General features: G+C 60.1%; 207 protein-coding genes, 1 tRNA gene and 8 pseudogenes (1 of these 216 cut by a window edge). 100 read left to right on the top strand and 116 right to left on the bottom strand.

Annotation, left to right across the window (positions count from 1 at the left end; genetic code table 11):
* Nucleotides 1–263: the 3' end of a VOC family protein gene (locus tag OIU37_RS09065; protein ID WP_180694385.1), read on the top strand. 670 nt of this gene lie to the left of the window's left edge; 263 of the gene's 933 nt are visible here — the last part of the coding sequence; its start codon lies beyond the left edge, outside the window; its stop codon occupies nucleotides 261–263.
* Between the two features lie 11 nt (nucleotides 264–274).
* The gene (locus OIU37_RS09060) at nucleotides 275–880 is read left to right on the top strand and encodes an alpha/beta hydrolase (RefSeq protein ID WP_171604342.1); all 606 of its coding nucleotides are present in this window, start codon (nucleotides 275–277) and stop codon (nucleotides 878–880) included.
* A 104-nt stretch (nucleotides 881–984) separates the two neighbouring features.
* Here OIU37_RS09060 and OIU37_RS09055 read toward each other — a convergent pair whose 3' ends face one another.
* Nucleotides 985–1227: a KTSC domain-containing protein gene (locus OIU37_RS09055; protein WP_003542164.1), complete on the bottom strand. Its 243-nt coding sequence runs from the start codon at nucleotides 1225–1227 to the stop codon at nucleotides 985–987.
* Between the two features lie 562 nt (nucleotides 1228–1789).
* Here OIU37_RS09055 and OIU37_RS09050 point away from each other — a divergent pair.
* Nucleotides 1790–2581 (top strand): metallophosphoesterase, encoded by a 792-nt coding sequence (locus tag OIU37_RS09050; RefSeq protein WP_171604341.1) that lies wholly within the window; start codon nucleotides 1790–1792, stop codon nucleotides 2579–2581.
* 116 nt (nucleotides 2582–2697) lie between these two features.
* On the opposite strand, the gene OIU37_RS09045 is transcribed toward OIU37_RS09050, so the two are convergent.
* Both OIU37_RS09045 and OIU37_RS09040 read right to left on the bottom strand, forming a co-directional pair.
* On the bottom strand, nucleotides 2698–4026 hold the full coding sequence (locus OIU37_RS09045; RefSeq protein ID WP_180694386.1) for a UDP-glucose/GDP-mannose dehydrogenase family protein: 1329 nt from the start codon (nucleotides 4024–4026) through the stop codon (nucleotides 2698–2700).
* A 269-nt stretch (nucleotides 4027–4295) separates the two neighbouring features.
* Nucleotides 4296–4895, bottom strand: a complete 600-nt coding sequence (locus OIU37_RS09040; protein ID WP_168309360.1) for a transglutaminase-like cysteine peptidase — start codon at nucleotides 4893–4895, stop codon at nucleotides 4296–4298.
* Nucleotides 4896–5202: 307 nt separating this feature from the next.
* Here OIU37_RS09040 and OIU37_RS09035 point away from each other — a divergent pair, with 307 nt between their 5' ends.
* The 5 genes from OIU37_RS09035 (at nucleotide 5203) to OIU37_RS09015 (ending at nucleotide 11941) form a co-directional block, all read left to right on the top strand.
* Entirely contained in the window at nucleotides 5203–6627 is a 1425-nt protein-coding gene (locus OIU37_RS09035) for an O-antigen ligase (protein ID WP_180694387.1), read from the top strand.
* Between the two features lie 288 nt (nucleotides 6628–6915).
* A complete protein-coding gene (locus OIU37_RS09030) occupies nucleotides 6916–8127 on the top strand; it encodes a polysaccharide biosynthesis/export family protein (RefSeq protein WP_168309362.1) in 1212 nt (403 codons plus the stop codon).
* A 74-nt stretch (nucleotides 8128–8201) separates the two neighbouring features.
* Complete coding sequence (locus tag OIU37_RS09025; RefSeq protein ID WP_264257152.1) at nucleotides 8202–8909, top strand: sugar transporter; 708 nt, start codon at nucleotides 8202–8204, stop codon at nucleotides 8907–8909.
* 51 nt (nucleotides 8910–8960) lie between these two features.
* A complete protein-coding gene (locus tag OIU37_RS09020; RefSeq protein WP_180694389.1) occupies nucleotides 8961–11237 on the top strand; it encodes a polysaccharide biosynthesis tyrosine autokinase in 2277 nt (758 codons plus the stop codon).
* Nucleotides 11237–11941 carry a hypothetical protein gene (locus OIU37_RS09015; protein WP_180694390.1) on the top strand — a complete coding sequence of 235 codons (705 nt, stop codon included), beginning with the start codon at nucleotides 11237–11239 and terminating at the stop codon, nucleotides 11939–11941. The genes OIU37_RS09020 and OIU37_RS09015 overlap by 1 nt, the downstream gene beginning before the upstream one ends.
* Before the next feature lie 140 nt (nucleotides 11942–12081).
* On the opposite strand, the gene OIU37_RS09010 is transcribed toward OIU37_RS09015, so the two are convergent.
* Entirely contained in the window at nucleotides 12082–12777 is a 696-nt protein-coding gene (locus tag OIU37_RS09010) for an Ig-like domain-containing protein (protein ID WP_025395616.1), read from the bottom strand.
* 691 nt (nucleotides 12778–13468) lie between these two features.
* On the opposite strand from OIU37_RS09010, the gene OIU37_RS09005 reads away from it, so the two are divergent.
* The 4 genes from OIU37_RS09005 to OIU37_RS08990 all read left to right on the top strand — a co-directional run bounded on the left by OIU37_RS09005 (nucleotide 13469) and on the right by OIU37_RS08990 (nucleotide 19448).
* The gene (locus tag OIU37_RS09005; RefSeq protein ID WP_264257151.1) at nucleotides 13469–15082 is read left to right on the top strand and encodes a right-handed parallel beta-helix repeat-containing protein; all 1614 of its coding nucleotides are present in this window, start codon (nucleotides 13469–13471) and stop codon (nucleotides 15080–15082) included.
* A 431-nt stretch (nucleotides 15083–15513) separates the two neighbouring features.
* Nucleotides 15514–17280 (top strand): type I secretion system permease/ATPase, encoded by a 1767-nt coding sequence (locus OIU37_RS09000; protein WP_264257150.1) that lies wholly within the window; start codon nucleotides 15514–15516, stop codon nucleotides 17278–17280.
* 15 nt (nucleotides 17281–17295) lie between these two features.
* Nucleotides 17296–18603 carry an HlyD family type I secretion periplasmic adaptor subunit gene (locus OIU37_RS08995; RefSeq protein WP_168309367.1) on the top strand — a complete coding sequence of 436 codons (1308 nt, stop codon included), beginning with the start codon at nucleotides 17296–17298 and terminating at the stop codon, nucleotides 18601–18603.
* Nucleotides 18604–18752: 149 nt separating this feature from the next.
* Nucleotides 18753–19448, top strand: a complete 696-nt coding sequence (locus tag OIU37_RS08990; RefSeq protein ID WP_264257464.1) for an SGNH/GDSL hydrolase family protein — start codon at nucleotides 18753–18755, stop codon at nucleotides 19446–19448.
* Nucleotides 19449–19490: 42 nt separating this feature from the next.
* On the opposite strand, the gene OIU37_RS08985 is transcribed toward OIU37_RS08990, so the two are convergent.
* From OIU37_RS08985 to OIU37_RS08920, 14 genes are all read right to left on the bottom strand, one after another.
* Nucleotides 19491–19967: a glycosyltransferase gene (locus tag OIU37_RS08985; protein ID WP_168309368.1), complete on the bottom strand. Its 477-nt coding sequence runs from the start codon at nucleotides 19965–19967 to the stop codon at nucleotides 19491–19493.
* The gene (locus OIU37_RS08980) at nucleotides 19964–20422 is read right to left on the bottom strand and encodes a glucuronosyltransferase (protein WP_180694393.1); all 459 of its coding nucleotides are present in this window, start codon (nucleotides 20420–20422) and stop codon (nucleotides 19964–19966) included. The genes OIU37_RS08985 and OIU37_RS08980 overlap by 4 nt, the downstream gene beginning before the upstream one ends.
* A 184-nt stretch (nucleotides 20423–20606) precedes the next feature.
* Nucleotides 20607–21590: a glycosyltransferase family 2 protein gene (locus OIU37_RS08975; RefSeq protein WP_180694394.1), complete on the bottom strand. Its 984-nt coding sequence runs from the start codon at nucleotides 21588–21590 to the stop codon at nucleotides 20607–20609.
* Nucleotides 21587–22471: a glycosyltransferase family 2 protein gene (locus OIU37_RS08970; RefSeq protein WP_168309371.1), complete on the bottom strand. Its 885-nt coding sequence runs from the start codon at nucleotides 22469–22471 to the stop codon at nucleotides 21587–21589. The genes OIU37_RS08975 and OIU37_RS08970 overlap by 4 nt, the downstream gene beginning before the upstream one ends.
* Nucleotides 22468–23442 carry a glycosyltransferase family 2 protein gene (locus OIU37_RS08965; protein ID WP_168314268.1) on the bottom strand — a complete coding sequence of 325 codons (975 nt, stop codon included), beginning with the start codon at nucleotides 23440–23442 and terminating at the stop codon, nucleotides 22468–22470. The genes OIU37_RS08970 and OIU37_RS08965 overlap by 4 nt, the downstream gene beginning before the upstream one ends.
* 91 nt (nucleotides 23443–23533) lie before the next feature.
* Complete coding sequence (locus OIU37_RS08960; protein WP_264257149.1) at nucleotides 23534–24502, bottom strand: glycosyltransferase; 969 nt, start codon at nucleotides 24500–24502, stop codon at nucleotides 23534–23536.
* Nucleotides 24503–24673: 171 nt separating this feature from the next.
* A complete protein-coding gene (locus tag OIU37_RS08955; RefSeq protein WP_168309374.1) occupies nucleotides 24674–25618 on the bottom strand; it encodes a glycosyltransferase family 2 protein in 945 nt (314 codons plus the stop codon).
* 83 nt (nucleotides 25619–25701) lie between these two features.
* Complete coding sequence (locus tag OIU37_RS08950) at nucleotides 25702–26523, bottom strand: galactosyl transferase (protein ID WP_180694396.1); 822 nt, start codon at nucleotides 26521–26523, stop codon at nucleotides 25702–25704.
* A 12-nt stretch (nucleotides 26524–26535) separates the two neighbouring features.
* On the bottom strand, nucleotides 26536–27567 hold the full coding sequence (locus tag OIU37_RS08945; protein WP_168309376.1) for a polysaccharide pyruvyl transferase family protein: 1032 nt from the start codon (nucleotides 27565–27567) through the stop codon (nucleotides 26536–26538).
* Nucleotides 27568–27597: 30 nt separating this feature from the next.
* A complete protein-coding gene (locus OIU37_RS08940; protein WP_180695419.1) occupies nucleotides 27598–29100 on the bottom strand; it encodes a lipopolysaccharide biosynthesis protein in 1503 nt (500 codons plus the stop codon).
* A 147-nt stretch (nucleotides 29101–29247) separates the two neighbouring features.
* Nucleotides 29248–30150, bottom strand: a complete 903-nt coding sequence (gene pssM, locus OIU37_RS08935) for an exopolysaccharide glucosyl ketal-pyruvate-transferase (protein WP_168309378.1) — start codon at nucleotides 30148–30150, stop codon at nucleotides 29248–29250.
* The gene (locus OIU37_RS08930) at nucleotides 30147–30653 is read right to left on the bottom strand and encodes a DapH/DapD/GlmU-related protein (RefSeq protein WP_168309481.1); all 507 of its coding nucleotides are present in this window, start codon (nucleotides 30651–30653) and stop codon (nucleotides 30147–30149) included. Before OIU37_RS08930 ends, pssM begins: the two co-directional genes overlap by 4 nt.
* Complete coding sequence (locus OIU37_RS08925) at nucleotides 30653–31804, bottom strand: glycosyltransferase (RefSeq protein ID WP_168309379.1); 1152 nt, start codon at nucleotides 31802–31804, stop codon at nucleotides 30653–30655. Before OIU37_RS08925 ends, OIU37_RS08930 begins: the two co-directional genes overlap by 1 nt.
* A gap of 31 nt (nucleotides 31805–31835) precedes the next feature.
* Entirely contained in the window at nucleotides 31836–32909 is a 1074-nt protein-coding gene (locus OIU37_RS08920) for an endo-1,4-beta-xylanase (protein WP_180694397.1), read from the bottom strand.
* A 141-nt stretch (nucleotides 32910–33050) separates the two neighbouring features.
* Between OIU37_RS08920 and OIU37_RS08915 the strand changes: the two genes are divergently transcribed.
* Nucleotides 33051–33491, top strand: coding sequence for a hypothetical protein (locus tag OIU37_RS08915; protein ID WP_171604317.1), 441 nt, complete (start codon nucleotides 33051–33053; stop codon nucleotides 33489–33491).
* Nucleotides 33492–33521: 30 nt separating this feature from the next.
* Here the strand turns inward: OIU37_RS08915 and OIU37_RS08910 are convergent, their stop codons facing one another.
* Entirely contained in the window at nucleotides 33522–34412 is an 891-nt protein-coding gene (locus OIU37_RS08910) for a DUF6030 family protein (protein WP_180695420.1), read from the bottom strand.
* A 354-nt stretch (nucleotides 34413–34766) separates the two neighbouring features.
* On the opposite strand from OIU37_RS08910, the pseudogene OIU37_RS08905 reads away from it, so the two are divergent.
* The 7 genes and pseudogenes from OIU37_RS08905 to OIU37_RS08875 form a co-directional block, all read left to right on the top strand.
* Nucleotides 34767–35003: pseudogene (locus OIU37_RS08905) on the top strand (hypothetical protein); the annotation flags it as partial.
* A 169-nt stretch (nucleotides 35004–35172) separates the two neighbouring features.
* Complete coding sequence (locus OIU37_RS08900; protein ID WP_171604316.1) at nucleotides 35173–35598, top strand: helix-turn-helix domain-containing protein; 426 nt, start codon at nucleotides 35173–35175, stop codon at nucleotides 35596–35598.
* Nucleotides 35599–35607: 9 nt separating this feature from the next.
* Nucleotides 35608–37455 carry a peptide antibiotic resistance protein gene (locus OIU37_RS08895; protein WP_264257148.1) on the top strand — a complete coding sequence of 616 codons (1848 nt, stop codon included), beginning with the start codon at nucleotides 35608–35610 and terminating at the stop codon, nucleotides 37453–37455.
* A gap of 20 nt (nucleotides 37456–37475) precedes the next feature.
* Nucleotides 37476–37688 carry a hypothetical protein gene (locus OIU37_RS08890; RefSeq protein WP_171604314.1) on the top strand — a complete coding sequence of 71 codons (213 nt, stop codon included), beginning with the start codon at nucleotides 37476–37478 and terminating at the stop codon, nucleotides 37686–37688.
* Between the two features lie 42 nt (nucleotides 37689–37730).
* Entirely contained in the window at nucleotides 37731–38939 is a 1209-nt protein-coding gene (locus tag OIU37_RS08885) for a YcaO-like family protein (protein WP_180694399.1), read from the top strand.
* A complete protein-coding gene (locus OIU37_RS08880; protein ID WP_171604312.1) occupies nucleotides 38936–39643 on the top strand; it encodes a TfuA-like protein in 708 nt (235 codons plus the stop codon). The genes OIU37_RS08885 and OIU37_RS08880 overlap by 4 nt, the downstream gene beginning before the upstream one ends.
* A gap of 103 nt (nucleotides 39644–39746) precedes the next feature.
* Nucleotides 39747–39995 (top strand): hypothetical protein, encoded by a 249-nt coding sequence (locus OIU37_RS08875; RefSeq protein WP_171604311.1) that lies wholly within the window; start codon nucleotides 39747–39749, stop codon nucleotides 39993–39995.
* A gap of 520 nt (nucleotides 39996–40515) precedes the next feature.
* On the opposite strand, the gene OIU37_RS08870 is transcribed toward OIU37_RS08875, so the two are convergent.
* From OIU37_RS08870 to OIU37_RS08840, 7 genes are all read right to left on the bottom strand, one after another.
* Nucleotides 40516–40722, bottom strand: a complete 207-nt coding sequence (locus OIU37_RS08870) for a hypothetical protein (protein WP_003542083.1) — start codon at nucleotides 40720–40722, stop codon at nucleotides 40516–40518.
* Between the two features lie 1289 nt (nucleotides 40723–42011).
* A complete protein-coding gene (locus tag OIU37_RS08865) occupies nucleotides 42012–43136 on the bottom strand; it encodes a glycosyltransferase family 2 protein (protein WP_264257147.1) in 1125 nt (374 codons plus the stop codon).
* Nucleotides 43133–44887 carry an ABC transporter ATP-binding protein gene (locus tag OIU37_RS08860; protein ID WP_264257146.1) on the bottom strand — a complete coding sequence of 585 codons (1755 nt, stop codon included), beginning with the start codon at nucleotides 44885–44887 and terminating at the stop codon, nucleotides 43133–43135. The genes OIU37_RS08865 and OIU37_RS08860 overlap by 4 nt, the downstream gene beginning before the upstream one ends.
* Nucleotides 44880–45956 carry a glycosyltransferase family 2 protein gene (locus tag OIU37_RS08855; protein WP_264257463.1) on the bottom strand — a complete coding sequence of 359 codons (1077 nt, stop codon included), beginning with the start codon at nucleotides 45954–45956 and terminating at the stop codon, nucleotides 44880–44882. The genes OIU37_RS08860 and OIU37_RS08855 overlap by 8 nt, the downstream gene beginning before the upstream one ends.
* 2 nt (nucleotides 45957–45958) lie before the next feature.
* A complete protein-coding gene (locus tag OIU37_RS08850; RefSeq protein ID WP_264257145.1) occupies nucleotides 45959–48961 on the bottom strand; it encodes a trifunctional glycosyltransferase/class I SAM-dependent methyltransferase/polysaccharide deacetylase in 3003 nt (1000 codons plus the stop codon).
* Nucleotides 48955–50175 carry a glycosyltransferase family 2 protein gene (locus tag OIU37_RS08845; protein ID WP_264257144.1) on the bottom strand — a complete coding sequence of 407 codons (1221 nt, stop codon included), beginning with the start codon at nucleotides 50173–50175 and terminating at the stop codon, nucleotides 48955–48957. Before OIU37_RS08845 ends, OIU37_RS08850 begins: the two co-directional genes overlap by 7 nt.
* A 31-nt stretch (nucleotides 50176–50206) precedes the next feature.
* Nucleotides 50207–51163 carry an NAD-dependent epimerase/dehydratase family protein gene (locus OIU37_RS08840; protein ID WP_264257143.1) on the bottom strand — a complete coding sequence of 319 codons (957 nt, stop codon included), beginning with the start codon at nucleotides 51161–51163 and terminating at the stop codon, nucleotides 50207–50209.
* Between the two features lie 873 nt (nucleotides 51164–52036).
* Here OIU37_RS08840 and OIU37_RS08835 point away from each other — a divergent pair.
* Nucleotides 52037–52201 carry a hypothetical protein gene (locus tag OIU37_RS08835; protein WP_372353350.1) on the top strand — a complete coding sequence of 55 codons (165 nt, stop codon included), beginning with the start codon at nucleotides 52037–52039 and terminating at the stop codon, nucleotides 52199–52201.
* A gap of 6 nt (nucleotides 52202–52207) precedes the next feature.
* Here OIU37_RS08835 and OIU37_RS08830 read toward each other — a convergent pair whose 3' ends face one another.
* Nucleotides 52208–53584: a DUF882 domain-containing protein gene (locus OIU37_RS08830; protein WP_264257142.1), complete on the bottom strand. Its 1377-nt coding sequence runs from the start codon at nucleotides 53582–53584 to the stop codon at nucleotides 52208–52210.
* Between the two features lie 225 nt (nucleotides 53585–53809).
* Here OIU37_RS08830 and OIU37_RS08825 point away from each other — a divergent pair, with 225 nt between their 5' ends.
* The 3 genes and pseudogenes from OIU37_RS08825 to OIU37_RS08815 all read left to right on the top strand — a co-directional run.
* A complete protein-coding gene (locus OIU37_RS08825) occupies nucleotides 53810–53995 on the top strand; it encodes a hypothetical protein (RefSeq protein ID WP_240602635.1) in 186 nt (61 codons plus the stop codon).
* Between the two features lie 159 nt (nucleotides 53996–54154).
* On the top strand, nucleotides 54155–54604 hold the full coding sequence (locus OIU37_RS08820; RefSeq protein WP_264257141.1) for a hypothetical protein: 450 nt from the start codon (nucleotides 54155–54157) through the stop codon (nucleotides 54602–54604).
* 73 nt (nucleotides 54605–54677) lie between these two features.
* Nucleotides 54678–54873, top strand: a pseudogene (locus OIU37_RS08815) (transposase domain-containing protein); the annotation flags it as partial.
* 835 nt (nucleotides 54874–55708) lie between these two features.
* On the opposite strand, the pseudogene OIU37_RS08810 reads toward OIU37_RS08815, so the two are convergent.
* The 3 genes and pseudogenes from OIU37_RS08810 to OIU37_RS08800 all read right to left on the bottom strand — a co-directional run bounded on the left by OIU37_RS08810 (nucleotide 55709) and on the right by OIU37_RS08800 (nucleotide 57410).
* Nucleotides 55709–56317, bottom strand: a pseudogene (locus tag OIU37_RS08810) (response regulator).
* A gap of 224 nt (nucleotides 56318–56541) precedes the next feature.
* Nucleotides 56542–56652 (bottom strand): annotated as a pseudogene (locus tag OIU37_RS08805) (transport-associated protein); the annotation flags it as partial.
* Between the two features lie 380 nt (nucleotides 56653–57032).
* Nucleotides 57033–57410: a response regulator gene (locus OIU37_RS08800; RefSeq protein WP_171604302.1), complete on the bottom strand. Its 378-nt coding sequence runs from the start codon at nucleotides 57408–57410 to the stop codon at nucleotides 57033–57035.
* Nucleotides 57411–57883: 473 nt separating this feature from the next.
* Between OIU37_RS08800 and OIU37_RS08795 the strand changes: the two genes are divergently transcribed.
* Entirely contained in the window at nucleotides 57884–59110 is a 1227-nt protein-coding gene (locus tag OIU37_RS08795) for a glycosyltransferase family A protein (RefSeq protein WP_264257140.1), read from the top strand.
* On the opposite strand, the gene OIU37_RS08790 is transcribed toward OIU37_RS08795, so the two are convergent.
* The 5 genes from OIU37_RS08790 to xylF form a co-directional block, all read right to left on the bottom strand.
* The gene (locus OIU37_RS08790) at nucleotides 59070–59357 is read right to left on the bottom strand and encodes a DUF1236 domain-containing protein (RefSeq protein ID WP_171604301.1); all 288 of its coding nucleotides are present in this window, start codon (nucleotides 59355–59357) and stop codon (nucleotides 59070–59072) included. The two genes, OIU37_RS08795 and OIU37_RS08790, sit on opposite strands and share 41 nt — an antisense overlap.
* Before the next feature lie 252 nt (nucleotides 59358–59609).
* A tRNA-Arg gene (locus OIU37_RS08785) sits at nucleotides 59610–59686 on the bottom strand.
* Between the two features lie 207 nt (nucleotides 59687–59893).
* Nucleotides 59894–60676, bottom strand: a complete 783-nt coding sequence (locus tag OIU37_RS08780; protein ID WP_171604300.1) for an ATP-binding cassette domain-containing protein — start codon at nucleotides 60674–60676, stop codon at nucleotides 59894–59896.
* Between the two features lie 14 nt (nucleotides 60677–60690).
* On the bottom strand, nucleotides 60691–62004 hold the full coding sequence (locus tag OIU37_RS08775) for a sugar ABC transporter permease (RefSeq protein ID WP_264257139.1): 1314 nt from the start codon (nucleotides 62002–62004) through the stop codon (nucleotides 60691–60693).
* 263 nt (nucleotides 62005–62267) lie between these two features.
* Nucleotides 62268–63308, bottom strand: coding sequence for a D-xylose ABC transporter substrate-binding protein (gene xylF, locus OIU37_RS08770; protein ID WP_003542055.1), 1041 nt, complete (start codon nucleotides 63306–63308; stop codon nucleotides 62268–62270).
* Between the two features lie 226 nt (nucleotides 63309–63534).
* Here xylF and OIU37_RS08765 point away from each other — a divergent pair, with 226 nt between their 5' ends.
* Nucleotides 63535–64785 carry an ROK family transcriptional regulator gene (locus OIU37_RS08765; protein WP_171604298.1) on the top strand — a complete coding sequence of 417 codons (1251 nt, stop codon included), beginning with the start codon at nucleotides 63535–63537 and terminating at the stop codon, nucleotides 64783–64785.
* 352 nt (nucleotides 64786–65137) lie between these two features.
* Here OIU37_RS08765 and iolG read toward each other — a convergent pair whose 3' ends face one another.
* Nucleotides 65138–66130, bottom strand: a complete 993-nt coding sequence (iolG, locus tag OIU37_RS08760; RefSeq protein WP_264257138.1) for an inositol 2-dehydrogenase — start codon at nucleotides 66128–66130, stop codon at nucleotides 65138–65140.
* 312 nt (nucleotides 66131–66442) lie between these two features.
* Between iolG and OIU37_RS08755 the strand changes: the two genes are divergently transcribed.
* Complete coding sequence (locus OIU37_RS08755; protein WP_171604296.1) at nucleotides 66443–66724, top strand: hypothetical protein; 282 nt, start codon at nucleotides 66443–66445, stop codon at nucleotides 66722–66724.
* Between the two features lie 121 nt (nucleotides 66725–66845).
* Here the strand turns inward: OIU37_RS08755 and OIU37_RS08750 are convergent, their stop codons facing one another.
* The 3 genes from OIU37_RS08750 to OIU37_RS08740 form a co-directional block, all read right to left on the bottom strand.
* Nucleotides 66846–67724 (bottom strand): Hint domain-containing protein, encoded by an 879-nt coding sequence (locus OIU37_RS08750; protein ID WP_264257137.1) that lies wholly within the window; start codon nucleotides 67722–67724, stop codon nucleotides 66846–66848.
* A gap of 307 nt (nucleotides 67725–68031) precedes the next feature.
* Complete coding sequence (locus OIU37_RS08745; RefSeq protein WP_171604294.1) at nucleotides 68032–68505, bottom strand: hypothetical protein; 474 nt, start codon at nucleotides 68503–68505, stop codon at nucleotides 68032–68034.
* 62 nt (nucleotides 68506–68567) lie between these two features.
* Nucleotides 68568–69572 (bottom strand): LysR family transcriptional regulator, encoded by a 1005-nt coding sequence (locus OIU37_RS08740; RefSeq protein WP_171604293.1) that lies wholly within the window; start codon nucleotides 69570–69572, stop codon nucleotides 68568–68570.
* A gap of 271 nt (nucleotides 69573–69843) precedes the next feature.
* Here OIU37_RS08740 and chvE point away from each other — a divergent pair, with 271 nt between their 5' ends.
* From chvE to OIU37_RS08700, 8 genes are all read left to right on the top strand, one after another.
* The gene (gene chvE / locus OIU37_RS08735; protein ID WP_020051228.1) at nucleotides 69844–70908 is read left to right on the top strand and encodes a multiple monosaccharide ABC transporter substrate-binding protein; all 1065 of its coding nucleotides are present in this window, start codon (nucleotides 69844–69846) and stop codon (nucleotides 70906–70908) included.
* A gap of 92 nt (nucleotides 70909–71000) precedes the next feature.
* Complete coding sequence (gene mmsA / locus OIU37_RS08730; RefSeq protein WP_264257136.1) at nucleotides 71001–72539, top strand: multiple monosaccharide ABC transporter ATP-binding protein; 1539 nt, start codon at nucleotides 71001–71003, stop codon at nucleotides 72537–72539.
* Nucleotides 72536–73741: a multiple monosaccharide ABC transporter permease gene (gene mmsB, locus OIU37_RS08725; protein WP_011653085.1), complete on the top strand. Its 1206-nt coding sequence runs from the start codon at nucleotides 72536–72538 to the stop codon at nucleotides 73739–73741. The genes mmsA and mmsB overlap by 4 nt, the downstream gene beginning before the upstream one ends.
* Before the next feature lie 118 nt (nucleotides 73742–73859).
* Complete coding sequence (gene araD1 / locus OIU37_RS08720; RefSeq protein ID WP_264257135.1) at nucleotides 73860–74855, top strand: AraD1 family protein; 996 nt, start codon at nucleotides 73860–73862, stop codon at nucleotides 74853–74855.
* Between the two features lie 69 nt (nucleotides 74856–74924).
* Nucleotides 74925–76358, top strand: coding sequence for an aldehyde dehydrogenase family protein (locus tag OIU37_RS08715; RefSeq protein WP_264257134.1), 1434 nt, complete (start codon nucleotides 74925–74927; stop codon nucleotides 76356–76358).
* A gap of 61 nt (nucleotides 76359–76419) precedes the next feature.
* On the top strand, nucleotides 76420–78159 hold the full coding sequence (araD, locus tag OIU37_RS08710) for an L-arabinonate dehydratase (protein WP_171604290.1): 1740 nt from the start codon (nucleotides 76420–76422) through the stop codon (nucleotides 78157–78159).
* Nucleotides 78160–78276: 117 nt separating this feature from the next.
* Entirely contained in the window at nucleotides 78277–78519 is a 243-nt protein-coding gene (locus OIU37_RS08705) for a type II toxin-antitoxin system Phd/YefM family antitoxin (RefSeq protein ID WP_171604289.1), read from the top strand.
* Entirely contained in the window at nucleotides 78516–78926 is a 411-nt protein-coding gene (locus OIU37_RS08700; RefSeq protein ID WP_171604288.1) for a type II toxin-antitoxin system VapC family toxin, read from the top strand. Before OIU37_RS08705 ends, OIU37_RS08700 begins: the two co-directional genes overlap by 4 nt.
* Before the next feature lie 44 nt (nucleotides 78927–78970).
* Here OIU37_RS08700 and OIU37_RS08695 read toward each other — a convergent pair whose 3' ends face one another.
* The 3 genes from OIU37_RS08695 to OIU37_RS08685 are packed head-to-tail and all read right to left on the bottom strand — an operon-like array spanning nucleotide 78971 to nucleotide 82158.
* Nucleotides 78971–79795 carry a transglutaminase family protein gene (locus tag OIU37_RS08695; protein ID WP_264257133.1) on the bottom strand — a complete coding sequence of 275 codons (825 nt, stop codon included), beginning with the start codon at nucleotides 79793–79795 and terminating at the stop codon, nucleotides 78971–78973.
* A gap of 12 nt (nucleotides 79796–79807) precedes the next feature.
* Nucleotides 79808–80749, bottom strand: coding sequence for an alpha-E domain-containing protein (locus tag OIU37_RS08690; protein WP_011653079.1), 942 nt, complete (start codon nucleotides 80747–80749; stop codon nucleotides 79808–79810).
* The gene (locus OIU37_RS08685; protein ID WP_168309433.1) at nucleotides 80749–82158 is read right to left on the bottom strand and encodes a circularly permuted type 2 ATP-grasp protein; all 1410 of its coding nucleotides are present in this window, start codon (nucleotides 82156–82158) and stop codon (nucleotides 80749–80751) included. Before OIU37_RS08685 ends, OIU37_RS08690 begins: the two co-directional genes overlap by 1 nt.
* A 470-nt stretch (nucleotides 82159–82628) precedes the next feature.
* Between OIU37_RS08685 and OIU37_RS08680 the strand changes: the two genes are divergently transcribed.
* The gene (locus OIU37_RS08680; protein ID WP_264257132.1) at nucleotides 82629–83528 is read left to right on the top strand and encodes a DMT family transporter; all 900 of its coding nucleotides are present in this window, start codon (nucleotides 82629–82631) and stop codon (nucleotides 83526–83528) included.
* A gap of 56 nt (nucleotides 83529–83584) precedes the next feature.
* On the opposite strand, the gene OIU37_RS08675 is transcribed toward OIU37_RS08680, so the two are convergent.
* The 3 genes from OIU37_RS08675 to OIU37_RS08665 all read right to left on the bottom strand — a co-directional run bounded on the left by OIU37_RS08675 (nucleotide 83585) and on the right by OIU37_RS08665 (nucleotide 87783).
* The gene (locus OIU37_RS08675) at nucleotides 83585–85315 is read right to left on the bottom strand and encodes a DEAD/DEAH box helicase (protein ID WP_264257462.1); all 1731 of its coding nucleotides are present in this window, start codon (nucleotides 85313–85315) and stop codon (nucleotides 83585–83587) included.
* A 247-nt stretch (nucleotides 85316–85562) separates the two neighbouring features.
* Entirely contained in the window at nucleotides 85563–86678 is a 1116-nt protein-coding gene (locus OIU37_RS08670) for a DNA alkylation repair protein (protein WP_264257131.1), read from the bottom strand.
* Nucleotides 86679–86754: 76 nt separating this feature from the next.
* Entirely contained in the window at nucleotides 86755–87783 is a 1029-nt protein-coding gene (locus tag OIU37_RS08665) for a LacI family DNA-binding transcriptional regulator (RefSeq protein ID WP_182208704.1), read from the bottom strand.
* Nucleotides 87784–87944: 161 nt separating this feature from the next.
* On the opposite strand from OIU37_RS08665, the gene OIU37_RS08660 reads away from it, so the two are divergent.
* Nucleotides 87945–88892, top strand: coding sequence for a dihydrodipicolinate synthase family protein (locus OIU37_RS08660; RefSeq protein WP_168309445.1), 948 nt, complete (start codon nucleotides 87945–87947; stop codon nucleotides 88890–88892).
* 195 nt (nucleotides 88893–89087) lie between these two features.
* Nucleotides 89088–90473: an MFS transporter gene (locus OIU37_RS08655; RefSeq protein WP_180694423.1), complete on the top strand. Its 1386-nt coding sequence runs from the start codon at nucleotides 89088–89090 to the stop codon at nucleotides 90471–90473.
* A 118-nt stretch (nucleotides 90474–90591) separates the two neighbouring features.
* Here the strand turns inward: OIU37_RS08655 and OIU37_RS08650 are convergent, their stop codons facing one another.
* Nucleotides 90592–90900: a hypothetical protein gene (locus tag OIU37_RS08650; protein WP_171604282.1), complete on the bottom strand. Its 309-nt coding sequence runs from the start codon at nucleotides 90898–90900 to the stop codon at nucleotides 90592–90594.
* A gap of 319 nt (nucleotides 90901–91219) precedes the next feature.
* On the opposite strand from OIU37_RS08650, the gene OIU37_RS08645 reads away from it, so the two are divergent.
* Nucleotides 91220–94615 carry a response regulator gene (locus OIU37_RS08645; protein ID WP_264257130.1) on the top strand — a complete coding sequence of 1132 codons (3396 nt, stop codon included), beginning with the start codon at nucleotides 91220–91222 and terminating at the stop codon, nucleotides 94613–94615.
* On the opposite strand, the gene mnmD is transcribed toward OIU37_RS08645, so the two are convergent.
* The gene (gene mnmD / locus OIU37_RS08640; protein WP_171604280.1) at nucleotides 94609–95352 is read right to left on the bottom strand and encodes a tRNA (5-methylaminomethyl-2-thiouridine)(34)-methyltransferase MnmD; all 744 of its coding nucleotides are present in this window, start codon (nucleotides 95350–95352) and stop codon (nucleotides 94609–94611) included. The two genes, OIU37_RS08645 and mnmD, sit on opposite strands and share 7 nt — an antisense overlap.
* On the opposite strand from mnmD, the gene OIU37_RS08635 reads away from it, so the two are divergent.
* From OIU37_RS08635 to OIU37_RS08600, 8 genes are all read left to right on the top strand, one after another.
* Nucleotides 95351–96529 carry an FAD-binding oxidoreductase gene (locus OIU37_RS08635; RefSeq protein ID WP_171604279.1) on the top strand — a complete coding sequence of 393 codons (1179 nt, stop codon included), beginning with the start codon at nucleotides 95351–95353 and terminating at the stop codon, nucleotides 96527–96529. The genes mnmD and OIU37_RS08635 overlap by 2 nt on opposite strands.
* A gap of 114 nt (nucleotides 96530–96643) precedes the next feature.
* On the top strand, nucleotides 96644–97351 hold the full coding sequence (locus tag OIU37_RS08630; RefSeq protein WP_180694426.1) for a DUF1045 domain-containing protein: 708 nt from the start codon (nucleotides 96644–96646) through the stop codon (nucleotides 97349–97351).
* Between the two features lie 113 nt (nucleotides 97352–97464).
* A complete protein-coding gene (gene puuE, locus OIU37_RS08625; protein ID WP_171604277.1) occupies nucleotides 97465–98388 on the top strand; it encodes an allantoinase PuuE in 924 nt (307 codons plus the stop codon).
* Nucleotides 98388–98888, top strand: a complete 501-nt coding sequence (gene uraD, locus OIU37_RS08620; protein ID WP_180694428.1) for a 2-oxo-4-hydroxy-4-carboxy-5-ureidoimidazoline decarboxylase — start codon at nucleotides 98388–98390, stop codon at nucleotides 98886–98888. The genes puuE and uraD overlap by 1 nt, the downstream gene beginning before the upstream one ends.
* Nucleotides 98885–99247, top strand: a complete 363-nt coding sequence (locus tag OIU37_RS08615) for a DUF86 domain-containing protein (RefSeq protein ID WP_129421666.1) — start codon at nucleotides 98885–98887, stop codon at nucleotides 99245–99247. The genes uraD and OIU37_RS08615 overlap by 4 nt, the downstream gene beginning before the upstream one ends.
* A 4-nt stretch (nucleotides 99248–99251) precedes the next feature.
* Nucleotides 99252–99752 carry an ureidoglycolate lyase gene (locus OIU37_RS08610; protein ID WP_182208711.1) on the top strand — a complete coding sequence of 167 codons (501 nt, stop codon included), beginning with the start codon at nucleotides 99252–99254 and terminating at the stop codon, nucleotides 99750–99752.
* Entirely contained in the window at nucleotides 99749–100105 is a 357-nt protein-coding gene (uraH, locus tag OIU37_RS08605) for a hydroxyisourate hydrolase (protein WP_182208712.1), read from the top strand. The genes OIU37_RS08610 and uraH overlap by 4 nt, the downstream gene beginning before the upstream one ends.
* 2 nt (nucleotides 100106–100107) lie before the next feature.
* Nucleotides 100108–100848, top strand: a complete 741-nt coding sequence (locus tag OIU37_RS08600) for a metallophosphoesterase (protein WP_180694430.1) — start codon at nucleotides 100108–100110, stop codon at nucleotides 100846–100848.
* 235 nt (nucleotides 100849–101083) lie between these two features.
* Here OIU37_RS08600 and OIU37_RS08595 read toward each other — a convergent pair whose 3' ends face one another.
* The 6 genes from OIU37_RS08595 to OIU37_RS08570 form a co-directional block, all read right to left on the bottom strand.
* Complete coding sequence (locus OIU37_RS08595; protein ID WP_264257129.1) at nucleotides 101084–102838, bottom strand: flotillin family protein; 1755 nt, start codon at nucleotides 102836–102838, stop codon at nucleotides 101084–101086.
* Nucleotides 102835–103482, bottom strand: a complete 648-nt coding sequence (locus OIU37_RS08590) for an OB-fold-containig protein (RefSeq protein WP_171604271.1) — start codon at nucleotides 103480–103482, stop codon at nucleotides 102835–102837. Before OIU37_RS08590 ends, OIU37_RS08595 begins: the two co-directional genes overlap by 4 nt.
* Before the next feature lie 4 nt (nucleotides 103483–103486).
* Nucleotides 103487–104626: a PspA/IM30 family protein gene (locus OIU37_RS08585; RefSeq protein WP_171604270.1), complete on the bottom strand. Its 1140-nt coding sequence runs from the start codon at nucleotides 104624–104626 to the stop codon at nucleotides 103487–103489.
* A 149-nt stretch (nucleotides 104627–104775) separates the two neighbouring features.
* The gene (locus OIU37_RS08580) at nucleotides 104776–105918 is read right to left on the bottom strand and encodes an alpha-hydroxy acid oxidase (RefSeq protein WP_171604269.1); all 1143 of its coding nucleotides are present in this window, start codon (nucleotides 105916–105918) and stop codon (nucleotides 104776–104778) included.
* 120 nt (nucleotides 105919–106038) lie between these two features.
* A complete protein-coding gene (gene guaD, locus OIU37_RS08575; protein ID WP_171604268.1) occupies nucleotides 106039–107349 on the bottom strand; it encodes a guanine deaminase in 1311 nt (436 codons plus the stop codon).
* On the bottom strand, nucleotides 107346–108584 hold the full coding sequence (locus OIU37_RS08570; protein WP_264257128.1) for a urate hydroxylase PuuD: 1239 nt from the start codon (nucleotides 108582–108584) through the stop codon (nucleotides 107346–107348). Before OIU37_RS08570 ends, guaD begins: the two co-directional genes overlap by 4 nt.
* A gap of 126 nt (nucleotides 108585–108710) precedes the next feature.
* Here OIU37_RS08570 and OIU37_RS08565 point away from each other — a divergent pair, with 126 nt between their 5' ends.
* Nucleotides 108711–109397, top strand: coding sequence for a Type 1 glutamine amidotransferase-like domain-containing protein (locus OIU37_RS08565; protein WP_171604266.1), 687 nt, complete (start codon nucleotides 108711–108713; stop codon nucleotides 109395–109397).
* Nucleotides 109398–109560: 163 nt separating this feature from the next.
* Nucleotides 109561–109893 carry a hypothetical protein gene (locus tag OIU37_RS08560; protein ID WP_003541942.1) on the top strand — a complete coding sequence of 111 codons (333 nt, stop codon included), beginning with the start codon at nucleotides 109561–109563 and terminating at the stop codon, nucleotides 109891–109893.
* An 87-nt stretch (nucleotides 109894–109980) separates the two neighbouring features.
* Here OIU37_RS08560 and OIU37_RS08555 read toward each other — a convergent pair whose 3' ends face one another.
* On the bottom strand, nucleotides 109981–110877 hold the full coding sequence (locus OIU37_RS08555; protein ID WP_171604265.1) for a LysR substrate-binding domain-containing protein: 897 nt from the start codon (nucleotides 110875–110877) through the stop codon (nucleotides 109981–109983).
* Nucleotides 110878–110978: 101 nt separating this feature from the next.
* Between OIU37_RS08555 and OIU37_RS08550 the strand changes: the two genes are divergently transcribed.
* A complete protein-coding gene (locus OIU37_RS08550; protein ID WP_012758544.1) occupies nucleotides 110979–111170 on the top strand; it encodes a hypothetical protein in 192 nt (63 codons plus the stop codon).
* Here the strand turns inward: OIU37_RS08550 and xdhC are convergent.
* The 4 genes from xdhC to OIU37_RS08530 all read right to left on the bottom strand — a co-directional run bounded on the left by xdhC (nucleotide 111146) and on the right by OIU37_RS08530 (nucleotide 117054).
* On the bottom strand, nucleotides 111146–111961 hold the full coding sequence (xdhC, locus tag OIU37_RS08545) for a xanthine dehydrogenase accessory protein XdhC (protein WP_171604264.1): 816 nt from the start codon (nucleotides 111959–111961) through the stop codon (nucleotides 111146–111148). The two genes, OIU37_RS08550 and xdhC, sit on opposite strands and share 25 nt — an antisense overlap.
* Nucleotides 111962–112248: 287 nt before the next feature.
* The gene (gene xdhB / locus OIU37_RS08540) at nucleotides 112249–114588 is read right to left on the bottom strand and encodes a xanthine dehydrogenase molybdopterin binding subunit (protein WP_171604263.1); all 2340 of its coding nucleotides are present in this window, start codon (nucleotides 114586–114588) and stop codon (nucleotides 112249–112251) included.
* A gap of 193 nt (nucleotides 114589–114781) precedes the next feature.
* Complete coding sequence (gene xdhA / locus OIU37_RS08535; RefSeq protein WP_264257127.1) at nucleotides 114782–116248, bottom strand: xanthine dehydrogenase small subunit; 1467 nt, start codon at nucleotides 116246–116248, stop codon at nucleotides 114782–114784.
* Nucleotides 116249–116277: 29 nt separating this feature from the next.
* Nucleotides 116278–117054, bottom strand: coding sequence for a 3-hydroxybutyrate dehydrogenase (locus tag OIU37_RS08530; RefSeq protein ID WP_168309466.1), 777 nt, complete (start codon nucleotides 117052–117054; stop codon nucleotides 116278–116280).
* A gap of 157 nt (nucleotides 117055–117211) precedes the next feature.
* Between OIU37_RS08530 and glpK the strand changes: the two genes are divergently transcribed.
* The 6 genes from glpK to map all read left to right on the top strand — a co-directional run bounded on the left by glpK (nucleotide 117212) and on the right by map (nucleotide 123293).
* Nucleotides 117212–118705 (top strand): glycerol kinase GlpK, encoded by a 1494-nt coding sequence (gene glpK, locus OIU37_RS08525; protein ID WP_168314176.1) that lies wholly within the window; start codon nucleotides 117212–117214, stop codon nucleotides 118703–118705.
* A 172-nt stretch (nucleotides 118706–118877) separates the two neighbouring features.
* A complete protein-coding gene (locus tag OIU37_RS08520) occupies nucleotides 118878–119252 on the top strand; it encodes a YciI family protein (RefSeq protein ID WP_011653034.1) in 375 nt (124 codons plus the stop codon).
* Nucleotides 119249–120508 (top strand): RNA polymerase sigma factor, encoded by a 1260-nt coding sequence (locus OIU37_RS08515; protein ID WP_168309468.1) that lies wholly within the window; start codon nucleotides 119249–119251, stop codon nucleotides 120506–120508. Before OIU37_RS08520 ends, OIU37_RS08515 begins: the two co-directional genes overlap by 4 nt.
* Before the next feature lie 99 nt (nucleotides 120509–120607).
* Complete coding sequence (locus tag OIU37_RS08510; protein ID WP_264257126.1) at nucleotides 120608–121075, top strand: SRPBCC family protein; 468 nt, start codon at nucleotides 120608–120610, stop codon at nucleotides 121073–121075.
* A gap of 251 nt (nucleotides 121076–121326) precedes the next feature.
* On the top strand, nucleotides 121327–122388 hold the full coding sequence (locus tag OIU37_RS08505) for an LLM class flavin-dependent oxidoreductase (RefSeq protein WP_168314379.1): 1062 nt from the start codon (nucleotides 121327–121329) through the stop codon (nucleotides 122386–122388).
* Between the two features lie 146 nt (nucleotides 122389–122534).
* Nucleotides 122535–123293, top strand: a complete 759-nt coding sequence (gene map, locus OIU37_RS08500; RefSeq protein ID WP_138386876.1) for a type I methionyl aminopeptidase — start codon at nucleotides 122535–122537, stop codon at nucleotides 123291–123293.
* A 153-nt stretch (nucleotides 123294–123446) separates the two neighbouring features.
* Here the strand turns inward: map and OIU37_RS08495 are convergent, their stop codons facing one another.
* Nucleotides 123447–124022 (bottom strand): PadR family transcriptional regulator, encoded by a 576-nt coding sequence (locus tag OIU37_RS08495; protein ID WP_264257125.1) that lies wholly within the window; start codon nucleotides 124020–124022, stop codon nucleotides 123447–123449.
* A 166-nt stretch (nucleotides 124023–124188) separates the two neighbouring features.
* Between OIU37_RS08495 and OIU37_RS08490 the strand changes: the two genes are divergently transcribed.
* Together OIU37_RS08490 and sbmA are read left to right on the top strand one after the other, a co-directional pair.
* Entirely contained in the window at nucleotides 124189–125373 is a 1185-nt protein-coding gene (locus tag OIU37_RS08490; protein ID WP_264257124.1) for an MFS transporter, read from the top strand.
* Nucleotides 125374–125497: 124 nt separating this feature from the next.
* Nucleotides 125498–126763 (top strand): peptide antibiotic transporter SbmA, encoded by a 1266-nt coding sequence (gene sbmA / locus OIU37_RS08485; RefSeq protein ID WP_264257123.1) that lies wholly within the window; start codon nucleotides 125498–125500, stop codon nucleotides 126761–126763.
* A 266-nt stretch (nucleotides 126764–127029) separates the two neighbouring features.
* Here the strand turns inward: sbmA and OIU37_RS08480 are convergent, their stop codons facing one another.
* On the bottom strand, nucleotides 127030–128016 hold the full coding sequence (locus OIU37_RS08480) for a polysaccharide deacetylase (protein ID WP_264257122.1): 987 nt from the start codon (nucleotides 128014–128016) through the stop codon (nucleotides 127030–127032).
* A 121-nt stretch (nucleotides 128017–128137) separates the two neighbouring features.
* Here OIU37_RS08480 and OIU37_RS08475 point away from each other — a divergent pair, with 121 nt between their 5' ends.
* From OIU37_RS08475 to der, 3 genes are all read left to right on the top strand, one after another.
* Nucleotides 128138–128722: an NnrU family protein gene (locus OIU37_RS08475; RefSeq protein WP_264257121.1), complete on the top strand. Its 585-nt coding sequence runs from the start codon at nucleotides 128138–128140 to the stop codon at nucleotides 128720–128722.
* 206 nt (nucleotides 128723–128928) lie between these two features.
* Complete coding sequence (locus tag OIU37_RS08470; protein ID WP_168314171.1) at nucleotides 128929–129612, top strand: tetratricopeptide repeat protein; 684 nt, start codon at nucleotides 128929–128931, stop codon at nucleotides 129610–129612.
* Nucleotides 129613–129630: 18 nt separating this feature from the next.
* Nucleotides 129631–131055, top strand: a complete 1425-nt coding sequence (gene der, locus OIU37_RS08465) for a ribosome biogenesis GTPase Der (protein ID WP_168313599.1) — start codon at nucleotides 129631–129633, stop codon at nucleotides 131053–131055.
* A 286-nt stretch (nucleotides 131056–131341) separates the two neighbouring features.
* Here der and OIU37_RS08460 read toward each other — a convergent pair whose 3' ends face one another.
* Nucleotides 131342–131779: a MarR family winged helix-turn-helix transcriptional regulator gene (locus tag OIU37_RS08460; RefSeq protein ID WP_168314170.1), complete on the bottom strand. Its 438-nt coding sequence runs from the start codon at nucleotides 131777–131779 to the stop codon at nucleotides 131342–131344.
* A gap of 159 nt (nucleotides 131780–131938) precedes the next feature.
* Between OIU37_RS08460 and OIU37_RS08455 the strand changes: the two genes are divergently transcribed.
* Nucleotides 131939–132952, top strand: coding sequence for an alpha/beta hydrolase (locus tag OIU37_RS08455; RefSeq protein ID WP_168314169.1), 1014 nt, complete (start codon nucleotides 131939–131941; stop codon nucleotides 132950–132952).
* Between the two features lie 6 nt (nucleotides 132953–132958).
* Here the strand turns inward: OIU37_RS08455 and OIU37_RS08450 are convergent, their stop codons facing one another.
* Both OIU37_RS08450 and OIU37_RS08445 read right to left on the bottom strand, forming a co-directional pair.
* Entirely contained in the window at nucleotides 132959–134140 is a 1182-nt protein-coding gene (locus tag OIU37_RS08450; RefSeq protein WP_264257120.1) for a glycosyltransferase family 1 protein, read from the bottom strand.
* Between the two features lie 244 nt (nucleotides 134141–134384).
* A complete protein-coding gene (locus tag OIU37_RS08445; protein ID WP_047611346.1) occupies nucleotides 134385–135425 on the bottom strand; it encodes a glutamine synthetase beta-grasp domain-containing protein in 1041 nt (346 codons plus the stop codon).
* Between the two features lie 432 nt (nucleotides 135426–135857).
* On the opposite strand from OIU37_RS08445, the gene gstI reads away from it, so the two are divergent.
* A complete protein-coding gene (gene gstI / locus OIU37_RS08440) occupies nucleotides 135858–136049 on the top strand; it encodes a glutamine synthetase translation inhibitor GstI (protein WP_131619636.1) in 192 nt (63 codons plus the stop codon).
* 103 nt (nucleotides 136050–136152) lie between these two features.
* On the opposite strand, the gene OIU37_RS08435 is transcribed toward gstI, so the two are convergent.
* From OIU37_RS08435 to OIU37_RS08410, 6 genes are all read right to left on the bottom strand, one after another.
* Nucleotides 136153–137073, bottom strand: coding sequence for a sugar kinase (locus OIU37_RS08435; RefSeq protein WP_168314167.1), 921 nt, complete (start codon nucleotides 137071–137073; stop codon nucleotides 136153–136155).
* Between the two features lie 299 nt (nucleotides 137074–137372).
* Nucleotides 137373–138359, bottom strand: coding sequence for an ABC transporter ATP-binding protein (locus OIU37_RS08430; protein ID WP_264257119.1), 987 nt, complete (start codon nucleotides 138357–138359; stop codon nucleotides 137373–137375).
* Nucleotides 138352–139359 carry an ABC transporter ATP-binding protein gene (locus tag OIU37_RS08425; protein WP_264257118.1) on the bottom strand — a complete coding sequence of 336 codons (1008 nt, stop codon included), beginning with the start codon at nucleotides 139357–139359 and terminating at the stop codon, nucleotides 138352–138354. The genes OIU37_RS08430 and OIU37_RS08425 overlap by 8 nt, the downstream gene beginning before the upstream one ends.
* A gap of 2 nt (nucleotides 139360–139361) precedes the next feature.
* Nucleotides 139362–140279, bottom strand: a complete 918-nt coding sequence (locus OIU37_RS08420; protein WP_264257117.1) for an ABC transporter permease — start codon at nucleotides 140277–140279, stop codon at nucleotides 139362–139364.
* Complete coding sequence (locus OIU37_RS08415) at nucleotides 140276–141199, bottom strand: ABC transporter permease subunit (protein WP_264257116.1); 924 nt, start codon at nucleotides 141197–141199, stop codon at nucleotides 140276–140278. Before OIU37_RS08415 ends, OIU37_RS08420 begins: the two co-directional genes overlap by 4 nt.
* A 48-nt stretch (nucleotides 141200–141247) precedes the next feature.
* Entirely contained in the window at nucleotides 141248–142828 is a 1581-nt protein-coding gene (locus OIU37_RS08410; protein WP_168310585.1) for a peptide ABC transporter substrate-binding protein, read from the bottom strand.
* A 286-nt stretch (nucleotides 142829–143114) separates the two neighbouring features.
* Here OIU37_RS08410 and OIU37_RS08405 point away from each other — a divergent pair, with 286 nt between their 5' ends.
* On the top strand, nucleotides 143115–144761 hold the full coding sequence (locus tag OIU37_RS08405; protein WP_264257115.1) for an alpha-glucosidase family protein: 1647 nt from the start codon (nucleotides 143115–143117) through the stop codon (nucleotides 144759–144761).
* A gap of 252 nt (nucleotides 144762–145013) precedes the next feature.
* Here the strand turns inward: OIU37_RS08405 and OIU37_RS08400 are convergent, their stop codons facing one another.
* Together OIU37_RS08400 and ade are read right to left on the bottom strand one after the other, a co-directional pair.
* Nucleotides 145014–145214, bottom strand: coding sequence for a hypothetical protein (locus OIU37_RS08400; protein WP_129419662.1), 201 nt, complete (start codon nucleotides 145212–145214; stop codon nucleotides 145014–145016).
* A 58-nt stretch (nucleotides 145215–145272) separates the two neighbouring features.
* Nucleotides 145273–146970, bottom strand: coding sequence for an adenine deaminase (ade, locus tag OIU37_RS08395; RefSeq protein ID WP_264257114.1), 1698 nt, complete (start codon nucleotides 146968–146970; stop codon nucleotides 145273–145275).
* A 146-nt stretch (nucleotides 146971–147116) separates the two neighbouring features.
* Between ade and OIU37_RS08390 the strand changes: the two genes are divergently transcribed.
* Nucleotides 147117–147422 carry a TonB C-terminal domain-containing protein gene (locus OIU37_RS08390; RefSeq protein ID WP_264257113.1) on the top strand — a complete coding sequence of 102 codons (306 nt, stop codon included), beginning with the start codon at nucleotides 147117–147119 and terminating at the stop codon, nucleotides 147420–147422.
* A 60-nt stretch (nucleotides 147423–147482) separates the two neighbouring features.
* Here OIU37_RS08390 and OIU37_RS08385 read toward each other — a convergent pair whose 3' ends face one another.
* Complete coding sequence (locus OIU37_RS08385; RefSeq protein ID WP_264257112.1) at nucleotides 147483–148586, bottom strand: branched-chain amino acid ABC transporter substrate-binding protein; 1104 nt, start codon at nucleotides 148584–148586, stop codon at nucleotides 147483–147485.
* Between the two features lie 480 nt (nucleotides 148587–149066).
* Here OIU37_RS08385 and OIU37_RS08380 point away from each other — a divergent pair, with 480 nt between their 5' ends.
* On the top strand, nucleotides 149067–149981 hold the full coding sequence (locus tag OIU37_RS08380; protein ID WP_264257111.1) for an HD-GYP domain-containing protein: 915 nt from the start codon (nucleotides 149067–149069) through the stop codon (nucleotides 149979–149981).
* Between the two features lie 185 nt (nucleotides 149982–150166).
* Here the strand turns inward: OIU37_RS08380 and OIU37_RS08375 are convergent, their stop codons facing one another.
* The 6 genes from OIU37_RS08375 to OIU37_RS08350 form a co-directional block, all read right to left on the bottom strand.
* Nucleotides 150167–151492, bottom strand: a complete 1326-nt coding sequence (locus OIU37_RS08375; RefSeq protein WP_264257110.1) for an aspartate aminotransferase family protein — start codon at nucleotides 151490–151492, stop codon at nucleotides 150167–150169.
* Between the two features lie 352 nt (nucleotides 151493–151844).
* Nucleotides 151845–152162 (bottom strand): helix-turn-helix transcriptional regulator, encoded by a 318-nt coding sequence (locus OIU37_RS08370; protein WP_003561417.1) that lies wholly within the window; start codon nucleotides 152160–152162, stop codon nucleotides 151845–151847.
* 115 nt (nucleotides 152163–152277) lie between these two features.
* Nucleotides 152278–153027 carry a HugZ family protein gene (locus tag OIU37_RS08365; protein WP_171604243.1) on the bottom strand — a complete coding sequence of 250 codons (750 nt, stop codon included), beginning with the start codon at nucleotides 153025–153027 and terminating at the stop codon, nucleotides 152278–152280.
* 31 nt (nucleotides 153028–153058) lie between these two features.
* Nucleotides 153059–154111, bottom strand: coding sequence for a choline ABC transporter ATP-binding protein (gene choV / locus OIU37_RS08360; protein ID WP_264257109.1), 1053 nt, complete (start codon nucleotides 154109–154111; stop codon nucleotides 153059–153061).
* Nucleotides 154108–154953 (bottom strand): choline ABC transporter permease subunit, encoded by an 846-nt coding sequence (choW, locus tag OIU37_RS08355; protein ID WP_138330351.1) that lies wholly within the window; start codon nucleotides 154951–154953, stop codon nucleotides 154108–154110. The genes choV and choW overlap by 4 nt, the downstream gene beginning before the upstream one ends.
* A gap of 72 nt (nucleotides 154954–155025) precedes the next feature.
* Nucleotides 155026–155982, bottom strand: a complete 957-nt coding sequence (locus tag OIU37_RS08350; protein WP_264257108.1) for a choline ABC transporter substrate-binding protein — start codon at nucleotides 155980–155982, stop codon at nucleotides 155026–155028.
* Nucleotides 155983–156218: 236 nt separating this feature from the next.
* On the opposite strand from OIU37_RS08350, the gene OIU37_RS08345 reads away from it, so the two are divergent.
* The 4 genes from OIU37_RS08345 to OIU37_RS08330 all read left to right on the top strand — a co-directional run bounded on the left by OIU37_RS08345 (nucleotide 156219) and on the right by OIU37_RS08330 (nucleotide 160795).
* The gene (locus OIU37_RS08345; RefSeq protein ID WP_168314156.1) at nucleotides 156219–156821 is read left to right on the top strand and encodes a thymidine kinase; all 603 of its coding nucleotides are present in this window, start codon (nucleotides 156219–156221) and stop codon (nucleotides 156819–156821) included.
* A gap of 76 nt (nucleotides 156822–156897) precedes the next feature.
* A complete protein-coding gene (locus OIU37_RS08340) occupies nucleotides 156898–157971 on the top strand; it encodes a hypothetical protein (RefSeq protein ID WP_264257107.1) in 1074 nt (357 codons plus the stop codon).
* 148 nt (nucleotides 157972–158119) lie between these two features.
* Nucleotides 158120–159250, top strand: a complete 1131-nt coding sequence (locus OIU37_RS08335) for a DUF2333 family protein (protein ID WP_180694451.1) — start codon at nucleotides 158120–158122, stop codon at nucleotides 159248–159250.
* Between the two features lie 258 nt (nucleotides 159251–159508).
* Nucleotides 159509–160795 (top strand): DUF4010 domain-containing protein, encoded by a 1287-nt coding sequence (locus tag OIU37_RS08330; protein ID WP_264257106.1) that lies wholly within the window; start codon nucleotides 159509–159511, stop codon nucleotides 160793–160795.
* Nucleotides 160796–160807: 12 nt separating this feature from the next.
* Here OIU37_RS08330 and OIU37_RS08325 read toward each other — a convergent pair whose 3' ends face one another.
* On the bottom strand, nucleotides 160808–161269 hold the full coding sequence (locus tag OIU37_RS08325; protein WP_171604235.1) for a PAS domain-containing protein: 462 nt from the start codon (nucleotides 161267–161269) through the stop codon (nucleotides 160808–160810).
* A gap of 46 nt (nucleotides 161270–161315) precedes the next feature.
* A complete protein-coding gene (locus OIU37_RS08320) occupies nucleotides 161316–162041 on the bottom strand; it encodes a LuxR family transcriptional regulator (protein WP_171604360.1) in 726 nt (241 codons plus the stop codon).
* A gap of 483 nt (nucleotides 162042–162524) precedes the next feature.
* Here OIU37_RS08320 and OIU37_RS08315 point away from each other — a divergent pair, with 483 nt between their 5' ends.
* The gene (locus OIU37_RS08315) at nucleotides 162525–164222 is read left to right on the top strand and encodes a hypothetical protein (RefSeq protein WP_264257105.1); all 1698 of its coding nucleotides are present in this window, start codon (nucleotides 162525–162527) and stop codon (nucleotides 164220–164222) included.
* Nucleotides 164223–164304: 82 nt separating this feature from the next.
* Here the strand turns inward: OIU37_RS08315 and OIU37_RS08310 are convergent, their stop codons facing one another.
* On the bottom strand, nucleotides 164305–164835 hold the full coding sequence (locus OIU37_RS08310) for a TIGR00645 family protein (protein ID WP_171604233.1): 531 nt from the start codon (nucleotides 164833–164835) through the stop codon (nucleotides 164305–164307).
* Between the two features lie 260 nt (nucleotides 164836–165095).
* On the opposite strand from OIU37_RS08310, the gene OIU37_RS08305 reads away from it, so the two are divergent.
* Complete coding sequence (locus OIU37_RS08305; protein ID WP_264257104.1) at nucleotides 165096–166775, top strand: formate--tetrahydrofolate ligase; 1680 nt, start codon at nucleotides 165096–165098, stop codon at nucleotides 166773–166775.
* A gap of 8 nt (nucleotides 166776–166783) precedes the next feature.
* On the opposite strand, the pseudogene OIU37_RS08300 reads toward OIU37_RS08305, so the two are convergent.
* From OIU37_RS08300 to OIU37_RS08290, 3 genes and pseudogenes are all read right to left on the bottom strand, one after another.
* A pseudogene (locus OIU37_RS08300) lies at nucleotides 166784–167073 on the bottom strand (type II toxin-antitoxin system RelE/ParE family toxin).
* Complete coding sequence (locus OIU37_RS08295) at nucleotides 167070–167315, bottom strand: CopG family ribbon-helix-helix protein (RefSeq protein WP_171604230.1); 246 nt, start codon at nucleotides 167313–167315, stop codon at nucleotides 167070–167072. Before OIU37_RS08295 ends, OIU37_RS08300 begins: the two are co-directional and overlap by 4 nt.
* 84 nt (nucleotides 167316–167399) lie before the next feature.
* A complete protein-coding gene (locus tag OIU37_RS08290) occupies nucleotides 167400–168422 on the bottom strand; it encodes an extensin family protein (RefSeq protein ID WP_171604229.1) in 1023 nt (340 codons plus the stop codon).
* Nucleotides 168423–168631: 209 nt separating this feature from the next.
* On the opposite strand from OIU37_RS08290, the gene OIU37_RS08285 reads away from it, so the two are divergent.
* From OIU37_RS08285 to queF, 6 genes are all read left to right on the top strand, one after another.
* Nucleotides 168632–170890 (top strand): TonB-dependent hemoglobin/transferrin/lactoferrin family receptor, encoded by a 2259-nt coding sequence (locus OIU37_RS08285; protein WP_264257103.1) that lies wholly within the window; start codon nucleotides 168632–168634, stop codon nucleotides 170888–170890.
* Nucleotides 170891–171152: 262 nt separating this feature from the next.
* Nucleotides 171153–173342: an anthranilate synthase gene (locus OIU37_RS08280; protein ID WP_264257102.1), complete on the top strand. Its 2190-nt coding sequence runs from the start codon at nucleotides 171153–171155 to the stop codon at nucleotides 173340–173342.
* A 121-nt stretch (nucleotides 173343–173463) separates the two neighbouring features.
* On the top strand, nucleotides 173464–173703 hold the full coding sequence (locus OIU37_RS08275) for a hypothetical protein (protein ID WP_003561395.1): 240 nt from the start codon (nucleotides 173464–173466) through the stop codon (nucleotides 173701–173703).
* 14 nt (nucleotides 173704–173717) lie between these two features.
* Nucleotides 173718–174389, top strand: coding sequence for a DUF2161 domain-containing phosphodiesterase (locus tag OIU37_RS08270; RefSeq protein ID WP_264257101.1), 672 nt, complete (start codon nucleotides 173718–173720; stop codon nucleotides 174387–174389).
* 152 nt (nucleotides 174390–174541) lie between these two features.
* Nucleotides 174542–175456: a CDF family cation efflux transporter EmfA gene (emfA, locus tag OIU37_RS08265; RefSeq protein ID WP_264257100.1), complete on the top strand. Its 915-nt coding sequence runs from the start codon at nucleotides 174542–174544 to the stop codon at nucleotides 175454–175456.
* The gene (gene queF, locus OIU37_RS08260; RefSeq protein ID WP_182208751.1) at nucleotides 175456–175920 is read left to right on the top strand and encodes a preQ(1) synthase; all 465 of its coding nucleotides are present in this window, start codon (nucleotides 175456–175458) and stop codon (nucleotides 175918–175920) included. Before emfA ends, queF begins: the two co-directional genes overlap by 1 nt.
* A gap of 136 nt (nucleotides 175921–176056) precedes the next feature.
* Here the strand turns inward: queF and OIU37_RS08255 are convergent, their stop codons facing one another.
* On the bottom strand, nucleotides 176057–176818 hold the full coding sequence (locus OIU37_RS08255; RefSeq protein ID WP_171604225.1) for a DUF2076 domain-containing protein: 762 nt from the start codon (nucleotides 176816–176818) through the stop codon (nucleotides 176057–176059).
* A gap of 229 nt (nucleotides 176819–177047) precedes the next feature.
* Between OIU37_RS08255 and OIU37_RS08250 the strand changes: the two genes are divergently transcribed.
* The 4 genes and pseudogenes from OIU37_RS08250 to leuA all read left to right on the top strand — a co-directional run bounded on the left by OIU37_RS08250 (nucleotide 177048) and on the right by leuA (nucleotide 181117).
* Nucleotides 177048–177632 carry an ATP-dependent Clp protease proteolytic subunit gene (locus tag OIU37_RS08250; RefSeq protein ID WP_168310610.1) on the top strand — a complete coding sequence of 195 codons (585 nt, stop codon included), beginning with the start codon at nucleotides 177048–177050 and terminating at the stop codon, nucleotides 177630–177632.
* Between the two features lie 161 nt (nucleotides 177633–177793).
* Nucleotides 177794–179024: pseudogene (locus OIU37_RS08245) on the top strand (benzoate/H(+) symporter BenE family transporter).
* A 61-nt stretch (nucleotides 179025–179085) separates the two neighbouring features.
* Nucleotides 179086–179211 (top strand): hypothetical protein, encoded by a 126-nt coding sequence (locus OIU37_RS08240; RefSeq protein WP_264257098.1) that lies wholly within the window; start codon nucleotides 179086–179088, stop codon nucleotides 179209–179211.
* 154 nt (nucleotides 179212–179365) lie between these two features.
* A complete protein-coding gene (leuA, locus tag OIU37_RS08235; protein ID WP_264257097.1) occupies nucleotides 179366–181117 on the top strand; it encodes a 2-isopropylmalate synthase in 1752 nt (583 codons plus the stop codon).
* A 343-nt stretch (nucleotides 181118–181460) separates the two neighbouring features.
* Here leuA and OIU37_RS08230 read toward each other — a convergent pair whose 3' ends face one another.
* The 4 genes from OIU37_RS08230 to OIU37_RS08215 form a co-directional block, all read right to left on the bottom strand.
* Nucleotides 181461–182306 (bottom strand): anti-sigma factor, encoded by an 846-nt coding sequence (locus OIU37_RS08230; protein WP_168310613.1) that lies wholly within the window; start codon nucleotides 182304–182306, stop codon nucleotides 181461–181463.
* A 2-nt stretch (nucleotides 182307–182308) separates the two neighbouring features.
* On the bottom strand, nucleotides 182309–182818 hold the full coding sequence (locus OIU37_RS08225) for an RNA polymerase sigma factor (protein WP_003541801.1): 510 nt from the start codon (nucleotides 182816–182818) through the stop codon (nucleotides 182309–182311).
* A 187-nt stretch (nucleotides 182819–183005) separates the two neighbouring features.
* Entirely contained in the window at nucleotides 183006–183566 is a 561-nt protein-coding gene (locus OIU37_RS08220) for a hypothetical protein (protein WP_264257096.1), read from the bottom strand.
* Between the two features lie 159 nt (nucleotides 183567–183725).
* Entirely contained in the window at nucleotides 183726–184634 is a 909-nt protein-coding gene (locus OIU37_RS08215; RefSeq protein WP_171604359.1) for a metallophosphoesterase, read from the bottom strand.
* Between the two features lie 70 nt (nucleotides 184635–184704).
* Between OIU37_RS08215 and OIU37_RS08210 the strand changes: the two genes are divergently transcribed.
* Nucleotides 184705–185184: an NUDIX domain-containing protein gene (locus OIU37_RS08210; protein ID WP_171604221.1), complete on the top strand. Its 480-nt coding sequence runs from the start codon at nucleotides 184705–184707 to the stop codon at nucleotides 185182–185184.
* Between the two features lie 23 nt (nucleotides 185185–185207).
* Here the strand turns inward: OIU37_RS08210 and OIU37_RS08205 are convergent, their stop codons facing one another.
* Nucleotides 185208–186218, bottom strand: coding sequence for a glutathione S-transferase family protein (locus OIU37_RS08205; RefSeq protein WP_171604220.1), 1011 nt, complete (start codon nucleotides 186216–186218; stop codon nucleotides 185208–185210).
* Nucleotides 186219–186412: 194 nt separating this feature from the next.
* Here OIU37_RS08205 and OIU37_RS08200 point away from each other — a divergent pair, with 194 nt between their 5' ends.
* A complete protein-coding gene (locus OIU37_RS08200) occupies nucleotides 186413–186976 on the top strand; it encodes a GNAT family N-acetyltransferase (protein ID WP_003541792.1) in 564 nt (187 codons plus the stop codon).
* A 51-nt stretch (nucleotides 186977–187027) separates the two neighbouring features.
* Here OIU37_RS08200 and OIU37_RS08195 read toward each other — a convergent pair.
* From OIU37_RS08195 to OIU37_RS08175, 5 genes and pseudogenes are all read right to left on the bottom strand, one after another.
* A pseudogene (locus OIU37_RS08195) lies at nucleotides 187028–187183 on the bottom strand (GNAT family N-acetyltransferase); the annotation flags it as partial.
* Nucleotides 187183–189252 (bottom strand): hypothetical protein, encoded by a 2070-nt coding sequence (locus OIU37_RS08190; RefSeq protein WP_171604219.1) that lies wholly within the window; start codon nucleotides 189250–189252, stop codon nucleotides 187183–187185. The gene OIU37_RS08190 and the pseudogene OIU37_RS08195, both read right to left, overlap by 1 nt.
* A gap of 1 nt (nucleotide 189253) precedes the next feature.
* Entirely contained in the window at nucleotides 189254–192067 is a 2814-nt protein-coding gene (locus tag OIU37_RS08185; RefSeq protein WP_171604218.1) for a DUF4159 domain-containing protein, read from the bottom strand.
* Nucleotides 192064–192984, bottom strand: coding sequence for a DUF58 domain-containing protein (locus OIU37_RS08180; RefSeq protein ID WP_171604217.1), 921 nt, complete (start codon nucleotides 192982–192984; stop codon nucleotides 192064–192066). The genes OIU37_RS08185 and OIU37_RS08180 overlap by 4 nt, the downstream gene beginning before the upstream one ends.
* A gap of 13 nt (nucleotides 192985–192997) precedes the next feature.
* Entirely contained in the window at nucleotides 192998–194008 is a 1011-nt protein-coding gene (locus OIU37_RS08175; protein ID WP_129419697.1) for a MoxR family ATPase, read from the bottom strand.
* Nucleotides 194009–194166: 158 nt separating this feature from the next.
* Between OIU37_RS08175 and OIU37_RS08170 the strand changes: the two genes are divergently transcribed.
* From OIU37_RS08170 to OIU37_RS08160, 3 genes are read left to right on the top strand one after another with little or no spacing between them, the layout of a single operon-like run.
* Nucleotides 194167–194790: a DUF1285 domain-containing protein gene (locus OIU37_RS08170; RefSeq protein WP_264257095.1), complete on the top strand. Its 624-nt coding sequence runs from the start codon at nucleotides 194167–194169 to the stop codon at nucleotides 194788–194790.
* Nucleotides 194787–195437 (top strand): CoA pyrophosphatase, encoded by a 651-nt coding sequence (locus tag OIU37_RS08165; RefSeq protein ID WP_171604215.1) that lies wholly within the window; start codon nucleotides 194787–194789, stop codon nucleotides 195435–195437. Before OIU37_RS08170 ends, OIU37_RS08165 begins: the two co-directional genes overlap by 4 nt.
* On the top strand, nucleotides 195434–196687 hold the full coding sequence (locus tag OIU37_RS08160; RefSeq protein WP_264257094.1) for a CCA tRNA nucleotidyltransferase: 1254 nt from the start codon (nucleotides 195434–195436) through the stop codon (nucleotides 196685–196687). Before OIU37_RS08165 ends, OIU37_RS08160 begins: the two co-directional genes overlap by 4 nt.
* Here the strand turns inward: OIU37_RS08160 and OIU37_RS08155 are convergent, their stop codons facing one another.
* The 3 genes from OIU37_RS08155 to hemF all read right to left on the bottom strand — a co-directional run bounded on the left by OIU37_RS08155 (nucleotide 196688) and on the right by hemF (nucleotide 198272).
* Nucleotides 196688–196873 carry a DUF1059 domain-containing protein gene (locus OIU37_RS08155; protein WP_171604213.1) on the bottom strand — a complete coding sequence of 62 codons (186 nt, stop codon included), beginning with the start codon at nucleotides 196871–196873 and terminating at the stop codon, nucleotides 196688–196690.
* 115 nt (nucleotides 196874–196988) lie between these two features.
* Nucleotides 196989–197258 (bottom strand): hypothetical protein, encoded by a 270-nt coding sequence (locus OIU37_RS08150; protein ID WP_171604212.1) that lies wholly within the window; start codon nucleotides 197256–197258, stop codon nucleotides 196989–196991.
* A 102-nt stretch (nucleotides 197259–197360) separates the two neighbouring features.
* Nucleotides 197361–198272, bottom strand: coding sequence for an oxygen-dependent coproporphyrinogen oxidase (gene hemF, locus OIU37_RS08145; protein ID WP_264257093.1), 912 nt, complete (start codon nucleotides 198270–198272; stop codon nucleotides 197361–197363).
* A 175-nt stretch (nucleotides 198273–198447) separates the two neighbouring features.
* On the opposite strand from hemF, the gene OIU37_RS08140 reads away from it, so the two are divergent.
* Nucleotides 198448–198708: a hypothetical protein gene (locus OIU37_RS08140; RefSeq protein ID WP_003541775.1), complete on the top strand. Its 261-nt coding sequence runs from the start codon at nucleotides 198448–198450 to the stop codon at nucleotides 198706–198708.
* Between the two features lie 3 nt (nucleotides 198709–198711).
* Here the strand turns inward: OIU37_RS08140 and OIU37_RS08135 are convergent, their stop codons facing one another.
* A complete protein-coding gene (locus OIU37_RS08135) occupies nucleotides 198712–200358 on the bottom strand; it encodes a Na/Pi cotransporter family protein (protein ID WP_264257092.1) in 1647 nt (548 codons plus the stop codon).
* A gap of 216 nt (nucleotides 200359–200574) precedes the next feature.
* A complete protein-coding gene (locus OIU37_RS08130) occupies nucleotides 200575–201036 on the bottom strand; it encodes a tRNA (cytidine(34)-2'-O)-methyltransferase (protein WP_264257091.1) in 462 nt (153 codons plus the stop codon).
* 385 nt (nucleotides 201037–201421) lie between these two features.
* Here OIU37_RS08130 and OIU37_RS08125 point away from each other — a divergent pair, with 385 nt between their 5' ends.
* A complete protein-coding gene (locus tag OIU37_RS08125) occupies nucleotides 201422–203278 on the top strand; it encodes an ABC transporter ATP-binding protein (RefSeq protein WP_180694472.1) in 1857 nt (618 codons plus the stop codon).
* Between the two features lie 109 nt (nucleotides 203279–203387).
* On the opposite strand, the gene OIU37_RS08120 is transcribed toward OIU37_RS08125, so the two are convergent.
* Nucleotides 203388–203618 carry a CopG family ribbon-helix-helix protein gene (locus tag OIU37_RS08120; RefSeq protein ID WP_264257090.1) on the bottom strand — a complete coding sequence of 77 codons (231 nt, stop codon included), beginning with the start codon at nucleotides 203616–203618 and terminating at the stop codon, nucleotides 203388–203390.
* Nucleotides 203619–203779: 161 nt separating this feature from the next.
* On the opposite strand from OIU37_RS08120, the gene OIU37_RS08115 reads away from it, so the two are divergent.
* On the top strand, nucleotides 203780–205693 hold the full coding sequence (locus OIU37_RS08115; protein WP_264257089.1) for an ABC transporter ATP-binding protein: 1914 nt from the start codon (nucleotides 203780–203782) through the stop codon (nucleotides 205691–205693).
* Here the strand turns inward: OIU37_RS08115 and OIU37_RS08110 are convergent.
* Nucleotides 205649–206581 carry an endonuclease/exonuclease/phosphatase family protein gene (locus tag OIU37_RS08110; protein WP_264257088.1) on the bottom strand — a complete coding sequence of 311 codons (933 nt, stop codon included), beginning with the start codon at nucleotides 206579–206581 and terminating at the stop codon, nucleotides 205649–205651. The genes OIU37_RS08115 and OIU37_RS08110 overlap by 45 nt on opposite strands.
* 284 nt (nucleotides 206582–206865) lie before the next feature.
* Between OIU37_RS08110 and petA the strand changes: the two genes are divergently transcribed.
* The 4 genes from petA (at nucleotide 206866) to OIU37_RS08090 (ending at nucleotide 210304) form a co-directional block, all read left to right on the top strand.
* Nucleotides 206866–207444, top strand: coding sequence for a ubiquinol-cytochrome c reductase iron-sulfur subunit (petA, locus tag OIU37_RS08105; protein WP_138330388.1), 579 nt, complete (start codon nucleotides 206866–206868; stop codon nucleotides 207442–207444).
* A 14-nt stretch (nucleotides 207445–207458) separates the two neighbouring features.
* Nucleotides 207459–208739, top strand: a complete 1281-nt coding sequence (locus tag OIU37_RS08100) for a cytochrome b N-terminal domain-containing protein (protein ID WP_264257087.1) — start codon at nucleotides 207459–207461, stop codon at nucleotides 208737–208739.
* Between the two features lie 25 nt (nucleotides 208740–208764).
* Nucleotides 208765–209646 (top strand): cytochrome c1, encoded by an 882-nt coding sequence (locus OIU37_RS08095; RefSeq protein ID WP_171604203.1) that lies wholly within the window; start codon nucleotides 208765–208767, stop codon nucleotides 209644–209646.
* Nucleotides 209647–209761: 115 nt separating this feature from the next.
* Entirely contained in the window at nucleotides 209762–210304 is a 543-nt protein-coding gene (locus OIU37_RS08090; protein WP_003561340.1) for an adenine phosphoribosyltransferase, read from the top strand.
* Between the two features lie 24 nt (nucleotides 210305–210328).
* On the opposite strand, the gene OIU37_RS08085 is transcribed toward OIU37_RS08090, so the two are convergent.
* Complete coding sequence (locus tag OIU37_RS08085; protein WP_182208764.1) at nucleotides 210329–210796, bottom strand: MaoC family dehydratase; 468 nt, start codon at nucleotides 210794–210796, stop codon at nucleotides 210329–210331.
* Nucleotides 210793–211284 carry a MaoC family dehydratase gene (locus tag OIU37_RS08080; RefSeq protein WP_264257086.1) on the bottom strand — a complete coding sequence of 164 codons (492 nt, stop codon included), beginning with the start codon at nucleotides 211282–211284 and terminating at the stop codon, nucleotides 210793–210795. The genes OIU37_RS08085 and OIU37_RS08080 overlap by 4 nt, the downstream gene beginning before the upstream one ends.
* A gap of 81 nt (nucleotides 211285–211365) precedes the next feature.
* On the opposite strand from OIU37_RS08080, the gene OIU37_RS08075 reads away from it, so the two are divergent.
* Entirely contained in the window at nucleotides 211366–212448 is a 1083-nt protein-coding gene (locus OIU37_RS08075; protein ID WP_264257085.1) for a hypothetical protein, read from the top strand.
* A 15-nt stretch (nucleotides 212449–212463) separates the two neighbouring features.
* On the opposite strand, the gene ychF is transcribed toward OIU37_RS08075, so the two are convergent.
* Nucleotides 212464–213567, bottom strand: a complete 1104-nt coding sequence (gene ychF, locus OIU37_RS08070; protein ID WP_027664117.1) for a redox-regulated ATPase YchF — start codon at nucleotides 213565–213567, stop codon at nucleotides 212464–212466.
* A gap of 153 nt (nucleotides 213568–213720) precedes the next feature.
* Between ychF and OIU37_RS08065 the strand changes: the two genes are divergently transcribed.
* From OIU37_RS08065 to clpS, 3 genes are all read left to right on the top strand, one after another.
* Nucleotides 213721–213999 (top strand): AbrB/MazE/SpoVT family DNA-binding domain-containing protein, encoded by a 279-nt coding sequence (locus OIU37_RS08065; RefSeq protein ID WP_171604199.1) that lies wholly within the window; start codon nucleotides 213721–213723, stop codon nucleotides 213997–213999.
* A complete protein-coding gene (locus tag OIU37_RS08060; RefSeq protein ID WP_264257084.1) occupies nucleotides 213989–214387 on the top strand; it encodes a type II toxin-antitoxin system VapC family toxin in 399 nt (132 codons plus the stop codon). The genes OIU37_RS08065 and OIU37_RS08060 overlap by 11 nt, the downstream gene beginning before the upstream one ends.
* A 96-nt stretch (nucleotides 214388–214483) precedes the next feature.
* Complete coding sequence (gene clpS / locus OIU37_RS08055) at nucleotides 214484–214795, top strand: ATP-dependent Clp protease adapter ClpS (RefSeq protein ID WP_171604197.1); 312 nt, start codon at nucleotides 214484–214486, stop codon at nucleotides 214793–214795.
* A gap of 11 nt (nucleotides 214796–214806) precedes the next feature.
* Here clpS and OIU37_RS08050 read toward each other — a convergent pair.
* The 5 genes and pseudogenes from OIU37_RS08050 to OIU37_RS08030 form a co-directional block, all read right to left on the bottom strand.
* A pseudogene (locus tag OIU37_RS08050) lies at nucleotides 214807–215269 on the bottom strand (N-acetyltransferase family protein).
* The gene (gene pth, locus OIU37_RS08045; protein ID WP_171604195.1) at nucleotides 215266–215997 is read right to left on the bottom strand and encodes an aminoacyl-tRNA hydrolase; all 732 of its coding nucleotides are present in this window, start codon (nucleotides 215995–215997) and stop codon (nucleotides 215266–215268) included. Before pth ends, OIU37_RS08050 begins: the two are co-directional and overlap by 4 nt.
* 191 nt (nucleotides 215998–216188) lie before the next feature.
* Entirely contained in the window at nucleotides 216189–216902 is a 714-nt protein-coding gene (locus tag OIU37_RS08040; RefSeq protein ID WP_171604194.1) for an ABC transporter substrate-binding protein, read from the bottom strand.
* Nucleotides 216903–216927: 25 nt separating this feature from the next.
* Nucleotides 216928–219279, bottom strand: coding sequence for an EAL domain-containing protein (locus OIU37_RS08035; protein ID WP_264257083.1), 2352 nt, complete (start codon nucleotides 219277–219279; stop codon nucleotides 216928–216930).
* Between the two features lie 185 nt (nucleotides 219280–219464).
* Nucleotides 219465–220073 (bottom strand): 50S ribosomal protein L25/general stress protein Ctc, encoded by a 609-nt coding sequence (locus OIU37_RS08030; protein WP_171604192.1) that lies wholly within the window; start codon nucleotides 220071–220073, stop codon nucleotides 219465–219467.
* A 402-nt stretch (nucleotides 220074–220475) separates the two neighbouring features.
* Here OIU37_RS08030 and OIU37_RS08025 point away from each other — a divergent pair, with 402 nt between their 5' ends.
* Complete coding sequence (locus tag OIU37_RS08025; protein ID WP_264257082.1) at nucleotides 220476–222029, top strand: hypothetical protein; 1554 nt, start codon at nucleotides 220476–220478, stop codon at nucleotides 222027–222029.
* Nucleotides 222030–222164: 135 nt separating this feature from the next.
* Here the strand turns inward: OIU37_RS08025 and OIU37_RS08020 are convergent, their stop codons facing one another.
* The 6 genes from OIU37_RS08020 to lgt form a co-directional block, all read right to left on the bottom strand.
* Nucleotides 222165–223097 carry a ribose-phosphate pyrophosphokinase gene (locus OIU37_RS08020; protein ID WP_171604190.1) on the bottom strand — a complete coding sequence of 311 codons (933 nt, stop codon included), beginning with the start codon at nucleotides 223095–223097 and terminating at the stop codon, nucleotides 222165–222167.
* Nucleotides 223098–223202: 105 nt separating this feature from the next.
* On the bottom strand, nucleotides 223203–224024 hold the full coding sequence (locus OIU37_RS08015) for a hypothetical protein (protein ID WP_264257081.1): 822 nt from the start codon (nucleotides 224022–224024) through the stop codon (nucleotides 223203–223205).
* Nucleotides 224025–224115: 91 nt separating this feature from the next.
* Nucleotides 224116–225267, bottom strand: coding sequence for a Xaa-Pro peptidase family protein (locus tag OIU37_RS08010; protein WP_011652944.1), 1152 nt, complete (start codon nucleotides 225265–225267; stop codon nucleotides 224116–224118).
* A 5-nt stretch (nucleotides 225268–225272) separates the two neighbouring features.
* Entirely contained in the window at nucleotides 225273–226067 is a 795-nt protein-coding gene (gene pgeF, locus OIU37_RS08005; protein ID WP_171604187.1) for a peptidoglycan editing factor PgeF, read from the bottom strand.
* Nucleotides 226068–226179: 112 nt separating this feature from the next.
* Nucleotides 226180–227280: a class I SAM-dependent methyltransferase gene (locus OIU37_RS08000; RefSeq protein WP_264257080.1), complete on the bottom strand. Its 1101-nt coding sequence runs from the start codon at nucleotides 227278–227280 to the stop codon at nucleotides 226180–226182.
* Nucleotides 227281–227300: 20 nt separating this feature from the next.
* On the bottom strand, nucleotides 227301–228149 hold the full coding sequence (gene lgt / locus OIU37_RS07995) for a prolipoprotein diacylglyceryl transferase (protein ID WP_264257079.1): 849 nt from the start codon (nucleotides 228147–228149) through the stop codon (nucleotides 227301–227303).
* Nucleotides 228150–228350: 201 nt separating this feature from the next.
* Here lgt and OIU37_RS07990 point away from each other — a divergent pair, with 201 nt between their 5' ends.
* The gene (locus OIU37_RS07990; RefSeq protein WP_264257078.1) at nucleotides 228351–228611 is read left to right on the top strand and encodes an accessory factor UbiK family protein; all 261 of its coding nucleotides are present in this window, start codon (nucleotides 228351–228353) and stop codon (nucleotides 228609–228611) included.
* Nucleotides 228612–228966: the final 355 nt, after the last annotated feature.

The following is a 228966-nucleotide window of genomic DNA, read 5'->3' as shown; positions in this document are numbered from 1 at the left end:
TCGAGAACCGCGAGAAGCAGCTCGAAGTGCGCAAGGCGTTGATGGACACCGGCTATCAGGTCACGCCGGTGATCGACCGCGATTATTTCTGGGCGATCTATTTCCGCACGCCGGGCGGCGTGCTGTTCGAGGTCGCGACCAATGAGCCCGGCTTCGACCGCGACGAGGATACGGCCCATCTTGGCGAAGCCCTGAAACTGCCGCAGCAGCACGCCCACCTTCGCGCGCTGCTCGAGCAGCATCTGCAGCCGCTCGAAGTGTGAGGAGAGGCAACATGACCGAAACCGGATATGTGCACCGGCTGCATGCCGGTGCACCTGATAAACCCATCCTGCTGGTGCTGCACGGCACCGGTGGCGACGAGAACCAGTTTTTCGACTTCGGCCGGCGCCTGCTGCCCGAAGCGACGATTCTCTCGCCGCGCGGCGATGTTTCCGAACACGGCGCGGCGCGGTTCTTTCGCCGCACCGGAGAGGGGGTCTACGACATGCCCGATCTCTCACGCGCGACGGAGAAGATGGCCGCCTACGTCAAGGCATTCGCTGACGAGTACCAAGCTTCCGATATTCTCGGCCTGGGTTTTTCGAACGGCGCAAATATTCTTGCCAATGTCCTGATCGAGAAGGGTATCTTCGATGCCGCGGTTCTGATGCACCCGCTCATTCCGTTTCAACCCGCAGCCCAGTCGACGCTGGCGGGAAGAAAGGTGCTGATGACGGCCGGGCAACGGGATCCTATCGCGCCCGTCTCGATGACCGAGGCGTTGTCCGAACATCTGAAAAACCGAGGGGCGGAGATCAGGGTGGTCTGGCATCCCGGCGGTCACGAGATTGCGCCGCTCGAGATCAATGCGGTCCGCGATTTTCTCGGCGGTTACTGACGGCGTGCACTGCCGGTCGGCGGGAGACTGGTTTGCGGGACCGGCGAATGCCGGTCCCGCATCTTTGTTGGAACAAGGATCCTTTCGTCGTGATCGATAGGACATTAGGGGCGAGGAGGATATTTGCCCCTGATTGCCTTCATGTAGAAATTTCCCGGTGATTCCGCCATCGTCAACCCGACGACGACGCCCTTGGGAACGCCTTCATATTCTCGCCTCTGACCGTTGGTCAGATAGACCCGTAGATGCCGGCTGTCTTCGTCGTAGGTGATCGCCTCGATAAGTTTCGAATCAACCGCAGTTTCCACTTTGCACCCCGCAATTTTGGATCTGAGATTCCTGATCAAAAAATGTCATTCACACTCGCAACGCGCCATCATTATGCTGCGCCGCGGGGGCGTCAAGCATCATCTTCTTTAACGTTCATTTTTTCCTGATGGCTCTCGCTATAGTTGATTTTTACAGCTTTTTCGAAGGTCTCGCCTGTGGAAATCCGATACCTGTGACTCCTCCATTTGGGGAATATTAGCCGATAACGTCGCGAGAAACGCAATAATCGCCGGTTTAACGCCGGATTAACCGTCATATAGCAAACTATAGCGTATTATTAACCGCAGCACCCTCCCAAGTATGAATGATTACATCCGCAAGGCGGAGCGTGACCTCGCCGCTGCAACGGCCTATATCGGCGTTGCCGAGTCGCAGCTTTATCCGAGCATCGCTCTCAGTGGTTCGATCTCGCCGTCACTCGGCGAAGGACTATGTCACTCTGAATGTGGCAGGTTCGGGTACAACTTCGGTGGGCCGCGATCAGGCCAAATTCTTATGAACACTGAGTCTCATGCCGTTGCAGCGATGGATAAGAGATGGATTGGTTCGGACAACCTGCCGTTCGGTCGGGTCTCATAAATGGGTTCCATGTTTAACTATCTAGCGCCATGGCGACAACAGATACCGATACTGTCCGGCAACCGTAAAAGACGCGCTCGGCTGACGTTTGCCGAAGGCGAATTCGCTGCGGTCTACGCGATGAGCGATGTTCACGGATGTTATAAAGAACTCGTCGAGGCACATCGCCGCATCGAGGAGGATGCTGCGCGCATTCCGGGGCCGAAGCTCATCGTCATGCTCGGCGATTATGTCGATCGCGGGCCTGATTCGAGCGCGGTGCTGGAGTTCCTGAGCAAGACCCCGCCGCCGGGGTTTCAACGTTTCGTCCTGTGCGGCAATCATGACGCGGAGCTGGTGAAGCTCTATCGCAAACCGGCGCGCATTCTTGAATGGCTCGGCTTTGCCGGGACGGAGACGCTGCACTCATACGGTATCGATATCGAGCGTCTGCTGCAGTCGGCGGCCGGAAGCGAAACAATTGCCCGCATCATTCGCAACATGATACCCAAACGGCATATCCAATTTCTGGAATCGCTGCCGGTCATGCTGCGGATGGGAAGAATCCTCTTTGTTCATGCGGGCATCAAGCCGGGCATCGACCTCAAGAGGCAGAAAGACAGCGACCTTATGTGGATCCGTCAGCCCTTCCTGGATGAAGGGCCGCAGCTTCCTGTCCTCGTGATCCACGGCCACACCCCGGCGCGAATCCCGACATTCGGTCCGCAACGCATCGGCATCGACACTGCGGTTTCGGCGACGGGCCGGCTGACCGTGCTGACGATAAAGGGGACGCGGGTCGGAATCCTCTAAATCGGCAAGCATGGTGTCGTCCGAAAACGCCTGCACTTTTCGGCGTCATCCTCAAAACCAAACGCCGCGGGATTTGCGCTCCGCGGCGTCAGGACAATAAAGTTCAGGGGCCTATCTCAGGCGCCGGTCGCTTCCTGATAAAGGTTGGTGCCGATGCCGGTATAGGTAAAGCCGTGTTTGCGGACTTCGTCGCTGCGGTAGATATTGCGCAGATCGACCAGGATCGGAGCGCGCATCGACAGCTTCAGGCGATTGAAATCGAGCGCGCGGAACTGGTTCCATTCGGTGACGATGACAAGCGCATCCGCACCGGCGGCCGCTTCGTAGGGACCGCTCGCATATTCGATGTTGTCGATCACTTTGCGGGCGTTTTCCATGCCCTCGGGGTCGTAGCCGACCACTTGCGCGCCATTGTCCTGCAGGGTCTGGATAACTGCGATCGCCGGGCTGTCACGCATATCGTCGGTGTTCGGCTTGAAAGTCAGGCCGAGGATCGCGATCTTCTTGCCGCGAATGTCTCCGCCGACGGCCGAAATGACTTTTCGTCCCATCGCCCGCTTGCGGTTGTCGTTTATCGAGATCGTCGTCTCGATGAGACGCATCGGCGCGTCGTAATCCTGCGCCGTCTTGGCAAGGGCAAGCGTATCCTTGGGGAAGCACGAACCGCCGTAACCGGGGCCGGCATGCAGGAACTTGGAGCCGATACGCCCGTCGAGACCGATTCCGCGCGAAACGTCCTGGACGTTAGCGTCGACCCGTTCGCAGAGATCAGCGATCTCGTTGATGAAGGTAATCTTCATCGCGAGGAAGGCATTGGCCGCGTATTTGATCAGTTCGGAGGTGCGGCGGGTGGTGAAGACCAAGGGCGCCTGGTTGAGATAAAGCGGGCGGTAGACTTCGGTCATGGTTTCGCGCGCCCGGTCGTCGTTCAGGCCGACGACGATACGGTCGGGACGCTTGAAGTCTTCGATCGCCGCACCTTCACGCAGGAATTCCGGATTGGAAACGACGGCGACATCCGCCGCAGGATTGGTTTCGCGCATGATGCGCTCGACCTCGTCTCCCGTGCCGACCGGCACCGTCGACTTGGTGACGATAACGGTGAAGCCTTCCACATAGGTGGCAATCTCGCGTGCGGCGGCGTAGACATAGGAAAGGTCTGCGTGGCCGTCGCCGCGCCGGGACGGTGTGCCGACTGCGATGAACACGACATCGGCGCTGCGGACACTTTCGCCGACATCCGTCGAAAACGACAGCCGGCCAGTGCTGGTATTTTCCGCGACCAATTGCTCCAGACCTGGCTCGTAGATCGGAATGCGGCCTTCGCGAAGGGCTTCGATCTTACTCAGATCCTTGTCGACGCAGATGACGTCGTGGCCGAAATCCGCAAAGCAAACGCCTGAAACGAGGCCGACATAGCCTGATCCAATCATCGTGATGCGCATATTTCCCTCAAATCATTAGAGTAGAACGTCATGCTGCGTCGCAGCATGAGTTCGTCTTAGTCAATCTGGACGAAAAGACAATACCGAAGATCGCCATGGTATCCACATCGGAAATCGAACTCCGGGCACCGCCGTTGGCCGCGCGCAGCCCCGTCGATAGCCAAAACATAGATTTGTGTGGGCGATATGACAAGGCGAGCGGCTCGTCAGAGCAGGCTCGACTTCAATCCGGAAACAGGATCAATCAGTCTATGTCGCTGCCTCGGCTGTTACAGCCGGTACCAGACGTAGGGGTCTGTTCCCGATTGAATCTTGTCCCAGCGCAGATCGGTATCGCGCCAGTTCTTGATGCTGCTTTTCCTGTTGTCGAGGACAAGATCGCCCATGTCGGTTCTGACGACGAGGACCGCATGTCCTTCACCGGCGGGCGTATATGCCGTCGCGATCCGCAAAGCGCGCGACGACCAGCCCATCGCTATCAGCCGGCTGCGTTTGGTCAATGCGAAATCTTCGCAGTCGCCGCTGCGCACATTCACCTTCCAGACGTCGCCATTCAGTTCGTTGCGAGAGTCGTTCCGGCCGATCATCGTACGATTGACCGTGCTGTTCACGTTTTTCAGCTGCCGCATCTGCTCGTCGGTGAGCGCAACGACCGCAAGACCATTGTTATCGCGGCATTCGGCCGGGTTCTGGGCGCAGAACAGCACCTGGGCGAAAGGCGGAATGATCTTGCCTTTTTCAGAGATATAACTGACCGCCGAATTACCGGTCAGACCGCGGGCAAAACCTGCGGGGCCGGCGGCGAATGCCGAGCTCGCATTGCCTGCTGTAAGGGCCAGTGCCAGAAGTGTAACGAATGTTTTCTTCATCTCTTAAATCCCCGTCAGGACAACAGATTGAGATCAGGCTTGCCTTTTTTCTCGGTCAATGGCATGGCGATTTGGTGATCTGCCAAGTATTGGGCGCAGAATATCTGTCCCGTTTCTGCTGCTTGGAAGGAGCATAAACAGGGCTTGTCTCGATTGATTTAAACGTTTCGCGACAATTTTAAATGATGTGGAATTCTGTTGCACTTTAACACGCAGGCGCTTGATATGCAACTTATGTTAGTACGGGAATATTGTGCGTACTGGTTGTGGACGCCTCATTCCCGCTGCTGCTGGTGAGCGAATTCAAATGTTATCCAAACTCATCAACAGACAGATCTTGCGGGAGGTGATCCTCGTTGTCTTCATTGGCCTGGTGATATTGACTTCTATTCCGTTCGGAAGCGTCACGCCATTTCCCTTCGCCTTCGCTGCGATCGGAATGTTTATGCTGGCGATTATTTCCGCGCTGTTGTTCGGGGAACCGGGGCAGACCAGATCGGTTTTCAGCATCGCTTTGTTTCTGCTCGTCGTGCTGACTGGCTGGACGTTCATCCAGACCATCGAACTGCCTTCCAACTGGTTGGCTAATCCTGCCTGGAATGCTGCGCGTGATCTAGCAGGTGTCCAGTACGCAGCGATCTCAGTCGAACCGGCCGACACGCTGGCGTCGATCCTCTGGATCGCCCTGCCTTTCGTCACTTTTCTGACCGGGCTTCTCTTGTGCGATACCGATCAGCGCGCGCGGAAAGTGCTGACAGGCCTCGGGCTTACGGCGGGCATTGTCGCTGTTTTCGGCCTGCTGCAGTTTTTGCTGTTTCCCAACATCCTGATCGTCGTGGAGAAACGCGCCTACCTCGACAGCCTGACCGCGGTCTTCGTCAACCGCAATACCGCCGCGACCTTCCTCGGGCTTGGAACGCTGCTGATGCTGACTCTGGTCAGGGACATTACCCGAGCCTATTCGAACTATCCGCCCGGCGAGCCGGGCCGAAACGCGCTTCTCTTGAGATCGTGGATCTATATCCTGCTCTTATGCGCATGCTTCACCGCGCTGATGCTGAGCCGCTCGCGCGCAGGGATATTTGCGACCTTTGTTGCCGCTCTTATCTATTTTCCATGGCTTGTCATCAACTGGAACGGCTCGAGGCGCCATCTGAGACCGGCGCCAAGATGGCGTTCGATGCTGAAGCTCCTCTCGGCGATTGCTTTCGTCGTGCTGCTGCTGACGGTGTTTGCGGGCCAGGCGATTTTGCGCGCGCAAGAGCGGCGACTCGAGGATGATGATCGGTTTTGCATTCTGCCTGGCATATGGCGTGCCATTTCGGATCATTGGTTAACGGGAACGGGGCTCGGAACCTTCCGGACGGTGTTTTCCGCCTACCGCGATCCGGCTTGCGGTATTTTCGGGGTCTTCGACCGCGCGCATAATTTCTATCTCGAAGGATTTTTGGGCCTCGGAATATTGTTCCCGATTGCGACGGTCCTTGCCTTCTCGGTGCTTGCCAGAGTGTTCCGGCGCGGGTTCGCCCAAAGACGGCGTCTCAGGCATTATGTTCTTCTTGGCCTGGCGGCGACCGTTTTGGTCGCCCTTCATGCGGCGGTCGATTTTTCGTTGCAGATACCGGGTTTTGCGGTGTTTTACTCCGCCTTTCTGAGTGCGGTTGTCGCGATATGCCTCGGGCGTAGCAACGGAGAGGCGGACATGGCATATGAGCGGCCGTTAACCACGTAAAGTTTAAAAGGATGGATTTTAATAAGATTTTCGGAAAAGATCGATTGTGCAGGTGCGAACGGTTGACTCTGAAACCCTAGAAATTTTATAGCGGGTCCAGCCTTCGGATTGTTGCGACGCAAAAAAGTCGGACCGAAGTCGTTTTTCGCTTCCTAAAAGGCTGGGCGTTGCCAGCCTGCCACAGTTAGGGGAATGTTAATCGGCTTTCAGTGTTATTGATCGGGGATTGTCTTGTATTTTGTCAGATCGCGGGGCAGTAGCTTCAGGGGCGTAAACGCAGGGTATTCTATGGGTTGTTCTCGTATCGGTAGTACACGCGTCGCCATTGTTGTAGCGCTAACGACTATATTGGCAAGCTGCACGTCGTTGCCAAGATCCGGTCCCGATCACAAAGACGTTGATCGAGATGCAGCGGTGAAAGTGACAACAAAGGAACGTCGCGTCGGTATCGATTACGCCCTTGTCGATCTCAGCAAGAACGTGCTGTCGTATTTTACCGCTCCCCAGCCGACCTCGTTTAAAGGGTTTGGTGGTGGTCGGGGCGGGGCGCCTGAAATTCCCCTCGGTTACGGCGACGTCGTCCAAGTTGCCATCTTCGAAGCTCAGTCGGGCGGCCTCTTCATTCCGTCCGATGCAGGTAGCCGACCGGGCAATTACATCTCGCTGCCAGAGCAGACCATCGATAGAAACGGGACGATCACAATTCCCTACGCGGGTCGGGTTCCGGCTGCCGGTCGCCTGAAGGAGACCGTGGAGCAGGACGTCGAGGATCGCCTGGCGAGCCGCGCGATCGAGCCGCAGGTGGTGATCACGACAACGACAAGCCGCTCCAGTCAGGTTGCTGTGCTCGGTGATGTCAACAATCCTCAGCGCGTCCAGATCAGCCCGGCCGGTGAGCGTGTTCTTGATATCATTTCCGCCGCGGGCGGTTTGACGACCAACAATATCGAAACGAATGTGACGCTGCAGCGCCGCGGCAAGACGGCAACCGTCGCCTACACTACGCTGTTGAAGAACCCTGCCGAAAATATCTATGTTGCGCCGGACGATACGATCTCGATCGATCATGAGCGTCGCACATATCTTGCGCTCGGCGCCGCAGGCGTCAGTGGCCGCTTCGATTTCGAGGAGTCTGATCTGACCCTTGGAGAGGCAATCGCCAAGGCGGGCGGACTGCGCGACGACCGCGCCGATCCGGCTCAGGTCCTGCTCTATCGTCTTGTGCCGAAGAAAACGGTTCAAGCGATGCACGTGGATACGACAAGATTTGCGGGTGAAATGGTTCCGGTGATCATTCGCGCGAATATGCGCGACCCGGCGACCTTGTTTGCTGTTCAGCAATTCAAAATGGAAGACAAGGATATTATCTATATTTCCAATTCGGACTCTGTCGAACTGGTCAAGTTCCTTGACATCGTGAACTCGGTATCATCCACTGTTTCCGGAGTGGCCGACGATGCGAATGATACCCGTAACGCGGTACAAGATCTTGGAAATTGATTGCGATAGGCGGGCAGGCATCGATTGCGGATGATCAATGCCGCCAGCCTATATAGCGGACTTGGTGAAGGACTATGGTTGTGGCAAGGTCAGGTGTTTATCGTAAGCTTGCATATAGCGGAATTTTCGTCGCGATGTCTGCCGGAATGAATTCAAGCGCTTTTGCGGCAGCTTGTTTGGGTCCGGCAAATCTGACTTCCGTCGATGTCAGCGGATTTACGGCTAGCCCGGCCGTTCTGCTCGACATGTCCGACCCGTTGGTTTTGTCATCGCGTGTTCGCGCGCTGGTTGGAAGCAGCAATGATACGTTGTTGCCTGTGATCGAGCAGGCCAAGAAGGCCAGTGCCGCACAGATGGCGGCTATCGGCTCCGGTCTCGGACGGGCCGCAAACAGCTGCCAGGTGACGGATCCGCAATTCAAGCTGGCGATCGAAAAGGCTGTTGCCGAGGCGGCGAGCGCCAATCCGAACCTGGCGCCGCTGCTTGCAGCCTTTGCAAAGGTCCTTGCCGAAGGCGGGACCGCGGCGCTCGGCCCGGGTGCAAGTGCCGCCGCCGCATCCGGCATCGGTAATGACGGACAAGTTGGGCAAACCGGGCCTGGAGCGGACGATGGTACGCCGTTCGACGGCGCTGCGACAACAGCGGGTACGCTGAAGGTTTCGAATGCTGGTTCGGATGATTCATCGTCGACTTCAACGACAATATTCAGCACCGGAGCGGGAGGGCAGTCGTCTACCGATCCGACGGAGTCGACGAGTCAGAGTGTCCCGGTCATACAATAGCTGGAATTGCCCTTAGATCTTAGCACTTGACGCCTTTGTTGGAGATCGAAATTGCTATCGCCAGATAAACTTACGCCGCGTATCGACCCCTCCCGCGATACCGGAAATGATGCTGATTTCATCGATTTCGACAAGCTCATCGCAATCGCCCGGCGACAGTGGCGGATGGTTGCGGCGTGCGGTTTTGCCTTCGCCATTCTCGGCATTGTGTATGTCCTGACTTCGGTGCCTGTCTACACCGCCGACACGAGCGTGCTGATCGACCGCAGCGATAGTCAGGTGATCAACCAGCTGGCGGCTTTCGGCCAGATGGACGACGACGAAGGTACTGTCCTCAGTCAGGTCGAGCTTTTGAAGTCCGACACCATCGCCTATGCTGTTGTCGATAAACTGAAGCTCGTCGACAATCCGGTGTTCACGGCACCGAAAAGCTCGCTTTTCTCTGTTTCAACGTTGAAATCCTTCGTGAATTTTCGGTCATGGTTTGCCGATGATGCAGCCGTCGCACCCGATCCGGAAAGGAAGCGGCGAAGCGCTGCGGAGACCGTCGCGGGCAACATCGACGTCGAACGCGTCGGTCGCTCCTATGTCCTTGATGTCAGCTATACCGCGCAGTCGCCCGATCTGGCGCGTGATATCGCGGCTGCCATCGCCGACGTCTATCTCGTCGACAAGCTCAATTCGAAATACGAGGCGACACGTCGGGCCGGCCAGTGGCTGCAGGAGCGTATCGAAGAGCTCCGGCAGCAGGCGTTGGACACCGACCTTGCTGTTCAGAAATTCCGCGGCGAGCATGGGCTTGTCGAGGCCGGGTCAGGTACACTGATCAGCGAGCAGCAGCTTTCCGAGATCAATACCCAATTGATCAATGCGCAGGCCGAGACGGCGAAGGCCGAGGCAAGATATGCGCGCGTCAAGTCGATCATCGACGCCAAGCAGACCGATGCGATCGTCACGGACGTGCTCGATAGCTCCATTTCCAACGACCTGCGCAAGAAGTATCTGGAGGCTTCCAAGCTCGAGACCGAAATCGAGGCGCGGCTCGGCCCCGATCACGTCCAGGCGGTTCGGCTTCGTGCGGAAATGGAAGAATATAGAAGGCTCATGTTCGATGAGTTGAACCGCATCGCCGAGAGCTACCAAAGCGAGCTGCAGGTCGCGAAATCGCGGGAAAACTCTTTGCGCGACAGTGTGACACAGGCGACGGGCGTTGCCGCAACGGCTGGCGAAACGCAGGTGCAGCTTCGTGAACTCGAGCGCACGCGCGATACCTATAAGAATCTCTATCAGAGCTTCCTGACACGCTACCAGGAAGCAATTCAACAGCAGAGCTTTCCGATTACCGCTGCCCGCATCATCACGACGGCGGAGACGCCGACGAAGCCGAGTGCTCCGAAGAGAGCTCTCGTCGTTGCTTTCGCGATGTTCGTGGGATGTGCATTTGGATGTGGTATTGCTGCATTCCGCGAATTCAGGGATCGGTTCTTCCGCACCGGCGATGATGTCCGGGATGTGCTCGATGTCGAGTCTCTCGGTGTCATGCCGCTGATTGAAAACAACGTCGACGATCCGACGCTTGTTGATCCCAGCAATCCACGAAGCATCGCCAGGGGCGGGAAGACGACGACCTATGTCGAGGAGCATCCGCTCTCGGCATTTGCCGAGACGCTTCGAAGCGCCAAGATTGCCATCGACCTCAGTGCTGCCGATCAGCGCTGCAAGGTCATTGGCGTCGTTTCGAGCTTGCCCGGCGAGGGGAAGTCGACGACATCCATCAATTTTGCCAAGCTCCTGGCAATGCAGGGTGCGCGTTGCCTGCTTATCGATGGCGATATGCGCAATCCCGGTGCCACCCGGGCGATCGGCCGCCATGCCGAGGCCGGCTTGCTCGAGGCGATCGTCGACAGCCGTCCGCTCAAGGATCTGATCCTTCTGGATCCAAAAACAAAGCTCGCATTTTTGCCGACGGTGGCACGATATCGTGTTCCGCATTCGTCGGAGCTACTCGCGTCACGTGGCATGGATCAGCTTCTTGAAACGGCGCGTCAAAGCTTCGACTATATTATCGTCGACCTGCCGCCCTTGGCGCCGGTTGTGGATGCGCGCGCTATCAATTCGAAGCTCGATGCGGTGGTTTTCGTTATCGAGTGGGGAAAGACATCGCGTAAGGTCGTGCAGTCGACCCTGCTGTCCGAGCCGGAACTCTATGCGAAATGCGTCGGTACTATCTTGACCAAGGTCGACCCGTCGCAGATGAAACTCTACCGGACATTCGGTTCGAGCGAATATTACTATAAGCGTTACTCGCGATATTATACCGAAAGCTGATGTTCCGCAGTCAGTCCGCTTCGATTACCAGGGTCGCCTTTGTTATCGTCACCGTTGTCTTGGTGATGCTGGCTGGTCGAGAGCTCTACGCTTCGATAAGAACGGCCAGCATCTCGATCGTCGCCGAAAGGATCGAGCGTGGCGAAACCGTTGCGGATGATGTCGTGACCAAATATGCGTCGCGCAGTGTCGACGTCGTTGACGGACACTATTGTCGATCCGACATCGTGGCTGCTGGTGTAACCCTCGTTCTGGCGCAACTCGATCGGCAGAATGTCAATGTCAATTACGACGGCTGGGCCGCGGCAGCATCGAGTGCGCGCCAGTATCTGCGGCATGCGCTTTCGTGTATGCCGACGAACAGCAATTTTTGGCTTCGTCTTGCGGCCGTGCAGTCGACAATTGCGGAAGAGCCGGCCTCGATCGCGGGAATGATGAAGCGTTCGGTTGCGCTTGCGCCGTACGACCAGGTGATGATCCTGACGCGATTTTATTTCTGGAACGATTTCACTGATGCAACACTTGTCGCGGCGAAAAGCGCGCTCGACAGCGATCTCATGACCATGCTGAAACGGGGCGATCGTTGCAGGGTCAATGCCACGATAAGAGAGATCAGCCCACAGCTCCGCCCGATCTTCGATCGCAGCTGGACAAACGTCGGAGAGGCCGCGACGGCGCGGTTCCGACAGCGCTGCAGCAAGTAATCATCGAGGCTGGTTCTTAGAGAAAGTTCCAAGCTTTTGGCTGACAGGCTACGGCTCTTTCACTTGGCCGAATTCAACTTGCATAAAACAACGCCCGCGGTCTGCGCGGCGGGCGTTGCATTTTGATTGGCTATTGATGATCAGACTTCTGCGTCCGCGCCAGTGATGTTGAGTGTCAGAACGCCGGCGTCGGTGTGGCCTTCTCCGTCGGAGATCTTGTAGAACTGGATGGTCTCTGTGACCTGGTCCCCCGGAGCGATATCTGCTGTCAGATCATAGGTGAATGATCCATCCGCTTTTACATGGAACGTACCATACGTACCGGCGACGTCGGTTGTTGCGCTCGGGTCGCCGTTTACGGTCGTGGTGCCGAATAGGCGGAGGAAGAGGTGGCCATTGTCGCCGGCAATGTCGTTGTCCAGGGCGTTGCCGCTGATGGCGTCGCCTTCGGTGAAGCTGTAGTTGTCGTCGACAGCGATCGGCTTTACCTGGCTTACGCCCTGAATATTCAGGGTGAATAGGCCGACATCGGTGTGACCGGCACCATCAGAGATCTTGTACGAGACCTTCTCCTGGAGCAATTCACCGTTGGTGAAGCCGACTTTGGCAGCGTCGCTCAGAACGTAGGTATAGCTGCCGTCCGGCTTAACGAAGAAGGTGCCGTAATCGCCCTGGATTTCGGTGACCTGGCTGTTGCCTTGCTTGGAGCCAACGCCCTGCTGATCGAAGAAACGAAGGAACAAGTTCCCATCGGATGTATCGTTCGCCAGCAGATTTCCGGAAATAGCGTCGGTTTCCAGGAATGTTGCACTATCATCTGTTGCATGAATAGCCATTACTGTCTCTCCTCGAATTGTTCTTTGCTAGGTCAATTCTGACCTATAGCGAGCTGGTCGATTAAGGATATCTTAATACAGAGAGTCAAGGGTGCAATTAACAGCAAGTGCACATTTTCGGGTGTATTGTACAATAATGACACACCTGTGACACACATAAGGCGATGAAACGCATGGTAATTATTGCGTTAATAATAAGTGAAAATACCAAATGGTAGATTCGGACTTATGTTTGTTCGGAGGAGAAGAAATGTTTATTCAGGAGCAATTTATAAGAATACGCGGAGGTGCTTATCCTCAGATGAGATGTTGATATAATCACTACGGGCTACAGCTTGAAATCTCAGTCTTGCTTCGGTTCCCGCACCGGCGCCTGCTTTTCGACGAAGTAACTGATGTCATGATTTTGTAACATTTGTTTATCAAGTAATGTTTCTCTCGAAGCGCAATTGGCGTAAAATAATATGCGATGCGTGGAGAATAATCTTATTTGCACTAGTGATATTGGGTAACATCGTCGTAACTGTGCGACAAAATTTTTGTTGCAGTGCAAAATATTTGATAAACGAAGATGTTTTGTGGGAAACGTAAGAATTATCGTGAGATAGAACGCATTTTAGTGTTCCATTTTAGCAGGCAGAGAGAGGTCCGCGGGTAAAAGATTTTCCAGTATCTTTGGGAGATCACAGGCGTGACCGTCTATTATGTAAATTCCGCAACAGGATCCAATCAGAACAGTGGAGTGAGCGAGCAGTCGGCTTTCGCGACACTTTCCGCTGTCGAATCCTTGAGGCTAAAGCCGGGAGACAGCGTGCTGCTTGCCGCCGGAAGCGTGTTTAACGAGCAATTCGACCTGAAATACTCCGGCACTGTCAGCTCTCCGATTACAATTGGCAGTTACGGCGTTGGCGATGCGCCGGTTATTCACAGCAGCAATGACGGCATCCACGGGTCGAAGGCTTCAAACATCATCGTGGAGAACATCAAGATTGCTGATACCGGCGGTGCGGCGATATATGCGGGAAATGTCTCCAACTGGACCGTCCGCAACGTCGAGGTCGAAAATACCGGACTTGCCGGCAAGCCCGGTTCCGTCAATTTCCAGAGCAGCCAGAACATTACCATCGAGAACAGCAAGATTTCCGGGGTAAATGGAGACGGCATCTGGATGGATAAAGTGGTTGGCGTTACCATCGTTAATAATCTGGTCATCAACAGCCAGGGCGCTGCGGCAGACGCCGTTCAGTTGAACGACAGCAGCAATATCCTTATCAAGGGTAACCACCTAGAGCAGACGGAGACCAACAGCGCAAAAGGCGTCCTGGTGCTTGTTCGGGCTGTAAATGCAGCAGTCGAGGACAACACCGTGATCGGCGGCGGTTTCGGGATAGGTGCCAATGCGGGCACGAATATCGCCATTCACGACAACGACATCTCGGGATACGGTGGCTATAGTTGGTCCTACGGTATCGGCCTTGGCGATCAAGGCAATGCGACAAATTACGATATCAGTGGAAACTATATTCATGACGGCGTCTGGGGCGTGTCGATCAGCGCTGCAGGTTACCCCAGTTATGCACGCACCGATATCGATATTTATGGTAATGTTTTTGACGACCTGTCGTCCTCGGCGCTGAAGGTCGACAGGCCTGCATCGGGATCTTTCCATGAAAATATCATCGACAGCGCGGTGTCGACGTTGACGATGCCCGTCGCAATTGCCCTCCAGAGCACCTTCTTGATCAACGACAATAAGACCCTGGAGCAAGCGCAGGCCGAACTCGACGCCACGAGTGGCGACGACACCCCGTCCAACAGTGAGACGCCTACCACGCCGGTTGTGGAGCCGCCTGTCGAACCGTCAACACCGACGCAGACAAGCACTCCGGCGCCCGCGGACGAAGTGCAGGTTCCGACCGTACCCACCGTCGCCGTTCCCAGGATTGTTGCAGCCCATGACAGCCTGAAAATCTCCACGGATACGGGCAGCGCCTATCATGGCAATCTCCTTGAAAACGATAGCGCAATCAATGGAACCGTGCTGCTTCGTCGCTTCGGTGACAGTGCCGTGGATAAGCATGGCCTGACGCTGACCGGGAAATACGGCGTCATCCATGTGGAGAGCGATGGTGATTACACCTATACGGTCGATGCGGTGAAAATCGCCGGTCTCAGCGGGAAGGTCAGCGAATCCTTCCAATATAAAATTTCTGACGGCGCTTCTCACATCGATACCGACTCGCTCGGCGTGTATATCAATGTGGACGCGTTCCATAGCAGCCAAGCGTCGCACCTGCTGGTTTGAATCACGCCAAACTAGAGAGCGACGGCCCGCTGTTCAACACTTGAAAGCTTGATGATGAAGGGGTGTCGCCGTTCATAGGAAAAATGAACTATAGATTGAATTTGTAGTTAACGCCCCAGTAAACGTCGCTAATATGCGCGCGATACGTTCATCCCTCTGCGCCGTTGTTGGGAAATTTGCGATTTTCACTTGCTTAGGTTTGTATATTTAGCGTAGCGTCAAGTCAGAATCCCTGAAGCCGCTCGTTATAAATTGGAATTTTTGGTCACTTTTTGGTTGGATTCATGTAATAGGTCGTGGGCTTGCAAGCGGGTCCGGCGGTGTCGGGGGTCCAAGGCAGTCGTGTCATTGATCGGGCGTGATGGACCCGGAGCTGGAGTGTGCGCCGGCATATTTGCTTTCGTGCGATGCGGTAAGAGAGGGATTACTTCGTGTTTCAGAGTTCAGCAGCTGATGTCAGCGAGCCATCCAAAGCATTAAAGAAATGCAAGGGGGGGGTTGTTTTCATTGGAATAGCAAGCGCGCTTATCAACATCCTATACCTTACAAGTTCATTTTTTATGCTTGAGGTGTATGATCGGGTCATTCCCAGCAAAAGCATACCTTCTCTGGCTGTCCTGGCAATACTTGCGTTGATGCTTTACACGTTTCAAGGAGCGTTCGAGGTTCTGCGAAGCAGGATGCTGGTGCGTGTTGCCGGAGCGCTTGACGAGATGGTGAACGGGCGCGTGTTCCGCGCGCTGATCAAGGCTCCGTTGAAGGTCAAAATCGGCGGCGACGGGCTTCAGCCGTTGCGCGACTTCGACCAGATCAGAACCTTCCTGTCCGGCCAGGGTCCGACAGCGATGTTCGATCTGCCATGGTTGCCGTTCTATATCGTGATCTGCTTCCTCTTTCATCCGGCGATCGGATATATCGCGATTGGTGGAGCGCTGGTTCTCGCCATCCTGACGTTCATGACCAATCAGGGAACGCGTACGCTCTCAAAAAAGCAATCTGACTCCGCCAATATGAGAAATGCCTTCGCGCAGACCTCGATCCGCAACTCCGAGGTCATCCACGCCATGGGCATGGCAGGCACGATGGCCGAAATCTGGGATCGCAAGAACAGTGAATACCGGACGATCACCCGGCAGGCATCGGATATCGGCAATGGATATGCGACCTTGTCGAAGATTTTCCGTATTGCTTTGCAATCGGGAACGCTCGCGACCGGCGCGATCCTGGTCATTCAGGGGCAGGCCTCTTCGGGCATTATCATCGCCGGCTCGATATTAACCTCGCGCGCCCTGGCGCCTGTCGAAGCGGCGATCGGGAATTGGCGTGGTTTCGTTTCTGCTCAGCAGAGTTGGGCGCGGCTTTCGAGCCTGCTGAAAACCATTCCTGAGATTCCGGCCCCTCTTGCGCTCGCGGCTCCTACCAAGCAAGTCACTGTCGAAGGACTGGCGAGCGGGCCGCCGGCAGGTCAGCGCCTGGTCATTTCCGATGTCAGCTTCGGCTTACGGGCAGGGAGCGCGCTTGGGGTCATTGGTTACAGTGCCTCGGGTAAGTCGTCGTTGGCACGGGCGATGATGGGTATCTGGCCGACCGTCAGAGGATCTATTCGTCTGGATGGCGCAGCACTCGACCAGTGGGACGGCGACGCACTCGGCCGGCATATCGGTTATCTCCCGCAGGATGTAGAGCTTTTCTCGGGAACCGTTGCGCAGAATATCTGCCGTTTTGCGAAGGAAATGTCGCCTGAGAAGGTGGTTGCCGCGGCGAGAGCGGCGCGTGTTCACGATCTCATCCTGCGTCTGCCGAATGGTTACGAAACCGAAATCGGCGAAGGCGGTGCTGCGCTTTCGGCTGGCCAGAGACAGCGTATCGCGCTGGCAAGAGCGCTTTACGGCGAGCCATTCCTCGTCGTGCTCGACGAGCCAAACTCCAATCTCGATGAAGAAGGCGAGCGGGCGCTGAGTGCCGCGATCATGAGCGTGCGGGCGCGGGGCGGCATTGTGGTCGTCATCGCACATCGATCCGGCGTTCTGGCCGTCTGCGACTTCGTGCTGATGATGCAGGACGGCCGCATGATCGCGTTCGGTCCCAAAGAAGAAGTTCTGGCGAGAGTCAGCCGGCCGGAAGCGGCGCGCACGCCGATTGCCGAGCGCGTGGCTCAGCTTAAAGTCGTGGTCGACGGCATGAATGCGGCCGAATAGGCCAGAGGGAAGATTGTGAGCAAAGTTATCAGTGAATCCAAGCGCTCCCTTAATCGGCATGTTGCCGTTGTCGGTGTGTTGTCGATAGCCCTCGTTTGCGGCATTGGCGGTTGGGCGGCGACGACAGAGCTTTCGAGCGCTGTCATCGGTGAGGGCGTGATCGTCGTCGACGGCGATGTCAAGAAGGTCCAGCACCTGACAGGTGGTATCGTGTCGGAATTGCTGGTTTCCGAAAACGACCATGTGACGGCAGGGCAGGTGCTGATACGGCTCGATGGGACAACGACGAGAGCGAATCTCTCGATTGTCGAAAGCACCCTAGCTCAGCTTTATGCGCGCCGCGCCCGTCTGAAGGCGGAACGAATCGGGGCCGATTCGTTCGAGGTCGAGGAAAACATCAGGGATCTGACATCCAGCACCTCCGCCGAGAAGCTTCTTGATGGCGAGCAAAAATTGTTCGACAGCCGCAGGACGGCACTTATCGGAATGAAGAGCCAGTTGGCATCGCGCAAGGATCAACTGGGCGAGCAGGTAAAGGGATTGGTCGTTCAGATCAATGCCACCAACGATGCCTTGGCCTTGATCGAACAGGAGCTTGAGGGCATTGATACGCTCTACAAGAAGGGGCTCGTCACGCTTCAGCGTTTGAACACGCTCAAGCGCGCCCGCGCCGATCTCCAGGGCAACAGCGGCCAGGAGATCGCAGCTAAGGCAGAAGCCGAGGGCAAGGCAATCGAGATCGATCGCCAGTCGATCCAGCTGGATGAGGATCGTCGTTCGGAGATTGCAAAGGACCTCACCGACGTCGAGGCGCAGATCGCCGAATATGAAGAGCGCCGCGGAACCGCACTCGATCAGCTGCACCGTCTTGACATTACCGCACCGTTGACTGGGCGAGTTCACGAACTTTCGGTTCACACCGTCAACGGTGTCATTGATCCTGGTCAGACGTTGATGCTCGTCGTTCCCGAAAATAACGAGCTTACGGTCGAGGCGAAAGTCGCCACCCGCGATATTGACCAGGTTCACGTTGGCCAGTCCGTCGACGTGCGTTTCAGCGCTTTCGATCAACGCACGACGCCTGATGTGAGCGGGGAGATTACCTCGATCGCGCCCGATATCGTCAAGGACGAGCGCACGGGCATCAGCTACTATCCATTGCGCGTCAAGCCGAAAGCTGAGAGCATCGCCAAATTGAAGACAATAAAACTCTATCCCGGCATGCCGGCGGAGGTCTTCATCAAGATCGGCGATCGGACCGTGATATCCTATCTGACGAAGCCGCTGACCGATCAGATGCAGCACGTATTTCGCCAGGAGTGATTGGCGGCTGTTTCGCGTCATTAGGAGCACCGACGTTTCGAAGCAGCCGTTGTCACCCGCCAGGATGAGATTGGATGACCTCGGCTTGCTCGAACAGGCATGAGCGTCCATTTCACGAAATTGTCTCAAGTCTGCTGCAAGGTCTTCTCATGATATGTTTGCAGCTTTGGCAAGCGTTGCCGACTGAGAGGCGACCGGCTTATGGACTGGTTCTGTTTTTGGCGTGTCTGGTGATGCTTTCAGCGGTCAAAAACGGCTATGCCGATAGTCCTCAGCCGCTGAAAATAGTGGCCTTCGGAACATCCTTGACGGCCCGCGGAGGATGGCAGCCCGCTCTCGAGACAGAGCTTGCAGCCTGCCTGCAGAAGCCAGTGAAGGTCGAGAGCGTGGCAAAAAGCGGCGAAACGTCACGATGGGCTCTGACCCAGATTGATCGCGTCGTTGCCGAGCAGCCGGATATCATCCTGATTGAGCTCTACGCCAATGATGCGACATTGCATCGGTTCGTTTCGCTTGCGCAAAGCCGAAAGAATATCGGCGACATCCTCGACCAGCTCCGGCAGCGCCTGCCGCAAGCGCGGATCATCGTCATGGGCATGAATCCGTTTTCGGGACTACGTGGGCTGATCCGCCCCTTTGTCGACAGCTACATCTCGGCACATCAGGCGGAGGCGCAAAAACGTGGTCTGGAGTTTGTCGACCACCGGCCCAACTGGGAGCGTCTGACGCCGGATGATCTGGCCACGGCAATTCCTGATGGCGTGCATCCTCTGCCCGACATAGCCTCCAAAATCATCGCGCCTGAGCTCGTTAAACGTATCGCCGGCAACAATTGCGGAGAATGAAAATTCGCTCGTAAGCGTCAGAGTCTATGATGGCTCTCAGGGTCAGACTGTCGCAATATAGTTTTTCAGGTAGGTGACCAGTGAAGCCCGACCGGCTTCCGACGAATCTTCGTGAGATGGGCTATCCAGCTCTTCGAGCAGATAGTTCCGGAGATCGTCATCGGTGTGCGCGACATAGATGCCTGGCCGGCCCACGAGCTGGCTCACCGTGGCGAGCTGATGATCGTTTCGGTGCTCGCCGAGAGCCGCCTGCCGGGGAACGAGAATGATCGGCTTCCCAAAACGCTTGGCCGTAAGCACAGTGCCAATTCCCGCATGAGAGACGATGACACTTGCATCGCGAAAGACGTTATCAAAGTCTTTGGGCTCGATATTCTTGATCCATTTCATATTCTGTGGCGTGTAGGTGCCCTTGCCGATCTGCGCCAGAACAGGTTTCGACAGTTCGTTTGCGAAGGTGTCGACAGCCTTGACGAGGCGATCGAATGGCAGCTGCGTTCCGACGGTGACAAGGATCAAAGGACAGCTCCTGCGTAATGGGGGCCATCCGGCCTCGACAGATGTTGCCATTGCGTCAGCCAGAGTGTCGCAATATGGCCGGCCAGTTTACCCGATAGAGACAGCTTCTCGACATTGGCGACGCTATCGATCCAGATCGTCCGCTTGCCCGTCAATTTGCCGGCCAGCAGGCAAAAAAGCCCGGGTGCGGCACCGGTCGAGATGATGACGTCGGGCCTGTGCTTGATGACGATGGCGAAGGCGGTGAAAAAGCACCGGATCGACATGGTAATCGAGTCGCGACTGCAATCGGGTAGGACTAGTCCGCCCCGAATGTCGTATTTTGCAAGCAGTCCAGGGATGGTCGTTGCAAAGACGATATCGCAGCCCTCGAATGCGCCGCGCATGGCCATCAGCTGTTCCCAGTGGCCGCCTCCTGACGAGGCAGCGAGAACCTTCAATTTTTTCTCAGCCATAGACAGGCATCTCCTATATTTGACCGATGGATAAGGGCGAAAAACCGTTTTGTTCGAACAGCGGTGGTGTCACGATAGTTCAGCGGAAGTGTAGCATTTTTGGCCCGGTTGGTTGAAGCCGTGAAGTTTATAAACCGGCAATTACGCATGATGTTTTCGTCTGAAACAGAATAACGGCCAAATCTCAGTGAGCGGCATTGGGTTTGTATTCCTGGTATGCATGTCCGAGAATCCCGTTAACCATGCCCGCGCCGCGCAGAACATGGGTGAGGGCACGCATGCCCCAATAGGGTGAAATCAGGATCGCCGGCAGCATGACTAGCCCAAGCATGATTCTCGTGGCGCCATAGGCCGCTCGGTAGATCCGGCGCTTCAGGTTGCCGTGCAGGACCTCGCTGACTGCGAAGGTATTGCCGAGCCGGTATTGTCTTTGCAACACCCATTTCCAGGTCATCCGGTTCGCAGGCACGATATCGTAGACGAGTGCCTTGTCAGCCCAGAAAACCTGCATACCACGGCGGATGGCCTGGTTGAAGAAGAGGTAGTCCGTGCCCCCGGTGAATCGCATCTTCTCTTCAAAACGCAGGTTCCAGGAGCGGATCAGGGGATAGTCGAACATGACATTGTTCGAGGCTGCATAGGAAATACGTTGACCGTCGGTGTTCTTCTTACGCTCGAACACTCTTGCCTTGATGAAATATTCCGGTGGGTTTTCCGGATAGACCGGTTGGACGGGACCGTAGACGCAATCGGCACGGTTTTTCTCCCGGGTCTCCAGCATCGCATCCAGCCAGCCGTCGACCGGCCATTCGTCATCGTCGAGAAAGCAGAAGAGGTCAGTGCCTGGAGGTGCCGAATCCAGTGCACGATTGCGTGCAAAGGGTATGCCCTGGTTTTGTTCGATGACGTAGATCAGGTCGTAGGCGCCTGTCTGGCCAAAGCCCTCCACCGTGGCCTTTGCGCTGCCAGCCGCATCATTGTCCACGATCACCATGGTGAGATGATAGGGACGGTCCGGATGCCGGATCTGGCGGGTCATGACGTCAAGCAGCTTGGCGATCCCGTCCAGACGCCGATAAGTCAGCACACCGACGGCGATGTTCAACGGCGAAGCAGCTGCCTGATCGGCGCCGGCGGATGAATGCGGAAAAGTCTCTTGCTGATTCATGACTGTCCTCTCCGCAGCATATTTCCTAAACGCTTGCGCGCCGCCATCAAGGCGACTTCGGTCGCGGCGGCATCGCCGAACGGGCCGCCGGCTACGGTATTGCGAGCTTCGCTCCTCAGCTTCAGGAGCGATGTCGTTTCGGCAATGCCACCGGCTACAAGGCTCTTGCCGAGCGCATGCAGCCCATCATAGCGACGTGCCAGTTCCAATCCTGTCGCGATCATGATCCGCGGGCGCAGTGTTTTTGCCCTGCTTGTGCCCGTGTAGCGGTTCGAGGCATGAATGCGTTGAAAGGTCAGCGGTGTTTCGACGATGGCGCCGCGACCCAGATAGGCGGCTGCAAACTTGATGTAATTGTCGCTGAGGACGACGTCTTTCGCGACAGACATTGGCAGGATCTGGGACAGCAGCTCGCGGCGGAAGCTCAAGCCGGAGGTCGGCACCGGAAGCGAGGGAAAGCCGCCTTTGCGGAGCGTATCCCGCTTGTCGAACAGCGTCACCTGCAGCTCCGCGGGAGGCTGGTCGTCTTCATTGGTCGTCACGCGGTCGAAGCACCAGTCGATCTCGTTGCGATCGTAGATCTCGGCGATGCGCGCGAGTTTGCCGGGCAGAAACGCATCATCGGCATCGAGGAGAAAAAGGATATCGCCGCCTGCGGCCGCAAAACCGGCATTGAAGCTCGATGCCTGGCCGCCATTTTCCTTCAATACGGTCAGGATCCGCTCGCCATAGGAAGCAAGAATCTCTTGGGAATCATCGGTGGAGCCATCGTCGACCACGATCACCTCGAAGTCGGGATAGACCTGGGACAGAACACTGTCGATGCATGGGCGCAAATACTGGCCGTAATTGAAATTGTTGATAAGCACCGATAATTTCAATGCACGACCTCCTGCGCTAGTCGACCAGAATGATTTACTGCCGGTGCGTATCGGCGAAGTCCGGCGCGGTAGCCACGCATGTAATAGTACTTCCAGATAGCCCAGAATCGCTTCTTTGATCGCGGCAACGGATAAAGGAGGGCTGCCCGAACCGCCCAGTTGGCGCTCTCGATCCAGGTTCTTAAGGGGATTCCCCCCATCCTTATACCTCTTGGAATGTCCTCGGCGAAGAGCGCTGGCATTCCATAGCCAAGACGTTCCCCACGCTTCTGTACCCAAGCCTCTGTCACGCTAGAGGCTGGAATCCAATGATGAACAATGGCCTCGGCGCACCGATAGGTTTTCACGCCGCTTCGGGACAGGCGGCTGACAATTTCCGTATCCTCTCCCATCGCGAAAAGACCTCCTGGAAGCGGCCCGATATCTTCGCGGAATCGAACATTGCTGCCAAGCAATTCGCGACGCACGGTCGTGTTCGGACCCCAAATTTTTGTCGGGTCGCATGGGCCACTGGATTCCTGGTCGGATATGGCGAAGGTTGATCCCATGGGAATCCAGTCCAACAGCGGATCCCCATGGGGATAATGCTCCCAATTTGGAAGAATTCGGCCGCCGATAACGCCGAAATCCGGGTTCGCCTCCGCGCATGCAGCGATCGAACTCAACCAGTGCGCATCTGCCTCGACGTCGTCGTCCGTAAAAACGATCAGCGCTCCTCGAGCTATCGCAAGAGCTGCGTTCATAGCTCCTGATTTGCCTGGGCGGGTATGATTAACAACAACAATTGGAAGCTTCTTTGCATATTGATCGAGAAGCTCCTGTGTTCCGTCTTTACTGTTGTTGTTGACGGCAATCAGTTCCCATTGTTCGACTGGAAGGTTTTGCCCCAACATCGAATCCATCATCTGTTGAAGCCGTCTGCTGGCGCCGTTGAAGGACGAAAAGATGACACTAATTCTCGGATCCGTCATCAAACCCACTCGCCTCCTGACGTGCGAAAATCCTGCCCGCTGCCTCCGCAGCTGGAGCACTTCCTGTCGATGCCGCGGTTTAGTACTTTTGTCATTTGGCACCGACCTGAGAGTAGATCGTTTTATTCATGGTAGATCGCTGCTTGAGAAATTGGCGCAGGATCCCCTGTCTCACCGACTGCGCCCAGAGCAATTTGAAGCGAACGCCGCTTGGCGGAAATCTCTTGACGACGACGCTGGCTGGCACCATCAGAAGCCATCTCAAGGCGCTAGCGATGGGCAGACCACCAATTTTCGTTTTTCTGTCGAAGAGGTCCGGCCGAACGATAACCAAGCCCATGCCATAACGCTCGCCGCGCCGCAAAACCCAGCCTTCGTTCACATAGCCCTTCCTGACAATGTGCCGAACCCCGGGATGCCGCGAGTGAAAAGCCTTGGCTCCATTCTTCTCCAACCTGAGAGCGAAAGCAGTGTCCTCACCCATGGGGAACTGAGCGACAGTGGCATCGGGGCCGAGGCCGTCGTGAACGATATAGCTGGATCCTAAAATGGAACGACGGAAGGCCGAATTCGGCCCCGATATCAATGCCGCTGAAATCGGCCCCTCGGGTAGACCGCCATTTAGCGCATAAAGAATCCCCAGATGCCCATGCTTGACTAACCACGGTGCAGGCCTTTCCTCCCATTCGGGCGTGATTAAGCCGCCGAATATGGCAAACTGTGGCTGCTCATCTGCCAAGGTGAGAAACTGCTCGATCCAATCCGGAGCGGGAATGACGTCGTCATCGGTTAAAATGACGAGTTCGCCCTCCAGATGGCGGAAGCCCAAAGTCAATGCGTACTGCTTACCTTGTTTTGGCTCAAAATAAAGTTCCAGCGGAAGCCGCTCCTTATAAGAATTCAAGACTGCTGCAGTGTCGTCGCTGCTGTTGTTGTCGACCGCAACGATTTTCCATTCTTCCTTCGGTAGGGTTGAAGCGCACAGTGCGTCAAGCATCGTTGGCAGAGTCTTCTCGCCGTTATAAGTTGAGAACAGTATTGTAACCTTGACTTTGCTCATGTGATGCTCCGGACCTCATTTCGGCCGGGTCGCTTCCCTGTGCGATTCGGGTCACGCCTTTACCGATGTCTTGGACCTGCGATAGAACGCTGTCGATGCGTGGGCGCAAATACTGCCATAAATTTTTGATGAGTACCGAGAGTTTCAAATTACTGCCTCCTATGCAATCGATTACTGCGTCATCGTCTGAGAAACGTATCGGCGAATTCCGGCGCGATAGCCACGCATGTAATAATATTTCCAGATCGCCCAGAAACGTTTCTTCGATCGCGGCAGGAGATAAAGCATTGCTGCCCGGAAGGCCCATTGTGCGCTCTCGATCCAGGTCGGAAGCGGAACTCCGCTTAACCTCACCCCCCCAGGCACCTCGTCGGGAAAGAGCGCCGGCATGCCGTAGCCAAGCCGCTCGCCTCTTTTCTGCACCCAATCCTCCGTCACGCTCGATGCCGGAATCCAATGATGGACCACGGCCTCGGCGCATCGATAGGACTTGGCGCCATTGGCCGCCAGGCGAATGATGATTTCCGCATCTTCACCCATGGCAAAAATCTTTCCGGGAAGAGGACCGATATCTTCGCGGTAGCGCACGCTTGTTCCGAGCAGCTCTCGCCGGACGATCGTATTCGGGCCCCAGACTTTCGTCGGGTCGCACGGTCCGCTTTGGGTGTCATCGACTATCGCAAAGGTGGATCCCATCGGAATCCATTCGATAAACCTGTCTTTTGGTTCTTTCTCCCATTCAGGGACGATTCTGCCGCCGAAGACGCCATAACTCGGATGGGTTCCGGCGCAGTCGACGATCGCTTTCAGCCAGTTCGGTTCGGCACGAACATCGTCGTCCGTAAAGACGACGAGATCCCCCTTCACCCGATCCAAGGCCATATTCAGCGCGCCGGACTTTCCCGGCTTGCGCTGTTGCAGGATGGTGATGGGAAGCTTGTCGCTATAGGTTTCCAAAAGATCAAACGTGCCGTCATTGCTATTGTTGTCGACGGCTATCAGTTCCCACCGATCATGGGGAAGCTCCTGGCGCACCAAGGAATCTAAAGTATGGCGCAGCCGGCGGCTGGCGCCATTGTAGGATGAAAAGAGCACGCTGACCAATAGATCCGACATCAGTTATCAACCCTCTTGGTGAAGTCGAAAGAGAAACGTTTCATATTTTGACTGCCTGTGCGATGTTCGAATGGGATCGGCGCTTACGCGGAGTTCGACCGCGTCTTACCGAAAAACTCGCGCCTGTGACCCTCGCCGACCATCCTCAGCTTACGAAGATTGCGCAACCACCGCCGCGGTTTGGTGAGTACGCCGCGGTTCAGGAAATACTGTCGCAGCAGGCTCGGTGCCTGACTATGCGATCCCCCGTGGGCGACCCGATAGACCGCCCCGCGAAAGGGAAGCTTCGTGAGCGGCGCTCCCCGTTGCGCAAGAATATCCGCTATGCGGACATGGCTGCCCAGCATCGACTTGATCCAGTCGAGCGAAGCATCCTCAAAGCGTTGCGGCAGTTCGTAGAGATCGGCACGAATGATCAATGAGGTGCCGCAGAGATGGCTGAAATCGTCGTGGCCAAACAGGAAGTTGCCGCCATCGTCCCAGATATAACCATGGTCGATCGTCCATCCGTTGGCGTCAGGATTTTCGGACACGTGTTGAACGATTCGCGAACTGACGAAATCGTCGTCATCGACAATCATGAAGAAGCGACTGTCGGTGGCGTTCAGCATGCCACTCAGAACGCGACGGCCTTTGTCTGCCCGGAAGGCATCAAGGAAGTCTTCCTTGCTGCCCTTCCCGAGCTCATGCAGGTCGTTGGGCGGAAAGGTGACACGCACGGCGGAGAATTTCTCCGGCAAGTCGGGCAGGTCGGCCCCTTCGTTTGCGACGATGATTCCGCGCCAGTCCCCATTGGTCTGGTTGGAAATAGAGGCCACGGTCTGGGTCAGATTTGCCTTCAGCCTGTTCCAGTCGCGGGCATTGTCCTGATGTCGGACCGGGATAATGAAGGTGACAAGTGGCATCGAAGGACCCCCTTAAGCCCGCAAGCTCACAGCTTCTTTTTGATCGACACGCCCCTTGGCCGCCTGACCACGCGCCCACTCGATTCCGTCCTCGAGCGAGGTTGCTTTATATGAAAGGTCGGTTCCGCCGGAGAATGCATTCATGAAGCGGCGGATCTTTCCATAGCTGTTGTCCAGTACGGCATGCGGGCGGCCGAGCAGCAGCGAGCAGATATGGACGTGTAGGCGATCGGTCACGATTGCGCGGGCACGCGAAATCTGGCTGATGCCGCGCTCGAAGCGGTTGTGTGCCGCAGCGTCCAGCCTGCGCAAGGCAACTTCGCTCGGCTTCAACGCGAGATAAGCCGAAGCTACCCCCAACTTCTTGGCGATATCCACCTTCCGTTTCGACTCGGTAATCCAGTCTTCCACAGGAATATCGGAAGGAATCTTGCGATCGGTGCCGCCAACCCGTTCCGCGTCCTCGCGCAACATGGCGAGGACGGGAATCTGTGTCGCCCTTTCCGGAAGCGGGCCGATGGCAAAAGCCATATCGGGGCATAGTCGTACGGTGCAGTCGAAGTGCTTCTCGGAAAACTCCTTCGATTCTTCATCGCGCACGAGCAGCACGAAATTCTTGTGGCGCCCGATTGCCCGTTTGGATTGCTCGATGCGCTCAGGCGAACTGTAGTGGATCGACTGCGGGAACTGGATGATCTGCCGATCCGGGAAACGCTCCATGATGGCTTCACGGAAATCCTGGTGGGCAACCCAGATATCGCCGAAATTGCCGCCGCCGTGAATGAAGATCGGGCCGGTCGGTACCCGCCGGTTCAGTTCGTCGGCGGAGAAGTCGTACAGCCTGGAAACATAGTCCGGGCGCTTGCCGAAGCGATCCTTGAGATAAGCCATCTCCCCCAACCAAATTGCCGAGTCGCCGCAATTGCGGATGTCGGGAAAGTCGAGAATCGCAAGCGGTTCGTCGCGCGAGACATAGTCCTTCAGGCAATCATGGATCATGCCATTAAGTTTTGCGATCAGCTCCGATCTGGATTGGCTGGTCATTCTGCCTCTCTTGTTGATGTTCGTTTAGCTTCAGGCCGACTTGGGTACGGCAATACGTTTTGCTTTTGACAGGAACTTGACAATAATGCGGTGAACTTCGGTTTCCGGGCCGTCCGGCTTCTTCATCGCAAGCCAAAGAACAAAGCTCGATCCGACATAGATGATGCCGCCGGTGATAACCAGAACGGCGAGATGAAGGGCTAAGTGCAGCTTGTCGGTGGGCATGCTGAGAATATTCGACAATCCCCAGACGCCGGCGGCCATCAAGGCGACGCTGGCAAGCGCGCGGAAGTTGGCCGCGAGCTGCTGGAAGAATGGCAGGTTGATCAAGCGCTTGACGAGAAGCATGTTGACCACGGTGGAAATCAGGCCCGTCAACACACGTGCATAAACGACGCCCGGAAGCCCGGCCATCATGAGACCAGCGATGATGATGGGAACGCGAACCACCAGCATCTGCGAGTCGCGGATAAACAGCATCTTGGTATGACCTTTTGCCATACCCAGCGGCTGGACAAGCGAACCCAGCGTCTGCAGGGCAAAGACCGATGCGAGCGCCTGCACGATGAAGATCGCAGGAACCCACTTCTCTCCCAAGGCAAGCCGCATCATCGGATCAGCCACAACAGCCATGCCGATTCCCGCCGGAAGCGCCACCGCCGCCAGGAGCGCCTGTGCGCGCTGATAGGCCGCGATCAGCCGGACCGGGTCGTTGCGGACTTTGGAAAAGCCCGGATAAATCGTCTGGTTCAACGGCGCTGTGGCCTCGCGCGTCGGCAGCGTCGAAAGCGTGTTGCCGACAGTATAATGGCCAAGCTGCGTGGCGCCCAGCATCTTGCCGATCAGCAGATATTCGATCCGCCAGTTCAGCGTGTTGACAATCTGCCCTGCCGTTAGCCAGAGCGAGAAGGAAAACAGTTCACGTGCATGCCGGAAGGTTATTCGCGGCCAGAACGGCAGAACGGTGTAGGAAACGATGATATTGGTCACTTGATAGGCGAGGGTGCCTATAACGAGAGCCCAATAGCTCTGGTAGATCGCGGCAATTGCCACCGTCACCACGAAGCCGACTAGCTTTTGCGAAACGTTGAGTACGAACTCCTGCCAGAAGATCAGATCGCGCTGGAGCATGACACGTCGCGGATTGGCCAGACCGCTCAAGAGCAGGCTGAAACTCAAGGCAAGCATGACGCTCGTCAGCCGAGGCTCGTTATAGAATTCGGCGATCGGATAGGACGCGGCGGCAAACAACAGTGCCAATACCGCGCTTCTCGTCACGTTCAAGGTCCAGACCGCGCTGAAGTGAGTTTCGCTGGGCGACTCGTGGCGAATAAGTGCCTGATTGAGCGAGAGTTCGGTCACCGAACTCAAGATGATCTGGATCGTCGTTGCAATGGCGACGAGACCAAAATCAGCCGGCACGAGATACCAGGCGAGCACAAAGGTGCTGAGTGCTGAAAGCCCGTTGACGATGGCTCGGGACAGACTCAGCCATATGCTGCCCTGAATCAGTCGATCTGTAACACTGCTCATGGGCGAACGGCTCCTGAGGTCGACGACATCGACCATCCAAGCGGGTTGCGCGCCCATCCCGAATGCTTCTCCCTCTGGCAGGAGCAAAGGGTGTCGATGGAGTTGGAAAGCATCATGCCTTGTTGCCTCGTCACGGGGTCTGCGACATTAAAGGGCGCCTGCCGTTTTCGTGGAAAAATCTTGCTTCAGCCGGCTCAGCTCGACCAGCATTTTCTCGTGCGCTCTTACGATAGCCTCGTCGGTGCTGAGCTGTCCCGGCTTTTCAGCCACCCGCTGCAGCGTCTTGATGGTCGAGCCGAAGACATAGTTGCCGGTCAGTTGCCGGATGCGGCGGTGACGGAACGTTATGTTCTTCAACAGGTAGGTGTTTTTTCGCACCAGCGACGCGCCTGCTTCAACGAGGTTGGACGGGCCGATCGGATCGAAATCGATCTCCAGATCGAGCGCACTCGCCCAATCATACCACTTAGCCCGATTGCCCGGCGCGATCGGCCGGATCGCCCGCCAGGGAACGCGCAGCGCATCTGATATAATGCAGCCATGCATCGCCTCGGAGACGACCTTATGCGATGCGCTGATTTCGGTCAGAACCTTTTCCACCGACCAGCGGGGATCGATATAGTGAATGCCGGCGAGATCGCAGACTTTATCCCAGCTGCCGTACATGGCGCTTTCATAGTGCGGCATGAAGGAGACGGGATAACGCTTCTCGATGCTTTTTGCATCCCAGCAACTGCGCGTGAGGATGCCCGAATCGCCGATGGCGTAGCTCGGATCGATGCCGAGCACCTCGGCGGTCTTCTTTCCGCGCACGAAATAGAAGGTCCAGTTGCCGTCGACTTTCGGCGGGTTGGTGTAGCCGCCATAACCCGAGCCGAAGACGATCTTCTGCATGTTCGGGTCGAAATTGTCGTAGAGAATCGAGCCGATGCCGAGAAAGAGCTGGCTTTCGTCGTCGTCGAAGAAGCCGGGCAGCAGACGCTCCCAAAGCCAATGATTCAGTTCGTCGCCAAAATTCTCGTGTTTCCCCCGGTAGGCAAACATCTTCATCGTGCTTCTCCAGTCGGCAAGTGCGTCACGATCTGCGAGACCGTTTCGTCTTCGCGGGCCATGCGTCCGTAACGCGAAATGATCTTGATGTCGCTGCGGATTATCTTTGCCGGATTGCCCGCCACGAGCGAGCGTGGCGGCACGCTCTTGGTCACCACCGAACCCGAGCCGATGACGCATTCGTCACCGATTTCGACGCCGGGCAAAATGATGCTGCGGGCGCCGATGAAACAGCGTTTGCCGATCCTTGTGTGAAGATAGAGCCCGCGTGTGAGGTCGTGGGTCAGAATCGCAGCCTCAAAGGCGACGTAAGTTTCCGCGCCAATATGCAATCCCTTCGGGTTGGTCTTGTCGAAACGCACGCTCAAGGAAAAGCTCGCCGTCGGATCGATGTCCATTCCCCAGAACTTCGTATAGTAGAGCCATTTGGCCCTCACAAATCCGTTCCGAAGCGGCCGAAATACGTTCAGTCCCCACTTCGGCTTTTTTCCTGTCTGCACCATCAAGTCCGACCCCGGCTGGAAAATTCGTCTAGCACGGAACTGTAATAGTCCTCGAGCATCCCCGTTTGGCGACGTAAGTCGAAACGCTCGGCCACCAGAAGCGGTGCCCGCGCGCTAAAGGCTGTCCACAGGGCCTGGTCGTTGAGCAGCCTTCCGACCGCCTCCGCCATTCCCGCGACATCCCGCTCCTCCACGAGATAACCAGTTTTCCCCTCTTCGATCGCTTCGCCCACGCCTCCCGAGCGAAATGCGACAACCGGAGTTCCGACGGCTTCCGCCTCGAGATTGGCGAGGCCGAAAGCTTCGGCATGACCATTATCGAGGGTCACGCTTCCGTGGAGATAAAGCTCAGCACTGGCGAGCAGATCCCTTATCTCCGTCTGCGACAGATTTTCATGGATCGTAACGCTTGGCAAGGAACGACGTGCCAGTGCTTCGATTTCCTCCTTCAAGGGACCCTGGCCGACCATGACGAATTCGACCGGAGTGCCGGCAGCCGCCACGCGCGCTAGCGCATCGATCATGAAACGATGGCCCTTGTAGTCGACGAAGCGGGCAATTGAAACCACCAATCCTTTTTTTCGGGGACGGGGTTCCATTTTGAAGAGATCGAGATCGATGCCGATATGATGGCGAAAGACCCGGTCGGCGCGAAAGCCGAGCGCCAGCAGCCGGTCACGGATGAAATCGGAAACGGCGATATTCCAGCTGTTCCAGCCGGCCATTTCGCTCCGGCCTTTGGCGAAGAAGCGCACCTGATTGAAGCCGCCCGGCTTTTTGGGATCGCCGCCATAGGTGGCGTCGAAGCCGTGGAACGTCGTGACGAGCGGTTTGCCGGCGGCGCGTGCCAAGGGGCCGATGACATACCCGTTCTTGCCAAAATGGGCGTGAATGAGATCGGCTTTGCCGATCGCGGGAAAGAGGAAGGGAAGGCCGATCTGCGGGATTTTCAGCAGCAGTTCACCGGCCCGTGCAACAGGCGACCGACGGATGTCATGAACCGGAACAGTGGATTTTTTTGTATGGGCCGAAGAAATTCGCGAGCCGGCAAGAATTTCAGCTTCGAAAGAACGAAACGCTACCGCCTGGTTGAGAACAAATGCCTGGCTGGCAGGCAAAAATTTTTCCACATAAATAACGGCTTTTTTCATGAATCTGTTCGCGTCTCCGTTGTCTTGTGCATCACATCGCCTCTATTGCCCGCCGGATCCCATCAACTGCACTTCTTGGCGCATTATTGTCGTCGTAGAGATTAACGCGCTTCGTGCAAGCCGCAGCGGGATCGGTCGCTTTCTCATCGGGCGCGCCGTATTTTTCCGACATGCCCCATACTGTCACGCCTTTCAAGTCGCCATGTTCGGCCGCGACAGTGATCACGTCACTGAAAATATCGGCGTAGGATGCCGGCGTGAAGGCTTTGTCGCGGTTCAGGAAGTGGCAGGACGCATCCAGTTCGGTAATGAAAACGCCGACACCCATGTCCTTCAGCGCCGCGCAGAAGCGCCCCATTCCTTCCGGATCGATCCGGTCGAGGCCGGGGCGGAAATGCGCCTGCAGCCCCACCGCATTGATCGGCGTTTTTTTGGCGACGAGATGCTCGACGATTTTCAGGATGCGCGCGCGCTTCTGTTCGAACACGTCGGATTTTTTCTCCAGATGCGTTTCGTTGAGCACCAGCGTCGCACCGGGATTGGCCTGATGTGCCATGTCGAAACTCATACGGATATAATCGTCGCCAAGAAGGCGGCGGAAAACACAATCCCGCAGATCCGGCGCATCATATTCCAACGGCTCGTTCACCACATCCCAAGCGTCGATCGAGTTCTTATAGCGAGTGACAACCTGTTTTATATGACGGTTCATCGTCGCCTGAATGGCCTTCGCGTCGGTGATATCTGACACCCACTCCGGGACGCGATACCAGATCAGCGTATGGCCATAAACCCTCATGTTGTTTTTTCGCGCAAATGCAACCATCCGGTCGGCGCTGCCGAAGCTGAAAACGCCCGGTCGCTTTTCCGTCGCATTCCACTTCAGCTCGTTTCGCGGCGTTATCGAATTGACGTTGTCGATGTAGATCTCGGAAGCGATTGGATCGTTGATGTTCTGCAGGTCGATTGCCGATCCGAATCGGAACGCCTTGCTGTCGGCAAGGGCGCGCAGCCCTTTGGCCGGAGGCACCTGTGCAAGGGCCTGGCCCGTGCGGACATACAACAAAGCGAGTGGAACCGAGGCGAGGAAACGTCTTCTCTTCATTCTATCTCTCACTGTTGGCTTTTTTCATGTCCGCGGGTGGAATCTGAAAGGGCCGGGCTCGTCGGCACCGATCCATCACGGGATTCACGTCCAATTCAGTAGAGTAATGCAACCTCAAATATACTTTCCCCGCAGGGGATATTGTTAGTGCCTGCTAGACTTTTCAGCATATCCCAAGATATAAACCGCTCGGGGAGGGCGCTCGTGATGGAAGATTGGTCCAGCTATCTGATGAGCTATTTTCATATGGCATTTCAAAATGCCGTTTTTTTTATGGCGACCGTTCGAAACGGTCTGTCTCTTCTCGATGACTGGCAGTTCGCAGTCCTTGTTCTCGGCATTATCGGTATCATTTTCCTCCCGTTCGCAGCGCTCGTCAGAATGTCGTGGCGGTTGCGCCGATCGGAGATCGTCATTCGCTCGCTGAACGAAGACCTTGCGCAAGTCACGCAGGACCTCAACGTCGAACGTGTCTGGCGTCTGGCGGGTGGCGACAGCACCGAACGGCCGAGTGCGGACAGTTTGAAAGAGCTCTACAAGATTCTGGCCAGACATCACGACGATGCAAGTCACATGGCGTGATCAGTCCGTGCGTGGCATGAAGCCTAAGACCTAATGCCGATGTTCCTGACTTTCAGCCGGCGCTTCGGTATGGGGCGGCTTGGAGACTGATTCCGGTTGCGCGCTGTCGATCTCGACTGCGGGGTCCGGCAACGGCAGCCATCTTCTGCCGGAAAAATAACTTCTGGTTCTTTTCTGAGGTCCTGAAGTCGCATCCAGCGAGAGCGTGAAGTTGTAATTCCCGGGATTGAGTACCTCGCGGGTGAAGCCGATACTGGCTCCGAAGCCGTCTTCCTTGATGTCCTTCAGATTCTTGATCGCGTTGAGGGTCTCATGAAAATCGAGCCATTGCGGTTGCCGCAGCATGATTTCGAAAATTCGCAGAATGCCGGGATCGAGCTGGCCATTTTCATCGGTCTCGGGATTGATGATTTTCACGCGCATATTGTTGATCGTGCCGGCGGCGTCGCCGCGAACGATGACGAAGATGGAGTTCGGGAGCTGATCCTTCACCCGCTTGCCGCTCTGCTCGAAAAAGCATTCAAATGTATCGGCGTTGAAACTCGCCGCCGCCCAATCGCTGGTTTCGATGCCGGCATTGCGCAGCGCCGCACACATTGCGGCGCCGGATATCCGCCATGTTCGCAGGAAAGTCGACGCGGTCTGTACAAGCGGCGGTTCGATGATATGGAATGGAAGCGTGAAGGTGGCCGGTGGTGTCGGGCGTGGAAGGGCCTTGGGGGGAGGCGGTCTGACCTCCTGGGGAAAGAGATCGAAGCCAAAATAATGGCTGACCGTCTTTAAGTGTTTCATGTTGTTGGAAAGCAGCACCGTTCCCATGATCAGCGAGAGGGAAATCGTCAGCAGCAACCAGAAGACCACGGGAACCCGCGGTTTCCCCACCGGCTGTTTCGCATATGCGGACGACGAATTATCGGGCAAGCTTGTCTTCTCCGGCGCGTGAGAAGGGGTTTCGATCGGGCTGTCTAAATCCACCAGTATACATTTATCCGCTAAATATCTTTGGCTTCTTGTCGGCAATTGGGCATCTTCATGCCTCGTCATCGGAAAGCGGCGCTACAGATTTCGGCGGAGGCGCCGTAACGCTATTTCAATCGGGAATCTCTAATGTAACTACGGACAATCGCAGTGGCAAACAGCGATGAACTCGCTAATTGGCCTATGAATTGACCATTTTTACATTCGCTTCCTCCTGATTCCCAAATGTTGTTTTCGTTCCAACTGGGAGGGCGATCAATTTTCTAGGGTGGCTCCAGTAATTATTGAACATAAAGGAAAATGGACGACCATTTCATGCCGTTGAAGGAGCATGGGCATATCAAGTTCTGGTCGAAAAACATGCTGAGTACGCTGCTGCTCGATGCCGGATTCGACAATGTTCGTTTTGACTATGTTGGAAGGATTCCTGTTTTCGCCAAGTCGATGATCGCCGTTGCGCAAAAACCTCCCAGAGAGGATGTCGGAGCGGTAACGATTTCGGATAGCATTCGTCCGCTGCGAAGTGCGCAATGAGCGCGGCTCCACCCGCGCCAAATGGCGCCGCTGCGATAATCCACAGGTTGTTTTTTACTGTGTGCGCTGCTGAAAAAAATCCTTACGAAATATTTACTTTTAGTTGCATTCTTGCTTAAACTCTCCATTATACAGCCGGGCGTGCTGATAAAGCGGGAGACTTATTCACATGAAGGCTAAATCGCCGAATTCGATTGACGTCTATGTTGGCAACCGCGTGAGAGTTCGACGAAAGACGCTCGGGATGACCCAGAACGGCTTGGCCGAACTTCTGGGCATTACCTTCCAGCAGATCCAAAAATACGAAAAGGGAACGAATAGAATAGGCGCCAGCCGTCTTCAGCGCATATCCGAGATTCTTCGCGTGCCCGTCGGCTTTTTCTTCGAGAACGGCGGCTCCGGGCCGATCGATGCCGCGACGAATGAATTGAACAGCTTTTTGTCCTCGAAGGAGGGGCTGGCGCTCAACAAGGCATTCATCGCCATCGAGGACCCGAATATCAGGCAAAAGCTGGTGGCGTTGGCCAAAAGCCTGGCAGTCGCGGGATTGCCTGACAGTGACAGTGAGTTGCAAGATTCGGTTGTGAACAGCTGAGGACGGATCGTGCTTCATCTGCAGACATTCGGCGATCTGCGGTTGATCGAGACGAATGGCGACCCGGTTCGCTATCCGATCAAGGGCCTGTTGATGATGGCCCATCTCTATGCCGGCGCGAGCCATGAACTCAGCCGTTATGAATTGGCTCAGTTTCTATGGAATGACGTTGAACCCGAGCTGGCGCGGCTCAATCTGCGCAAGCTGCTTTCCCGCATCCGCGAGACAGACGGTGGACGCGCCGAAATACCCTTCGATTTCACCGTCACCACCGTTCGTCTCAACATGCAGGCAGTTTCCAGCGATCTGGACATTTTTCGCGCCGGCGGTTCGCCGCTGGAGCGGCTAAACGCGATCGCCGAACTGACCCAGCGTGGGTTCATCGGAAACATCAAGCCAGCGACAAAGCTGATAGACGCCTGGATCAGGGCGCAACGGGACGCTCAGGCGCTGCAATTGCGGCAGGCATTGCTGGATGCGTTGCCGGATGCGCAAGAGCCCGGCGCTGCGCGCTCCATTTCCGGCGCCGCCCTGCAGATCCTCGAACGGGATCCGAATGACGAGCAGGTCAGAGTCCTGCTGCACCGGCTATCCGGCGGCTCGTCCCTCAGCGAGAGATTGCCGAACGACGACGGCCATGCCAGGGTGCGGGTGAACCGTTCCGAGGCCGGCGGTGAGACAACTGCTGACATCGAACGCGTATCGCAGGCGCCGCTGATCCTGCCTCGGCTGGTGCTGCTTCCCCCGACATCGAAACATGCCGATGCCGGGCTTGCGCTTGCCAACGCCTTGATCGAAGACGTCACCATCGAACTCTGCGCGCTCAGAAACATTTCCATCGTAGCACCCCATACGGCCGGCCAGATCCGCCGCGACTCCGAGAAGGCTGCCGTGGTCGCTCGTCACTCGATCGCCTATCTTCTGGATACACGGCTTTCCGAAGAGGGATTATTCGCCCAACTGGTTTATTTTCCCACGGACGAGATTATCTGGGCCAATCGCTTTGTGATGACGCCCGATATATTGCCGCGTCAGAGACGGCTGATCGCGCAGCAATTGACCATGTCGGTGGCCCGCGAGCTGGATGAAAACGAGGAAGAGCGCTTAGGCTTCGAAGCCAATCCTCAGGCCTATCACGCCTATCTGGTCGGCTCGAGCCTGATGGGCAAGTTGACATTGCCGCATATCCGCCGGGCCCGAAAAGCTTTCAAGCAGTCGCTGTCGCATAAGGCGGATTTCTCTCCGTCATTTAACGGGCTGGCGAGAACCTTCACCAGCGAGTGGCTCGTGAGGGCGCAGGGAAACAATGAGCTGCTGCATCTGGCGGAGCAGAACGCGCTTCGGGCCATCGAGCGGGATCCGGCATCGGCGGCGGGCCATCGCGAGCTTGGCGTCGCCAAACTCTATCTCGGCGATGTCGATGCCAGTGTCGCCGCACTTGATCTGGCGGAACAACTCAGCCCGCATTTTGCCGATGTCATCTACAGCCATGCAGACACGCTCGTGCATGCATCCCGCCCCGGCGACGCGCTCGCCAAGATCAAGAGAGCGATTTCGCTCAATCCGATCGCGCCTGACGCCTATCTCTGGTGCGCTGCGGGAGCGAGCTTCTTCCTGGAACAGTACGAGGAGGCCATCGCCTATGTCGAGGCGATGAAAGACAAGGCGCCGGCCCATCGCATCGCCGCGGCCAGTTGCGCAATGATCGGCGATCGAAAACGGGCGCTGTTCCATCGGCAACGGGCCGAAAGCATCAACCCGGTCTTCGACGTCGAGAAGTGGCTCGCCGTCGTTCCCTTCAAGGAAGATTGGCAAAAAGAGCTTTATCGGGAGGGCCTGCTGAAGGCCGGTTTTTAACAATAGCTGAGGGGCATTACATGGCGAAAGCTGTCATTATAGGTATACCCGGTGAAGCGGGTCTCTGGCTTGCCGATCTCGACGCGGGTACGGTCAAACCTCTCAATCCGACGGGGGAATTGGCGACTGTAAACGGCTTGCGCAAGGCCGGCGGCACATTCGTGAAGGGCGTCGACCTCGCCGTCGCGGTTTCCTCGGCGCAGGTTGCCCTTTCCGGTCACGTCGACGGCTGAGCCGGCATTCTGACGCACCGGTCCATATATTCCGACAGAGTCATGTCGCCGCGGGAAACCCTTTCCCGCGTCGAGCCTCTTTTGGCCGGGTTCGGCATTACCAGGGTTGCGCGACATACCGGACTGGACGATATCGGAATCCCCGTCTGGTGCGCATACGCCCCGAATTCCCGCTCGATCGTGATTGCCCAGGGAAAGGGCCTGACCGATCTCGATGCCAAAGTATCCACCGTCATGGAAGCTCTCGAACGGGCGGTCGCCGGCGAACCCTCCGTCAATGTCGTCCATGGCACCTCTTCCTGTCTGCAGGCGATGGGGCACACGACCGACACGCTGAACTGCCTGACCGCTGTCCATAAACCCGATCTCGGACCGGACGAGGAGACGGAATGGGTTGCCGGCGTCAATATCCTCACCGGCGAAGAGGTCTATATCCCCTTTGAAGCGGTGGTGCTCGACCGCACACGGGACGCGCGATACTGGATGTCGTCGGATGGCCTGGCCTCGGGAAATAATGTCGAGGAGGCGATCTTTCACGGCGTCCTAGAGCGTATCGAGCGTGACGCCCATGTGTTGTGGCAGGTCGGCGGCGAAGCCGATCGTTATGCTGGCTGCATCGATCCCCGCGGCTTTGAGGACGGCGCCCTCACCGGGTTGATCGACAAGATCGAAACAGCGGGATTGGCGCTCAGGCTCTTCGATATCACCAGCGACATCGGGATCCCTTGTTTCACCGCCATGCTGGGTCCCGGGGATCTCCTTCTGGGCCCCCCGGATCTTCACGGCGCCGGGGATATTAGGCTTGGGGACATTCGCCTCGTCGAGGTGACCGGCGGTACCGGGGCTCATCCGTCTCCCGTCCGCGCGGCCATTCGGGCGGTGACGGAAGCTGTGCAATCCCGGCTGACCTATATCAGCGGAGCCAGAGACGATATTTCTCCCGCAACTTTCTCGCGATGCCTGCCGCCGCTGATGCGGCAGGCCTTCGATGCCGTTGTCGCGCCGCCCGCCGCGACTATCGGCAGTGACGGGGTGGTCGGACATCGGCAACAGGATCTGGCGCAGTTGCTGCAGCAGGTGCTCGACGCGCTCAGAAACAGGGGGATCGTTTCGGTGATCGCCGTGCGCCTCAGCCAGGACACGCTTCCGTTTAGTGTTGTCAAGATTGTCATTCCCGAACTCGAAAATCCGGAGGGGGAGCGCGCCCGGCGGTTTGGAACGCGGGCGCTTGCCAGGGCAATAGGATTTTGAAGCTCATTTTCGCAGGTCCCAGTCTTCCCGACGCGGCGTCGCTTGCCGGCGAGGGGATACGCGTGTTGCCGCCTGCCACGCAAGGCGATGTCCTGCGTGCGGTGGAGCAAGGTGCGAATGTCATCGGCCTGATCGACGGCGGCTTCGAATATGCCGCACCGGTCTGGCACAAGGAAATTCTCCATGCCCTGTCGTTGGGTGTCGCGGTTTTCGGGGCGGCAAGCATGGGCGCGTTGCGCGCTGCCGAATGCCATCCGTTCGGCATGATCGGGATCGGCCGCATTTTCGAAGACTATCGCACCGGCCGGCTGGTCGACGATGCTGCCGTCGCGCTCACGCACGCGCCGAGCGCGCTGGGCAGCAAGCCGCTGACGGTACCGCTCGTCAATGTCAGCGCTACGCTCGATGCGATGGAGGATCGCGGACTGCTGGAAAGTCGGTTGCGCCAACAACTCGAAGATGCCGCAGGCGCAATATTCTTCAAGAAGCGAACGTGGCGGGCGGTCGTCGAGCAATGTGCAGGGCTGGCCGAGCCGGATCGTGCGGACTTGCTGGCGGCACTTCTGTCGAATGCCGTCGATCAAAAACGCATCGATGCCTTGGAGTTATTGAAAGCCGTACAGGAAGTCCGCGACATTCGCTCGAACGGGGATCTGCCCTGGAAACTGCACGACACCCCGTTCCGGACGCGCCCTGCATTGTGAATCGAATCCGGCAATTTTCACCGAGGGTTGTGTCACGCTTTTTTCACGGGCTGGATCACCTCCACACGCGTATCATTCCTTCAATTCATTGGAGAAATGGGGCATGGGCGTGACATCGGTTGTCAAGATAGAAGCAGACCAAGGGGCGGAAGACGGTCTGGAAGAGCTCGTCGCGTTGGCGCGGATGATCGCCTATGCGCGACAGGTCGCTCAGGATGTCAAACTGCAGTTCGCGACGAATTGTCTCGACCTTGCGCTTGAGGCCGTGAAGCAGGAAGTGGGGGAGGGTTTGACCAGGGAACTGGGCGAATTGAGTTCTCCGGTGCCGCAAGTGAGTGTGAGAAGTCATTAGTACGGCGCGTCCGATCGCACGCGCCGGGACACTCCAGCGTTTCAAACCCGCGCATAACCCCGAAAATCAACTTCGATTTTCGGGGTTATTGCATGCGCTTGCGCGCAACCGAGCAGTCGCCAATCGAACCGGGGCCGTTTGTTTCAATCGTCGGGAGACAACGGCTGAAACGCAAGCCCGGTGTGTGTACCGATGCTCTCGGCGTTTCACTCTCGGCCTGGCGTCAATTTGTAGGCTAAAGCAAAAGTGTGCAGCGGTTTTGCGACAACGACATGCGCAAAAACAAAGACCTAAAGCGCCGGGGCGACTCTGAAAGATTGCGACGCGCTTTAGCGAAGCCCGGCTCGTTGCCTGGCTCGGCGGTTGGAGTTTTTCTGGAGCTATTCGACATTCCATCCCATGGACGGCTTCGAAGCGAGTGGTAAACGATCCCGTTGACGTTGCCTCCGGGCAGGGAGGCGGCGCGATTTCGACTCAATGTCTTCTGCACGACCAGCCGATTGGCGGCCGACCCTTCATCTTAATGGGTCAGGTTACGCTTCTGGGCCAGCAGCAGAATGTAGTCGTCGGCGATGTCGGCGATGGCCATTGCGACTTCCGCTGGATCGCATCCCTCGACCTTTGTATTTGCAATGAACTGATAAACCGCCTTCTCGATCTGCTTCCGGCAGATCATCACGCGCTCATCGTAACCAAATTCCGGAATCTGCGATGCTATATCACTCATCAGGTCGGCTCCCTCACTACTTACAGTGACCATGACACAAATTATAAGTTGAGCAAGCAAATGCTTTATGAAGGGTTAATTCACTGCCGAGGTGCGACCATTTCGACACAGGTTAGAACGTGCTACGGCCCCCGACGTGTTGATCTGAGACTGGACCGCTTTCACCAGACATGAAAGTTGTTTCGTATTGGGAGGCGCGCCAACGAAGACGGCGCACTTTTGCGCCGCGGGCTTTTCAGTTACGGGTGCAGGACCAGATGCCGAATTGAAATGACAAGCCTGATGCAGCCGGTTGAAGGAACTGATCGAGACTGCGGCGAACGATGAAATCGACTGCCTTAACAATACCTTATGGACCCCGATCTTCAGTGCCGTCATCCGCGGCATTGAAATTGCATCGCCAGCTTCTCGATTCATGGCCATCCCGGATCGTTGGGTCATCGATTGTGACAACCTCCTCAATGACGCCGTAAGTTGCGAGTTGGTTGAGAACCCAAGGCGGAAGTAACTTTGATAGATTTTCCGCGCCCGCGCTAAAGGTAAATCCGAGTTCATCGAAATGAAGGTTAGAATAAGTCGCGACCAATAAACGATGTATCAAGTAAAAATTTATCAAAAGGTAAACTTATGAATTTCAGGCAGAGGTTGTATTTAAATCAATTATAAGACGACTAAAACTATGCTAATTGATAATCACAGGATGTGCCTGTTCGAAAAGCGATGACGATACTTGCGCAGCTCTAGCGGATAATAATATCGTCTTCATGACGCTTGCTACCTGCTGCGGTTTCATTGCAGTTGCGAAAGCATCAGGAGATACAAATATTGTCAGGAATAGCCGGTGCTATGACGGTCACTTGCTGGTGATGCGGGATTTTCTCATCAAGCCGATCTCAACAACTTCTATCGCCATCCGAAGCATGGTCTATTTGGGCTGATGCAGCGATAACAGCGACTGCATTTGCGGCAACGGGCCATCAAGCAAAGTTGAGGACCCGCCGGGGTGGGTGACGGGTCCTCCGGTAGGAATGTATGCACGTGCGTAGGTATGATTACAGTAAAACTTGGTATTGTCACAGATCATTATTGGGGTTATGAGTTTTTCTCACAGCTTGTTCGCTTTTTACTAATTGCCATCCTGCTGGAATATTAAAGGTCGTAATACAAAATAGCGAGATAGTCGCAACGCCGATTGACGTGATGGGTTGGTGAACCTCTAGATGTTTGAGCAGCCGAGCGAAAACTGCCGTCAGCGCCGGCGCTACCGACAGACGTGAAGCGGGCAGGCATCAAGCCTCCTGCGACGAGGTCGCCGCAGAGCATTCGCCAGACCGATCGATCTCCGACAAGCGCCTGAACAATGCCTTGGTCCTGAAGCGTGACCAACCGCCAACCAATGGGACAAGTGGGTCTGTCTCTTCGAATTTCCTGAAATTCTGTTGCTTTTGTTCCCTGACCGGCCAGGCTTTGGACAAGGCCCTGCGTGCGGCTCTGTTGGCCTTTGAACGGATCAATTTGAATATGATGTCGGAAGCAAGCATCGGGCTATGACGGTAAATGTGCTTGAGCGAGGTCACGGCGCGGGGCCAATCTTTCAAAGCGGCAAATCTTGAAAATGCATAAAGATGCGCGGACGCGCGGGCGCAATTGACGACAAAAGTCGGAAGCTGTGGATTGCGGGCGATACACTGCTCGTTCACAGATAGAAGCGATCGAGCCATACGTGATTTATCTGCAGACATGGATTCGGAGTGAATCCGATAACCGACCAGGCCAAGCGGCACCGTCTCGATCTTGAAATGTTCAGCCGTACGGAGTTCAAAATCGAAATCCTCGCATCCTCCAATACCCTGCATGGCATAGCTTGAATCGTAGCCGCCGATCTTGTCAATGACAGCGCGGCGAACCATGAAGCCGCTGCCATTGCCGACGAAGCGGAACACGAGATGACGGTTGAAAATGTTGCCCCGGGCGCTTAGCGACGAACCGGATCTCGTGCAATATCCCTGGGCATCGATGAAATGGTGAAGGGCATAGACCGCGCCCCAGGTCTCCGGCAGGGAATGGAGAGCCGAAAGCATTCTTTCGATATAGGTCGGATGCCATAGGTCGTCGGCATCGAGGAAGGCGATATAGTCGGATTTCGATGCTTCAATCCCGGTGTTGCGGGCCGAGGCGACGCCACGGTTTTCAGTCGAGACAATCCGGATCCTTGGATCACTCGCGGCAAAATGGCGACAGATCGAGGTTGTGTTGTCCGTCGAGCCGTCGTCGACGATGACGATCTCCAGTGCCTTGTGGGTTTGGTCGATGACGGACTGGAGAGTCTGGGCAAGGTAGTCTCTGGCATTGTGGGCGGGGATCACGACGGCCACCCGAATCCCGGACATCGTTGACATATCCATCTCCTTCACCCGAGCTTCGACGTGGCAGCGGGGGGGCGGAGATCGATCCGATTCTTCATCAGCCTGGCGACAGCGGGCCGATGGCTAACGACGATCAGCGTTCTGCCAGGATCTTCTTTCATCGCCGAAAACACCTGCATCTCGGTACTTTCATCGAGCGCGCTCGTGGCTTCGTCCAGAATCAGGATTTGAGGCCGGCCCGCGAGCGCGCGCGCCAAGCCTATGCGTTGCCTTTGTCCACCCGACAGCCGGATCGCCTCGTCGCCCAGCCATTCATCGAAGCCATCCGGCAGATTTTCGATGAATTCCGTGGCGCAGGCCACATCGGCGGCCCAGCGGATGTCCTCCTCCGAGATATCGCGACGGAACCGGATGTTGTCGAAGACGGTGCCTTCCATTAGTTCGACATCCTGACCCGACACCGAGAGCAGTTGCAGCCAGCTGGAGTGGTCGATGGTTGCCAGGTCCCTGCCGTCGACCGTGATCATGCCTTGTGTCGGTCGGTTGAGATCGAGAATCATGTTGAGAATTGTCGTCTTGCCGGAGCCGCTTGGCCCCGTCAGAGCCGTCGTCTCGCCGGCCCGGATCGAGAAGCTGAGGCGATGAACAGCCGGCGCGTTCGTGTGCTCATAGGTGAAGGAGACATCGCGGAAGACAATCGCCTCCGCCAGGCGGCTTACCTTCTCCCCTGGCGAGGTCTGCTTGATGTCATCCTTCTCTGAAAGCAGCGCCAGGACCTTTTGCAGGGACGCTTCCATCTCGTAAAGGCTGAGAATCTGGGAGTCGAACCCCTTGATATGCGGCTGAAGCCTATAGAGAAGGATTGTGGCCGAGAGCGCCGCCTTGAAATCGACCGGCAGGAATTCCGAGGACAGAATGATCGTCAGGATGACCCCGAAGGTCAGTATCTCGCTCACAAGCGAGGTTGTCGCCCCCATCCAGTCCGATCGGCGCCAGGTCTGGCCTACGTCTCTGGAAAGCGCCGCGAAGAGCTGCTGGTGGCGCTTCTCGAGGCCGAAGCTTTTGACGGCCTTCGCAGTCTGCAGCGTTGTCCAGCTCAACTGCGTCAAAGCTTCCACCGCAGCCACCGCAGAGGCGCCCAGACGCCGGTAGGCGCCGGCAAAGAAACCCAATGCGAAATTATGAATGAAGCCGAAGGCGAGCCCGAGCAAGGCGATCGGCCAGGCCATCACCACCATGCCGATGCCGAAGATCACGATCGTGCCGAAATTGACGCCCAACCGCACCAGGCTGGCATGCGCCGAGGACACTGCGTAGGATTCGGTGGCGATGACGTTGATCAGGTCGCTACGCTCATAGTCCTGAAATCGCTGAAACGGAATGGCCAAAACCTTGGCGTAGAGACGCTCCCGCATCCTGTCGCTAATTCGGTGGTTGATCGCGCTCGCAATGAGCGAGTTGGCGCATCCGAGAAAAATCCGCAGGAGGATGGAGCCGATGAGAATGCCGACCAGGATCGGCTTCGAAAGACTGAGGTCGATGTTGCCGAAAAAGGCTGGAAGCCACGCAATGGAGGACCCGGAAACGGGGCCGTGCTGCCCGAGAAGAAAGACCAGGCTGACCAGGAGGGTTATCCCGATCATCTCCGACAGCCCGGTGAGAATTCCGAGGATGATCATCACCGTCATCTTGAGCCGCAGCGCCGGCACGAGTTGCCGAAGCTCGCGGAACCGAGCCGCCACGATCAGGTTGTAGGTGGTGGCCGGTCTGGCGGATGCAGGTTTTCGAAACCTATTCATTGTCGGCCACCCGCTGAGCGATGGAGCTGGGCGCTTCCCTGGCCGGCAGGCCGGCGAAACGATCGCGGAAAGCTGTTCCGGCTTGCGGGATGGCCGCGGCGAAGCGGATTTTAGGCCGGGCCGGGGGCTTGCCTAGGGCGCGCCTCGCCATCCTTATGCCGTGGCGCTTTGCCTGCCGCCATCCCTGCTGCAGGCCGAGGATGATCAGTCGTAAAGGGTATTTGCTCACCATCATCGGCGCCAGCTTTTTGAGCTGCGCATAATCGTTGTCGACAAACGCCTTTTTGAAATACCAGGAGGCGGTGTTGAATTCAGCCGTCCGGATGTCACGCTCAAGATGTGGATAGCGGGCGATGATCGGCGCCATCACCAGGGCGTGGGACTTCAGCATCCGATAGGCATTGCTGGACATGTTTCCCCTGGTGAAACGATAGCCGGTCAGAAAATCCGGAACCAGCGCGAAGGGCAGCGTCTCGGCGAGCGCCAGATAAAGTTTCAGATCCTCACAGCCCTCGGCGCCGTTGTCGCGCAGGTCGGCGTCATAGCCGCCGCAGCGAAGGATCTCTTCCCGTGGCATCAGCGGCGTGCTGCCATTGCCGATGAAGTTTTCCCGCAGCAGCGGCTCGAAGATATTTCCTTGATGCATGACCGGGCGTGAATGGCCGAAAATGATGCCGTTTTCGTCGATCGCGGCATACCAATTATAGGCAACCCCGTTTCCATCGGGAAATTTCAGCACCGCCTCGAGTTGGAGCTCGATCTTGCTCGGATGCCACACATCATCGGCATCGACAGGGGCTATGTAGAGGCCGCGCGCCTTCCTGACGCCGTGGTTGCGCGCCCGCGCAACCCCGCCATTGTCCTGACGGAGAACACGGACACGGCGATCAGTCAGGCTGTAGTCGCGCGCAAGATCGAAGGTGCCGTCCCGCGATCCGTCGTCGACCACCAGGATTTCGAGCTTGTCGTAGGACTGGGCAGAGACGCTTCGCAATGTTTCGACAAGCGTCTTCTCGGCATTGTAAGCCGGTATGACGATGGTGACCAAAGGGGACGCTGCGCCTGATATTGTCATCCGATAAAAGCTCCCGGCAGGCCGATGAGCTCGGGGAAGGCCTCTAGCGGGCGATCCCCACGCACCTCGAAGCGCGGCAGAGCGAAGAGATTATCGGAGAAGGTGGCCTTCGCCGGCCGTGTCGTGAAGCCGACGCTATAGCCGGCAAGCGCCAGAATGCCCGGGACCCTGAAGTCAGTCGCGCCATAGGGAAGTGCGATGGATTCCACCGGGGCGCCCAGCCGGCTCTGCAGCGCGTCGCGCGATAACGTGGCCTCGGCCAGCAGGGCCTGGTTGTCCATCGCGCCGGCTGGCGTGTGGGATGCGAGGTGGGAGCCGAAGCTGATGCCCTTTTTGTGCAGTTCCTGAATATCCGGCCATGCCATCAGCGCCGCAGGCTCTCCATGGGCGGAATCCCAATCTGACCGACCGCCGACTTTATCGGTCACCACGAACACGTCGGCGCTGAAATCATTCTCGGCAAGGGTCGAGTAGGCGTTCGTCTGGAAATCCAGATAGGCGTCGTCGAAACTCAGCATTACCGGCCGGCCCTGGATCGGCTTGCCGCTGCGCAGAAGATTTGCCAGGTTCTGCGCGGTCACGCTGTAATAGCCCTGTCGCCTCAGGAACTGCATCTGCTTGCGGAAGATCTCCGGCGGCATGCAGAAGCGCCGGAGTGCGGCGGGGCCATCCTCTGCGATCCTGTGATACATCAAAATGGGAACCGAGGTGGTTACCTCCGTCTTCCATGCCGCCTCGCGCTCGATGCCCGCCGGTCCGCAGATGATATGCTTTGCCACATCCGCATCCAATGGGGCTCCATGCGCTTCGATCCGTAGGGCGGGATCGGCCACGGCACCTTTCCTGAATCGGTGGATGGCGTAAAGCTCGGTGTCGATCGTCTCTTCCAGGGCGAGGCCGGCCTGTGCGGCAAAAACCCGTTTGATCGTCTCGACACCGAAAGGATGGCCCCAATCGAAACCGGTTCGGCCGGGTTCGTCCTGGCGGATATGCGCGTGGGCAGTGATCAGGTAGCCGTCCGGCTTCACTGCTGCGGCCATCTTCCGGCAGACGGCCGCAAGCATCTCCTCATCCTTCATATAATAGAGGACTTCGGAACAGATAACGAGATCCTGCTCGGGCGGAACATCGCTTTTGACGAAATCGAGAACGCGAAGCTCGACGTTACCATGGTCGCGGCACCGCTTGGTCGCCCGGTCGATCGCCCGCTGGGAAATATCGGTGGCGGTCAGCCGGCCGACCTTTGGCGCCAGCTTCTCGGTAAAGATTCCTTCGGCGCAGGCGAGTTCGAGGGCCCTTTCGATCCCTTCCGGGATCAGGCTCAACGTCTGCGCATATTTGACTTGCTCGTAGACCGAGATGTAATTCCACGGATCCGGGCGTTCGAATATATGCTCCCAGTATTCCTCTTCCGACTGAGTGGGAGCAGTCTGTTTTCTCTTCTCCGACCGTGGCTCGGGGGAGTTTCGAAACCGCGGTGCCAGCCGATGTTCGAAATGCCGCAGGATTTCGGAAAGCCGGGCGTCATTGTCCTGTTTGTCGCCGGGCGCTGCGGCGAGGAGGGCATTGCGTCCGATACGCACCAAAAGCCTTTCGAGACGTCCTCGCCGCCGGCCGCTTTTGATGATTAGTCCGCCGAAGGCTCTGTAGCCGCGCAACGCCTCCCTCGTCCAGGAACTGATATAGGCGAGGGCGGGCGGGGTTTGCAGATGCTCTTCGGCCTGAATCTCATGCATGATCAGCCGGATCTGCGCCCGGATCGAAAGATCGCCCCAGATTGGCCCGACAAAGGTGCCGACATGTTGTCCCCCGGAAAAGGCGTGCATGATGAGCGTGTCGGCTGGCTCCGCCTTGGAAACCCTGAAAAGTGCGCCGAGTTCGACGCTGACCACCTGAATATTGCCGAGCGTGAAGGATCGCAAGGGGTTGGCGGCGGATAGCTGCCAACAGGCGATCTCGATGATCTTGCGCCCGGTGCCGGGGAAGGAATGCTGCTCAATCAGGCGGATGAGCGAAAGAAAAGCCGGTTGCCATTTGTCGAGGGCATCAATGAGATCGCCAGGCCGGTCGGTCAATAGTCCAGTCCGCAAGCCGTGCATGATCACGTCGACAAGAAAGCTCTCATTGCCCGCCGCATCCGGTATTTCTGGCACAAGTGCTGCAAGGGCTGCGACGTCAGTCGTCGGACTAAGCCTAGCCGAAATGGCCCAGGAGAGCATGCGCAACTGGCTGAGGCCGGGCGTCATCCAACCAGTCTGCGATCCTTCGGCCGATAGGCCATGCTGCACGCGCAGAGCTTCGGCCTTCGTGGTGACGGCAACGGCGTCGCGCACCAGTTTGAACGGATCGCCGGACAGCGAGCCCGCTTTCATGCGATAGAAGGCGAGGCATTTGTCGACGCGGCGAAAGTCGGCGCCTGCGAAGGCCATGCGCAGCCAAAGGTCCCATTCTTCGCCGGTCTGCAAGGTCTCATCCATGCCGCCTAGGTGCTCGAAAAGGCTTTTGGGAAAGACAACCGTGTGGATGGCGAGCGCACAAAAAGAGGAGAATTCGCGCTTGGCGGCATCGCCCGTCAGGATGGGCGCCTGTTCCATCGGCATCATGCGCCCGTCCGGGGCCACCCGGCGGTAAGCGCAAAAGGCGAGAACCGGTGGAGATGCATCCTCTGCCACCGGCTGCATGCTTTCGATGAAGGTCGGATCCAGCCAGTCGTCGGCATCCAGCATGCAGAGCAGGGGCGCGGCTGCCAGTCTTGCCGCATGGTTTCGTGCCGCGGCTGCGCCGGCATTCGGCTGACGGGCGGGGAGAATGCGGCTGTCCGCTCTTGCGATCGTCTCCAGAACCTCCCAGCTGCGGTCGGTCGAGCCGTCATCGACCACGACCGCCTGCCAGTTCGAGCGGGTCTGATGCTGCAGGCTGGCAAGACATTCGCCGAGCGTATCGTCTGCATTATAGGCAGGGATGAGGAATGAGATCTCAGGCGTCGCGGCGCTCACCATGCAGGCATCTTCCATCGGCGCAGAACATAGAGAGCGCCGTTTAGGCTTCCGAGCATCTCCTGCTTCAGGAAGAAGTCGTTTGATGTCGCGCCTTTGCGAAGTCGTTTGCGGAGCCTTCCGGCATAGTATTTCGGAAAGGAGATGAGGATGCGCCTGAGATTGCCGTTATGTCCGGTGTTCTGATACTGCACCAGCAGGGCTGCGACATGGCCGCTCATATATTGATGGATCTGTTTGGCGAGCCCCTTCATATCCTTGCGGTGAAAGTGCCAGGAGACCGCCGTCGGCTCGTAGCGGCAGACATGGCCGCGATGAAGCAGCCGGTTCCAATATTCGGAATCGCCCGAGCAGCCGGCCGCTCCCATGTCGAGGCGGACATCAAACAGGCCGATCTCGTCGAAGACCTTGCGGCGGAAGGCCTGGCTTGCGCCGGCACCGATCGTCCAGACCGGAGCGCCGTAACGTGTATCCCGGCGATAGAAGTCCTGATTGAAATCCTGCCGCAGATAGCCCCGGCCGAAACTCCAGTGCTTTTCGAAGATGAACTGTGCCGGCGTAGCGAGTTCTCCGGGAAGGACCAATCCCGTCACGCAGGCGATCTCAGGCAGATCGAACGCCTTCATCAGGTTCTCCAGCCATCGCTGGTGGAGAACGACGTCATCGTCGGTAAAGGCGACGAATTCGGTTTTCGCCGCCCGAACCGCCGCATTGCGGGCATAGTCCAGCCCGACCCGATTTTCACGGACATAGGTGGCGCCCGATTCCTCCACGACGCGGCGCGTCGCATCGCCTGTTGAGGCATTGTCGACCACGATGATCTCGACGGGCTCAAGCGATTGTTCGGGGATCGAGGCCAGGCACCGGCGTAGTTCCTCCGGCCGGTCCTTTGTGCAAATCAGAATGCTGACGTCGCGGTTGCGCACCGGGGTTAGCGCGACTTGACGCGCATGCTCGAGCGTCTTGGGTCGCACGACACGCTGGACTAGTGCCGCCGCCGTCTCGGGCCTTTCGATATAGGCTTGTCCTACGGGAAGACCATCCGACAGAAAGACCACGAGCCCATCGGAGACCGGGGGCGAAACGGCATCAAGGTGAGAGGTGGCGAGATCAAGATAGTGAATTGGTATGGGAAAACTTATATCCCTCAGATCGGACGGAATTGGCTCTCGCATCATTACTCTCTCAATCGCACCGTGAACATACGTCACCTGCATCCAAGACGCGAGTCTCGAAAGTCATCATGGTTTATTCTGCCGCGTGCGCCTTCATTTGGCCCCTGAACCAATCGAGCGTCATCGCCACGCCCTGCTCGTAGGTGATTTTGCACGACCACTCGGGCATGACATAGTGCGCGTTGGTCAAGTCCGGCCGCCTGTTCGTGGGGTCCTGCGGCGGTGACGGCTCGAAGACGATCGGCACGCCGCCAACGAGTCTGGAGACATATTGCGCGACCTCGAGAACCGAAATCTCGCGATCATTGCCGACGTTCAGAGGCCCTTTGTAGTCGGTTTTATTGATCCAGAAATATCGCGCGAAACCATCGACAATGTCGTCGACATAACCCCAGCTGCGTGACTGCAGGCCGTCGCCGAACACGGTAATCGGGCGGCCCGAAAGCGCCTGGGTGATGAAATTGGAGACCGCGCGCCCATCGTCGGAGCGTGTCCGGGGACCATAGATGTTGAAGGGGCGGACAACTTTGACGTCGAGCCCTTGGGTACGCTGCATCTCGAACAGCAGCGACTCCGTGCACCTTTTGCTCTCGTCGTAGGACGAGCGCGGCCCGGTGCAGTCGACCTGGCCTTTGTAGGATTCCGGCTGCGGCGACACCAGAGGATCGCCATAGACTTCGGAAGAAGAGGTGAAACCGAAACGTCCGCCCTTCTTCAGAAGGTCGAGCAACCGGAATGCCCCAAGAAGATTGGCGGAGATCGTCCTCTTCGGCTCCTTCATGTACCACGGCGGCGATGCGGGAGATGCAAGGTGATAGATTTCGTCGAATTTATCCGAGGTCTGTAGCGTCTCGACGTCGGATTTCACGAAGTGGAAACGGGGGTCCCTGATGTGCGCAATATTTTCGAAAAGCCCGGTCCAGAGGTTGTCGACAACGACCAGCTTCTGAAGATCCGTCCTAAGCAAAAGTCGATCACACAAGTGGGATCCGATGAAGCCAGCCCCGCCAGAAATCAATACGCTTTTCATTGCTTCGCGCCTCGTGACTTGAGATTAAGCTACTTGTTTATTAGCATTACCTGTAATGCGTGACAATTGCTTAGAAGAATTCTAAGAAATACTCGCTTATTAATGTTAATCGTTAAATGCAGCACCTTTAAGGTGTTGCTGCCGACGGCGCGCTCGATAACGAGCGGCCGGGCCGGATGCTACAGATGATCGCCGCGCGATCATCACGGCCTGGCCAATCTCGACTATCCGTTCCATCAGACGGCTGCCACCATCTGCAGTTCGATCGAAGGAATCGGCATGGTATCGAGAACCTCTCCGACGAGTTCCCGATACAGAGAGCTGAGGTTGCCTCATCGAAAAGGATGTCGCTCGGTGGAAACGCGGGACCCTTGATGTGTGCTATATTTTCGAAAGGTCGGGTGCAAGGATTGCCAACAACAACCAGTTTCTGGGTATCATTTTCCAAGTAGAAGTCGTCGCATAAATGCGATCCGATGAAGCCGAACCCGTTTCTCACATCATCTCGCCTCGTTACTTGAGAATATATTATTGTTATTACAGCGATCGAACGTTTAGTATGGGCACGAAGTCCGGGGTGGATCGGACTTTGGTCTTAATTTCCGCCTTCGCAGAGACCTTCGTCATCGTCGTTCTATTATCCAAACTATGGCGCCTGCGCTCCTTTCAGGCGCATAGTTAACGCTTTAACACATTGGATCTACATCGCTTTTCCCGAGAATCGATTTCGATTTTCGGGCCGATGCGCAGGCACTGCCTGTAAGGTGCGGCAATTGTTTAGGGGATTCTAAAAATACTGGTCGGCCGCAGTGCGGCTCTCCATTCTAACGCTGATGCGGTGACGCTTGGCTGTTGCCGGCGCGCAGCCTCGCGATGGTCGCATCGAATGATAACGCCGTCTTCCAGTCTGGTCTCGACCACGAAAGGGCTCTGGCATTGGGCGGCGACGCCTGGTTTCTCGGGGACCGCCAACCGGTTCTCACCGTGGTCGTTCTCGCGCGGCTGACCGGCTTCGTGCAGCGCATCAAGCCTCGATGATTGAGGTCAGCCCTCCGGGGGCGACGCAAACCGGCTCGCATCGAACAGGTCTGTGGCGGCAACCGGAGTGATATCCTGACCTGAGGTCGCGACATCGACCTCACGATGAACCGTGCGGGGAGAAACGCGAGGCGCGTTCAATTCCATCACGTCGCCCGGAGAATGCAGCGCCCATTTCATCAGCGCCGCGTCGGACGTCGATCCGAGGAAATTTGCGTCTTCCCAGGAAGCGGTCATCGGCAGGGAGGCGATCATATCAGTGCCCTGTTTAGAGGCCTGGTGCGCAACACGAAGGGGTTCGAAGCGTGCCTGGGCCGGCAATGCAGGCGCCGGTCTCTCCGGAAGCACTGCAATCGGGCCGATCGATGCCGTCTCCAGCTTGTCGTCCTCGTCCGCCTCGTGCTCGAGGGCGGGCGGGCGCATCGCCGGTATCGGAATCGACAGAGAGGACAGACCCGCAGCGGATGGTTTTTCATCCCGCTCGACCGCACCGGTCTGCAACGAGAGCGCATTCATTGCGCGGCTTTTCGGCGTCGGCAGAAGTGCTGTCACGAGCTTGCTCTCTGTGGTGTCGTTGCGCGACGTGATCGAGGGTCCTGCGTCTTCGTCTTCTCCAGCCGTGCTGGCGATCTGGATCAAGGTGGTGTTGACGCGTTTCCTGTGGTTGGCAACTGCCTGATTGTATCCGGGCAGCGGCCGGCCATCGGCCGGCAGATGCATCGTCTGCCCATTCGGGAATATTCGAGCGAGTTCTTGCCGAGACATGCGGGGCCAGGCCCTGACGTTGCCGACGTCGAGATGCACGAAGGGCGATCCCGAGGTCGGATAATATCCGACACCGCCGACCTGCATCTGCATTGCAAGGGCACGCAGTGTCGAAAGCTTCACGCCGGGAACGTAGAAATCCATCGCCTTGCCCAGCATGTGCTGGCTCTTCTTGGCGACGCCCGTACTGCGCGAGCGGTTGCGGAGCATGTTGTTGGTGCTCGGAGATCGATAGGCGGAGACGATGTGGATATAGTCCTTGCCGCCGCTGCGCTTATACACCTCCCAGACCAGGTCGAGCAGCCGGGGATCCATCCGCGTCGGCTCGTTCCTTCGCCAGTCGCGCAGAAACCGATTGATCTGGGCAAGACCCTTCGGATCGAACTTTCCGTCCCGCTTGTAGGTAATCGTGGCCCTCTCGCCGGTATGGGTAAAGAACAGCTTCAGGGCGCGATCTTCCGCCGAGGCAAATGATGTGGAACCGACAAGTGCCGGGAGCGCCAACAAAGCTGGGAGAATGGTCTTCGCGACAAACCGTTCCGCACGCGACAGGAGCGTGGCAATTCCGCCCAAGGCTCCGCCCGCTAATCCTTGCACTGGATACTTCAACACGAACAATCCCGCCTACACCAAACACTCGACGACGTGCGGGAACCTCCGCATCCATCACGCTCAGTAAAGCCAGCTTATGGTCAATAAATTCCTAACGAGAGGAAAGTTGGTGAGTTGAGGCTGCGGGCCATCACCCGAGGCGAATTGCGCCCCTGCACCCATCCATCGGAGCCAAGCACAAATCCGCTTCCCGAGCGTGACGTACTGGTGACCAATTGCGGCCGCATCTGAATGTACCGCAAGAAGATCAATATCTTCACAGTCATGGCCGGCCAGAGGCTCGACATCGAGGAGGTCGATGACGGCGTTTGGGTCGCCAGCTTCATGCGCTGTGATCTCGGATATATCGATCTGGAGCAGAGGACTTTGCAAACCATCGCCAACCCGTTCGGCAAAAGGTTGTCACCCATGTGTTAGGGACGTTCTGTTACCTATGTCTCCAGTATGGACAGGCAGATTTCCGGAACGATGCGGCGGACTCGAATACCCGACAATTAAGTCACCGTTGCTCGCCCAGGCGACACCCAGTAGTCTCGCCGTCTCACCGACATATCGGCAGTGGCACGCAGCGATTCCATGGCAATTCTCTTCAAAACAACAATCAGCGAAAACTCGGCTTTCGAGACGATCGAACGGTCACTGTCAGGCGCTTACCAATATGACGGTTATCTCCATGTCGTTAGCGATGCGGGCGAGACGGCATTGTCTTGGGGTCCGGCAATGCATGCCGAAGAGTTCAAGGCAGAGGTCAGCCAAATCCTGCGGCAGACTTGGGATGCGGCCCGTTTCTGGGTCATCTATGAGCGCCGCGAAGACCGGGGGGATCCAAAAGGGACTGAGATCCGTAACGCGGCTTTCCGCCTGACGCGCGGATACAGCGGCGTTATCGTTGTCACGCTCAGCCTCCTTGGCAAGCGCGACAGCGCCAATGACCTGGAGCTCGTCTTCGTCTGCTTCGAGCAGGATTTTCACAGGAGGAATTTTCGCGTGCGCTACGAGGGTAAGCCGATACCAGACCAGGATTGATGCCGCTCGAAGACGTGTTGCTCACGTGCGCGACCGTTCTACGTTCGATTTGAAGGCGAGGGCAGGGCAGGAGAACTGGGCGACAATCGCTTCGCTCATCGAGACCTGCAAATTCAACGCCGTCGATCCGCAGACCTATCCGACCGCCACGCTCACTGCCATCGGCAATGGTCACAAGCAGAGCCGTATCGATGAGTTTTTTGCCGTGGAGCTGTCCAGCGGCTTACGCGCGCCCGTGGGGGCTGCCCGGAGCCCAAAGTCATCGTTAATTCCCGTCGGATATAGAAAGGTAATTGGAAAGCAGCGGGCGCACATGCAACTGACCAATGACATCGCCCCCTGGATGTTGCTGTGCCGCGATTTAAGAGGGATTCCCGAAAACGAGTTTGAAAAGGGTGCTCCGGATCAGGGGCAGACACCCTTTTCGTGCTGAGTTTTGTAGTCTCAGCGGAACGGAAATTAGCAGAGAGATTGCTGTCTACCATCGGACCGAAGTCCGACTTACTCGCAATAATTCGTCGGGGCAAAGATTTATCGAGTGGGCAATCCAGCCGAAGTCGGGAGCCGACGTAGCCCGAGCAATGATTGCCGTGTTGCGTTTCACCTCACCGTAGCGACAGCGACCAGCAAAAGAGGTACGGTGCCCCAGCGCCGATCGTCCGCCTCGATAGTTGCAGGAGGCGGCAGGAGCGTTCTACGCCGACCGTGCGAGCAGCGCTCTTCGTGATTGTAGTTATCGGGGCCGAACTTCATATTCTCCTCCTGTCCCGCCCCTCCACGGATCTTCACGTTACCTCGCAAGAGATATGAGCAGCGTGTCCTGACGTCGCCAGCCGGACTTAAGTCCGGCTTTCCTCGGCACGATCCGGCTTAGACTCTCCTGATCCTGCAAGGACGTCAGGCTCATGATCCTTGCAAGGACGTCAGGGAGGTTTTAGCATGTTGCCCAACTCCAGTCAGAACCTCCCTGATGACTCCCAACGCCGCTATAAATGCGGAATGCTTTGCGCTTGTAGGACACGGATAGAAATCCGAACGGTCGGCGACCTCGAATCCTTGGCGATCAGCCCGTGCGCCTTCAGTTCCGTAGCTACGCTACCTCCGCTAGGCACCCTGGCGCCATCTGATTGCTGCTTCCGTTCGATTGGTGGCGCCAAGCTTGAACAGTATTTCGGTCATGTGATGCTTGATCGTTTCTCCTGGAGGTCCAGGCGGCGCGCAATATGCTTGTTTGAAAGTCCTTCTGCTACCAATTCTATCACCTCGGTTTCGCGGCCGGTGAGTGAAGCCGGTCTGTCGAGAAGACCTTGTTCGACCTTGGCGCGCATGGTCGGCGAGATGTACCTCGAGCCTCCAACGACCGTTCGAATGGCCCCAGCAAGACCGCGTGATCCGATACCCTTGACGACGTATGCGGCTGCGCCTCGTCGCAGGGTCGCGATAAGGGTGTCGACTTCCTCCGAGGCGGTCAGCATCAGGACCTTTGTCTGGGGCTTCGCGCCACGATTTCGGAAATCACATCGATACCTCCTCCGGGCATGGATACATCGAGCAAAAGGACTTCAGGCACATGGGACGCCGCCAGCGCGGCAGCGTCATCGGCGCCTGCCCTTCTCCGACAACGACGAAATCCTTGATTTCGGACAGACTGCGGCTCACCCCTTCTCGAAAAGGAGGGTGGTCGTCCACAATCGCTATCTTAATGGCTGTCAAGCTGCACTCTCCGTCTCCTCGGGCTGAAGAATAGCCATCCGCGATCCATCGGCTGGCTATTCGATAGAGACATGGCAAGCGTGTGGAAAACGTCCAGAGAGACACTATAGGAGCGACTGAACACTTTTAGTTAGGCCAGTGCAATATCGTGATTTTGCCGCCCGCGGGTTCCACGTGGTTCGTGGCCTCGGCGAAACGACATGGTAATGCCGGTTCAGATATCTGATCTCGTGATCAGCGGAAAGGGCCGCTTCGATCGTCGCGATGGTCGAGGCTGAGCTATGGCCTTGGAAGCAGCACTCTTCATGGCTGGCGTTGTCGGAACCGAACTTCATATCGTCCTCCTGTTCCGTCCATCCACGGAGCTTCAATTACTTCAATCCTACCATGAGAAGCAGGTCCTGGAGCGCCAATCAGACTTAGGTCCGTCTTCCCCTCGGCGCTATCTCGCTTAAATTTCCTCATCCTTGTTGAGAGGACACCAGGGAGGTTTTAGCGATGTTGCTGTATCCAGTCAGAACCTCCCTGGTGAAGCGCTGTCGATCCATGTCGGGCGTCGTGGGGAGTTCCCGAGGGTAGCATTCCTTGAAAAATTCGAGCACAGCCGCTTCATACGATTGCGGAGTGGGCAGGTGAATCTCCTGACCGACAATAGGAATAGCGTCGGCAGCATTGGGTTTGGGTGGAGGAAGCCGATCAACGGCGCCTCAAGCGTTCAGGAGAAGGTGGGCCTGCTCGCGACGCGATGAGTTCTTGCGTTCTTGGCTGCCATGGACAACGCGTCCACTATTCTTTCGGGGCTCGCCGGTTTGGTGACGACAGCTCGGCCCTGCGGGTTTTCGATAAGGCCGGGGTTCACGGTGAAATACACCACACCAAGTCCGAACCCGGAAAAGAGGGCGCGGGCAATGGACGGCCCGGTGAGTCCATCCCCAAGCCGGACGTCGATGATGGCGATGTCCGCTTCGGAGCCGAGCTCCAGAGCCTCTGACATGTTCCCCGCGATGCCAATGATTTCGAATCCGGCGTCGATCGCGACGTCCTCGATCACCAGAGCGATTCCCGGTTCGTCTTCGACGATGAGCAGACGCATGTTCGTCTCCAGGGCGGCTACAAAATCGGCGCGGCGCTCTCTGGCGTCGCCAATCGAAAACATTCCCCCGCTACAAGCCGTTCCACGTGTAGGACTTCAGTCTCAAGCATACCCAACTAAGGTCCGAGATCCGGATGCCTCACCGAGGTTGGGCGCCGGCCCCTGTGCGCGACCCGCGCGAACGAAGTGTCGGAGGACCAGATCTTGACGCCTGGCCTGGAACTCCAAGGTTCGCCAACGTGCGGCTGACATATCTACACTCTTCCACGAAAGTAGAGGGTCTACGTCAGACCAAAGTCCGTTTGCGCCCGCAGAACAAAGCTAGAGTGTAGGCTTGTTGACGGCGTTCCAACAATGTCGGCGGCTGGGATTTGCCCGCCCCGAATTGAATGTACGAAAACGGCAGAAATCAAAAAGCAGTCCCTTCACCTGTACGAAAGTATCTTTCTGGATGACGTGGCGAGAGATCTGCAATGCTTTCATATAAAGATGAGGATCGACCAGACACATTTCATTCTGACCAGCCTCTGGTCTCGGTAGTCATCCCGGCCTTCAATGCTTCCACTTACATTGAGCGCACGCTTCGGTCCGCTATGCGACAGACCTACGCCGCCCTGGAGATTGTCGTTGTCAACGACGGTTCCACGGACGACACGGCAAAACTCGTCGAGCAGATAGCGACGTCAGACTCACGGATCCGCCTCCTGTCCACCCCCAACCGCGGTGTCGCCGCCGCAAGGAATACTGGGATCGAGGCATCATCAGGTCGATTCGTGGCATTCCTTGATGCGGACGATCTCTGGCACCCAACGAAAATCGAAAAGCAGGTGAACGCTCTCGAGCGGTTGCCCTCGCACTGGGCTGCGGTCTATACGCTGCATTACATCATCAATGACGACGACGAGATCATTCGCCCTGGCAGTTCCGATGTTGCAAGAGGATATATCTATGCCCGGCATCTGAATGTTAAGTATATAGGGAATGGAAGCGCGCTTCTCGTCCGGCGTGACGTCGCGCTTGCGATAGGTGGGTTTGATAGCTCATATGCAGCAACCGGCATTGGAGGCTGCGAAGACCTCGATTTCGAGCTCAAGCTAGCCGCACGCTACTTCATCGAAGTCGTTCCCGAACGGCTGGTGGGATATCGAAAGCATCCAGGCAGCATGTCTTCCGATCATCTGCGAATGGGTAAAAGTGCTTTGGAAGTCGTCCGGCGTTCCCTGGCCGCAAATCCGCAAGTCCCCCGATACGCGATCGGAAGTGCAATCGACGCCACGCAGAAATATGCGTTTTGGGAATTCCGACAAGCTCGGAGAACGTATCTGTCACTCGTGACCATTGGGGTGATTTTCCGAAGCGACCCCTGTTTCGTGGTTCGGCTTGTACTCGAGAAGGGTCTGCGCGGAATACAACACTGTCTTCGTCTCGGGACGACCACAGCAAACCGTGAAGATCAGCCGCGAATGAAGAGGTTGAAATTCGACGATCATATTGCTCCTTCGCGTCTCGAATGCCCAAAGGAGACCCCGCGATTACGACGTCATCTGATGCGGCTGGCTGCGGTGGATGCCAAGCTGAATTCCCCGAGCGAACGGGCACCTGAGGCGGACGGAGGAGAGGAATCGCGGGCCTTGGAAGCAGGCCCGCGATGCTTTCAATTTATTGGACGACCTCAATCACCGTGCGGGTCTTCGGATTGACGAGCACACGTTTTTTGTTGACGACTACATAACCGTAATCAGGTTGATCGGGGATCGTGTGGATCTCGACCGTGTCAGGAAGCGCCGTACCGACTGCGACGTCACCTTCAAAGGTGACGGATGGCGTTTCCTGTTTTAGGACATAGGTCTTGACCTCGCCAGGAACGACGACCGTCGCCGTCTGCGCGACCGCCGCTCCTCCGAGTGACAGAAACAGCGCTACCGCAGAGATGACCAGTGTTTTCATGTTGTTATCCTCCCAGGATTTTGAGTGTTCCGGTAAACGCCACCGATAAGATATAGTTCCTCCGCTACACGGAATGCCTGTGTCCCAGCGCGTTATTCCGACGGTAAAGGCATATTTCCGAATGGTGCCGCAGGCCACGACGTTAGGCGCAAAGCTATCGCGGAGAATCTATCAGACCAGGGGTTCCAAGCGCAAACCTAGGGGGCCTCACCATAAACCGTAACCATGTGTCCAGAACGGACCTAATGAAAATGGCGCACCCGACAGGATTCGAACCTGTGACCTTTGGAATCGGAATCCAACACTCTATCCAGCTGAGCTACGGGTGCATGCCTGAGGCGGTTTGAATCGCCTGTCCGATGGGTGGTTCTTAGCCTAGCTTGCGGCTGGCTTCAATCGCGAAATTCTCAGAAATACGGGTGCTTGCGCTTTGCAGGGTGTTTTTATCCATCAGCCCCGAGGACCGTTGCATAGAAAACTCCGCCGGCCTTGCGAGCGGCGGAGTGTTGTTGTCGCGGGCTGTTGCCTTGCGGCGGTCAGATCTGCATGGCGCCGGGGCCGGGGATCGCTTTTGGCGGCACCTTGCCGAGGATGATCATGCCGAGGACTTCGTCCTTGGTCACATCCTCGGTACGGGCGTGGCCGACGACCTGGCCGTTTTTCATCACCGAGACGCGGTCGGCGAGGTCGAAGACGTCGTGGATGTCGTGGCTGATGAGGAAGATGCCGATGCCTTCCTTCTTCAGCTGCTTGATCAGCTCGCCGACCTGCGCCGTCTCCTGGGGGCCGAGCGCTGCCGTCGGCTCGTCCATGATCAGGATGCGGGCGTTGAAGAGGATGGCGCGCGCGATCGCCACCGACTGCCGCTGGCCGCCCGAGAGCGCCTTCACCGGCTCCTTGAAGCGCTTGAAGTTGGGGTTGAGGCGCCCCATCACCTCGCGGGCCGAGGCTTCCATCGCGACGTCGTCGAGCGTGCCCCAGCGGGTCTTCAGCTCGCGGCCGAGAAAGAGGTTGGCGGCGGCGTCGACATTATCGGCGACGGCGAGCGTCTGGTAGATCGTCTCGATCCCGTATTTCTTGGCATCGCGCGGATTGCGGATGTCGGCCGGCTCGCCGTTGATCAGGATCTCGCCGCCATCGCGCTTGTAGGCGCCGGAGAGGATTTTGATCAGCGTCGATTTGCCGGCGCCGTTGTGGCCGAGCAGGGCCACGACTTCGCCGGGGTAGAGATCCACAGAGGCGTTGTCCACGGCGTGAATGCCGCCGAAGGAGATCGAGATGTTTTTCAGTTCCACGAGGGGAGTGCGTTGATCAGCCATGTTTCGGGCTCCTCTCACTTGGCACGGGAGCGATAGACGGTGTCGAGCCAGACCGCCACGACGAGGACGGTGCCGACGACGACGCTCTGCAGCGGCGTATCGACATGCGCCAGCACCATGCCCGACTGCAGAGACTGCATGACGAGCGCGCCGAGCATGGCGCCGGCGATCGTGCCGGTGCCGCCGGCCAGCGACGTTCCGCCGATGACGGCGGCGGCGATGGTGTAGAGCTCGTCGAGCGTACCCTGCGAGTTCGTTGCGGCATTGAGGCGGGCGGTGGAGATTGCCGCTGCAATGGCGGCCAGAATGCCCATCAGCGCGAAGATGCGCACGGTGACCCAGCGGGTCTTGATGCCGGCGAGTTCGGCCGCTTCGGGGTTGCCGCCAATCGCGAAGACGTAGCGGCCGAAGCGCAGCCGGGTCGCGATGAAGGTCATGATGATACCGACGACGATCGCGATCAGCACCGGCACGGCGATGCCGTAGGGAATATCCAGGCCGGTTTCCGGCCAGGGGATATTGTTGGTCTCGGCATATTTCTTGGCGATATTGATCGGCCAGTAATAGCTGTTGGCGATCCAGACCGCGCCGAGGATGAGCACGCAGCTCAGGACGGCGAGAAAATATTCAGCCCACATCGGCCGGCGCGGGAAACCGAAGCGGCGGCGCTGCCGGCGCGAGCCGACGATGCTGGCGATGACGAAGAGGCAGGCGCAGATGCCGACGATCCAGCTCCAGGTGGCACCGATCGAGCCCTCGGCGCCGCCGCCCATGATGCGGAAGGTCTGGTCCATCGGGGCAACCGTCTGGCCGCTGGTGACAAGCCAGGTGGCGCCGCGCCAGACGAGCAGGCCGCCGAGCGTGACGATGAAGGAGGGAACGTTGAGGAAGGCGATGATGATGCCCTGGAAGGCGCCGATCAGGCAGCCTGCCGCCAATCCGACCAGCAGCGTGATCGCCCAGGTGAAGGGGCTGTCGAAGCCGATATATTCCGGCAGGATCTTGGCCTGAGTCACGCCCATGATCATGCCGCAGAGGCCGAGCACGGAACCGACCGACAGGTCGATGTTGCGAGTGACGATGATCAGCACCATGCCCGTCGTCATGACGGCGATATCGGTCGTCTGGACCGAGAGGTTCCAGAGATTGCGCGGGGTCAGGAAGAGGCCGCCGGTGATGATGTGGAAACCGATCCAGATGATGATCAGTGCACCGATCATGCCGAGCAGACGCGTGTCGATCTCGGTGGCGCGGAAGAAGCGGGTCACCGGATTGGCTTCCGCCGCTCGCGGTCCGCTTGATGTTGTGGATTTTACCATTTCGGCCATGGGTTTGCCGTTCCCCCATTTTGCTTGGACGGATGCCGCGGCGTGCGAGAGACTGCCATCGCCGTCATGCGTCTGTTCTTCAACTCACCATCGCGATGCTTCCGGAAGCCGGTCGCGTGGCGTCGCGACACCCTTCCGGCAGGGAATGAAAACCCGCGATGGTGCGGCGAGGCGGAGAAAACTTCGTCGTTGGAGTTCTCATCCGCATCCGGCGCCGCAGCGGTGTTGCGCTGCGGCGCCGGCAATTCTGATTCAGACCTGGCTTACTTGCAGGCAGCGACGCTGTCGGCCTTGACGCCCTGGCACGCTTCCGCCTTGGAGATCCAGCCGGCGTCGATGACGACGTTCAGATTGTCCTTGGTGATCGCAAGCGGCTTCAAGAAGACCGACTGCATTTCAACGCCCTTCGGGCCGCCCTTGAAAGCCTGGGCGCCGTCGATCTTGCTCATGTCCTTGCCGCCGGCGAGGTCGAGAGCGATTTCTGCGGCGCGCTGGCCGAGTTCGCGGCTGTCCTTCCAGACGGAAACCGTCTGCGTGCCGAGTGCGATGCGGTTGAGGGCTGCCTTGTCACCGTCCTGGCCGGAAACCGGAACGGAGCCGGCGAGACCCTGTGCGTCGAGAGCGGCGATGGCGCCACCGGCGGTGCCGTCATTCGAGGCGACGACGGCGTCAACCTTGTTGTTGTTGGCGGTCAGGAACTGCTCCATGTTGCGCTGGGCGTTCTCCGGCAGCCAGCCGTCGGTATAGGCCTCGCCGACATTCTTGATCTTGCCGGCATCGATGGCGGCCTTCAGGACTTCCTGCTGGCCCGAGAAGAGGAAGTCGGCGTTCGGATCGGAAGACGAGCCCTTGATGAAGACGTAGTTGCCTTCCGGCTTGGCCTTGAAGACGCCTTCAGCCTGCAGGCGGCCGACTTCCTTGTTGTCGAACGTGATGTAGAAGGCAGCCGGGTTTTCGATCAGGCGGTCGTAGCCGACGACCGGAATGCCTTCAGCGGCGGCCTTTTCGATGGCCGGGCCGATCGCGTCGGAATCCTGAGCGAGAATTATCAGCGCGTTGGCGCCTTGCGAGATCAGCGATTCGACGTCGGTGAGCTGCTTTGCGGCAGAAGACTGCGCGTCAGCGGAAATATACTTGGCGCCCTTGGCTTCGAGAGCCTTCTTGATGGCGGCTTCGTCCGTCTTCCAGCGCTCTTCCTGGAAATTCGACCAGGAAACCCCGACGACGAGATCGGCAGCCATGGCAGCGGTATGCACGGAAACGAGGATGGCAGCACCTGCCATCAATTTCAAAATAGACTTCATAATGTCCTCCCGAGTGGATTGCGACCGGCCCAGCCCATGCTTCCTCCGGCCACCGCGAAAAGCTGTCGAGAAAGGTTCGGATTTTTTTCTCGACAGTCGAGAAATTTAGTGTCAGAGATTTTTTCAACTGTCAACACTGCACTGCCGGCTTAATTCGCTTGCGGAACGGCGGCCGGAGATGCAGTGAAAACCGGGGTAGGATAAGCAGGAGGAGAGGGCGGCATTCATGCTGACCAAGTCGAGCACGGAGCTGGTCCGGCAGAGAAACAGCGTGCTCGTGCTGTCCGTGCTGCGCCGCCACGGTGCGCTCGCCCATACCGAAATCTCCGATTCCACAGGGCTGTCATCGGCCACCATCTCGGCGATCACCACTGAGCTGGAAAAAGCCCAGATCATCGAAAAATCGGAACAGCAGCCGGCAAGCGGCCGCGGCCGGCCGCGTGTGCTGCTGCGCCAGCGGCGCGATTGCGGCTATCTCATCGTCGTCATCATTTCTTCGGATGCGGTTCAATATTCGCTGGTCGATTATGCCGGCAAGCTGATCGACCGCTTCAGCGAGGAGCGTTCGCATGATCCGTCAGGCGCCGTCCGCTTCGTGGCGGCGGTGCGGGCCGGGCTTTCGCGTGTTCTCGATCGTTCGAAAATCCGCCAAGAAAAGGTGCTGCTGATCTCGATCAGCAGCAAGGGGCTGGTCAATTCCACCGAGCCGGTTCTCGTCTGGTCGCCGATCTTCGGCAGCGACCAGATCGATTTCGAATCAGCGCTCCGGCCGGAATGGCAGGCCAAGGTGATCCTCGACAACGAGACGCTGCTGGTCGCGGCAGCACTCGGCGCGCGTGAAGAGATCGTGAAGGGCGCCGATTTCCGCGCGCTCGCAGCCCTTTCGCTCGGCCACAGCGTCGGGCTCGGAATCGTCAGGCGCGGGAACCAGACAGGCCAGGAGATATCGGCGCCCAATTTCGGGCACATGCTGCACATGGCCAATGGCGGGCTCTGCCGCTGCGGCACGCGCGGCTGCATCGAGGCTTATGCCGGTTTCTACGCGATCCTGCGCAGCGCCTTCGAAGTGCCGCTCGATACGATTCCGGCAAAGTTCGTGCCGGTGGCGGAACTCGACAAGATCGCCGCAAAGGCCCGCCAGGGCCATCGCGTTCCCGCCTTCGCCTTTCGCCAGGCGGGGCTGGCGCTCGGCAATGGCCTGTCGCGCATGCTGAGCCTGACGGAGCGCATGCCGATCGCCATCACCGGGCCGGGCACGCGCTATTACGACCTTCTTCGGCAAGGGATCGAAGAAGGTCTGGGGCAGTCGCATATCGTGCGCATGGAAGGCATGCCCGAGATCAGGGTGGTGGCCGACGAGCAGATCCTCGTCTTCGAAGGACATCTGAACCGGGCGCTGTCGGTGATCGACGAGGATATCGTTCTCTCGGGTGTTCAGGGAATCCAGGCATCGACGATTATTCAGGAATCGGGTTGAGGGTTTCTTTCAATCGACGTCTGGTGATTGCGGCAGCAACCGGCCAGTCGGTAGTATGCGACTTTGAGGGGTGTGCCGTGCCAGCCCCCTCTGGCCTGCCGGCCATCTCCCCCACAGGTGGGGAGATCACAAGTGGCCTACCTTCCTGCTCATCTATCGTTTTGCTGTGTTGCGACGCTGATTGTTTGGGGAAGCCGGTGCAGCCAGCCAATCTCCCCACCTGTGGGGGAGATGGCCGGCAGGCCAGAGGGGGGCGTCGCGGCACGCCGTTCACCAAAAGATCTCTGAAACGCGAAATGGCCGGGCAGGCGCCCGGCCATCTCATGCATGGCTTCCGGTCGGGAGAGGGCCGTCAGCCGATCTTGATAAGCTTGCCTTCCTTGACGGACTGGACCGCGGCATCGGCGAGTGCCAGCGCTGCGAGACCATCGGCGCCTGATGGAGAGATCTTGGTGCCCTTTTCGATCGCGGCGATGAAGCCGGCAATCTCGTTGGCATAGGCTTCGGTATAACGGGTCATGAAGAAATCATGCAGCGGCGGGCGGGTATAGCCATCGCCGTTTGCGACCTCGATCGAAACAGGGCGCTGGTTTTCGGCCGAGACCAGCCCCTTGGAACCATGGACCTCGATGCGCTGGTCGTAGCCATAGGTGGCGCGGCGGGAGTTGGAGATGACGGCCTGCTTGCCGGAAGTGGTCTGCAGGATCACCGAGACGCTGTCATAGTCGCCGGCTTCGCCGATCGCTTTGTCGACCAGCACAGCGGCGGTCGCCAGCACCGAGACGGGCTCCTCGCCGAGCAGGAAGCGGGCCATGTCGAAATCGTGGATCGTCATGTCGCGGAAGATGCCGCCCGAGCGCTTGATATAGTCGACCGGCGGGGCGCCGGGATCGCGCGAGGTGATCGTCACCATCTCGACATCGCCGATCTTGCCTTCGTCGATGACTTTGCGCACTGCCATGAAATGCGGGTCGAAGCGGCGGTTGAAGCCGACCATCAGCTTGGCGCCGGTCTCTTCCACCACCTTAATGCAGGCCTTGACGCGGGCGACGTCGAGATCGATCGGCTTTTCGCAGAAGATCGCCTTGCCGGCGCGAGCGAAGCGCTCGATCAGGTCGGCATGGGTATCCGTCGGCGTGCAGATGACGACGGCGTCGATATCCTTGGCGGCCTCGATCGCCTCGATGGTGCGGACCTCGCAGCCATAGGCGGAGGCGATGGCTTCAGCTGCCTGCGGAAAGGCGTCTGCGACTGCGACGAGCGTCGCATTGGCGTCGCCGCTGACGGCTTTTGCATGGACCTTGCCGATGCGACCGGCGCCGAGCAGACCAAATCTCACTGTCATTCTAACCTCCCTGAATTCGGAACAAATAAACCGAATTGCCAATATTCTGGAATTTTCATTCCATCTTCTGTGGACCGCGTCAAGCCCGCGGATCTTTCACATTTGCAAGATTCGAACCAGAGCCCTTCCTGGTCGGATTGAAGTATCCTGCCGGAGCAGGTTTTGGCCTGAGCAGAGCCGATCGCCTCTGACCTACCGGAAAGATGCCCGGCCTTTCAGCCAAGAGAATACTTTAATCTGACCAGGAAAAGCTCTAGAGACAATCGCGGCACGGGCCGAAGGCAGTGCGACAAATGCGACCGCGGGGCAGGAATGCAACTCATCGATCCGAACCATCCGGCATATCGTCATCTTTGGGTGCGAATTGCCATCGTCGCCGTCTGCTTCGGCTGGGCCGCGGTCGAGTTCACCACCGGCGATCCGTTCTGGGGCGTGCTCGCGGGCGGGGCGGGCGCCTATTCCTTCTATATATTGTTCTGGACCTTCAAGCCGCAGCCGCCGGAGACGGCGGCAGTCGTCACACCCGATGACACGGACGGGGACGAGCCGGCAGCAGACGAGGAGAAGAAAGCCGAAGAGAAGAAGGCTGAATAATCGAAGCGTGCCGCGATCTTTCCGATGCGCGCCACGCTTGACGTCTTTGTTTGATCCTATCGCAAAACCGACGCACGGCTTCGCGCGCCGCCAGCCCGATCCCCGGCGCATTCCCGTCCTGTCAGAGTGACAGTTCCTTGGCTTGCGCGTCGATCTTTTCGCAGACATCCCCGAATGGATCGCGCACCGGTACCAGCGGCGAAACACCGAGCAGGAGAAGCGCTTTCAAATGTGACCGGCCACCTCCCAGCAACGGCGCAAAGGATGTCATCACGATGCGTTCCTCACCATAGAGACGCTGGTACTCTGCAAAATTGCTGAAGTTCTCGTGATTGCTGTTCTTCAGATGGAAGGACTCGGCCGCAGCACCTTCGGCAAGGATAACTTCGTGCGTATCGAGCATGACGGCATAGTAATCGATCGATGCGTCGGCGGCGGGAGTGACCGATGCGATCGTCGTGCCGTTCACGAGATCCTTCACCTGGATCAGAATGCCATTCAGGTACAGCGCATGGCCAGGCGACAGATAGAGATCCGAGTGGGGCGTGTGCCCGTCCAGCGCGTGGCGGGAAACCCGGATCGGCACGACGTCCTTGTGCCAGCGCGCGCCGCTCTTCTTGAAGCTTTGGCGGCCGACCCACTTTACCAGACGGGTGCTACCGTCAGGAAGGGCAACGCGATCGCCGATGCGCAGATCCTCGACGGGCTTCTCACCGCAATCCGTGAGGATCGCCGTTCCCCGCAGGAAACATTGCGGGCCGCTGCCGCTGCCGCCACTGGAGCCACCACTTCCGCCTGAGCCACCGCTCCCGCCAGAGCCTCCGTGTCCACCGGAGCCGCCCCGTCCCCAAAGCCGCCCCAGCGCGTTGGCCGGAGAGGTGGTAATTGCTGTGGCCAAGGCGGCCACGCCGGCAAGACGAGCTCCGGCGGCTGCGGCTACACCTAGAAAATGTCTGCGCGCAGTGTTGCGTGGTAGCTTCGGATCTTCCGTAGATGACATGTCGGCGCTCTCCTGAAAATATTTACACCACCCTATGTTACACTGGGTTGTATCGCATTCCATTCCGCTAAATTGCGCTAGGTCCTACCGAAAAGGGCGTAGGCATGGTCTATTGGGGTCCCGAAATACGCTGTTGCCGGTACCAAAAAGCGGAGGATTTATCTGCTACCCGAACGCGAAAGAATCAAACTGAGTATCAGAGGCACCGATTGAATCGCAGGAAAAACAGCCCATATAGACTTCGCGAATCGAGCCGGAAACGGCGGCTCTTCCAAGCCTCGAAACATTGCCTGCGTTCGAGAAAGCTTCAGCTGTGCGGCAGGCGGCGCATCGCCTCGTCGATCAGCAGATTGGCGATCATCATGCGCCTGTTGGCATTGTTGCGGAAAGGCTCTGCGACGCCATCAGGATGATTGGCCTTGGCAAAGGCGCGCCGTTTCTCGTTCAGCGTCTGTTGGGTGTCGGCGGCAGCGATCGCCAGTTCCGCGGCGATCTCTTCGGGAGCGATGCGGGCGAGATGGTCCGGCATGACGGGCTCGGGTGGAGGCGCAGCCGCCGGTTCCTCCGCGATCGCGGCGGCGGGATCGAGATCCAGATTGTCGAAATAGGCCTGGCCGACGCGTTGTGAGGCGGCCGAGACACCTTCCATGACGTCGAAGGCAAGCCCGGTGCCGAGGCCGGGAACTCGATGGGCCGCTGGCGCCTGGGCGTCCTCGTCCGTCCCGTCCTCGGCCTTCAGTCGCTCGAGGACTGATTGAAATACCGACTGTCCGAACAGCATCGGCCTCCCTTTCGATGCGTAGATTAAAGACGGACAAGATGGCGCCGGGCTTGCGGGTGTCGTCAGCCGGCCTGCTTGCGGCTCTCCTCGAGGATGATGTCGTAGAGCAGCCTTGCACTCGGCGGCAGCGCCCGTTCCCTGGCGGTGATCATGCTGTAGGGCTTGACGTTGATGTCAAAATCGATCGGCAGCATGCGCACGTCAGAGGCATTCGAGCCCTGGCTGGCAAGGAACTGGGCGACATCGACGGCGACGGGAGCGATCGCATCGGTTTCGCAGATGATGGCGCAGGTCAAAAGCAGCGAGGAGGTGTTGACGATGTTTTCGGGCAGCGCCACGCCGCGCGACAGGAAGACGTCCTCGATCGTGCGGCGCAGCAGGGTGCCCGGCGGCTGGAACACCCAGTCGTAATCCCTGACGTCGGCGAGGCTGCTCGTCTTCTGCTTCATGAGCGGATGGCGGTTGCGCACGATCAGGCAGGCGCGCTCGATGCCGATCTCCTTCACCTCGAACAGGCGCGGATTGAGATCATCGGGAATGCGGCCGATGATGAAGTCATGGCGGGCGGCGAGCAGCTCGCGAGCAAGCACGTTGCTCGTCTCCACCTGGATGTTGATCTCAATGCCGGGATAGGCCTTGCGCACTTTGTTGATTGCCGGCACGACGAGGCTCATGGCCGGCGCCGTCACTGCGCCGATGAAGACCGAGCCCCCCTTGCCGCTTTTCAATTCACCGATCTCGCGGCTCGCCTCGCGCAGCTCCAGGAGGATCTTCCGAGCCCTTCGGGCAAGCGCTGCGCCGAAGGTCGTCAGCACGACGCCGCGGGCGACGCGCTCATAGAGCGACGTCTTGGTGATCGATTCCATTTCGGACAACATGCGCGATGCGGCGGGCTGCGAAATGTTCAGAACGTCGGCTGCGGCGGAAATCTGTCCGCTATCTTCGATTGCGACGATCATACGCAGGTGATTCAGCTTAAGTCCTGCGCGTAACAGGCTGTCATCGCCGAAATTATCGCTGTGGATATCGACGTGATCCATCGAAAATGGCTCGGAAACAATCGTCATGGTTGCAGCCTCCTCACTGCGCTCCATCAAAAGTAATACTTTTTAACGATATACCAAAATTGTTATGCATATTACCAGTTATTCTATTTGACAGTTATAGGAATCCATACCAGTTTGCCGCCGTGTGCTGGTTGGCACTCAACACGTGTGAGATCGTGGAGGAGACCTACTTCGTTTCTCACCATCTGAAGTAACTATCCAATACGGAACCTGCCACAGTTTCGGGGCGGGCGATTTTTCGTCCGCTGCTCTATTAACAAGGGAGAGAGAAATGAAATCCATTATCTCATTGATGGCTGCGGCTGCCTTCGGCGTCGCTTCGTTCGTTATGCCGGCAATGGCGCAGGACAAGGGGCTTGTCGGTATCGCAATGCCGACGAAGTCTTCGGCTCGCTGGATCGACGACGGCAACAACATCGTCAAGCAGCTCGAGGCCGCTGGCTACAAGACCGACCTGCAGTATGCTGACGACGATATTCCGAACCAGCTTTCGCAGATCGAAAACATGGTCACCAAGGGCGCTAAGGTCCTCGTCATCGCTTCGATCGACGGCACGACGCTTTCCGACGTCCTCCAGAAGGCTCATGACGCCAACATCAAGGTGATCGCATACGACCGCCTGATCCGCGACTCGGCCAACGTCGACTACTACGCCACCTTCGACAACTTCCAGGTCGGCGTTCTGCAGGCTGGCTCCATCGTCGACGCCCTCGGCCTCAAGGATGGCAAGGGCCCGTTCAACATCGAACTGTTCGGCGGCTCGCCTGACGACAACAACGCTTTCTTCTTCTATGACGGCGCAATGTCGGTCCTGCAGCCTTACATCGACAGCGGCAAGCTCGTCGTGAAGTCCGGCCAGACCGGCATGGACAAGGTCGGCACGCTGCGTTGGGACGCTGCAACGGCCCAGGCCCGCATGGACAACCTGCTCTCGGCCAACTACACCGACGCCAAGGTCGATGCCGTCCTGTCTCCCTATGACGGTCTGTCGATCGGCATCATCTCGTCGCTGAAGGGCGTCGGCTACGGCACTCCGGACCAGCCGCTTCCGGTTGTTTCCGGTCAGGACGCTGAAGTTCCGTCGGTCAAGTCGATCATTGCTGGCGAACAGCACTCGACGGTCTTCAAGGACACCCGCGAACTCGCCAAGGTAACCGTTGCCATGGTCGATGCCGTCATGTCCGGCAAGGAGCCCGAGGTCAACGACACGAAGACTTACGACAACGGCGTCAAGATCGTTCCGTCCTATCTGCTGAAGCCGGTTGCCGTCGATAAGACCAACTACAAGCAGATCCTCGTCGACGGCGGTTACTACACCGAAGACAAGCTGAAGTAATGAGAGGGACCGGAACCCGCGCTTGCGGGTTCCGGTCTTCGATTTTATGATCGCCTGGCCGCTCGACGGCTGGAGGCGCTGGAACTTTGACTATGGACAATACCATCCTCGAAATGCGGAGCATCACCAAGACGTTCCCGGGCGTCAAGGCGCTGGAGAACGTGAACCTCAAGGTTCGCCAGGGTGAGATCCACGCATTGGTGGGCGAAAACGGGGCCGGCAAATCGACCCTGATGAAAGTGCTATCAGGTGTCTATCCGACAGGAAGTTATGAAGGCGACATCGTCTATGAAGGCGAAACGCGCAACTTCAAGGTCCTGAAGGATTCCGAAGAAATCGGCATCGTCATCATCCACCAGGAGCTGGCGTTGGTGCCGCTGCTGTCGATCGGCGAAAACATCTTCCTCGGCAACGAGAATGCCAAGAACGGCGTCATCAGCTGGGAAGAGACTTTCAACCGCACGAAGAAGCTGCTCACCAAGGTGGGCCTGCGCGAATCTCCGAACACGCTGGTCACCGACATCGGCGTCGGCAAGCAGCAGCTCGTCGAGATCGCCAAGGCACTGTCGAAGAGCGTGAAGCTGCTCATCCTCGACGAGCCTACTGCTTCGCTCAATGAGAAGGACTCGGACGCACTGCTCAATCTGCTGATCGAGTTTCGCAATCAGGGCATCACTTCGATCATCATTTCCCACAAGCTGAACGAGATCCGTAAGGTCGCCGACCAGATCACAGTCCTGCGCGACGGCATGACCGTCAAGACGCTCGACTGTCACACGGACGAGATCAGCGAAGACATCATCATCAAGAACATGGTGGGCCGAGATCTGGCCGACCGTTATCCGCCGCGCTCGGTGCCGATCGGCGAGACGATCTTCGAAGTGAAGAACTGGAACGCTTATCACCAGCAGCACCGCGACCGCCAAGTGCTGCACGATATCAACGTCAACGTCCGCAAGGGCGAGGTCGTCGGCATTGCCGGTCTGATGGGTGCCGGTCGCACCGAATTCGCCATGAGCGTCTTCGGCAAATCTTACGGCCACAAGATCAGCGGCGAGGTCTTCGTCAATGGCAAGGCTGTCGATGTCAGCACTGTGCGCAAGGCGATCGACGCCGGTCTTGCCTATGTCACCGAGGACCGCAAGCAACTCGGTCTCGTGCTCAGCGACAGCATCCTGCACAATACGACGCTTGCCAATCTCGATGGGATTTCGAGCAATAGCGTTATCGACGACATCAAGGAGATGAAGGTCGCTACCGATTACCGGTCGAAGCTGCGCATCCGCTCCTCCGGCGTCTTCCAGGAAACGGTCAATCTTTCGGGCGGCAACCAGCAGAAGGTCGTGCTGTCGAAGTGGCTGTTTTCCGATCCCGATATTTTGATCCTCGACGAGCCGACCCGCGGCATCGACGTTGGCGCAAAGTACGAAATCTATACTATCATCAACCAGCTTGCCGCCGATGGAAAGGGCGTTCTGATGATCTCGTCGGAAATGCCCGAACTGCTTGGCACATGTGACCGCATCTACGTGATGAACGAAGGACGCATCGTCGCGGAATTGCCGAAGGGAGAAGCAAGCCAGGAAACTATCATGCGCGCTATCATGCGCTCAGGGGAGAAGAGACAATGACTCCGGTCAACCCGACAACCGAACACAGCAACGTCGTTTCCGTTGCCGATTATATCCGCGGCAATATTCGTGAATACGGCATGCTCATCGCACTTGTCGCGATCATGGTGTTCTTCCAGTTTTATACCGGCGGCATTCTCTTCAAGCCGGTCAACCTGACGAACCTTGTTCTGCAGAACTCCTTCATTGTCATCATGGCGCTCGGCATGCTGCTCGTCATCGTCGCCGGCCATATCGACCTGTCGGTGGGTTCGATCGTCGCCTTCGTCGGCGCGCTCGCGGCGATCTTCACCGTGTCATGGGGCATGAACTTCTGGCTTGCCGGCCTGATCTGCCTGATCGTGGGCGGCATCATCGGCGCGGCGCAGGGCTATTTCATCGCCTATCACCGCATTCCGTCGTTCATCGTGACGCTTGCCGGCATGCTTGTTTTCCGCGGCCTGACCCTGACGGTTCTGAACGGCAAGAACATCGGTCCGTTCCCGAAGGAGTTCCAGGTTATCAGCACCGGCTTCCTGCCGGGCGACATGATCGACATTGCCGGCACACCCGTGCAGTCGACCTCGCTGATCCTGACCGTGATCCTGCCTGTCATCCTCTTCTACCTCGCCTGGCGCCGCCGCAAGGTGAACGAAGACCACGGGATCGATGTCGAACCGATGGGCTTCTTCATCGTCCAGAACCTGGTCGTTTCGCTCGCCATCCTGTGGATCGGCTATCTGCTCTCCACCTATAAGGGCCTGCCGAACGTTCTCGTCGTCATGCTGGTGCTGATTGCGATCTACGCCTTCATCACCCGCCGGACCACGATCGGCCGTCGCATCTATGCCATGGGCGGCAATTCGAAGGCGACCAAGCTTTCAGGTATCAATACCGAGCGGCTGAGCTTCTACACCTTTGTCAACATGGGCGTGCTTGCAGGCCTTGCCGGCATGATCATCGCGCTTCGCCTGAACTCGGCAACGCCGAAGGCCGGCGTCGGTTTCGAGCTCGACGTCATTGCGGCCTGCTTCATCGGCGGCGCCTCGGCGTCCGGCGGCGTCGGCAAGATCACCGGTGCGGTCATCGGCGCGTTCATCATGGGCGTCATGAATAACGGTATGTCGATCGTCGGGCTCGGCATCGACTTCCAGCAGATGGTGAAGGGCCTCGTGCTTCTCGCCGCAGTGTTCTTCGACGTTTACAACAAGAACAAGGGCTGAGCGCCTCAAGGCGCCAGCCAGGCATTCGCAGTCCTATGAATGATGGATTCCGGCTCCTGATGGAGCCGGACAGGCGGAGCTTTTTCCTGTCTTCGCCGAAACGAGAAGGATCGAAGTCGTGCTTATTTCACAGATCAAAGGTGCAAACGGAGAGATCATCGTCGCCGTGCGTGAGCGGGGCAGCGCTGCAAGGTCGGTCAAGAACGCCGTCAGCGTCTATGCGCTGGCGATGGAGGCCGCTGACGGCGGCAAGTCGCTTGCCTCGGTCATCGAAGCGCATGGCTACGGAGAGGCCGTCGATCTTGAAAAGGCCTATGCGGAAGGCCGCTTCCTTCCGCCGATCACCCATCCTGACGCGGCGCATCTGCATCTGACGGGCACCGGCCTGACGCATCTGGGATCGGCGGCAACGCGGGATTCCATGCACAAGAAGACCACCGAAGCCGCCGAGGAAACCCTGACGGACTCGATGAAGATGTTCAAGATGGGCCTCGAGAACGGCAAGCCGAAGGCCGGCGAAAAAGGCGTCCAGCCCGAATGGTTCTACAAGGGCAACGGCTATGGCGCCGCTGCACCCGGCGCACCGCTCATCTCGCCTTCTTTCGCGCTCGACGGCGGCGAAGAGCCGGAGATGGCTGGCATTTACGTGATCGCCAAGGACGGCTCGCCCTTCCGTATCGGTTTTACGCTGTCGAACGAATTTTCCGATCACGTCACCGAGCGGATCAACTATCTCTATCTCGCCCATTCGAAGCTGCGCCCGGCCAGCTTCGGCCCGGAAATCCGCGTCGGCGCGCCCCCGGAGGATATTCGCGGCACCTCGCGCATCAAGCGCGGCGACAAGGTGATCTTCGAAAAGCCGTTTCTGTCCGGTGAAGCGAACATGTCGCACACCTTCGCCAATCTGGAATATCACCATTTCAAATACGGCATCTTCCGTGTTCCAGGCGATGTTCATGTCCATATGTTCGGCACGGCAACCCTTTCCTTTGCCGACGGCGTCAAGACCGAAGAGGGCGACGTCTTCGAGATCGAAGTCGCCGAATTCGGCCTGGCGCTCCGCAATCCGCTGAAGGTGGCCGCCGAGGAAGAGATCGCCGTCAGGCAGCTCTGAATTCAAGACCTGGCCGCATTCGGCGGCCGGCTCTTTGCTCGTAAACGGTAAAGGAGGCTTGTTAAGCCCATGACCATTTATCAAAATCTGATCGCCGGCGAATGGGTCGGCTCGAACGCGACGAAGAACATCAACCCGTCGGATACGAATGAGGTCGTCGGCCTCTATGCCGACGGCAGCGCAGATGACACGAAAAACGCCATCGCTGCCGCCAAGGCTGCCTTCCCGGCCTGGTCGCGCTCGGGCATCTGGGAGCGTCACGTCATCCTGAAAAAGGCAGGCGACGAGATCATGGCGCGCAAGGATGAGCTGGGTGCGCTGCTGGCTCGCGAAGAAGGCAAGACGCTGCCGGAAGCCACCGGCGAAGTCATCCGCGCGTCGCAGATCTTCGAATTTTTCGCCGGTGAGGCGCTGCGGCTGGCCGGTGAGGTCATCCCCTCGGTTCGCCCGAATATCGGGGTCGAGATCACCCGCGAGGCGCTCGGCGTCATCGGCATCATCACGCCGTGGAACTTCCCGATCGCCATTCCCGCTTGGAAGATCGCGCCAGCGCTCTGCTACGGTAACACCATCGTCTTCAAGCCGGCCGAACTGGTGCCCGCCTGTTCCTGGGCGATCGTCGATATCCTCCATCGCGCCGGCCTGCCGAAGGGCGTGCTGAACCTCGTCATGGGCAAAGGCTCGGTCGTCGGCCAGGCCATGCTCGAAAGCCCCGACGTTCACGGCATCACGTTTACCGGTTCCACCGGCACCGGCAGGCGCGTCGCCGCCGCCTCCATCGAGCATAACCGCAAGTTCCAGCTGGAAATGGGCGGCAAGAACCCGATGGTCGTGCTCGACGATGCCGATCTCAACGTCGCCGTCGAGGCGGCCGCCAATTCCGGCTTCTTCTCCACGGGCCAGCGCTGCACCGCTTCCTCGCGCCTGATCGTCACCGAGGGCATTCACGACAAGTTCGTCGCAGCACTGACCGACAAGCTGAAGACGCTGGTCGTCGACAACGCACTGAAGGCCGGCACCCATATCGGTCCCGTCGTCGATGAACGGCAGCTGAAGACCGATACCGACTATATCGAGATCGGCAAGTCGGAAGGCGCCAAACTCGCCTTCGGCGGCGAGGTCATCTCGCGCGACACACCCGGCTTCTACCTGCAGCCGACGCTGTTCACCGAAGCGACCAACCAGATGCGCATTTCGCGCGAGGAGATCTTCGGACCTGTGGTCTCGGTGATCCGAGTCAAGGATTACGACGAGGCGCTGGCGACGGCCAACGACACGCCGTTCGGCCTTTCGGCCGGCATCGCCACGACCAGCCTGAAATATGCCACGCACTTCAAGCGCAATTCCGAGGCCGGCATGGTGATGGTCAACCTCCCGACGGCAGGCGTCGATTTCCACGTGCCGTTCGGCGGCCGCAAGGGCTCTTCCTACGGCCCGCGCGAGCAGGGCAAGTACGCCGCCGAATTCTACACAACCGTCAAGACCGCCTACACCTTGGCTTGAGACAAGTGCGATAACCCGGGCCGTACCAGGCGGTCCGGCGATATCCTGAAGGATAGAGACAATGAAAAAGAAAGCGGAATGGCCGCGCAGGCTGAGGTCGCAGGAATGGTACGGCGGTACGAGCCGCGACGTGATCTATCACCGCGGCTGGCTTAAGAACCAGGGTTATCCGCACGACCTGTTCGACGGCCGGCCGGTGATCGGCATCCTCAACACCTGGTCGGATATGACCCCGTGCAACGGTCATTTGAGAGAGCTCGCCGAGAAGGTGAAGGCGGGCGTATGGGAGGCTGGCGGCTTCCCGCTTGAGGTGCCGGTGTTCTCGGCATCCGAAAACACCTTCCGCCCGACCGCGATGATGTACCGCAATCTTGCCGCGCTCGCGGTGGAAGAGGCGATCCGCGGCCAGCCAATGGATGGCTGCGTACTGCTGGTCGGCTGCGACAAGACCACGCCGTCGCTTATCATGGGGGCGGCTTCCTGCGACCTGCCCTCGATCGTCGTCACTGGCGGGCCGATGCTGAACGGCTATTTCCGCGGTGAACGGGTCGGCTCGGGCACGCATCTGTGGAAGTTTTCCGAGATGGTGAAGGCCGGCGAGATGACGCAGGCCGAATTCCTCGAGGCTGAGGCCTCGATGAGCCGTTCGTCGGGCACCTGCAACACCATGGGTACTGCCTCTACCATGGCTTCCATGGCCGAGGCGCTCGGTATGGCGCTCTCCGGCAATGCTGCGATCCCGGGCGTCGATTCCCGCCGCAAGGTCATGGCGCAGTTGACCGGCCGGCGTATCGTGCAGATGGTCAAGGACGACCTGAAGCCCTCCGAGATCATGACGAAGCAAGCCTTCGAGAATGCCATCCGCACCAACGCGGCGATCGGCGGATCGACCAATGCCGTCATCCACCTGCTGGCGATTGCCGGCCGTGTCGGCATCGATCTTTCGCTTGACGATTGGGACCGCTGCGGCCGCGACGTTCCCACAATCGTCAATCTGATGCCGTCGGGCAAATACCTGATGGAAGAGTTCTTCTATGCCGGCGGTCTGCCTGTCGTGCTGAAGCGCCTCGGCGAAGCGGGCCTCCTGCACAAGGATGCGCTGACGGTCTCCGGCGAAACCGTTTGGGACGAGGTCAAGGACGTCGTCAACTGGAACGAAGACGTTATCCTGCCGGCGGAAAAGGCGCTGACAGCGTCGGGCGGCATCGTCGTGTTGCGCGGCAATCTGGCGCCGAAGGGCGCGGTGCTGAAGCCTTCGGCGGCTTCGCCGCATCTGCTGGTGCACCGGGGCAGGGCGGTCGTGTTCGAGGACATCGACGACTACAAGGCGAAGATCAACGACGACAACCTCGACATCGACGAAACCTGCATCATGGTCATGAAGAACTGTGGGCCGAAAGGCTATCCCGGCATGGCCGAAGTCGGCAACATGGGGCTGCCGCCGAAGGTGCTGAAGAAGGGCATCCTCGATATGGTGCGCATTTCCGACGCCCGCATGTCCGGAACGGCTTACGGCACGGTCGTGCTGCACACCTCTCCGGAAGCAGCCGTTGGCGGGCCGCTTGCGGTCGTGAAAAACGGCGACATGATCGAGCTGGATGTGCCGAACCGTCGCCTGCATCTCGATATTTCCGAGGAGGAATTGGCGCGACGGCTTGCCGAATGGCAGCCGAACCACGATCTGCCCAAATCAGGCTATGCCTTCCTGCATCAGCAGCATGTCGAAGGGGCCGATACCGGCGCCGACCTCGACTTCCTGAAGGGATGTCGCGGAAACGCTGTCGGCAAGGACAGCCACTGACAGGGTAATTCCAGGATTGGAAATCGATGAAAGGCGGGCATCACCCGCCTTTTTCTTTGCACTTGTTCAATGAAAAAATGGCATTATATTCTGTACAAATGTACAGGAGATATGGTCATGTCAAAGACCGTCGGTGCAGCCGAGTTCAAGGCGAAATGCCTGAACCTTATCGATCAGATGGCGAAAGACGACGAATCTATCGTCATCACCAAGCGCGGCAGGCCAGTCGCTGTACTTTCGCCGGCACCTGACCCCAGCGGGCGCAGGAGTATCATCGGTGCGATGAAGGGCAGCGTATTGCGCTACGATGATCCGCTGTCTCCGGCTGCTGAAGCAGAAGATTGGGACGCCGTCCGTTGATCGTCATCGACACGCATATTCTGGTCTGGGCGATGCAGGACGATGCACGCCTCGGTTCACAAGCCCGGCGCATCATCGACGAGATGACGGAGAAAAGCCGGATCCTGATTTCGGCGATCACGCCTTGGGAAATCGCGATGCTCGTGCAGAAGGGACGCTTGGCGCTCGGCGACGATGTCGGGCGATGGCTCGACAGCGCACTGTCTCTGCCCGGAATCCAGCTTGCACCGATTGAGCCCTCGATCGCGATAGATAGTGTTCGGCTACCCGGCCAGTTTCATGCCGACCCCGCCGACCGCATCATCATTGCCACAGCCCGTTTTCATCGCGTACCGTTGCTGACGGCCGACCAGGCGATCCTCAGCTACGGTGCGCGCGGCCACCTTCAGGTTCTTGCGGCGGAATAGGCTTTGGGTGGAGGCGCGCAGCCTGGCTTTCGGGCTGTGCGCTCTCAGCTCTGGCTCTGGCTTTGCATCTGTCCGCCGTCCTCGACCTTCACGGTGACCGACAGCGTTTCGCCCGGCGTGCCGATGCGCATGCCTGAAATCGGCGCGGCGTCGCGATAGCAGAGGCCGGAGGCGACTCTGATGTAACGGGCATCCGGGCAGATCTCGTTGGCGGGATCGAAGCCGACCCAGCCGAGGCCGGGAATATGGGCCTCGGCCCATGCATGGGTCGCGGCCTGTTCGATCTTTTCCTCCATCATCAAATAACCGGAGATATAACGCGCCGGCACCTGCAGGGCACGGGCAGCGGCAATGAAGATGTGCGCATGGTCCTGGCAGACGCCGCTCTTCCTCTCTAGCGCCTGTTCGGCCGTCGTCTCGGTGTTGCTGGTGCCGGGCTTATAATCGACCGTCTCGTGGATCGCCGTCATCAGCGCATGCATGCGGGAAAGCTCATTGTCGCCGCTGACGCCCTTGATCAGTTCCTTCACCAGCCTGCCGCCCTTGGTCAGCGGCGTGTCGCGCAGGAAGAGCCAAAGCGGGCAAAAGCCGGTATGCGGGCCGGTGACGCCGTTGTTGTCCTCCGTCTCGACCTCGCCTTCGGCCAGGATACGCGTCACATCCTGCTCGCCTTCCAGTGAGACCAGGTTGACATGATTGCCGTACTGGTCGTTATATTCTACTTCCGGCGTGGCACCTTCGACTTTCAGGGCCCAGCCGAGCACTTTCTGAGCCGATGTCGTCGGTGGCGTCAATCGCAGTCGTTGCAGCGAGAATTGCGCCGGTTCGTCGTAGCGGTATTCGGTGAGGTGGCTGATCTTCAGTCTCATAATGTTATCCGCTTATACATAGAACCGGTAGCCGTCGGAAATTTCCGCGCCGAGCTTGTTGTTGCGTGAGACGAAATCCTCCAGGAATTCGTGCAGGCCCTGATCCATGATATCCCGGATCGCCCTCGTCTGCAGTGTGGTGCGGATTGAATCCGCCGTATCGTGGGCAGGAAGCCGCTCCTCGTAATCCTGGGCCAGATAGCCGAGATTGCTGACGATCTTCTCGTAACAATAGGCAAGCGAGCGCGGCATCTGGACATTCAGCGTCAGGAAGTCGGCGATGTTCATCGCCCGGTATTCGCCGTCATAGGCCCAGCTATAGGCGCGGTGCGCCGAGACCGAGCGCAGGATCGATTCCCACTGCACGTTGTCGAGGGAGGAGCCGACAGCCGAGACCGAGGGCAGCAGCACGTAATATTTCACGTCGAGGATGCGGCTGGTATTGTCTGCCCGCTCGATGAAGGTGCCGATGCGAGCAAAATTATAGAGCTCGTTGCGCAGTGTCGAACCATGGAAGGCACCGCGTATGAGGCCGGCGCGGCGCTTGATGACATCGATCACCTCTGGCATTTCGGCCGCCTTGACGCGCTTTTCGAGTAGCGACTTCAGGTCGATCCAGCATTCGTTGGTCGCTTCCCAGGTCTCGCGTGTCAGGGCGGTGCGCACCATGCGGGCATTGTTGCGGCCGGAATCGATGCACGACATGACGCTCGACGGATTCGTGCGATCGCGCAGCAGATAGTCGATCGCGTCTGCGTTGGTCAGCTTGTTATGGCCTTCGTCATAAGCCTCGCGTACGCCCGCACTTTGTAGAACGCCATCCCAATTGTCATCGCCGGTGCTGCTGCGGGTCAGCGACATGCGCAACCCCGCATCGATCAGGCGGGCTATATTTTCGGCGCGCTCGATGTAACGAAACATCCAGTAGAGGCCGTTTGCTGTTCTTCCGAGCATCAGTCCTCCAATACCCAAGTGTCTTTGGTGCCGCCGCCCTGGCTGGAATTGACCACCAGCGAGCCCTGCTTCAACGCCACGCGCGTCAGACCGCCCGGAATGATCTGCACCTTGTCGGATACAAGCACATAGGGGCGAAGGTCGACATGGCGCGGCGCGATGCCCTTGTTAACGAGGATCGGCACGGTGGAGAGCGACAGTGTCGGCTGGGCGATGTAATTGTTCGGTTTGGCTTTCAGTTTCTCGGCAAAATCGGCGCGCTCCTTCTTCGACGCCGTCGGGCCGACGAGCATGCCGTAGCCGCCGGAGCCGTGCACCTCCTTAACCACCAGCTCTTCCAGGTGCTCCAACACGTATTTCAGGCTGTCGGCTTCCGAACAACGCCAGGTCGGCACGTTTTCGAGCAGCGCCTTGCGGCCGGTATAGAATTCGACGATCTCGGGCATATAGGAATAGATCGCCTTGTCGTCGCAAATGCCGGTGCCCGGCGCATTGGCGATGGTGATGTTGCCGGAGCGGTAGACATCCATGATGCCGGGAATGCCGAGCGCGGAATCAGCCCGGAAGGTCAGGGGATCGAGGAAGTCGTCGTCGACGCGGCGGTAGAGCACGTCGATCGCTTCGTAACCGCGCGTCGTCCTCATCTTCACCTTGCCGTCGATGACGCGCAGATCCGAGCCCTCAACCAGTTCGACGCCCATCATGTCGGCGAGGAAGGAATGTTCGTAATAGGCGGAATTGTAGATGCCCGGCGTCAGCACGGCGACGCGCGGCTTACCCTTGCAGCCTGGAGGGGCGAGCGAGGCCAGGCTCTGACGCAGCAGATAGGGATAATCCTCGACACGCTGCACCTTGTTCTCATGAAAGAGCTCAGGGAACATCTGCATCATGGTTTCCCGGTTTTCCAGCATGTAGCTGACACCGGAGGGCGTGCGGGCATTGTCCTCCAGCACGTAAAACTGGTCCTCTCCGGTGCGCACGATATCGGTGCCGACGATGTGGGTGTAGACGCCGCCGGGCGGCCGGAAGCCGATCATTTCGGGGATGAAGGTGACGTTGTTCTCGATCAGCTCGCGCGGAACGCGGCCGGCGCGGATGATCTCCTGCTTATGATAGATATCGTCCAGAAAGGCGTTGAGCGCGATCACTCGCTGCTCGATGCCTTGGGCGAGCTTGCGCCATTCGCGGGCGGAGATGATGCGGGGAATGATGTCGAAGGGGATGAGCTTTTCGGAACTGTCGGCATGGCCGTAGACCGCGAAGGTGATGCCGGTCTTCCGGAAAATGTTCTCCGCATCGCGGGATTTGGCAATCAGATGCGCCCGGTCTTGGCTGTTGTACCACTCGAAGTATTTGTCATAAGGCGGGCGGGGACTCTCGTCCCCGGTAATCATTTCATCAAATGCCAAAGGCTCGGCTCCCCTTTTTTGTTCATTTGAATACAACGCAAATGGCAATGCAAGAACCATGCGCAGTTCGAGGAAAAGATTTTGCGCTGCGGGAAACGGGTGAAAATCTGGGCATTTAAAGTGATGCGGTGCGGCATGGCGGATAGGGGGGTATCGAGGCTTGCCCAAAATCTGAGCATGTGAGCGTTTTCGTTCGGCCTACTGCATAATTTCACTCTTAAATCGACTCCGCTTTAAGAGTGAACTATGAAGCAATTAGAGTGCTGCAGCGTCCTTTGCGCCTCTCGAAAAGACGCGCGGCGCTGTAGGCGGTCGAATATGGTCATGCGCAGGTAACCGCCGGCTGGCGCGATCGCCACTGGATCGCTGCCATCAGCGAAATTTCAGATAAGCATCAACGCTTCGCCTTTGACGGCGGCGGCCGGGTGGGGCTATCAGCACGGCAGCCTCTTCTCTCCCGAGCCCGCCCCATGTCCCTCGATCGCCTTGCCCCCGCCGTCTTCGTCCTGCTCTGGTCCACGGGCTGGGTGGTGGCGAAATACGCCTCGCTCCATTCCGAACCCTTCACCTTTCTTTCGATACGCTACGCGCTGTCGGCGGCGGCATTCCTGGCGTTCTGCCTGGTGGTGCGAGCGCAATGGCCCAGCCGGACGGCGGCGTTGCGTGCCGTCTATTCCGGCTTCTTCCTGCATGGTTTCTATCTCGCCGGTCTCTGGTGGGCGATCGCCAATGGCGTGCCAGCCGGCATATCGGGCATCATCGCGGCCCTGCAGCCGCTGCTGACGGCGATGGCAGCTCCCTTCCTTATCGGCGAGCGGCTGCAGCAGGCACAGAAGCTCGGCCTTGCCCTTGGCTTCGTCGGCATTGCCATCGCCATTTCGCCGAAGCTGCTCGATCCGGCGACCGCCGATCTCACGCATGCCGCCCTGCCGCTGGCGATCAACCTCGTCGCCATGGCGTCGGTCACCTACGGCACGCTGTATCAGAAGAAACACCTGCAATCCGGCGACCTCAGAACCATCGCGACCCTACAATATGTCGGCGCGCTGATCCTCACGCTGCCGCTTTCGCTGGTCTTCGAGCATCAGCATTTCGACGGCGCCGCGCAGGCCTATGGCGCGCTGGCCTGGTCGGTCTTCGGCCTGTCGATGGGCGGCGTCGGACTGCTGCTCTATCTGATCCGCCGCGGTCAGGTGTCACGCGCCGCCTCGCTGATCTACCTGATGCCGCCGGCTGTTGCACTCGAAGCCTTCATCGCCTTCGGGGAACCGCTGACCCTGCCGCTGATCGTCGGCACCGTGGTGGTCGTGACAGGCGTCTATCTCACGAACCGCAGGACGTTCAGCGAGCATAGGCCAGCGGAGGCGTAGATAACAAAAAGGCCGGAGATATCCCCGGCCTTTCCGCTTTTCGATCGTTTAACTTATCAGGCGCGTTCGCGGCGCTGGCCGCCACCGTTGCGGGAGCTGGAGCCACCGCGGCGGTTGCCGCCATTGCCGTCGCGGCGCGGTTCGCCGCCCTGGGCCTGCTGCGGGCCGCGGTCCTCGCCGTGCTTGCGGGCCGGGCGGCCGTGGGCATGGCGGCTGTTGCCGCGGTGATGACCGCTCGGCTCACCATTGGCATGGCCGTTATGGGCAGGACGCTGCGGCTTCGCCGAAGGGCGGAAGTCGGAGGTCGAGACCAGATCGTTGTCGGGACCGAGGTTATGGGTCGCTTCGCCGCGGCGCTGGCCACGGAAATCCTCGTTGCGGCTGGTCGGGCGCTCCGGACGTGGACGACGCTCCTCGCCGCCGGCGCGGACTTCGCTGCCTTCACCTTCGCGGCGTGGGCGGCGTTCCTGACGGCTGCCGCGATGCTCGGAGCGGTTCTGGTCGCCACGGCCTTCGCCACGACCCTGGCCTTCGCGACCCTGGCCGCCATTGCGATTGCGGTTGTTGCCATTGCCGTTGGCACGGCGGGGTCCGCCGGTGATATTGGCCGGCGCTTCGCCGCTTGCGACGGTGATGTCGATGCCCATCAGGCGCTCGATGTCACGCAGCAGCTTGGCTTCGTCGGGGGCGCAGAAGGCGATGGCGACGCCGTCGCGGCCGGCGCGTGCCGTGCGGCCGATGCGATGGACATAGGCGTCGGGCACCTCAGGCAGGTCGTAGTTGTAGACGTGGCTGACGGCCGGGATATCGATGCCGCGGGCGGCAACGTCGGTGGCAATCAGCGTCTTGATGCTGCCGTCGCGGAAGGCCTTCAGCGCCCGCTCGCGCTGGCCCTGGCTCTTGTTGCCGTGGATCGAAGCGACGGAATAGCCGACATTCTCGAGATGCTTCATCAACTTCTCCGCACCATGCTTGGTGCGCAGGAAGACGATGGCGCGGCCGTCAGGGTTTTCGGTCAGCGACTTGCGGAGCAGTTCCGTCTTGTCGTTCTTGCCGCCGACGAAATGGACGTACTGTTCGACCTTGTCGGCAGCTTTGCCCGGGGGCGTGACTTCGACCTTGATGGGATCGACGAGATATTCGCCGGCGAGATCGGCGATTGCCTTCGGCATGGTGGCCGAGAACAGCATGGTCTGGCGCTTTTTCGGCACCATCTTGGCAATTTTGCGCAGATCGTGGACGAAGCCGAGGTCGAGCATCTGGTCGGCTTCGTCGAGCACGAGATAACGAACCGCAGTCAGCGTGATCGCGCGGCGATTGACGAGGTCGAGCAGGCGGCCCGGCGTGGCGACGAGGATGTCGGTGCCCTTTTCGAGCTGAAGCTGCTGCTTGTTGATCGAGACGCCGCCGACGACGACATTGATGCGCAGCGACGATTTGCGGATGAACTTCTTCAGGCTCTCGGCGATCTGGTTCACCAGTTCGCGCGTCGGTGCGAGGATCAGCGTCCGCGTCGTGCGGTTGTCGGGGCGCCGTTCGTCGGCGAGCAGCTTTTCAATCAGCGGCAGGCCGAAAGCGGCGGTCTTGCCGGTGCCGGTCTGGGCAAGGCCGATCAGGTCGCGGCCTTCGAGGAGGAGGGGAATGGCATGTTCTTGGATCGGCGTCGGCGTTTCGATGCCGAGCTGGAACAAAGTAGCGACGATCGGCTTGGAGACACCAAGCGATTCAAAATTAGTCAAGGTATAACCTTTCGGGGCGCCACAATGACTATCGCCGGAACGCACCATGCGATCCGGTTTCATTCTGGCGTCAAGAACCCCGCGTGAAGTGGGAACTTGTGAGTTGGAAAAAGCTTTCCAGCGCTTCTGGCCGCTCATGGGGAGTGCGGCGCTCTATCGAAATGCGCTTTTGTCCCTTCTTCCTGCATCTGTATTTTTCAGCAGGGGCACGCTCACGCGGCGGCCGGAAGGGTGAAAGCTGACCCGCATTTGGGCTAGTTCGCGTGGAAAGTCAAGTGCAGTGCACAAGAAAGCCTCAAGCTGGGTCAGGTGAGGGCATGACGAGGACGAAGCGTTGCGATGCGGTCTCCACACCGTTGACGAGGATGGCGATGCGATGTTCGCCGGGATAATAGCGCCGCGTCGTGATCGGTCGCATGGCGTGGCGGCGCTCAATTGTATGGCTTTGCCCCGGAGCGAGCATTATCGCCTTGCATTTAAAGACCTTGGGTGAGAGCGAACCGTCGCTCTTCACGTGGTGAATGGCGTAGTCGATCATCAGCGATTGCGTGATCTCGCCGGCATTCGTCACGCGGATTTCGAAATCCAGCCCTGCGCCGAACATCACCTCTGCATTCTGGAGCCGCAGTTCGCATTTGAGGGAAGCGGCCGCGGCGAAGCCGAAATTGGCGAGCGCTTGCGCGTGGCCGTTCTTCAGAAGCGTGCGCGAAGCATGTTTCAGCAGCCAGCGACGTTCGGAGGAAGCGCCGTCTATATGGTCGGCGATGAAGGCGGCGACCAGATCGGGGTGATCCTTGGCGACGTCGTTCAAGCTGTTGGCCACGGAGCGGCGCACATAATCCTCCGGATCATCCATCAGCGCGGTCAGGATGGGCAGGATCGGCGCCGGATCCTTGACGAGTTGCGGCAGACGCATCGCCCAGGGCAGGCGCGGCCGCGTTCCCTCGCTCGCCAGCCGGCGCACATGCTGATCGGGATCGTCAACCCAGCCGGAAATGATGGCCAGCGCGCGCTGCTGGTCGCGGTGGATAAAGGGGCGGATGCCGTATTCGGCAGTGAAATGCGGCGTCAGCGCCTTTAGGAGATCGAGACCGAGATCGAAATGATCGGGGCCGCGTGCGGCGATGAACTGATTGACCGGCAGCAGCATCCAGCCGGAGAGCCCCGGCCGGCCGGCGGCGGGCAGGCTCGCCTTCAGAATGGCTGCTGCCTCCCGGAAATCATCGGGGAGCGTTGCAAACAGCGCGTCGCGGATCAGGGCCGAGCGCTCCATCAGCTCCAGCGCCGTGAGGCCCTCGGTCGCCAGTGTCACGAAGCGGTTTCTGTCGAAGGACGGCGCGTTGCCGGCAATGCGATCGGCCATATCGCCCACCAATGCCTCATGCAGCAGGTTCTTGAGCGGTTCCGGCATGCTGGTCCTTCCTCTCTATGCGGCCGCCGCCGCATGCCGCCCGTATGGGGGCAGCATGGTCTGCGTGGCGCGAGCTTTAGCGTATCGGTGCCGTCGATTTCCGTGGAATGAGGGTTGGGGCCGAGATCCGAATACGCTCTTCGGCAGGGCTGTTGTCACCGGCAAGAAGATCAAGGGCGTTTGATGCAATTTGCTCGAACGGCACCCGCAACGTCGTGAGCGGCGTGGGGAGGTGGCTGACAATCGGAATGTCGTTATAACCTACGATCGAGATGTCCTGCGGCACGGAAAGGCCGAGTTTCGTCAGTCCCGACAAGGCGCCGATGGCGGTATTGTCGTTGACGGCGAAAATAGCGGTTGGGCGCGGACTGAGATGCATCAGTGTCTCGACGGCTACCGCACCGGACTCGATGCCGAATGTCGAGGGAATGATGTATGAGGGATCTGCATTCAATCCAGCCTCTTCCAAGGCGTGCCGGAAACCCTCGACGCGGCCTCGCGAACTGGACGCATAGGATGGACCGGCAATGACGCCAATTCTGCGATGGCCGAGATCGAGGAGATGGCGGGCCGCGAGGTAACCACCGAGCCTGTCATCGCCGACCGACGAGAGGCTGTGGCCATCCGTCCGGAGTGCCAGGACATAAGGAATACCGCGTTTTGCCAGCTCGTCCGGAAAGTCATCGTCTTCCCGCGCCGTCGAAAGAATCAGTCCATCGACACCGCGCTTCAGCAGAGACTCGGCCGCAAGCCGGTCTGCCTTTGGCTTGTCGTCGGTCGTTGCGACAATCGCGAAGCGGCCACTACGGCTGCAGGCCTTGGCCAGCGCTTCGTACAGCATGGCCATGACCGTATCCGTCAACCTAGGCACGATCACCCCGATTGTCATTGTATTGCCGCGCCTAAGGCTCGCTGCAGAAACATCCCTAACGTATCCAAGCTCTTCGGCAACCTTGCGCACGCGACGCGCGGTCTCGCTGTCGGATCGCGGAAGCCTCTCGTCGAGAATGCGGGACACGGTAGACTTGGAGACACCGGCTGCGGCAGCGACGCCGTGAATAGTGACGCGGGTCTGACCTGGAACTTCATCCGTCTTTGAATTCATTGAGCCTTTTCCATTCGAGTCGGCAATCGGCCGCCATTCTCAGCATGCACCAAAAAAGATATTGACTCCAGAGAATTCGAGAACGATAGTGGGAACGTTCCCGTAAACGATCCTATAGACGACCGCGGGTGAACCGTGATCGCACGAAGGAGGAGACCAACATGCAGCCGATGGATATGCGCGGGCTGAGCCCGGCCCCCGTTACCGCATTCACCCGCGACGGTGAAGTTGATCACAAAGCCAATGCCAAACTCGCCAAATGGCTGGTCTCGATGGAAGGCGTCAAAAGCCTCGTCATCCTCGGCCATGCCGGCGAGGGCACCTTCCTCACGGAAGAGGAGCGCCTTGCTCTGATCCGCACGTATGTCGAAGCGGTCGACGGTGCCGTTCCGATCATTGCCGGGATTACCGGTGAAGGCACGAAGGTCGCCGCTGAAGAGGCCAGGAAATGCAAGGCCGCGGGTGCCACCGGCGCGCTCGTCTATCCCAACCACGGTTGGCTGCGTTTCGGCTTTCAGAAGGGAGCGCCTCAGGATCGCTATAAAGCAATCTGGCAGGAGTCTGGCCTCCAGTGCATCCTGTTCCAGTATCCCGACGCCACCAAGGCATCATACGATCTCGATACACAGCTTGCGATTGCCACACAGGAAGGCGTCGTCGCCACCAAGAACGGCGTGCGCAATATGAAGCGCTGGTATGTCGAAATTCCGGAGCTGAAGAAGGCCAATCCAAAGCTGCAGGTTTTGAGCTGCCACGATGAATGGTTGCTGCCAACCATGTTCGATGTCGACGGTTTGCTCGTCGGTTATGGCAATATCGCGCCGGAGCTGCTGATCGACCTGATCAAAGCTGGCAAGGCGCAGGACTATCCGGAAGCGCGCAAGATCTTCGAGCGCCTTCTTCCGGTGACGCGTGCCGTCTATCACCGCGGCTCTCACATGGAAGGCACCGTTGCCCTGAAACTCGGCCTCGTGCACCGTGGTATCCTTGATCACGCCACGATCCGCGAGCCGCTGAAGAACCTTGGCGAAAAGGCCGAAGCAGAGATCTTTGCTGCCTTCGACGCCGCCGGTATTGGCCGCGTTGACCAGCTCCTGGCTGCCGAGTGACTTCTTTGACGCCCCTGCGCATGTCGCAGGGGCGCATTCCGAAGGGGGAAGGAAACCATGGAGACCCGCCGAGGCAGACTTACGTCTTCGAAGGTCATTGCTCTGACAGGACGAACTGACGCGCAATAGCAACCATCAAGCAGGAGCGCCCCTGGCCGGGAGAGTGGTAGGCCACGGGGCGAGAAGGAGGAACCAATGAATGTCATGCAGCCTATGCCGGCTGAGACGGCGAATGCCGCTGATCATCAGGCCGAAATCAGCGCTCGTCTGGAGCGCCTTCCCATCACCCGCGAGGTATTCTGGGCGCGCAATATCGTCGGCGCCGCAACGTTCTTCGACGGCTACACAGTCATCGCCATCGCTTATGCCATGCCCGTCCTCGTCCGCGAGTGGGGCCTGACGCCCTCGCAGACCGGCATGATCCTGTCGATGGGCTATCTGGGGCAATTGATCGGTGCGATCCTGTTTGGCTGGCTCGCCGAGAGGATCGGCCGGCTGAAAGTTCTCCTATTCACCATCCTGCTCTTCGTCAGCATGGATGTCGCATGCCTGTTTGCTGCCGGGGCCGGCATGATGATGGCCTTCCGTTTCGTCCAGGGGATCGGCACCGGCGGCGAGGTCCCGGTTGCCAGCGCCTATATCAATGAGTTGATCGGATCGAAGGGGCGCGGCAAGTTCTTCCTCCTCTATGAGGTCATGTTCCTGCTGGGCCTCGTCGGCGCCGGGCTGATCGGCTACTTCATGGTACCGGTTTACGGCTGGAAGGCGATGTTCGTCGTCGGTCTCGTTCCCGCAATCATCATGATTCCTCTGCGCTGGTTCCTGAAGGAATCACCGCGTTGGCTGGCTGCCAACGGCCGCTATGGCGAAGCAAACGCTATCGTCACCCGCATGGAAGAAAGTGCTCGCGCAGCCGGCAAGGAATTGCCCGAGCCGAAGCTCATCCAGGCGCCTGTCCGCCGCAAGTCGGACTGGCGCGAGCTCTTTCAGGGCATTTACCTGAAGCGGACGCTTTCCATCTGGGCAATGTGGTTTACCGCCTATACGGTGGCCAACGGTACGATCACCTGGCTGCCGACCCTGTATCGACAGGTCTTCAACCTGCCGCTTCAAACCAGCATCTTCTATGGTTTCCTGACGTCGGTCGGCGGCGTGATCGCCGCCGTCATCTGCGCGCTGCTCATCGACAAAGTGGGACGCAAGCGCTGGTATACCGGTGCGCTGCTTCTCGCTCCCGTGCCGCTGCTGGCCCTCGCATGGCTCGGCGCGACCTCTCCCATCCAGGTTTTGGTTCTAGGCGGCCTCGCTTATGCGATCGTCCAGACCGTCACATTCTCCCTTTACCTGTACTCGGCAGAGATCTACCCGACGCGCCTTAGGGCATTGGGAACAGGAACCGGCAGTGCCTGGCTTCGCCTGGGATCATCGGCCGGCCCGATCCTCGTCGGCACGGTGATGTCTTCCATGGGCATCCAGTATGTCTTTGCGAGCTTCGCAGCCATTCTGATCGTCGGTGCAATCATCACGATGTTGTTTGCGGTAGAAACCAAGGACCGCGTGCTGGAGGAGCTTTCTCCGTAACGTAAAACACGGTCTGATCGGCTTTGAGCTGGCGGATGAAAATCCGCCAGTTTTGGTCGTCATTGAGGACACTGGGTCGGCGCCGCCGGGAGGTCAAGCGGCGCCGGATGCGGTTTTCCTATTCCGGGCAGACTTTGACGCGGTAGGGTTCGCCCCATCGATCGTGCCGCCATTCGAGATGGCAATAGGACGGCCGGTAATAGGTCCTATAGACGGGATAGGGGCGATAAACAGGATAGGCAGGGTAAACAGGGTAGGCGGGACGGGCGGCCTCCGACAGCAGGGCGCCGCCGACGACGCCGGCGGCAAGGCCGCCCCAGAAGGCATCGCGTGGACGGGCATCGGCAGTGGTGGCGGTGGCGAGCGAGGCGCCGGCAAAGGTCAGCGCAATCAGGCCCGTCGCCATGGTTTTATGAAGAACGGACATGGTATTTTCCTTTCATGGGCATGGCTTCCATAAAGCCATGCCGCAGACTCGGCCCGGATCTCGGCGGCGCAATGGCCACGCAAGCGGTTTCGGCATTAAATTTTCGTCATGATTTCAACGGATACCGACGTCGAAAGGATTTATAGCGGGCGACCTTTCAGTCTCGTGCAAGCCGTGGCCGGTAATCCCGAATTATCTTCGGCTTGGTGAGCCGGCTCGTAAAATTCCGCTGTCGAATTTTATGGTTAAAACCTTGTTAAAAGCCTTGGCGTTATAGTTTTTGTAGTCGATATTTCATTCATTACGGGAGCGATATTTTTTGAAATCAGCCGGGGAACTTCTGGAGTTGGCTTGCCGCCGGATCGCTGATCTGGATACCCCGGCCTATGTCAAGAACAGCGAGCTGCGTTATATCGCCGTCAACGAGGCCTATGCCCGTTTTCTAGGCCGCGAGATTTCCGATTTCATCGGCAGGCGCAGCCGCGAGCTTCTCGACCGTCCCGAGGAAGAGGAACGCGAGGACAAGGAACGCCGCGCGCTGGTATTCGGCACCGAGGAAAACGCCATCTGCTTCGATGTGGCTGGCATCGGCCATGAGCGCATCCAGATCGAAAGCTTTTCGCCATCGCCGGACCGGGCTTATGTGCTCGGCATTTTCGAAGTGCGCGAGCCGCTGCGCCGGACGATTGGCGACCCTGGGATCGCCGGCGACCCTTGGATGACTGGCGACGCCGGCGTCGTCGCCGATTTGGCCCGCGTGCGCGAGGCGCTGGAACAACTCGACCATCCGATCGGCATCTTCGCCGAGGATGGCCGGCCGCTGGTCGTCAACGCGGCCTATCGCAACGGCGCAAAGCCTGCGGCCGCCGGAGATTCGGCCTGGGGTGAGAGCGTCAACGAACTCGACGTTCTGCGCACCGTGCTGGAGGACCTGCCGGTTGCAGTCTTCGTCCGCGACGACAAGCACCGCCTGGTCTATGCCAATAAGTATTACGACACCTTCAGCGGCCACGACCGCTCCCAGATACTGGGAATGACCGAACATGAAATGTTCGGGCCGGAAGGTGGCGAGGCGATCTACCAGGAAAACCTGCTGGCGCTCAGGGACGGCATTTCGGTGGAGCTCGAGAGCGAGATGCCGAGCAAGAGCGGCCACATCTATCCCGTCATTTCGCGCGTCAACCGCGTCATGACGGCGGATGGGCGGACCTATGTCGTCGGCTCTTTCTCCGACATCTCGCTGCTCAAGGAGCGCGAGAAGGCGCTGATTGCGTCGCGCAAGCAGGAAGAAATACTGCATCGGGATATCGAAAGTATCCTGCGCTCGCTGCCGGTCGGCGTGCTGATCCTCGACAACGACCACCGGATTCTTTACGTCAACGATGAATTCTACAGCATCTGGGAGCTGCCGCTCGACGATCGCTTCGACGGCCGCCCCTTCATCGACGTCATCCGCCGCAATTTAGAGCTCGGACGCTACGACGGCACGCAGACGCCGGAGGAGATCTACGCCTTCCGCAAGCATCTGTTCGAGGCCGAAGTGCCCGAGCCGATTGAGCTCGGTTGGGCGGGGGGCAAATCCGTCATCTTCGACAGCCGCCGCATCTCCAACGACCGTATCCTGCTCACCTATGCCGATATCTCTGCGGTGCGCGAGCGGGAAAAGGAAATTCACGAGACCCGCGCCGCGCTCGAGCGGGTCGGCGAGATGATGCGCGATGCGACGCATGCGATGTCCCAAGGTCTTGCCATCGTCCAGGACGGCGTCATCAAGATGTCCAACGGGGCGATGGCCGATATCCTGCAGATTCCGCCCGCCTATATCGAAGCCGGGCAGGGCTGGCTCGGCATGTTTGAATTTTGCGCGGCGCGCGGCGATTTCCACGATGCCGCGGCGGAAATCCTGCAGGGCTGGCGCGACAATATCGCCGCCAGGCTGCCGATTTCCACCGTCTTCCACGTCGGCGGCGAGCGCTGGGTGAACATGGATGCGACGATCAGCAAGGGGCAGCATTGGATGGCGCTCTTCACCGACGTCACCGAACTCAAGAGCCGCGAGGAGGAGTTGCGCCATCTCTTGTCGCGTGCCGAAGCCGCCGACCGCGCCAAATCCGAATTCCTCGCCAATATGAGCCACGAGATCCGCACGCCGATGAACGGCGTGCTTGGCATGGCGGAGCTGCTTGCCAAGACCAATCTCGACACGCGCCAGAAGACCTTCGTCGACATCATCGTCAAATCGGGCAATGCGCTGCTGACTATTATCAACGACATCCTCGACTTCTCGAAGATCGATGCCGGGCAGATGAAACTGCGCAAGGCCGCCTTCGATATTACCGAAGCGGTGGAGGATGTGGCGACACTTTTGTCTTCGCATGCCGCCGAGAAGAACATCGAGCTCCTGGTGCGGGCAGCACCCGACCTACCCGCCGCGGTGATCGGCGATGCGGGGCGTTTCCGCCAGATCGTCACCAATCTCGTCGGCAACGCCGTCAAGTTCACCGAGCGCGGCCATGTCTTCGTCGATGTCGGCTTCCAGCCGGCCGCCGGTGGCGAGATCATGGCGAGCATCCGCATCGAGGATACCGGCATCGGCATCCCGTCGGAAAAGCTGGAATCGGTCTTCGACAAGTTCTCGCAGGTGGACGCCTCGTCGACCCGGCGGCATGAGGGAACCGGCCTCGGTCTTGCGATCACCGCTGGGCTCGTCGATCTTTTCGGCGGTTATCTCAACGTCGAAAGCGAGTGGAACAAGGGCTCCGTCTTTACTGTCAACCTGCCGTTCGCTGTGGCGGCCGCCCGCGTCGAACCGAAGCCATTGCCGATCAACGTGCAGGGCGCGCGTATCCTCGTCGTCGACGACAACGAAGTGAACCGGCGCATCCTGACCGAGCAGCTGTCGCTCTGGGGCTTCGACGGCGTGGCCGCCGAAGGCGGCGGTACCGGTCTTGCGATCCTGGAGGCGGCGGCCAATCTCGGCGTCACCGTCGATGCCGTCGTGCTCGATTATCATATGCCCGATATGAACGGCGCCGATGTCGCGCGCAGGCTACGAGCCGATCCCCGCTTCGTCGAACTGCCTATCATCTTCCTGACGTCGATGGATATTTCCGGCACCGAAAAGGAATTCGCGGCGCTGAACGGCCACGCGCATCTGATGAAACCGGCGCGCGCCAACGTGCTGCGCAACACCGTCGTCGAAGTGGTGCGCGCCAGCCGCGTCAAGCAGGCTTCCGAGGCTGAGATTGCCCGGCTGCAGACGGAAGCGGCCGTGCCGGCGCCCCCGCCAGTGCCGCAGAAGCGGGCCGCTGAATTCGTCGATGTGCTCGTTGCCGAGGACAACGAAGTCAATCAGATCGTCTTCACGCAGATCCTGCAAGGCACGGGTCTTTCCTTCCTCGTCGTCGACAATGGCGAGGAGGCGGTCGCCGCCTGGGAGCGGCATACGCCGCGCATTATCATGATGGACGTCTCGATGCCCGTGATGAACGGCCATCAGGCGACGCAGACGATCCGCGAACGGGAAATGGGGCAGGGCCACCGGGTGCCGATCATCGGCGTTACCGCCCATGCGCTCGAAAGCGACCGCGAACTCTGCCTCGACGCCGGCATGGACGATTACATGTCGAAGCCGATCAGCCCCGAATTGCTCGAGGAAAAAATCCGCCAGTGGCTCGGAACGAGCGAGCAACTGCCGGAGCGCACCAGCTACTGATCTGTACGCTGGTCGGGTGAAGCCTTGGCGCCACAGAGCATTTCGCGCTTGCCGGCAAAGCCTTGGCGGCGCTCGACGGCAAAACCGGCGGCGATGAGGTTGCGGCGTACGAAGCCGGCCGCCGCATAGGTGGCGAAAGTGCCGCCGGCTGCACTTTTCTCGCAGACGAGGCGCATCAACTGCTCCGACCACATATCGCTGTTGCGCGACGGGGCGAAGCCGTCGAGATACCAAGCGTCGAAGCCAGGCTTGGCCGCTGCAACGCCATCGAGCGCGCGGCCGCAGACCACGCTGAGCGTCGTTTGAGAATCGAGGTTCAGCGAGACGGTGCCAGCAGGCGCATGCGGCCACGCCGCCGTCAGCGATTCGCGTTCGACATCGATCTCCGGCCAGTGCGACAGCGCCCGGCCGATTTCTTCGCCGCGCATCGGGTGGAGTTCGAAGGAGATGAAATGCAGGTGTTGGCCGTCTGCGCGGTGGAGCTTCCATTGCCGCCAGGTCTCGGCGAAGTTCAGGCCGGTTCCGAAGCCGAGCTCACCGATCAGAAATGCCTGCCGCCCGTTCCAGCGCTCCGGCAGGCCGTTGCCGGCGAGAAAAACATGGCCGCATTCCAGCCGTCCGTCGGTCTGGCAATAAAAATGATCGCCAAAGGCGGTGGAATAGGGCATATCGCCGTCGCGCCATTCGAGCGGCTGCGGCGCGCCTGCGCCAATCTGATCGGGGTTCACGTCTGTCATGGAAAAAGCCGATAGTCCTGCGCCGGTCTCAGGTCAATCGTCCTGCGAATTGCTGATCGTCGGCGGCGGCATCATGGGTCTCTGGGCGGCCGTCCATGCCGAGCGCCGGGGTATCCGGACTCTTATCAGTGACGCCGGCAGATTGGGCGAAGGTGCAAGCGGCGGCCTGCTCGGCGCGCTGATGCCGCATATGCCGGACCGGTGGTCGCAGAAGAAGAAGTTCCAGTTCGATGCGCTGGTCTCGCTCGAAACCGAGATCGCCGCGCTCGAAGCAGAGACCGGACTTTCCGCCGGCTACCACCGTTCCGGACGCCTGATCCCGCTGCCGAAGCCGCATCTCCACACAATAGCGCGCGGCCATTTCGAGGACGCCGAACGCCATTGGCGGGCGGGCGACCGCCGCTTCCACTGGCATGTGCTCGACAGCCCGCCGGTCGATGGCTGGATCAAGGCGTCTGCGGGCGAGAGCGGCTTCGTGCATGACACGCTCGCCGCCCGCGCTGCACCACGCTTGCTGGTCGCAGCGCTCATCGCCTTTCTGCGGCGGGCAGAGCATGTTCGCATCCTAGAGCATGCGACGGTTGCCGGCCTCGATCCCGATCGCGGTACGGCCGAAATCAACGGCGAAACCATCGTTTTCAGTCACTGCATCCTGGCCGCCGGCCATCAGTCCTTTCCGTTGCTGCAGGAGCTGACGCCGGGGCTGAAACAACCGCTCGGCCAGCCGGTCAAGGGGCAGGCGGCATTATTGAAAGCCGACATCGACCCAGCCCTGCCGACGGTCTTCCTCGACGGGCTCTATATCGTCGCGCATGAAGGCGGGCACGCGGCAATCGGCAGCACCAGCGAGAACCGTTTTGACGATCCAGTGTCCACCGACGCCCAGCTCGACGTGCTGATCGAGGCGGCGCGGGCGATTGTGCCAAGCCTTCGCGACGCCCCCGTCGTCGAGCGCTGGGCGGGGCTTCGCCCGAAGGCGATTGACCGCGATCCGATGATCGGCCGCCACCCCGATCACCCACGCCTGATCGCGCTGACCGGTGGCTTCAAGGTCAGCTTCGGTCTGGCGCACCGGCTGGCGGAGGCGGCGATATGTATCGCAGGCGATACAGACTGCGGATTTTTGCTGCCGGAAAGCTTCGCAATTTCAAGCCACATCGCGGCGGCTTCACGTTAAACGTGAATTAGGCGCCGCTGCCTTTCGTTATTCTGTCATGCAAATCACCTATCTGCTTGCGCATCGACAGCGCCTGAAGTCACCGGCGCTCACTTCCTTGATGGAGGAAATCGCATGCGCTATGCCATTTGCTTCACGCCTCCGGCGAGCGACCCGCTCTCGCTCGTAGCCGCCAATTGGCTTGGCCGAAACGTGTTTTCCGGTGATGTGACGGAGCCTCCGGCCATTCGCGGCCTCGGCATTCACGAGATCGCCTTCCATACGGCCGTGCCGCGGCGCTATGGTTTTCACGGTGTTTTGAAGGCGCCGTTCCACCTCTCCTCCGACGTGTCGGAATCTCAACTCCTGCGCGATCTTATGCGTTTCTCCGGAACGGTCCTTCCTTTCCGGATGCCGCGTCTCGAAGTTGCCAGGCTCGGCAATTTCTACAGCCTGCTGCCGAATATCCCTTGTGGGCAGATCCAGTATCTGGCCTCGGCAATCGTGCAGGAATTCGATCGTTTCCGTGCGCCGCTGAGCGAAGCCGAGATCGAGCGCAGCGATCCAGACGGCTTGTCGGCAGCGCAGTTCGCCAATCTGCATCGCTGGGGCAACCCTTACGTGATGGAGGAATTCCGCTTTCACATGCCGGTGACGGGCCCGATCAACGCGATCGACATGCCGCGCATCGAGCCGGCGCTGCGGACGATCTTCGAGCCTGTGCTGAGAGAGCCGATCATGGTTTCGAACGTGGCGCTGATGATCGAGGAGGGCACCGGCGGTCCCTTCCGCGTTCATTCGCTGCATCCGATGGGCAAGGTCAGCGCGCGCAAGATCGCCTGAAGTTCCCTGCGCTAAGGATTTGTTCCATAACGGAAAAATTCCGCTGCGCAGTTTCCTTCTCGACATTCCGGCTGCGGATGCTACCGTTCCCCGTCTTTTCAGAAGGTGATTTGATGGTATCCGAGACCTATCCGCGCAATCTCGTCGGTTATGGGCGTCTTACGCCCGATCCGAAATGGCCGGACGAGGCACGCGTCGCCGTGCAGTTCGTCATCAATTATGAGGAGGGCGGCGAAAGCTCGATCCTCGACGGCGATCCGGCTTCGGAAAACCTGCTGTCGGAAATCGTCGGCGCTGCCGCCTGGCCGGGGCAGCGCAACCTCAACATGGAATCGATCTATGAGTATGGCTCGCGTGCCGGCTTCTGGCGGCTCTGGCGGATGTTCACCGATCTCAAGGTGCAGGCAACCGTCTACGGCGTGACGCTGGCGATGGCCCGCAACCCCGAGGCCGTCGCCGCGATGAAGGAGGCCGGCTGGGAGATCGCCAGCCACGGCTATCGCTGGCTGGAATACAAGGATTTTCCAGAAGATCTGGAGCGCAAGCATATCCTCGAAGCCGTGCGCCTGCATAGCGAACTTACGGGCGAGCGGCCCTACGGCATGTACCAGGGCAAGCCTTCCGACAATACGCTTCGGCTGGTGCAGGAGGAGGGCGGTTTCCTCTATTCCTCCGATTCCTATGCCGACGACCTGCCCTATTGGGTGAAGGGCGTCGACGGGAAACCCTTCCTGATCATCCCCTATACGCTCGAAACCAACGACATGCGTTTTGCGACGCCGCAGGGCTTCAACGCGGGCGATCAGTTCTTCACCTATCTGAAAGATGCCTTCGACACGCTTTATGAGGAAGGCAAGGCAGGCAGCCCGAAGATGATGTCAGTCGGATTGCATTGCCGCCTCGTCGGACGTCCCGGCCGGGCGGCAGCGCTGAAGCGCTTTATCGAATATGTGCTGAAGCACGACAAGGTCTGGATTCCGCGCCGTATCGAGATCGCCGAACATTGGCACAAGCACCATCAGCCGGAAGCGCTCTGATGATGTCACGCGAGGATTTCGTCTCCCGCTTCGGCGGCGTCTTTGAACATTCGCCTTTCATCGCCGAGCGCGCCTATGACGCTGGCCACCTGACGGAGCCGCTGACGGTGGGCAGCGTGCATGCGGCCCTTTCCGCTGTCTTCCGGGCGGCAAGCCCGCTGGAGCGTCTCGGCGTGCTCAGCGCCCATCCTGACCTCGCCGGCCGCCTCGCGATAGCGGGCGAGCTCACCGAAGACAGCCGGAAGGAGCAGTCCGGCGCCGGTCTCGACCGCCTGAGCCCGGCCGAACATGCCCGCTTCACCGAACTCAATTCGGCCTATGTCGAAAAATTCGGCTTTCCCTTCATCATCGCCGTCAAGGGGCTCGGCAAGGACGATATCCTGTCGGCCTTCGAAACACGGATCGGCAATGATCGGGACGAGGAATTTACGACCGCGACGGCGCAAGTCGAGCGGATCGCGCTGCTGCGCCTGACGTCGATGCTGCCGGAGGCTGAATGAACGAGCGGCGCGCGATCGACTATCTCAATGAGATGTATGAGGCGGCATCCGAAGCGCTGTCTTTCGTCGGCGGAATGGATGGGGCGGCGTTTGCCGGGGACAAGCTCACTTTCAAGGCGGTGACCTTTTGCCACTTCACCATCGGTGCCGCGGCATCCCGCTTACTGGTGACTCATCCGGAATTTGCGACTGAGCATCCCGATCTGCCGTGGACGAAAATCTGCGGCACGGGCAACCGTATCCTCGACGGTGTCTTCGATCTCGATCCTTCCGACATCTGGGAGGCGACGTATCGCACGCTGCCGGAGCTTCTTTCCGCGATCGATGCCATCCGTCACTGGCACGCCCAAGGCGAGTGAAGCCATGTCCGAATTTCTCGAGATCCGCCCGCTCACCAAATGCGCCTTCGCTCCCTTCGGCGAGGTCATCGAAGCCGATCCGGCCTCGATGCGGCTCATCAATGGCGGCACGACGGAGCGTTTTCACGCGCTGGCGGCCGTTGAAGCGACCGGCGAGGGCGCGCGCGTCGTCATCAACCTCTTTCGTGGCCAGCCGCGTGCCTTCCCCTATGAAATCACCATGATGGAGCGCCACCCATTCGGCAGCCAGAGTTTCTCGCCGGTCTCGGGCCGCTCTTTTCTGGTCATCGTCTCCGAGGATGAGAACGGCCGTCCGGGGATGCCGCAGGTGTTTCTGGCGCGAGGCGACCAGGGCGTGAACTATCGCCGCAACGTCTGGCATCATCCCTTGATGGCGCTCGGCCAAGCCTGTGATTTCCTGGTCGTCGATCGCGACGGGCCGGGCAATAATCTGGAAGAATACTTCTTCGAAACCCCTTTTATTATCAAAGAGCCAGCCCCATGACCGGACTGACCACGCATGTTCTCGACACCGCTCTCGGCAAGCCGGCCGAGGGCTTGAGGATCGATCTTTTTCAGCTCGACGGCGAGATCCGCAGGCATCTGAAGACGGTCGTGACCAATGCCGATGGCCGGGTTGACGGCGGCCCCATCCTCGTTGGCGAAGGTTTCCGGGCCGGCACTTATGAACTGGTCTTCCATGCCGGCGATTATCTGAGGGCGAGCGGTACGCCGCTCCCGCATCCCGCCTTCCTCGACCTCGTGCCGATCCGCTTCGGCATTGCCGACGTCACGGCGCATTACCATGTGCCGCTGCTGATTTCGCCCTACGGCTATTCCACCTACCGAGGCAGCTAAAAATGCGTTTTGCAGCAATCGCCGACATTCACGGCAACCATCTGGCGCTTGAGGCCGTGCTTGCGGATATTCATGCGCAGGAGATCGATGAGATCGTCAATCTCGGCGATTTCTTCAGCGGACCTTTGGAGGCCGGGCTGACGGCAGACCTGCTGATGCCGCTCAGCCTGACCTCCGTCCGCGGCAATCACGACCGCTACCTGATCGAACAGGATCCGGCTTCCATGCATGCCTCGGATGCCGCCGCCTATCGGCAATTGACGCCGCTCCATCTCGATTGGGTGCGTGGCCTGCCATTCGATACCGTCTATCGCGGCGAGGTCTACCTCTGCCACGCAACGCCGAAGGACGATAATCTCTACTGGCTGGAATCGGTCTCGCCGGAGGGCTTCGTCTTCCTGAAGCCGATCGAAGCGATCGAGGCGTTGGCCGAAGGCATCGACTTGCCGCTGATCCTCTGCGGCCACAGCCATATTCCCCGCGCCGTGCGCCTCTTCGATGGCCGCCTGATCGTCAATCCCGGCAGCGTCGGCTGCCCGGCCTATGACGACGAACTGCCTTATTACCACAAGGTGGAGGCCGGCCATCCGCTGGCGAGCTACGCCATTCTGGAAAAGGCGACGGGCGGATGGACATGCCAGTTCCGAACCGTCGCCTATGACCATATGGCGATGTCGGCACTGGCCGCCGAAAGGGGCCGTGCCGACTGGGCGGGCGCGCTGGCAGCGGGTTGGGTGAGATAGAGCATATGCCGAAAAGTGTGAGCAGTTTTCGGGCGACATCATGCTCTAGAGCGGTTCAGCTTTTCACAGAAGCGCAGAACCGCTCTAGCCTTTTGTTTTCACGCAATTCCGGACGGAAAACCGCTTCGCACTTTTCCTGGAATTGCTCTAACTATTTAATTTAGAACAGGATTCAGATTTTAGGCCGAACCGGCCTAAAGTCATCCTGTTCTAGTCAGACCCGCTTGCGCGGCGATCAGTCCTTCTTTGGTACCGGTTTCGGTGCCGGAGGGATGATCGTTTGTGTCGGGGCTACGGCCGGTGTTGCCGGCTTTGCCGGGGCTGCGGCGGTTGCCGGTCTTGCCGGTTTTGCGCCGTCGAGATTTCCAAGGAGGGATGAGATGGCATCGTCGCCGTCGAAGCCGGCTTCCTTCAGCAATTTGTCGAGGATCGGTTTGTTCGCCTGGTAGGAGAGGAGCTGGCCGGCCAGTCCTTCGCCGAGCCCGATGCCGTTTCCGCCGGCCGCACCGTTTCCGCGGCCGAGCATGCCGCCGGTGTCGAATATCCTGATATCGGAGATCTTCTCAATCGGCTTGACCGCCTCGGCGAGCGCCTGCGGTATGATGCGGATCCGTTCGCGGGTAATCTCGAACTCGATGATAGCAGAGCTCAACTTGTTGCGAGCGTCGTTGAGCAATGCCTCGCTCTCGGCCGCGGCCTTGCCGGTTTCGAGAATGCCCTTGGCCTTGATGATCGCCGCATCCGCCTCGGCGGTCGCAAGCGTCTTGATGGCCTCGGCCTGGTCGCTTGCTGCCTGTTTTTCGGCCTCGGCGCCAACGGTGACGGCAGTCGCTTCCGTCTCGGCTTTCTTGCGTGCGTCGATGACGGCAATCTGCTTTTCGCGTTCGGCAATCTCGATCGCCTTGGCGGTGCCAACCTTTTCTTCTGCTGCTATCGCCAGCGCGCGGGCCGTTTCCGCAGCCGCCTTCGCCTCGGATTCTTCACGGCTCTTGTTGGCAACGGCGATGGCGCTCTCCTGTGCCACGATCTGGAGGTCACGCTTGGCTTCGGTTTCGCGTTGCTGGACGGCGCGGGCGGCGTCGATATTGGCGCTTTCGCGAGCCTGCTTGGCAGATGCCTCGCGTTCGGCGATCGCTTGTTCGGAAGCGATGCGGGCTTCCTCCTCGGCGCGTTTTGCGGCCTGCTCCTGCTGCGCGGTTTCAGCGCGTGTCGCCGCGGATTTGTTGGCGATGTCCCGTTCCTGGCTGAGTTCGGCTTCCCGCTTGGTCCGCTCGATGGTCAGCGATTGCTGGCGGGCCTCGAGATCCTTCTGGGCGATGGCGACTTCGGTATCGCGAACGATCTCGTTTCGCTCCTTCTTGCGTCCCTCGGTGATGCGGGTCAATGCCGCAAGACCTTGCGCGTCGAAGAAGTTGTTGGCGTTGAAATGCTTGATATCGGTCTGGTCGAGGCGTGTCAGCGACACGGATTCGAGTTCGAGGCCGTTCGACTGGAGATCGGCGCCGACGGCTTCCTGCACGGCCTTGACGAAATCCATGCGCTGTTCCTGCAGCGCGTCGAGATTCATCGTCGCGGCCACCGAGCGAAGGCCGTCGACGAATTTCGCCTCGATCAGGATGCGGAGAGCCTCGGCGTCGTTGGTGCGGTTGCCGAGTGTCTGAGCTGCAAGCGCAATCGAGGAGGCATCGGGTTTCACGCGCACATAGAATTCGGCGCCGATATCGACCCGCATGCGGTCCTTGGTGATCAATGCATCGCCTTCGCCGCGGCGAACCTCGAGCCGCAGTGTCTTGAGGTTAACCCGGGCGGTCGAATGGAAGATCGGCAGGACGACCGAACCGCCGTCGAGCACGACCTTCTGGCCGCCGAGACCGGTGCGCACATAGGCCTCATCGCGGCTGGAGCGTGTGTAAAGAGAGGCGAGGACAAAACCGATGCCGAAGATCAGTACAATCCCAATGCCGGCTGGTAGAATAACGTCGTACATCATTGCTGCTCCCTCAAAGATTGATTGTCCGCATCGGTGGGGTCGACCGGCGCGGGAATGGCGATAAACACATTTGCCTTGTGATCGACGAGAAGAACCGAAGCGCCGATGGCGAGCGGACCTTCGCCCTTGGCGGCTCGGGCTCGAAGCACATGCCAGTTTCCATGCTGATCCTTGACGCGGACGCGGCCCGGCAGTCCCTGATCGAGCGGGCCGATCGACACTTCGGCTGTCCGGCCGAGCAAGGCGTCGAGATCGACCGCATAGGTTTCGTCGTGCGGCACGAGCCGCGCCACGGTTCTGCTCGATGCCCTGACCATGGGGATGGTTGCCAGCGCGGCAGGAATGACGGCGATGAAGCTTGGCAGCGGCGCCCAGAAGGCGTTGGCGACGGCCTGCAACGCAAAGCCCGTCATCGCGAAGAAGCCGAGCGTCAGCATCATGAGAATCAGCAGCGGAACACCGCCGAGATTGAGCCAGGAAAGGTAAGCCAGGATGCCGTCATGGCCATGAAGCTCCGGCTTTCCCAGAAATTCCGTCATCGAAAAACCCATGACCATCGCGAGCATCTCGATCGCGGTCAGACCGACAAGGATCGCTGCGGCGATGGCAAAGGGCGCACATTCAGGGGAGAAAAGGAGTGCCATCGTGTTATCGGTTATCCGCCTTGAAGCGTGCGAGCCGGGCTTCGATTGCCTGTTCGCGGTGCAGTCGGTCGAGTTCGTCCAATTCGGAACTGTGGCCATGCTCGCCAGCGGGAACTCCGGTCAGCCGCGAGACGGCTGCGGCAGCGCGGGCAGCATCTGCACCCGGTGCGGGCTGGCTGTGACCGGTCGCTGCTTGTTCGGGATGCCGGGCGATACTGCGCTTGAAATCGGCAAGGCGAGCGTCCGCCTCGCGGCGCGTGGCGAGCACGGCCTGCAAGGCTTTCTGGCCTTCGTCCACCTGTTCTCTGGCATCGGCCAGCGCCTTGTCGAGCGCTGCGATCTGGGATTCGAGATCGATCTGACGGGCGACGCCGGCCTTAGCCAGGTCATCCCGCCCCGAGGAGACGGCGAGGCGGATCTTCTGGTCGAGCGCGTTCATGTCTTCGACGATTTCGTCTCTGCGGCTCTGGATGCGGTATTCCTCCGCACGCGCCTTGCCGAGATCGGTGCGGGCCTCATCAGCCGCCGCATCGATCTCGCGGACCGCCTGTTCGATGACGGCGATCTTGTTGACGCCTTCCGCCTTGTCGATCGCCGCATTCGCGATGCCCGCGATCAGGCGACCCATGCGTGAGAGAATGCCTTCGTTCGTCATGTTTTCCTCCATCCGAGCGGAATTCGGCGTGACGCCGATGTGAATCTCGTAACGGTCCTGGCCCGCAACGAGGTAGGCCGGAAAAATACTCTCCCATCCCCGTGAATAACCCGCGACATCGAAGGGCACGGCAACGCGTCCGTGCACCGTGGCGATCGTCAGGTCCGAGGGGCCCTTGATGGCGAAGAGCTTGTCATCGAGCGGTAGTTGCGGCGGATCGGCGGTCACGCCGCGATTGGCGGCGAAATCGCGAAGGCCGAGCGTGACCAGCCTTGCCGGCAGGCCCGTCTGCTCGCGGACGGTTTCATAGGCAAGGTCATGCAGCACGACGAGGTTGGCGCCCGCCTTGTCGGCGACAAGGCTGGTCAGGATTTCGATCATCCTGAGATAGGCGGCAATGGTGTCGTCCAGCGCCTGCCGGGCGTAATCGTCAGGTGCCAGCATGTAGCGCAGCAGCGATGGATGCGGTGTCTTGCCTGTGGTTGCCATAGGTTAAAACATAAAGCACCGCTTTTGTGCTTTCAAGATGCCGGGCTAAAAATACAACCTAGTCTTAACGCACAGTTAGAAGGACCGATGGCAGCGTCCAGTATCGAGATGTTGAGGGAGCCGTTGCTGCGTCCGTCGTTGGCGGCAGGTCACTGCCGCCCGTCGATGATCGATGAATTCACGTCGTTGATGTCGCGCTTGCCGCAGAGCGCCATGGTGATGTCCATCTCCTTGCGGATGATGCCGAGCGCCAGCGATACGCCTTCCTTGCCCATGGCGCCGAGGCCGTAGAGGAAGGGGCGGCCGATATAGGTGCCCTTGGCGCCGAGGGCCACAGCCTTCAGCACGTCCTGGCCGGAGCGGATGCCGCCGTCGAGATGGACCTCGATACGGTCGCCGACGGCGTCGACGATCTTCGGCAGCATGCTGATCGATGAGGGGGCGCCGTCAAGCTGGCGGCCGCCGTGATTGGAGACGACGATCGCATCGGCGCCGGTGTCGACGGCGGCCTTTGCATCCTCCGGATCGAGTATGCCCTTGATGATCAGCGGGCCGCCCCATTGTTCCTTGATCCAGGCGACATCCGCCCAGGAAAGCCGCGGATCGAACTGCTCATGTGTCCAAGCGGCGAGCGAGGCGATATTGGTTACATTTTTTGCATGGCCAACGATATTGCCGAAGTTGCGGCGCTTGGTCTGCAGCATATCCAGGCACCAGAAGGGCCGGGTCGCCATCTGCCAGACATGTCTCGGGGTGAATTTCGGCGGCGCCGACAGGCCGTTGCGCAGGTCCTTATGCCGCTGGCCGAGGATCTGCAGATCAGCGGTCAGCACCAGCGCCGAGCATCCGGCCGCCTTGGCGCGGTTAATGAGGTTGAGGACGAAATCCTTGTCCCTCATCACGTAGAGCTGGAACCAGAAGGGGCGTGTCGTCGCTGACGCCACGTCCTCGATCGAGCAGATGCTCATCGTCGAAAGCGTGAAGGGAACGCCGAACTCCTCGGCGGCGCGTGCCGCCAGCATCTCGCCATCGGCATGCTGCATGCCGGTCAGGCCGGTTGGCGCCAGCGCCACCGGCATCGACACTTTCTGGCCGATCATCGTCGTTTCCAGCGTGCGGTTGGTCATATCGACCATCACCCGCTGTCGCAGCTTGATCTGACTAAAATCGCTCTCGTTTGCCGCATAGGTCGATTCCGTCCAGGCCCCCGAATCCGCATAGTCGAAAAACATCTTCGGCACACGGCGCCGTGCGAGCTTTTTCAGGTCGGCGATGGTGAGCGGGGTGGCCATGAATTGAACCTTCACGTCTGAATACGGCCATCGGCCATAACATGAATTTCGCAGAAGCGTTATGGAAATTGGCCTTGTCGGACAGCTGTTACGGCCTGATTTCAAGAGCAACGAGATGTGTCATCGTAGCTGCGCTTTCAACGCAACGCCGGCCACATAGGTCTCGGCAATCGCCCGGTCGTCGCCCATCGTCTGCAGTAGGAAAAGCTCCTCGGGCAGCGTCTTCACCACTTCCATCTTCAGCGCCATGGCGGGTGTCGCCGCGGCATCGAGGACGACGATATCGGCCTCGGTGCCGGGTTCCAGCGTGCCGATCCGGTCCGCCAGCGACAGGGCCTCGGCATTGCCACGCGTCATCAGGTAATAGCTTTCCAGCGGGTTCAGCCGTTCGCCGAGCAACTGCTGGATCTTGTAGGCCTCGTCCATCGTCCGCAGCATCGAATAGCTGGAACCGCCGCCGATATCGGTCGCCACGCCGATGCGGACCGGCTTTTCCCGCCTCGCCAGCGCCTTTAGCGGAAACAGGCCGGAGCCGAGGAAAAGGTTTGAGGTCGGGCAGTGGACGGCGACGGCGCCCGCCTCGCTCATCGCGTCGGCCTCGCGCTCGGACAGGTGTATGCAATGGCCGAAGAGGCTTTTCGGCCCGAGCAGGCCGTAGCGCGCATAGATGTCGGTATAGTCGAGCGCGTCGGGATAGAGCTCGCAGGTAAATCTGATCTCGTCGTGATTTTCCGAAAGATGCGTCTGGATGTGCAGGTCGGGAAATTCGCGGGCAAGGGCTGATGTCGCTTTCATCTGCGCCGGTGTCGAGGTGATGGCGAAGCGCGGGGTGATGGCGACGTGGTTGCGGCCCTTGCCATGCCAGTCCGATATCACCTGGCGGGTCTCGTCATAGCCCATCTCGGGCGTGTCGAGCAGGCCCTGCGGGGCATTGCGGTCCATCATCACCTTGCCGCCGACCATGCGCATATTGCGCTTCATCGCCTCGGCGAAGAAGGCGTCGGCCGAGGTCTTGTGCACCGAGCAATAGGCGACCGCCGTCGTCGTGCCGTGGCGGATCAACTCGTCATAGAAGTGCGTGGCGATCCTTTCGGCATGGGCGCTTTCGACGAAGCGGCATTCCTCGGGAAAGGTATAGGTATTCAGCCATTCGAGCAGGTTGGCGGCGTAGGAGGCAATCACCTGCATCTGCGGAAAATGCAGGTGCATGTCGATGAAGCCGGGCATGATCAGATGCGGGCGGTGGTCAATCTCGGCCGTCTCCGCGGCTGCTTTTGCCTTGACGTCGGCATAGGGGCCGATCGCCGTGATCAGCCCATATTCGACAAGCAGGCCGCCATCCTGTTCGTAAAGATAGCTTTGGCTATCGGCGAGGCTTAGCGGTGCGCGATGGAAGGAAAGCAGGCGGCCGCGCAGGAGTGTCGTCGTCATCGTGTCTTGCCTTCGACTGCGCTCTCGAACCAGGCGACCAGCAGCTTGCGTTCGTCCGGCGTGATGTCGGTGATGTTGCCGGGCGGCATGGCATGGCTGCGGCCCGCCTGTATATAGATTTCTCGGGCATGGGCGGCGATTTCCGCGTCTTTTTCAAGCATCACCCCATTGGGCGGCCGCACGATACCCTCATAGACCGGCTCGGCCGCGTGGCACATGGCACAGCGCGTCGAGACCAGTTGCTTGACGGCAGGGAAATGTGCATCGCCGGCGAATTGCTGGAAGGCGGGCGCGACCGCCGCCGCATCGGTTTCGCCGGTCAGCAGCTTCGGCACGGTCGAAAGCCACATGATCAGGATGAAAAGAATGACGGTGACGATCCAGGTCCAGGTCGGCCGGCCCTTCCTGGCATGCGTGGTGTTGAACCAGTGGCGGATGGTGACGCCCATCAGGAAGACCAGAGCCGCGATCACCCAGTTGAACTGCGTGCCGAAGGACAGCGGATAATGGTTCGACAGCATGAAGAAGATGACGGGCAGCGTCAGGTAGTTGTTGTGTAGCGAACGCTGCTTGGCGACCTGCCCATATTTAGGATCGGGCACCCGTCCGGCGATGAGGTCGGCAACGACGATCTTCTGATTCGGAATGATGATCATGAAGACATTGGCCGACATGATCGTCGCGGTGAAGGCCCCGAGATGCAGGAAGGCGGCGCGGCCGGTGAAGAGCTGCGTATAGCCCCAGGCCATGAAGACGAGCACGATATAGAGCACCGCCATCAATCCCCAGGTATTCCGCCCAAGCGGCGACTTGCAGAGCAGATCGTAGACGACCCAGCCGAGGGCAAGCGACCCTAGCGAGATCAGGATCGCGACGGGCGGGCTGATATCGAGCACATGGCGGTCGATGAGGAAGAGGTCGGCGCCGCCGTAATAGACGATGCAGAGCATCAAAAAGCCGGAGATCCAGGTGAAATAGCTTTCATATTTGAACCAGGTCAGGTGCTCCGGCATCTCAGCGGGCGCCACCAGATATTTCTGGATATGATAGAAGCCGCCGCCATGGACCTGCCATTCCTCGCCATAGGCGCCGGGTGGCAGATGCGGGCGTTTCACCAGTCCGAGATCGAGCGCGATAAAATAGAAGGACGATCCGATCCAGGCGATCGCGGTAATGACATGGAACCAACGGGCCGCGAAGGCGAGCCATTCCCATGCTATGGCATATTCATACATCGAGTTCCCCTATCTTCCTCCGACTCGTGACATTGCGGAAATTTTGGCGGGGAGGGAAGAGGAGATTGAAGGACTGCACATGCGTACTGATTTCTGCAGAGGCGGCAGGGCCGAAGGAGCAATGGAATGATTACCGCGCTCTACAGCGATCAGTTCATAGCCGAAAACGCGCCGATGGACCGGCGGCTTGCCGCGCTCATTCTGTCGCGCGGTAACCGCATCGGCTATATCGCCTCCGGTCCGGAGCCGCAGCGGGAGTTTTTCAACGAGAAACGGCAGTATTATCTGAGCTACGGGCTTTCCCTCGATCTCTTCTTCGATCTCGACGCGTTTTCCGATGACGAGGAGATCGGCCAACTGTTTTCCTGTAGCGCCATCCATCTCACCGGCGGCCACACCGGCGATTTTCTGAGACGTCTGCGCCAAAGCGGCATGCTGGACAGGCTACGCGCATGGGCGCGTGATGACGGTATCGTCGTCGGTACCAGCGCCGGGGCGATTTTGATGACGCCGACAATCGCCGTCGACGCGCTCTTTTCCGGCGGTTCGCCCGATGCGGTGCAGGATGGCGCGGCTCTTGATCTCCTGCCCTTCGAATTCTTCCCGCATCTGAACGACGATCCCGGCTATCTCGCCGCGCTGCTGCGCTACAGCGAGACGACGGCAAACCCTATTCTCGCATGCCGGGACGGCGAAGGTCTCATCCTCGGCAACGGGCTCGTCGAGATCTTCGGCGCTCCGCTGACGATTTCCGGCGGCTTTGCCGAAGCTGCCGATCGCGGCCGCATCGCCGATCTGCTGTCCCGTGCCTAAAAGCTGCCGAGAAGGCTGTGCATTATCTCTGACTTATGCTTGATCTGCTAATTCAGTAGACCTTGAACTACGACGACTCGATTACAGTTATTTTTGCAGGCCGCCGGATAAAATAAGAAACGTTAGATCATCGGCGGCGCATTCATCGACGGAGAAGATGCCCATGCGCAGCATTCTGACGTGTGTGATGATTGCGTATGCGTCGTTGGCGATGGCTCACGACGCACCCTCGGGGTGGAGTTATGACCCCTATTGTTGCAACGGCAACAGTCATAATGGCGATTGCCAAATGATCCCTTCGAAAAGCGTGGCGGTGACGCCAGGCGGATATCGTGTGACGCTGATGCCGGGCGACCACCGGCTGGTCACGCATGCTCATGTCTTCCTGCTACCGATGACGAAGGCGATGCAATCCGGCGATAACGACTATCATCTCTGTCTGTTCCCGAACGAGGATACGCCGCGCTGTTTCTATGCGCCGGAAATGGGATTTTGAAGCCGAGCCACAGGACCGGACCCGGCTCACGAACCGGGTCCGGCATGTCGTTGTCCGAAAATGGCTGCACATTTTAAGGTGACATCATCAATTTCCGGCTGCCTTCATCTCCTCGAGGATCCAGTTGCGGAAGGCCTTGATCTTGGGCACGTTGCGACGGTTTTCCGGGTAGACGAGCCAGTAGGCCTTGCCGTCGTTGCGGGTCAGTTCGAAGGGTTGATAGAGCCGGCCGAGCGCGATCTCGGCCGCATAGAAGGCAGGATGAAGGATGGCGACGCCATGGCCGGCGATCGCCGCATCGGCTTCCACCGCCTGAGAGCCGAGCTGGTTGCGCGGGCGCCGATCGAGATCCGTGTCTGTGACGCCGGCTGCCTCGAACCATTGTTTCCACCAGATGTCGCCGGCGTCGAAGATATCGAGGTTCAGGAGATCGCGCGGCTCCCTGATGCCACCTGCCGCCTCCGCCAGCTTCGGGCTCAGCATCGGCGTGAACTCCAGTCCCATCAGCCGGTGCAGCGCCAGCCCCGGCCAGTTGCCGTCGCCCCAGCGGATGCCGACATCGATCTGCTCGCGGGCGAAGTCGATGATATCCGAACTCGCCTGAAAGCGCACCGCGATGGCCGGATGTTTCAAGTGGAAGGAGCCGAGGCGCGGCGCCAGCCACTTCGAGGCGAAGGTATGGGTCGAACTGATGGCGAGCGTGCCTTCGACGCTGTCGCGCGCCGTCGCCATCGCGTCGTGCAGCATGGCGAAAGCTTCGGTCACCTTCGGCGCCAGCCGCTCGCCGGTATCTGTCAGTGCGATCTGGCGCGGACGGCGCAGGAAGAGCGGCTCGCCGACATTCTCCTCCAACAGCTTGATCTGGTAACTGACGGCGGTCTGCGTCATGCCGAGTTCGTCGCCCGCCTTGGTGAAACTTCCGAGCCGGGCAGCGGCCTCGAAGACGCGCAACGCATTCAGCGGGAATTGTTTCGACAGCTTCATGGATAAGTTCTCTTGATGCAGGCAGACGGTTGTTCGATTGGAATTGCAGCATTTTTACCGGCAAACTGCAACTCATACCATCAAACCATCGAGGTGATGTCATGGATTGCTATGCTATCGAACAGAGCCCGCCACAGCCGACCATCGGAATTTTCCGGCGCATCGGCGGCCGGCTGGCGCGGATCTGGCGCATGCCCAGCCTCGATCTCGACACGGCGCCCGATCGCGTCAAGCGCGATCTCGGTTTCCTCGACGGACGCGATCCCTATTACGAAGACGAGCGCATGCGGTAGGCGCCAAGCGCCGTCAGGATCTCGGCGGCGGTCATGGCGGCGATCACTTCAGGGCGCTTGTCCCTGACCGCGGCGCCGCCGATCGGCAGCGTCAGCCGCTCGAGCCAGGCACGCTCACCGCCGCCTTCACGGGAAAGCCAGCTGGCGAAGGTGGCGCGCTTGGTCGCCGAGCCGATCATGCCGACATAGGCGAGATCCGTTCTTTCCAGCCCTTCGCGGGCGATGAGGAAATCCAGCGCGTGGTCGTGCGTCAGGATGACGACCGCGCCGCCAGCCGGAATATCCTTCACCAGCGCTTCGGGCATCGGCATGAGCCGCGTCTTCGTCTCGGGAGGCAGGTTGGCGAGTTCCTCCTGCCTCGTCTCGACGACCGTCACCGACAGCGGCAGCGGCGCAAGCGCCGTTGCCAGCGCCCGGCCGACATGGCCGGCGCCGAAGAGATAGACCTCGGGCAAGCGCTCGATCTCACTTGTCAGCCTGGCCTCGATTTCTTCGGCAACCGCCTGCGTCACCCGGCGAAACCGCAGCTGCGTGCGCCCACCGCAGCACTGACCGATGTCAGGCCCGAGCGGAATATCCATCTCCGCCATCCCGCCGGTTCCCGCCAACATGTCCCGCGCATTCGCGATCGCCATGAATTCGAACTGCCCGCCGCCGATCGTGCCCCACAATGCGGTTTGCGATACCAGCATGAAGGTACCGGCCTCACGTGGGGTCGAGCCTTGTGTGCCGGTGATGTCGACGAGGATGCTGTCGGGGTGGGCGAGGAGGAAGCTGGAGAGGTCGGTCATGGGTGGAGGGCCGATGAGCGGGTGGGCGTGGCACCCCCCTCTGTCCTGCCGGACATCTCCCCCACAAGGGGGGAGATTAGCATGAGACGCGAGCTTCCCGGGACACGGCAGCTGTGGCGTAGAGCTTTATGACGCAATGCCAGGGCATTAAGGTGCGGTGCGTTCGGTCTTGCCGATCTCCCCCCTTGTGGGGGAGATGTCCGGCAGGACAGAGGGGGGTGCCGCCCACTCCAACCTCTCTGCCGGTCCTGCTCAGCCGACAAACCAGCCGGACGCGTTCCCATCTGCTACACTCGCTTCATCCGCTCGACCGCCATCAGCACCCGTTCCGGCGTCGCCGGGGCGTCGAGCCTCGGGCAGACCTTGTAGTTGGCGACGCTTGCCACGGCCATCGACAGTGCTTCCAGCACCGAGATCGCCAGCATCAAGGGTGGCTCGCCGACGGCCTTGGAGTGGCCGATGGTGGCCTCAGTGTTCTCGGACCATTCGGCAAGGCGCACGTTGAAGATCTTCGGACGGTCGGAGGCGAGCGGGATCTTGTAGGTCGAGGGAGCATGGGTGCGCAGTCGGCCCTTTTCGTCCCACCAGAGTTCTTCCGTCGTCAGCCAGCCCAGTCCCTGCACGAAGGCGCCTTCGACCTGGCCCATGTCGATCGCCGGATTCAGCGAGCGGCCGACGTCGTGGAGGATGTCGGTGCGGTCGATCAGATATTCGCCGGTCAGCGTGTCGATCGAAACCTCGGTGCACGAGGCGCCGTAGGCGAAATAGTAGAAGGGCGTGCCGCGGCCGGCTTTGCGGTCCCAGTGGATCTTCGGCGTCTTGTAGAAGCCGGCGGCGGAAAGCTGGACGCGGGCGAAATAGGCCTGCTTGATGAAATCGGGGAAGGGGATCTCGATCTCGCCGACGCGCACGCGGTTCGGCAGGAAGACGACGTCGGTGGCTCCGACATCCCATTTCTCGGCGCCAAAGGCGACAAGCCGTTCCTTGATTTGGCGAGCGGCGTCGAAGGCTGCCATGCCGTTCAAGTCCGAGCCGGAGGAGGCGGCGGTGGCCGAGGTGTTCGGTACCTTGGCCGTCGTCGTCGCAGTGATCTTCACCCTGTCGATATCGACCTGGAAGCTGTCGGCTAGCACCTGCGCCACCTTGGTATAGAGGCCCTGGCCCATTTCAGTGCCGCCATGGTTCAGGTGGATCGAGCCGTCCTGATAGATGTGCACGAGGGCGCCGGCCTGGTTGAAGGCGGTCATGGTGAAGGAGATGCCGAATTTCACCGGCGTCAGCGCGATGCCCTTTCTGATATAGCGGCTGTCGCGGTTGAAGGCGATGATGGCGTTGCGCCGTGCCTGGTATTCAGCCGTTTCCTCCAGCTCCTCGACGATGCGGGCGATGATGTTGTCCTCAACCTCCTGATGGTAGGGTGTGAGTGTGCGCTCCGAACCCGGCTGGCCGTAGAAATTCAGTTTGCGGACATCGAGCGGGTCTTTGCCGACGGCATAGGCGATCTCCTCGATGAAGCGTTCGGCGCCGAGCATGCCCTGCGGCCCGCCAAAACCGCGAAAAGCGGTGTTGGAGACGGTGTGCGTCTTCAGCGGCTTCGAGGTCAGATGCACATGCGGATAGAAATAGCTGGAATCGGCATGGAAGAGGGCACGATCGGTCACCGGCCCTGAGAGGTCGGAGGAGAAGCCGCAGCGCGCCGCATAGGTGGCGTCGACCGCATGGATGCGGCCTTCGGCGTCGAAGCCGAGTTCGTAATCGACGAGGAAATCGTGGCGCTTGCCGGTGGCGCTCATATCCTCGTCGCGATCAGGGCGGAATTTGATTGCGCGGCCGAGCTTCTTGGCGGCGATGGCGGCGAGGGCTGCGAACTGATTGCCCTGCGTCTCCTTGCCGCCGAAGCCGCCGCCCATGCGGCGCACATTGACGGTCACGGCGTTCGAGGGAATGTCGAGCACGTGACCGACGATGTGCTGGATCTCGCTTGGATGCTGCGTCGAGGACCAGACGGTGACCTCGTCGTCCTCGCCGGGGATCGCCACGGCGATATGGCCTTCGAGGTAGAAATGCTCCTGTCCGCCGATGCGCATCTGACCTTTCAGACGCATGGCGGCATTCGTCATTTCCGTTTCCGGCTCGCCGCGGTGCAGCGTCATCGGGGTGATGACCAGCGGGCTGCCATTGGCGAGCGCGCCGTCGATATCGCTCCAATGCGGCAAGTCACGATAGTCGATCTTTGCCAGCTGCGCGGCGCGGCGGGCGGCATCACGCGTCTCGGCGATGACGGCAAAGATCGGCTGGCCATGAAACTGGATTAAAGTTTCGGCCAGCAGCGGCTCGTCATGGCTGCCGTTGGAGCTGACGTCGTTGACGCCGGGCACGTCCTTGCCGGTGAAAACCCAGACGACGCCGGGATGCGCGGCGACCGCGGAAAGGTCGATGCTGAGGATTTCGGCATGCGCCCGGTCGGAGAGGCCGAGGGCGCCATGCAGCAGACCTGCGGGTTCGGGAATATCGTCGATATAATCAGCGGTTCCGGTGACATGCTTATGTGCTGAATCATGCCGCAGCGAGCCGTGCATCGGGCCTGCGATGATGGCCTTGCGGTCTTCGAAGGTGGACTTGTCCATTAGCGCCCCCCTGTCGATAGATTGCCCGTCGCCGATGCTCCGGGCGCTCGCGGCTCAGTGCCGGAGCCTTGCACCAACAATCCGATCTCTATGGTTTGGCGCTGGTCCTGCGGCATGCCTCTTCTCCCCAGCGGGGAGAAGGTGCCGGCAGGCGGATGAGGGGGGCGGCAGGCACCCGTGGTCAATGTATCCATCACGCCACCTCCTCGAACCGCTTCAGCTCCGCCGGCGCGCCGACGGTCTCGAGATAGAACCGCGTCAGCAGGTTCTTCGCCGTCAGTTGGCGGTATTCCGCTGTCGCACGCCAATCGGTCAGCGGCTGGTAGTCGGCGTCGAAGGCGGGGCGAGCCGCCTCGATCGTCGCTTCCGTCCATGGTTTGCCGATCAGTTCGGTCTCCACCGCGCGGGCGCGTTTCGGCGTCGCCGCCATGCCGCCGAAGGCGATGCGGATGTCGGTGATCATCTCGGCATCGTCGAGTGTCAGCAGGAAAGCGCCGAGCACGGCGGTGATGTCCTCGTCGCGGCGCTTTGTGATCTTGTAGGCGGCAAAGCGGCTCATTGCTGCCGGATAGGGCACGAAGACGCTCTCGACAAATTCGCCGGGCTTCCGATCCTGTTTGCCATAGGCGATGAAGAAATCCTCGAGCGGCATTCTGCGCTGGCCTTGCAGAGACCGCAGCGTCAGCGTCGCGCCGAGCGCGATCAGCGGCGGCGGGCTGTCGCCGATCGGCGAGCCGTTGGCGATGTTGCCGCCAATTGTGCCCATGTTGCGCACCTGCTCGCCGCCGACGCGATCGATCAACCGGCCGAGCGCCGGGATTTTCTGAGAGATTGCTTCGAAGGCCTTGGTGTAGCTGACGCCGGCGCCGATGGTCACGCCGTCTTCCCCTTCCGTGACCGACTGCAATTCGCTCAAATGATTGATGAAGACGACCGGACTCAGCCTGCGCATCTGCTTCGTCACCCAGAGGCCGACATCCGTCGTGCCGGCGACGATGATCGCGTCGGGTTCCTGCGAGAGGACTTCGGCCAGAGCCTGCATCGACGCCGGCACGATCAGCCGGTCTTCGCCATTCGCGATCCTGATCGTGCCACTCGCCTGCATTGCCCAAAGCCGTGCGACGATTTCAGAGCGCGTCCGTTCCAGCGGGTCGAAGAGCGTGCTCGGCCGCATCAGGCTCACCTGCTCGGCGGCCTTGACGATCGGCTCATAGCCCGTGCAGCGACAGAGATTACCCTGCAAGGCTTTTTCGATTTGCCGGCGGCTCGGCTTCTCGGTCGCCAGCCAAAGGCCGTAGAGCGACATGACGAAGCCGGGCGTGCAGAAGCCGCATTGTGAGCCATGGCAATCGACCAGTGCCTGCTGCACCGGATGCAGCGCGCCGTCCCTGCCGGCCAGGTGCTCGACGGTCACCACATGGGTGGCGTGCAGCGAGCCGATGAAACGGATACAGGCATTGACCGATTCGTAGGCAAGCTTGCCGTCGGCCAGCCGGCCGACGAGTACGGTGCAGGCTCCGCAATCGCCCTCCGCGCATCCTTCCTTGGTGCCCGTCAGGCGTCGCTTCAACCGCAGAAAATCGAGAAGCGTCTCGGTTGGTCCGACATCGGTGAGCGCGATGTCCTCGCCATTCAGGATGAAGCGGATGCTGTCGTTCATGATGTTCCTATTGTTGTTTTTCCAAATGGTTAAGCCGCCGTCCAGCCACCGTCAATCGAGATATGCGTTCCGGTCACCTGCCTGGCCGCATCGCTGGCAAGGTAGAGCGACAGCGCGCCGATTTCCTCGGCCTTGACGAATTCATGCGTCGGCTGCGCCTTGAGGATGACCTCGCTCTTTACCTGTTCTTCGGTCATGCCGCGCGCCTTGGCGGTATCTGGTATCTGCTTCTCGACGAGCGGCGTCAGCACGTAGCCGGGGCAGATGGCGTTCACGGTTACGCCGAATTCGGCAAGCTCCAGCGCCGCCGTCTTGGTCAGGCCTAATATACCATGTTTTGCCGCGACATAGGCGGATTTGAAGGGGGAGGCGACGAGCCCGTGGGCGGAGGCGATGTTGATGATGCGGCCGGATTTTTTCGCCTTCATCAGCGGGATCGCGGCGCGCATGGTATGAAAGGAACTCGACAGATTGATCGCGATGATCTGGTCCCATTTCTCGATCGGGAAATCCTCGATCTTCTCGACGTGCTGGATGCCGGCATTGTTGACCAGGACATCGACGCCGCCGAAGGTCTTCGCTGCCGTTTCGATCAGATCGGCGATTTCGGCGGGCTTCGTCATGTCAGCCGGATGATAGAGCGCCCGGCCTTTGGACAATGATTCAAGTCGATCAACGATCGCGTTGATTTCATCGGCCTTTCCGAAACCATTGATGACGACGTTGTCGCCCGTTTCGGCGAAGGCAGTGGCGATCGCAAGGCCGATGCCGCTGGTGGAACCGGTGACGACGACTGTTCTGCTCATGCTGTTCTCCCTGAAATCGCGATGCTGCGTTGCAGCGTTGGCTGCGAGGTTATGCCCAAAGTCGGCGGGCTGGCAATTCCACTTTATTCGCTTTTCTCGCCCGCATCCGTGTCCTATTGATTTGCTTCGACAATTGACATGCTGAGGGAGGGTTTTCATGAGCGGATATGTTCTGGCGATCGATCAGGGAACGACGTCGACGCGGGCGATCGTCTTCGATGGCGACATGCATGTCGCCGGCAAGGGCCAGAAGGAATTCACCCAGCTCTATCCGCGCTCCGGCTGGGTCGAGCACGATCCCGAGGAGATCTGGGATTCGGTCGTCTCCACCGTCCACATGGCGCTGCGCGATGCCGGGATCGAGGCTAGGGATCTTGCAGCGCTCGGCATCACCAACCAGCGCGAAACCGTCGTCGTCTGGGAGCGCGAAACGGGCCGCCCGATCCAGAATGCCATCGTTTGGCAGGACCGGCGCACGGCAAGCTATTGCGACAATCTGAAACGACAGGACCTCGAGCGGCTATTCACGAAGAAGACCGGCCTCATCCTCGATCCCTATTTTTCCGGCACCAAGCTCTCCTGGATGCTCGCCAACGTCAAGGGCGCGCGGGCGCGCGCTGCCAGAGGCGATCTCTGCTTCGGCACGATCGACACCTTCCTGATCTGGCGGCTGACGGGTGGCAAGAGCTTCGTCACCGACGCCACTAACGCCTCGCGCACGCTGATGTACAACATTGCCGAAAACGCGTGGGACGAGGATCTGCTCGAAATTCTGAGGGTCCCCGCGGCCATGCTGCCGGAGGTCAAGGATTGCGCAGCCGATTTCGGCACGGTCGATCCTGATATATTCGGTGCTGCTATCCCGATTCTCGGTGTGGCCGGCGACCAACAGGCAGCGACCATCGGCCAAGCGTGTTTTAGGCCGGGCATGATGAAATCGACCTACGGCACCGGCTGTTTCGCGTTGCTCAATACCGGCGCCGACATGGTGCGGTCCAAAAATCGGCTGCTGACCACCATCGCCTACCGCCTGAACGGCGAGACCACCTATGCGCTGGAAGGTTCGATCTTCATCGCCGGCGCCGCGGTGCAATGGCTGCGAGACGGGCTCGGCATCATCGGCAGCGCCGCAGAGACCAACGCACTTGCCGAAAAGGCCGATCCGACCCAGGAGGTCTATCTCGTGCCCGCCTTCACCGGCCTCGGCGCACCGCATTGGGATGCTGCGGCGCGCGGCGCTATCTTCGGCTTGACGCGCAATAGCGGGCCGGCGGAACTCTCCCGGGCGGCACTGGAAGCCGTCTGCTACCAGACCCGCGACCTGCTCGACGCCATGCAGAAGGACTGGAAGAATGGCGCCGAGGACACGGTGCTGCGCGTCGATGGCGGCATGGTCGCCTCTAACTGGACGATGCAGCGCCTTGCCGACCTGCTCGATGCGCCGGTCGATCGCCCGGTCATTCTCGAGACGACGGCGCTGGGGGCCGCCTGGCTCGCCGGCAGCCGAGCAGGGGTGTGGCAGGACAGGGACGGTTTTTCGGCGACCTGGAAACGCGATCGGCGATTCGAGCCCGACATGGACGAGAAGGTGCGGGCGGCGAAGCTCAAGGGTTGGAAGAATGCTGTCAAGCGGACGCTGAGCGAGGGGTGAGGGGCGATCAGCGCCGGACTATAGCTCCGCGCGTCCCGGAAGAACCCCGGCCATTTCTTCAGCCACGGCGTCGCCGTTCTTCGGAAGATCACGAATTTCCGGTCAATAATTTTTTGATGCGGCCTGTCGGGTAAGCGGTTACTCCTTCGTCATTCAAAGAGAGGAGTGAGCAATGCTTTATGCAATCCTTTGTTACGCCCATGAGGAAACCGTCTTCGCCTGGAGCAAGGAGGAGGAGGCGGCCGTCATGGAGAAACTCTACGCCGTGCAGGAGCCGCTTGCCGCATCCGGCAAACTCGGCCCCGTCGGCCGGTTGATGCCGACGACGGCTGCGACCACAGTGCGCAAGGGCAAGGACGAGCCCTTGGTCATCGATGGGCCTTTTGCGGAAACGAAAGAGGCGCTTCTCGGCTTCTATGTCGTCGACTTCGAAACGCTCGACGAGGCGATCGCCTTCTCGAAACAGCTTTCATCCGTCAATCCCGGTTCCACCTCCTACGAAATTCGGCCTTTCTACGTCTTCAGGCCGGGAGATGCTTCGTCATGACAGACATTGCCTGGATCGACCTCGCGCTTGCATCGGCCCGCCCGAAGGCGCTCGGCGCGCTGCTGCGCTATTTCCGCAATCTCGATACCGCGGAAGAGGCGTTTCAGGAAGCGTGTCTGAGGGCAATCCGGACATGGCCGGAGAAAGGGCCACCACGCGATCCCACAGCCTGGCTCATCTTCGTCGGCCGCAACAGCGGCATTGATGCGGTGCGCAAGCGGGCGAAGACCCAGGCTCTGCCGGATGAGGAGGTCATCTCCGATACCGAGGATGCCGAAAGCGATATCATCGAGCGGCTGGACGATTCCAATTATCGCGACGATATTCTGCGGCTGCTGTTCATCTGCTGCCATCCAGATCTGCCGGCAACCCAGCAGATCGCGCTGGCGCTACGCATCGTTTCCGGCCTTTCGGTGCAGCAGATCGCGCGTGCCTTCCTGGTGTCCGAAAGCGCCATGGAACAGCGCATCACCCGGGCCAAGGCACGCGTTGCCAAGGCAGGCGTGCCTTTCGAAACGCCGAGCCCTGAGGAGAGGGCCGAACGCTTGTCGATCGTCAGCACGATGATCTATTTGATCTTCAACGAGGGCTACAGCCAGGCCGACCCCAGGCATGAGGCGGCTGCCTTCAGCGACGAGGCGATCCGGCTGGCTCGGCTGATGCTGCATATCTTCCCGTCGGAACCGGAGCTGATGGGACTGCTTGCGCTCATGCTTCTGCAGATCTCGCGCCGGCCGGCGCGGTTCAATGCCGGAGACGAGATCGTGCTGCTCGAAGATCAGGACCGGTCGCTCTGGAACCAACCGTTCATCAATGAGGCCTTAGCGCTGCTCGACAAGGCGCTGCGCCACCGCAAGCCCGCTCCTTATCAGATTCAGGCTGCCATCGCCGCTGTTCATTCCCGCGCAAAATGCGCCGAGGATACAGACTGGGTGGAGATCGATCTGCTCTATCGCGCGCTGGAGCGTCTCCAGCCGTCGCCGGTCATAACGCTGAACCGGGCCGTCGTCGTCTCCAAGCTCCAGGGTGCGCAGGATGCGCTCGACCTCATCGATCCGCTTGGCGAAAAACTCGGCGGCTATTTCTATTATCACGGGCTGCGGGGTGGACTGCTGAAGCAGCTTGGCTTGACCAGCCAGGCGCGCGAAGCCTTCGACCGCGCCATTGCACTGGCCCATTCGGCAGCTGAGGCCGCCCATATCCGCCGGCAGATTGACAAGATGCAGGAAGAGGCCACGCAGCCAATCGCAAAATAAAAATGCGAAGGCCGGCGCGGTGTCGGAACGGCGAACTCTGACACGTCCTTGTAATGACCTGACAGGAAACAGGTTTCATTCAAATGGAGAGATGTCGAAATGACTGCCAACACTCAACATGAACTCGTCCTCGTTCGCGAATTCGACGCGCCGCGCGAGAAGATCTACAAGGCATGGACCGATCCTGATCTGCTGAAGCAGTGGTTCGTGCCGCGTCCTTGGGGTGTGGCGGAAGCGACGCTCGACGTCCGCCCCGGCGGTTCCAGCGTCGTCGTCATGCATGACCCCGAGGGCAATCAATACCCGAACCACGGCGTCTATCTCGAGATCGTCGAGAACGAGAAGATCGTCTTCACCGATGCCTATACCAGCGCCTGGGCACCATCTGAGAAACCTTTCTTCACGGGTGTTATTCTGCTCGAAGATCTCGGCAACGGTCGCACGAAATATACGGCCAAGGCGCTGCACTGGCGCGCCGAGGACAGGGAAGCGCACGAGAAGATGGGTTTCCACGAAGGATGGGGCAAGGCTGCGGACCAACTGGCGGAGTTGCTGGCGAAGATGTGAGCGGCGGCTGGACAGCGCGGCGAGAGTACGCCGTCCAGCCGCTTCAAGTATGATCTAAGGTGGTTCGAAAGATGAATCCGCCGGCGCTTCGAAGTCATTGAATTCAGATTCGAATTAATCGTCGATTGCTCTGCCTGATCGCCAAAGATCATGCCGCCATCGAAATTCTCGAACATTCTGTTCCACAATTTGTATTTGCGCTGCATCCCCGGCATCCTTATCTCAGCCGAGAATTCAACAGGATGCCGATGATGGAACTGGGGCTTTACACATTTGCCGACGTCAATCCGAAGCCTGCCGGTAGCAGAGGTGTCGAAGGGGCGGAGCGGCTGAAGAACCTGATCGAGGAAATAGAGCTCGCCGATCAGGTGGGACTCGATGTCTTCGGGCTCGGCGAGCATCATCGACCGGACTATGCGGCATCCGCTCCTGCAGTCGTATTGGCTGCGGCCGCGGTCAAAACGAAGAACATCCGGCTGACCAGTGCGGTCACCGTGCTCTCCTCCGACGATCCGGTGCGTGTCTTCCAGCAGTTTTCGACGCTCGATCTGATCTCCAATGGCCGCGCCGAAATCATGGCGGGGCGTGGCTCCTTCATCGAGTCCTTCCCGCTGTTCGGCTACAATCTCGAAGACTACGACCAGCTTTTCGAGGAGAAGCTCGATCTGCTGCTGGCGCTGCGCGACAGCGAGGTTGTGGAGTGGAAGGGTGAGCTTCGCGCGCCGATCAACGGGCGCGGTGTCTATCCCAGGCCGCTGCAGGATCCGTTGCCGCTCTGGGTCGCGGTCGGCGGTACGCCGCAGTCGGTGGCGCGCGCCGGCGCACTGGGCCTGCCGGTGGCGCTGGCGATCATCGGCGGCGAGCCGCGCCGTTTTGCGCCGCTCTTCGATCTCTACCGCGAGGCCGCGCGCCGGGCAGGGCAGGATCAGTCGAAGCTGAAGACCAGCATCAATGTCCACGGTTTCATCGCCGACACGACGGCGGCGGCGGCCGACCAGTTCTACGGGCCGCAGGCCGAGGTGATGAACCGCATCGGCCGCGAGCGCGGCTGGGGACCGACGAACCGGGTGCATTTCGACATGTCGCGCGGGCCGAACGGCGCGCTCTTCGTCGGTGATCCCGAGGTGGTCGCCGAAAAGATCATCGCCCATCATGCGCTCTTCAAGAACGACCGCTTCCTGCTGCAGATGGCCATCGGCCTGATGCCGCATGCCGAGATCATGCGCGGCATCGAGCTTTACGGCACGAAAGTCGCGCCGATCGTCAGAAAGGCGTTGACTGATAGCAGCGAAGAGGCGAAAGCCACGGCTTGACGAGCGCATGACGCCGAAGATCGGAATCGATTTTCGGATGGGAATATGCGCTGATTCGAAGGGACGGAGCGTCCTTAGGGCTTCCTGTTGGAGGCGCGGCGCTCTAAGGCGGCCGCTGCCGCCCTGCGCAAGGCCGGAACAGACGAATGGTTATCGCAAACGACGATGAACTGACCAAGCTCAAGGAGATCGGCCGCATCTGCGCCAACGCCATCCAGGTGATGGCGGCGGCGATGGAGCCCGGCATGACGACGCTGGAGCTCGACCAGATCGGCCGCAAAGTGCTCGAGGATTCGGGCGCGCGTTCGGCGCCGGAGTTCTGCTACCAGTTTCCCGGTGCCACCTGCATCAGTATCAACGAGGAAATCGCCCACGGCATTCCCGGCCCGCGCGTCATCCGCGCCGGCGATCTCATCAATATCGACGTCTCGGCGGAAAAGGACGGCTTCTTCGCCGATACCGGCGCCTCCTTCACGATGCCGCCGGTCAAGCCGAAGATCGAGCGGCTCTGCCGCGACGGCAAGCGGGCGCTGTGGATCGGGCTCAACCAGGTCAAATCAGGCGAGCCGCTGGCAAAGATCGGCACAGCCGTCGGCGCCTTCGCGCAGAAGAACCGCTATACGCTGGTCGCCAATCTGGCGAGCCACGGCGTCGGTCGCTCGCTGCATGAGGAGCCGGCCGAGCTCTCGACCTGGCCGGACCCTTCGGAAAAACGGATGATGACGGAAGGTCTCGTCTTCACCGTCGAGCCATTTCTCTCGCTCGGCGCGACATGGGCCGAAGGCGGCGACGATGCCTGGACGCTCTATGCCGATCCGAAGGCGCCGACCGTGCAATACGAACACACGGTGGTCGCGACGCGCAACGGGCCGGTGGTTCTCACCTTGCCGGATGAGCGGGGGTAAGGCTTTTTTCCAACATCTCTATCGGGAGCACGGCATTCTCCAGCGTCCCTCATCCTTGTACGTAGCCTGTAGGGCGGAGCCTCGAAGGACGCGCCGCAGCGCTGCTCCTGGCATCCATCGGACGCTGAAGCACCCGCTGTGTGGCCTTCATCTTCAGCCCCGCGTTCCCGGCCTGCCGCCTTGCAGGATTTCGGTGGCGGCGCGTTCGAGGATGCCGGCGATGCGGGCGGCTTCGGTTTTCGACCAGGGATAGCGCATCCGCAGCGCCGAGCGCAGCAGCATGCGGGCGGCGCGGATATCGCCGCCGTCCTGCATGAAGTCGCCGTCATCGCCATCGTCGGCGCCGTGACGGTCGGTTTCGAAGACACGCTTCACATAGGCCATCTTCTCACCGATGCGCTCGAGCTTGGCGAGCGTGTGCAGGATCATGTCGCGGTTTTCCTCGACGCGGCGGCGGCCGGCCTCGGTGATGCGATAGAGCTTCTTGGCGCCCTCGGCCTCGACCTCGGCAAGACCGGTTTCTTCGAGATAGGTGAGTGCAGGATAGATGACGCCGGGACTCGGCACGTAGAAGCCGCCGGAACGCTCCTCCAGCAACTTTATCAATTCGTAGCCGTGGCGCGGCTGCTCAGCGAGCAGCGCCAGGATGATGAGCTGCAGGTCGCCCGCGGCGAATTTGCGGCCCATGCGGAAATCTCCGCCGAACATGCCGCCTTTAAAACCTCTCATGGTTCTTCCTTTCATCGTTAGATGTATCTCTAGCTATGTCGTAAAACATATATCGTACGATAATTGCTTTCAAGTGTGACCTGGAATTTTTGATGTTTCGGGAAATTGATCGATCGATCAGAATTACTTGATTGTGATGCCGGCACGCGGAAGCGATAAGCGCTGCATGCTCGAGCGCATCCGTCACTCCCCACCGAACCTTGTCTCCACCGCCGCTGCCGGCGCCGTTGCCATGGCCGCCGCCATGGGCTTCGGGCGCTTCTCCTACACGCCGATCCTGCCCGGGATGATCAGCGGCGTGCCACTTTCGGCAGCGGATGCAGGCTTCATAGCGTCGGCCAATTTCGTCGGTTATCTCGTCGGCGCCGTGCTTGCAGCCTATGGCTGGGCGGCGGGGCGGGAGCGGCTGGTGGCGCTGTTGTCGCTGCTGGCAACCGCGATCCTGCTTGCCGCCATGGCCACCACCGATTCCGTCGCCGTCTTTGCCATCATTCGTTTCCTGGCCGGTGTCGCCAGCGCCTTTGCGATGGTCTTCACATCGTCGATCGTGCTCAGCCACGGGGCTGCCGCCGGCAACGATCATGTGCAAGCAGCGCATTTCGGCGGGCCGGGGGCGGGCATCGCGCTGTCCTCGGTCATGGTGCTGCTGATCGGCCTCGGCTTTCACGACGGGCCGGGCGGCTGGCGCGCCGACTGGATCGGCGGGGCGCTTTATTGCGCGGCAAGCCTCGTCGTCGTTTTCCTGCTGCTGCCGTCGTCGCCGGCGCAATCGGCGCAGTCGGGCAAGGAGCCGGCGCTCATCTGGAACCAGCCAATGGTGCTGCTGACGCTGTCCTACGGCCTGTTCGGCTTCGGCTACGTCATCACCGCGACCTTCCTCGTCACCATCGCACGTCTTTCTGCAACGGGACCCTTCGTCGAATTTCTCTGCTGGTTCATCGCCGGCTTGACCGCGACGGTGGCCCTGTTTGCCTGGAAGCCGCTGGTCAAGCCGCTCGGGCTTGGCGGGGTCTATGTCGCAGCCCTTCTGGTCGAGGCCGCCGGTGTGCTTGCGACCGTAGCGCTGCCGCCTTCCGTTGCACCGCTGATCGGCGGGGCGCTGTTCGGGGCGACGTTCCTGGCAATCACCGCTTACGGGCTGCAGATCGGCCGCAAGCTTTCGCCTGACAGTCCGCGGCGGATCCTGGCGATGATGACGGCCGCCTTCGGCCTCGGCCAGATCGTTGGGCCTGTTGTTGCCGGCTGGATCGCCGAGCGTAGCGGCAGCTTCACCGTCCCAACAGTGATCGCCGCCGTGGCACTCGTCGCCTGCGCGGCGCTGGTGATGCCAGTGATCAAGAAAATCTCTTAACCGGTTACATCTCCGTAACAATCGGCCGAACCCATTGCCGCTTCCTTCGAACTGCCTTAGTTTCCGGCACAATCAGTGTTGACGACACTCCCGAGACTCACAGTTCAGGAAAGCAAAGCCCCCCGTGTTTCATTCGTTTTTTCCCCGACCGAAGTTGTTTTTTACGTCCGCGGTCGTATGGACGCTCGTCTGCGTTTTCTTTTGGTATTTCGCAGGCATTGGCCTTTTGACCAATCTTGGCTTTCCTCCGCTGCCGGAGGATGCGCAGCCGGTCGGAGCCGCGTTCTTTGTCGCACCCGCTAATCTGTCATTTTATCTATTTTTCATACTCTGCTCCGCTTTGTTCTGCGGTGTATGGCACGTCCTCGCCCACGCGCATCCTTGGAAAATATGGTCGGTCTGGGGATCGGCGCTGATTATTTTCATTACGTATTTCGGCGTTCAGATGGATGTGGCAATTAATGTTTGGCGAGGACCTTTCTTTGACCTTCTTCAAAATGCACTTGCCGGAAAGCCGGGTATCACCAATGAGAACTTCTATTATTTGATCTTGAAGTTCTTGGAGATCGGTACGGTGGGCGTGATTGTGTCCGTGGTGTCTGCATTTCTCATCAACCACTATGTGTTGAGATGGCGCGTGGCGATGAACGATTTCTACATGTCGAAGTGGCAGAAACTTCGTCATATCGAAGGAGCGTCGCAACGTGTCCAGGAAGACACGATGCGGTTTGCAAACATCATCGAAGGCCTCGGCGTCAGCCTCATCGGCTCGGTCATGACGCTTATCGTCTTCCTGCCAATCCTGTCAGCGCTATCGGCCCATGTAACCGATCTTCCAATCCTTGGCGCGGTTCCGAATTCCCTCGTCTGGCTCGCGCTTGGTTGGTCGGTTTTAGGCACCGTCCTCCTGGCTGTTGTCGGCGTAAAACTGCCAGGATTGAATTTTCGCAACCAACGTGTTGAGGCGGCTTATCGCAAAGAGCTCGTCTACGGCGAAGATCATGAAGATAGAGCCCAACCGGTAACCGTCGCCGAGCTGTTCTCGAACGTCAGGCGAAATTATTTCCGTATGTATTTTCACTATCTTTATTTCAATGTCGCACGTTATTCATACGGGCAGCTTGATGCGATATTTCTTTATTTCGTTTTGGTGCCGACTTTCGTCGCGCATAAGATCACGCTTGGGATATGGCAGCAGATTGCTACGGCTTTTGGCCAGGTCAGCAATTCGTTCCAATACCTCGTGAGTTCCTGGACGACTATCATCGAACTACTCTCCATCCACAAACGCCTCCAGGCCTTCGAAGCGGCAATCGACGACGAGCCGCTGCCTGAGATCGACCAACGCTATCTGGAGCGTGAGGCGGGTGTTGTTCACGCCGACGGCTGATGGAGCGGGGGTATTCTGCGAGCGATCGGAAGGTTCGCGTCTGCGGCACCCGTCCGCCCTGTCGGGCACCGACCGGGTCGAGCCACAGGTCTCGACCCGTCCTTCGGACCTCCGGTAGGTAGAATGGGGAATCGCAACTTCGCAACGAATCTCGTCTTCCGCGGGGAGCAGATCCCGATAAGTAGATGAGGGGGCGGCACGGCATGTCGTCTCGTTCAAGGGAACTTAGAGACACCTTGCAGGCTCGACAGCGCCCATAGCCGCCATCAAAGACCTGACGTCTGCAATCTGCCGCGGGCCTCGATCATCGGGATCGCTTCCGAATAGCTGACGCAGGCGACGTCGGTGCGGTGGCAGACGTCGCTAACCAGTCGGTCGAGCGCCCGCCAATAGGCGCCGCCGTTCATTTCGACGAAGTGGAAGCCGAGCTGCAGCGGGATGCGGGAGCCGGCATATTGCCTGTCGAAAGCCTCCTTGAAGGCGGCATAGGCGCGGTCCTCGAATTCCCCGGAATCGGCCGTATCCTCCTCACCCTTGGAATGGCGGACGAAGAGATTGTAGTCCATGCCGATGATCGGCTTGTCATTCGGGCCTTCGGGGATCAGCGGCAGGCCGAAACGGATGATGCCGTCTTCCTCGACAGGCATGGCAGGGCCCTTGGTGACGAGGCTCGCGTCATAGGTGAAGCCCGCCTTCTTTTCGGCGGCGATCATGTCGGCGCCCGCAGTTGCCGAGAGATAGGGGGCGCGAAAGCCCTTGATGCCGTGATCGACCAGATCCTGCCAGCCGGCCGGCTCGTGGAGACCGACGCTCTTCCAGGCATTCTCAAGCGTCGCGTGGAAGGTGGCGTATTCGGCCGACCAGTCGGCCTCGCTCCAGAGGCGGCCGTCGAAATGCCCACAGGCATGGCTCGATATGTCGTGTCCTTCGAGGTGGGCGTGCCAGATATTGCCAAGGCGCTGGCGGATCTCGTCGTCGCTCTGGGCGAAGCCGACGTTGGATTTTCCGCGTTTCTGGTGCGGCGCCTGGTAGGCCTTCTTCGCCGCCTCGTTCATCAGAAAAGTGCAGGAAAGGAAATAGGTGAAATGGGCGCCGTTTTTCGCCGCCATCTCGCGGCTCTTCAGCCAGAGTGCGTTGTCGTGGGCGCCGTCGAAGGAAATGATAACGAGCTGTTTCGGCCGGGCGGCCGCCTCGGCAATTGCCGGAACGAGGAGCGAAACAGAAAGGCAGGCGGAGAGGAGGGAACGAGACATGGGCACCGCGACAATTTGTTCGCGGTTTCCCTCCGACAGAATTGCGGCGAAGCTGCGGTCGCGCTGGCATTTTCTCGCGCCAGCCGGTAAGCCATGACAAACGGCACGGAAGGGATCCGCAATGACATTGCTTATCGTCGGCATCATACTTTTCCTCGGGGTGCATCTGGTGCGGGTGGTGTCGCCGGACTTTCGCCGCTCGATGATTGCAAGCCTCGGCGAGAAGGGCTGGCGGGCGGCCTATTCGATTGCCAGCATCGCCACGCTAATCCTGTTGATTTACGGCTTCGGGCAGGCGCGGCAGGTGACCGGAATGCTATACAATCCCCCGGTCTGGATGGCACATATAGCAATCACGCTGATGCTGATCGCGATGATCTGTCTCGTCGCCTCGCTGCTGCCGGCGGGGCATATCGCGACGAAGACCAAACATCCGATGGTGCTGTCGGTGAAGATCTGGGCATTGGCGCATCTGCTCGCCAATGGTGAGACATCATCCGTGCTGTTGTTTGCCGCATTTCTGGCCTGGGGCGTCGTCATGCGCATTTCCCTGAAACGGCGGGAGCGGGCGGGCCAGATCACGCTCCGGCCCTTCGTCTCGGCCAAGTACGACCTCTATGCCATCGTCATCGGCATCGTCGTCTGGGTGCTGATCATCTGGAAGCTGCACGAATGGTTGATCGGGGTTTCGCCGCTCGCCATGTGACCTGCGCATAACCCCAAAAATCGATTCCGATTTCTGGAAAGGATTATGCGCGGATTCAAAGTGTTAGAGCGTCCTTGGCGCATCCTATTGGACGCGCGGCGCTCTAATCTTTCACATCCCCCTTACAACGGCGGCAAAATGGAGTAGAAGGCCCGACAATATGCGTTTTACGCAGTGCATGGGTATTTCCGCGGCCGGAGACGAGAATGGCATTCAACGACGACAGCTTCATCCGTGAAGTCAATGAGGAATTGCGGTCTGACCAGATGAAGGGCGTCTGGCGCCGGTTCGGCCGCTATATCGTCGTCGTCGCCATCCTGATCGTCGTCGGCACTGCCGGCAAGGTTCTCTACGACTATTGGGACGACAACCGCTCCTCCGGCACCGGCGACCAGTTCCTGGCGGCGATGAAGCTAGCCGACGAAAACAAGAACGACGAGGCGCTGGCCGCGCTCGACAAACTCGAGAAGGAAGGCCATGGCGCCTACCCGGTGCTGGCGCGCATGCGCGCCGCGACCGTTCAGGTGCAGAAGGGCGATGCCGCGGCGGCAATCGCCGCCTTCAACGAGATCGGCAAGGACAATGCCGTTCCGGCCGCCGTGCGCGATGCCGCCAAGATGCGCGCCGGCTGGCTGCTCATCGAGAACGGCACTTACGAACAGGTTTCGGCGGCGATCGAGGAAATGGCGGTTCCCGGCAACGCCTTCCGTCATTCGGCGCGCGAGGCACTCGGCCTTGCCGCTTACAAAGCCGGCAACATGGCGCAGGCGCGGCAGTGGTTCCAGTCGATCGTCGACGATACCGACAGCCCGCGCAATGTTGCCAATCGCGCCCATATGATGCTTGATCTGATTACCGCATCCGGCAAGGCGCCCGCCGCTCAGGGCTGATCGCGTTAAGGACAAGATATGAGTTTCACGGTCGCCATCGTCGGTCGTCCGAATGTCGGCAAGTCGACACTTTTCAACCGGCTGGTGGGTAAGAAGCTGGCGCTTGTCGACGACACGCCGGGTGTTACCCGCGACCGCCGGCCGGGCGATGCGCGGCTGATGGGCCTGACTTTCACGATCATCGACACGGCTGGTCTGGAAGAGGCCGACGCGGAAAGCCTGCAGGGCCGGATGCGGGCGCAGACGGAAGCGGCGATCGACGAGGCGGATCTTTCGCTTTTCGTCGTCGATGCCAAGAGCGGATTGACGCCCGTCGATACCGACCTTGCGGAGATGCTGCGCCGGCGCGGCAAACCGGTGGTACTCGTCGCCAACAAATCCGAAGCGCGCGGTTCAGACAGCGGCTTCTATGACGCCTACACGCTCGGGCTCGGCGAACCGACCCCGATTTCGGCTGAACATGGGCAGGGCATGCTCGACTTGCGCGATGCGATCGTTGCGGCAATCGGCGAGGACCGGGCCTATCCCGCCAAGGAGGATGTCGCCGTTACAGATGTCGACATTCCACAGACGGAAGGCGAAGACAGCGACGAGGACGAAGAGCCGGCCTATGACGAGACGAAGCCGCTCAGGGTGGCGATCGTCGGCCGGCCGAATGCCGGCAAGTCTACACTGATCAATCGCTTCCTCGGCGAGGACCGGCTTTTGACCGGGCCGGAGGCCGGCATCACCCGCGACTCCATCTCGGTCGAATGGGACTGGCGTGGCCGCACCATCAAGATGTTCGATACGGCAGGCATGCGCCGCAAGGCGCGGGTGATCGAGAAGCTGGAGAAGCTTTCGGTTGCCGATGCGCTGCGCGCCATCCGCTTCGCCGAAACCGTCGTCATCGTCTTCGATGCAACGATCCCTTTCGAAAAGCAGGATCTGCAGATCGTCGACCTCGTGCTTCGCGAAGGCCGTGCCGCCGTGCTCGCTTTCAACAAGTGGGACATGATCGAAGACCGGCAGGCGGTGCTTGCGGATCTGCGCGAAAAGACCGACCGGCTGCTGCCGCAGGCGCGCGGCATTCGCGCCGTGCCTATCTCCGGCCAGACCGGCTGGGGGCTCGACAAGCTCATGCAGTCGATCATCGATACCGACAAGGTCTGGAACAAGCGCATCTCGACGGCGCGGCTCAACCGCTGGCTGGAGACGCAGCAGATCCAGCATCCGCCACCGGCCGTTTCCGGCCGCCGCATCAAGCTGAAATATATGACGCAGGTGAAGGCCCGCCCGCCGGCCTTCATGATCTCCTGCACCCGATCGGATGCGCTGCCGGAATCCTATACACGCTATCTGATCAACGGGTTGCGCGCGGATTTCGACATGCCGAGCGTGCCGATCCGCATCCATTTCCGCTCGCCTGACAATCCGTTCGAAGGCAAGAAGAGGCGAACATAGGGTTTGGGCTTGCGCTGATTGGCGAGTTCTGAGGCACGTCGTGTGGCCACCCCCTCTGCCCTGTCGGACCCCGGGGTCGAGCCGCGGGTCTCGACCCGTCCTTCCGACCCTCACACGGAGGGAGAAAGGCAGGAGGCGAACACTCAGTGCCTCTCTGTCGATGCTCTGGCCGCCAAGCGGTAATTGTTTGGGGAAGCCGTAACATCCATCTGATTTCGCCGCCTGTAGGGGAGATGCCCGATGGGGCAGAGGGGTGTCACTGGCAGTGCGATAGCTATCCGGGAATCTAGGCCACACTTTTGTTCAGCGCCTCACGCAGCGCCACGATCTCGGCCTGGAGGCGGGTGAGGTCGACGGCATCGCGACCGCTGGCAGCGGCGATGCAACCCGGGATGCCGATCGCCTTTTCCTTCAAGCGAATGCCTTCTTCGCTCAAGCGGATGACGACGACGCGTTCGTCCTCCCGGCTGCGTTCGCGTCTGACATAACCCGCGGTTTCCAGGCGTTTGAGCAGCGGGGTCAGCGTGCTCGATTCGAGGAAGAGCTTTTCACCGAGGCCACCGACGGTCTGGCCGTCCTGCTCCCAGAGAGAAACCATCGCTAGATATTGCGGATAGGTGAGACCCAACGCATCGAGCAGCGGCTTGTAGACGCGATTCAGTGCGTGGCTTGCCGTATAGACGGCGAAGCAGATGAAATTGTCGAGCTTTAGCTGATCCTGCATGGGATATCTCCAAAACTAAACCAATTTATATCGTGCGATAAATAATCGTAGCCGCTTTTTATGCACGATAGCTATGCAGAATTGTAAATTGCACGATAAATAATCGCGCGCGATATAAAACGTGTTCACGACGAACATCAAAACCGAGAGGACAAGACAATGTCGACCATCAAGACCGCAGTTTCCGCAGCAGCACTGCTCGCAGCCTCCGCCGTTGGCGCGCTTGCCGATCCGGTACTCGAACCGACAACGCAGAAATTCATCGACGGGCTTGCCGGCGGCAAGCCGATCTACACGCTGTCGCCGGCCGATGCCCGTAATGTCCTGGCCGGCGCGCAGAAGGGCGACGTGAAGAAGCTTGCTGCCAAGGAAGAGGACAGGGTCATCAAGGCTGGCCCGACAGGCAGCATCAAGCTGCGCATCGTCCGTCCGGAACATGCCAAGGGCACGCTGCCGGTCATTCTCTATTTCCATGGCGGCGGCTGGGTGCTGGGCGATGCCGATACACATGACCGGCTGGTGCGCGAGATCGCCAACGGCGCCGATGCCGCCGTCGTCTTCGTCGATTATGAGCGCTCGCCCGAAGCCCGTTATCCCGTCGCCATCGAGCAGGCTTATGCCGCGACCAAATATGTCGCCGAACATGCCAAGGAGTTCAAGGTCGATGCCTCCCGGCTCGCGGTCGCAGGCGATAGCGTCGGCGGCAACATGGCGGCGGTGGTGACGCTGCTTGCCAAGGAACGTGGCGGTCCCGCCATCGACCAGCAGGTGCTGTTCTACCCCGTCACCGACGCCAATTTCGACAATGGGTCCTACAACCAGTTCGCCGATGGCCCGTGGCTGACGAAGGAAGCGATGAAGTGGTTCTGGAATGCCTACCTACCCGACGAAGCCAAGCGCAAGGAGCCGACGGCCTCACCACTGCAGGCATCGCTGGAGCAGTTGAACGGCCTGCCGCCGGCGCTCGTCATCGTTGACGAAAACGACGTGCTGCGTGACGAGGGCGAGGCCTATGCCCGCAAGCTCAGCCAGGCTGGCGTGAAGGTCACGTCGATGCGTTATAACGGCACGATCCACGATTTCGTGCTCCTGAACGCCATTGCCGAAACGCCTGCCGCGCGGAGCGCGATTGCGGTTGCGAACGACACGCTTCGCAGCGCACTTCACAAGTGAAACCAATCAGTCTGCGGACGGGAGAGGCCCGGCGGTTTCGCCGGGCTTTCTGCTTCTCGGAAGCGATTTGGCAAACTGCCAGGCCTTCTTCCATTTCGGCGTGATGACACCGTTAGCGGCGCGGATATTGTTGATGAACTGCAGCGTCGCCGCTTCCCAGGAATATTGCATGGCGAGCTCGCGGGCCTTGCTACGCGAGGCGGAGAGGGCGGCAAGGCAGGCGGCTTGCAGGTTCTCGTCGAGCGCCCCGACTTCGCTATCCTCGCCGATGATGTCGAGCGGGCCGGTGACCGGATAGGCTGCGACCGGCACGCCCGATGCCAGCGCTTCGAGGATGGTGTTGCCGAAGGTGTCGGTGAGCGAGGGAAAGACGAAGACGTCGGCCTGTGCATAGGTTTTCGCCAGATCCTCGCCGAACTGCACGCCGGCGAAGAAGACGTCGGGATATTGTTTTTCGAGTTCGGCGCGCGCCGGACCGTCGCCGACGACGACCTTGGAACCCGGCAGATCGAGATCGAGGAAGGCCGGCAGGTTCTTTTCCAGCGCCACGCGACCGACGGTCATGAAGATCGGGCGCGACAGGCCGAACGGGTTTTCCTCGAGCTCCATCGGACGGAACTGCGTGGCGTCGATGCCGCGGCTCCAGGGCATGAGGTTGCGGATGCCTTTTTCCGACAGTTCGCGGGCAAGACTCGGCGTCGCCACCATGCATCCGGCGCCGCCATTGTGGAACCAGCGGACGAAGGAATAGAGCCAGCTCCTCGGTATCGGCAGGCGCGCGGAGACGTATTCCGGGAAGCGTGTGTGGTAGCTCGTCGAAAACGGCATCCGGTTCTTCAGGCACCAGCGGCGGGCGGTCAGCCCCAGCGGGCCTTCGGTGGCAATATGCACGTAGGAGGGATTGTGCTTTTCGATCTCGCGGGCGATGCGGCGGTAATTGGCGATCGACAGGCGGATCTCAGGATAGGTCGGGCAGGGGATGCTGTTGAAGCGCTCCGGCGTCACCATGGAAACCTCGACGCCCATCTTTGCAAGTTCGCCGTTGGTGTTCTCGATCGAGCGCACGACGCCATTGACCTGCGGGTGCCAGGCATCGGTGACGATCACCAGCCTCTCAGGCCGGTTCCCGGAGGCTGCGGCATTAGTCCAGCTCTCGCCGCTATAAGTGTTTGCCGGACGTTGCAGCATGTCACGATTTCCATCCGCGTCGCACTGATATGCCAACGCTTAACCCCTAAGCGGGGTTCCGGAACGGCGATTCCCGCTTCGCTATTTTGAGGCATGATCATGATGGAAATATTACAGCCCATATTGCAAGGATTGCAGGGCTTTCGCCGGCCTGATCGCCCCGATTATGTCAGTCGCTGGGCGCGGTTTTCTTCTGAAAGAAGAAGGTCACGGCGCCGGTCTTGGACCGGCGCCGCTTGGGAGGTCAAGCTGCAGCGGAAGCCGAGCTAGCGGTCGGAACTTCCGAGATCGTCTTCAGAACCTGCGAAGCGATCTGGTAGGGGCAGCCCTGCGAGTTCGGGCGGCGATCTTCCAGATAGCCCTTGTAGTCGTTCTTGACGAAGGAGTGCGGCACGCGGATCGAGGCACCACGGTCGGCAACGCCGTAGGAGAACTTGTTCCACGGAGCCGTCTCGTGCTTGCCGGTCAGGCGCTTGTCGTTGTCAGGACCGTAGACGTTGATGTGGTCCATCAGGTTCTTTTCGAACTGCGCCATGAGCGCTTCGAAATAGGCTTTGCCGCCGACTTCGCGCATGTACTTGGTCGAGAAGTTGCAATGCATGCCCGAGCCGTTCCAGTCGGTGTCGCCGAGCGGCTTGCAGTGATACTCGATGTCGATGCCGTACTTTTCGGTCAGGCGCTGCAAGAGGTAGCGAGCCATCCAGATCTGGTCGGCGGCCTTCTTGGAGCCCTTGCCGAAAATCTGGAATTCCCACTGGCCCTTGGCCACTTCGGCATTGATGCCTTCGTGGTTGATGCCGGCAGCGAGGCAAAGGTCGAGATGCTCTTCGACGATTTCGCGAGCAACGTCGCCGACGTTCGAATAGCCGACGCCGGTGTAGTAGGGGCCCTGCGGAGCGGGGTAGCCCTGCTCAGGGAAGCCGAGCGGACGGCCGTTCTGGTAGAAGAAATATTCCTGCTCGAAGCCGAACCAGGCGTCTTCGTCGTCGAGGATGGTGGCGCGGGCATTCGATGCGTGCGGCGTGACGCCATCCGGCATCATGACTTCGCACATGACGAGAGCGCCGTTGGTCCGGGCCGGGTCGGGATAGATAGCGACCGGCTTCAGCACGCAATCGGAGCTGCGGCCTTCAGCCTGCTGCGTCGACGAGCCGTCAAAGCCCCAGAGCGGAAGCTGTTCCAGCGTCGGGAATGCGTCGAATTCCTTGATCTGCGTCTTGCCACGCAGGTTCGGTACCGGAGTGTACCCATCGAGCCAAATATACTCGAGCTTATATTTTGTCATCGTGACTCTCTCAATGCTACGAAGGTGAGCAAATCCGGAGGTGATCTCGGCGCGCAAGCGCATCCGACCGCCAGGGATGACGCTTTAAAAGCACGTAGCGTGCCAGTTTTGGCGCCACGCGAAAGAAAAATCGCGAATCAGCGTGTCGGCCGATTTTTTCCCTTTTGGAAAATCGTGCTGTTTTTAACGCTCACTGGCGGTATCGCCCATCAAATCGCATTTTTTCCATGTGGAACCGGATGAAAATTGCGGCGTTAGGCTGAAATGATGAAGTGTTAAACAAATTATCGGAAGCTGTTAGTCGAGACAGCATGCCGACCGATTACAATTGCAACATTGCCCTTATTTTATGCAATTTGCATAAACTATGTGCATTGTGCTATGTAGATGGTCCTGAAATGTTGATGCGCCGAACTGAATGGAGGCGATCTCATGCCCACCGGTTTCCATCGTGAATCCGCAACGATCTACCAGTTTCCCGTTAAGGCGATACGAAACGCCAACCGGTTCGAACGCGCCAGGCTGATGGAGCGCGAGGCCGCAGACGTCTGCGATGCTGCGCTCGACAGCTGCTGGTACCATGACGAGGCAGTTCGCGATTCCGATCGGCCGACGAAGTCCTGATTTCCCCTGGCAGCGGGCAACCGATGCCATGGCGTTCATACTGCGTCAGCATGTGCGGCCTAAAGGCATGTCTCGCTAAGCGAATCTGAAAGATCGCGCCGCTTTAGCCGCCATCCAATCCAAGCTTTTCCCTTGGGACCAATGCACCATGTTCGCTGACGACGCGGGCAGCGACCTTTGCTGCGAAACGGGCGGCAGCAGGCGCATCGCCGGCTTCAAGATATCGTGCGAGAAAAGCGCCGTTGAAGCTGTCGCCGGCGCTGGTCGTGTCGACCACCTTCTCCACCTTTTCGGCAGGAACGAAGGTTTGCTCGCCGGCAAAATTCAGCGTGACACCGTCGGCGCCGTTCTTGACGACGATATGAATGGCGCCCAGTGCGCGGTAGCGGTGGATCGTTGCCTCGATGGAATCATCGCCGAAATGGGCCGCCTCGTCGTCGAAGCTCGGCATGACGAGCACCGAGGAGCGGGCGCCCTCGCTGATTGTCGTATGCATCACGTCGTAGCTCGACCAGAGGCGGGGACGGATGTTCGGGTCGAACACCACGAGCTTGCCGGCGGCCTTGGCGCGGCGGACTTCGGCAAGCAGCGTCTCGGCATCCTCATGCGGCAGGATGGCAAGGGTGATGCCGGAGAAATAGACGACTTCAGCGCTCTCCACCGCCTCGCGCAGGCGGTCGGGATCGGCAGCCAGGCTGCGGGCGGCCGAGTTGTCGCGCCAGTAGCTGAAGGAGCGTTCGCCGTTTTTCAGGTTGATCATGTAGAGGCCGGGCGTCCTGCCCCTGATGCGACGGATGAGGCTCGTGCCGACGCCCGCCTTGTCGATGAAGGCCAGCATCTCATCCGACATGGCGTCGTCACCGAGGGCGGTGAAGTAGTCGACCGACCAGTCCGCGGCAAGGCAGGCGCGGGCATACCAGGCGGTGTTGAAGGTATCGCCGGCGAAGCCTTTGCGCAGCAGACCATCGCCTGCCTGCGAGAGTTCCACCATGCATTCACCGATCGATAGAAACCGTCTGCTCACCTCGTCCTCCCCGGTACTAGAGCATTTCCGTTTTTCTTCGAATCACGAAAATGCTCTATCTCTTTTTTCACGCAATTCCGAACGCAAAACCGCTGCACACTTTTGCTGGAATTGCTCTAGAGCGCCGCGCGTCCAACAGGACGCGCTAAGGACGCTCTATCACTTTGAACCGGCGCATAACCCCGAAAGTCGATTCCGATTTTCGGGGTTATGCGCTGGCCCTCATTCGCTGATACGCGGAGAGCATGAAGGTGGCAAGCGCCGATAATAAGGAAGATGGAACCCCACCTTCACTCCACTCATGGCCTGTCCATGTGATAACAGGCGGCCTTCTGGCCGGGTCGGACCTCCTCGGTCGGCGGCATTTCGGTCCGACAGATGTCGGTCGCCTTCCAGCAGCGCGGTGAGAAGACGCAGCCCTTCGGCGGGTTGAGCGGCGAAGGCGGGTCACCCTGCAGACGGATGCGGGTGCGCAGGCGCGCCAGCTTCGGATCCGGGATCGGCGCAGCGGAGAAGAGCGCCTGCGTATAGGGATGGGCGGGGTGATCGAAGACGGTAGCGCAGTCGCCGGCTTCCACCACCTTGCCGAGATAGAGCACCAGCACATCGTCGGAGATCAGGCGCACGACGGAGAGGTCGTGGCTGATGAAGATCAGCGTCAGGCCGAATTCCTTCCGCAGCTTGCGCAGGAGCGTGATGACCTGGCCCTGGATCGAGACGTCGAGGGCAGAAACCGGCTCGTCGCAGATGATGAGCTTCGGCTTGGTGACGACCGCGCGGGCGATGCCGATACGCTGTGCCTGGCCGCCGGAGAATTCGTGCGGATAGCGGTTGATCATCTCGGGCACCAGGCCGACGGCGGTCATGATCTCGCGAACACGCTCGGTGCGTTCGGCTTTGGAGAGTTTCGGCTCGAAGACGGTGAGCGGCTCGGCAATGATGTCGCCGACCGTCATGCGCGGGTCAAGCGAGGCGATCGGATCCTGGAAGATGATCTGCATGTCGCGGCGGGCGGCGCGCATTTCCTCATTCGACAGGTCGAGCAGGTTGCGGCCCTGCCACAGGATGCGGCCCTTCTGCGATTTCAACAGCCGCAGAATGGAGCGGCCGAGCGTGGACTTGCCGCAGCCGGATTCGCCGACGATGCCGAGCGTGCGGCCTTCGCTGAGGTCGAAGCTGACATTGTTGACAGCGGTCAGGAAGATCGGCGGCTTGAAGAAGCCTTTCGCCGGCAGTTCGAATTGGGTCGTCAGGTTCTCGACCCTGAGAAGCGATCGTTCAGCCATGATTCAACAGCTCCTCGCGACGCGGGAAGGGGTGGTAACAGGCGGCGCAATGGCGCGGCGCCAGCGTTTCAAGCGGTGGCGGGCGGTCAATGCAATCGTCCTGGACCTGCGAACAGCGTGGCGAGAAATTGCAGCCCTTCGGCAGGTGCTGCAGGTTCGGCGGACGCCCGGGAATGACGACGAGGTCGTCAACATCCTGGTCGGGGCGCGGGATCGAGGCATGCAGTGCTGCGGTATAAGGGTGCGCTGGATTGTCGAAGAGCTCATCGACGGGCGCCTCCTCGACGATGCGGCCGGCATACATGACGGCGACGCGGTCGGCGAGGCCGGCAACGACGCCGAGATCGTGGGTGATCATGATCAGCGCCGTGTTCATCTCCGCCGTCAGATCGTTGAAGAGATCGAGGATCTGCGCCTGGATGGTGACGTCGAGCGCCGTCGTCGGCTCGTCGGCGATCAAAAGCTTCGGCCTCGTGAGCAGCGCCATGGCGATGACGATGCGCTGTCGCATGCCGCCGGAGAGCTCGTGCGGATAGAGATGAAAGCGCCGTGTCGGGTCGGGGATGCCGACACGTTTCAGCATGTCGAGGGCAGCAGTGGATGCGGCGCGCGCCGTCAGCCCGCCGTGCACCTCGAGCTGTTCCGTCAGCTGCCGGGAAATCTTCAGCGTTGGATTGAGGGCGGTCATCGGATCCTGGAAGACCATGGCCATGTCCTTGCCGCGGATCTGGTCGAGGTCGCGCGGTTTCAGCGCCAGCACGTCCTTGCCTTCAAGCAACGCCTGTCCCGTGGTTTTGCCGTTCTTGGCAAGCAGTCCCATGATGCCGAGGAAGGTCTGGCTCTTGCCGGAGCCGGATTCGCCGACGATGGCGATGCGCTCGCCGCGCTTGACCGTCAGGTTCATGTTCGAGACCGCCTTCACCTCTCCATCAGGCGTCTTGAATGTGATCGAGTAATCTTTGAGTTCGAGAAGGGTGTCTTTTTGTGTTTCCTGGGACATTCTTAGCGATCCTTCGGGTCGAACGCGTCGCGCAGGCCGTCGCCGATGAAGAGCAGGCTGAGCAGCAGGGCCACAAGGAAGCTCGCCGGGAAGACCAGCAGCCACGGCATGCTTTCCATGGCATCGGTTCCCTCGGCGATCAGCGTGCCGAGCGAGGTCAGCGGTTCCTGGACGCCGAAGCCGAGATAGGAAAGGAAGCTTTCGGTGGCGATGATTTCAGGCACCGTCAATGCTGCGAAGATGACGACGGGTCCGACGAGGTTCGGGATGATGTGCTTGATGATGATCTTGAACGGCCGCTGCCCGGATGCGCGGGCCGCTTCGATGAATTCGCGATGCTTGATCGACAGCGTCTGGCCGCGCACGATGCGGGCCATGGTCAGCCATTCCAGCGCGCCGATGGCGGCAAAGAGCAGATAGACGTTGCGGCCGAAGATCACCATCAGCAGGATGACGAAGAGGATATAGGGAAGCGCGTACATGATATCGACGAAGCGCATCATGATCGCATCCAGCCTGCCGCCGATATAACCCGAGACAGCACCGTAGAGCACGCCGATGAAGACGGAGACGACGGTTGCCGTCAGCGCCACCGCAAGCGACACGCGGGTGCCGTAAAGCACGCGGGCGAGAAGGTCGCGGCCGTTCGGGTCGGTGCCGAAATAGTGGCCGCTCTCGATCGAGGGCGGTATGCGGAAGGCCGCCCAATCCGGATCCTCATAGTTGAAGGGAATGAACCAGGGGCCGATGAAGGCGGCGAGGATCAGCACCGTCAGGACGACGATCGACAGGACAGCGGCCTTGTTGCGCCCGAGGCGGCGCAAGGCATCCTTGGTGAGCGAGCGGCTTTCGGGCGCAAGGCCCTCCGCCTCCAGAAGCTCCTGGGCAAGCAGCTCGCGTTTTGCGGGGTTGAGGATCATCGGTTTCTCACTTTCGGATCGAGCCACGCATAGGCGATATCGACGAGAAGGTTCAGGAACACGATCAGCACCATGTAGAAAATGACCGTGCCGAGAACCATGCCGTAATCGCGGTTCAGTGCTGCGTTGACGAAATAGCGGCCGATGCCGGGCAATCCGAAGATGCTTTCGACAACCAGCGAGCCGGTGAGAAGGTAGCTTGCAGCCGGACCCAGATAGGAGACGACAGGCATCATGGCGGGCTTCAGCGCATGGCGCATGACGGTCAGGCGGGGGCCGATGCCTTTGGCCTTGGCGGTGCGGATGAAGTTCTGGTTCATTACCTCGATCATCGAGCCGCGGGTGATGCGCGAGATACGGCCGGCATGCGGCAGCGCCAGAACGACGATCGGCAGGATGAGGTATTTGACCGAGCCGTCGCCCCAGCCGCCGACCGGAAACCAAGCGAGATGGATGCCGAAGACGAGCTGCAGGATGGGCGCAATCAGGAAGTTCGGCAGCACGACGCCCACCAGAATGAGCGCGCCCAGAATATAATCCGGTGCCTTGTTCTGATAGAGCGCCCCAAGACAGCCGACGGCGACGCCGACAATTATGGCAATCAGGAAGGCAGCCGTACCGATGGTGAAGGTGTAGGGCAGACCGATCATGATCTGCTGGGCGACGGTGAAATCCTCGCTGGCGAAGGAGGGGCCGAGATCGCCCCGGAGCAGGTCACCGACATAGATCAGGTACTGCTGGATGAGCGGCTTGTCGAGATTGTAGTGGATCGCAAGGTTCTTCAGGATCACCGGCGGCAATGGCCTTTCGCCATCGAAAGGGCCGCCGGGGGCAAGGCGCAAAACAAAAAAGCAGGCTGTGACGGCGATCCAGAGAACGGGGATCGTCGATAGCAGGCGACGGAGGGCGTATTTGATCATGGTCGTGGGCCGGTCCTTCCCGCAACGCGCGGGAAGGACCGTTTTCCCTTACTCTTTCATCGACAGCCAGCGGGTGCGGTGGATGTCCTGAATATTGTCGACGAAGCCTTCGATCTTCGGCGAAACGACATTCTTCGAGACGTAGTAGTAGATCGGCAGGGCGGCGGATTCATCCAGCGCCAGTTGTTCGGCCTTCTTGAAGATCGCCGCACGCTTGGTGAGATCCGTCTCGGCGTTGCCTTCCTTGATCAGCTTGTCGTATTCGGGATTCGACCAGCGGCCGTAGTTCATCTGCACGCCTGTCACCAGGAGGTTCAGGAAGTTGTCCGGGTCGTTATAGTCGGCGAGCCAGCCGGCGCGGCCGATTTCGACCTGGCCACGCTGCATCTGGTCGTAATGCACTTTGGTTTCGGCATTGACGAGCTCGACATCGACGCCGAGCGGCTTCCACATGGAAGCGATGGCGACGGCGATGCGCTTGTGGTTGTCGTTGGTGTTGTAGCTCAGCACGGCGTGCAGCGGCTTGTCCGGGCCGAAACCGGCTTCGGTCAGAAGCTTCTTGGCTTCGGCGACCTTCTCGCTATAGGGCAGGTCCTTCCAGCTGACATAGGCCGGCTCGCCGTAATTCGCCGTGCCCGGCGGCACCCAGGAATAGGCCGGCAGTTCGCCCGTGCCGAGGATTTGCGGGCCGATCACTTCCCGGTTGATCGCCATGGAGAGAGCCTGGCGGACGCGCTTGTCGCTGAAGGGCGGCTTCTGCGAGTTGACGACGTAATAGTAGAGGCCTGAGAAGGGGGCGACGTGCGCCTGGCCCGGTAGGTTCTTCTTCATCCACTCATACTGGTCGGTCGGGAAGTCGGTGAGGATATCGAATTCGCCGGCGCGGTAGCGTTTCAGCGCGGCTTCCTGGTCTTCGAGCACGAAGAACTTCGCGCCGTCGATCTTCAAGTCCTTGGCGCCATACCACTGGTCGTTCTTGACCGTCGTGACATGCGAGCCCGGCACCCACTCGACGGGCTTGTAGGGGCCGTTGGTGACGATGTTGCCGATCTTGACCCAATCCTGGCCCTTCGCCTCGACGACGTGCTTCGGCAGCGGATAGGCGGTGTAATGCATCAGGGCATTGATGAAATAGGGAGTCGAGTTTTCAAGCGTGATCTCCAGCGTCTTGTCGTCGATCGCCTTGACGCCGAGCTCGTTGAGATCGGTGATCTCGCCCTTGTTGATCTTTTCCGCATTCTTGATGGTGAATTGCAGATAGGCATAATCGGCGGCATTCTTCGGGTCGACGAGGCGCTGGAAGGCGAAGACGAAGTCTCCCGCCGTTACCGGCTGGCCATCGGACCACTTGATGCCGTCGCGAAGCTTGAAGGTGTAGACCTTGCCATCAGGCGAAATCGTCCAGCTTTCAGCCTGGCCGGGGATCGGATTATCCTTGGCGTCCTCGGTGACGAGGCCTTCGAAAATGTCACCGGCGATACGGTTCTCCCAGTCGCCGGAAAGCTTCTGCGGATCGAGCGACTGCGGGTCGCCACCATTGTGAATGTTGAGCGTGGCCGCATGGGCCGAAAACGCCAGCAATGTGCCAAGCATCGCAGAGGCGAGAAATTTTTTCGCGAAATGGTTCATGGTGGGGCCACCTTTCTAGGCTTTTCGCCTTTATTAGACATTTGTTCCCGGTGTTTGACCTCTTACGTGCAGGTCAGCGCGCACATTATCGCAAAGGCTTTGCGTTGCAACCCCAAATCCGGAGGTTGGAAACGGGTTGTGGACAAGCCTATATACGTCTCCCCCTTGTCGGATCGCGACGATGCGTCGCGGCGTTTCGCAATGCCTTCATAACCGCTTCACCTGGTTGTCTTTTGTTTCGTCCGCTTTAGTGTGGCGAGCGCAAACGAGGCAGGAGATGTAGCCGATGGCATTGCAGGCAGGCGGGAGTGCGGACTGGTGGCGCGGTGCGGTGATCTATCAGGTCTATCCGCGCTCTTTTCAGGACACCAACAGCGACGGTCTCGGCGATCTCAGGGGAATCACCCGCCGGCTGCCGCATATTGCCAGCCTCGGCGTCGACGCGATCTGGCTCTCGCCCTTCTTCAAGTCGCCGATGGCCGACATGGGCTACGACGTTTCCGATTATTGCGACGTCGATCCGATCTTCGGCACGCTCGCCGATTTCGATGAGATGATGGCCGAAGCGCACAGGCTCGGCATCAAGGTCGTCATCGACCAGGTGATCTCGCACACTTCCGACCGGCATCCCTGGTTCGTCGAGAGCCGATCGAGCCGTACCAATCCGAAAGCGGACTGGTACGTCTGGGCCGACCCGAAGCCTGACGGCACGGCGCCGAACAACTGGCTGTCGATCTTCGGCGGACCGGGCTGGGAATGGGACGGCGTGCGCCGTCAATATTACCAGCACAATTTCCTGACCTCGCAGCCGGACCTCAATTTCCACAGCAAGGCCGTGCAGGATGCGGTGCTGGAGACGGTGAAGTTTTGGCTTGATCGCGGCGTCGACGGCTTCCGCCTGGACACGGTCAATTATTATTTCTGCGACAAGCAGCTCAGGAGCAATCCGCCGCACGAGCCTGATGAGGATGACGCCGGCCTCGATGCGCCTGACAGCAATCCCTATGGCATGCAGAACCACCTCTACGACAAGACCCAGCCGGAAAATGCCGATTTCCTCAGGCGCTTCCGGGCGCTGCTCGATCAATATGAGGATCGCACGACTGTCGGCGAAGTCGGCGACGGCGCGCGCTCGTTGAAGACGGTTGGCGCCTATACGAGCGGCGGCGACAAGCTGCATATGTGCTACACATTCGATCTGCTCGGGCCAGATTTCACCGCCGAGCATATTCGCGGCTGCGTCGAGGCCTTCCAAAAGGCCGTCACGGACGGCTGGGTCTGCTGGGCTTTTTCCAACCACGACGTCATGCGCCATGTCAGCCGTTTTGCGCGGACGGAGGAAGAACGGCCTGTCATCGCCAAGCTGGCGGTCTCGGTGCTTGCGGCGCTGCGTGGCTCAATCTGCCTCTATCAGGGCGAGGAACTCGGCCTGCCGGAGGCTGAGCTCGCCTTCGAGGATCTGCGCGACCCCTACGGCATCCGCTTCTGGCCGGCCTTCAAGGGTCGCGATGGATGCCGCACGCCGATGCCCTGGGAGGCGGGCAAAGCACATGCGGGCTTCACCTCCGCGGAAAGGAGCTGGCTGCCGGTGCCTTACGAGCAGGCGGCACTTTCCGTGGATACGCAGGAGGCAAGCGACAGCTCGGTACTCAATCACTACCGCAAGGCGCTCGCATTCCGGAAGCAACATCCGGCGCTGATCGACGGCGAGATGACCTTCATCGGCACCAACCAGGATCTGCTCGCCTTCACCCGTGAAAAGAACGGCGAAAAAATGCTCTTCGTTTTCAACCTGACGCGCAAGCCGGCGGAATTCCGCCTGCCTGATGGCATGGTGCTCGAGGAACCGCTCGAGATGCCGGGCTTCGGGGCGGTGGCTGGCGGGGGATCGGTGAAGCTTGCGGCGCTAGATGGGTTTTGTGCGCGGGTTTGACGGCTATTTCAGAAGCTTATCGTAATCCGCGTGCGAGCCGATCCAAAACCAGATGATACCATCTCCGTCCCAGACAGCTAAAGCTCTCCAGGATGTGCCGACGCGCCGACCAAAAGCGGCGGACGCGCTTGAAATGCAAGGAGGGATGTCTGAGATCTTGTTTGAGTAGATCGAAGTTTTCGTCGGCCAGCTTCCGTATCTGTTCAGGCAGGCGGTCATACGCCTCCCAAAAGGTAGGAATTGTGTGATGTTTCAAAGCCGTCTTGTCTTTCCGGCATGAAAATCGGCAAAGGCCTTCTCGGCGAGATGATCGAGCTTGCCGCTTGCCGCGTCTGCTTCCATTTGCCTGTCCCAGCGTTCGGCTTGAAGGGCTTCAAACCACGCCGAAAAAGCTTCGAACTCGAATTTGTCGAGTTCGGTAACGATTTTTTCAATCTGTTCCAGCTTCGTCATGATCGGCTCCAAGGATATTGCAAAATAAGCGCTGCTCCTGAGTTTGCCAAGGATTCCGTCACCCAATCAGCGCGAACTTGTCGACATCAACCATGCCGCGGTCGGATATTTTCAAGTGCGGGATGACCGGTAGTGGCAAGAAAGCGAGCTGGAGGAAGGGTTCCTCCAGCGTGGCGCCGAGCGCGAAGGCAGCTTTACGCAACTGGTGGAGCGTATCGCGGACCGTCTCGTAGGGCTCGAGGCTCATCAATCCGGCGATGGGCAGGGCGATTTCGCCGGTGACCTTGCCGTCTTCGACGACGACGAAGCCGCCCTTGATCTCGCCAAGGCGGTTTGCGGCGCGCGCCATGTCGTCCTCGCTGACGCCGACCACGCAGATATTGTGGCTGTCATGGCCGACGGTCGAGGCGATCGCGCCCTTTTTCAGGCCAAAGCCCTGGACGAAGCCATTCGCATGGTTGCCGTTCTTGCCGTGGCGCTCTATGACGGCGACCTTGATGATATCATTCGCAAGATCGACCGTCGTCTGGTTGCCCCTGACGGGCAGGCGATAGCGGCGGTGCTCGGTGATGATCTTGCCCGGCATGACGCCGATGACGGGCGTCTCGCCTTCGGCGACCGGCACGCCGAAATGGGCGGCGTTGACGGGGCGGGCCTTGACGCTGTCGAGACCGATCGGGGCAACCGGTCTGCGCGAAGAAAAGAGCGCATCGGTGACGCGGCGGCCGGCCGAGAAGACCATGTCGGCACGGCAGTTCTCCAGACTGTCGAGAACCACCAGATCGGCGCGCCAGCCCGGCGCGACCAGGCCGCGGTCTGTGAGGCCGAAAGCGCGGGCGGCCGAAATCGAGGCGGCGCGATAGATTGCCAAGGGCTCCACGCCGTTTGCGATCGCCGTGCGGATCATGTGATCGAGATGGCCCTGTTCGGCGATATCGAGCGGATTGCGATCGTCGGTGCAGAGCGCCAGATAGGGCGACAGCCGCTCGGTGATAATGGGTATCAGCGCCGCGAGATCCTTGGAGACCGAACCCTCGCGCACGAGGATGTGCATGCCCTTACGGATCTTTTCCAAGGCTTCGCCGGCGGTCGTGCATTCGTGCTCGGTGCGGACGCCGGCTGAGAGGTAACCGTTGAGGTCGTTGCCTGAGAGCAGCGGCGCGTGACCGTCGATATGGCCGCCCTGGAAGGCGTCGAGCTTGGCCATGCAGACGGGATCCTTGTGGATCACGCCGGGGAAATTCATGAATTCGGCAAGCCCGATCACCTTCGGATGGTCGCGGAAGGGCAGGAGGCGCTCGATCGGCAGAGCTGCACCGGAGGTTTCGAGATGCGTCGCCGGAACACAGGAAGAGAGCTGGACGCGGATGTCCATGATCGTCTCCAGCGCCGATGCGAGAAAGAATTCGATACCCTCGGTGCCGAGCACATTGGCGATCTCGTGCGGATCGCAGATGGCGGTGGTGACGCCATAGGGCAGAACGCAGCGGTCGAATTCATGCGGTGTCACCAGCGAGGATTCGATGTGCAAATGCGTGTCGATGAAGCCGGGGACGACTATTCTGCCCGATATGTCGATCTCAGTCTCGCCCTCATAGGTGCCTGAAGTCCCGACGATGCGGTCGCTGCCGATAGCGATGTCGGAGCGGACGACTTCGCCGGTGACGAGATCGAAAAATCGGCCGCCCTTCAAGACGATGTCGGCCGGCACGCGGCCGACGCCCTGGTCGATGAGACGTTCGAGCTTGGCGGTCATGGTCTGGCACCTCTTCACTGATTTTTGCTGCTGCTTGATAAGCGCGGAAAAACTCTTTGGTTATATTTCCGGCCGCTTCCGACTTGACCGTGGCAATGCTAGTGAAGCCAGAATACAGATGCTAATTCCCAACTCAAGGTCATGATATGAAAGCAATTATTTCGGCCGCCTGTGCGGCTGTTCTTTTGTTGAGCGGTTGTGAAACGACGAATTCCGCGCAAAATTCGGTTACCTTCAAGACTGATAAATACGGAAAGGTCAGTAGCGTTACCCTCGCAAAGCCGTCTGGAAGCGAAGCTATGGATGCGAGTCTCAAGCGTGGCGTCCTTGCCCGTTTCCATACAATCGTTCCAAGACCTCTGCCCAACAGAACCTATATCCAGCCGCTTGTTCTCGTTACACCAACCACGCTGGAGGATTACATGCATGGTGATCCGAACAAGACAAACTGACGCCCCAAATACAAATCGGACGCCGCAAGGCGCCCGATCCTGTTCCACGAGATCCGTGAATCACTCCGCAGCGACGATCTTGCCGCCTTCCCACTTGTAGAGCGAGAAGCTCTGCGAGGTCAGGTCGCCGGTTTCGCCGTAGGTGAGTTTACCGATGGCGGTCGGGATCTCCATGCCGCCCTTCAGCGCTGCCGCGACGGCTTCCGCATCCTCGGCGCTGCCGGCCTTTTCGATGCCTGCTTTCAGAACTTCGACGGCGGCATAGGCGTTGAGCGTAAAGGCCTCGGCCGGGATGTTCTTGGCGGTGAGCGCATCGGCTGCGGCCTTGGAATCAGGGCTCTTGGTGGCGTCCGAAGCGTTGGTGAAGACGGTGCCTCCTGCCGCATCCGTGCCGATTGCCCAGAATTCGGTGTTGGAGAGTCCGTCGCCGCCGATGATCGTCACGTTGGCGGCGAGGTCATGCAGCTGGCGGGCGAGCAGGCCGCCTTCCGGATGGTAGCCGCCGAAATAGACCACGTCGACCTTCTCGGACTTGATGCGGGTGGTGAGCGCGCTGAAATCCTTGTCACCAGGCGTGATCGCGTCATTGACGACTTCGGTGATGCCGCCGGCGTTCAGCGTTGCCTTGAAGGCGTCGGCGAGGCCTTTGCCATAGGCGCCCTTGTCATTGACGATGGCGACGCGCTTGTCCTTGAAATTCTTCAGCACATATTTGGCGGCGACTTCGGCCTGCTGGTCGTCGCGGCCGCAGGTGCGCAGCACGTTGGTCAGACCTCGCTTGGTCAGGTCGGGGGCCGTCGCAGTCGGGGTGACCATCAGCACGCCGTTTTCAGCAAGCACGTCCGAAACGGGAATGGCGACGCCCGATGTCACCGGGCCTACGACGAAGCGGATGCCGTCGCCGACGACCTTGTTGGCGGCGGAAACGCCCTGTTTCGGTTCGCCGGCATCATCGGCCAGTTCGAGGACGACCTTCTCGCCGAGAATTCCGCCCTTCTTGTTGATTTCGTCGACGGCTGTCTGAGCGCCGTTCTTCACCTGGTCGCCATAGGCGGCGACGGGGCCGGTCAGCGGCGCGATCAGGCCGATGGTGATATCGGCATGGGCAAGCGGCGCAAAGGCGAGCGACGCGACGAGGGTCGCCGTCAATGTCTTGAGGGTCATTGTCTGTCTCCTTGGATGGGGTCATTCGACCCGCGATGAGGTGCCGCGCCGGCTTTTCCGGATCGTTCAACGGCCCCCAGGCCGTGCCAAGGACGATCGATATCGGCGCGATCGATGCGCCCTCCGGCCATATTTGGCTCGAATGGGGGCAACGGCAAGATTTCTAGGAATTTTGGTGAGATTCCGCAAGTTGATTACAAAATGAAACGAAAATCGAGCCGATCCGGCACGAAATAATCCAAAGTCGTCGATCGTGGCGCCGTCTGCAGATCTCCGGGGGTACTGTCCCCGCATCTGCGCGATGCCGGCGAACCTGCCAAATTTCGCGAAACTCTTCGCCTTTCTGAATAGTCGAATTCGGTTCGAGATTAACACTTGATTCTACCAATTAGAGTAGAATCATTGTTCGTGCATATATTGCTGCGATGCAAAAGAACGGTCGATAATAAACAGAGAGATATTTCAGGAACAGAAATCTGGATGCTCAAGCGTATCGAAGCCAGACAGGTGCGCAACGGAATGTTTGTGGAGGCGATCGAGGGTGCATGGCAGGACCCTCTTCTGTCCAAACGAAGATTTCTGCTACGCCGTGAAGTCGATGCCCTGAAGCTTCGCAAGAGCGGCATTGAAGGTGTTATCATCAACACCAGCAGAGGCCTCGACATCGACGGTTTGCCAGGCGGCAATATCGAGATCGACACCAAGGCAGCACGCGAGACCATCCAGAAATCCGTGCAGATCCTGGAAAGCGTTTTCGGCCGGCTCCAGCATGGCGATGGGATCAGCTTCGATCAGGTGGCGCCGGTGATTTCCTCGGTCTCCAAATCGGTGGATGACAATCCCACTGTCTTTCTGAGCGTTACGCGACTGAAATCCAAGGACGAAGTGACGTTTCTGCATTCCCTTTCGGTGAGTGCGCTGATGATCCTTTTCGGCCGTCATCTCGGCCTTGACGAGACGACCGTGCAGATACTCGGCACTGCAGGATTGCTGCACGACGTCGGCAAGCTCGAAATTCCACTCGAGATACTCAACAAGGAAGGGCGCCTGGACGAGGACGAGATCAAGATGATCCGCGATCATCCGGAAAAGGGGCACGCAATTCTCTCACGCCAGGAAGGGATGCCGGAGATCGTTCTCGACGTCTGCCTCAACCATCACGAGCGTATCGACGGCAAGGGCTATCCCCGCAGGCTTTCCGAAGCGCAGGTCAGCTTCCATGCGCGTCTTGCTGCGATTTGCGACGTCTATGACGCCATGACCTCCGTGCGGCCGTACAAGGCGCCATGGAGTGCGAGCCAAGCACTGAAATGGATGCTCGGCAACGAAGGGCAATTCGATCGCCGGCTCTTGAAGAAATTCGCCCTCTGCCTTTCCGTCGCCGCCGTGACCTGAAGCCTATCGGTCTTCCCAACAAAAGGGCCTGCGTGGATTTACAGCGCCGCGCGTCTATCAGACGCGCAAAGGTCGCTGTAACACTTTGAATGGCTGCAAAATTTTATCCTTAAATCGAATCCGATTTAGGGAATTATGCAGGAGGCCCGCCGCAGGTCGTGATGCCGGAAGTCTTCAGAGCTTTCTCAAACGTTGTTCTGCAGGATGGTCCGCAGCTTGCCGAAGAGCTCGTCGATATGGTGCTTCTCGATGATCAGCGGCGGGGAGAGTGCGATGATATCGCCGGTGGTGCGGATCAGCAGGCCGCTTTCATAGGCTTTCAGGAAAGCGGTGAAGGCGCGCTTGGTGGGCTCGCCGGCGATCGGGTCGAGTTCGATCGCGCCAATCAGGCCGGTGTTCCTGATGTCGATGACATTGGGGCAATCCTTCAGCGAATGCAGCGCGTCGGCCCAGTATTCGGAAAGCTCGGCGGCGCGGCTCAGCAGGCCCTCTTCCTTGTAGGTGTCGAGCGTGGCGAGTGCTGCGGCGGAAGCGATCGGGTTGCCGGAATAGGTGTAGCCGTGGAAGAACTCGATCATGTGCTCCGGGCCGTTCATGAAGGCATCATGAATCTCGGAGGTGACGAAGACGGCCCCCATCGGAATGACGCCGTTGGTCAGTCCCTTGGCGGCGGTGATCATGTCGGGCTTGACGTCGTAATACTGCGCGGCAAACGGGGCGCCGAGGCGGCCGAAGCCGGTGATGACCTCGTCGAAGATCAGAAGGATGCCGTGTTTGGTGCAGATCTCGCGCAGCTTCTGCAGATAGCCCTTCGGTGGGATCAGGACGCCGGTGGAGCCCGCCACCGGCTCGACGATGACGGCGGCGACGGTGGAGGCGTCATGCAGGGTGACGATGCGCTCGAGTTCGGTAGCGATGTCGCCGCCATGCTCGGGCTCGCCGCGGGTGAAGTTGTTCTTGCCGGGCTGGTGGGTGTGCGGCATGTGATCGACGCCGGTCAGAAGCGTGCCGAACATCTTGCGGTTGGTGACGATGCCGCCGACGGAGATGCCGCCGAAATTGACGCCGTGATAGCCGCGCTCCCGGCCGATCAGGCGGAAGCGTGATCCATTGCCCTTCACACGGTGATAGGCGAGCGCCACCTTGAGCGCGGTCTCGACGGATTCGGAGCCGGAGTTGGTGTAGAGAACGTGGTTCAGGCCTTCTGGGGCGATGTCGACCAGGCGGTTCGCCAGTTCGAAGGCCTTGGGGTGGCCGAGCTGGAAGGCCGGCGCGTAATCGAGTTCGCCGGCCTGCTCGCGGATCGCCTCGGTGATCTTCGGGCGGCAGTGGCCGGCATTGACGCACCAGAGGCCAGCCGTGCCGTCCAGCACCTGACGGCCGTCATGGGTCGTATAATACATGTCCTTGGCGCCGACGAACAAACGCGGCTCCTTCTTGAACTGGCGATTTGCCGTAAACGGCATCCAGAAGGCGCGAAGATCGTTCGGTGCATTGAGGCGATTGGACATGCTGTTCTCCTGGGCGCCGACGGCCCTTTCCCGGGGCTTCACGCCCATATTTTTACTGCCCGGTCAAATTATCAGGGCTTCCCAAGGCGTCAACGGGAAAAGTCCCGAAAGGCCTCCTGAGGGGGAGAGCAAGCTGCTTGGCTCGCTCACGGGGCGACCGCTTCGGCGCGGTCATGCTGCAATTCCTTCCGGCGAAGGGAGCAGAGAGACTATGCCATTCCAAAAACACCACCGGCAAATCGCAAATTTGCCGGTCGTGCCATAAGGTTCACGTGCTGAAATATCGTTGCCAAGCCTCCGGGAACATTCCCTTGCAGCACGGCATCGGCCGACATTCATGTCAGCGCTATCATTAAGCGGCGGATCTGTTCCGGTTCTGCACGAGGTAAATGTCTTCGAGCGTTGCCAGGATCTTCATGACCGGCTCGGAGGTGCTCGAATAATAGATGGTTTGTGCGTCCCGACGGGTCTTAACCAGCTTTTGGGCGCGCAGCTTCGACAGGTGCTGAGAAAGAGCCGACTGGCTGAGCCCGACCTGCGTCGCAAGCACGCCGACGGCCACTTCGCCCTTCACGAGGCTGCACAGGATCAGCAATCTTTTCGGGTTGGCCATGGCCGACAATAAAGCTGCCGCCACATTCGTGTGATCGGCCAAATCAGAGGTTTCCATATGTTATCTTCCTAATGCGAAACGTACGTCAAGCGGGTTGACGCACAGCGCCAGCCGGGATTTTGACTGACACCAAAAGCTATCAACTAGGCTCGAAGATTGTATATACCTAAATTTAAGGTATCGAGTATGCTACTTTAGACATGTTTGAACAAATGTGATCGGCATCCACAGCGAGGGTTTCGAACTCGTATCGCAGAAGGAAGTCGCCGGAAATCATCTCGAAACCTGAGGAATCGATACCACAAATGCGCCAAGGACCCGACTCTGGCGCCTTTAGCCTGATAGCGAGGGCGTCGGCGATATCGGGATGGCGTTCTACTAAATCTCGCACTGCTTCTGTTGCCCCGGCGGCAATCTCCTCATTCGCGGCCGACTGGATTATGAGATCGTTCCCATCGAGCTGGTAGGCGCGGCCGAATCCGCCATTGAGGCTGGCCTGCTCGGGCTTGAGACGGAAGAACAGGAAATCAGGAAAGTCGATATAAAGCGCCGCCTTGCTGTGGCGATCGAGAAAACGCGTGCGGATACGCTCATGGATTGCATTGCCACGCTCGACGGGTTCTGCCAGGCATTGGGTCGTCAAACGGGGATAGGCGAGGGGGTCGCCCTTGCCGGGTTCACCGGTCAGGAGCGAAGCGCGCGGGTCCTTGGCGAGCGCTTTGGTGTGGGCCGACAGCTTCGAAACCAGGATCACGGGCGTTCCGTCGATGTCGGTAGCGACCAGCGCGCGGCTGGCAAAGGGAAAGCCGGTCTCGGGGTCGAGAACGGCGATCGCAGCATAGCGGGCGGAGCGCAGCAACACGCGGGCGAGCTTGCGGGCTTCGTCGTCGGTTTCGCGTAAAGGGGAGGGCTGATCTTTCATATCCGCTTTGTGGCAAAGCGCGTGGAAAACATCAAGCGTCCTGCTTGCGGCGATGACGGGTGAGGCCGGCGACGATATCCTGGGCCGAGATGGTGCCGACGATCGCACCATTCTCAACGATGCCGATACTGCCCGGCTGGCGGGCAAGGGCATCGAGGACATCGACAAGCGGGGTCGCGGCGCGTGCCGTGGCGCTGACGCTCATGCCGGCGGCAGTCTGGCCGAGGCCGGGCTGCATCACGTCGGCCGCCGTCAGCATATTGATCGGATTAAGGTTCTGCACGAAATCCGCGACATACTGGTCGGCAGGGTTCTTGACGATGTCATGCGGCGTTCCGCACTGGATGATACGGCCGCCCTCCATGATGGCGATGCGATTGCCGATGCGGAAGGCCTCGTCGAGATCGTGGCTAACGAAGAGGATGGTCTTCTTCAGCCGCCGCTGGAACTCCAGGAGTTCGTCCTGCAGGCGAGTACGGATCAAAGGGTCGAGGGCCGAAAAAGGCTCGTCCATCAGCAGGATCGGGGCGCCGGTGGCAAAGGCGCGGGCAAGCCCGACGCGCTGCTGCATGCCGCCTGAGAGTTCGTTGACCTTGCGGTCCGCCCATTTCGTCAGGTTGACGAGTTCAAGCTGCTCGCCGACGCGGAGCTTGCGTTCGGCCTCCGGCATGCCCGCGAGCTCGAGGCCGAAGCCGACATTGTCGGCGACGGTGCGCCAGGGTAGGAGGGCGAACTGCTGGAACACCATGGAGACGGTGTGGGTGCGCAGCTCGCGCAAGGCTTTGGCGTTGCATCTGTAGGGATTGACCGAGCCGGTGGCTGCCGAGACCGCGACATCCCCGCGTACAACGGGCGCGAGCCCATTGACGGCGCGCAGCAACGTCGATTTGCCGGAGCCGGACAGCCCCATCAACACCAGGATCTCGCCTTCCTCGATCGTCAGCGAAGCATCGGCGACGCCTAGCACCAGCCCGGTCGCGGCGCCGATTTCGTCGCGCGTTTTGCCCTGGTCGACCATGGCAAGTGCTGTTTCCGGCCGGTCGCCGAAGATGATGCTGACATTGTTAAAGCTTACCGCGGTCATGCAGCGCCTCCTTCACCCGCCGTGCGGAACATCCGGTCGAGAATGATTGCCAGGATGACGATGCAGAAACCCGCCTCGAAACCCTTGGCGATATTGACGGTGTTCAGCGCACGGACGACGGGCACGCCAAGCCCGGGAGCGCCGACAAGGGCGGCGATGACGACCATCGACAGCGACAGCATGATGGTCTGGGTAAGACCCGCCATGATCTGCGGCGTGGCGAAGGGAAGCTCGATCTTGCGCAGCACCTGTAACGGCGTCGCGCCGAAAGCGACGGCGGCTTCGACGAGGGACGGCGGCGTCGAGATGATGCCGAGGCGCGTCAGCCGGATCGGTGCGGGGATTGCGAAGATGACGGTCGCGATCAGGCCCGGCACCATGCCGAGGCCGAACAGGATGAGCGCCGGGATCAGATAGACGAATGTCGGTATGGTCTGCATGAGATCGAGCACCGGGCGCATGGCAGCATAGACCCAAGGGCGGCGGGCGGCGGCAATGCCGAGCGGAATGCCGATCACCATACAGACGAAGGTGGCGGCGAGCACGAGGGCGAGCGTCTCCGTGGTTTCCTTCCAGTAGTCCTGGTTCACGATCAGCAGCAGCCCGAGACAGGTGAAGACGGCGACCGCGATCGACCGGCGCAGCCAAAAGGCGATGGCGGTGATGGCAGCGATGACGATCAGCGGATGAGGCTTCTGCAGCACGAAGAGCAGGCCGTCTATGGCGCTCGACAGCAGGAAGGCGATCTGGTTGAAGAACCATTCGCCGTTCGATGTCAGCCAATCCACGAAGGACTTGGCCCAGGGGCCAACGGGAATCTTAAATTCGGTGATCCAATTCAAGGGGGCGCCTATCCAGAAAAACAACAATCGGACAAAAATGAAACGGGGCGGCGAGCCGCCCCGTTCATATCATCAGAGGCCGAGGCCGGTCTTGGCGGCCGCCAGGGCTTCGCCGCTGCCGTCGCGGGTCTTGACGCCCGCAAGCCAGGGCTCGAGCGCTGCGGGGTTCGCCTTCAGCCATTCGGAAGCCGCAGCTTCCGGCTCCTTGCCGTCGTTGAGGATCTTGCCCATGATCTGGTTCTCCATGTCGAGGGAGAAACTCAAGTTCTTCAACATCATGCCGACATTCGGGCATTCGTCGAGATAACCGGCACGCACGTTGGTGAAGACCTTGGCGCCGCCGAAGTCCGGGCCGAAGACCTTGTCGCCGCCTGTGAGGTAGGTCAGCTTGAAGTTGGTGTTCATCGGATGGGGTTCCCAGCCGAGGAAAACAACGGGCTTGCCTGATTTGTCGGCGCGGGCGACCTGGGCGAGCATGCCCTGTTCGGAGGATTCGACGACTTCCATATCCTTCAGGCCGAACTCGTTCTTCTCGATCATGTCCATGACGAGGCGGTTGCCGTCATTGCCGGGCTCGATGCCGTAGATCTTGCCGTCGAGATCCTCCTTGTGAGCGGCGATATCCTTGAAGTCCTTGATGCCGAGTTCCGCACCCTTGGCGTTGGTTGCGAGCGTGTACTTGGCGCCGACGAGGTTCGGGCCGAAGGATTCGACCGACTTGTCGTCGAGATAGGGACGGATGTCCTTCTCCTGCGTCTCCATCCAGTTGCCGAGGAAGACATCGATGTCCTTGTTCTTCAGCGAGGTATAGGTGACCGGGACCGAGAGAACCTTGACATCGGTCTGATAGCCGATGCTCTTCAGGACGACGGATGCGGTGGCGGTGGTGGCGGTGATATCCGTCCAGCCGACGTCCGAGAAACGAACGGTGGAGCAGCTGTCGGGATCGGCAGCGAAGGCGGCGGTCGCAACGGAGAGGGCGGCGACGGCAGTTGCGGTAACGAGTTTGAACGTGCTTGTTGTTTTCATTTTAGACTCCCAGTCTTTAGGTTCCCAAGCCAACCATCAATAGTCGAGTTTGACAAGCGACCTCCGTGCGTTTGCGCCGTATCGCCCCATGCGATTGCGACGTCCGCGGATTTTTTCGCAATGCTTTGTTTTAGGGGCTTTCAGCGGTTTTCGAGCCGGATTCCTGTGATTATCGCTCCCTCAGGGCTTTTCTTTGCCATTCCGAGCTTTCAATAAACCGATCAAGGAGAAATCGGATGGCAAAACTCTATTTCAACTACTCGACGATGAACGCCGGCAAGTCGACGATGCTGCTGCAGGCCTCCTACAATTACCAGGAGCGCGGCATGCGCACGGTGCAGCTGATCGCCGCCTTCGACGAGCGCGCGGGCCGCGGCGTCATCGGCTCGCGGATCGGCTTGGAGGCGAGCGCCATTCCCTTCGAGCCGCATGAGGATCTGTTCCGGTTGGTCGCGACGCTGAGCGGCGAAGGGGCGCCGATTTCCTGCATCTTCGTCGACGAGGCGCATTTCATGACGCCTGTCCATGTCTGGCAGCTGGCTCGCGTCGTCGACAGGCTCGGCATCCCTGTGATGGTCTACGGGCTAAGAACCGATTTCCAGGGCAAGCTGTTTCCGGCCTCGCAGGAACTGCTGGCGATCGCCGACGAAATGCGCGAGGTGCGCACGATCTGCCATTGCGGACGCAAGGCGACGATGGTTGTGCGGCTCGACGCGAAAGGAGAAGTGTTGCACGAAGGCGCGCAGATCGATGTCGGCGGCAACGAGAAATATGTCTCGCTCTGCCGCAGGCATTGGGACGACGCGATGAACGGTGCCTGGATCGCCGAGCCGGTCTGAAGCCGGCGACGCTGCCTGTTTTCTTTGGCGCCGCAAGCGACTAGCTTGGGGTCAGGAGATTCCCTGGAGAGGCTTGGTGCGCAAACCCCCGCCATTCGACAGCCAGTATGAAGCCGCAGGCAGCCTTGCCGAAAGGATTGCGGCCGAGGGAGCCTATTGCGTGGCCGCGATCGGCGCCTTCGGCGGCGACGAAACGCGATCGGCCGACGAGGTCTTCCTCGAGCAGAATGCCCGCTTCCAAGCCCATATCTCCGATGCTGCGGCGCTCGACGCCCAACTGGCCGAGCTGGTCTTTTGCCTCGACCGGCTGACGGCCGAGGTTTCAGCCGATCTCGACAGTTTCCGGGGGCTGACGCTGCGCGAGAAGATGGCCGGCTGGGTGTCGCGCCAACGGATGTGGCGCATGTATACCGAACGCGTGCGCGAGGCGCCGGTCATCGAGCGGCTGCTCGACCTTTTGACGAAATCGGACGCGCTGGCCGGGCTGATCGCCGGCCAGCGCGCCGCGCTCACCGAACGGCACAAGGCGGCCGAACTCAGCCTTGTCGATATCGTCGAGCAGCGGCGCCGGCTGGTCGTTTCCATCGATATCGCCCGCCTCAAGATGAAGGAGCTCAATGCCAAGGCGCTGACGACGCAGGGCCGTATCGGCGTCTATGGCAACAGGGCGCATTGGGAGCAGATGGAGGCGGAGCGGCGGGCGCTGAAGGCGGAGGCCGAGCGGATTTCCGCCGGGGAGCACGAGATGCGCGACGACAGCCAGCGGCGCGAGCGCTTCATCGGCCTGTTCCAGACCTTTGTCGATTCGCTGAACGGCCGGATCGCCGCCTGCAACGCACTGTTGCGCAAGCTGTTGATCGACGTAGAAGAGCGGCTGATCATCTACCAAGCGCAGGTCGATACCGACCGGCCGGGCATGAAGGTGAGAATCAAGCCGGAACTCTTTCCCGATATCGCCGCACCGATCAGGCTGTTCGAGAAGGGCATGCTGGTCGCCCAGGATCTGGAGCGGCGCAAGAGCCGCGCCGATCTCGAATTCGCCAGAAGGTTTCCGACCTATGCCGAACCGCCGCCGGAAACATCGGGAGCGCCTCTGATCGACACGGCGCGCAGGTCCTTCCGTTTCAACTGGCCTTTCCTGCGCCCCTGACCCGCAGGGCGAGGCATACCCCTCTTCCGCAATGCTTTCATTCCGAAAAATCGAAGGGCTCGTGTTGTGCTCGGCCCATCGAGCGCATATGTGGGATGCAGCGGGGCGGCAATGTCCCGATGTTCGCCTCGCCTGACAGGAGACGACGATGCTTGACCGGATAGCCGGTTTTTTCAGGCTGATCGGCCAGACGATCGGCCGCTGGGCCCGCTTGTTTTTCGCCTGGGCCTTCTGGCCCTTTCTTGCCGCGCACGGCTGGTATCAGCGCCGGAGTTGGATGATCCGGCTCCCGGTCATCGCTTTCGTGGCGCTGCTGGTCGTGCTCTACGGTTACTTCTTCTGGCAGACGCAGGTCTGGTCGAATTTCAACACCGCTTTCGTCGACCAATACCGGCTTTCCGAACGCAAGGTTGCCGCCGGGCAGGAAGTGCCGGTCGCCGAGGGGACGAATGCTGCGCCTGCCAAGACCTGCCAGCGCTCGGCGATCGTCGACGTCGCGGCCGATCTGACAGATTTCAATGTCAATCAGAATGCGTGGATCTCCTCCATGCTGCTCTACAAGATGGGCTTCTTCGGCATCGACTGGGATCACACGCCTTTCCTCGACAACAAGGCGTCGTTCCAGCGCGGCGTCAATCAGGCGGTCCGGCGGACCTCGGCGGAGCTGGTCGATACGCTTGGGCGCGTCCGCGGCACGTCGGGCATCAACAACGACCTGCAGAGCGCGCGTGGCAATCTGCAGTTCGACGAAAACAGCTGGTATTTCGGGCTCAATCCCTTCGGGCCAAAGACGCCGACGCCTTCCTATTATCGCTCGGCGATCGGCAGTCTGCGCAAATTCAACACCGATCTCGCCCTCTGCAATGTCATTTTCGACGGCCGCGCCGACAATCTGATGCAGTTCATCGACCGCATTGCCAACGATCTCGGCGGCACTTCCGACATGCTCGCGGAGCGCTCGGAAAACCACAATCGCGGCTGGTTCGATACACGCGCCGACGACCGATTCTGGTTCGCCTATGGCCAGCTCTATGCCTACTACGCCATCCTTGCCGCCGCGCAGGCGGATTTCTCGCAGGTGGTGCAGGAACGCAATCTCGGCGCGATCTGGGGCAGCACGACGCGGCAATTCCAGGCCGCACTGCGCATCCAGCCCGCGATCATCTCGAACGGTCGCGAGGACGGCTGGATCATGCCGAGCCATCTTGCCACCATGGGCTTCTATATTCTGAGGGTGCGCTCCAACCTCGTCGAGATCCGCTCGGTGCTCGACCGGTAGAGCAAGCAATCAGATTTCAACGCATTCACACACGCTGTGCTGAAGATGTCGGGTTCCCTGTCGGCGGCTGCAGCCGACGCCGGCACGATGAAAGATACGTCCAGAAGCAGCTCGGCCGAATTGACTGCCAATGCCGACGGGGACCGGTTCCGCGTAGTGTCAATCTCACTCGACCGTCTTCGCGTTGGGGAAAGACTGCTATGGACAGGTCTCATCACTGGCGGCAATGTTGCTCAGGATTCGATGCAGGGACCTGGCATGGAGAATCTCGAACTCTTCGAACGTTTCGGGCTGGCGATAGCCATAGGCGCCATTGTCGGCGTGGAACGCCACTGGCGTGAACGCGATGAGGAGGAAGGAAAACGCACTGCTGGGCTGCGCACTTTCACGCTTGCCGGTATGTTGGGGGGGCTTGCCGGCTTCATCGAGCAGGCCGTTTCCGCTCCGTCGACGCCCCGTGGGCTCGTCGTTACCGGCATCCTGATTGCCTTTTCGGCCGTCTTCGCGCTCTATCAGTACCGGGAATCGGAGGCATCCGGCAGCTATAGCGTTACCTCCGTCATCGCCGGGATGGCCACTTTTTCGCTTGGGGCGCTGGCTGTGCTCGGGAGCCTCACCCTTGCGGCTGCAGGCGGTGTAGCGCTGGTGGCGATATTGGCTAGCCGCGAGGTGCTGCACGGCTTCATGAAAACGCTGACCTGGAATGAACTGCGTTCGGCGATCATATTTCTCGCGATGGCCTTCATCGTATTGCCGGCCCTTCCCACAACGCCCATCGGTCCCTTCGGCGGCGTCTCGCCGGCTGAAACCTGGATGCTGGTCATTCTGCTCGCCGGCATTTCCTTCATCGGCTATGTGGCGGTGAAGGCGCTTGGGCAAACGCGCGGCGAACTGCTTGCCGGAGCCGTCAGCGGCCTGGTCTCCTCAACAGCCACCGCCATCAACAATGCCCAGCTCAGCGCCGCCGGTCATCCGCCACAGGTGTTGGTCGCCGGAGCGCTTGCTGCCAATGCAGTCTCCTGCCTCAAGGTCGCGTTGTTTTCGGCCCTCATCGCCGCGCCGATCGCGTGGCGGATCGGCCCGGCGCTCGTTGTCGCCGCTCTCGTCATGGGCGGCATTTCCCTTTTGATCGCGCGTCGCAATACCACGGAAAGTATATCCCACAATTCGCGTAACCCCTTCGAACTTCCGGCAGTGCTGAAAATGGCGCTTCTGCTCGTCGCCGTGGCCTTTCTGGCGCGAGCATCGGCGGCTTGGTTTGGCGATGCAGGCCTGCTGACCGTTTCGATGCTCTCGGGTATCGCCGATGTCGACGCCATTACCGTCACCGTTGCCGGCATGCTTGACAGCATCGGCACTGAGCTTGCAGCGACCGCTCTTGGCGTTGCAGTAATCTCCAACACCGTGGCGAAAAGCGGCTATGCCGTCGCGCTCGGCGCGAGCGCCTACAGCATACGCTTCCTCTTGGTCAATTCCGGAGCGCTCGCTGCGGGATTCTTCGTTTACCAAACCCTGCCTGCGCTGGTGCAAGCAGTGGTCCTTTAGCGCTGAGGGCGGTCAGCGGGGTATCGTGTTGTCCTCGAAGCCGACGACGCGCAGTTTCTCGACGAATTCATAGGTGATGCCGACGATGCCGCCGCCGCTTTCATCGCTTCGGAAGCGGCCAACGCTGCGCACCAGCTTGTAGCCGCCAAGCCGGTTGTCGACGCGATAGACGAAATGGAAGCCGACGCCGTGAAGGCTCGCCTCTTCGAAGGTTTGGGCGATCAGGCTGCGGTCCTCCTCGTGGATGCGCGACATCAGCTCTGTCAGGTTGACAGGGCCATCGCTGTAGGGGAGGCCGAAGATTGCGTGGACATCCTCGCTTGCAAAGAAATGTCCGGTCTCGATGTCGATGCGCCAGAAGCCGAAAAGACGATAGGAGCCAAGCATCTGGACGACTTCCGCATCGGTGATGCCGATGTGGGCGCGGGATTGTTCTGTCTTGTCAATAACGGGCTGTTCGAAGTGAAGAGGCACGATTCCCCCAGATCACGGGACGACGTGCCGACTCTCTTCTGATTCCTCAGTTGATCAGCTTCAATCGAATTGCCTTAGCTACCAACTGGGTCCGGTTGACGCAATCGAGTTTTTTGATCGCGTTCGTCATATAGGCGTTCACCGTATGGTCCGAGAGCGCCAAAATCTGACCGATTTCGATTGAGGTCTTGCCCTGGGCAGTCCATCGCACAACTTCTAGTTCTCGAGTCGACAGCGCGTTATGCGCGCACTCCTCATTGCGCTTGACTGCATTGTATGCATCGAGTGCATGGAGAATGATCATTGCCAGCTCGTTGATCTCGCTCTGGCCGAGTGCGGCGCGCTCGCCACAGAACCAAAAGACGAGACGCTGGCCGTCGGCTGCAATGGTCGGCATGGCAACGCCTGCCGGTATGGCATGGCGCAGCATCAGGGCACGAAGTTCGGCCGGAAAGGCCTGACCATTGGAGGCGTCGTTGAGGTGCCAGACCGGCGGCACGGCAGACTCCCTTAACCTTACGCCGAAAGGGCAGCCGCGCATCATGTGGGCTCGGTCGAAATCCCTGACATAGGCGGCCGGAAGCGAGCTCTCGATCAGCAGGGGTTTCAAGAGGAGGTCTTCGGGGGAGGGGGCGTGCATCAGCGTCGCATGCGACAATCCGAAGGCTGTGGAGACCCTGCCGAGTGCCTGCGCGAACAGGCTGCGCGTTCGTGCGGTCGCAAGCTCTGCCGAAAGCAATGACTGTCTTTCAGAGGTAGTCATGTAAGACATTTGTACGCCCCCGGGCAGCCCTAATGTTACCGCTATCAAATACAGAAAATCGGCGGGATGCTAGCCCCAATTGACCTAACGCAAGCCGATTCATTCAAATTGTGAAAAATTAGCCACAGTAGCTCGCGCCCCGGTTGAGTTTCGACTTGCAAAGATAGCGTCGCGGTATCTTTGAGTTCCTCCATGGCCGCCTAACTATAGATCTCGCCCAACCGGGCAGGGAGAGAATCACTTTGGAGAATTTCGGGGGCAGAACACGGATCCCCCCGGCACCGGCGTAAAGGCGATTGGGCCGGTCCACCTGCAGCGCTTTGCGCGGGCCGGGTGATCTGCCGTGAACACGGCCGCAGCGGGTCGCCATGTCAGCCGGATTGCGAATGAGAGAACAAAGATAAGAGGACCGCAGCGGGCGTCGAAATCCGACTTGCTGGCAGTCAATCCAATTGCTAAGCGTATGCTCAGTACAACTGAGGCAATTTAATCGTGCGCTTTGCAATTTCCTTTTTGGTGAAGTGTCTATTTTCCAGATTATTACTTGTTTTTCTCCTTTTGACCTTGCCGATCGGGGCGGCAACCTCGCAGGCTGCCGGGGAGAAGAAGGCGGCACAGCCGCCGATGAGCTTCATCCTCGTGCGTAGTCATCTCTGCCAGGAAAACTGTCCGGAATGGATATCGGCGGAGGGGCGCATAACGTCCGATACGCCCGCGCGGCTGAGAAAAATACTCAAGAAGATCGGCGGCCGTAAATTGCCTGTCGTTTTCCGTTCGGAAGGCGGCGACGTCGATGCCGCCTATGCGATGGGCCGGATGATCCGCAAGGCCGGGCTGGAAACGGCGGTCGGCGGCACGCGGCTCAAAGATTGCCCGGTTGGGGATATGCGCTGCCAAGCCGCTATTGCCAAGGACGGTAGCGCGGTCGGTTACACCTATTCGTCCGGTGCATACTGCTTTTCCGCTTGTCCGCTGGCGTTCGCCGGCGGTACGTCGCGTGTCGCATCGCAATGGGCCTTTATCGGTGTCCACCAGATCACGACCGTCTACAACAAGGTGCGTGTTTCCTATCGCATCGAATATAAGATCGTGAACGGCAAGAAAAAGGAGATCTCCCGCAAGGAGGTCGGACGCAAGGTGGCGGGACGGAGCAGTTCCACCAAACTTGGAAAGAAGGCCACCGCTGCCTTGACGGCCTATCTGAAAGAAATGGGTGTCAGCGAGGATCTGATTGGTCTGATGATGAGCGCCACGCCTGACAGCATCAACATCGTAGCACCCGCAGATGCCCTTCGAATGGGGCTTTCGACGGACATGCTGGCTTATAATGAATGGCCCGGGATGCCGCTCTGCGCGCCGGATGCAGCGGCCGATGCTGTCTGTCACAGCCATCCGGCAGCCGAAGCGCCTGTGGCGGCTAAGGCGCCTGTATCTAAGACGCCGGTATCTGAGGCGCCCGCGCAGAATGCGGCCGCAGACACAAGCGGGAGTCTGCCGAAAACCCGGCCGATGGACTTCCTCCTGATGTCCAATGGCAACTGCCAGGAAGAGTGCAGACAGTGGATTTCTGCGGATGGAGACATCACGCCGGATACGCCGGCTCGGCTGAAGGCGATGTTGATGACGCTCGGCGACAGAAAGCTGCCGATCGTCCTTCAGTCTAGTGGCGGGGACATGGATGCGGCTTTCGCGATGGGGCGTATGATCCGTGCTGCAGGTGTGGAGACCTCGATTGGCAGAACGCAGTTGCCGAATTGTCCAAAGCTGGATCCGCGTTGCAAAGTCAGCATCGCCAAAAGCGGATCGACCGAGGGCGAAGTCTTTGCCGGCCGTGCGTACTGCCTTTCGACCTGTACTCTTGTCCTGATGAGCGGAACGCCGCGGATTGTCGGATATTCTTCGATCGGCATCGTTAGGCCCACGACGACTGAATATACGACATTCTTCGCTTATTTCGACGAGATGGGCGTCAATGCCGAGACATACGAGACGATGATGCCCGCCACATCAACTGAGCGAGGAAGTATCATACTTCCTTCCGAGGCGCTCAAGCTTGGCATCATCAATGGTATCCTCCCTTATGATGAAGAGCCCGGCTTGCATGTCTGTGGGCCGGAGGCGAAGGAGAGCCTTCGATGCCCGAGAAAAGCTGAGGCAGAGATCGTTCCTGTTGCTGCTTCGGTCAATTGATCTCAGAACGCGAAAGAGCATAGCTCGGCGTTTGCGTCGGGCTGCTGCTTGTTCAAGCTCCGAAGGCGCCTCGTGCCGCCTGTCAATCCTTATCCTTCAGATCATTTTTCGACGTGACGCTCATCAGCTTCTCCAGGAAGCCGAGCATGACGGCGGAGGCGACGAAGGCAAGGTGCATGAAGGTCAGCCACATGATCTTGCCGTCCGCATATTGGTCGGCGTTGAGGAAGACCTGCAGCAGATGGATCGAGGAGATGGCGACGATCGAGGAGGCGACCTTGATCTTGAGGCTGCCTGAATCGAGTTTGCCGAGGAAGGAGACTTCGCTGTCGGCCTCGTCGACCTCGTCGAAGCGGCTGACGAAATTCTCGTAGCCGGAGATCATCACCATGACGATCAGGCTTGCGACGAGGGCCGCATCGATCAGGCTGAGCATGGCAAGGATCATCCCAGCTTCGTCCAGTACGAAGACGCTGGCGGCAATCTTCAGAAGCTTGTAGCCGAAGGAAACGGCATAAACGGCCAGTGCCAGCACCAGGCCAATATAGAAGGCCACGAGGATCCAGCGGCTCGACAGGATGATGCGCTCGACGAAGATTTCCAATGCTTTCATGTCTTCACCCTAAGAAGCCGCAATTGTTGACCGCCACATAAACGCCTAGCGCATCGACCCGAAAATCGAAACCGATTTTCGGGTCGATGCGTAGATTCAAAGTGTTACAGCGTCCCTTTGCGCGTCTGAAAAGACGCGCGGCGCTGTAAGCGTGGCGACCGCAAGGCGCGGGTGCTATTCACACCCCGCCGATATTTCGCTATCTCGATGAAGAGAAAAACAACGACTCCGCTCCCGCGGAGGCCGACGGGGGAACATCCATGCCATCAATCAAATCCGATATCGAAATCGCGCGCGCCGCGGCCAAAAAGCCGATCTTCGAAATCGGGGCGATACTGGGCATTCCGGTCGAGCAACTCGTTCCCTATGGTCACGACAAAGCGAAGGTCAGCGCCGAGTTCATCGCCGCGCAGGCGGGCAAGAAGGACGGCAAGCTGATCCTCGTCACCGCGATCAATCCGACACCGGCGGGCGAGGGCAAGACGACCACCACCGTCGGGCTCGGCGACGGGCTGAACCGGATCGGCAAGAAAGCTATTGTCTGCATCCGCGAGGCCTCGCTCGGTCCCTGCTTCGGCGTCAAGGGCGGCGCGGCCGGCGGCGGTTATGCGCAGGTCGTGCCGATGGAAGACATCAACCTGCATTTCACCGGCGATTTCCATGCGATCACCTCGGCGCACAATCTGCTGGCGGCGATAGTCGACAACCACATCTACTGGGGCAACGAAGAGAATATCGACATCCGCCGCATTACCTGGCGGCGGGTCATGGACATGAACGATCGGGCGCTCCGCAGTATGGTCTCCTCGCTCGGCGGCGTCGCCAACGGGTTCCCGCGCCAGGGCGGGTTCGACATCACCGTCGCCTCCGAGGTGATGGCGATTCTCTGCCTTGCCACCGATCTCAAGGATCTGGAGCGGCGGCTCGGCGACATCATCATCGGCTATCGTTTCGACAGGACGCCGGTGCATGCGCGCGACCTGAAAGCCGACGGCGCCATGGCGGTGCTGTTGAAAGATGCGATGCAGCCGAACCTGGTGCAGACGCTGGAGAACAATCCGGCCTTCGTGCATGGCGGGCCTTTCGCCAACATCGCCCATGGCTGCAATTCGGTAACGGCGACGAAGACGGCGCTGAAGCTCGGCGACTATGTGGTGACGGAAGCAGGCTTCGGCGCCGATCTCGGAGCGGAGAAATTCTTCGACATCAAATGCCGCAAGGCGGGGCTGAAGCCGGATGCGGCCGTCATCGTCGCGACGGTCAGGGCGCTGAAGATGAATGGCGGGGTGAAGAAGGAAGATCTCGGCACGGAGGATGTCGTCGCACTGAAGAAGGGCTGCGCCAATCTTGGCCGGCACGTCGCCAATGTGCGCCGTTTCGGCGTGCCCGTCGTCGTGGCGATCAACCATTTCGTCTCGGATACCGAGGCCGAGATCGCGGCGGTCAAGGAATTCGTCTCGAGGCTCGGCGCCGAGGCGATCCTCTGCCATCATTGGGCGAAAGGTTCGGCCGGCATCGAGGAACTGGCGCACAAGGTGGTGGAACTGGCCGAATCCGGGCAGGCGAAATTCCAGCCGCTTTACGGCGACGATCTTTCGCTGTTCGAGAAGATCGAGATCGTCGCCTCGAAGATCTATCACGCCGGCGAGGTGACGGCCGACAAGGCGGTGCGCGACCAGTTGCAGACATGGGAGGAGCAGGGTTACGGCAAGCTGCCGATCTGCATGGCGAAGACGCAATATTCCTTCTCCACCGATCCGAACCTGCGCGGCGCGCCGGAAGGCCACATCGTTACCGTGCGAGAGGTGCGGCTTTCGGCAGGAGCGGGCTTCGTCGTCGCCATCACCGGCGAGATCATGACGATGCCGGGCTTGCCGAAATCACCGTCGGCGGAACGGATTTTCTTGAACGACCAGGGTTATATCGAGGGGTTGTTTTAGAGCCGGCTTCAGAAGCTCTTCGGCCACCGCTGAGATGTGTGCAAGATGGTTAGAATTTCAATTTCGTTTTCTTTAGCGCGATATGCGACAATATAGGGAATGTCGCTCAGCACCATTCCCCTTGTCCCGCGACGCGCCCAACTTTTCCCATCAACGGATAATCCGGCATCGTCTCCACGATGGATTGGATACGGGCGATGACCCTCGCCGCGGCGCCTTGATCGTGACGGGCGATGTAAACGCCGATATGATCAAGGCGGGCAAGCGCTCTGCGGGTCCATTTGATGCGCAGGCTCATTTTCCAGAAGGGTTGCCGATATATTTTGACAGGACTGCGGCGACATCCTCATCGGAGGCGAAGTCGCTTTGGTCGGCTTCGCGAACGGCAGCCTCGATCTCCGAGAGTTGCCATTCCTCCCGTTCGATGAATTCTTCGATCGCCACGGCTGCGATCTCGGCCGACGAAAGCTTTCGCCTTTCGGCCAGGCGATCCAGACGGGAAACTGTGGAATCTTTCATCTGGAAGCTCAACAAGGTCATGGTAGGCACTCCGCCGGTTCTTCGTGCCGAAGTTTAGTGGTTGGATGACCCGATTCAAGCGGGAATCGTAAGTCTTTGAAATAACTAATGGCAATAACGATAGCCACCCTTCCTCTCGATGACGTCGAGATGGAAATGGGTTTCGTGGGCCGCGTCGCTTTCGGGGTCGAGGACGGTGGTGAAGTAGAGGCAGCCGGCGGCGCTGACGGTGCGCTGGAAGGCGCCGGTGAGGGTCGGATCCTCGCGGCGGGAGCGGACGGCGACATCCTCGCCCTTTTCGAAATGGAAGCTCGCAATATCGATGGCGTTGCCGCGGGCATGTTCGGAGATCTTGCCGGTTCCGGCGCCGTTGCGCAGGCGGCACATATAGGACGTTGCCTGGTTGACGGTGGTGATGCGGCCCTGCTCCGGCAGGGCGGCGGAAGCCGCCGGGATGACGCTGTCCTTCATCCAGCGGGCAAGGGCCAGTGCCGCCGCGCAGCGGATCGTCGCCTCCGGCTTCAGCCTTATGCCGGGCAGGGCTTCGGAGACGATGATCGGCTTGTCGATGCCGCAGCCGTTACCGTCGTCGATGCGCGCCGTGTCCTTGAAGACGACGCCCAGGGACTGGAGTGCGGCCGTGCATTCGGCATGTTCCGCATCGCTTTCGGGTTCGATCGTCAGGTGTTGCTCTTCAAGTGTCTGCTCGCCGGGCGGCTTACCTTCCTCCGTCGGCGGCTGCGAGCTTTCGGGGCTGCCCGGCGGCCGTGGTGGACCTTGCATCGGTTCTGCCGACCCGGGCTTTGACGGTGCGGCCTGCGGCGCTGGCGGCTGGCTCGATGCCGGTGCCTCCGGATCCTTGACATCGGGGACATCGGGTTTCGGCTGAGGGGCCGGGACTTCTTCAGGTGCGGGCGGTTCCACTTTTTCCGAGGAGGGGGAGGTGGGGTTGGTCGCCTGTCCGGCATCTGGCCGAGGTTCGGGCATCGGGCCTTGCGGGGGCAGGCGGGCACCGGCAAGAAAGGCGGTAGCGGCGAAAAGGATCGCCAATGTCGAAAGTTTTCTCAACGCGTCCGATTCCTCGTATCCCTGGCTGATGACAACGCATGAGGGCGTTTTTCGTTGCAATTGTGCAACGTCCTTGAAGATCGCTAAAACTTGATAGATATATTCAACATAAAACCATGACTTATGTTGACAACGCTCCCCCTGTTTTTTATGCGGCGAAAAGAAGGCGGAATTCTACTTCGTCTTCATCCGCAAAAACCCAGCCAGCCCCTCGAGCGTGCGACACGCCACGACCAGCCAGCCCGGTAATCATCATTAGAGGGTAGGTTATGATCGTCCGGCATTGGCGTTCGGTTCTATTGGTCTGCACGGCAGCCACAGTTGTTCTTCCTGTTTCGCAGTCTTTCGCGCAAAGCGCTACGGCAACCGAGCCGCAAGCCACGGCTGAGGACAGCACTGTCCTGCAGAAGATCGTCGTCAAGGGCAAACGCGTGGCGCCGGGCAGCGTCGCCGACACGCCGCTTGCGACCGAGATCACCGCGAAGCAGCTCGAAGAAAAGCAGGTCACCAATTTTGACGATATCGGGCGCAGCGTCGATGCAGGCGTGAATTATTCGCGTGGTGACGCAGGCTTCAACCTGCGTGGCCTTTCCGGTGCTCGCATCCTGACCACCATCGACGGCATTCCGATCCCTTACATTTCGAACAGCTCGCGCCAGGGCGCCTTTGCGCCGGCCAACGCCAACGGTGGCGGCGACACCTTCGATTTCGATTCACTGTCTTCGCTCGATATCGTGCGCGGTGCGGATTCGAGCAAGGGCGGTTCCGGCATGCTCGGCGGCGCCATCGTTCTCAATACGCTGGAGCCGGAGGATCTTATTCCCGAAGGCCGGGATTGGGGTGCGATCGTCAAGTCGACCTATGACAGCGAAGACCGCAGCATTTCCGGCTCGGCCGCCGCTGCCAAGAAGATCGGCAACACGTCGATCCTCTTTCAGGGCGGCTACCGCAAGGGCCATGAGCGCGACAATATGGGCGACAATGACAGCTACGGTGCTTTTCGCACCGAGGCGAATCCGGCTGATTTCGATCAGAACAACCTGCTCTTCAAACTACGCCAGGAGCTGGAAGGCGGCCATCGCATCGGCTTGACAGCGGAACGATTCCGCCGCGATCTTAAGACCGACCTGCGCCAACTCCAGGGAGGCACCAGTCCTCGCAACTTCATGATCGACAATTATGACGGTCGCGAACTGCGTGACCGCGATCGCGTATCGCTCGATTATGATTATGAAGCGCAGTCCTCCGACGCGTTTTTCAGCAGTGCGCGTGCCACGCTCTATTGGCTGGATTTGAAGAAGGAAGCCGGCAGCAGGGGCCGTACGACCGCCAATGTTGCTTATGGGCGTAACAACGAGATTGAAAACGAAACCTGGGGCTTCAGTGGCACGGCAACGAAGGATTTCGAATATTCCGGTCTCAGCCACTCCGTTCGCATTGGCCTCGACGTCGGCGTTTCGAGCTGGAGCCAGTATAGCTGGGCCCTTTGCCCGACATCGACGACCTGCCCGTCGCTGAACAACCAGGCGGAAGTGCCCGATGTCGACAGCCAGAATCTTGGGCTTGTTGTCGAAGACAAGATCGAAATCGGCAATACCGGCTTCGCGCTGACACCCGGCTTCCGCTTCGACTGGTTCAACTACAATCCCTCGACCGGCGGAAGTTTCGTAAGCAATACCGGGCTTACCCGTTTCGGGGACCTGAACGACCGAACGGAAGCCGGCCTGTCACCGAAGATTCTTGCGACATATGACCTGACGCCTGACGTGCAGCTCTACATGCAGCTGGCAGTCGGCTTCCGCGCACCCACCGTGGACGAACTCTACAGCCGATTCTACAACCCGACGGGCCGCTACGCCCAGCTCGGCAATCCTGATCTGGAGCCCGAAATCGGCCGCGGCGTCGAAATCGGCGCTAATTTTGACACGGGCGATTTTACCGGTCGGGTCGCGGCCTTCCACACCCGCTACCAGAACTTTATCGAGACGGTGACGAGCGTCGACACGACCGGCTTTACGGAATTCAACTACACGAACGTGTCTGCGGCCACGATCTCCGGTATTGAAGCCAGCGCCGCCAAGACATTCAATAACGGCATCACTCTGCATGCGTCACTTGCCTATGCATATGGCAGAAATGAAGAAACCACTCAGCGCCTACGCTCGGTGGCACCGTTCAAGGCGATCGTCGGCGGCGGCTGGAGCAACGAGAATTTCGGTTTCGACCTTTCTTCGACGCTGTCGGCCGGCATGCTCACCGACCATCTCGATACGCCCCTCAGCAATACCAACGACACGACCTTCGATGCGCCCGGCTACGCAATCGTCGACTTGACTGGCTGGTGGACGCCGGAACAGGTGCCGGGCCTGCGCGTGCAGGCAGGCGTCTACAACATCTTTGATCAGGAACATTACAACGCGCTCGCCGTACGCGAGGTCAATCTGAGCTCGGCGACGGCGTCCCAGCCGCGGGAGTGGTATTCGGAGCCGGGCCGTACGTTCAAGGTCTCAATCTCCAAGACTTTCTGATCGCGATCACGCCTTCAAGGCTGGGGAGGGGCGGCTTTCGGGCCGCCCTTTTCATTCCGCATTCGCCTCTTGCGCAATCGCTGATCTCAGGCTAACAATTTTTCATGATCAAGTCCTTGAACATTGCTGTTTGGTGGTGGGTTCGCTAAGGCGGCCTCGACCAATCGTGTCCAAAGACGACGAGTGAGCCGCCCGAAACTTCGAGGCGGCTTTTTTTGTTTATGGCCGCCTGTCGTCCGGGCCCCGATAACGGAGTGGAACAATGGTAACGATCCTGCGGGATGATGGTGCGGAAATCTACGAGACCAAGGGCGGCATTACCGTCACTCGGCAGCGGCGGGCGATCCCCTACGGCGATGCGGTCTCTTCTTATGTCGACAAGCTCGATGAGCGCCGCGGCGCGGTGTTTTCGTCGAACTACGAATATCCGGGCCGCTATACGCGCTGGGATACCGCCGTCGTCGATCCGCCGCTCGGCATCTCTTCCTTCGGGCGCGACGTCTGGATCGAGGCCTATAATGAACGCGGCGAGGTGATCCTCGGCTTTGTGACCGAACGGCTGAAGACAGTCTCCGACATCGTGCTCGGCGCTTCCTCGGCCCGCCGCCTCGACCTCACCGTCAAGACGCCGGACCGGGTGTTCACCGAGGAAGAACGCTCGAAGATGCCGACCGTCTTCACCGTGCTGCGCGCGGTCACTGACCTGTTTTATTCGCAGGCGGATGCGAGCCTCGGGTTCTATGGCGCCTTCGGATACGACATCGCCTTCCAGTTCGATGCGATCGATCTGAAGCTGAAGCGACCCTCCGACCAGCGCGACATGGTGCTCTACCTGCCGGACGAGATCCTCGTCGTCGACAACTACGCCGCCAAGGCCTGGGTCGACCGTTACGACTTCGAAAAAGGCGGCGTGACGACCGAGGGCAAGGCGCAGGATATCGCAGCCGAGCCCTTCAAACACACGGATGCCATTCCGCCGAAGAGCGATCACCGACCGGGCGAATATGCCGAACTCGTCACCAAGGCGAAGGAAAGTTTCCGCAAGGGCGACCTTTTCGAAGTCGTGCCCGGGCAGAAATTCATGGAGCGCTGCGACAGTAAGCCGTCCGACATTTCAAAGCGGCTGAAGGCGATCAATCCGTCGCCTTATTCCTTCTTCATCAATCTCGGCCATCAGGAATATCTGGTCGGCGCCTCGCCCGAAATGTTCGTGCGCGTTTCCGGCCGTCGCATCGAGACCTGCCCGATTTCGGGCACGATCAAGCGCGGCGACGATCCGATCGCTGATAGCGAGCAGATCCTGAAGCTGTTGAATTCCAAGAAGGACGAGTCCGAGCTCACCATGTGCTCGGATGTCGACCGCAACGACAAGAGCCGTGTCTGTGAGCCGGGTTCGGTCAAGGTGATCGGCCGCCGGCAGATCGAGATGTATTCGCGTCTCATCCACACGGTCGACCATATCGAAGGGCGGCTGCGCGACGACATGGACGCTTTCGACGGTTTCCTCAGCCACGCCTGGGCCGTCACCGTCACCGGCGCCCCGAAGCTCTGGGCGATGCGCTTCATCGAGAGCCATGAAAAGAGCCCACGCGCATGGTATGGTGGGGCGATCGGCATGGTCGGCTTCAACGGCGACATGAATACCGGCCTGACGCTGCGCACCGTGCGCATCAAGGATGGTATCGCCGAGGTGCGCGCCGGTGCGACGCTGCTCAACGATTCCGTTCCTGACGAAGAAGAAGCCGAAACAGAACTGAAGGCCTCCGCCATGCTTTCCGCCATCCGCGACGCCAAGACCGGCAATTCCGGCAAGATCCAGCGCGACGTCGCAAGCGTCGGCAAGGGCATCAGCATCCTGCTCGTTGATCACGAAGACAGCTTCGTTCACACGCTCGCCAATTACTTCCGCCAGACGGGGGCGACGGTTTCGACCGTGCGTACGCCGGTGCCGGAGGAAATCTTCGACCGGCTGAACCCGGACCTCGTCGTGCTGTCGCCCGGACCCGGAACGCCCAAGGATTTCGACTGCAAGGCGACGATCAAGAAGGCGCGGGCGCGCAACCTGCCGATCTTCGGCGTCTGCCTCGGTCTGCAGGCGCTTGCCGAAGCCTATGGCGGGGAACTGCGCCATCTGGCGCTGCCGATGCACGGCAAGCCCTCGCGCATCCGCGTGCTGGAACCGGGCATCGTCTTCTCCGGCCTTGCCAAGGAGGTGACGGTCGGCCGCTACCACTCGATCTTCGCCGATCCCTCGACGCTGCCGCGTGAGTTCATCATCACCGCGGAAAGCGACGACGGCACGATCATGGGTATCGAACACGAAAAGGAGCCGATAGCCGCGGTGCAGTTCCATCCGGAGTCGATCATGACGCTCGGTGGCGATGCCGGGATGCGGATGATCGAAAATGTCGTGGCGCATCTGGCGCGCAAGGTGAAGACCAAGGCTGCCTGAGCGCAATTTCGCCTGGCCCTTCCTACTGTGGGAAGGGCCATCCTTCAGACCGTCGAGCCGCGACTTGACTTCTTCCGGCAAATCGGAACATTTCAGGAACGATCAATTGGAACCTATCGCCGTGGCCAATGCTGAAAAGTTCATCGTTCTCCCTTACCGCAAGAACCGCGGCAATCTCGTGCCCGGCGAAATGCGCCAGGCATCGAACTCCGTCAGCGCGGAAAAGATCGCTTCGGCGATGGCTGAGCGTTTCGTCGGCGTGGCGGCCTATGCCGTGATCGTCGACGAGGAGACCGGCGACATGTCGTCGCCGCGACTGCTTGCACGATATGGCGAGATTGCCGATCTCAACGCCGCCTGAGGCGCCGTTTCAGCATGGAGACGTCACTCTACCTGCCGGTCAAAGCTTTCCTGGAGGCGGCCGGTTATGTCGTGAAGGGCGAGGTCGGCGGATGCGATCTCGTCGGTTTGAGCGATGCCGAGCCGCCGGTCGTGGTGGTCTGCGAATTGAAACTTTCCTTCAACCTCGAACTGCTTCTCCAGGCAGTCGATCGCGCGGCGATGAGCGATGAAGTCTGGGTCGCGGCTCGCGTGTCTGCCAAGGGCCGAGGGCGAGAGGCCGACAAACGTTACCGCGATCTCTGCCGGCGGCTTGGTATTGGCATGCTCGGCGTTTCCGATAGCGGCGAGGTCAGTGTCATCGTCAGCTCGGTCTCGCCGATGCCGCGCACCAGTCCGAAGCGGCGGACGCGTCTCGTCAAGGAGCATCAGCGCCGCCGCGGCGATCCCGCCGTCGGCGGCAGTACGCGGGCACCGATCATGACCGCCTATCGCCAGCAGGCGCTCGTCTGCGCCGCCGCGCTCGACAGGGGGTTGATGCGGCCGCGCGATATGAAGGCGCTTGCGCCCAACGCCGGCTCGATCCTGCGCGACAACTTTTATGGCTGGTTCGAACGCAGGGAGAAGGGCGTTTATGTGCTGACGCCTGAAGGGCAGGCCGCGCTCTTGCGCTGGCCGCAAATTATTCTCGCCGACCCCGCTCCTTGAGGCGCGCGGATGCGAGTCTCATTCCCTTTGACAAATCCGCTCTCTTCCCCCATATCACCATCAACTGAACCGCCTGCGCGACATTCGCGTGGGCGGTTTTGCGTTTCAACGGCTCGAAAGCTGCAATTCATTCGCAACCGCAGGGGAACGATATGAGTGACAACGGCGATCTTACGGTTCGCAAGCTGGCGATGTGGGGGATTCCGCTGTCGCTCGGTGTCATGGGGCTGAAGATGGTGGCCTGGTGGGTCACCGGCTCGGTGGCGCTGCTGTCGGACGGGCTCGAATCGTCGGTCAACGTCGTTGCCGCCTTCATCGCCTTCTTCGTCATCCGCTATGCGCAGAAGCCGGCTGATCACGACCATCCCTTCGGCCATCACAAGGCGGAATATCTGTCGGCTGTCACCGAGGGCGTGCTGATCGTCGTCGCTGCCCTGCTGATCGTCAACGAGGCTGTCGGTTATCTCGCCGAGCCGCGCATGCTCGACGCACCCGTGCTTGGCCTTGCGATCAACTTCGCGGCCGGTGTCATCAATGTGGTCTGGGCGCGGTTGCTGATCAGAACCGGACGCAGACATCGCTCGGCGGCGCTGACGGCGGATGGGCAGCATATCATGTCCGACGTCGTGACCTCCGTCGGCGTGCTCGTCGGCCTGCTGCTGGCGCTGGCAACGGGATATGCGATCTTCGACCCGGTGCTTGCTATTCTCGTTGCCGTCAACATCCTCTATCAGGGGTGGAAGGTGATCTCGCAATCGATCGGCGGGCTGATGGACCAGGCGGTCGAGCCGCAGGAGGAGGAGGCGATCAAGCAGGCGATTGCCACCCACGCGGCGGGCTCGATCGGCGTGCATGACCTGAAAACGAGGCGGGCGGGCACCGTCACCTTCATCGATTTCCACATGGTGGTGCCCGGCGCGATGTCGGTGCGGCAGGCGCATGATATATGCGACCGCCTTGAGGATGCCATCAGGGCAGTGCACGAGGGCGCCAAAATCGCCATTCATGTGGAGCCGGAGGGCGAAAAGGCCCACGGCATCCGCGTCAAAGTCGTCAAGGAGGCATGATGCCGAATACCGATGTTTCCAGCCTGTCGATGCTGGGTCACCAGACCGAAACCGCGCAGTCGCCGGAGGAGGCGGTGCTTGAAAAAGTGCCGTCCAACCATGCCGGCACCGATTACGTCGTGCGCTTCACCGCGCCGGAATTCACCTCCCTCTGCCCGATGACCGGGCAACCGGATTTCGCCCATATCGTCATTGATTACATTCCGGGCGAATGGCTAGTGGAATCGAAGTCGCTGAAGCTCTTCCTGCATTCCTTCCGCAATCACGGCGCTTTCCACGAGGATTGCTCGATCTACATCGCCAAGCGCATCGTCGAGCTGCTCGATCCCCGGTGGCTCAGGATCGGCGCTTACTGGTATCCGCGCGGCGGCATCCCGATCGACGTCTTCTGGCAGACGGGCAAGCCGCCGGAAGGCGTGTGGCTGCCGGAACAGGGCGTCGCCACCTATCGCGGCCGTGGGTGAGGAGCGGTCGGGCGCAGCCCGAGCAATCGATCCAGTGAATCGATTGCAGCGACGAACGCCCTGAGCCCAAGCGAAGGGCCGGGCAACGGTGCGGCAAGGTAAAACCAGCTGCCGCCCATGCCTTGGCCGTTAAACCTCAGACATCCGTGACGTCATCGCCGGACGAGTCGTCGCTGTCATCGTAGTCGGCCTGTTGCACGTTGGCGTTATCATTGTCATCGGCGGCGTTGTCCGAAGCCTGGCGGGCGTCATCGTTGCCGTAATAGTTGTTGATGACGGTTTCCTCGGTTGGTGCGCTGGCATTGCCGAGGGGATTGGCGCCGAACGGCGAACCCAAGCCGAGCGAGGACATGTGGTTGCCGAAAATGCCGCTCAGCGAATTGGCAAGCAGCATGCCGCCCGCCACGCCCGCTGCCGTGCCGAGCGCGCCGCGCAGGAAGCTGCCGCCGGCCGACGGCGCATAGGCCTGCTGGCTCCAGGGGCCGGTCGGCTGCTGCTGGGGCTGGCGGACATCGCGGTCGTAGCTGCGAGAGTCATCATAGCCGCGGGACTGTTGGCCCCAGGGACCGGGATTGGAGGGAACGGGGGCAGGCTGCTGCGTCTGCGTATTGCCGAAGATCGAGCTCAGGAAGCCGCCGCCCTGTTCGGCCTGGCGGTGTTCGCTCGTGCCGGCTTCCAGCTGGCGGACATGCTCCTCTAGTTCCTTGATGTGATTGGCTGCCGCCTCCAGCCCCTTTTCCTGAACGATGACGGCCTGGGCCAGATAATAGGTGGCGGAGGGCTGTTCGCGTGTCGCCTGGTCGATCAGGGCTTCGGCCTCGCGGTCGCGCGGTGTGGCCGCGGCGGTGCGTACGCGGTCGAAGAGGGCGGTCAGCAATTGGCGTTCTTCGGGTGACATGTCCTGCCTCCTATTATCGAATGCGGCGTTTGCCGCGTGAGGTTGAGGTAGGAACCGATTTAGGCTTTTCAAAGCCTTTCGCCGTTACAATTCGGTAAGGCTTGCAGAACGGCTCGCGGCTTCTTAAGGATATCTCCATCGCTTCGGTGCCTTGTGTTTTTCCTGCATTGTTTTAGGCATTGAGTCGCACTATGTGCGAGGAACCCGAATTCATCTCCAAGAGGTTCGAATGAACGACGAAGACCAGGACGACAAGACGAAGGAACTGCCGCTCGGCAAGGAAACGGAGGCGAATCTTTTCAAGTCGCGTTCGATCTTCATCTACGGACCGATCAATCAGGAATTGGCGCAGAAAGTCTGCTCGCAGCTCGTGGCGCTTGCCGCAGCCAGCGACGACGACATCCGCATCTATGTCAATTCGCCCGGCGGCCATGTCGAATCCGGCGATTCCATCCATGACATGATCAAGTTCATCAAGCCGAAAGTCTGGATGATCGGCACGGGCTGGGTCGCCTCGGCAGGCGCGCTGATCTATGTCGCCACTCCGAAGGAACGGCGCCTCTGCCTGCCGAACACCCGCTTCCTGCTGCACCAGCCCTCCGGCGGCACGCGCGGGATGGCATCCGACATCGAGATCCAGGCGCGCGAAATCATCAAGATGAACGAGCGCCTGAACAAGATCATGGCGGAGGCCACCGGCCAGCCGCTCGACAAGATCGCCAAGGATACGGATCGCGACTACTGGCTGTCGGCCGAAGAGGCGAAGGACTACGGCCTCGTTTCTCGGGTCGTGACCTCGCAGGCCGATATCTGAGTTTTTCTCGGCCGAAGCTGCCAAGAACCGCCCTTGCCTGCAGATATCAGGCAAGGGCGTTTTGTTTTGGTCGGCATGGAGAGGCCGGCCGATCGGACGACGCGGGCGCTGAACGGAAAGGGCTGAATCTGGGCTTGCGCGTGCTGCAGCCATCATGCTCCATGCGCCATTCCCGCAGCTTAGAGTTCCGCCATGCTCAAAGATTTTTCCGTCCAGGCCCTGTTCATGGGGCTGCTGACCGCCTTCGTCGGCTCCGCCAGTTCCTTCGCCGTCGTGTTGCACGGGCTCGAGGCAGTCGGCGCGACGGATGCGCAGGCGGCGTCCGGGCTGATGGCATTGTCGATATCCATGGGCGTCTGCGCGATCGTGCTCAGTGCTGTGACGCGATTGCCGATCAGTATCGCTTGGTCGACACCGGGTGCGGCGCTGCTGGCAAGCACCGGGGCGATCGAGGGCGGCTTCAATGCGGCGGTCGGGGCCTTCCTGATCTGTGCCGCGCTGATCATCGTCGCCGGGCTGTTCAAGCCGCTCGGCCGGGCGGTTGCCGCCATTCCCGCGCCGCTTGCCAATGCGATGCTTTCCGGCGTGCTGATCGGCCTCTGCTTCGCGCCGGTGAAGGCAATCGGCTTCAATCCGCTGTTCGGGCTGCCGATCGTTGTCGCCTGGATCGTCGTCGGCGCTTTCAAGCGGCTCTGGGCGGTGCCGGCCGCACTCGCCGCCTTCGTGCTGGTGCTTGCCTTTGGCGTCGATATTCCCGAGGGCGCGTTCGCCTCGCTCGAGCGATCGCTGGTGCCGACGGCTGAAATCGTCCGGCCGGTGTTCAACCTTGCCGGTTTCGTGTCGATCGCGCTGCCGCTCTTCATCGTCACCATGGCCTCGCAGAACATTCCCGGCATCGCGGTGCTGAAGGTCAATCACTACGATCCGAAGCCCGGTCCGCTCTTTGCCGTCACCGGCTTCTTCTCGCTGCTGTCGGCGCCGTTCGGCGGCCACGCCGTCAATCTGGCGGCGATCACTGCGGCGATGTGCGCGGGCCAGGATGCCCATGCCGATCCGAAGCGGCGCTACTGGGCGTCGCTGATCGCCGGCGTCGGTTATATCATCCTCGGCTTGCTGGCCGGCGCGGTGACGGCCTTCGTCGCCCTGGCGCCTCCCATCCTGATCGAGGCGGTGGCGGGACTGGCGCTGGTCGGCGCCTTCTCGTCCTCGGCAATGTCGGCCTTCCAGGCGCCGGAATCGCGCGAGGCAGCGGCAATCACCTTCCTCGTCACCGCCTCCGGCATTTCCTTCGGCGGCATCTCGGGCGCCTTCTGGGGATTGATCGCGGGCGGCCTGATGCTCGCGCTGTCGCAGCTGGTGAAGATGGCGAAAGGCGGGGCTCAGTCGAAGTGAGGCAAGGTCGGCGTGCCGCGAGGGCTTGCCAGTTCCGCCGCCCAAGGTTATAAGCGCGGCCATGAAGACCACTGGCGCCAAGATTTCCGAGACGATTGCACGCGGCCGCATCGCCCTGCGTGACAATACGCGCGCCCTGACCTCGCTTCTTCTCCTCGGCCTTACGCGCGGTTGCCGGGTCCTTTGAGGAGCGCCCGGCGGCCGAAAGCCCGCCCGGCCATCGCTCCTCGCGACTCACTTTCAAAATTGACTTAACGACCGACAAGGTCCGCATTTGTTTATCGCCAAGCCCGACGTGATCGGCTAAGAGCGGGCAAATGCCGGGACGAGGAAACGATACGATGGACGCGAAGACGCAATCCCCCCGAGATAAGATGGCCTCCAAGAGCGAGATGAGCCCCGCAAAAGGCATGCCCGACGCCGCGGTGAAATACCGGGCCTATCCGCAGGTGAACATTCCCGACCGCACATGGCCGACGAAGACCATTACCAAGGCGCCGGTCTGGTGCTCGGTCGACCTGCGCGACGGCAACCAGGCGCTCGTCGACCCGATGGGCCACGATCGCAAGGCGCGCATGTTCCATCTGCTGATCGAGATGGGCTTCAAGGAAATCGAGATCGGTTTCCCCTCGGCTTCGCAGACCGATTTCGACTTCGCCCGCTGGTGCGTGGAGGAGGGCAACGTTCCCGACGACGTCTCCCTGCAGGTATTGGTGCAGTGCCGCCCGGAACTCATCACCCGCACCTTCGAAGCGCTGGAAGGCGCAAACCGGCCGATCGTGCATTTCTACAACTCCACCAGCGAGCTGCAGCGTCGCGTCGTCTTCGCCAAGGATGTGCAGGGCATCAAGCAGATCGCCGTCGATGCCGCCAAGATGATCACCGATATGGCCACGAAGGCTGGCGGCGGTTACCGTTTCGAATATTCCCCGGAGAGCTTTACCGGCACGGAACTCGATGTGGCGCTGGAGATCTGCAACGCCGTCATCGAGGTCGTCAAGCCGACGCCCGATAACAAGCTGATCATCAACCTGCCGTCCACCGTCGAGATGGCGACGCCGAACGTCTATGCCGACCAGATCGAATGGATGTGCCGCAACCTCGACAATCGCGAGAACCTGATCGTTTCGCTGCATCCGCATAACGACCGCGGCACCGGCATTGCCGCTGCCGAACTGGCACTGCTGGCAGGCGCCGACCGCGTCGAAGGCACGCTGTTCGGCAATGGCGAGCGCACCGGCAATGTCGACGTGGTGACGATGGCGCTCAACATGTTCACGCAAGGTGTTGATCCCGGCATCGACTGCTCGAACATCGAGCACATCAAGGAAGTGTTCGAATATTCGAACCAGATGGCGATCGGCGAGCGTCATCCTTACGTCGGCGAGCTGGTCTATACGGCCTTTTCTGGCTCGCATCAGGATGCGATCAACAAGGGCATGAAGGCAGCACAGGTCGCCAACCATCCCGTGTGGGAGGTCCCCTACCTGCCGATCGATCCGCGCGATGTCGGTCGTTCCTACGAGGCGATCATCCGCATCAACTCTCAGTCCGGCAAGGGCGGCATCGCTTATATCCTGCAGCAGGATTATGGGCTGAACCTGCCGCGTAACCTGCAGGTGGAATTCCGCGAGGATATCCAGCGTATCACCGACGTAGAGGGCAAGGAGCTTCCGTCGCGGCGCATCTACGACCGCTTCATCGAGCGCTACGTGACGCAGCCGGAAGGGCGCCTGCGCTTTGTTGACCATCACACCTATCCCGACACCGAGCACAAGGGCCAGCGGATCGTCGCAGCCGAGATCACCGACAATGGGGAGATCAAGCGCATCGAAGGGCGCGGCAACGGCCCGATCGACGGCTTCATCAATGCGCTGTCGCATTATCTCGGCATCGAGATGTCGGTCGAAGACTATTCCGAGCATTCGCTCCAGCATGGCTCGAACGCGGCGGCGATCTCCTATGTCGAGACTTCCTATCCCGGCGGCAAACTCTTCGGCGCCGGCATCAATACCAACATCGTCGCGGCGTCGCTGGAAGCGATCGTCTCGGCCGCCAACCGCGTGCTCGAGGTGAAGGCCGGCAAAGCCTGATCCGGGAACGAATCAGGCCGCGACCGGTGTCGGTGCGGCCTGACGAATAGGTTGGCTTCGTTGCGTCTTCCCTGAGCAGGAGCAATAAAGGCGTGCCGTGTGGCCCCCTCATCTGCCCTACGGGCACCTTCTCCCCGAGGGGAGAAGAGGGAGCAGGCCTTTCGCTATGCCTTCTACTACAGACGCTTTGAGGAGCCGAGACGTTGCCACACGTCTCTTCTCCCCTCGGGGAGAAGGTGCCGGCAGGCGGATGAGGGGGCGGCTGGTGCTGATGGTCGATTTTGCCATAAAACCGTTTCAGCTTCGCGGCACGCTCACCATTCGCCACATACGATAGGCGGAATCAGATCGCGGTGGCGATCTCCATGGCAAGCTGGCCGAGCGTTGCTTCGGCGGAGGGGCCGGCGAGTACGTAGGAGGTGCCGGCATTGTGCCAGGTCACGAGGCCGATCTCGTCCTTGATCGTTTCCTTGAAGTCGTCGGTCTCCGGCGGCTGCGCGTCCTTGCGGAAGCAAATGGAGATGATGTCGCCATCGGAATTAGAATAGACGAGCTGTCCGACAGGGCGGCTGTCGCCGAGGATGACGCGGGCACCCTGGAAGGTCCAGGCTTCGGCGCTCAAATCCGGCACGCGGAAGGGCACGCCGATCGCCGTCGTCAGCCAGCTGGAGATTTCCTCGGCCTGCGAGGCGGGCACTTCGACGAGATGACGGGGTTGGCGGATCAGCAGGCGCTGATAGGCGGTGACGTCGCCCAGCCAGTCGTTGGTATTGGCCGGTGCCGTATTGGTGGTAGCCGTGCTGGCAATCTCGTCGGCATCCGGCGCGGTGCCGACGAAATAGCCGATACCGCAACCGACGACAAAGAGGATCAGGGCAGCGGCCAGCGCCTGCGGGCCGCTCGGCGCCAGTTTCACTTGCGGGCGCGTGGCGCGCTGGGCGATCGGCGTCTTCGGCGGCTGCGTGCTCTTGATCGAGCGGACGAGGGCGAGCGGTACCGGCTCCTTCAGGATATCGTCGAGGCGGCGGCGGCCGAAATCAGCCCCGTGGCGCAGCTTCTCATGCAGCCTGCGTGCATTCTCGTCGCTTGCCAGACGCTGCTCCAGTTCGTGCCGCTGTTCGGGCGAGACTTCGCCGTCGAGAAGGGCGGTGAGCTGGGCCTCGAGCGGCAATTTCCTAAGATCGAGCAAATTCAGAACCTGTGGATCGGGTGGGTGCCGGCAAGCCCGGCGAAATGCAGCCTCGCGGTAGCGAGCTGCGAAACGACGTTTGCCACCGGAATGCCCATGATGTCGGCCGCCTGCTGGTAGCTGTGACCTTCGACGTCGACCAGCAGGAACATGCTGGAAACGCCATCCGGCATATCGGAAATCATGTGATGGATGGTGTCGGGATCGACCGCGGCCGAGCGTTCGCGCGCGGCCTCGCGAATATCGGTGACGTTGCCGCGGACGGAAGCCTTCGGCTTGCGCTTGCGGTTGTCGTCGGTCCATTGCTGGCGGGCAAGCGTGTAGATCCAGCTTTCCAGCCGGCCTTCGCCGCTCCATTGATGACCTTTGGAGATGGCGCGCTGACAGACGGCCTGAACGAGTTCATCGGCCACGGCAACCTCACCCGCGAGCGTGATCGCGAAGCGGCGAAGGCGGGGCAGGAGGCCGACGAGATCACGCCGGAGATCGATGGTCGTTGCGGGCTGACGCATTGTCTATCCAAGAAGCATTCACAATGGTTTCGCGGACGAAGGGTTCGCCGTCGGGCGCGAAACCGACTTTATCGACGCCGTCGATGCATGTGCTTTATGAAACAAGTCTCCTGCACTTCGCAAGCATCCGGTCGTCTTCATCCCTCTTTCCCAAGGGATTTTCGTATTATGGCCTGCAAAGCTTGCGTCAATATGTTTTGTAGCCGTTCAAGCTTTGCAGCAGGGAGCGATAGGCCCAGGTGCCTTCGCCGCCACGATCACGGATTTCGACAAGCTGGACGCGAGCGCCCTGGATGTCTCCCTGTTCGACCAGCGCCATGCCCATATAGGAGCGGGCGAGGATATAATTCTCGTCCGCCTGCAGCGCCTTGCGGTAGTAGGACATGCCGAGTTCCATGCGGCCGGCCTTGCGGTTGGCGTAGCCGAGATAGTTCAGGACGCGCGGGTCGTTCTGGTTGCGAGCGAGATTGAGAACGGTGATGGCGTTGTCATACTGGCCGGCATAGGCAAACTCGCGGGCGAACTGATAGAGATCGTCGTCGTTGAAGCTGCTCTTCTTCGGGTTGACGCATTCCTTCTTGGTCTTGTCCCAGACCTTGCCGCCGGTGCAGACCTTGGTCGTCTGGGTCTTCGGCGGCGGATTGGTATCATCATTGCTGTCGCCGGCCGCGAAAGCGGCCGTGGCGATGCCGAAGGCAAAGCCGGCGGCGAGCGAAAGTCGGGACAGGTGGCGGAAAGAAAAAGTCATCGGCGCGCTCCGTTCTCAAGCAATGCAGTTGCTCGGATTGTACGCTTACCACTAAAAATACCAAGAGGGTAAGCAACCTCCATGGCAAATGTTGCGACGGTGGCTTGATGTCCTCGCGGATCGATTCAACTGCTGCACAAAAAGAGGCCGGAGATGACGTTAAGGCGCGAAAATATCGGCGCTTTCCGGCATCACCGCGTCGCCGGCCCTGTTGAGGCTGAAGCGCTCGCCGCTGAGCTCCCAAGCGCCGGGAGAGCCGTCGATGGAGAAGAGGTTGTAGGCGGCGGGCGGCTTGATGCTGCCCGGTCCCTGCGAGGCAGAGGCGATGCCGACGACCGGTACTGGCTGCATCTGGCCACGCAGCCAATGCAGCGTGTTCAGGTGCGTATGGCCGTGCAGCACGAGTTCGGCGCCGCCCGTCGAAATCACGGCAGCGAAGCGGCGGATGCCGATCATCCGTTTGTAGAAGGCCGTGGCGCCGCGGATCGGCGGGTGATGGATCATGACGACGCGGAAGAGACCGGCTTCGCCAGCCGCACGCAGTATGTTGACGGTATCGCGGGCCTGTCGCGCGCCGAAAAAGCCAGAGGCGGCGAAGGGCGGAGTGGCGACCGCCGTCGAACAGCCGACAATCGCGACTTTGCCGCGAACGCGCAGATAAGGAAAGATATGGCGGTCGTCCTGCCATTGCGGCGGAGCGAGATCGCCGCGGACATAATCGTACCAGGCGCGCATCGACTTCTCGTAAGAGCCGGGCACATAGGCATCGTGATTGCCGGGAACGACCGACGTGTCTGCGGGATCACCGAGCTCGCGCAGCCAGGCGGCGGCCGAGCGGATCTCGATGCCGCTCGCCAGATTGACGAGGTCGCCGGTGACGGCCAGGTGATCGGCCTGATGGGCGCGGATGTCGTCGAGCAGCAGATCCAGCGTGCTGCCGAAAAGGTGCTTGCGTCGATTTCGATGCCAGTTCACAAAGCCTGTTATGCGTTTTGAAAACAGCTCCTGAATGGAAAGACTGGGCAACGGCCCGAGGTGGACGTCGGAGATATGCGCGAGCTTGAACATGCTACGAGACATAGACCAGCTTATTGACAAATCAAACACATCCGGCGCGATGAAGAGCTGAAACGGAGCGATGGTGGATAAAGAGAACCGGCCCCTTCACATGAGGCTGGCGTTGCGCCTGCTGCATGTCTATTTCAGCTTCGTCCGCAGCATGACCGTGGGCGTGCGGGCTGCCTGTTTCGATGCAGACGGGCGCATCTTTCTCGTCCGCCACAGCTATATCGGCGGCTGGCACATGCCGGGCGGCGGGCTGGAGCGCAACGAGACGGTCGAGGAAGCGCTCATCAAGGAATTGCGCGAGGAAGGCAACCTCAGGATCATCGGCAAGCCGCAGCTGTTCCAGGTCTATTTCAATACCACGACCACAAAGCGCGACCATGTCGTCTTCTACCGCGCGACCGTCGAGCAGACGGCGCCGCGGCCGCCGGACTGGGAGATATCCGACAGCGGCTTTTTTTCCCTCGACAGCCTGCCCGAGGGCACGACGAAGGCGACGCATCGCCGTCTCGCCGAGCTTCGCGGCGAGCAGGAGCCCGCCCACCGCTGGTGAACCTCAGGCAGCCATTCAAACTGCTACAGAGTCCTTTGCGCGTCTGAAAAGACGCGCGGCGCTGTAGCGCGGCCGTGCGGACTGTCGAGATCGAGTGCTGGGCCGATGGGAACGATGCCGGTCGGATTGATCGTCTTGTGGCTGCGGTAATAGTGCTGCTTGATGTGATTGAGGTTCACCGTCTCGGCAACGCCTGCCGTCTGGTAGAGGTCGCTGAGATAGCCGGGCAGGTTGCGGTAGTCGGCGATGCGGCGGATGTTGCACTTGAAATGGCCGACATAGACGGCGTCGAAGCGCACTAGCGTGGTGAACAGGCGCCAGTCGGCCTCGGTCTGACGGTTGCCGAAGAGGTAGCGGCCCTTGCCGAGGCGTTCGTCGAGCATGTCGAGTGTTTCGAACAGTGTGTCGACGTTTTCGGCATAGGCCTCCTGGGTGGTGGCAAAGCCCGCCTTGTAGACGCCGTTATTGACGGTGTCGTAGACGGTGGCGTTCAGCGCATCGATTTCGGAGCGAAGGTCCTCGGGATAGAAATCGGCTGTCGAGCCGGTCAGCCCGTCGAAGGCACCGTTGAACATGCGGATGATCTCGGCGGATTCGTTGTTGACGATCGTGCCGGTCTTCTTGTCCCAGAGCACGGGAACGGTGACACGGCCGGAATAGTGCGGATCGGCTTTGACGTAGATCTGCCAAAGCGCGGACGCGGCGAAGAGGTGGTCGCCGGTGGCGCCGTCGCCGACCTTGAACTCCCAGCCGTTCTCGAGCATCAGCGGATCGACGACGGAAACCGAGATCAGCTCTTCGAGCTTCTTCAGCTTGCGGAAGATCAGCGTGCGGTGCGCCCAGGGGCAGGCGAGCGAGACATAGAGATGGTAACGCCCGGACTCGGCCTTGAAGCCGCCGCTGCCGGAAGGGCCGGCCTCACCGTCCGATGTCACCCAGTTGCGGAACTGTGAGGGCTGCCGCTTGAAATGGCCCTTACTCTCCTTCGTGTCGTACCAGGCGTCATGCCAGACGCCGTCCACCAGCATTCCCATGGTGTTCATTTCCTTGATTGCGTGTTGAAACGGAAGATATCGCAGATGGCAGGGCTTTACAGGCGGCAAAGATTGAACAGTGCGTCACGTCGCGCATTTTGCGTTGGACGTTGGAAATTTTTCCTGCTATCGGCCTTTTCACGATTTTCGGACCCCTGCTTGATGTTCATTTCCAGAAACCCGCGACGACGCTGATGCTCCCGAACGCCCAAGGCGTGTTCGAGACCCATCAATCTGTCCATCCGGTTTCTGTCATCATGTACAAGCACGATCTCGTCTACCTCACCGAAGACGCGTCTCATGACGCCGCCATCGAACACATCAACGAAGAAGCCTTCGGTCCCGGCCGCTTCACGCGCGCTGCCGCGCGCATCCGTGAGCAGGGACCGCATGATCTGTCGCTCTCCTTCATCTGCACCGATAATGGTGAGACGATCGCCTCCGTGCGCATGACGCCGGTGCTGGCCGGCACGGTGAAGGGACATCTGCTCGGCCCGCTCGCCGTCCGCCCCTCCCACAAGAACAAAGGCATCGGCCGGGAACTGGTGCGGATTGCCGTGGAGGCGGCAAGACGCAAGGGCTCGGAAGCCGTCATCCTCGTCGGCGATCCACCCTATTACGGCCCGCTCGGCTTCGAGAAGGTGGCCTACAACGCGCTGTCTTTTCCAGGCCCGGTCGATCCCGGTCGTGTGCTCGTCGTTCCGATCGCCGAGGGCGTGCACGCGCGGCTGAAGGGCACGATCGCCTGGCGCGAATGATCTTGCACAGCCCGCTAGAGACTTTTCCGGAGGAAGCTGTGCGTACGGCCGGGTCACCTTGCCGTCGGTATCGCGGATGAGGACGGCGAGCGGGCGGCGATCCAAGGGCCGACATCGCTGGTGTTGAAGGCCCGACAGCGCATCGGTGATCACCGCCAATTCCTCCGGCGAGGGCGACGAGGTGAGCTCGAAATTCCGGCATGAGATTAGCGCCCTTCGCGCCACCACATGGCGCCGAAGGCGAGCAGCAGGATGCCGACGCCGGCGAAACCGGCAAAGAGCGGCAGCGTGTTGATGCCCTTCAAGACCGTCTCGTTGGTCATGCGGATCATCATGCGATCGTTGTCGGAGACGCGGACCTGGCCGCGCACCGGCAGGATCGGCGGCACGGAGATCGCGCCATTTGCGTTGGAGACGCGGGCGACGAGACCCTTGCTTCTGTCGGCGACCGGCTGCAGTACATCGGTCGTCGAGATCATCGCCTTGAATTCCGGTGCGTCGACAGCGCCGATATGGACAAGCGTCGACAGCCGGCCGTTGCGGATTTCGAAGAGGCCGATTTCGTCCATCCTCTTCTCGGCCTTGTAAAGTCCCGGTTCGGACTGGGTGAGCGGCAGGGTTTCGGTCTTGCCGGAAGGATAACGCACGGTGGCATTGCCGGGATTGTCGCCGATCGTCTGGCGGGTGACTTCAAGGGTCCGGCCGGAGGCGCGCGCCGTCAGCGCTTCTTCCTCGAGCGCCGGCTCCTTCATCAGCCAATGGGCGATACGGCGATAGAGCGAAACGTTCGGACCGCCGCCTTCGAAGCCGCGCGCCCAGAGCCAGCCCTGATCGGAAAGCAGCATGGCGACGCGGCCCTGGCCGGCTCGGTTCAGCACCAGTAGCGGATGGTTGTCGGCGCCGAGCATGATCGTCTCGCCCTGCGGCCGGTCGACATCGACGCTGCGGAACCAGCGGCCCCAATGCGGCGGATCCTCGCCCGAACCGTCCAGACCGCGCGTGACGGGATGTTTGCGGCCTTCCTCGGAGAGGCGGGGATAGAAGGCCTTTTCGATCATCTCTCCGGTGGGCGTTGCGGGCAGAACCGAGGAAAGCGGCGTCAGTGCAATGGAATCGGGGCCGGCGTGTTCGGGACCGGCGGCGATCAGCAGCGCGCCGCCATTGTCGACATATTGCGCGATGTAATCGTAATAGAGCAGCGGCAGCACGCCGCGGTGCTGGTAGCGATCGAAGATGATCAGGTCGAAATCCTTGATCTTGTCGACGAAGAGCTCGCGCGTCGGAAAGGCGATCAGCGACAGCTCGTTGATCGGCGTGCCGTCCTGCTTTTCCGGCGGACGCAGGATGGTGAAGTGGACGAGATCGACCGAGGCATCGGATTTCAGCAGGTTGCGCCAGGCGCGCTCGCCGGCATGCGGCTCGCCGGAGACGAGCAGGACGCGGAGATTCTGGCGGATGCCGTCGATGACGTGGACAGCGCGGTTGTTGGCAGTGGTGACTTCGCCGGGAAGTGCTGCGACCGAGAATTCGAGCACATTGCTGCCGCCACCCGGCACCTTGAAGGAGAAGGGCGTATCCTGCCCGGGTGTCGCCTGCAGGGTGGCGATCTCGTCACCATTCAGCTTTACCGTGACATCGGCTGTGCCGCCGGGGCTCGGGCCGTCGTCGAAGACGCGCAAGATCACCTGCTGCTCTTCGTTGACGATGCCGAAACGCGGTCCCTTGATGACTTCGATGCGGCGATCGAATTCGTTGGCCTTGCCGGTTACGAGGCCATGGATCGGCGCGTCGAAACCGAGCGCCTGATTGGCGCCCGGAACATCATGGACTTCACCGTCGGTCAGCATGATGGCGCCACCGATACGGGCGGGCGGGACATCGGCAATGTTGGCCGACAGCGCGTCGAACAGGCGCGTGGACGGCACGTCGGAATTGACGTCGCCTTCGACATCAACGAAGCGGGGTTCAATCTGGGGGAAGCGGGCAAGCTGTCCCTTCAAGGCCGCAAGCGCATCGTCGGTCATCTTGACGCGATCGGGCGTCTGCTGGCTCTGGCTTCGATCGACAAGAACGGGAACGATCGTCGACAACTGATCCCGATCTTCCTGCAGCAGCACAGGATTGGCAAGCGCGGTCAGCATGGCGAGTGCTGCCAGCGTTCTGATCCAGGCGCCTCGAATGCCGCGCCAGATGGCGAAGGCGGCGATGATCGTGCTGACGACAGCCAATGCAGCCAGAACCGACCAGGGCAGGAAGGGCGAAAAGTCGAATGTCATCTCATTGTCCTAACCGTTCGAGGAGGTCGGGAACATGGACCTGGTCGGTCTTGTAGTTGCCGGTCAGCATGTACATCATGATGTTGACGCCGGAACGGTAGGCATATTCGCGCTGCGTTTCATCCGACGGTACGGTCGGCAGTATCGGTACGCCGTTTTCGTCGATCGCCCAGGCGCCGGCGAAATCATTGCCGGTGATCAGGATCGGCGAAACGCCGTCGGCCGTCGCCGCCGATTTTTCGCTCGGCCCCTGACCGCCTTGCCGGGCCTCGATCCAGAGAGGGCTGCCGGCATAACGACCGGGAAAGCTCGACAGGAGATAGAAGGATTTCGTCAGCACGTGATCTGATGGTACCGGCTCGAGCGGCGGAATGTCGAGATTGGCGAGGATTGCCTGCAGCCTCTCACCGTTGGCGCTGACATTGCCGCCATTGTCCAATGCGCTGATCTGATCGCGCGTATCGAAAAGCACGGTGCCGCCATTGCGCATATAGGCATCGATACGGCTGATCGCCGCCGTCGACGGCATCGGCGCCGTTGCCGAAACCGGCCAGTAGATGATCGGATAGAAGGAGAGCTCGTCTTTGGTGAGGTCGATGCCGACGGGCGGCGCCGGCTCCAGCGTCGTGCGAAAAGTCAGGAACTGGGTCAGTCCCTCGAGGCCGCGCTCGGATATATTGTCCACGTCCTGTTCGCCGGTGACGACATAGGCGAGGTGCGTGTTATCAAGTCTCTGCAGGATGAGGTCGTCGCCGGGCTGGGAGTCGTCGGCGTGAAGCGTGCCGGGTTGGATGAGAAAGCCGGCGCCGACGGCGACCGCGATCATCGCGGCGGTGCGGACAGCCGGGCGCAATCGCGAGAATGCGCCATTCATGAAGAGGACGATCAGGCTATCGGCCAAGAGCAGCAGAAAGGCTGCGAGAAAGAGTGCGGGTTTTGCCGACCAGCTTTCGCCGCCGATCAGGCCTTCGCGCACGGCATTGGTTCCTGTTGTGTCGAGCGGTTTCAGTTCGGCGTTCTCGGGCAGCACGTTCAGGGAGGTGAAACCATCCTCCGAACCGTAGAGCCCGGGTGGGTTGTCGAAATTCGCCGTCGGTTCGACTCCGGCCTGTGGAATGAGCGGCCGCGCCGATCCCGTCTCGGAGACGAGCGTGCCCTTGGCCGTCAGCATGCGGAATGGCGGCAGGGTTTCGGAGACACGCGCATTGCCGCGCGCCTCCGGTGTCACGCCGCCCGAGCGCGATATCTGCAGGAGGTGACGCAGCATGTCGACGAAAGTGCCTGAGATCGGCAGATCGGACCAGGTCGCTTCCGCGGTGACGTGAAACAGGACGATCTGGCCGGAGGCGATCTGCTTCATCGTGACGAGCGGCGTGCCGTCAGCCAGGCTTGCCCAGGTGCGTTCGGCAAGATCGGGTGTCGGTTCGGCAAGCACTTGCCGCTTGACGACGACATCGACGGGACGCGCTATGCCGGCGAAAGGCCCGATACTCGGAAATTCGGCCAGCGACTGCGGCTCGCTCCAGGACAAGGTGCCACCCAGCGCCCGTTCTCCCTGACGCAGGATGACAGGGATCAGCGGATCGTCCGCAGGGGCTGCCGCCATGCGCGGGCCGGCAAAACGCAGGAGCATGCCGCCATTCGATATCCAGCGCGTCAAAGGCTCGTAGGTCTCCTCCGGCAGCCGGCCGATATCGGCCATGATGATGATGGAGGGATTGCTGGCGAGAAGTTTTGGTATTGCGACCGAAAGGTCGGAATCTGCAGGCTGGATCAGATCCGCATAGGGTTGCAGCGCCCGCTGGATATAATAGAGCGGCGAGAGCAGCGGCTGGAACTCGTCGCCTCCTTCACCTGACAGCAGGACGACGCGGCGGCGCTTGAATGCGTCGTCGAGAAGGTGGACGGCGCCTGCCGTCGCGCCATTGTCGACGCTGACGCGCGCGAAATCGTTGCGCATCTCGAAGGGGGCGGTGATCGAACTCGTCGCGACGCTCTGGCCGGGGCGGAAATCCGCCCTGCCATTGGCGATCGAGCGGCCCTGGGTATCGACGGCGTTCAGCGCTACCGATGCGGCCTGCGAACTGTTGAGCCGCGTGACCTTGACGGTCATGGCATCAGCCGCATTGTTGGCCGTGGTGATAGCGACTGTCCGCGCGGCATCGCCCTCGATCAGACGCAGATCGGCGGGTTGGAGTTCGGCGAGCCTGCGCACCGTCGCGTCGTCGGGCTTGGCGGCGGCGCCGTCGGTCAGGAAGGCGAGGGTACCGGGCTTGATGCCGTTCAGCGCGGCGCGCAGCGCCTGGAAGGCGCGTTCGCGGTCCGGTACCAGCGGTCGCGGCTCGGCGGCGCGCAGCTTGTCGCGGGCGCTCGCGGCTGTGCCGGGCACGGCGTCGTTGGTCGGATCGGCGGTGAAGGCGATCGACACTGGCGTGCCGGCGGATTCGGCATCGTCTATCAATGCGTCGGCGGTCTGGATGCGGCGCTCCCAGTCGGGTGCCGCTGCCCAGCTGTTGTCGACGAAAAGGACGAGCGGGCCACCTGATGCTAGCGAACTGGTGCGTGGATTGAAAACCGGATCGGCGATCGCAAGGATGATGGCGGCAGCGAGCAGCATGCGCAGCAGCGTCAGCCACCACGGGCTTTGCGCCGGCGTCTCCTCGCGCTTCAGCACGGAGGCTAGAATTTTCAGCGGCGGAAAGACTTCGGTCTTCGGACGTGGCGGCGTCAGCCGCAGCAGCCACCAGATGACGGGCAAGGCAAGGAGCGCGCCGAGAATGGCGGGATAGGCGAAAGCGAAGGGAAGGGCGTTCATAGCTGCCCTCCATGCGTTGCCTTGGCCGGCATGCCGGACAGATACATGTGGACCGCGACCAGCGCCTCCGACGCAAGATGATCGGTGCGGTGGCTCGCGAAAGTCCAGCCGAGATGGCGCAACGACTGGCCGAGGCTCTCCCTGCGGGCGAGGTAGGCGTTGCGATAGGCCTCGCGGATATGTTCGGCGCGGCCGGAGATAAGTTTGGCGCCGCTCTCCGGATCAGTGAATTCGGTGCGGCCGTTATAGGGGAATATCTCTTCGGCGGGATCTGAAATCTCGACCACGTGGCCGCGCAAGCCGCGGCGGGCAAGCGGGCCGAGCCGTTCCATGATTGCCGGCGCATCGTCGAGGAAATCGCCGATAAGGACGAGGTCGCTCCAGCCGCGGATCATCGACGTTTCCGGCAGGCCGCCGGTCAGCGGCGTGTGCATGAGCGCGGCTGCGAGGCGTTCGGAGGCGTTGCGGGCGGAGGCGGGCTCCATGATGCCGGGACAACCGATGCGCTCGCCGGAGCGGGCGAGGATTTCGGCAAGCGCCAGCATGATGACCAGCGCGCGGCTTTCCTTGGAGACGCTGCCATAGCTCGACTTGTACATCATCGAGGGCGACATGTCGCACCAGAGCCAGATCGTGTGCGCTGCCTCCCATTCGCGCTCGCGCACATAGGTATGATCGTCGCGGGCGGAGCGGCGCCAATCGATGCGCGACAGGCTCTCTCCCTCGGCATAGGGACGGAACTGCCAGAAATTCTCGCCGATGCCACGCTTGCGACGGCCATGCCAGCCGGCAATCACCGTGTTGGCGATGCGCTTGGCTTCCACCAGGCAGTCCGGCACCAGGGCGGCCCGCTGCCTGGCGCGGGAAAGGGCATCGCTGCCGGGTGTCGGATTGACGATCTGTCCGATAGATGCCACGCGTCCGGCTTCCTTATCCCTTTGCCTGCTTGACCAGTCCGGCGATGACATCGCGCACCGACATGCCTTCGGCGCGAGCGGCGAAAGTCAGCGCCATGCGGTGCTGGAGAATGGGTTCGGCGAGCGCGAAGATATCGTCCAGAGACGGTGCGAGACGGCCTTCGTAGAGCGCGCGGGCACGCGCGCAGAGCATCATCGCCTGGCCGGCGCGCGGGCCTGGACCCCAGGCGACGTTCTTGTCGGTCGAGGCATTGCCCTGTCCTGGGCGGGCGGAACGCACCAGCGCCAGGATGGCATCAACGACCGTATCGCTCACCGGCATCTGGCGCACCAGGGTCTGGATCTCGATCAGCCGCTGGGCATCGATGATGGCTTCCGGCCGGGTTTCGCCCAGGCCCGTCGTCTCGAGCAGGATCTGGCGCTCAGCGGCGAGTTCGGGGTAGTGGACGTCGACCTGCAGCAGGAAGCGGTCGAGCTGGGCTTCGGGCAGAGGATAGGTGCCTTCCTGCTCGAGCGGGTTCTGGGTGGCGAGCACATGGAAAGGCGCCGGCAGGTCATAGCGCTGGCCGGCGATCGTGATGTGATATTCCTGCATGGATTGCAGAAGGGCCGACTGGGTACGCGGCGAGGCGCGGTTGATCTCGTCGGCCATCAGGAGTTGGGCAAAGACAGGGCCCTTGACGAAACGGAAGGAGCGGCGTCCACTGTCGTCCTGGTCCATCACCTCGGAGCCGAGAATATCAGAGGGCATCAGATCCGGCGTGAACTGGATGCGGTTGGCGGCAAGGCCGAGCACCTCGCCGAGCGTCGTCACCAGTCTGGTCTTGGCGAGGCCGGGAACGCCAACGAGCAAGGCATGACCACCTGACAGCACAGCGAGAATGGTGTTCTCGACGACGCTTTCCTGACCGAAGATCACTTTCGAGACTTCCCCGCGGATGGCGGCGATATCGGAGAGCGCCTTTTCGGCGGCGGCGACGATCGCCTTTTCATCGAGGCTGGCTTCGGTCTTCATCATACCCATGCGTATCTCCAACGGCTGAAATCATTCGGCAGCGAATCGGCGGACTTATACATGTGCCTCATACCCGATAGAGTTATGGAGATGTGACGGGCTGACAAGTTCGTTGCGAATGACTATCTCGTGACTTTACTTCGTTAAGGACAAACCGGGACGGAAGAATGGCAGCCGAGGAAATCAGCGGACAGGCGGATGCGGCGGGACTTGCCGCACTGATTTCGCGCGCGTCTCAGGAAAATGCCGGTAAAAAACGAGGGTTACCGCCGGTCGAGCGATGGAATCCGCCTTTCTGCGGCGATATCGACATGGAAATCCGGGCCGACGGCACCTGGCTCTACATGGGCACGCCGATCGGTCGACCGGCGCTGGTGCGGCTGTTCTCGACGGTTTTAAGAAAAGACGACGACCAGAAGACCTATCTCGTAACTCCTGTGGAAAAAGTCGGGATAAGGGTCATCGATGCTCCTTTCATCGCCGTGGAGATGAGCGTGACGGAGGGGCAGGACCAACAGGTGCTGACCTTCCGCACCAATGTCGGCGATGTCGTGGAGGCGGGAGGAGAGCATCGGCTGCGCTTTGCCATTGCGGGCGAGAATGCCGAACTGAAACCCTATCTGCATGTGCGCGGGCGGTTGGAGGCGTTGGTGTCGCGTGCAGTGATGTATGAACTGGTGGCGCTCGGCGAGACGCTCGAGGTCGAGGGACAGGCGATGTTCGCCGTCCGCTCCGCCGGAGAGGTCTTTGCGATGATGCCGGCCGATGAACTGGATGCACTTTGCCGATGAATGATGCGATCACCCACCGCTACCCGCTGTTTTCCGCAGCCGAATTCCGCCGCCGTGCGCTCAACCAGAATGGTGGGCCGGTCGATCATGCCTGGCGCGATCACGGGGACCACATCCTCAACCCCGATATCGTCGCCGAAGTCGAGACCTTCAAGCTGCGCGACGCCGCCGTGCTCGTGCCCGTCGTCGACGACGGCGAGGAGGCGCATGTGATCTTCACCAAGCGAACGACGACGCTGCGCAAACATTCCGGGCAGATCGCCTTTCCCGGCGGCTCGATCGATCCCGCCGATATCTCGCCCGAAATGGCGGCGATCCGTGAGACGGAGGAGGAGATCGGCCTGGCCGGTTCCTTCGTCGAAACCGTCGGGCGGCTGCCGAATTATCTTGCCTCGACGGGCTTTCGCATTACGCCGGTGCTCGGCGTCGTCTCCCCGGGCTTTGCGCTGACGCTGAACCCGACCGAGGTGGACGACGTGTTCGATGTGCCGCTTTCCTTCCTGATGGATCCTGCCAATCACACCCGCGACAGACGTGTCATCGACGGCATCGACCGGCATTTCTACCGCGTGCCCTATGAAACCAGAATGATCTGGGGCATCACTGCCGGCATCGTCCGCACGCTTTATGAAAGGCTTTATGCATGACCGGCATCGCCGACCAAGCATGGTTCCGCGACCCGGCGCTTGGCCGGATCTTAGCGCTTCTCAACGCCGATGGCGGGGAAGCTCGGGTGGTTGGCGGTGCGGTGCGCAACAGCCTGATGGGCCTGCCGGTCAATGATGTCGACATCGCCACGACACTCACACCGGAGGCGGTGATGGAGCGGGCGGCGGCGGCTGGCATCAAGGCAGTCCCAACCGGCCTCGAGCACGGCACAGTGACGCTCGTCATCGACGGCAAGCCCTTCGAGGTGACGACCCTTCGCACCGACGTCGAGACCGACGGGCGCCATGCCAAGGTTGCCTTCAGCACTGACTGGAAGGCAGATGCCGAACGGCGGGATCTGACGATCAACGCGCTTTATGCCGATGCGGGGGGCGAGGTGGTGGATCTTGTCGGCGGACTTGCCGATATCGAGACGCGCAACATCCGCTTCATCGGCGATGCCGCAAGGCGTATTGCCGAGGATCATCTGCGCATCCTGCGCTTCTTCCGCTTCTTTGCCTATTACGGTTCCGGGCGGCCGGATGCCGAGGGGCTGAAGGCATGTTCCCTCGCGCGTTCGAAACTGACGACACTTTCGGCAGAACGCGTCTGGTCTGAACTGCGAAAGCTGCTTGGTGCCGACGATCCCGGCCGCGCTCTGCTGTGGATGCGGCAGGTGGCCGTGCTGACGGAAATCCTGCCGGAAACCGAACGATGGGGGATCGATGCGATCCCCTCGCTGATCGCCACCGAAAAGGCGCTCGGCTGGACGCCCGATCCGCTGCTGCGTCTTGCGGCGATCGTGCCGCCCGATGCGGCGCGTATGGAGGCGCTTGCCGCCCGGCTCAAGCTCTCGAATGCGGAAGCGGCCACTCTCAAGGCCTGGACCATGGCAGCGCCTGTTAATGACGACATGTCACCGGCGGCCTTCGAACGGCTGCTTTACCGCAACGGCGCCGACGGCATCATGACACGGCTGAAGCTGGCGCTTGCTGTTGCACGCGGCAAGGCTGAAGGCGATTTCGACGAAATGGCGCGGTCGGCGCGGCTCATCAAGCTGCTGGACAGGGCAGTGCAATGGCAGAAGCCTCGGTTTCCGCTGAATGGCGGCGACGTGATTTCGGCAGGAGTGGCGTCCGGCCCGCGCGTCGGCGAGCTGCTCGCCGGCCTGGAAGACCAATGGGTGGAGGAAAATTTCGTTTCCGACCGGGCGGCGCTGCTCGCCCGGCTGCAGGAACGCGTGCAATAATCAGGCGGCGGTCGCTTCGTCGCGAATGCGAGCCTTGATATTATCCACCATGTTCTCGCGGATTATGGTCTCGCCGTGAGCATTTTTCAGGTGCTCGACGGCACGGCGGACCACCTCGGCGTCGCTATCTGCCCGTGTATGCCAGGCGCAGCCCGGAACGAGAGTGCCGCATTCGAAAAGTCGCATGGTCTTCTCCTCTGTTCGAAACACAACGACGATCGCGATCTTACGCGATTTATGAATGTGCGGGGGGAGGGAAGGTTCCGGCCGGCAATCGACATGCCGGCCAGTAAAGGCCGTGTCAGTCGGGCATCGCCCAGGCTTTGTAGGTATCCAAGAGGTGGCCGGGCATGTTGCTGTTGGCGGCCGCGGCTTCGTTCTGCAGCTGTTCCGGCGATTTCCCGCCGGCCAGTTGCAGCTTGACCTGCTCGATGAAGCAGGACAGCGGCAGATCCGAGCCGCTCTTGGCCCGCAGTTTCTCCGCGATGCGCGTCAGAAACTCGGACGTGTCGATCGTGCGGGATGTTTCCTGGACATCCGTGGACGTAGGCAAGCCACTTTGTATCGTCATGACAATCCTCCTCCGATTGTTACGCACAGACATATAAAGTTAGGACGCGCTGAATTTTCGTGAAGGTCTACAACTCGAATTTATCGATGAGATATCACAGTCTCATGGCCAACGTACGACGGGGGGCAACGATGAGAGAATGGATTCAACGTTGCCGCCGGTTTTCAGGCCGAAGATCGTGCCACGATCATACAGCAGATTGAATTCGACGTAGCGGCCACGGCGGATCAATTGTTCGTCGCGATCGGCCTCTGTCCACAACTTGTTGAAGTTGGAGCGGACGATTTTCGGATAGACCATGGCGAAGGCTCGGCCGACATCGCGGGTGAAGGCGAAATCGGCGTCCCAGCCGCCGGCTTCCTCGCTTGAATGCAGCCAGTCGTAGAAGATGCCGCCGATGCCGCGGGCTTCGTTGCGGTGTTTCAGGAAGAAATATTCGTCGCACCAGGCCTTATAGGCATCGTAATCGGCGACGGCATGATTGCGGCAGGCGATATCCATGGCCTTGTGAAAGAGCTGGCTATCTTCGTCCTCCTGCGTGCGGCGGCGCGACAGCACCGGCGTCAGGTCGGCGCCGCCGCCGAACCAGCGGCTGGTGGTGACGACCATGCGGGTGTTCATATGCACGGCCGGAACGTTGGGGTTGACGGGATGGGCGATCAACGAGATGCCCGAGGCCCAGAAACGCGGATCGTCCTTGGCGCCGGGTATCTGGGCGCGGAAATCCGGGGCGAATTCGCCGTAGACGGTGGAGGTATGGACGCCGACTTTTTCGAAGACACGACCTTCCATCATCGACATCCGGCCACCGCCGCCGGCACCGTTTTCGCGTGACCAGTCCTTGGCGGCGAAGCGGCCGGGCTCCTGGTCGGAGAGCGGCCCTTCCAACTCGTCCTCGAGGGCCTCGAAGGAAGCGCAGATCGTATCGCGCAATCCCTCGAACCAATTGCGGGCGGCAGCCTTCTTGTCTTCGATATCGTCAGGCAAGCCGATCGGCAGTTCCGGTCTTTCCATTTACGCCTCCGACGGTCGACATCTCTTTGGGAGGCGACTCGCTCATTCTTCATTGCACGCCATGATTAGCAGTTGGTGCCGCATCTCGCCAAGCCGAGGCAAGCACCAGGCGCTTCCAAGATTCGACTCGCAAATCGAGAATTTCGATATTACCTTTTTCCGAGGAGGTAGTTTGATGAAAAAAGTTCCAGGGCCTCCGTCCTTCGACGGCCTGAAGCGCAGGATAGCGAGACATCGGGCGGAAAATCCCCCGAGCAAGAAAGACCATTTCGTGCGTGAGACATATTGCCTCGGCCTCATGGACGCACGCGCCAAGGCGCGCGAATGGTTCGACGAATATCCGAAAGCCGCTTACTGGACCGAGGTGGAAAGCTGGCGCCAGCTCGACGGCGACCAGATCGAATTCACCATGCGCCGACTGCCTTCGGCAGACTGACCGTCACTTCGCAGTCGCCCGCACGCGGCTTTCGATCAGCAGGCCGTTTTCATCCATGATCGGATGCGCCACCGAGACGATGTGGGCGTTGATGCGCTTCAGGTCGCGCAGCATGTCGAGATGCAGCGAACTCGTCTGCAGGCTGTCGGCGCGGCCGTCACGCAGGCGTTCGAGGTGACGCTCGGCAGACTGTTTTTCCATCCGGCGCACCTCGACCTTTACCTCCATCATCTGGCGCGCGAGATTGAAATCACGGGTGACGAAGATCGTCTGGGCGACGCGCAGATTATCGATCGTCAGATCGAACAGCTTGCGCAGTTCCTGATGACCATCCTCTGAAAATTTCAGGCCAAGGGAGATCTTCTTCGCCACCTGTTCCAGCAAGCCCTTCTCGATGATATCGCCCATATGTTCGAGGTTGATCGCATAATCGATGACGACGATCGAGCGGCGAGCATTCTCGTCGCTGAGACCCTCGCGGCCGAGCTTCGAGAGATAGACCTTCACCGCCTGCTGCAGCCGGTCGACGCGCTCTTCGAGGGCGGATATCTCGGCAAGCTTGGATGCGTCGTTACGCTCGAAGGCTTCGGAGACCCGGATCAGCATGCGCTCGATCAAGTCGCCGACGCCGAGCACTTCGCGGGTAGCGCTGGCGAGGGCCACGACCGGCGTCGAAAGCTCCTGCGCATCCAGATATTTTGGAGCGCTGTCAGGCTCGGCCTGATCCGGCACTAGCCGGGCCATCAGGGCGGCGAGCGGCCGGGAGAATGGCCAGGCCAGCGCCGCCAGCAGAAGGTTGAAGGCAAGATGCGCGTCGACCGGCAGCTTGGCAGGACCGAAGGGCAGCATTTGGATGAGTTCCGCGCCATATCCCGCCAGCGGCAGGGCGATGAGGCAGCCGAGCGTGCGGACGGCGAGATTGCCGAGGGTGACGCGCCGAGCCGAGACCGGGCCGGACAATGTCGCGACGACGGGCGGTATTGCGCCGCCGAGATTGGCGCCGAGCACGAGCACGATGACGAGTTCGGCGGAGACCATGCCGGCCGAGGCGAGCGACAGGATGAGCACCACCACCGCAAGGCTCGACGAGGATGCGAAGGCAAGTGCTGCCGAGACGATCATTGCCACGGGCAGGGCGCCGTCCAGCAGGCCGATGAAGGCGGCAAGGGCGGGAGAGGCGCGCATCGGTTCCGTCGCAAGGCCAAGGAGGTGCAGCGACAGTAGCATCAGCCCGATGCCGATCAGCGCTGTGCCGCCGCCCTGACTGGCGCTGGAACGGCCGCGGCAAAGCACGATGCCGGCAAGGATCAGAAGCGGCGAGAGCCATTCGATGCCGGTGGCGACGATCCAGGCGGTGATCGCGGTGCCGACATTGGCGCCGAGCAGGACGATCTGGGCCATGCGCGGCTTGATCAGGTCACGCTCGACGAAGGAGGCCGTCATCAGCGCGGTTGCCGTGGAGCTCTGCAGCGCGATGGTCGCGACGAGGCCTGACAGGAAAGAACGAAGGCTGCCGCGTGTGCCGGTCGCCAGACCTGTTCTCAGGCGGGCGCCGAAGGCCCTGGACACGCCATCCTTCACCTGGGCGAGGCCGAACAGCAGCAAGGCCACGGCGCCGAACAGGTTGATCATGATGATTGTAGAGTCCATTTTGTTGTTTTTATTCTTCTTTCACAGATCTGGAGAAATGCTGTTTTCCTCACTTGGCCGTTCCAACTTATTGGAATCGTGGAGGCCAATACTGAATTTTTGATTGTCCGGCTAATAAATATACGCCGGTTTGACGGATAGACAACGTTATTCTGCGACATATTCTGGAGTGGATCGGCAATTTCGCGGGCTTTGCTCCGCCGGCGCCCGCTTTCGTCAGGCCCAAACGGTTTGGCGCATCGCCTCGCCGACGATCATCGCGGCGGAGACGGCGACGTTGATCGAGCGCTGGCCTTCGACCATCGGGATCAGGATGCGGGCATCGGCTGTTTCATGCACCTGATCCGGCACGCCGGCGCTCTCGCGGCCGAAGAGCAGGACATCGTCCGGGCGGAAGGCAAAATCGGTGTAGCGCTCCGCAGCCTTTGTCGAGGCGAGGATCAGGCGGCGGCCGGTGGTCAGACGCCACGCCTCGAAGCGGTCCCAGCTGACATGGCGGGTGAGGGCGGCGGTGGCGATATAGTCCATGCCGGCCCGTTTCAGGTTGCGGTCGGAGATGTCGAAGCCGGCGGGTTCAATCAGATCGACCGCGAAGCCAAGGCAGGCGGCAAGACGCAGGATAGTGCCGGTATTGCCGGGAATATCCGGCTGATAGAGTGCCAGTCTGAGTGAAGTCATGATGCGCCGTTTTCCGCTTTCGCCGCTCAAGGCCTAATGCAACTGTGATTTCGGCGCAACAGGGCGCGTTTTGACCCGAAGAGATGAAATTTTTGGCACAACAGGGCTGGAAAATTCCTCGTTTTCGCGTTATCGGTGTATATCTTCAATCGCCAGCAAGGAGCGCCAGAATGAATATTTTGCTGTATGTGCGCCTCCCGGCCGTGATGCCAAGCGGTGCGATTTTCCGCCGATAGTGCGGGTTTCTTCCCTGAATTTCCTTTTTTGATCCATTGTGCGGCTGTCTCAGCCTCGCCCCTTGAACGTTCGGTTCCCATATGTGCTTGCATAGCGCTGGGATGGCGCGAAGCCGGGAGCCGGAACGCTGACGTTTCGGAGCAATTTCATGTTTGGCTGGTTCGAACAGCGACTCAATCCCTTTCCAAGCGAGGATCCTGTCGCCCCGCCGAAAGGTCTCTTTGCCTTTTGCTGGCATTACAGCAAGCCGGCTGCGCCCTGGCTCGGCTTGATGGCCGTGCTGACCGCGCTGATCGCTATCGGCGAAGTGGCGCTCTTCCAGTTCCTCGGCGACATCGTCGACTGGCTGACCAATGCCGACCGCGCCACGTTCCTGGAGAGAGAAGGCCACAAGCTTTTCTGGATGGCGGCGCTGGTGCTGGTCGGCCTGCCGCTGACGGCCGGGCTCGATTCTCTCATCATGCATCAGATGATGCTCGGCAATTATCCGATGATCGCACGCTGGCAGATGCACCGCTTCCTGCTGCGCCACAGCATGTCGTTCTTCGCCAACGAGTTTGCCGGGCGTGTCGCCACCAAGGTGATGCAGACCTCGCTTGCCGTACGCGAAACGGTGATGAAGATCCTCGACGTCTTCGTCTATGTCGTCACCTACTTCCTGACGATGATCATCGTGATTGCGGCGGCGGACTGGCGGCTGATGATCCCGATCCTCGTCTGGCTCGCGGTCTATATCAGCATCGTCGCCTATTTCGTGCCGCGGCTTCGCAAGATCGCGGCGGCGCAGGCGGATGCGCGTTCGATGATGACGGGCCGCGTGGTCGACAGCTATACGAATATCGCGACTGTCAAGCTGTTTTCGCATGCGGGCCGCGAGGAGGTCTATGCCAAGGAGGGCATGGACGAGTTCCTGCAGACCGTACACAAGCAGATGCGCAAGGTGACGCTTTTCCACATCAGCGTCTATCTGAACAACTGCGTTGCGCTCTTCGTCATCTCGGGCCTGTCGATCTGGTTCTGGCTGAACGGAGCGATCTCGGTCGGCGCCATCGCCATCGCCATTGGTCTTGCCATGCGCGTCAACGGCATGTCGCAATGGATCATGTGGGAAGTCTCGGCGCTGTTCGAGAATATCGGCACGGTCTATGACGGCATGGAGATGATGAGCAAACAGCACGACATCGTCGACAAACCGGGTGCGCCCACCTTGACGGCGAAGAAGGGCGCGATCCACTATGATCGCATCCGCTTCCACTATGGCAAGAGTAAGGGCGTCATCGACAACCTGTCGCTCGACATCAAGGCGGGCGAGAAGGTCGGCCTGGTCGGTCGCTCCGGCGCCGGCAAGACGACGCTGATGAACCTGTTGCTGCGCTTCTACGACCTGGAGGCCGGCCGCATCACCATCGACGGGCAGGACATCGCCGGCGTCTCGCAGGAAAGCCTGCGTTCGCTGATCGGCGTGGTGACGCAGGACACCTCGCTGTTGCATCGCTCGATCCGCGACAACATCGCCTATGGTCGTCCCGAAGCAACGGACGACGAGGTGATCGAGGCCGCCAAACGCGCCAATGCCTGGGAGTTCATCGAAGGCCTCGTCGACATGCAGGGCCGCGCGGGGCTCGACGCGCAGGTCGGCGAACGCGGCGTCAAGCTCTCCGGCGGCCAGCGGCAGCGTGTCGCGATCGCCCGCGTCTTCCTGAAGGACGCGCCGATCCTGGTGCTCGACGAGGCGACCTCGGCGCTCGATTCGGAAGTCGAGGCGGCGATCCAGGAGAACCTCTTCGCCTTGATGGAGGGCAAGACGGTGATCGCCATCGCCCACCGGCTGTCGACGCTGACGGAGATGGACCGGCTGATCGTGCTCGACAAGGGCCGGATCATCGAGGCCGGCTCGCACAGCGAACTGATCGAGGCAGGCGGTATCTATGCCGATCTCTGGAACCGCCAGTCCGGCGGCTTCCTCTCCGATCACGCCGACGAAGCGGAAGAGGCTGCGGAATAAGATGAAAGAGGCCCTCCCTGCGAAAGCGGAGAGGGCCTCTTGAATTCTGAGGGTGGCTTGCAGCTTGCCGACGGTGCTGAAGGCCTGAGCGCGTTTGCGTCCTATCCGCTCAAAGGCTGTCGGCCCAATCGATCACGCGGTGAGTTTCGACGACCATCATGGTGTTGGCGGCGGCGATCGTGCGCAACGCGACGAGGCGGCGGTGCTCCTCCTGATCGATCCAGGCGGCAATGGCCTCGGCGACGATCTCGTCGCGCGGCAGCCCCAGAGCGAATGCCAGGGCATCCAGCCTTTCTGCAAGCGGAAGCGGAACATGCACATCGAGCATTTTCGTTTCCATGGAAGTGGTCTCCGGTAAAGCGCGATCGTAACGTCAGATTGTGACCGGTTCGGGGGCATTCAATGCGTATGCCGCCGATGTTACCGATAATTACCAAATATAACATTCTGTCCGCTTTTCATTCCCTTTGCCGGTCCGGCTAATCCGCCTATATCGCTTCTATGTTGCTGAACCCCATCCTCCGCCGGTTCGAAACCTGGATCGATCCGTTCCGCCCACGCGCCAATCTCCAGCCGCCGCGCTCGACGCTCGGATTCATCTGGTTCTATATCGGCCAGGCGAGGATGCCGTTCATCGCCATGCTCGTTCTCGGCGGCACATCGGCGGCGATCGAGGCGGCGCTCTTCTGGTTTGTCGGGCGGCTCGTCGATATCCTCGGCAGCATCACGCCGGGTGCCGGCTGGAGCGGCCTTCTCGCAGCCCATGGCGGCGAATTGTTCGGCATGCTCGCCCTCATCGGGCTCGTACGCTTCGTCGTCGCCTTCCTGATTGCCCTCATCGACCAGCAGGTAATCACGCCGGGCTTCTACAATCTCGCGCGCTGGCAATCCTATCTCCACGTCTCCAGACAGTCGCTGTCGTTCTTCCAAAGCGATTTTTCCGGACGCATCGTCACCAAGGTCTGGTCGGCGGGGCAGGCCACTGGCGATCTCGTCACCTCGCTGATGGAAAGTGTCTGGTTCGTCGGCATCTATGCCGTAACGACGCTCGTGCTCGTCGCTCGGCTGGACTTTTCCCTTGCCGCCGTCGTGCTGTTCTGGCTTGGCGCCTTCAGCCTGCTTGCCCGCCACTTCGTCCCGCGGATCCGCCATCATTCCCGCGAAACGGCGGAAGCCGGATCGATGCTGAACGGCAGGATGGTCGACTCCTACAGCAACATGCAAACGTTGAAGCTGTTTGCACGCGACGAGGAGAGCGACCGCTACATGCGGCAGGGCTTCGATATCTATCAGGATACGGTGCTGCGCTTCACGCGTTTCATCACCGGCGTCAGGGCCTCGATGGCGCTGCTCTCCGGCCTGATGATCGTGACGATGGCGGGATTGAGCGTCGATCTGTGGCTGCGCGGCCTGGTCAGCTCCGGTGCCGTGGCATTCTCGCTGGCACTGGTGCTCAGGCTGAATTTCCTGCTCGGACGGCTAATGACGCAGTTCAATGGCATCATGCGCAATCTCGGCACGATCCAGAACGCCGCCGAGCTGATCTCGCAACCTCTGGGACTCGTCGATCGGCCGGATGCCAAAAGCCTGGTGATCCGGCAGCCTGGCATCCGCTTCGACAATGTTTCCTTCCGCTACGGCAAAGGTCATCAGCCGGTCGTCGAGAATTTCTCGCTGACCATCCGCCCGGGCGAGAAGGTCGGGATCGTCGGCCGTTCGGGCGCCGGGAAGTCGACGCTGATGAACCTGCTGCTGCGCCTTTACGATATTCAGGATGGCCGCATTCTCATCGACGGCCAGGATATATCAGCCGTGACGCAGGAATCCCTCAGGATGCAAATCGGCGTCGTCAGCCAGGACACCTCGCTGCTGCATCGTTCGGTGCGCGACAACATCCTGTTTGGACGGCCGGATGCCGGCGAGGAGGCGCTGGTCGAGGCGGCCAGGCGCGCCGAAGCCATCGACTTCATCGCCCGTCTGCAGGATCAGCAGGGCCGTAAAGGTTTCGATGCGCATGTCGGCGAGCGCGGCGTCAAACTCTCCGGCGGGCAGCGGCAGCGTATCGCCATTGCCCGCGTCATGCTGAAGAACGCGCCGATCCTCGTTCTCGACGAAGCGACGTCGGCGCTTGATTCGGAAGTGGAAGAAGCGATCCAGTCCAATCTTCATCGGATCATGGAGGGCAAGACGGTGCTTGCGATCGCCCATCGGCTGTCGACGATCGCTGCTCTCGACCGGCTGATCGTCGTCGACCTCGGACGGATCATCGAGGAAGGCAGCCATGACGCACTGCTTCGCCACGGCGGGCTCTACGCCGAACTTTGGGCACGCCAGTCCGGCGGCTTCCTTGCTACGGATGAGGATGCGGGCTCAAGGGTCGACGACGAATTCCGCCATGAGGCCAAAATGATTTGATCCGAAGCCGTTCTCGATGCGGCGGACCGATTTCAGCCGCAGCGGCGCCCGGGTAAAGATATGATCGATGGGAATTCCGAAGGCGCCGGCACGGATCGGCCATGTCGCGGGCTCCAGCGATGCCGTGCCCAAGCCTTGAGTGCGCATGAGATACTGCACGTCGGGCGCGAGAATCGACGTATTGAAATCACCGGCGAGAACGAGCGGTCCCGAAAGGGTAGGGATGACCTCCGCGAGATCCCAGACCTCCAGGCCGTGGAACTCGTCGTAATAGGGTTTGGTCAGGTGCGCGGCGAGGAAATTGACCTTCTGGCCATCGAAATCGATCGTCGAGATCGTCAGCCGGTTGCGCCAGAGCAGGCCGAGATTGCGGATGCGGGGTTCGATCAGCGGACGCTTCGACAGCACCAGCGTATCGCATTGCTCCATGCCGACACCGCAGCCGATATAATAGGGATAGATCTTCAACAACCGCGGCAGTTCCGACAGCAGCGGCTCGGCCTCCAGGATGTTGACGACGTCGGCGCCTGAGGCGATGACCATATCGGCGATGTCAGGGCCGTTTGCGAAATTATCGTTCTCGATATTGAAGGACATCAGCCTGAACAGGGCCGGGCGGCTCTCCTCGACGGCCGGCTCGACGAATTCGCGCATCATCACGATGCCATGGACTGCAAGGACCACCGATACCGCGAGGGTCAGCAGGCCATACCAGTGCCGCTTGACGAGAAGGGCAGCCACCGAGGCCACCGCGCCGGCTGCCGCCAGATGAACCTGGAAGCTGTAAAAGAAGGAGAGCAGATAGAAATCGGTGACGTATCGCAGGGAGACAATGGCGAGAACGAGCGTCGTAAGAACGCTGAATACGCAAAAAATTGTGTCTCTCATCCGCTCCGGTCCGGCTCACTGGCATGGCTCGGACTGCGCCTATCACGAGGGCATTTTTGTTGCAATGCAACATAATGGCAAGCGCGTGTTTGCCTTAAAAAATTCATCCGAAATTTCCCGCGACATTGTGCCCTCATCCCCTTGCCAAGGCTGGACATAATTTGCGATCAAGCATAGAACGCGCCGGATTGCCGGGGAATCTATGGCCGAATTGTGTCTGGAGAGATTCGCCGGTAGAGGGGGCAGGGCGGAATTCCGCGAAAATTGCGCAGAGGATGTTAGCCGTGAGCGAACACGAAACGACAAGCGAGGGCACGGGCGAACCCACTCGCCGTGATTTCCTTTATCTCACCACTGGTATGGCAGGCGCCGTCGGCGCCGTCGCGGTCGCTTGGCCGTTCATCGATCAGATGCGTCCTGACGCTTCGACGCTTGCTCTCGCCTCCATCGAAGTCGACGTTGCCAGCCTCGAGCCCGGCATGTCGCTGACAGTCAAGTGGCGCGGCAAGCCGATCTTCATCCGCAATCGCACGCCGGAAGAAGTAAAGGCCGCAGCCGATGTTCCGGTGTCGGACCTTAAGGATCCGGCAGCCCGCAATGCAAACCTTCCTGCCGAGGCTCAGGCAACGGGCGTCGACCGCTCGGGCGGCGAAGGCAAGGAAAACTGGATCGTCATGGTCGGTACCTGCACTCATCTTGGTTGCGTCCCGCTCGGCCAGGCCGGCGAATACAATGGTTGGTTCTGTCCCTGCCATGGCTCGGTCTACGACACGGCCGGCCGCATCCGGAAGGGTCCTGCGCCTGAGAACTTGGCGATCCCGACCTTTTCATTTGTGTCCGATACCAAAATCAAGATCGGTTGAGGGGAGACTGATTCATGAGTGGCCAATCCAGCTACGAACCATCAACCGGCTTCGAGAAATGGGTCGATGCGCGCCTGCCGCTGCCGCGCATGGTCTATGACAGCTTCGTGGCATATCCGGTTCCGAGAAACCTGAACTATGCCTATACCTTCGGAGCCATGCTCTCCGTCATGCTGGTCGTGCAGATCCTGACGGGCGTCGTGCTCGCCATGCATTACGCCGCCGACACGGCGATTGCATTCAACTCCGTTGAAAAGATTATGCGCGACGTGAACCACGGCTGGCTGCTGCGCTACATGCATGCCAACGGCGCATCCTTCTTTTTCGTCGCCGTCTACCTGCATATCGCCCGCGGCCTCTATTACGGTTCCTACAAGGCGCCGCGTGAAATCCTCTGGATCCTCGGCGTCGTCATCTACCTCCTGATGATGGCGACGGGCTTCATGGGCTACGTCCTGCCCTGGGGCCAGATGTCCTTCTGGGGCGCGACCGTCATCACCGGCTTCTTCTCGGCCTTCCCGATGATCGGTGAATCGCTCCAGCAGTTCCTGCTCGGCGGCTTTGCCGTCGAACAGCCGACGCTGAACCGCTTCTTCTCGCTCCACTACCTGCTGCCCTTCATGATCGCCGGCGTCGTCGTCCTGCACATCTGGGCGCTGCACGTCACCGGCCAGACGAACCCGACGGGCGTCGAGGTCAAGACGAAGACGGACACGGTGCGCTTCACGCCCTATGCGACCATGAAGGATGCGCTCGGCGTATCGGTCTTCCTGCTGGTCTATGCCTATTTCGTCTTCTACATGCCGAACTTCCTCGGCCATGCCGACAACTACATCCCGGCCGACCCGTTGAAGACGCCGGCCCACATCGTTCCGGAATGGTATTTCCTGCCGTTCTACGCGATGCTGCGTTCGATCACCTTCAACATCGGCCCGATCGACTCCAAGCTCGGCGGCGTGCTGGTGATGTTCGGTGCGATCATCGTGCTGTTCTTCCTGCCCTGGCTCGACACTTCCAAGGTTCGCTCCGCGGTCTACCGTCCCTGGTACAAGCTGTTCTACTGGCTGTTCGTGATCAACGCGATCATCCTCGGCTGGCTCGGATCGCAGCCGGCGGAAGGTGACTTCGTCTGGATCTCTCAGGTCTGCACGCTCCTCTACTTCGCATTCTTCCTGGTTGCCATGCCGGTGCTCGGCCTGGTGGAAACGCCGCGCCGCATCCCGAACTCGATCACCGAAGCGGTGCTCGAGAAGCGCAACAAGACAGCTGCCTCCAGTGCAGCGGCCAATGCGTAAGCGCGCGACGGAAGGGAACAGAAACATGAAAACGCTTGTTGCAAGCATTCTCTCGCTCGCTGTCGTTGCCGGTCTCAGCGGCGCGGCTCTGGCCGAGGAGGCGCCCGCCAACGGTGCGGCTCCGGCCCATCACGCGGAAGGTGAGACGCCGCATTATCCGCTGAAGCATCCGAAGGAGGAGGAATGGTCTTTCGCCGGTCCGTTCGGCCATTACGACAAGGGCCAGCTCCAGCGCGGCCTCAAGGTCTACACGGAAGTCTGTGCAGCCTGTCATTCGATGAAGCTCGTGCCTTTCCGCATGCTCGACGAACTCGGCTATTCCGAGGCGCAGGTGAAGGCCTTCGCCGCGAATTACGAGGTCCAGGACGGTCCCGACGCCAGCGGCGAGATGTTTACCCGCAAGGCGGTTCCTTCCGATTACTTCCCGTCGCCTTTCCCCAATGCTGAAGCCGCGGCTGCTTCCAACAATGGCGCGGCTCCGCCCGATTTTTCGCTGATCGCCAAGGCCCGCTCAGTCGAGCGCGGCTTTCCGCAGTTCGTTTTCGACATTTTCACGCAATATCAGGAAAGCGGCCCGGACTATATCCACGCACTGCTGACCGGCTATGAAGAGCCGCCGGCCGGTTTCCAGGTGCCGCAGGGCGGACATTATAACCCTTATTTCAATGCTGCCGCCGTCCTTGCCATGCCGAAGCCGCTCTCTGACGGCCAGGTGACCTATGACGATGGCGCGCCGGCGACGGTCGACCAGTATTCGAGGGACGTTACCGCCTTCCTGATGTGGGCCGCTGAGCCGCATCTCGATGAGCGCAAGCGCACCGGCTTCATGGTCATGATCTTCCTGGCGATCTTCACGGTGCTGATCTTCCTGACGAAGCGCTCGATCTACGCCAATAAGGAACATTGAGCGGTTCCCCGCCGAATTTCGAAAGGCGGCCTACGGGCCGCCTTTTTTGTTGGTTCCGCCCCTGGCAATTGATAAGGTCCGGCCAGTTTCATGCGTTCGCAGATATGGATTTTCCATGAACAATACGACTTCGGAGCTCGCAGCCAGCATCCGCTCCATTCCCGACTATCCCAAGCCCGGCATCATCTTCCGCGACATCACCACGCTGCTCGGCAACCCTCGGGCTTTCCGCCGAGCGGTCGATGAACTCGTGCAGCCCTATGCCGGCACGAAGATCGACAAGATCGCCGGCATGGAGGCGCGCGGCTTCATCCTCGGCGGCGCGGTGGCGCACCAGCTTTCCTCAGGCTTCGTACCGATCCGCAAGAAAGGCAAGCTGCCGCACGAGACCGTGCGGATCGCCTACAGCCTGGAATATGGTGTCGACGAGATGGAGATGCATCGCGATGCTGTCCAGCCCGGCGAGAAGGTGATCCTGGTCGACGACCTGATCGCCACCGGCGGCACGGCGGTCGGCGCAACGAAGCTGCTGCGCCAGATCGGCGCGGAAGTGGTCGGCGCCTGTTTCGTCATCGACCTGCCGGATCTTGGCGGCCGCAAGAAGCTGGAAGAACTCGGCGTCGTCGTGCATACGCTGGTCGAATTCTCCGGTCACTGAGGCCTCCTCCTACTGGCTGCAGCGTCAGTCGAATTCGAGCACGCCGCTTTCGAAGCGGATAACGGCATCGCCATTTTGATTGACGCCCTCGCAGAGGATGGTGTTGAGGTGCCATCCCGGCCGCGACGCGAGCGCCCGGCTTGAGAGGAAGGCGACGGAATAGGTCACGACGTCGCCGACGAAGACCGGCCGTAACCATTGCAGTTTCTGGAAACCGGGTGACGGGCCGAGGTTCGGCGACGTCTGGCCATTTTGCGCGAGTGCGGCGCTCTGTCTTTCCCAAAAGGCGAGGAAGGTTCGCATCCAGGCGGCGGTGGTGTGCCAGCCCGAGGCGCAGAGATCGCCGAAGAGGGTGTCTTTGGCAGCTTCTTTGTCGACGTGGAAACGCTGCGGATCGTAGCGCGTCGCGAAACGGATGATGTTTTCCTCGGTAAAAGTGTAGCTGCCGATCTCGGCCTTCTCGCCGACCGCGTAAAGCTCGGACATCCTCATGCTGATGTCTCCCGGTTTATGCCGATGTCCGCGGGCCGGGCGCGCATGCCGAACATGACCGAATTCTCCGAGACGCAGACGAGTTCGCCGCGCTGGTTTTCCACCTCGTGGCGAAACTTGACGATGCCCATGCCAGGGCGCGATCGCATCGGCCGGGCTTCAAGCACGGTCGAGTGGCCGGACAGCGTGTCGCCGGCAAGCACCGGCTTTCGCCATTCCATCAGATCGACGCCCGGCGCACCTTCGCAGAGCGAATGCAGCACATAACTGTCGGCCATCATGCGCATGAACATCGAAGAGGTATGCCAGCCGGAGGCGGCAAGGCCGCCGAGAATGCTGGCGCGGCCGGCAGCCTCATCGAGATGCATCGGTTGCGGGTCGAATTCGCTTGCGAACTCAATGATTTCCTCGGTGGTCACCGGCTTCGGGCCAAGCGCGAAGCGGCGGCCGGGCTGGAAATCCTCGAAGGAAAGCTTTTCTGCCGACATTCGCTCCTCCCGCCATATGCAGCGCACAATGCTTACAATAGCATCCACGCGGGCTCAATGATTCCGGGGAGATAAACCGGCATGACTGAACTAAGGTCGATACTCGATGAGGCGGTGCGCCAGGAGCTGATTTCGCCGGAGGCGGGCGGGCGCCTTTTGCCGTTCCTGACGGAACGCGGGGTCGTCGTCGCTGAGGTACAGCCGGCAATGGCTGCGGAGGGGCAAGCCTGGTCGGATACTGAGACGCCCCGTTTCGTGCGCGGCTTCCACGACGTGCTGATCACCATCGGCGTCGTGGTGGCGCTCGGCGGCCTCTGGGGGCTTGCCGCACTTTATGCCGTGCTGCCTGCAATCATCGTGCTTTCGGAAATCCTGGTGCGCCGCCAGCGGCTTGCCTTGCCAGCAGTCAGCCTGACGATCGCGTTGTTCTGCTGGACATGTCTGTTGATGTCCCATTTCTTCCCGCCGTGGACGCCGACTTCCCAATCCTTCGGAGCGGAGGCGACGCAGTTCGTCGCGGCCTTCCCAATCATTCTCGGCGTCTATTATGCGTGCTACCGCGTGCCGCTGTCGCTGGCGCTCTGCATCATGTCCGTGCTTGCCTTCGTCCTCACGCTGCTTTTGCGCCTGGTGCAGTGGGCAAGCGGTAATCCGGTGTTTTTCCTCGATCATCCCGTCGTGCTGGCGCTGGTTGCCCTCATCTGCGCGCTGGGACTGCTTGGGACGGCGCTTTATTTCGATCTCGGCGACCGTTTTCGGCGGACAACGCGTTCGGATATTGCTTTCTGGCTGCATCTCGGCGCCGCGCCGGCGTTGCTATACAGCACCGTTTCCCTTCTGTCCCTGGGGGAAGGTGTCCGTATCTTTGACGTAGGGAACATGTCAGCCCGGACGCCTGTGGTCGTCGCGACCGTCGCGGCGTTGATGCTGATCGGCCTCATCATCGACCGGCGCGCCTTCGTTACCTCCGGGCTGCTATCGCTCGGCGTTGCGATCTTCGGTGTCGTGCGGAAGGGAGATGCGACTGTCGATACCTATATCTTTACGACGCTGATTGTTGTCGGCGCGATCGTACTCATTATCGGAACGGGCTGGATGCCGCTTCGGCGGCTGGTGCTCAGGGCACTGCCTCCGGCAATCGCAAAAAGGCTGCCGCCCGGCTAGGCGGCAGCGATTTCATCAGGTGTTGAAGCGGAAATGGATGACGTCGCCGTCCTGGACGACATATTCCTTGCCTTCGTCGCGCGCCTTGCCGGCGTCCTTGGCGCCGACTTCGCCGTTGTATTTGATGTAGTCGTCATAGGCGATGGTGTTGGCGCGGATGAAGCCGCGCTCGAAATCCGAATGGATGACGCCGGCGGCCTGCGGCGCCTTGGTGCCGCGCTCGATCGTCCAGGCGCGCGTTTCCTTCGGGCCGACAGTGAAATAGGTGATGAGGTGGAGCAGCTTGTAGCCGGCGCGGATCAGCCGGTCGAGGCCCGCCTCGTCAAGGTCGAGGGCGGAGAGGAATTCCTTGGCTTCTTCTTCCGGAAGCTGGGCAACCTCCGCTTCGATCGCCGCCGAAATGACGACGGTTTCGGCACCCTGTTCCTTCGCCATGACGGCAACGGCTTCGGTGAATTCATTGCCGGTCGAAGCATCGCCTTCGGCGACGTTGCAGACGTAGAGCACCGGATGCGAGGTCAGAAGATTGAGGCTCTTGAGGATGACGATTTCTTCGGCGTCGAGCGTCGACAGCAGCGTGCGAACCGGCTTGCCTTCGTTGAGCAGCTTCAGCGAGGCTTCCATGATCGGCAGCATCGCCACCGAATCCTTGTCCTTGCCGGTGGCGCGCTTGCGTGTCTGCTCGGTGCGGCGCTCCAGGCTTTCGAGGTCGGCAAGCATCAGCTCGGTCTCGATCGTCTCGGCATCTGCGACGGGGTTGATGCGGCCCTCGACATGAGTGATGTCGCTGTCTTCGAAGCAGCGGAGCACATGGACGATGGCGTCGACCTCGCGGATATTGGCGAGGAACTGGTTGCCGAGGCCTTCACCCTTCGAGGCGCCGCGCACCAGGCCGGCGATATCGACGAAGGAGATGCGGGTCGGGATCAGTTCCTTTGACTTGGCGATGTCGGCAAGCTTGCGCATGCGCGGATCGGGAACGGCGACTTCGCCGGTGTTCGGCTCGATGGTGCAGAAGGGATAGTTCGCCGCCTGTGCGGCGGCCGTCTTGGTGAGCGCGTTGAAGAGGGTCGATTTGCCGACATTCGGCAGACCGACGATACCGCATTTGAAGCCCATGGCTCGATCCATATCTATTGGTAACTTTGCCCTGCCTATGCGGGAATGGCTGCCCGGGGTCAAGGGTTCGCAACATGAATTGAAAAAGCAGCGACGTTTGGCTTGAAAGTAAGGCGATATAGCCTTACTTTCAGAGCAAAGGATATTTTGAACGTGGCAACTCTGACAGTGACGGCAAAAGGGCAAGTGACCCTGAAAAAGGAGGTGCTTCAGCACCTCGGGGTCAGGCCCGGCGACAAGATCGATGTTGATCTCCTGCCAGGCGGCAAACTCGAGGTCGTTGCGGTGGAGAGGCAGCCGGTCACCGGCTCGATTGAGAGCTTCTTCGGGAGTCTGGAGAACAAGGAGAATATCCATGCGACGCTCGAAGAGATCGACGAGGCCGTAAAAGCGGGATGGGCGGGCGAGGTCGGCATCGACCATGATCGTTGATACGAATGTGCTCGTGCGCGCGGCCGTGCACGACGATCCGAAGCAAACGGAACGCGCAAGGACATTCATGCGCGAGGCGGAACGCCTGTTCGTTTCCAATTTGACGTTTAGCGAATTCGTCTGGGTCGCCAGCCGGGTCTATCGCAAGAGCGCCTCCGAAATATCAGCGACCATCCGGTTGCTGATATCGGACAGGAAGGTCGTTTATGACAGGGTTGCCGTCGAAGCCGGATTATCCTTTCTCGACGCCGGTGGGGACTTCGCTGATGGAGTTATCGTCTTCGAAGGGCGCAGGCTCGGCGGCGAAATATTCGCGACCTTTGACAGGAAAGCTGCCGCGATCCTTGAAAAAGCCGGGCGAGATTGCTTGCTGCTGTCCGCCGAGTGATATCGACGTCATTGAACTGCCGTGCTTACGGTGCAATATATTGTCGGCGGATGTTTTCTCCGCCTTTTCCATGTCATCAACGGGTGGATATTTCCGATGAGTGACAATGACGTTGCCCTGAAACCGAAGACAAGAGTGAAGCCGAAGCTTGATAAGCCGAAGCTCTACAAGGTCATTCTCGTCAATGACGATTTTACGCCGCGTGAATTCGTCATCATGGTCCTGAAGGCTGTCTTCCGCATGAGCGAGGAGACCGGCTACCGGGTGATGATGACGGCGCATAAGCTCGGTTCCTGCGTGGTCGTGGTCTGCGCCAGGGACATCGCGGAGACCAAGGCCAAGGAGGGCATCGATCTCGCCAAGGGCATGGGCTATCCGCTGATGTTCACCACGGAGCCGGAGGAATAGGCATTTTGGGCTCAGGGCCGGCGGATCTGATAGCCGGTCTTGTCCTGCACGAAGCCGCAATTCTCGTAGAAGCGCAGCGTCGCCGGATTCTTCGAGCCGGTGAGCAGCATCACCTTGTAGCAGCCGGCTTTCCAGGCCTGCGTCACCGCATGGCCGACGACGGCGCCGGCATAACCGCGCTGCCGGTGATCGGCATGGGTGACGACGTTTTCAATCAGCGCATAGGAGGCGCCGTTGCGTGTGAGGTTCGGCACGACGATCAGGGCTGGCGGTTGCAGCGGCGAGATCACCGGCAAAGCCGATGAAGACGGTCATGCCCGGCTGGGCGAGAATGGCGGTGAAGCGCTCTTCGGCCGCGGCCTTATCGAGAACCGGGTCTGTCGGGTTCAAATGCTGATAGAGGATGGTCAGACCCGGGAGGTCGCCGGCGGCGACGGCGCGGATGGCGAATTGCTGATCCTGCATCGCTCTCATTCGCCCTTGTTGCCGAACATCTTCTTCAACATGTCGGCCATCGGGCCGGTGGCCGGCAACTTCGGCTGATTGTGGTTGCGGGCCTGATGGATATGCGACTGGCCGGCCGGCTTCTTCTCGGCGTCCCTCTTCTCCTTCGCTGGCTTCTCCTCCGCGGCCTTTCCGCCGACCGCCAGCGCGATCTTGTTCATCAGCTGCGAATCTTCGTTTCGCACCAGCATGTCGGCATTGTCGGCGAGCGTGTCGAGAAGCGGCTCCAGCCAGGCCTTGTCGGCCTTGGCGAAATCGCCGAGCACATGGTTCTGCACCATTTCCTTGATGCCGGGATGGCCGATACCGAGGCGCAGCCGCCGGTATTCCCTGCCGCAATGCGCATCGAGCGACTTGATGCCGTTGTGGCCGTTGTGGCCGCCGCCGGTCTTCAGCCGCGCCTTGCCCTCAGGAAGGTCGAGCTCGTCGTAGATGGCCACGAGATCGGCCGGTTGGAGCTTGTAGAAACGCATCGCTTCGCCGACGGACTCGCCGGAAAGGTTCATGAAGGTCTGCGGCTTCATCAGCAGCACTTTCTCGCCGCCGACCTCGCCCTCGGCGATTTCGGCCCTGAACTTCTTCGACCAGGGCGAAAAGCTGTGGCGCCGATGGATGGCGTCGACGGCCATGAAGCCGATATTGTGGCGGTTGCCGACGTATTTGCCGCCGGGATTGCCGAGACCCGCGATGATCAGCATGGCCTGTTTTTCCTCGCTAAAGCATGTCGCGCAAAAGTGTGCAGCGGTTTTGCGACAACGACATGCGTAAAAACAAAGACCTAAAGCGCGAGGAGCGAATCTGAAAGATCGCGACGCGCTTTAGAACTTCCCGCCGTTCACCACCGCGAAATGAAAGCAAAGTCAAGCGGAAAGGGCGGTTGTCTTCGGAGTCATTCCGACAGGTTCATGCCGTATTTCAGGAAGATCTGCTTCTGGTCGCCATCGGCGATCAGCTTGTCGAGAGCAGCCTGCATCCTGGCGAGCAGATCGTCCGGAAAGTTCTTCTCGCAAGCGATGCCCATTGGCTGGGCGGAGAGCACGGTCACCAATTCCACCGGCTGGTCGGCCTTCAGCTTTTCGAAATAGAGTTCGGAGATCGGCATCATGTCGATGCGCCCGCCAAGCAGCTTGCGCAGCGTCGCATTGAAGTCGCTGGCGACATCGAGCTTGGTGAAACCCTTCTCCTTCAGGATCGTCTCGGTATAGTCCTCGCGCTGCGTGCCGACCGTATATTTCTTCGCCTCGTCCAGATTGCCGGCGGTGACGCCCGAGCCCTTGCGGGTGATCAGGATGTTGCGGTCGATGAGCAGCGGCTCGACCCATTTGAACAAGGGGTCGCGTGCGCCGTTGTGGGCGGTCGCAAAGACACAAGTCATCGGCGCCGTGCGGGCAAGGCCGAAAGCGCGCGCCCAGGGCATGATCTCGATCGTGTAATCGACGCCGACGGCGGCCATCACCTTTTCGACCTGCTCGACGGTCGCGCCCTTGATCTCCTTGCCTTCGCGATAGTTGAAGGGGGCATAGTCCTCGGTGGTGAACGTCACCGTTTGTGCATGGGCGGTGCAGGGCAGCGCCAGGCATGCGAGAAGCAGGAGCTTTTTCATCCGTATCATCTCCTTGGTTCTTCGTTCACGAGGCGCGTGCGACGGCCGATTGCGAGGCCGTCAGTTCCTCGATCAACGTGGCTGCGTGCTGCGGACGATGGAAGAGATAGCCCTGTCCATAGTCAAGCCCCATCTGATGGAGCGTGCGGCATTCCTCTTCGGTCTCGATGCCCTCGGCAATGACCGTGCAATTCATCTTGTGGGACAGTGTGGTGATGCCTTCGATCAGCATGCGGCTCTTCTGACGCATGTCGTCGTCGCCGTCGTTGATCGCGCGGGTGAAGGACTGGTCGATCTTGATGATGTCGACGGGGAAGCGGTTGAGGTAGCTCAGCGACGAATAGCCCGTGCCGAAATCGTCAAGCGCGATGCGGCAGCCGAAACGACGAAGCTCCGTGACGATCATGCGAATCTGAGGATTGTCGTGCATCAGCACGGCTTCGGTGATCTCGACGACGATGCGCTCGGGGCGGATGCCGTGGCGACCGACGATAGCGGCAAGACGGGCCGGAAGCGCCGGCTCGAACTGCAGCGGCGAGAAGTTGATGGCGAGATAGGTATCCTGCATGCCTGATATGTGGGAAATTTTCGCGAGGTTGGCGATCGCCTTTTCCATGATGACGTTGCCGACTCGGACGATCTTTGCCGTCTCCTCGGCGACGCTGACGATCTCGGCCGGCGAAATCAAGCCCTTCTGCGGATGGTTGAGGCGCATCAGTGCCTCGAAACCGGCAATCCCGCGGCCGTTCAGGTTGACGATCGGCTGCAGGAAGGCCTCGAACCAGTTGTCGACAAGGCCGGCTTCGATATTGGCCTCGATTTCGGCGCGGCTGCGGGCGCGGTCGAGCATGGCATTGTCGAAGAGCTGCGCGCCGTTCTTGCCGTCGCGCTTCTTGGCATACATCGCCATGTCGGATTTTTGCAGCAGTTCGGCCGCGGTTGCGGCATGATGCGGATAGATGGCGATGCCGACGGAAGCGCTCAGATGCATGTCGGGGGCGAACGGCGTTTCGAAGATCGAGGCGATCTGCTCACACATCACCTTGGCGCGGTTTTCGGCGTCCTTTGCCGGCAGCAGGATGGCAAATTCGTCGCCGCCGAGACGGGCCGCCTCGTCGGAGGGGGCAAGATGGGTCTTCAGGCGCTCGACGAGCTCGATCAGCGCCATGTCACCGGCGGCATGGCCCATATTGTCGTTGATCCACTTGAAGCGGTCGAGATCGACGAAAAGACAGGCGAGTTCTTGGCCGGCGGCGTCGGCGGCGGCGATCTTGTTGTCGAGGACCGCTTCGAAGCCCTGGCGATTGAGAAGCCCGGTCAGGTGATCGGTGATTGCCTGGCGGTGGTTGCGGTCCTCGGAGGCCTTGAGTTCGGTGACATCGGTCATGACCGATAGCGAGAGGCGGTCTTGAGCGCCGGCTCCCGCCTCCGATTCCATGATGAGGACGTCCATGGTGCGGCCATCCAGGCAAACGAACTTGACGGTGACGGTCATGCCGCTTTCGGCCTGGCGGCGCTTGACGAATTTGTCGCGGGTCTTGGGGGTGACGAGATCGGCGAAGTTGCGGCCGATGACGGCGGCGCGATGATAACCTGTGGCAAGCAGCCAATAATCGCTGACGGCGGTGATGCGGTCTTCCTCGTCGAGCGAGAAGAGCATGGCGGGGGTTAGATTGTAGATGTCGGTGGCGCGGCGGTGGGCGAGCTTCAGCTCCTTTTCCTCGCTTTCGAGCTTGGTCTGCATCTCGTTGAAGCTATGGGCAAGCCGTCCCATCTCGTCGTTCGACTGCCAGTCGACATGATGGCGGGAGCCCAGCTGGCGGGTGGCCTCGATTGCCGCCGTCAGCCGCATCAGCGGCTGGATGACGAAGAAGCGGTTGCCGATCAGCGCCGTGCCGAAAACGGTCAGCACCGCGAAGATGAAGATCGAGATGAAGACGACCTCTTCCTGCTTCAGGCCGGAAAACAGGCCGAGGGCGGGATAATAGACGCTGATGCTGCCGAGATTTTTCGGACCGTCGACGGTGTTGTAGATGATGGCGCGCGACACCTGCACCAGCTTGCCGTCGAAGGAGCGCGGGATGGTGGACTGGCTGACGTCGAGCTGGCCTGACTGGTCACGCACTTCGACCTTGACGATGGCACCCTGGGAAACGACCGTCGCGCTGATCTGGGTAACGCTGTCCTCATCGAGGTCCCACAGCGGTTTGGCCAGCGCCTGGGCATTGGCGACAAGAAGAACGGAGATATGGTCGCGTATTTCCTTGTCGGCCCGTTCCGAGGAAAGAAAGAGGAAGAGAACAAAGAGGGGAGCGACAAAAACAAGCAGCGCTCCGCAAACTATCGCAAAAAATCTGTTCTCAACGGAATTGTTCATGGTTCCGTCTACTCCCCAGGCCGGCCATATTTCCTGTCGCGCGTCAAGGCGGGCTTCTTCGCAGCTGACGAAGCATGCTTCCACGAATTTGTTAAATGTTGCTGAAACGGGGCAGTTGCCGGGCAATGAAAAGCCCGCTTTCCAGGGGAAAGCGGGCCATATGCTTTACAAATTGGTCGAAGCGATCAGGCTTCGGCTTCGCCTTCCTCGGCGCTCTCGTCGATGCCGGCAGCCGGAGCGATAATCGTCGCGATCGTGAAGTCGCGGTCGATGACCGGGGTGACGCCCTTCGGCAGGGTGACTTCCGCGATATGGATGCTGTCACCGATCTTCTTGCCGCTGAGGTCAATGTTAAAGAACTCAGGGATCGCATCGGCCGGGCAATGAACTTCGACTTCATGGCGAACGATGTTCAGAACGCCGCCGACCTTGAGGCCCGGGGACTTCTCTTCGTTGATGAAGTGAACAGGGATTTCGACGGTCACCTGGGTGTTGCCGGAGACGCGCAGGAAATCGACATGCATCGTGAAGTCACGGACCGGATCGAGCTGGTAGTCCTTCGGCAGAACCTTGTGCTTCTTGCCGTCGACGTCGATCGTCGCCACGGTGGTCATGAAACCACCGGCGTGAATGCGCTTCGTCACCTCATTGGTGTTGAGAGCGATGGCAATGGGGGCCTGCTTGTCACCATAGATGACAGCGGGAATCAAACCGTTGCGGCGAAGTTCACGGGCGGACCCCTTACCAACCCGTTCGCGCGCCTCGGCCTTGAGCTCGTAAGTTTCCTGGCTCATGGCTATTCCTTTCGAGGTTATTTGGAGAGTTCGGCGGCGGGCAAAAGCCGTGTTCCGACGAACCGGAGGCGGTATGACCCGACCTCATCCGCGTTGCCTCCAAGGGTGTCTACACGGACCGGTGGCCTATATTATAAGTCGATCGGAAACGCAAGTTGCGGATTCGGGCCGTTTCCGGTGATATATACACTTCGACAAGCCGAGACCGCATTCGAGCATCGCGTCGATCGTCAACGGTGAGCCGAATGCCGCATACGAGGGGCGGTGTTCTCGCCCGTCCGAAATGCGTGGGCGTATGAACGGCAAAATTGCCATTCTCCTCCCCAGCTGAGGTTGACATCGACGCGCTTCGCATCTTTGGATGGCCCGCATTCAAAAAAGCGGCTGAGGAGAAATCGGACTATGCGTCTCAAACTTGTCACGGCAACGAGCTTGCTGGCACTTTGCCTTGTCACCACGGCCCAGGGTGTCGAGATCAATCAGGATGGCGCCAATGCGGTCAAGGAGACGCTGACGAAGCTGCTTCCCGGGGATATGGCGAAGAGCGGTATGATCACCGTCAATCCGGCGGGGGCGCGATACGAGATCATTTACGATCTGGCGAAGCTGCTTGCCAAAGCCGATCCGGCGACATTCGTGATCAACGGGCTGACGCCATTCTCGATGTTCGCCACGCCGCTCGACAGCGGGCTCTGGAACATCGAGGGTGACAATAACCTCAACGTTTCCGGTCATTTCAAAGGCCCCGACCAGAAGCCGACGGATTTTTCCTATTCCATTGCCTCGCTTGTCTACACCGGCGTCTTCGACCCGGCGATCAGCTATCTGCGCTCCGGCACCTTCACCGGCAAGGATATCAAGGTCACCAGCAAGTCTGACACCGAGGAAGTCCATGCCAGCATCGCCTCGATCGACCAAAAGCTGAGTTCGACGGACAGCGCGGGCGGCAACGGGCGTATCGATTTTGCGGGCAGCGGCTCGATGTCCACTTTCGTCGAGCAGGTTTCCGGCCTGCAAATGCCGCCCGTTGAAATCCGGGCCGATTCGATCGATTTCGATGCCAAGGTGAACGGCCTGCCGGCCAAGCAAATCCGCGAGATCGTCCTTTTCGTTCTCGACCACCTCGAGGAGAAGGAACTGAGCCCCGAAAACAGCGACAAGATAAAGGGAATGCTCAAGCAAGCCTTCCCGATTCTTGCCTCGTTCAGCGAGACGATCGGGGTCAATAATCTGACCATCAGCAGCCAGATGGGCAATGGCGGCGTCAAGGCATTCGGTTACAACGTGGCTGTCGACGGGCCGAGCGACGCCATGCGTTTCGGCTTCGGCATCAATGCGCAAGATATCAGCCTCGACAGCCCGCTGATGCCGGCAAGCTATTCTACTTTCGTGCCGACCAGCTTCGAGCTGCAACTGGCCATGCCGAATCTGGATTTCGCCACATTCGGCGACGCTTTCATGGCGGTGGATTTCAGCAGCGCCGAAGCGCCTGAGACGAGCGGCGAGGAGATGGCGAAGAAGCTCTTCCGCGACGGCCGGCTCGCCGTCGAGTTTCCGAAGGTCAGCGCCAAGTCCGATGTCTACGACCTCGATATGACCGGCAAGATCGAGGGGCGGGTCGACACCGAAAAGGACTATTCGATGGAGGCGACCATCCTTGCCCGTGATCTCGACAAGACGATTGCCGCTGTTCAGGAGCTTGCCAAGACGGACCCCGATCTCAACCAGGTCTCCTTCGGCATCATGATGGTGAAGGGTTTCGCCAAGACCGATGCGGATGGCCGCTCGCGCTGGGACATCAGCATCAGCCGCGACGGCGCAATCGCCGTCAACGGCCAGCAGATCAAGGGGCCGGATGGTCCGGATCAAGATCAAGTTCAGGGACTGGAGCCAGACCAGGAGCAGGAACCGGATCAGGGGGAGGACTCGGTAACTGCGCCGCCGCAGCAGCCTTGAGCCTTATCAATTGGGATTAGAGATGAAAGGAAGCCGGCCTTGTGCCGGCTTTTTTGCGCCTTGGAGAGCATGCCCGGTAATCGCTTGCTCCATCTGATGCAGAATTTAAAAGAGCCGGTCGAATGCCGGCTCCTTTTAATCGAAGAGGCTGGAGACGGACTCTTCCTGGGCCGTTCGGCTGATGGCTTCGCCGATCAGCGGCGCCGTCGTCACAATGCGGATATTGTGTGCCGAGAGCACGGCCGTGGTCGGCTGGATCGAATCCGTGATGACGAGTTCGCGCAGCTTCGAGGAAGTGACGCGAGTGACCGCGCCGCCTGAGAGGACGCCGTGGGTGATGTAGGCGGTGACGCTGGATGCGCCCTGGGCCAGCATCGCGTCGGCAGCGTTGCAGAGCGTGCCTCCGGAATCGACGATGTCGTCGATCAGCAGGCAGTCCTTGCCGGCGATGTCGCCGATGATGTTCATCACTTCGGATTCACCCGGCCGATCGCGACGCTTGTCGACGATGGCCAGAAGACAGTCCAGCCGCTTGGCAAGCGCGCGGGCGCGAACCACACCGCCGACGTCAGGCGAGACGACCACGACGTTGCTGAGGTCGTAGTGGCTCTTGATGTCGCGCGTCAGCACGGGCAGGGCGAAGAGATTGTCTGTGGGTATATCGAAGAAGCCCTGGATCTGACCTGCGTGGAGATCGAGCGTCATGACGCGGTCGGCGCCGGCTTCGGTAATGAGGTTTGCGACCAGCTTGGCGGAGATCGGCGTGCGGCCGGAGGCACGGCGGTCCTGGCGGGCATAACCGAAATAGGGAAGGACAGCCGTGATGCGGCGGGCTGAGGACCGACGCATCGCGTCGATCATGATCAGCAGTTCCATCAGGTGGTCGTTGGCAGGAAAAGCGGTCGGCTGCACGAGGAAAACGTCCTCACCGCGCACATTCTCCTGGATTTCCACGAAGATTTCCTGATCGGCAAACCTTCGGACACTGGCTCTCCCCAAGGGAACATTGAGATAGTTGCAGATCGCTTCGGCGAGTTGCCGGTTCGAATTGCCTGCGAAAACCTTCATTTTGGTCCGCCTGTTATGCGCTGATAGCCGCGCTTATTAGTCAGCTTCCCCGTGAATGCAAGGGCAAAGGCGCCACAGACTTTCATATTTGCAAAAAGTTTGTGACTAACCGCCCTGAGTCTGCCGCCAAGAGGTGAATTCGGCGATGGTTTTCGAGCCGATCTGCTGCATCACCGAGGCTGGAACGCCCGCCCAGGGGTCGGCTGCGGCCGCCGGCACGCTTTCCTGCCCCTGGATGCGGTGCAGGCGTGCGCCGCCATTGTCGAGAATGTCCCAGACATAGACCACGGTGACCTTGCCTTCATCGCTGAAGGCGGAGAGATAGCCTTTGAGGATGTAATCGCTGCTCGCATCGGTCGAGCTCTTGATGGAGAGGCCTTGCGCCCGCGCCTCGGAGCCGAGCTGGCGCGAGAGCGGTGTCACGGCCTGCACCGGCGCGCCGATGATCGGCAGGAAGCGCACGGTATTGCCGCGGGCGGAGGAGGAACTGGGGGGGAGGGCGGCGGTCCGCTGCGGCTGTTGCGCCTCGGCCGGCGGAGCCGGCTGTGCGGCAAGCTCACCACCGGTCGCCGGCGGGGGCAGCGATTGTCCGTCGATCGGGGCAGAGGCGGCCGGTGAGGAGCCGCTTCTCGACAGGGCGTCTGCCTGTTCCTGCATCGTCGTCGGCGCCGCGCCGGTGCCGGGTCGATAGGCCCGCTGCGACTGATCATAGGCTGGATGATAGCCGCCCTGCTGCGAGCTTCCCGAAAAACGCGGCTGGCGGGTGCCCGCCAAACGCTCGGCTTCGCTCTGCGTCACCGGGCTTGACGGGGCGCCCCCGGCGGAATTGCCGATATCGACCTGCGGCGTCAGCGCATCGGTCGTGTTGCAGGCTGTCAGTAGAGCCGTGACGAACAGGAGCGTGGGCACAATCGCAGCTCGCGTCATCCCTTGGTCTGTCCTTCCCGCAATCGCAATCAGCCCCACCCGAATGTATGCGGGTGGGGACGGTCGTCTGTCAATTCCGGATTCTCACCGGTCAGAGCCCAATGAAATCGAGCGGATGGCGGGATAGCGCGCGCGGCGCATCCGCAGTCGTCAGATAGGTCTGGCCGAGCGTCATCGCCGTGCCCGTATCGGAATCGGCGATGATCATGTGCACGAAGAGCGACATGTTCGGCTCGATCGGCTGCGGATTGCCGACATGGAACATCTGATGCTCCATCCAGGACGGCGAGAAGCGGGCGCCGAGCGAATACCCGCAGGCATTCAGCCGGTGGCGGGCCAGGCCGCGCTCGTCGATGATCCTGGCATGCATGTCGAAGACATCGCCGAAGGTCTGGCCGGGCTTGAGCACGGTCTCGATCGCCTCGATGGTTTCGCGGCAGGCGTTGTAAAGCTCGCGGTGGCGATGCGTCGGCTCGCCGATGACGATCGTGCGCATCATGGCGGCATGGTAATGGGCATAGGCGCCGGCCCATTCGAGCGTCAGCTGGTCGTTGGCGTCGAGCTTGCGGCGGCCGGCCTTGTAACGGCAAAGCAGGGCGTCGGCACCGGAGCCGATGATGAACTCGTTGGCCGGGTAGTCGCCGCCGCCGGAAAAGATCGCGCCCTGCATGGCGGCGAGGATATCGGCCTCGTCGGCGCCGGGTTTTGTCAGCCGGATCGCGGCATCGAGCGCATCGTCGGCGAGAACGGCGGCGCGCTCGACATAGGCGACCTCGGTCGGGCTTTTGATCAGGCGAAGGCGGCTGACGAGGTAGGAGGCGTCGACGATCTGGCCGAAGGTGGTCAATTGCGCGTCGAGTAGCCGGGCGACGCGGCCGGTCATGCCGTGCGTATCATATTCGACACCGATGCGGGCGCCGAGAAGGTCCATCTCGACCAGCAGATTCTTCAGGTCGAGCGTCGGGTCGGCATTGACCCGGTCGACCCAGATATGGATGTCCTCGAGGATCGAGGTATGCCTGGCCTGGCGAAGATCGGCCGAGCGGGTGATCAGCGCCATGGTGCCGTCGCTCTTGACGACCAGCGTCTGGAAGAAGCAGTAGCCGAAGGTGTCGTAGCCGGTCAGCCAGTACATGCTTTCCTGGGCGAAGAGCAGCAAGGCGTCGAGCTTTTCTTCCTTCATCTTCTCGGTGAGGCGCGCAAGCCGGCTTGCGAATTCGGCCTTTTCGAAATGCAGTGCCATTCTGCTCAAGTCTCCCTGATTGATATCGCGGAAATCTGGCGGCCGTAATCCGGCTCCTTGCGATGTGTCGTCCTGCGGTAGGAAAAGAAGCGCTCATTGTCCGGATAGGTGCAGAGGCCGAGGCTTTCGGCACGCACGCCGGCTTTCGTCAACCGGTCGACCGTCAGCGCCGGCAGGTCGAACATGGCGTGGCCGGGCGTTGCGGAAGGCACGAAAAAGCGCTCGTCCTCCGGGTTTTCGGCGACGAAACGCTCGACGAACTCAGGGCCGACCTCATAGCTCGCCTGGCTGATCGAGGGGCCGAGGCAAGCGACGATGCGAGCGCGGTCCGCACCCAGTGCCTCCATGGCGGCAATGGTGTTTTCGAGCACGCCTGTGAGCGCGCCCTTCCAGCCGGCGTGGGCAGCGCCGATGACGCGATTGTCAGGGTCGGCAAACAGGATGGGTCCGCAATCGGCGGCGAGCACACCAAGCGCAATGCCGGGGGTGCGCGTTACCATCGCATCCGCGTCGGGGCGCCCGCCGTCGTAATCGGCGCCGATCGTCACGACATCGGGGGAATGGACCTGATGCACGGTTGCCAGCCGCTCGACCGGCAAGCCGAACCAGGCGGCGACGCGACGGCGGTTTTCCAGGACCTTGTCGCGTTCGTCGCTGGAGCCGAGACCGACATTGAGGCCACGATACAGCCCTTCGGAAACGCCGCCGGCCCGAGTGAAATAACCGTGCCGGATCGTGGTGCCCGCCGCTTCGTTCAGCAGCGCGCTTTCGATCGGTGCGGGAGAGGCCGCGTCCTGCATCTGTGATTCCGGGGTTTTTTAAGGTGTTTGTTATCATCCCAAGCGCATCGCATATGCGGCGCGCTTCAAGTTCTTGTTTCAGGCGGATGTTGAACCAGCCGCGTGGGCCGTGTCAATCCACCGGACGAAAGGGCATGAGATCGAGGGCGGGATAGGAGACCGCCATCACCTTGAAGAGTTCGCCCATGCGGCCTTCACCGGCACCGGCGAGCCTTTCGACCGCCGCCTGGATGACCTGCTGGGTTTGCGGTTCGCGATCGCGGCCAAGGGCGGTTGCGCGCTCGAGGATGCCAAGGCCGGTCAGAAAATCACCCTGATGCAGGGCGCCGTTCAGATGAAGGCCGGCGGCTAGCGCCGTTTCGGCGAGCTGCTGGAAGTCGACATGGCTCGTCAGATCGGCTTCGCCGGGATGGGCGAGCGGCGGGTCGAATTCATGCATGCGCACGGCCTGCAGCGTATCGCCGAAGCCGGTGACGAGATGGCCGTAGTCGATCGCAAGCGCCGTGCCGCCGAAGGCGCGCAGCCGCTCACAGATCGCCATCATCACCGCCTGGCGGGCAGGCGAGATCTCAAATAGGGTGCCGACCGGCACGTTCTGCACCGGTTCGGGCAGCAAGGTGGGATCGAGGCCGGCGACGCCGGCGGCGAAAGTCAGCTCGCCATCGGCGTCGATGCCGACCATGCGCTCGCGGAACCCCGTCGGCATGCGGACGAACTGGCGGATCGGGATGGCATCGAAAAGTTCGTTGGCGGCAATCAGCGTGAAGCCGGGCGGCACTTCGTCGAAGCCGTCGTGCCAGCTGATCTTGTCGCCGTGGGGTTCGAGCGTCTGGCTCTGGATGTCGCGCAGCCGCTCGCTGGTTTCGACGAGATGCACGGTCATCGCGTCGAAAAGCGGTGGAGCGATGCGGGAGATGACGCGCAGCATGTCGGCCATCATGGTGCCGCGGCCGGGGCCTATCTCGACAAGGCGGACGCCCGTCGGTGTGTCGTGGCGCTGCCACGCATGGACGATGAAGACGCCGATCATCTCGCCGAAAATCTGGCTGACCTCGGGCGCGGTGACGAAATCACCGGAACGGCCGAAGGGCTCGCGGGTGCGATAATAGCCGTGTTCGGGGTCTGCCAGGCAGAGCGAGAAATAATCGGTGACGCTGATCGGGCCGTTGGCCTGGATAATGGCCTTGATCTTTTCGCCGAGAGCGGTGGTCATGTCGCGCGTCCTGCCGTTTCTCAGAGCTGCAGCGCAGCCTGGCGGCGGGCCCGCAGGATCGCCCAGAGGCCAAGCAGGATCATCGGGGAGGAGAGCACCATGCCCATGGTCAGCCAATTCGTGCCGAGGAGGTAACCGAGCTGGGCATCAGGCTCGCGGAAGAATTCGACGAAGATGCGCGACAGCGCATAACCGCAGACGAAGACGCCTGTAACGAAGCCGGGGCTTTTCAGCGCGCGCAAGCCATAGACGAAGGCGGCCAGCACCAGGAGCAGAACGATGCCTTCGAGGCCGGCTTCGTAAAGCTGGCTCGGATGGCGGGCGAAGGGACCGCCGGTCGGGAAGACCACGGCCCAGGGCACGTCGGTCAACCGGCCCCACAGTTCGCCATTGATGAAATTGGCGATGCGGCCGAAGAACAGGCCGAAGGGAACGACGGCGGCGACGATGTCGAACAGGCTCCAGACCGGGATGGCGTTGCGGCGGGCAAAGAGGATCATCGCGATCGTCGTGCCGGTCAGACCGCCGTGGAAGGACATGCCGCCGTTCCAGATCTCCAGCGCACGGACGGGACTGCGCAGGACGGCGGGGAGATCATAGAAGAAAATATAGCCGAGACGACCCCCTAGGACGACGCCAAGGGCTGCCCAGACGATGAAATCGTCGAGCTGCGTCTTTGATATGGGCGAGACGTTGCTGGGCCAGAGACTGTCATTGGCGGCGATGCGGCGCGCATAGGCCCAGCCGAGCAGGATGCCGGCGACGTAAGCGAGACCGTACCAGTGAATCGCCAGCGGACCGATCGAAAAGGCGATCGGATCGATATCCGGGAAAGGCATGATGGCAAGGAGATCGGCTGCTGTCGGCAAGGTTTTCCACCCGTTGAGTTGCGCGGAACATGCCGCTGCGATCCCGGACGGTCAAGTCCATTGTTCGTGATGGCCCGTTCCCGGGCGGTTCCGGCAAGCTTATCCAGTGTAAAGCGCTTGCATCGTCGATGGCGAAGCCCTACCTCAATCCTCGAGGCCCTGAAGGGCTGAATTCACCTCATGCCAAGGGAGAAAAACGCCATGACGACCGGAACGAACCGCATCATGGACGAATTCGCCAAGCTGATGACCGATGCGGCCGGTGCCGCCCAGGGCGTCCGCAAGGAGATCGAAACCGCCTTCAACGCCCAGGCCGAGCGTTGGCTGAACAGCATGGACGTCGTCAAGCGCGAGGAGTTCGAGGCCGTGCGCGAGATGGCGATCAAGGCACGCGACGAGAACGAGGCGTTTGCCGCCCGCATCGCAGCGCTCGAGGCGAAGCTTGCCGGCGAGGGCGCTTAAAGTCCCGATAAGACACAGATGCGGCGTTGCCTTCATGCCACACGCCGCATCTTCCGTAAAAAAACCAGGTGAGTTTTCCACCTGTGGACACTGCCAAAAAAGCCAATTCGCAGAGTCGCTTATTCTCCCTTCTGAATTGAATTTCGAAGAGCCTTTCCACAGTGGCCGGTCCTATTTTCCGTTCGGGGGGCTGGCAGGGGGCAAGGGGCGCTATACACTGATTTTAAATGATGATTCGAAGCGACTTGGTAAGCTCCGGGCAGGTTATCTGCGTTAAGTCTGGCAGCGGTTCAACGATCATCCGAGTGGTGGTTCCGGTATTTTGCGTGTGTCTTTACTTGTGTTCGTACACCAA

It is taken from the genome of Rhizobium sp. BT-226 (genome assembly GCF_025847085.2).
GTDB lineage: Bacteria > Pseudomonadota > Alphaproteobacteria > Rhizobiales > Rhizobiaceae > Rhizobium > Rhizobium sophorae.
This window is presented reverse-complemented; position numbering and strand designations above follow the sequence as displayed.

Excerpts from the sequence above, each read along its gene's own strand:
- OIU37_RS09060 (WP_171604342.1), top strand. The coding sequence starts at position 275 with ATGACCGAAACCGGATATGTGCACCGGCTGCATGCCGGTGCACCTGAT.
- OIU37_RS09050 (WP_171604341.1), top strand. The coding sequence starts at position 1,790 with ATGGGTTCCATGTTTAACTATCTAGCGCCATGGCGACAACAGATACCG.
- OIU37_RS09045 (WP_180694386.1), bottom strand. The coding sequence starts at position 4,026 with ATGCGCATCACGATGATTGGATCAGGCTATGTCGGCCTCGTTTCAGGC.
- OIU37_RS09040 (WP_168309360.1), bottom strand. The coding sequence starts at position 4,895 with ATGAAGAAAACATTCGTTACACTTCTGGCACTGGCCCTTACAGCAGGC.
- OIU37_RS09035 (WP_180694387.1), top strand. The coding sequence starts at position 5,203 with ATGTTATCCAAACTCATCAACAGACAGATCTTGCGGGAGGTGATCCTC.
- OIU37_RS09030 (WP_168309362.1), top strand. The coding sequence starts at position 6,916 with ATGGGTTGTTCTCGTATCGGTAGTACACGCGTCGCCATTGTTGTAGCG.
- OIU37_RS09025 (WP_264257152.1), top strand. The coding sequence starts at position 8,202 with ATGGTTGTGGCAAGGTCAGGTGTTTATCGTAAGCTTGCATATAGCGGA.
- OIU37_RS09015 (WP_180694390.1), top strand. The coding sequence starts at position 11,237 with ATGTTCCGCAGTCAGTCCGCTTCGATTACCAGGGTCGCCTTTGTTATC.
- OIU37_RS09010 (WP_025395616.1), bottom strand. The coding sequence starts at position 12,777 with ATGGCTATTCATGCAACAGATGATAGTGCAACATTCCTGGAAACCGAC.
- OIU37_RS08990 (WP_264257464.1), top strand. The coding sequence starts at position 18,753 with ATGATATGTTTGCAGCTTTGGCAAGCGTTGCCGACTGAGAGGCGACCG.
- OIU37_RS08980 (WP_180694393.1), bottom strand. The coding sequence starts at position 20,422 with ATGGCTGAGAAAAAATTGAAGGTTCTCGCTGCCTCGTCAGGAGGCGGC.
- OIU37_RS08975 (WP_180694394.1), bottom strand. The coding sequence starts at position 21,590 with ATGAATCAGCAAGAGACTTTTCCGCATTCATCCGCCGGCGCCGATCAG.
- OIU37_RS08965 (WP_168314268.1), bottom strand. The coding sequence starts at position 23,442 with ATGACGGATCCGAGAATTAGTGTCATCTTTTCGTCCTTCAACGGCGCC.
- OIU37_RS08960 (WP_264257149.1), bottom strand. The coding sequence starts at position 24,502 with ATGAGCAAAGTCAAGGTTACAATACTGTTCTCAACTTATAACGGCGAG.
- OIU37_RS08955 (WP_168309374.1), bottom strand. The coding sequence starts at position 25,618 with ATGTCGGATCTATTGGTCAGCGTGCTCTTTTCATCCTACAATGGCGCC.
- OIU37_RS08950 (WP_180694396.1), bottom strand. The coding sequence starts at position 26,523 with ATGCCACTTGTCACCTTCATTATCCCGGTCCGACATCAGGACAATGCC.
- OIU37_RS08945 (WP_168309376.1), bottom strand. The coding sequence starts at position 27,567 with ATGACCAGCCAATCCAGATCGGAGCTGATCGCAAAACTTAATGGCATG.
- OIU37_RS08940 (WP_180695419.1), bottom strand. The coding sequence starts at position 29,100 with ATGAGCAGTGTTACAGATCGACTGATTCAGGGCAGCATATGGCTGAGT.
- pssM (WP_168309378.1), bottom strand. The coding sequence starts at position 30,150 with ATGAAGATGTTTGCCTACCGGGGGAAACACGAGAATTTTGGCGACGAA.
- OIU37_RS08930 (WP_168309481.1), bottom strand. The coding sequence starts at position 30,653 with ATGGTGCAGACAGGAAAAAAGCCGAAGTGGGGACTGAACGTATTTCGG.
- OIU37_RS08925 (WP_168309379.1), bottom strand. The coding sequence starts at position 31,804 with ATGAAAAAAGCCGTTATTTATGTGGAAAAATTTTTGCCTGCCAGCCAG.
- OIU37_RS08920 (WP_180694397.1), bottom strand. The coding sequence starts at position 32,909 with ATGAAGAGAAGACGTTTCCTCGCCTCGGTTCCACTCGCTTTGTTGTAT.
- OIU37_RS08900 (WP_171604316.1), top strand. The coding sequence starts at position 35,173 with ATGAAGGCTAAATCGCCGAATTCGATTGACGTCTATGTTGGCAACCGC.
- OIU37_RS08890 (WP_171604314.1), top strand. The coding sequence starts at position 37,476 with ATGGCGAAAGCTGTCATTATAGGTATACCCGGTGAAGCGGGTCTCTGG.
- OIU37_RS08885 (WP_180694399.1), top strand. The coding sequence starts at position 37,731 with ATGTCGCCGCGGGAAACCCTTTCCCGCGTCGAGCCTCTTTTGGCCGGG.
- OIU37_RS08875 (WP_171604311.1), top strand. The coding sequence starts at position 39,747 with ATGGGCGTGACATCGGTTGTCAAGATAGAAGCAGACCAAGGGGCGGAA.
- OIU37_RS08870 (WP_003542083.1), bottom strand. The coding sequence starts at position 40,722 with ATGAGTGATATAGCATCGCAGATTCCGGAATTTGGTTACGATGAGCGC.
- OIU37_RS08860 (WP_264257146.1), bottom strand. The coding sequence starts at position 44,887 with ATGAATAGGTTTCGAAAACCTGCATCCGCCAGACCGGCCACCACCTAC.
- OIU37_RS08850 (WP_264257145.1), bottom strand. The coding sequence starts at position 48,961 with ATGGTGAGCGCCGCGACGCCTGAGATCTCATTCCTCATCCCTGCCTAT.
- OIU37_RS08845 (WP_264257144.1), bottom strand. The coding sequence starts at position 50,175 with ATGCAGGTGACGTATGTTCACGGTGCGATTGAGAGAGTAATGATGCGA.
- OIU37_RS08840 (WP_264257143.1), bottom strand. The coding sequence starts at position 51,163 with ATGAAAAGCGTATTGATTTCTGGCGGGGCTGGCTTCATCGGATCCCAC.
- OIU37_RS08835 (WP_372353350.1), top strand. The coding sequence starts at position 52,037 with ATGGTCGCATCGAATGATAACGCCGTCTTCCAGTCTGGTCTCGACCAC.
- OIU37_RS08825 (WP_240602635.1), top strand. The coding sequence starts at position 53,810 with ATGTACCGCAAGAAGATCAATATCTTCACAGTCATGGCCGGCCAGAGG.
- OIU37_RS08820 (WP_264257141.1), top strand. The coding sequence starts at position 54,155 with ATGGCAATTCTCTTCAAAACAACAATCAGCGAAAACTCGGCTTTCGAG.
- OIU37_RS08800 (WP_171604302.1), bottom strand. The coding sequence starts at position 57,410 with ATGCGTCTGCTCATCGTCGAAGACGAACCGGGAATCGCTCTGGTGATC.
- OIU37_RS08795 (WP_264257140.1), top strand. The coding sequence starts at position 57,884 with ATGCTTTCATATAAAGATGAGGATCGACCAGACACATTTCATTCTGAC.
- OIU37_RS08790 (WP_171604301.1), bottom strand. The coding sequence starts at position 59,357 with ATGAAAACACTGGTCATCTCTGCGGTAGCGCTGTTTCTGTCACTCGGA.
- OIU37_RS08780 (WP_171604300.1), bottom strand. The coding sequence starts at position 60,676 with ATGGCTGATCAACGCACTCCCCTCGTGGAACTGAAAAACATCTCGATC.
- OIU37_RS08775 (WP_264257139.1), bottom strand. The coding sequence starts at position 62,004 with ATGGCCGAAATGGTAAAATCCACAACATCAAGCGGACCGCGAGCGGCG.
- xylF (WP_003542055.1), bottom strand. The coding sequence starts at position 63,308 with ATGAAGTCTATTTTGAAATTGATGGCAGGTGCTGCCATCCTCGTTTCC.
- OIU37_RS08765 (WP_171604298.1), top strand. The coding sequence starts at position 63,535 with ATGCTGACCAAGTCGAGCACGGAGCTGGTCCGGCAGAGAAACAGCGTG.
- iolG (WP_264257138.1), bottom strand. The coding sequence starts at position 66,130 with ATGACAGTGAGATTTGGTCTGCTCGGCGCCGGTCGCATCGGCAAGGTC.
- OIU37_RS08755 (WP_171604296.1), top strand. The coding sequence starts at position 66,443 with ATGCAACTCATCGATCCGAACCATCCGGCATATCGTCATCTTTGGGTG.
- OIU37_RS08750 (WP_264257137.1), bottom strand. The coding sequence starts at position 67,724 with ATGTCATCTACGGAAGATCCGAAGCTACCACGCAACACTGCGCGCAGA.
- OIU37_RS08745 (WP_171604294.1), bottom strand. The coding sequence starts at position 68,505 with ATGCTGTTCGGACAGTCGGTATTTCAATCAGTCCTCGAGCGACTGAAG.
- OIU37_RS08740 (WP_171604293.1), bottom strand. The coding sequence starts at position 69,572 with ATGACGATTGTTTCCGAGCCATTTTCGATGGATCACGTCGATATCCAC.
- chvE (WP_020051228.1), top strand. The coding sequence starts at position 69,844 with ATGAAATCCATTATCTCATTGATGGCTGCGGCTGCCTTCGGCGTCGCT.
- mmsA (WP_264257136.1), top strand. The coding sequence starts at position 71,001 with ATGGACAATACCATCCTCGAAATGCGGAGCATCACCAAGACGTTCCCG.
- mmsB (WP_011653085.1), top strand. The coding sequence starts at position 72,536 with ATGACTCCGGTCAACCCGACAACCGAACACAGCAACGTCGTTTCCGTT.
- OIU37_RS08715 (WP_264257134.1), top strand. The coding sequence starts at position 74,925 with ATGACCATTTATCAAAATCTGATCGCCGGCGAATGGGTCGGCTCGAAC.
- araD (WP_171604290.1), top strand. The coding sequence starts at position 76,420 with ATGAAAAAGAAAGCGGAATGGCCGCGCAGGCTGAGGTCGCAGGAATGG.
- OIU37_RS08705 (WP_171604289.1), top strand. The coding sequence starts at position 78,277 with ATGTCAAAGACCGTCGGTGCAGCCGAGTTCAAGGCGAAATGCCTGAAC.
- OIU37_RS08695 (WP_264257133.1), bottom strand. The coding sequence starts at position 79,795 with ATGAGACTGAAGATCAGCCACCTCACCGAATACCGCTACGACGAACCG.
- OIU37_RS08690 (WP_011653079.1), bottom strand. The coding sequence starts at position 80,749 with ATGCTCGGAAGAACAGCAAACGGCCTCTACTGGATGTTTCGTTACATC.
- OIU37_RS08680 (WP_264257132.1), top strand. The coding sequence starts at position 82,629 with ATGTCCCTCGATCGCCTTGCCCCCGCCGTCTTCGTCCTGCTCTGGTCC.
- OIU37_RS08675 (WP_264257462.1), bottom strand. The coding sequence starts at position 85,315 with ATGGTGCGTTCCGGCGATAGTCATTGTGGCGCCCCGAAAGGTTATACC.
- OIU37_RS08670 (WP_264257131.1), bottom strand. The coding sequence starts at position 86,678 with ATGCCGGAACCGCTCAAGAACCTGCTGCATGAGGCATTGGTGGGCGAT.
- OIU37_RS08665 (WP_182208704.1), bottom strand. The coding sequence starts at position 87,783 with ATGAATTCAAAGACGGATGAAGTTCCAGGTCAGACCCGCGTCACTATT.
- OIU37_RS08660 (WP_168309445.1), top strand. The coding sequence starts at position 87,945 with ATGCAGCCGATGGATATGCGCGGGCTGAGCCCGGCCCCCGTTACCGCA.
- OIU37_RS08655 (WP_180694423.1), top strand. The coding sequence starts at position 89,088 with ATGAATGTCATGCAGCCTATGCCGGCTGAGACGGCGAATGCCGCTGAT.
- OIU37_RS08650 (WP_171604282.1), bottom strand. The coding sequence starts at position 90,900 with ATGTCCGTTCTTCATAAAACCATGGCGACGGGCCTGATTGCGCTGACC.
- OIU37_RS08635 (WP_171604279.1), top strand. The coding sequence starts at position 95,351 with ATGGAAAAAGCCGATAGTCCTGCGCCGGTCTCAGGTCAATCGTCCTGC.
- mnmD (WP_171604280.1), bottom strand. The coding sequence starts at position 95,352 with ATGACAGACGTGAACCCCGATCAGATTGGCGCAGGCGCGCCGCAGCCG.
- OIU37_RS08630 (WP_180694426.1), top strand. The coding sequence starts at position 96,644 with ATGCGCTATGCCATTTGCTTCACGCCTCCGGCGAGCGACCCGCTCTCG.
- puuE (WP_171604277.1), top strand. The coding sequence starts at position 97,465 with ATGGTATCCGAGACCTATCCGCGCAATCTCGTCGGTTATGGGCGTCTT.
- uraD (WP_180694428.1), top strand. The coding sequence starts at position 98,388 with ATGATGTCACGCGAGGATTTCGTCTCCCGCTTCGGCGGCGTCTTTGAA.
- OIU37_RS08615 (WP_129421666.1), top strand. The coding sequence starts at position 98,885 with ATGAACGAGCGGCGCGCGATCGACTATCTCAATGAGATGTATGAGGCG.
- OIU37_RS08610 (WP_182208711.1), top strand. The coding sequence starts at position 99,252 with ATGTCCGAATTTCTCGAGATCCGCCCGCTCACCAAATGCGCCTTCGCT.
- uraH (WP_182208712.1), top strand. The coding sequence starts at position 99,749 with ATGACCGGACTGACCACGCATGTTCTCGACACCGCTCTCGGCAAGCCG.
- OIU37_RS08600 (WP_180694430.1), top strand. The coding sequence starts at position 100,108 with ATGCGTTTTGCAGCAATCGCCGACATTCACGGCAACCATCTGGCGCTT.
- OIU37_RS08595 (WP_264257129.1), bottom strand. The coding sequence starts at position 102,838 with ATGATGTACGACGTTATTCTACCAGCCGGCATTGGGATTGTACTGATC.
- OIU37_RS08590 (WP_171604271.1), bottom strand. The coding sequence starts at position 103,482 with ATGGCACTCCTTTTCTCCCCTGAATGTGCGCCCTTTGCCATCGCCGCA.
- OIU37_RS08585 (WP_171604270.1), bottom strand. The coding sequence starts at position 104,626 with ATGGCAACCACAGGCAAGACACCGCATCCATCGCTGCTGCGCTACATG.
- OIU37_RS08580 (WP_171604269.1), bottom strand. The coding sequence starts at position 105,918 with ATGGCCACCCCGCTCACCATCGCCGACCTGAAAAAGCTCGCACGGCGC.
- guaD (WP_171604268.1), bottom strand. The coding sequence starts at position 107,349 with ATGACGACGACACTCCTGCGCGGCCGCCTGCTTTCCTTCCATCGCGCA.
- OIU37_RS08570 (WP_264257128.1), bottom strand. The coding sequence starts at position 108,584 with ATGTATGAATATGCCATAGCATGGGAATGGCTCGCCTTCGCGGCCCGT.
- OIU37_RS08565 (WP_171604266.1), top strand. The coding sequence starts at position 108,711 with ATGATTACCGCGCTCTACAGCGATCAGTTCATAGCCGAAAACGCGCCG.
- OIU37_RS08560 (WP_003541942.1), top strand. The coding sequence starts at position 109,561 with ATGCGCAGCATTCTGACGTGTGTGATGATTGCGTATGCGTCGTTGGCG.
- OIU37_RS08555 (WP_171604265.1), bottom strand. The coding sequence starts at position 110,877 with ATGAAGCTGTCGAAACAATTCCCGCTGAATGCGTTGCGCGTCTTCGAG.
- OIU37_RS08550 (WP_012758544.1), top strand. The coding sequence starts at position 110,979 with ATGGATTGCTATGCTATCGAACAGAGCCCGCCACAGCCGACCATCGGA.
- xdhC (WP_171604264.1), bottom strand. The coding sequence starts at position 111,961 with ATGACCGACCTCTCCAGCTTCCTCCTCGCCCACCCCGACAGCATCCTC.
- xdhB (WP_171604263.1), bottom strand. The coding sequence starts at position 114,588 with ATGGACAAGTCCACCTTCGAAGACCGCAAGGCCATCATCGCAGGCCCG.
- xdhA (WP_264257127.1), bottom strand. The coding sequence starts at position 116,248 with ATGAACGACAGCATCCGCTTCATCCTGAATGGCGAGGACATCGCGCTC.
- OIU37_RS08530 (WP_168309466.1), bottom strand. The coding sequence starts at position 117,054 with ATGAGCAGAACAGTCGTCGTCACCGGTTCCACCAGCGGCATCGGCCTT.
- glpK (WP_168314176.1), top strand. The coding sequence starts at position 117,212 with ATGAGCGGATATGTTCTGGCGATCGATCAGGGAACGACGTCGACGCGG.
- OIU37_RS08520 (WP_011653034.1), top strand. The coding sequence starts at position 118,878 with ATGCTTTATGCAATCCTTTGTTACGCCCATGAGGAAACCGTCTTCGCC.
- OIU37_RS08515 (WP_168309468.1), top strand. The coding sequence starts at position 119,249 with ATGACAGACATTGCCTGGATCGACCTCGCGCTTGCATCGGCCCGCCCG.
- OIU37_RS08510 (WP_264257126.1), top strand. The coding sequence starts at position 120,608 with ATGACTGCCAACACTCAACATGAACTCGTCCTCGTTCGCGAATTCGAC.
- OIU37_RS08505 (WP_168314379.1), top strand. The coding sequence starts at position 121,327 with ATGGAACTGGGGCTTTACACATTTGCCGACGTCAATCCGAAGCCTGCC.
- map (WP_138386876.1), top strand. The coding sequence starts at position 122,535 with ATGGTTATCGCAAACGACGATGAACTGACCAAGCTCAAGGAGATCGGC.
- OIU37_RS08495 (WP_264257125.1), bottom strand. The coding sequence starts at position 124,022 with ATGAGAGGTTTTAAAGGCGGCATGTTCGGCGGAGATTTCCGCATGGGC.
- OIU37_RS08490 (WP_264257124.1), top strand. The coding sequence starts at position 124,189 with ATGCTCGAGCGCATCCGTCACTCCCCACCGAACCTTGTCTCCACCGCC.
- OIU37_RS08480 (WP_264257122.1), bottom strand. The coding sequence starts at position 128,016 with ATGTCTCGTTCCCTCCTCTCCGCCTGCCTTTCTGTTTCGCTCCTCGTT.
- OIU37_RS08475 (WP_264257121.1), top strand. The coding sequence starts at position 128,138 with ATGACATTGCTTATCGTCGGCATCATACTTTTCCTCGGGGTGCATCTG.
- OIU37_RS08470 (WP_168314171.1), top strand. The coding sequence starts at position 128,929 with ATGGCATTCAACGACGACAGCTTCATCCGTGAAGTCAATGAGGAATTG.
- der (WP_168313599.1), top strand. The coding sequence starts at position 129,631 with ATGAGTTTCACGGTCGCCATCGTCGGTCGTCCGAATGTCGGCAAGTCG.
- OIU37_RS08460 (WP_168314170.1), bottom strand. The coding sequence starts at position 131,779 with ATGCAGGATCAGCTAAAGCTCGACAATTTCATCTGCTTCGCCGTCTAT.
- OIU37_RS08455 (WP_168314169.1), top strand. The coding sequence starts at position 131,939 with ATGTCGACCATCAAGACCGCAGTTTCCGCAGCAGCACTGCTCGCAGCC.
- OIU37_RS08450 (WP_264257120.1), bottom strand. The coding sequence starts at position 134,140 with ATGCTGCAACGTCCGGCAAACACTTATAGCGGCGAGAGCTGGACTAAT.
- OIU37_RS08445 (WP_047611346.1), bottom strand. The coding sequence starts at position 135,425 with ATGACAAAATATAAGCTCGAGTATATTTGGCTCGATGGGTACACTCCG.
- gstI (WP_131619636.1), top strand. The coding sequence starts at position 135,858 with ATGCCCACCGGTTTCCATCGTGAATCCGCAACGATCTACCAGTTTCCC.
- OIU37_RS08430 (WP_264257119.1), bottom strand. The coding sequence starts at position 138,359 with ATGGCTGAACGATCGCTTCTCAGGGTCGAGAACCTGACGACCCAATTC.
- OIU37_RS08425 (WP_264257118.1), bottom strand. The coding sequence starts at position 139,359 with ATGTCCCAGGAAACACAAAAAGACACCCTTCTCGAACTCAAAGATTAC.
- OIU37_RS08420 (WP_264257117.1), bottom strand. The coding sequence starts at position 140,279 with ATGATCCTCAACCCCGCAAAACGCGAGCTGCTTGCCCAGGAGCTTCTG.
- OIU37_RS08415 (WP_264257116.1), bottom strand. The coding sequence starts at position 141,199 with ATGATCAAATACGCCCTCCGTCGCCTGCTATCGACGATCCCCGTTCTC.
- OIU37_RS08410 (WP_168310585.1), bottom strand. The coding sequence starts at position 142,828 with ATGAACCATTTCGCGAAAAAATTTCTCGCCTCTGCGATGCTTGGCACA.
- OIU37_RS08405 (WP_264257115.1), top strand. The coding sequence starts at position 143,115 with ATGGCATTGCAGGCAGGCGGGAGTGCGGACTGGTGGCGCGGTGCGGTG.
- OIU37_RS08400 (WP_129419662.1), bottom strand. The coding sequence starts at position 145,214 with ATGACGAAGCTGGAACAGATTGAAAAAATCGTTACCGAACTCGACAAA.
- ade (WP_264257114.1), bottom strand. The coding sequence starts at position 146,970 with ATGACCGCCAAGCTCGAACGTCTCATCGACCAGGGCGTCGGCCGCGTG.
- OIU37_RS08390 (WP_264257113.1), top strand. The coding sequence starts at position 147,117 with ATGAAAGCAATTATTTCGGCCGCCTGTGCGGCTGTTCTTTTGTTGAGC.
- OIU37_RS08385 (WP_264257112.1), bottom strand. The coding sequence starts at position 148,586 with ATGACCCTCAAGACATTGACGGCGACCCTCGTCGCGTCGCTCGCCTTT.
- OIU37_RS08380 (WP_264257111.1), top strand. The coding sequence starts at position 149,067 with ATGCTCAAGCGTATCGAAGCCAGACAGGTGCGCAACGGAATGTTTGTG.
- OIU37_RS08375 (WP_264257110.1), bottom strand. The coding sequence starts at position 151,492 with ATGTCCAATCGCCTCAATGCACCGAACGATCTTCGCGCCTTCTGGATG.
- OIU37_RS08370 (WP_003561417.1), bottom strand. The coding sequence starts at position 152,162 with ATGGAAACCTCTGATTTGGCCGATCACACGAATGTGGCGGCAGCTTTA.
- OIU37_RS08365 (WP_171604243.1), bottom strand. The coding sequence starts at position 153,027 with ATGAAAGATCAGCCCTCCCCTTTACGCGAAACCGACGACGAAGCCCGC.
- choV (WP_264257109.1), bottom strand. The coding sequence starts at position 154,111 with ATGACCGCGGTAAGCTTTAACAATGTCAGCATCATCTTCGGCGACCGG.
- OIU37_RS08350 (WP_264257108.1), bottom strand. The coding sequence starts at position 155,982 with ATGAAAACAACAAGCACGTTCAAACTCGTTACCGCAACTGCCGTCGCC.
- OIU37_RS08345 (WP_168314156.1), top strand. The coding sequence starts at position 156,219 with ATGGCAAAACTCTATTTCAACTACTCGACGATGAACGCCGGCAAGTCG.
- OIU37_RS08335 (WP_180694451.1), top strand. The coding sequence starts at position 158,120 with ATGCTTGACCGGATAGCCGGTTTTTTCAGGCTGATCGGCCAGACGATC.
- OIU37_RS08330 (WP_264257106.1), top strand. The coding sequence starts at position 159,509 with ATGGAGAATCTCGAACTCTTCGAACGTTTCGGGCTGGCGATAGCCATA.
- OIU37_RS08320 (WP_171604360.1), bottom strand. The coding sequence starts at position 162,041 with ATGTCTTACATGACTACCTCTGAAAGACAGTCATTGCTTTCGGCAGAG.
- OIU37_RS08310 (WP_171604233.1), bottom strand. The coding sequence starts at position 164,835 with ATGAAAGCATTGGAAATCTTCGTCGAGCGCATCATCCTGTCGAGCCGC.
- OIU37_RS08305 (WP_264257104.1), top strand. The coding sequence starts at position 165,096 with ATGCCATCAATCAAATCCGATATCGAAATCGCGCGCGCCGCGGCCAAA.
- OIU37_RS08295 (WP_171604230.1), bottom strand. The coding sequence starts at position 167,315 with ATGACCTTGTTGAGCTTCCAGATGAAAGATTCCACAGTTTCCCGTCTG.
- OIU37_RS08285 (WP_264257103.1), top strand. The coding sequence starts at position 168,632 with ATGATCGTCCGGCATTGGCGTTCGGTTCTATTGGTCTGCACGGCAGCC.
- OIU37_RS08280 (WP_264257102.1), top strand. The coding sequence starts at position 171,153 with ATGGTAACGATCCTGCGGGATGATGGTGCGGAAATCTACGAGACCAAG.
- OIU37_RS08270 (WP_264257101.1), top strand. The coding sequence starts at position 173,718 with ATGGAGACGTCACTCTACCTGCCGGTCAAAGCTTTCCTGGAGGCGGCC.
- emfA (WP_264257100.1), top strand. The coding sequence starts at position 174,542 with ATGAGTGACAACGGCGATCTTACGGTTCGCAAGCTGGCGATGTGGGGG.
- queF (WP_182208751.1), top strand. The coding sequence starts at position 175,456 with ATGCCGAATACCGATGTTTCCAGCCTGTCGATGCTGGGTCACCAGACC.
- OIU37_RS08255 (WP_171604225.1), bottom strand. The coding sequence starts at position 176,818 with ATGTCACCCGAAGAACGCCAATTGCTGACCGCCCTCTTCGACCGCGTA.
- OIU37_RS08250 (WP_168310610.1), top strand. The coding sequence starts at position 177,048 with ATGAACGACGAAGACCAGGACGACAAGACGAAGGAACTGCCGCTCGGC.
- OIU37_RS08240 (WP_264257098.1), top strand. The coding sequence starts at position 179,086 with ATGAAGACCACTGGCGCCAAGATTTCCGAGACGATTGCACGCGGCCGC.
- leuA (WP_264257097.1), top strand. The coding sequence starts at position 179,366 with ATGGACGCGAAGACGCAATCCCCCCGAGATAAGATGGCCTCCAAGAGC.
- OIU37_RS08225 (WP_003541801.1), bottom strand. The coding sequence starts at position 182,818 with ATGCGTCAGCCCGCAACGACCATCGATCTCCGGCGTGATCTCGTCGGC.
- OIU37_RS08220 (WP_264257096.1), bottom strand. The coding sequence starts at position 183,566 with ATGACTTTTTCTTTCCGCCACCTGTCCCGACTTTCGCTCGCCGCCGGC.
- OIU37_RS08215 (WP_171604359.1), bottom strand. The coding sequence starts at position 184,634 with ATGTTCAAGCTCGCGCATATCTCCGACGTCCACCTCGGGCCGTTGCCC.
- OIU37_RS08210 (WP_171604221.1), top strand. The coding sequence starts at position 184,705 with ATGGTGGATAAAGAGAACCGGCCCCTTCACATGAGGCTGGCGTTGCGC.
- OIU37_RS08205 (WP_171604220.1), bottom strand. The coding sequence starts at position 186,218 with ATGGGAATGCTGGTGGACGGCGTCTGGCATGACGCCTGGTACGACACG.
- OIU37_RS08200 (WP_003541792.1), top strand. The coding sequence starts at position 186,413 with ATGCTCCCGAACGCCCAAGGCGTGTTCGAGACCCATCAATCTGTCCAT.
- OIU37_RS08190 (WP_171604219.1), bottom strand. The coding sequence starts at position 189,252 with ATGACATTCGACTTTTCGCCCTTCCTGCCCTGGTCGGTTCTGGCTGCA.
- OIU37_RS08185 (WP_171604218.1), bottom strand. The coding sequence starts at position 192,067 with ATGAACGCCCTTCCCTTCGCTTTCGCCTATCCCGCCATTCTCGGCGCG.
- OIU37_RS08175 (WP_129419697.1), bottom strand. The coding sequence starts at position 194,008 with ATGGGTATGATGAAGACCGAAGCCAGCCTCGATGAAAAGGCGATCGTC.
- OIU37_RS08170 (WP_264257095.1), top strand. The coding sequence starts at position 194,167 with ATGGCAGCCGAGGAAATCAGCGGACAGGCGGATGCGGCGGGACTTGCC.
- OIU37_RS08165 (WP_171604215.1), top strand. The coding sequence starts at position 194,787 with ATGAATGATGCGATCACCCACCGCTACCCGCTGTTTTCCGCAGCCGAA.
- OIU37_RS08160 (WP_264257094.1), top strand. The coding sequence starts at position 195,434 with ATGACCGGCATCGCCGACCAAGCATGGTTCCGCGACCCGGCGCTTGGC.
- OIU37_RS08155 (WP_171604213.1), bottom strand. The coding sequence starts at position 196,873 with ATGCGACTTTTCGAATGCGGCACTCTCGTTCCGGGCTGCGCCTGGCAT.
- OIU37_RS08150 (WP_171604212.1), bottom strand. The coding sequence starts at position 197,258 with ATGACGATACAAAGTGGCTTGCCTACGTCCACGGATGTCCAGGAAACA.
- hemF (WP_264257093.1), bottom strand. The coding sequence starts at position 198,272 with ATGGAAAGACCGGAACTGCCGATCGGCTTGCCTGACGATATCGAAGAC.
- OIU37_RS08140 (WP_003541775.1), top strand. The coding sequence starts at position 198,448 with ATGAAAAAAGTTCCAGGGCCTCCGTCCTTCGACGGCCTGAAGCGCAGG.
- OIU37_RS08135 (WP_264257092.1), bottom strand. The coding sequence starts at position 200,358 with ATGGACTCTACAATCATCATGATCAACCTGTTCGGCGCCGTGGCCTTG.
- OIU37_RS08130 (WP_264257091.1), bottom strand. The coding sequence starts at position 201,036 with ATGACTTCACTCAGACTGGCACTCTATCAGCCGGATATTCCCGGCAAT.
- OIU37_RS08125 (WP_180694472.1), top strand. The coding sequence starts at position 201,422 with ATGTTTGGCTGGTTCGAACAGCGACTCAATCCCTTTCCAAGCGAGGAT.
- OIU37_RS08120 (WP_264257090.1), bottom strand. The coding sequence starts at position 203,618 with ATGGAAACGAAAATGCTCGATGTGCATGTTCCGCTTCCGCTTGCAGAA.
- OIU37_RS08115 (WP_264257089.1), top strand. The coding sequence starts at position 203,780 with ATGTTGCTGAACCCCATCCTCCGCCGGTTCGAAACCTGGATCGATCCG.
- OIU37_RS08110 (WP_264257088.1), bottom strand. The coding sequence starts at position 206,581 with ATGAGAGACACAATTTTTTGCGTATTCAGCGTTCTTACGACGCTCGTT.
- OIU37_RS08100 (WP_264257087.1), top strand. The coding sequence starts at position 207,459 with ATGAGTGGCCAATCCAGCTACGAACCATCAACCGGCTTCGAGAAATGG.
- OIU37_RS08095 (WP_171604203.1), top strand. The coding sequence starts at position 208,765 with ATGAAAACGCTTGTTGCAAGCATTCTCTCGCTCGCTGTCGTTGCCGGT.
- OIU37_RS08090 (WP_003561340.1), top strand. The coding sequence starts at position 209,762 with ATGAACAATACGACTTCGGAGCTCGCAGCCAGCATCCGCTCCATTCCC.
- OIU37_RS08085 (WP_182208764.1), bottom strand. The coding sequence starts at position 210,796 with ATGAGGATGTCCGAGCTTTACGCGGTCGGCGAGAAGGCCGAGATCGGC.
- OIU37_RS08080 (WP_264257086.1), bottom strand. The coding sequence starts at position 211,284 with ATGTCGGCAGAAAAGCTTTCCTTCGAGGATTTCCAGCCCGGCCGCCGC.
- OIU37_RS08075 (WP_264257085.1), top strand. The coding sequence starts at position 211,366 with ATGACTGAACTAAGGTCGATACTCGATGAGGCGGTGCGCCAGGAGCTG.
- ychF (WP_027664117.1), bottom strand. The coding sequence starts at position 213,567 with ATGGGCTTCAAATGCGGTATCGTCGGTCTGCCGAATGTCGGCAAATCG.
- OIU37_RS08060 (WP_264257084.1), top strand. The coding sequence starts at position 213,989 with ATGATCGTTGATACGAATGTGCTCGTGCGCGCGGCCGTGCACGACGAT.
- clpS (WP_171604197.1), top strand. The coding sequence starts at position 214,484 with ATGAGTGACAATGACGTTGCCCTGAAACCGAAGACAAGAGTGAAGCCG.
- pth (WP_171604195.1), bottom strand. The coding sequence starts at position 215,997 with ATGCTGATCATCGCGGGTCTCGGCAATCCCGGCGGCAAATACGTCGGC.
- OIU37_RS08040 (WP_171604194.1), bottom strand. The coding sequence starts at position 216,902 with ATGAAAAAGCTCCTGCTTCTCGCATGCCTGGCGCTGCCCTGCACCGCC.
- OIU37_RS08035 (WP_264257083.1), bottom strand. The coding sequence starts at position 219,279 with ATGAACAATTCCGTTGAGAACAGATTTTTTGCGATAGTTTGCGGAGCG.
- OIU37_RS08030 (WP_171604192.1), bottom strand. The coding sequence starts at position 220,073 with ATGAGCCAGGAAACTTACGAGCTCAAGGCCGAGGCGCGCGAACGGGTT.
- OIU37_RS08025 (WP_264257082.1), top strand. The coding sequence starts at position 220,476 with ATGCGTCTCAAACTTGTCACGGCAACGAGCTTGCTGGCACTTTGCCTT.
- OIU37_RS08020 (WP_171604190.1), bottom strand. The coding sequence starts at position 223,097 with ATGAAGGTTTTCGCAGGCAATTCGAACCGGCAACTCGCCGAAGCGATC.
- OIU37_RS08015 (WP_264257081.1), bottom strand. The coding sequence starts at position 224,024 with ATGACGCGAGCTGCGATTGTGCCCACGCTCCTGTTCGTCACGGCTCTA.
- OIU37_RS08010 (WP_011652944.1), bottom strand. The coding sequence starts at position 225,267 with ATGGCACTGCATTTCGAAAAGGCCGAATTCGCAAGCCGGCTTGCGCGC.
- pgeF (WP_171604187.1), bottom strand. The coding sequence starts at position 226,067 with ATGCAGGACGCGGCCTCTCCCGCACCGATCGAAAGCGCGCTGCTGAAC.
- OIU37_RS08000 (WP_264257080.1), bottom strand. The coding sequence starts at position 227,280 with ATGACCACCGCTCTCGGCGAAAAGATCAAGGCCATTATCCAGGCCAAC.
- OIU37_RS07990 (WP_264257078.1), top strand. The coding sequence starts at position 228,351 with ATGACGACCGGAACGAACCGCATCATGGACGAATTCGCCAAGCTGATG.